Raw genomic sequence first — 226,919 nt, 5'->3', positions numbered from 1 at the left:
TCGAACACGCTTACTCGAAAGAAGGCGGCCTGGCCGTTCTGTACGGCAACATCGCTCTGGACGGCTGCGTGGTGAAAACCGCCGGCGTCGACGAGTCGATCCACGTCTTCGAAGGCAACGCGAAGATCTTCGAAAGCCAGGACAGCGCCGTACGCGGCATCCTCGCCGACGAAGTGAAGGCCGGCGACATCGTGATCATTCGTTACGAAGGCCCGAAAGGTGGCCCGGGCATGCAGGAAATGCTGTACCCGACGTCTTACCTGAAATCCAAAGGCCTGGGCAAAGCCTGCGCCCTGCTGACCGATGGCCGCTTCTCCGGCGGCACTTCGGGCCTGTCCATCGGCCACGCTTCGCCGGAAGCCGCTGCCGGCGGCGCGATCGGTCTGGTGCAGGATGGTGACAAGGTGCTGATCGACATTCCGAACCGCTCGATCAACCTGTTGATCAGCGATGAAGAAATGGCCGCGCGCCGTGTCGAGCAGGACAAGAAAGGCTGGAAGCCGGTGGAAGTGCGTCCACGTAAAGTGACCACTGCGCTGAAAGCCTATGCCCTGTTAGCCACCAGCGCCGACAAAGGTGCGGTACGTAACAAGGCGATGCTTGACGGGTTGTAAGCGTCAGTCGCAGAAACAAAATGCCCCGCCAAGTGCGGGGCATTTTTTTTTGCGAACCATTCGGACTCGCAAAGCATTCTGACACTTAACATCGATGTTGAATGTTATGGCCTCTTCGCGGGCAAGCCTCGCTCCTACAGACTGCATTAATCCTGTAGGAGCGAGGCTTGCCCGCGAATGCCACAACTCGGTCTTACTGAATCTCTTCCGGTTTAACGATCACCCAGTTCTTGTCCGCCGTCACCGCCAACCCTTCTTTCGCCTGGGCTGCTGCGTTTTTGGCCATCATGCCGTTAATCTGAGTCATGTATTTGTCTTTGCGGTTGACCCACAAATGGATGCCGCCCTTGGACACGTCGACGCTGTGGAACAGCATGTAGCCATCGCTAGTCGGGGTATCGCCGCCCACGAGGACCGGTTTTTTCCATTCATCGATGTACGTCAGGATCGCCGACTGTTTACCTGCCATCCAGGTGGCCGGGGTCCACAGGTACGGGGTCAGTTCGAGGCCCAGGTTGGCCTTCTCATCATACTTGCCAGCGGTGACCTGCTTGCGTGCCGTGGTCAACTCGCCGGTCTTGCGGTCCTTGAGCAACAGGCTCACGCCGATCACGTTCTGTGGTTTGACGTTGTAGCCGTACTTCGGATCGGAGGCGACCATGCGCACCAGTTCTTCGGAGGCGGCGGTCATCACATAGACCTCGATGCCGTTCTCCATCAGCTTGTTGTAGAGCTCTTTCTGACCGGTGAAGATTTTCGGCGGATTGACGTCGATGGTCTTGACCACGTCGCCTTCGTAATACGTGCTCGGCACCGGTTTGCCGGACGCCATCAGCTCATCGACGTTGCCCTTGAGCTCCTGAAGTGTGAAGCCGGAAAACACTTGGGCGACCCATGGATAGCAAACCATGTCGTCGATTTCGCAGAGGCGATAGTAGTAGCTGAACAGGCTTTCCTTATGGTCGGCCGTGTCCTTGAACGGAATCAGTTTCAGGGAGGGATCAAGGCTCTCGCGGGTGATCAGGCCCTTGTTTTCCATGAACGGCAACAAGGACTCTTCGAGGTCGTAACGGTAACTGGTGTTGTCCATGTCGAACACCGCGAAGTTACCTTTGTTGGCATTGGCCGCGATCATCGCGTCCAGCGCTTTGGCCTGATCGGCCGGCCAGTGCTTCAAATCCGTGGCGAAGACCTGGCCGGCAAGGCCCAGTCCAAAACTCAGTGCGACAGCCAGAAATTTCGGTGCAAGTTTCATCGGCGTTTCTCCCTGATCCAAAGAGATCGACGCTAACAAATAAGTGTGACAGTCCTCGTCTGTCAGCGACCGCTCGCGTTCCTATTGCGCCAGCTGCATCCCTGACAACGACACTCGCTTATTCCAAAAACGACAGTAACCATACGTTTTCGATATTAATTCATTAGTTTTCAAGCTGTTAGGCTTACCGGTTCGCCGCTGCCCCGGAAGGTAGTTGGCACATGTCCTATGGGAGTTCCAATGAATCTGCCGCTGATCCTCAATCTGCTGGTGTTCCTCGCCTTGCTCTTTGGCCTGGCGCAAACCCGTCACACCACCTGGAGCCTGGCCAAAAAGGTTCTGCTGGCGCTGGTGCTGGGTGTGGCATTTGGTGTCGCTCTGCATACGATTTATGGTGCGGGCAACCCGGTACTGAAAGCCTCGATCAGTTGGTTCGATTTGGTGGGCAACGGTTACGTGCAGTTGCTGCAAATGATCGTGATCCCGCTGGTGTTCGCCTCGATCCTCAGCGCCGTGGCGCGCCTGCACAACGCTTCGTCGCTGGGCAAAATCAGCTTCCTGACCATCGGCACGTTGCTGTTCACCACCGCTATCGCGGCGCTGATTGGTATCGGCCTGACTAACCTGTTCGACCTCACCGCCGAAGGCTTGGTCGCCGGCACCCAGGAAATGGCTCGCCTGCAAACCATTCAGAGTGATTACGCGGGCAAGGTTGCCGACCTGAATGTGCCGCAGCTACTGCTGTCGTTCATCCCGCAGAACCCGTTCGCCGATTTGGCCCGCGCCAAGCCGACATCGATCATCAGCGTGGTTATTTTTGCTGCATTTCTTGGGGTCGCCGCACTGCAACTGCTCAAGGATGATGTCGAGAAAGGTCAGAAAGTGATCAACGCCATCGACACCCTGCAAGCCTGGGTGATGCGCCTGGTGCGTCTGGTGATGAAATTGACCCCGTACGGCGTATTGGCGCTGATGACCAAAGTGGTTGCCGGCTCCAACCTGCAAGACATCATCAAGCTCGGTAGTTTCGTGGTGGTGTCCTACATCGGCCTGGGGTTGATGTTTGTAGTCCATGGCCTGCTGGTGTCTGCGGCCGGGATCAACCCGCTGCGGTTCTTCCGCAAAATCTGGCCGGTGCTGACGTTTGCCTTCACCAGCCGCTCCAGCGCCGCCACCATTCCGCTGAGCATCGAAGCTCAGACCAGCCGTTTGGGTATTCCACAATCCATCGCCAGTTTCGCCGCCTCGTTTGGCGCGACCATTGGCCAGAACGGCTGTGCCGGTCTGTACCCGGCAATGTTGGCGGTGATGGTCGCGCCGACCGTGGGCATCAACCCGCTGGACCCACTATGGATCGCGACGCTGGTGGCGATTGTGACGCTGAGTTCGGCCGGTGTGGCCGGGGTCGGTGGTGGCGCGACGTTCGCCGCGTTGATCGTGCTGCCAGCCATGGGCTTGCCGGTGTCACTGGTGGCATTGCTGATTTCGGTTGAGCCGCTGATCGATATGGGGCGTACGGCGCTGAACGTCAGTGGCTCGATTACGGCGGGAGCGATTACCAGCCAGGTGATGCAGCAGACGGATAAAGAATTGCTGGATGCGGATGAGCATGGGGCGTTGGCTCAGGCTTAACTTTCATCGTCTGAGCGGGTCTCTTCGCGGGCAAGCCTCGCTCCTACGGGATTTGTGTCGATCACCGAATAGGGTTCACCACAATCCTGTAGGAGCGAGGCTTGCCCGCGAAGCTTTCAGGCCTTCTCCCACACCTCAAAGCTATATGCCGGCTTGTCACCCTCGGCCGGATTCGGAACATTCGACACCAGCTTCCACTGGTTCAAATCAAACTCCGGAAACCACGCATCCCCTTCCGGGCTCAGCGCCACACGGGTCAGGTACAGCCGATCAGCCTGTGCCAACCCTTGCGCATACAACTGCGCCCCGCCAATCAGCATCACCTCATCGACGCCTTGCTCGTTCGCCCATTCCTCAGCGCGAACTACCGCAGCCTCCAGCGACGGATAAACCTCCGCGCCTTCCAGCTGTAAATCGGCCTGACGGCTAACCACAATGTTCAACCGCCCCGGCAGCGGACGACCGAGGGAATCCCAGGTCTTGCGACCCATGATGATCGGCTTGCCGAGGGTGGTGGCCTTGAAGTATTTGAAGTCCCCCGGCAAGTGCCAGGGCATGCTGTTGTCGACGCCGATCACACGGTTTTCACCGAGGGCTGCGATCAGGCTGAGGGGGAGTGATTTAGTCATGTCGGCGAGGATACCAGAGCCTCCCTTACCCCGATAAGCGTCACAGCGGTTATGCTCACCGCTCAATTAAGCGACGGGATGCCGCGTGACTGAACTGACTCCACTGCAAAACCTCTGGCTGAGCGAAACCGTGCGCCTGCGCGAAGAACACGCAGGCCCCCTGGACGATCTGGAAGCCAATCGAATCGCCCGTAGCGCCGGCGGCGACCTGTCGACGCGTATTCAACGCCGCGCCCTGTGGCTGGCTGAGCGCGACGGACAGATCCACGCCCTCAAACATTGGCTGCAAGGTGCGCGACTGGCGATGATCGTACTCGCCGTACTGGCGGTGATCAGTGGCGCCGGCCTGGCGTTTGCCGCATTGGGCGATGGCCAGACCCCGGTCAATGTGTTCTGGGCCTTGGGCAGCCTGCTCGGATTGAACCTGATTCTATTGCTGAGCTGGGCCATGGGCCTGATGTTCGCCGGGGAACACGGTGCCGCTCTTGGACGCTTGTGGCTGTGGCTCAGTGAAAAACTCGCCCGCGATGCCAACGCTGCGCAACTGGCGCCAGCCCTGCTGCTGTTGCTGCAACGGCAGAAGCTCAATCGTTGGGCGCTGGGCGTGCTGGTCAACGGGTTGTGGTTGCTGGCGATGCTCAGCGCCTTGGTGATGGTGCTGACGCTGATGGCGACCCGGCGTTACGGCTTCGTCTGGGAAACCACCATTCTCGGCGGCGACACCTTCGTCGTCATGACCCAAGCCCTCGGCGCCCTGCCAGCCTTGCTCGGTTTCAGCGTGCCCGGTGTGGAAATGATCCGGGCCAGCGGCGATGCCGCGCTGCACATCGAAAGCGCCCGCCAGGCCTGGGCGGGGTGGCTGGTTGGGGTGCTGCTGGTGTACGGCGTTTTACCGCGATTGTTGCTCGCATTGTTCTGCCTGTGGCGCTGGAAAACCGGTCAAGCAACCCTGCGTCTGGATCTGAACCTGCCCGGCTACGCCCAGTTGCGCGAACGGCTGATGCCCACCAGCGAACGCCTGGGCATCAACGATGCCGCGCCTGCGCAGCGTCATCGGGTTGAAAACACTGCCAGCTATCTGCCAAGCGATGGCGCGCTGTTGGTCGCCATCGAACTGGACGGGCAACGCCCCTGGCCGCCGCAGTTACCGAAAAACGTCAACAACGCCGGCGTCCTCGACAGCCGTGAATCGCGGCACAAACTGCTCGAACAATTGAGTCGTTTCCCCCCGGCCCGTCTGGCCATTGCCTGCGATCCACGGCGTTCGCCGGACCGTGGCAGCCTGGCGCTGATTGCCGAACTGGCCCGCAGCGCCAGCGCCACCCGCGTCTGGTTGCTGCAAGCGCCGCCCGGCGAAGCGCTGGATGCCGAACGCCTGGGCGACTGGCATGTTGCGCTACGACAACTTGACCTGCCCTTCGCCGATTGCGCGCCGTTGAACTGGCTGGAGACGGGTCATGACTGATGTGTGGAATAAGCCATTAAAGCTCGCCGTGGTCGGTCACACCAATGTCGGAAAAACTTCGTTGCTGCGAACGCTGACGCGAGACGTCGGCTTCGGCGAAGTGTCCCATCGGCCCAGCACCACTCGCCATGTCGAAGGCGCGCGATTATCGGTAGATGGCGAACCGTTGCTCGATCTCTTCGACACTCCGGGCCTGGAAGACGCCATCGCCCTGCTCGACTACCTTGAGCGCCTGGAGCGTCCTGGCGAACGTCTCGACGGCCCGGCACGACTGACGCGTTTTCTTGAGAGCAGCGAAGCCCGGCAGCGTTTTGAACAGGAAGCCAAGGTGTTGCGCCAACTGCTCGCCTCAGACGCCGGCCTCTATGTGATCGACGCCCGGGAGCCGGTGCTGGCCAAGTACCGCGACGAACTGGAAGTGTTGGCCAGTTGCGGCAAACCGCTGCTGCCGGTGTTGAATTTTGTCAGCAGCGCCCAGCATCGCGAACCTGATTGGCGCGAAGCCCTGGCGCGATTGGGCTTGCATGCATTGGTGCGTTTCGACAGCATCGCGCCACCGGAAGATGGCGAACGCCGACTCTATGAAAGCCTCGCGCTGCTACTGGAAAACTCCCGCGAACAACTGGAGCGCTTGATCGCCGACCAGCAGGCCCAACGCCTGGCCCGTCAGCAAAGTGCAGCGCGGCTGATTGCCGATTTATTGATCGATTGTGCCGCCTGCCGCCGCAGTGTGGTCAGCGAGGCGGCGCAGGAACAGCAAGCAATCAGCGAACTGCGCAAAGCCGTGCGTCAGCGCGAACAACGCTGCGTTGAGGCGCTGCTCAAGCTCTACGCCTTCCGCCCACAAGATGCGGCGGCCAGTGACTTGCCGTTGCTCGATGGCCGCTGGGGCGATGACCTGTTCAACCCGGAAACCCTGAAGCAGCTCGGTGTACGGGTCGGCGGCGGTATCGCGGCTGGCGCGGCGGCCGGGGCCGGGGTTGATTTGCTGGTGGGCGGCCTGACCCTCGGCGCCGCGGCACTGGCCGGAGCGATTGCCGGCGGCGCCCTGCAAACCGCCCGCAGTTACGGCAGCCGCCTGCTGGGCAAGATCAAAGGGCAGCGAGAACTGACTGTCGACGACGGCGTGCTGCGGTTGTTGGCATTGCGCCAGCGACAATTGCTGCAGGCTCTGAATTCCCGTGGGCATGCGGCGATGGACAGCATTCAGGTCGCCACGCCGCAGGACAAAACCTGGCGCGAAGGGAAACTGCCGGATGCGCTGAACAAGGCGCGGGCGCATCCGCAGTGGTCGTCACTCAATCCTCATTCGAGGTTGAATCAGGGGGAGCGGCAGGAGCAGGTTGAGGTGTTGGCTGAAAAGGTGATTGATAGTTAAGTACGCCTTCGCGGGCAAGCCTTAATGCCAGTCAGTTAAGCTGCGGAACCTGTGGGAGCGTGGCTTGCCCGCGAAGAGGTCCTCACATTCACCGCAGCCCTTAAACCGAGGCCATTTCCTGCGCCTCAGCCCCCCGTCCCTCATCGTCTATTTGCGCAACAGGCGCAAACCGTTGAACACCACCAACAGGCTCACGCCCATGTCGGCGAACACCGCCATCCACATGGTGGCGATCCCGGCGAAAGTTACCCCAAGAAAGATCGCTTTGATGACCAATGCCAGGGCGATGTTCTGTTTGAGGATATTCGAGGTCTGCCGCGACAGGCGGATGAAGGCTGGGATCTTGCGTAGATCATCATCCATCAGGGCGACATCGGCGGTTTCAATGGCAGTGTCGGTACCGGCGGCCGCCATGGCGAAACCAATCTCGGCCCGCGCCAGTGCCGGGGCGTCGTTGATGCCGTCGCCGACCATTCCGACCCGATGGCCCTGGGCATAAAGCGTTTCAATGGCCTGCTGCTTCTCGGTCGGCAACAGATCGCCCTGCGCCTGATCGATGCCAACGTGGGCGGCGATGACTTGAGCGGTGTGGACGTTGTCGCCGGTCAGCATCAGGGTTTTGATGCCCAACTCATGCAGCTGCTGGATCGCTTCGCGACTGGACGCTTTCACTGTGTCTGCTACGGCAAACAATGCCAGTGGACCGGACTTGTCGAGCAACAGCACCACTGATTTGCCCTGTTTCTCCAGAGCAAACAGTTTCTCTTCCAGCGCTGGCGAACACAGGCCCAAATCTTCCACCAGGCGATGGTTGCCCAAGTGATAGAGCTCACCGTTGATCTCGCCGCGCACACCACGACCGGCCAGGGCTTCGAAGTTATCCACAATCAGCGGCGCGCGTTGGCTGTCGACAACTGCATCCACAGCCGCATTGGCGATGGCCAGCGACACCGGGTGATCCGAGCGACCGGCCAGTGCTGCCGCAATCGCCGGGGCTGTTTCATCAGCGGTTGGGTCGAGGGACAAATAGTCGGTCTGCACCGGTTTGCCGTGAGTGAGGGTGCCGGTCTTGTCGAGGGCCAGGTAATCGAGTTTGTGGCCGTGCTCCAGATAGACGCCGCCCTTGACCAGAATCCCTTTGCGCGCCGCCGCCGCGAGGCCGCTGACGATGGTCACCGGGGTGGAAATCACCAACGCACACGGGCAGGCGACCACCAGCAACACCAGCGCCCGGTAGATCCAGTCGAACCACAACGCGTCCATGAACAGCGGCGGGATCACCGCCACGGCCAGGGCCAGGATGAACACCGCCGGGGTGTAGATTTTCGAGAAACTGTCGACGAAACGCTGGGTCGGTGCGCGCGCGCCCTGGGCCTGTTCCACGGCATGGATAATCCGCGCCAAGGTCGAATTGTTCGCCGCAGCGGTTACCGTGTATTCCAGAGAACCGGACTGGTTAATGGTGCCGGCGAACACCTTGTCTCCGACAGTCTTCTCCACCGGCAGGCTTTCGCCGGTAATCGGCGCCTGATCGATGGTCGAGCTGCCGGACAGCACTTCGCCATCCAGACCGATCCGCTCACCGGGACGCACCCGCACCCGTACACCCAGTTCGATGCTTTTAACCGGTTGTGCGACCCAGCTGCCGTCGGCCTGCTGCACCGTGGCCTGCTCGGGGGCCATCTGCATCAGCCCGCCGATGGCGTTGCGTGCCCGGTCCAGAGACCTGGCCTCGATCAACTCGGCCACGGTGAACAGGAACATCACCATCGCCGCTTCCGGCCATTGACCGATCAGGATCGCACCGGTCACCGCGATGCTCATCAGCGCATTGATGTTCAGGTTGAGGTTTTTCAGGGCAATCCAGCCCTTCTTGTAGGTGCTGAGGCCACCGCTGAGGATCGAAATCAGCGCGATAACCGCCACCACCCAGTTCGGCGCCGCATTGGTGAAGTGGATAAGCTCGGCGGCCAGCGCCCCAATGCCGGACAGCGCCAGCGGCCACCAAGGCTTTTTCGCAGGTTCAGGGCTCGACACTGGCGCTTCAGCGCCCGGCTCCATCGGCTCGGCGTGCATGCCGAGGGATTTGATGGCCTCGATGATCGGCGTGGTGTTCGGCAGGTCATGGGTCACGCCCAACACCCGGTTGATCAGGTTGAACTCCAGTTGCTGCACACCCGAAAGCTTCCCCAGTTTGTTCTGGATCAGCGTCTGCTCGGTCGGGCAGTCCATCGCCTCGATGCGGAAACTGCTTAGCCGCGCGCCAGCGGTTGTTGTCTCGCTCAGCAGAATCCGCGAAGGTGCCGCCGCTTTCGAGGAACAGCAGGAATCCCCGTGGCTGCCATGATCATGCTTCTGTACAGGCTGTAGCTTGTGGCTGTGCCCAGCCTTGTGGGTGTGCAGAGAATCGCTCATTGGTCGCGTCCATGAAGGTGCCTGTTGCCAAGTAAAGACCCTGTAGCCACTATAGGGTCAAGCCCCCTTCTGGAGATTGTCCCGATGAAAATCGGAGAACTGGCGAAACTCACCGACTGCGCCGTGGAAACCATTCGCTACTACGAGCGCGAAAACCTCCTGCCGGAGCCGGCCCGCAGCGATGGCAATTACCGCGTCTACACCCAGGCCCACGCCGAGCGCCTGACGTTCATCCGCAATTGCCGCACGCTGGACATGACCCTCGAGGAAATCCGCAGCCTGCTGGCCCTGCGCGACAGCCCGCAGGATCAATGCGAAAACGTCAACGCGTTGATCGACGAACACATCCACCATGTGAAGGCTCGGATCGATGGTTTGCTGGCGTTGCAGACACAACTGCTCGACCTGCGCCAACGCTGCAGCGAAGGGCCGGATATCGATCAGTGCGGGATTTTGCAGCGGCTGGAAGTGAGTGGCGGGGTTGTGGCGACGGAGGTTGAGCATTCCCATGTCGGGAGAAGTCACGGCCATTAGCGGCCCGTGATCGTTCCCACGCTCTGCGTGGGAACGATCAGGAGCGGTGCCTGAATCAGACCGCCATCGGCGCGGTCATCGGTGCGTGATGCTCATAACCTTCCAGCGAGAAATCACTCGGCTCGATCTGCTCCAGCCATTCCGGTTGATAAACACCGGTCTTGGCAAACTCCGGCACGCGGTCGGAAATCACCAGTTTCGGCATCGGGAACGGCTCGCGCTTGAGCTGTTCGTTGAGCATATCCAGGTGGTTTTCGTAGACGTGGGCGTCGCCGATGAAATAGGTGAACCAGCGTGGCGTGTAACCGGTCAGGCGACCGATCAGGCTCAGCAGCGCGGCGCCTTCGGTGAGGTTGAACGGCGTGCCCAGGCCCAGGTCATTGGAGCGAATGTAGAGGGTCAAAGAAATCTCTTTGGTCTCGACGTTCGGATGGAACTGATACAGCAAGTGGCACGGCGGCAGAGCCATTTCGTCGAGCTGCGCAACGTTCCAGCCGTGGAACAGAATGCGACGGCTGCCCGGGTCCTTGATGATGGTGTCCACGCACTGGCGGATCTGGTCGATCGCCTTGTACAGCACCACGTAGGCCTGACCGGCCTCGGAGCCTTCGGCAATCTGACGATAACCCTGGCTCAACGTCTGCTCGATGGCCGCCTGATTGCTGATCGGGATCTGCTTGTACGCCGGCCATTTGCGCCATTGCACGCCATAGATCTCGCCGAGGTCGTCTTCGCCCTGACGGAACGGGTTGGCCAGCCACTGAGCGTTTTCGTTGGCGTTCTGGTCCCAGACCTTGCAGCCCAGCGCACGGAATTCGGCGGCGTTGTTCACCCCGCGCAGAAAACCGCACATCTCGCCGATGGCGGATTTGAAGGCCATTTTGCGAGTGGTGATCGCCGGGAAGCCTTCCTGCAGATCGAAGCGCAGCATCGCGCCCGGAAAGCTGATGGTGTTCACGCCGGTGCGGTTGGCCTGTTTGGTGCCGTTCTTGATGACGTGGGCGACCAGTTCGAGATATTGCTTCATGAATTACCTGTGTCCTTGAACCCGGGACTGTCGCCCCGGGGTTCGAATTTTTAGCGCCTGCTTCTTATACAGCCGCAGCCGGGGCCGCCGGGGCGCGTCGATATGCCAACCAGATCAGGAACAGCCCGCCGACGATCATCGGTACGCACAGCACCTGGCCCATGGTCAGCCAGTTCCAGGCCAGATAGCCCAGTTGCGCGTCCGGTACACGAACGAATTCGACGATGAAACGGAAGATGCCATAGAACAGCGCGAACATCCCGGACACCGCCATGGTCGGCCGCGGCTTGCGCGAGAACAGCCAGAGGATCGCGAACAGCGCCACGCCTTCCAGCGCAAACTGATACAGCTGCGACGGGTGACGCGCCAGTTGCGCCGGATCGGTCGGGAAGACCATCGCCCACGGCACGTCGGTCGCCTTGCCCCACAACTCGGCGTTGATGAAGTTACCGATGCGCCCGGCACCCAGGCCGATCGGCACCATCGGCGCAACGAAGTCCATCAGCTCGAAGAACGACTTGCCGTTCTTTTTACCGAACCACAGCGCCGCCAGCATCACACCGATAAACCCACCGTGGAACGACATGCCGCCCTTCCACACTTCGAAAATCAGCAGTGGGTTGGCGATGTAGGCACTGAGGTCGTAAAACAGCACATAACCCAAACGACCGCCCACAATGACACCCATCGACATCCAGAACACCATGTCGGAGAGTTTCTCTTTGCTCCAAGTCGGATCGAAGCGGTTCAGCCGACGAGACGCCAGCCACCATGCGCCGCCGATGCCGATCAGGTACATCAGGCCGTACCAGTGGATTTTCAGCGGACCGATGGCCAGGGCCACCGGGTCGATCTGCGGGTAAGGCAGCATTGCGACTCCTCGTTAGAGTTGAAACCTTCAAAATTCCCGGGCGACCCTGTCACGCCAGGATTAAGCCAGGATTGCGCTCTGCGTCAGAGCAAGAAGCTCAAGCCGACGCAAAACAGCAAAGCGGCAAACAGTCTTTTCAGCAAGCGCGGCGACAGCGTGTGGGCCAGTCGCGCACCGAGGCGGGCGAAAACCATGCTGGTCAGGGCGATCCCCAGCAGCGCCGGCAAATAAACAAAACCGAGACTATGGGCCGGCAGCAGTGGATCGTGCCACCCCAAAATCATGAAACTTAATGCACTGGCCAAGGCGATTGGCAGACCACAGGCCGACGAAGTGGCCACCGCCTGCTGCATCGGTACGCTGCGCCAAGTCAGGAACGGCACGGTCAACGAGCCGCCGCCGATCCCGAAAATCGCCGAGGCCCAGCCAATGACGCTGCCAGCCACGGTCAGACCGACTTTGCCCGGCACCGTTCGGCTGGCCTTGGGTTTGAAGTCCAAAGCGAGTTGAACGGCGATGATCAGCGCAAATACCCCAATGATCTTCTGCAAATTCGGCCCGGAAATCGCTTCGGCAGTCAGCGCGCCGAAACCGGCACCGATCAGAATGCCGAGGGTCATCCAGGCAAAAATCGGCCAACGCACGGCGCCGCGGCGATGGTGCTCGCGAATCGCATTGATCGACGTAAAGATGATCGTCGCCAGCGAGGTGCCGACTGCCAGATGTGTCAGGATCGACGCATCAAATCCCTGCAAGGTGAAACTGAACACCAGCACCGGGACAATAATGATCCCACCGCCTACCCCGAACAGCCCGGCCAGCACGCCCGCACAGGCGCCCAGCGCCAGATAGAGCAGAAATTCCATGGCCACATCCCCAAGCATCCCGAATCAGGAGCGGCATGGTAACGGAAGCATGGCCCCGGGCTCTACTGTGGATGGCGATGGATCGATGAGCGATGTCTGCGTAGAGTGAGCAAAAAACACACAAGGACCACCTTATGTGCCTGATTGTTTTTGCTTGGCGGCCGGGTCATGCCCAGCCGCTGATCGTGGCGGCCAACCGCGACGAATTCTATGCCCGGCCCAGCCTGCCCCTGACGCAATGGCCGCAAGCCCCGCACGTGCACGCAGGTCGCGACCTTGAGGCTGGCGGTACGTGGCTCGGTGTCGGCGCCCACGGGCGCTTCGCCGCGCTGACCAATATCCGTGATCCCCTTCAACCACCGGCGCGCAAATCGCGAGGCGAACTGGTGGCGCAGTTTCTCAGCGGGGACATGTCGATTGACGACTATTTGAAGGACGTTGTCGGACGTTCACCTGAATATGCCGGGTTTAATCTGTTGCTCGGCAATACCCACGAGTTATGGCACTTCAATGCCCGGGATACGGAGGCGGTCATGCTCAAACCGGGCATTTATGGGTTATCGAACGCGGGACTGGATACACCGTGGCCAAAAGTGCTCAAGGCCAAGGCAGCATTGAGCGAGGTGTTGGGCGATCCGCAGCCGCAGGCGCTATTGGCCTTGCTCAGCGATCCGCAAACCGCGCCACTTGCCGAACTGCCGGAAACCGGCGTGGGGCAGGCCACCGAGACGTTGTTGTCGAGCGTGTTTATCAAGAGCCCGACTTACGGGACACGGGCGAGCACGGCGTTGATTGTTCAGGCAGATGGGGTGCGGCATATGGTCGAAAGGAGTTTCGGGCCGTATGGGGGGCATTTGGGGGAGGTAGAGATCAGGATTTGAAGATGTGGTGTGTTTGCGGACGCCTTCGCGGGCAAGCCTCGCTCCTACAGGTTGATCGCATTCCCCTGTAGGAGCGAGGCTTGCCCGCGATATAGGTAGTCAGCGTTTTAGAGGGTTTTGACCGAAGCCGGATTAATCATCCGCGCCAACCCAAGGTTCTTCAGCGCCAGTTGCAACGAGCTGTGGATAACTTGCGGGTTGTCGATGGTCATCAGCTCCGCCAGCAACTCCTTGGCCTTGCTCAGGTTGATCTGACGCAGCATCCACTTCACTTTCGGCAAGTTGGTGGCGTTCATCGACAGGCTGTCGAAACCCATCGCCATCAACAACACAGCCGCCGCCGGGTCACCCGCCATTTCGCCGCAGATACTCACGGGCTTGCCTTCGGCATGGGCGTCGCGCACAACGCTCTGCAAGGCTTGTAACACTGCCGGGTGCAGGTAGTCGTAGAGATCGGCCACCCGCGGGTTGTTGCGGTCCACCGCCAGCAGGTACTGGGTCAGGTCGTTGGAGCCGACCGACAGAAAGTCTACTTGTCGCGCCAATTCCTTGGTCTGATATACCGCCGCCGGAATCTCGATCATTACGCCAACCGGCGGCATCGGCACGTCGGTGCCTTCGTCGCGGACTTCGCCCCAGGCCCGATGGATCAGGTGCAAGGCTTCTTCCAGTTCATGTGTGCCGGAAATCATCGGCAGCAGAATGCGCAAGTTATTCAGGCCTTCGCTGGCCTTGAGCATGGCGCGGGTCTGCACCAGGAAGATTTCCGGGTGGTCAAGGGTCACGCGAATGCCGCGCCAGCCGAGGAACGGGTTGTCTTCCTTGATCGGGAAGTACGACAGCGCCTTGTCGCCACCAATGTCCAGGGTACGCATGGTCACCGGTTGCGGGTGGAACGCGGCGAGTTGTTCGCGATAGATCGCCAACTGCTCCTTTTCGCTGGGGAAGCGCTGGTTGATCATGAACGGCACTTCGGTGCGGTACAGACCCACGCCCTCGGCGCCGCGCTTCTGCGCCCGCGCCACGTCCGCCAGCAGGCCGGTGTTGACCCACAGCGGCATGCGGTGACCGTCGACCGTTATGCACGGCAGGTCCCGCAAAGCATCCAGCCCGAGGGCCAGTTGCTTCTCTTCCTCGACCACCTCGGCGAACTGCTTGCGCAGCACGTCACTCGGGTTGGTATAGACCTCCCCGTGGTAGCCGTCGACGATCATCTGGATGCCGTCGACCTTGGAATACGGCAAGTCGACCAGGCCCATCACCGTCGGGATACCCATGGCACGCGCCAGGATCGCCACGTGGGAGTTGCCGGAACCGAGTACTGACACCAGGCCGACCAGCTTGCCTTCCGGCACCTCGCCGAGCATCGCCGGCGTCAGTTCTTCGCTGACCAGAATGGTGTTGTCGGGGTAGACCAGCGTCTGCTGCCGCTCTTCCTGCAGATAAGCCAGCAAGCGCCGACCGAGGTCTTTGACGTCCGAGGCGCGCTCACGCAGGTAGGCGTCGTCCATCAATTCGAAACGGTTGACGTGGTCGGTGACCACCTGACGCAGTGCGCCCTGGGCCCACTGACCGGTCTTGATCACCGTGGTGATTTCGCTGCCGAGCGAGGCATCGTCGAGCATCATCAGGTAAACGTCGAACAGCGCCCGTTCTTCAGGCCGCAGCTGGGTTGCCAGCTTGGCGGACAAGGCGCGCATGTCGGCGCGCACGCCTTCGATGGCGGTCTTGAACAATCCGAGTTCCGCGTCGATGTCGGCGATGGCCTTGTCCGGCACCACGTCCAGATCGGCCGGAGGCAGCATGACGACCGCGGTTCCGACCGCCGCGCCCGGCGAACCCGGTACACCGACGAACTTTGCTTCCTGGATGCCTTTGCCCTGACGGCCCAGGCCACGGATCGAACCGGTGGCCTCGGCGTGGGCGATAACGCCGGCGAGTTGCGCGCTCATGGTCACGAGGAAGGCTTCTTCACCTTCATCGAACTGACGGCGTTCTTTTTGCTGAATGACCAATACGCCGACGACGCGACGGTGGTGAATGATCGGCGCCCCGAGGAACGAGGCGTAGCGTTCCTCACCAGTCTCGGCGAAGTAACGATAGCGCGGGTGATCCGCGGCGTTTTCGAGGTTCAGGGGTTCTTCACGCGTGCCGACCAGACCGACCAGACCTTCGTTGGGTGCCATGCTGACCTTGCCGATCGAGCGCTTGTTCAAGCCCTCGGTGGCCATCAGCACGAAGCGGTTGGTCTCTGGATCAAGCAGGTAGACCGAGCAGACCTGGCTGCCCATGGCCTCTTTGACGCGCAACACAATAATCCCCAACGCCGCCTTGAGATCCTTGGCGGAGTTAACTTCCTGGACGATCTTGCGCAGCGTATTGAGCATGGCTCGGGGTCGAACTCCGTCGTCAGTCGCGCGCTAAAAGGCGCGGGGCAAGCTCTTTGAGAGCGCGTCGATACACCTCGCGCTTGAATGTCACCACCTGGCCCAACGGATACCAATAACTGACCCAGCGCCAGCCATCGAATTCCGGTTTACCGGTCAAATCCATCCGCACCCGCTGCTCGTTGGAGATCAGGCGCAGGAGAAACCATTTCTGTTTCTGGCCAATGCACAATGGTTGGCTGTGCGTCCTGACCAGACGTTGCGGCAAACGATAACGCAACCAGCCCCGGGTGCAGGCGAGAATTTCAACATCTTCGCGCTCCAGGCCCACTTCTTCGTTCAACTCGCGGTACAAGGCGTCTTCCGGCGTCTCCTGGGGGTTGATCCCTCCCTGTGGAAACTGCCAGGCATCTTGATTGATACGGCGAGCCCATAGCACCTGGCCGGCATCATTCGTCAGAATGATCCCGACATTGGGGCGGAAACCATCGGGGTCGATCACGGCAACAACCTCGCAAACGCATATCGCCGCATTGTTCCACAAAGGTTGTGAAAGCAGCAACGAGCCGACCTACCTTATGTGCACTCTTGTGAAAAGTCCGTATTCTGGAGACCTTTCTACAGACTTTTCAGCGAGTAACTGCAATGCGGCTGGCTTTATTCGACTTGGACAACACGCTTCTGGGCGGTGACAGTGACCACGCTTGGGGCGATTACCTGTGCGAGCGCGGTTTCCTCGACGCCGTCGCCTACAAGGCGCGCAACGACGAGTTCTATCAGGATTACCTGGCCGGCAAGCTGGATAACGACGCGTATCTGAACTTCTGCCTGGAAGTCCTCGGCCGTACAGAGATGGCCACGCTGGATCAATGGCACCTGGACTATATGCGCGACTGCATCGAACCGATCGTGCTGCCCAAGGCCATCGAACTGCTGACCAAACACCGTGAGGCCGGCGACAAACTGGTGATCATCACTGCCACCAATCGCTTTGTGACCGGGCCCATTGCAGCACGTTTAGGCGTTGAAACCCTGATCGCCACCGAATGCGAAATGATCGACGGCCGTTACAGCGGGCGCAGCACCGATGTTCCGTGCTTCCGTGAAGGCAAGGTGACCCGGTTGATTCGTTGGCTGGAAGAGACTGGCCACAATCTGGAAGATAGCTATTTCTACAGCGATTCGATGAATGACTTGCCGTTGCTGGAACAGGTGGCGAATCCGATCGCTGTTGATCCGGACGTGAATCTGCGGTCCGAGGCTGAGAAGCGGGGTTGGCCGGTAATTTCGTTGCGCGATTGAAATCGCCTTCGCGGGCAAGCCTCGCTCCTACATTGGATTTGCGTCGATCACAAATCCAATGTAGGAGCGAGGCTTGCCCGCGATTGGGTCGACTCGGTCTGAAGCCTTAAACCGGCTTGGCCCCCATCAACCCCGCAATGGCGGTAAAGCAGACAAAACTGAACAACGCCAATGCAAACGTAAACTTCCCACTCCCCCCTGCGGGCGCCTTGCGCAGCCGATTGAGCCGCACCACCAGCCAGAACCAGCCCAACGCCGCCACGGTGTAGAGCACACTGGACGCCAGCAGCCAGGTCTGCCCCAACGGCCAGCCCACCAGATGCACCATCCACCAACCGGTGAACGGCATGCTCAGCAGTGCCAGGCCCATCAATAGCCAGATGAACACCAGCGGTCGTTGCAAGGTGCGGGCATGAGCCGTCGCATCACCGTTACGGCGTGCGCGCCAGACCCAGATCGCCAGCCCCAGTGCGCTGATCAACAGCACTACCGTCGCCACCATATGAGCGATTTTAAGGGTGGTTAACGTTTCCATTGTTCGATTTCCTTATTGCCTGCCGATCAGCGTAGCCGCTCAGCCGAGAAACAGCTTATAGGCCGGGTTGTCGCTTTCGTCCCAGTACGGATAGCCGATTTCTTCCAGCGCGGCCGGTACCAGGTGACGCTCGTCGTGCGGCACTTGCAGGCCCGCGACCACACGGCCATCCGCCGCGCCGTGGTTGCGGTAGTGGAACATCGAAATGTTCCAGCGCCCGCCGAGCTTGTTGAGGAAGTTGAACAACGCACCCGGACGCTCCGGGAACTCGAAGCGCAGCACCACTTCATCGACAACCTGGGCGGCACGCCCGCCAACCATATGACGGATGTGCAACTTGGCCAGTTCGTTGTCGGTCAGGTCGAGCACCGGGAAACCCTGCTCGGTGAGACTGGCGAGCAGCGCACTGCGCGGGTCGTTTTCCGGATGTGTCTGCACGCCGACAAAAATGTGCGCTTCACTGCCGGTGTTGTAGCGATAGTTGAACTCGGTGATCTGACGCTTGCCGATGGCTTCGCAGAACGCCTTGAAGCTGCCCGGTTTCTCGGGGATGGTCACGGCGATGATGGCTTCGCGGCCCTCGCCCAGTTCAGCGCGCTCGGCCACATGGCGCAGGCGGTCGAAGTTGACGTTGGCACCGGAATCAATGGCCACGAAGGTATGGCCCGTGACGCCCCGCTGCTCGACATACTTCTTGATCCCGGCCACGCCCAAGGCACCGGCAGGTTCAGTGATCGAGCGGGTATCGTCGTAGATATCCTTGATTGCCGCACAGATCTCATCGGTGCTGACAGTGATGACTTCGTCTACGTAATCTTTGCAGATATCGAAGGTGTGCTGGCCGATCTGCGCCACCGCGACGCCGTCGGCGAAGAGTCCCACGGTCGGCAGCACCACGCGCTCGCCGGCCGCCATGGCGGCTTGCAGGCAGTTGGAGTCATCCGGTTCGACGCCGATGATTTTGATGTCCGGGCGCAGGTATTTCACGTACGCCGCGATCCCGGCGATCAGCCCGCCGCCGCCCACCGGAACGAAGATCGCATCCAGGCGCCCCGGGTGCTGGCGCAGGATCTCCATGGCCACCGTGCCCTGCCCGGCAATGGTGTGGGGATCGTCATAAGGGTGGATGTAGACGTAGCCTTTTTCGTCGACCAGTTTCAGCGAGTAGGCCAGGGCTTCCGGGAACGAATCCCCGTGCAGCACCACTTTGCCGCCGCGCGAGCGCACGCCTTCGACCTTGATCTCCGGGGTGGTCTTGGGCATCACGATGGTCGCTTTCACGCCCAGTACCTTGGCCGCCAGGGCCAGGCCTTGTGCATGATTGCCCGCCGACGCGGTGACCACGCCGCGAGCGCGCTCTTCATCGCTCAGCTGCGTCAACTTGTTGTAGGCGCCGCGAATCTTGAACGAGAACACGGGCTGCAAGTCTTCACGCTTGAGCCAGATATCGTTGCCCAGCCGCTCGGAGAGCTGGCGGGCAGTCTGCAATGGGGTTTCTACGGCAACGTCATAAACGCGCGAGGTGAGGATCTTTTTGACGTACTGTTCGAGCATCGGAAAGCATCACTGAGCGGGTTGGGCAGGGCCAAGGAGTCTAACCCGGCTTTTGGGCGGGCGACCACACGAATCAAGAGGTTTTAGGCTCATCGAAAAGAGATCATGACCTGTAGGAGCGAAGCTTGCTCGCGAAGAACGATTACGCGGTGCGTCAGTTGTTACGTGTCGCTCCGTTCGCGGGCAAGCCTCGCTCCTACAGTTATCAGCTGTCGGGCAGCCGCAGGATGTGCGCATTTGACCCGCCAATCGGGCAATGACCTTCCCCATCGCGAGGCCTATAATGCCGGCCTTTCGTTCCCCTTTCGGCACTTCGGAGCCCGCATGACACAGGATCAACTCAAACAGGCCGTAGCCCAGGCCGCCGTCGACTTCATCCTCCCGAAACTCGACGACAAGAGCATCGTCGGGGTCGGCACCGGCTCCACCGCCAACTGCTTCATCGATGCCCTCGCCAAGCACAAAGGCGCATTCGATGGCGCGGTCGCCAGCTCCGAAGCCACCGCCGCCCGCCTCAAGGGCCATGGCATTCCGGTGTATGAACTCAACACCGTCAGCGACCTGGAGTTCTACGTCGACGGCGCCGATGAAAGCGACGAGCACCTGCACCTGATCAAGGGTGGTGGCGCAGCCCTGACCCGCGAGAAGATTGTCGCGGCGGTGGCCAAGACCTTCATCTGCATTGCCGACGCCAGCAAACTGGTGCCGGTCCTCGGTGCGTTCCCGCTGCCGGTGGAAGTGATCCCGATGGCCCGCAGCCATGTGGCCCGCGAACTGGTGAAACTCGGCGGCGACCCGGTTTACCGTGAAGGCGTGCTGACCGACAACGGCAACATCATCCTCGATGTATTCAACATGCAGATCACCAACCCGGTGGAGCTGGAAACTCAGATCAATGCGATCGTCGGCGTGGTCACCAACGGCTTGTTCGCAGCCCGCCCGGCTGACTTGCTGTTGCTGGGCACGAGCGAAGGCGTGAAAACCCTGCGCAGCCTGTAAGCCAAACGCAAACCCGTGTAGGAGCTGGCTTGCCAGCGAAGAGGCCATAACATTCAACATCTATGTTGACTGTTATACCGCTTTCGCTGGCAAGCCAGCTCCTACACGGGAACGCGTTGGCTTCAGGGCTGTGCCGGTTTTTTGAAAACGTAGAAAAGGTTCGGCTCGCTGACGAGGTACAGGGTGCCGTCATCGTCCATGGCGATACCTTCCGCCTGCGGCACAGTCTTCTGCAATCCCTGACGCCCCTTGCGCAGTGACAGGGTGGTCAGCGGCCGTCCGTCGATATCCAGCTCCAGGATCAATCTCGACTCATCGGACAGCGCCAGCAAATGGCCGCTGCGCTCGTCGTACTGCAGGCTCGACAGGTCTCGCACGAACATCCCGGCATCGCGCTTGGGGTTGTTCACCACATGCACCGCGTAGGATTTTTCCGGGTTGTAATGCGGAAACCCCTGCACTTCGTAAATCAGCATCGGGTCGCGCTCCTTGGCGACAAACAAGCGTTTGCCCACTGAGTCATAGGCCAACCCTTCAAACCCCTTATTGCCCCTCACGTGCACACCGAGGGTCATCTGCTCAGCGTCCGCGACATCGAGGAACGTCGTGTCCGTCTCCAGATGAACCTTGATCAGCCGTTGCTGGCGCTCGTCGGTGATCACGTAAGTGTCAGCACTGATGAACTCCACCGCCTCCGGGTCGCCAAACCCGACCAGCGCTACACGCCGCAGGATTTTGCCTTCCAGGGTCAACTCGATCAGTTCGGCATTTTTGTTGGTGACGGTGAACAGGCTTTTGCGCACAGGATCGTAGGTCAGCGCCGAAACATCATCGTCCAGACCGTCTATGACTCGCGCCTCGATCGCTACCTGATACTGATCCAGGCCGATGGACTGGGTATTCATCGGCTGCCATAACGCCTGCACATTGAACCAGGCGCGCTCGAACAGGCGCAGGTGCTGACCGATGGCAATCAGCCCGATCAGCACGATTACCGACAGGATCAGCATCAGGGATTTTGGACGGGCAAATCGGCGCATTCAGGCAAGCTCGGAAACAAGACGGGCGGATGAAATACCACGGCAGTGTGAATTCAAGCTTAATGGCATATGGCGATTATTTTTGCTTTTCGAAGCGGTAGAACAGGTTCGGCTCGCTGACCATGTACAGCGTTCCCGCTTCATCCATAGTCACGCCTTCGGCACGGGGAATGGTTTTTTTCAGACCATTGAAACCGCCGAGCAAGGTCATGAAGCTGACCTGCTCGCCCTTCTCGTCCAGCTCCAGCAACAGGTGAGAATCGGCGGACAACACCAGCGTATGACCGGTGCGTGGATCAATGGCCAGGGCCGACAGATTGCGGATATCCAGTTCGTCGCTGGACTGCTTTTGCTTGTCGCCCTTGAGGGTCTGGCTGCCGTCGCTTTTCCAGCTGAACAGCGCCGGTGGACGCTCTTCACCCAGCAGCAGTTGCTGGTTGCGCGTATCCCAGACGATCGCCTCAAAGGCTTTATTCTGGTTTTTCGACGGACCAAGATCGTATTTCGGGAAACTGGCAATATTCAGTTCGCGAGTATCGGCATCGACCTTGACGATGGAAAGCACGTGTTTGCGCTCATCGGTAATCGCCAGCAAACCGTTGCCCATGACCGTCACCCCTTCCGGGTTGCCCCAACCCACCAGCGGCATCTTGCGCAACACATCGCCCTGCAACGTCAGCTCAACCAGGAACGGATTCTTGCCCATCACCGCAAACAGGGTTTTGGTCTGCGGGTCATAAGACAGGTCCGACGCTTCATCCTCCTCCATGCCCGGCAGCAGCTTGGCGTCGATCACCGCCCGGTAATCCGGCAGCCAGACACTCTCCAGACGTTCGGCCGGGCTTTCGAAACGCTCCATTACCCAGAGCACGCCGCGATCGTCCCAGTGCATCGCAAACACGAGGCCATACACGGCGGCCACCACCAGTAAAAACCAGGAATACCAACGCATGACAAAGCGCGAGCGGCGGGCAGTTTTCAGCTTGGGCAGCGGTTGGGTGGTCATGCGCGGATGCGTTCCAGAAATTCAGGCTATGGGTAATAGCACATTGAGACTGGCTCAGACGCCAGAAGCCCCGGAATTATCCAGACAAAATGTGAAAAAAACGGGAAATGGCTGAAAAGCTCAGAGCACAATCCCCTGTAGGAGCTGGCTTGCCAGCGAAGGCGGCCTGAAGCCAACATCATCGTTAAATGTGACAGCCTCTTCGCTGGCAAGCCAGCTCCTCCAGGGGTTTTGCGTTGGGTCAGAGGACGCTGCTGGTGAAGCGGCTGGCGCCCGGCAGTTCGAGCACCAGTTCGTCACCGACATTCAGCGGACCAACGCCCACCGGCGTGCCGGTGAGGATCACGTCACCGGCCTGCAGCGAGAAGCAGCCGGCCATGTACTGGATCATCGGCACGATCGGATTGAGCATGTCCTTGCTGTTGCCATCCTGGCGGACTTCGCCATTGATGGTCAGGCGGATACCGATGTCGGTCAGGTCGACGAAGGTGCTGCCAGCCACGAACGGCGCAATCACCGCCGCGCCATCGAAGGATTTGGCGATTTCCCACGGCAGCCCCTTGGCTTTCAGCTCGGCTTGTTTGTCGCGCAGGGTCAGGTCCAGGGCCGGGGCGATGCCGGAGATGGCGTCCAGCACTTCTTCACGGCTCGGTTTGGTCGACAACGGCTTGCCGATCAACACGGCGATTTCCGCTTCGTAATGCACCGAGCCACGTTCGGTCGGAATGCTGAAACCACCTTCCAGCGGCACCACGCAACTGCCCGGCTTGATGAACAGCAGTGGTTCGGTAGGCACCGGATTGTCCAGTTCCTTGGCATGTTCGGCGTAGTTGCGGCCGATGCACACCACTTTCCCCAGCGGAAAGTGAATACGCGTCCCGTCGACATACTGGTGCTGATAGCTCATTACCGACTCCTGCTTCGTGCTCTTTAGGTTCGAAGAATCAAACAGCGAAAATCTTGCCCGGGTTCATGATGCCGTTCGGGTCGAACACCGCTTTGACGGCTTTCATGTACTCGATCTCAACCGGTGAGCGACTGTAGGTCAAGTAATCACGCTTGGTCATGCCCACGCCATGCTCGGCGGAAATCGAACCGTTGTACTTCTCGACGGTTTCGAACACCCACTTGTTGACGGTCGCGCACTTGGCGAAGAACTCGTCCTTGCTCAGGTTATCCGGCTTGAGAATGTTCAAGTGCAAGTTGCCATCGCCGATGTGGCCGAACCAGACGATTTCGAAATCCGGGTAGTGTTCGGCGACGATCGCATCGATTTCCTTCAGGAACGCCGGGACTTTCGACACAGTGACTGAAATGTCGTTTTTGTATGGCGTCCAGTGGGAGATGGTTTCGGAGATGTACTCGCGCAGCTTCCAGAGGTTCTGCAACTGGCTTTCGCTCTGGCTCATCACGCCATCCAGCACCCAGCCCTGCTCGACGCAGTGTTCGAAAGTTTCCAGGGCGTGGTTGGCCACTTCTTCAGTTGTCGCTTCGAATTCCAGCAGCGCGTAGAACGGGCAATCGGATTCGAACGGGGCCGGCACATCGCCGCGCGCCATGACCTTGGCCAGGGCTTTATCAGAGAAGAACTCGAATGCGGTCAGGTCAAGCTTGCTCTGGAACGCGTGCAACACCGGCATGATCGAATCGAAATCGGCGGTGCCGAGCACCATCGCGGTGAGATTTTTCGGCGCACGATCCAGGCGCATGGTCGCTTCAACCACGAAACCGAGCGTGCCTTCGGCGCCGATAAACAGCTGGCGCAGGTCGTAGCCAGTGGCGTTCTTGATCAAGTCTTTGTTCAATTCCAGCAGATCGCCCTTACCGGTGACGACTTTCATGCCGGCCACCCAGTTGCGGGTCATGCCATAGCGAATGACCTTGATTCCGCCTGCATTGGTGCCGATATTGCCACCAATCTGACTGGAACCTGCCGAGGCGAAGTCCACCGGGTAGTACAGACCGTGCTCTTCGGCCTTGTTCTGCAATTGTTCGGTGACCACGCCCGGCTGACAAACGGCCGTGCGGTCAGTCAGGTTCACGTCGAGGATCTGATTCATGTAGTCGAAGGACACGACCACTTCGCCATTGGCTGCCACGGCGGCAGCGGAAAGCCCGGTACGACCGCCGGATGGTACCAGCGCAACCTTGTGTTCGTTGGCCCAACGGACAATGGCCTGGACTTGCTCGATGGTCTTGGGGAACACAATGGCTGTCGGGGCCGGGGCGAAATGCTTGGTCCAATCCTTGCCGTAAGCATTCAGGGAGTCGGCATCGGTCAGCACCTTGCCAGGCTCAACCAAGGTCTTCAGCTCATCAATCAGGGCAGGATTGGTCATCGACAGAACTCTCGAACAATTCATGGTCATCCTGAAGACGCTTCACGTCGCAGGAACGAGTGTTTAGCAGGGCGCATATGCTAGCATACCGACCCCGCAGGATAGTGCCCAACGGCTGCTCTGCGGCGACGGCTGTCATGCCGCTCGGGTCAGCGTCTGCTGGCTATCTCCTGCCAATTTTCTCCGGGATACAGGTTTACGCAGATGAGCAAGACTTCTCTCGATAAGAGCAAGATCAAGTTCCTTCTTCTCGAAGGCGTCCACCAATCGGCTGTCGACGTCCTCAAGGCGGCGGGCTACACCAGCATCGAGTACCTCACAGGTTCTCTGCCGGAAGCCCAGCTGAAGGAAAAGATCGCTGATGCTCACTTCATCGGCATTCGCTCCCGTACTCAACTGACCGAAGAGATCTTCGATCACGCGAAGAAACTGGTGGCTGTCGGCTGTTTCTGCATCGGCACCAACCAGGTCGACCTCGGCGCAGCTCGTGAACGCGGCATCGCGGTGTTCAACGCGCCGTACTCCAACACCCGCTCCGTCGCCGAGCTGGTGCTGGCCGAGGCGATCCTGTTGCTGCGCGGCATTCCTGAGAAGAACGCTTCCTGCCACCGTGGCGGCTGGATCAAGAGCGCAGCCAACTCCTTCGAAATTCGTGGCAAAAAGCTGGGTATCGTCGGTTACGGCTCGATCGGTACTCAATTGTCGGTGCTGGCTGAAGGCCTGGGCATGCAGGTGTATTTCTACGACACCGTGACCAAGCTGCCATTGGGCAACGCTACCCAGGTCGGTAACCTGCACGAGCTGCTGGGCATGTCCGATATCGTCACCCTGCACGTTCCGGAAACCGCTGCCACCCAGTGGATGATCGGCGAGAAGGAAATCCGCGCCATCAAGAAGGGCGGCATTCTGATCAACGCAGCTCGCGGCACTGTGGTCGAGCTGGACGCCTTGGCGGACGCGATCAAGGACAAGCACCTGATCGGCGCGGCCATCGACGTTTTCCCGGTGGAGCCGCGCTCCAACGAAGAAGAGTTCGAAAGCCCGCTGCGTGGCCTGGACAACGTGATCCTGACCCCGCACATCGGTGGTTCCACCGCTGAAGCGCAGGCCAACATCGGTCTGGAAGTGGCGGAAAAACTGGTCAAGTACAGCGACAACGGTACGTCGGTATCGTCCGTGAACTTCCCGGAAGTGGCTCTGCCGGCTCACCCTGGCAAGCACCGTCTGCTGCACATCCACGAGAACATTCCGGGTGTGATGAGCGAGATCAACAAGGTCTTCGCCGAAAACGGCATCAACATTTCCGGTCAGTTCCTGCAGACCAACGAGAAAGTCGGCTACGTGGTGATCGACGTAGACGCCGAATACTCGGACCTGGCGCAAGAGAAGCTGCAGCACATCAACGGCACTATCCGTAGCCGCGTGTTGTTCTGATCGCGACTTGAGTGACAAAAAAGGGAGCTCCTTGGAGCTCCCTTTTTCATGCACGCGTTATTTGACGTTAACGGTGATCTTCTCAGAAACGATCGGCGGATCGAACGGCATGTGGCCGCTATCGCCCAATTCCAACTGCAACGTGTGCTTGCCCGGCGTCAGTTTTACTTCAGCCTGGGTCTGCGCCTTGCCGAAGTGCAGGTGGTTGGCATCGTTCGGAATCGGAGCTCCGGCGGCGGGGAGTTTGTCGACATCAATCAGCAAATGGTGATGGCCAGTGTTTTTGGTGACATCGCCCGCAGGCGCCAGCGCGATGTTTTCGACAGCGAACTTGACGACGACAGTCTGCGGAACCGTCGCTCCGTCTTTAGGAGACACGATAGACACTCCAGCACCTTTCGGAGCCGGCGTGGCAGCACTGGCCAGCAGTGAAACGCCCATCAGCAGGCCAGCCAATGCTGCACGTGACATAAAGGTTTTCATTCTCTTCTCCAGTTTTTCCGTAAAATTCGCTCGACCGTGACAACTTCACAGCCATTCGTTGTCGAAGGCACACGACAACCATAGCAAAGCGAGCCTGAACAGAGCGTCGCGATAAATGAATTCAAAGGAGTGACCATGCGATTTTTGCCTGGCCTGATTTGCCTGCTACCCCTTTTGAGCCCTTTGGCTCATGCCGAACTGATTGACGATGTAAACGATCGCGGCGAATTGCGCATTGCCCTTGAGGCTAATACACCGCCCTTCAATTTCAAGGAGGACGACAAACTGACCGGGTTCGAGGTCGAGCTGGGGCAGTTGCTGGCCGCTGAGCTGGATGTGCGCGCCGACTTTGTCGTCACCGATTCCAATGATTTGCTGACCGGCGTCGAAAGTGGCAAATACGACATCGCCATCAACCACATTACAGCGAGCCCGGCGCTCACGGAGCGTTTCGACTTCAGCCAACCTTACATTCAAACCAATGCGCAATTGATCGCGCAGAAAGAAGAACCGCGCTCAATACTGCTGGTGCAGTCGCTCACAGAGGAAAAGCCGAAAGCCAGCCAGACCGTGAGCCTGGCGATTCCGTTTCAGAAGGGTAACCCGGCATTTCATGCCAGCCTGGAAAACGCGCTGCAGCGGATCAAGGCGGATGGTCGGCTGGAAGCGTTGTCGCAGAAGTGGTTGGAGGCGACCCCGAAACCCTGAGCCCCCTGTAGGAGCTGGCTTGCCAGCGAAGGCGGTCTGAATGCCAGCATCATCGTTGAATGTGATGGCCTCTTCGCTGCCAGCTCCTACAGGATTTGCAGGGCTACCGCTGCTTGTGACAGCTCCAGTTCGCTGAACACCTGGACACCATTGCGCTTGAGCAACGCAGCGGTGACCCCTTCGCCACTGACCTTCACGCCTCTGAACGTCCCGTCATAGGTCAACAGATTCCCGCAAGACGGACTGTTGGCCTTGAGCACAGCAATGCGGATGCCGTGCTGTTGCACCAGTTCCAGCGCCTGATAAGCCCCCGAAAGAAACTCGGCACTGACGTCCTCGCCCTTAGTGGTGATGACCGATGCAAGGCCATCAAGCACTTCACCGCCCTGCCCGCCCGGAATCTCCGCCGCGGCTCTTGGCGTCGGCAAACCACCGGCGACTTCCGGGCACAACGGCACCACCCGGCCTTCGGCAATCCACTGCTCCAACAGATTGAATGGCCCACTGGCGCCTCCGTCGTAACGGACGCGGTGACCGAGCAAACAACGGCTTACCAGAATCTTTTGCATGATCAGAACGGCTCGTTGCCACGACGGCGAAACCAGCCCGTCAACGACAGGCGATCTCGGGTCGCGGGCAGGACTTCGTGGGGGACTTCGCCCGACAGGAACACCACCAGGCATCCGCCGGTGGGCACCACATCGTGTTCGACGCCTTCGTTCAGGTACATGCGCAGCTGGCCGCCATGCTCGGGCAGCCAGCCGTCATTGAGATAGATCACCGCCGAGACCATGCGCCGGTCGTCGTCGCGAAAACGGTCGACATGCTTGAGGTAGAAAGCGCCGGGCGGGTACAGGGCGAAATGGCTTTCGTAATCTTCCAGGCCCAGAAACAAATCGCGATTCATCGCCTCACGCAGACTGTCCATCAACCCTAGATAGCGGTCGCACGCCTCGGCCTGACCGGGTTCGAGCCACTGAATATGGTCGCCGCGAATGCCCTCGCGGATCTCCGAAAACGGCCCGCGCCCCACAGCGGCTGGAGCGAGTTCGCCCTCCGCAGCACGTTTTCGGCACTCGGCCGCCAGCGCCCGGGTCAGATCCAGAGGCAGGAAAATATTCTGCTGCGACCAGCCGCGCTCAGCCAGGTCGTCGACGATACGTAACAGCAGCGGATGATCAGAGGATATTTGCATGGCGCGCATAGTATTCCTGTGCCCGCGAATCCGACAGAGCCACGCAGCGGAGGATTGGTCGGATAAGGCACTCAACCTGATACGAATTCTCGACAAGTACGAATACCCCACGGAGAATAGTCGCCTGCTGACAGGAGTCCCTATGCGTCGCTTGCTTTTCTCACTGTTGATGTTCTGCGTTTTGCCCGCCTGGGCGGACGGCCACGACCAGTTGTACAAGGTCGCCGGTTGGCCAGAACAACGCGCGCATTTCAACGATGCTCTCTCGGCCGCTCAGCAGCGTTACCAGAACAGCCTGCCGCCGGCGGTGTTTCAGGCCCTGGTCAACAACAGCAATCAACGTTTCGCCCCCAAGGCCATGGACCAGCGCGCCGAAGCGCAACTGCGCAAGAAACTCGCCGATCCGAAACCTGCACTGACCTTCTTTCAATCGCCCTTGGGCAAGAAAATCATCGCCGCCGAACTGCTGGCGACCCGTCGCGATCAATTGGCGAAAAACGCCAAGGGCTTGCCGAAAATGCAGGCCAGCGATAACCGTCAACTCATCATCGGTCACTTGGCCCAGGCCCTGCCCGCCCGCGAGGCCGGCGCTGAAGTCAGCCTGGCGATCGCGGGCGTGGCGGCCGACAGCCTGAGCTCGATGATCCCCGGCCTGCTCGGCGGCGGTCAGGCTCAAGGCATGTTGAATGGTCAGCGCCAGCGCCTGATGGAGCAAATCGGCGCTGACCTGAACAACACACTGCTGTATGTCTATCGCGACCTGACGGATGAAGAGCTGGAAGAGTTCGCGACCTTTGCCGAGTCCACTGAAGGCAAGGCTTACTATCAAGCGGCATTGGCGGCGATTCGGGCGGGGTTGGCGGTGGGACAGAGTACGTCGAGCCTTGCCCAGTAGTTTTTGGCGCCTGTGAAATTGCCTTCGCGATCCGACTTGCCCGCGAAGGCAATCGAAAATGTCACCGCCGATCCCGACTCATCCGCCTGGTCAAAAACCCGAAATACTCCTGCCGCAACCCCGGAGCCTCATTCGCCAGATGATGCCGCGCTTCAGGCAGCATCAGCACCTGAGGCCGATCGAACTTGCCCCGCAACACCTCAAGGTTGTGTTGCCAATCCACGGTCATGTCCGCCTGCCCCTGCACGATCAGCGGCCGCCGCGGACTCTTCGGTGCCGCTTCGATGCGCTTGATCCACCGCCCCAGCGCACCGACCCAGGCCGTTGGCAGACGCAGCGGCTGCAACGGATCGGCTTGCAGGAACGCCAGGAAGTCAGGGTCGTTGGAGTTCTCGCTGAAACGCCGGGCGATGCCTTTGACGAACGGCTTGAGCAGGTAATAACTGAGCTTCGACCAGCCCCAGGCTCGCGGCCGCACCAGGGGCGACAGCAGAATCACCTGCCCTTGGGCGGGACTGCTCGCGCCCTGATTGAGCACATGATCGATCACAATCGCCCCGCCGGTGCTTTGCCCGCACAAGTGCCAAGGCTGCGGAAGGCCCAGCGATTGCGCCTCGGCCAATAGCCCTTGCAGCGTGCTCTGATACTCGGCGAAGTCCTTGATGCTCGCCCGCTCGCCACTGGACAGGCCATGCCCCGGCAGATCACAGGCGATCACCGCAAAACCCTGGCCCAGCGCCCACTCGATCACATGCCGATAGAGCCCGGTGTGATCGTAGAAGCCGTGAAACAGAAACAGCGTCGCCTTCGCCCGCTCGGGCCACCAGAGCTGGCTGACCACTTCATAGCCATCGACCTCGAAACGCCCCAAGCCGCTGCGCAAGGTTCGCTGCGCAAAATCCAGTCCATAAAAATGCTGATAGGCCATGGCTTCCGTCGACAGCGGCTGCCACTCGGCCAATGGCCGCAGGCTGGCACGCAAATGATCGGGGTCGAAAGTGGCAGGCATGGGCTATTCCAGAGCGCGAAACGGACTTTATGGGCCTGCGATATTCATCTGTCGCGGCAAGCATGGCAAGCTAGCCGACCTTCGAGGATTGAAACCCCATGCGCCCGGCCTACCGCACCACACTGCTTGCCAGCCTGCTCGCCCTTGTGTGTGCCGGCGTGCTGTGGGCCGCCTATGACTGGTTTCAGGGGCGCTATCTGCGCACCTTCAGTTCGCACACTGCGGTGTTCTCCGGCGACCCCTTGCGCCTGCCGGACGAACTCGCCGGCCCCGGCGCCATTCGCCTGGTGCACTTCTGGGACCCGGCTTGCCCGTGCAATGTCGGCAACCAACAACACCTGACCGAACTGGTTGAGCAGTATGCACCACAAGGCGTCGAGTTCTATGCGGTCCAAAAGCCCGGCAGCCATGGTCAATTGCCCAGCACGTTGAGTCGCCTCAAAACCATCACTGTCCTGCCAGGCTCTGAACAGATCCCTGCCAGCCCAGCGGTGGCGATCTGGGACCGCAGTGGCAGGCTGGCGTATTTCGGTCCGTACAGCGAAGGCCTGACCTGCAACTCGAGCAACAGTTTTATCGAGCCCATCCTGCAAGCGCTGAACGAAGGCCGGACGGTGAATGCAACGCACACACTGGCGGTGGGTTGCTACTGCCCGTGGCCGAACGAAGTGAAGTGAAGTAAGGCATTCCTGACTTTTCCAGGACCGTGATGCCCGGCACAGGAGGTCTGTGCTACACGTTTGCAGCCCACATGGGCGGCAATCCCGAAAGAACAAGGAGTCACCATGAAACGCGCCCTGACCGTACTTGCCTTGCTGATCGTCGTGCTCGTCGCCGGGGGCGGCTGGTACGTGTACAGCAAGCAACCGACGCGCCAGGGCCAGGTGCAATTGCAACACCTGCAAGGTTCGGTGACCGTGCGCTACGACGTGCGCGGCGTGCCGCATATCCGTGCCGAAAACGAAACCGACCTCTACCGCGCCCTCGGCTACGTGCACGCCCAGGACCGACTGTTCCAAATGGAAGCCATGCGGCGCCTGGCCCGTGGTGAGCTGGCCGAGGTCCTCGGCCCGAAACTGATCGACACCGACAAACTGTTTCGCAGCTTGCGCATCCGCGAACGGGCTGAAAGTTACGTGGCCGCGCTGGATCGTCAGTCGCCGGCGTGGAAGGCCCTGCAAGCCTATCTGGACGGCATCAATCAATATCAGGACAGCCACGCTGCGCCGGTAGAGTTCGATGTGCTGGGAATTCCCAAGCGCCCTTTCACCGCCGAAGACAGCATCAGCATCGCCGGCTACATGGCCTACAGCTTTGCCGCGGCATTTCGCACCGAACCCTTGCTGACCTATGTGCGCGACCAACTGGGCGCCGAGTACCTGAACATCTTCGATCTGGACTGGCAGCCCAAGGGCGTGCTGGCCAAAGGGCGGACCAACCCTGCGCCGGCTCTCACCGCCAATGACTGGAAGGGTCTGAACGCCCTCGCCCGTTTGAGTGAGCAAGCCTTGGCCGACAACGGTCTGCCGCAATTCGAAGGCAGCAATGCCTGGGTGATTTCCGGCAACCGCAGCAAAAGCGGCAAGCCGCTGCTGGCCGGTGATCCGCACATTCGCTTCTCGGTGCCGTCGGTGTGGTACGAAGCGCACCTGTCGGCGCCGGGCTTCGAGCTCTATGGCTACCATCAGGCGCTGGTGCCGTTTGCGTTTCTTGGCCACAACCTGGACTTCGGCTGGAGCCTGACGATGTTCCAGAACGACGATCTGGACCTGATCGCCGAGAAGGTCAACCCGGACAACCCGAATCAGGTCTGGTATCGCGGCCAATGGGTCGACATGGTCAACACCGAACAACAGATCGCGGTCAAAGGCCAGTCACCGGTCACGCTGACCCTGCGCCAATCGCCCCACGGTCCGATCATCAACGATGCGCTTGGCACTGCCGCCGGCAAGACACCGGTCGCGATGTGGTGGGCCTTCCTCGAGACGCCGAATCCGATCCTCGACGGTTTCTACCAGCTCAACCGCGCCGACACGCTGGCCAAGGCCCGCGCCGCGTCGGCCAAGGTTCAGGCTCCGGGGCTGAACATCGTCTACGCCAATGCCAAGGGCGACATCGGTTGGTGGGCCTCGGCGCTGTTGCCTAAACGTCCGGCCGGAGTGAAGCCCGGCTTCATCCTCGATGGCAGTACCTCTGAAGCGGACATGGAAGGGTTTTATCCGTTCAGCGCCAACCCACAGGAAGAGAACCCGGCGCGAGGCTATATCGTCTCGGCCAACTTCCAGCCAGTATCACCGACTGGCCTGGAGATTCCCGGTTACTACAATCTCGCCGATCGCGGTCAGCAGCTCAATCGTCAACTCAGCGACAAGAACGTGAAGTGGGACAACGAGGCCAACCAGAAGCTGCAACTGGGCACCACCACCGACTACGGTCCGCGTTTGCTGGCGCCGTTGCTACCAGTACTGCGTGAAGTGGTGAGCGATCCCGCCGAGCTGAAATGGGTGGAACAACTGGCGCAGTGGAGCGGTGATTACCCGCTGGACTCCATCAGCGCCACTCTGTTCAACCAGTTCTTGTTCAACCTCACCGACGCGGCAATGCGCGATGAACTGGGTAATGATTTCTTCGAAACGCTGCTCCCGACCCGGGTGATTGATGCCGCACTGCCGCGTCTGGCGGCCTCCGCCGACTCACCGTGGTGGGACAACCGCAACACCCCCGGCAAGGAAACCCGCGCCGATACGGTCAAGGTTGCCTGGCAAGCGAGCATGGCTCATCTCAAGACCACCTTGGGCGCTGATTACACACAATGGCAGTGGGGCAAGGCGCACACTCTGACTCATGGGCATCCGCTGGGGACGCAGAAACTGCTGGAGCGGATCTTCAACGTCGGGCCATTCGCGGCGCCCGGCACCCATGAAGTGCCGAACAACCTCTCGGCCAAGATCGGTCCGGCACCGTGGCCTGTGACTTACGGCCCATCGACGCGACGGCTGATCGACTTCGCCGACCCGGCCCACAGCCTGACCATCAACCCGGTCGGCCAGAGCGGTGTGCCCTTCGACAACCACTATGCCGATCAGGCCGAGGCGTATATCGAAGGAGTTTACTACCAGGCGCATTTCAATGATGAAGAAGTGACGGCCAATACCCGCAGTACGTTGAAGCTGTTGCCAGCGCGGGCTGCGCAGTAGATTTTTGTTAGCCGGGCTGACGCCTTCGCGGGCAAGCCTCGCTCCTACGGTTTTGGGTAGATCGTCATTGTGTGAACGACACAAAACCGTAGGAGCGAGGCTTGCCCTCGAAGAGGCCCTTAAGACCAATACACATCTGGCCTTACCATCGCCGCAAAATTCTGAAGCATAAAGTCAGCGGTTTTAAGCCGCTTCCGGCGCCTGCGCCCGGCGCACGTCCGGTTGTTTCCAGGAGTCGGCGGCGCCTTCTTCGATGGCCTGCTGGATCGCACGCTTGCGAATCTCTTCGGCACGACGGCTGAAGTACCAGACCAGGAATGTCACCAGCGACACCGCCAGCAGAATCAGGCTGGCCACGGCGTTGATCTCAGGCTTCACGCCCAGGCGCACCGCCGAGAACACTTCCATCGGCAGGGTCGTGGAACCCGGACCGGACACGAAGCTCGCCAGCACCAGGTCATCCAGAGACAAGGCGAACGACATCATCCCACCCGCCGCCAGCGACGGCGCGATCATTGGAATGGTGATCAGGAAGAACACCTTCCACGGCCGCGCACCGAGGTCCATGGCCGCTTCTTCAATCGACAGGTCCAGCTCACGCAAGCGCGCCGACACCACCACCGCCACATACGCCGCACAGAACGTAGTGTGGGCGATCCAGATGGTGACGATGCCGCGCTCCTGTGGCCAACCGATCATCTGCGCCATGGCCACGAACAGCAGCAACAGCGACAGACCGGTGATCACTTCCGGCATCACCAGCGGCGCGGTGACCAGACCACCGAACAGCGTGCGGCCCTTGAAGTGGGTGATGCGGGTCAGCACGAAGGCCGCCAGCGTCCCCAGTGCCACCGCGGCAATCGCCGTGTAGCAGGCGATTTCCAGCGAGCGCACCACCGAGCCCATCAGTTGCGTGTTGTCCATCAAGCCCACGTACCACTTGATCGACCAGCCGCCCCACACCGTCACCAATTTCGAGGCGTTGAACGAGTAGATCACCAGGATCAGCATCGGCGCGTAGATGAACAGCAAACCCGCTACCAGCATGAAACTTGAGAAACGGAAGCGCTTCATTCCTTGCCCTCCATTTCTTTGGCCTGACTACGGTTGAACAGGATGATCGGCACAATCAGGATCGCCAGCATCACCACTGCAAGCGCTGATGCCACCGGCCAGTCACGGTTGTTGAAGAATTCTTGCCAGAGCACTTTACCGATCATCAGGGTTTCCGGACCGCCGAGCAGTTCCGGGATCACGAACTCGCCCACCACCGGGATGAACACCAGCATGCAGCCTGCGATGATGCCGTTTTTCGACAGCGGCACGGTGATCTTCCAGAAACTGTTGAAGGTGCTCGAACCCAGGTCGGATGCGGCTTCCAGCAGGCTGGTGTCGTGTTTGACCAGGTTGGCGTAGAGCGGCAGGATCATGAACGGCAGATAGGAGTAAACGACCCCGATATAGACCGCGAGGTTGGTGTTGAGGATCTGCAGCGGCTCGTCGATCCAGCCCATGCTCATCAGAAAACCATTGAGCAGACCGTTGTTGCTGAGAATGCCCATCCACGCATACACGCGGATCAGAATCGCGGTCCAGGTCGGCATCATGATCAGCAGCACCAGCACCGTTTGCAGCTCTTTGCGGGCGCTGGCAATGGCGTAGGCCATCGGGTAGCCGATCAATAGACAGAGGACGGTGCTGATCAGCGCCATCTTCAACGAGCCGAGGTAAGCGGCAATGTACAACTCGTCGTCGCCGAGCATCGCGTAGTTGCTCAGGTTAAGCAGCACCTGGAGCTTCTGGTCGATGAAGCTGTAGATCTCTGTGTATGGCGGAATGGCCACGTCGGCTTCGGCGAAGCTGATCTTCAAGACGATGAAGAACGGCAGCATGAAGAACAGGAACAGCCAGATGAACGGAACCCCGATGACCAGCTGACGGCCACCGGGAATTATTCGATCGAGCCGGCGTTTGAGTTTGCGCATGTTCATGAGCGAAGTACCACGCCGCTGTCGTCTTCCCAGTACACGTAAACCTGGTCACCCCAGGTTGGGCGCTGGCCGCGGCGCTCGGCGTTGGCGACGAAGGACTGCACCAGCTTGCCGCTTGGCAATTCGACGTAGAACACCGAGTGGCCGCCGAGATAGGCGATGTCATGGACCTTGCCGCTGGACCAGTTGTGTTCGCAGGTCGGCATGTCGGCCGTTACCAGCAGTTTTTCCGGACGGATCGCGTAGGTCACGGATTTGTCCTGCACCGACGTGCTGATGCCATGGCCCACGTAGATGTTGCGGTCCAGGTCCTTGCAGGTGATCAGCGCGTGGCCCTCGGCGTCGTCCACCACTTCGCCTTCGAAGATGTTGACGTTGCCGATGAATTCGCAGACCAGACGGCTGGTCGGGGTTTCGTAGATGTCGATCGGGCTGCCGATCTGGGCGATCCAGCCCAGGTGCATGATCGCGATGCGCTCGGCCATGGTCATGGCCTCTTCCTGGTCGTGGGTCACCATCACGCAGGTCACGCCGACCCGCTCGATGATCTCGACCAGTTCCAGCTGCATTTGCGAGCGCAGCTTCTTGTCCAGCGCGCCCATCGGTTCGTCGAGCAGCAACAGCTTCGGCCGCTTGGCCAACGAACGCGCCAGCGCCACACGCTGACGCTGGCCACCGGACAACTGATGGGGTTTGCGCTTGGCGTACTGGCTCATCTGCACCAGCTTGAGCATCTCGGCCACGCGAGCGTCGACTTCAGCCGACGGAATCTTGTCCTGCTTGAGGCCGAAGGCGATGTTCTGCGCCACGGTCATGTGCGGGAACAAGGCGTAGGACTGGAACATCATGTTGATCGGCCGCTCGTACGGCGGCATGTCCGTGATGTCTACGCCATCGAGGAAAATGCGCCCCTCCGTGGGCCGTTCGAAACCTGCCAGCATCCGCAGCAAGGTGGATTTGCCCGAACCCGAGCCGCCGAGCAGGGCGAAGATTTCGCCTTTCTTGATTTCCAGGGACACGTCGTCCACGGCAATCGTCTCGTCGAACTTTTTCGTGACCCGGTCGATTTTGACCAGCACCTGTTTAGGTGTCTGGTCGCCCTCGAGGGCTTTCTTATAGGCGCCGGAGGCAACTGCCATTTACGAAACTCCCAACAGAATTTGCAGTTCGCTCAACGTGGCGAACCTGGATAGTTTGACGCTATTTGCCCGACTTGACCTTGGTCCAGCTGCGCGTCATGAGTCGTTGAATCTTGGGTGGCAACTCTGAGTTGACATACAGCTTGTCGACGACAGCCTGCGAGGGATAGACCGCCTCATCCGTGCGTACAGCCTGATCCATCAACTCGCCCGCCTTCGGGTTGGGGTTGGCGTAGCCGACGGAATCACTGACCTTGGCGATTACCTCAGGCTTGAGCAAATAGTTGATGTAGGCATGAGCCTCTTTGACATTGGTGGCGTCCCGGGGAATGGCCAGCACGTCGAACCAGAGGTTGCCGCCCTCGTTGGGAATCACGTAGGCAATGTCGATGCCCTTGTTGGCTTCGGCGGCCCGCGCCTTGGCCTGGAACACATCGCCGGAGAAACCGGCGGCCACGCAGATCTCGCCATTGGCCAGGTCGGAGATGTATTTGGACGAGTTGAAGTAGGTCACGTAAGGCCGAATCTTGAGGAGTTGGGCCTCGGCCTTCTTGTAGTCTTCAGGGTTCTGGCTGTTGGGATCCAGGCCCAGGTAATTAAGCATCGCCGGGATCATCTCATCACCCGAGTCGAGGAATGAAACGCCGCAGCTGGACAGCTTCTTGATATTTTCCGGTTCGAACAGCATGGCCCACGAATCGATCTTGTCGACGCCGAGAACCGCCTTGATCTTCCCGACGTTGTAACCGATGCCATTGGTGCCCCACAGATACGGCACGGCGTATTGATTACCCGGATCATTCTTCTCCAGACGCTTGAGCAGCACCGGGTCGAGGTTGGAATAGTTGGTCAGCTTCGATTTATCGAGCTTCTGGAAAGCCCCGGCCTTGATCTGCTTGCCGAGGAAGTGGTTGGACGGCACGACCACGTCATAACCGGTACGCCCGGCCAGCAACTTGCCTTCCAGGGTTTCGTTGGAATCGAATACGTCATACACCGGTTTGATACCGGTTTCTTTCTGAAAGTCGGCCAGGGTGGTCTCACCGATGTAGTCCGACCAGTTATAAATATGCACTGTGCCGGCAGCTTGAACGCCGACGGTAACTGTCAGCCCGACACTGACCAACAGGGCATTACGCAACAAAGAAAAAATAGGCAAGTGGAGGTCCTCTAAAATGAGTTGGGCCCAAGTTGCCCCGCGTTACATGACAGCCATGGCTGCCTGGCAACAAAACCGGCGCGCAACTTACCCTCGAAAAACCGTTCCAGCAAAACTTTCTGACATTTAATTTTCCCTGTTGCCGCCGCCGCGCAGGCGACGGCAACAGGTAGTTACCTCAAACCGGCTTATTTACCGGATTTGATCTTGGTCCAGCTGCGCGTCAGGATCCGCTGGGTGGCGGCCGGTAAGTCGGCAATCGCGTACAGCTTGGCCAACACTTCCGCTGGCGGGTAGATGCCTGGATCGCTGGTGATTTCTTTATCGACCAGAGGGGTGGCCGCCGCGTTGCCGTTCGGGAATTGCACGGCGTTGGTGATTTCGGCCATGATTTCCGGCTTCTGCAGGAAGGTCATGAACTTGTAGGCGCCTTCGACGTTTTCGGCATCTTTAGGGATGGCGACCATGTCGTAGAAGCTACCGGCACCTTCTTTCGGAATGTTGTAACTGACTTTCACCTTGTCACCGGCTTCAGCAGCGCGAGCCTTGGCCTGGTAAATGTCACCGGAGTAACCCACGGCGACGCAGATGTTGCCGTTGGCCAGGTCGGAGATGTACTTGGACGAGTGGAAGTAGCCCACCGAAGGACGAATCTTCAGGAACAGCGCTTCGGCTTCGGCCAGTTGTTTCTTGTCCTGGCTGTCGGTTGGATAGCCCAGGTAATGCAACGCTACCGGAATCATCTCGGTTGGCGAATCGAGGAAGCTGATACCGCACGCCTTCAACTTGGCAGCGTTTTCAGGTTTGAACAGCAAGTCCCAGGAGTTGGTTGGCGCATCGGCACCCAGTGCAGCCTTGACCTTCTCGGCGTTGAAGCCGATACCGATCGAACCCCACATGTAAGGGAACGCGTGTTCGTTGCCCGGGTCGCTCACCGATACCGCTTTGAGCAGGTCCGTGTTCAGGTTTTTCCAGTTAGGCAGCTTGGACTTGTCCAGCTTCTGGTAAACACCGGCCTTGATCTGCTTGGCCAGGAAGTTGTTCGACGGTACGACGATGTCGTAGCCGGACTTGCCTGCCAACAGCTTGGCTTCGAGGGTTTCGTTACTGTCGAACACGTCGTAGACGACTTTGATGCCCGACTCGGCTTCGAACTTCTTGACGGTATCCGGCGCGATGTAATCGGACCAGTTGTACACGTGCAGCACTTTGTCGTCAGCCTGAACGGCGCCCGCCATCACGCCCATCAGGGACATGGCGAGGAGGGTCTTGCCAGCTATCTTCATACCTAATGCCTTCATGGGTAATGCTCCAGTTTTTCTTTTTAACCACGTGCTCAGTGGCCTGTTACAGGGCATCCGAACAACCGTTAGTCTGGCAAGATCCAAGGCAGGCTTTCAAGGAAAGACCCATCCTTTGTTTGCACTGAGCGAAGTGCACACTTCACACCTCGCTCAGAGCCTAGCACTTAGCCCTGTAACGCACTCAGGGTCAGGTCCAGGCACTTACGTGCTTTTGTTACCAGCTCATCGATTTCAGCCGGTGTAATCACCAGTGGCGGAGCAATAATCATGGTGTCGCCGACGGCGCGCATGATCAGGCCGTTTTCGAAGCAGAACGTGCGGCAGATCATGCCGGCGCCCTTGCCTTCGTGACGTTTGCGGGTGGCTTTGTCCTGAACCAGTTCGATGGCCCCCAACAGACCGACCCCACGCACTTCCCCCACCAACGGGTGATCGCTCAGTTCCCGTAGACGCTTTTGCAAATAGGGTGCCGTTTCTGTGCGTACGCGCTCGACAATTTTCTCGTCGCGCAGGATGCGGATGTTTTCCAGCGCCACCGCAGCGGCCACCGGGTGCCCGGAATACGTGAAACCGTGGTTGAAATCACCGCCTTCGTTGAGTACCTCGACCACGTCGTCATGCACGATCAGGCCACCCATAGGGATGTAGCCGGACGTCAGGCCTTTGGCGATGGTCATCATGTGGGGTTTGAGGTCATAGAAATCGCTACCGAACCATTCACCGGTGCGGCCGAAACCGCAGATCACTTCGTCGGCCACGAACAGAATGTCGTATTTGGCGAGGATTTCCTTGATGCGCGGCCAGTAGCTGTCTGGCGGAATGATCACGCCGCCGGCGCCCTGGATCGGCTCGGCAATAAAGGCACCGACGTTGTCGACGCCGACCTCCAGAATCTTCTCTTCCAGCTGATTGGCCGCCCAGATACCGAACTCGTTCGGGGTCATGTCGCCGCCTTCGCCGAACCAGTACGGCTGGGCGATGTGGACGATGCCCGGGATCGGCAAGTCGCCCTGTTCGTGCATGTACGTCATGCCGCCCAGGCTCGCGCCGGCCACGGTGGAACCGTGATAGCCGTTCTTGCGACTGATGATGACTTTCTTCTTCGGCTGCCCCTTGATCGCCCAGTAGTGGCGAACCATCCGCAGCATGGTGTCGTTGCCTTCGGAACCGGAGCCGGTGAAGAACACGTGATTCATGCCTTCAGGCGCAACGTCGGCAATCACCTTGGCCAGCTCCAGCACCGGCGGGTGAGCCGTCTGGAAGAACAGGTTGTAATAAGGCAGTTCGCGCATCTGCTTGCTGGCGGCATCGGCCAATTCATCACGACCGTAACCGATCGCGACGCACCACAGGCCGGCCATGCCATCGAGGATCTTGTTGCCTTCGCTGTCCCAGAGGTAAACGCCCTTGGCATGGGTGATGATCCGCGGGCCTTTCTCTTTCAGCTGCTTGAAGTCGCTGAACGGGGCCAGGTGGTGATCGCTGCTCAGGGCTTGCCATTCACGGGTTTGCGGGTTGTTGCTGGTCATGCGAATTCTCCTTGGATTCCAATGAAAGGCGCGGCGATTTACAGCCGCGCCCGGCGCATCAGACGGCGAAGAGCAGGAATTCCCGCTCCCACGAACTGATCACGCGCTTGAAGTTTTCATGCTCGGCCCGCTTGACCGCGACGTAGCCCGTGATGAATTTCTTGCCCAGGTACTTTTCGATGGTCTTGCTGTTTTCCATGCGATCCAGAGCGTCTTCGATGGTCAACGGCAGGCGCAGGTTGCGCCGCTCATAGCCACGACCCACGACCGGAGGACTCGGGTTATGCCCTTCGACCATGCCGATAAAGCCGCACAACAGGCTGGCGGCGATGGCCAGGTAAGGGTTGGCATCGGCACCCGGCAGACGGTTTTCCACCCGACGGTTCTGCGGCCCGGCATCCGGAACCCGCAGACCCACGGTACGGTTCTCTTCACCCCACTCCACGTTCACCGGTGCCGAGGTATCCGGCAGGAAGCGGCGGAACGAGTTGACGTTGGGTGCGAACAACGGCAGCAGCTCAGGAATAAATTTCTGCAAGCCGCCGATGTGGTTGAGAAACAACTGGCTCATGGTCCCGTCTTCATTGGAGAAAACGTTTTTGCCGGTCTCGATACTGATGATGCTCTGGTGCAAGTGCATGGCGCTGCCCGGCTCGCCGGTCATGGGCTTGGCCATGAAGGTCGCCGCCACGTTGTGCTTGAGCGCGGCTTCGCGCATGGTGCGTTTGAACACCAGAATCTGGTCGGCCAGGGACAGGGCATCGCCATGACGGAAGTTGATTTCCATCTGCGCGGTGCCGTCCTCGTGGATCAGCGTGTCGAGGTCCAGCTCTTGCAGTTCGCACCAGTCGTAGACGTCTTCGAACAATGGATCGAATTCGTTCGCCGCTTCAATCGAGAAGGACTGGCGACCGGTTTCCGGACGACCGGAACGGCCGATCGGCGGTTGCAGCGGGTAGTCCGGGTCATCACTGCGTTTGGTGAGGTAGAACTCCATTTCCGGCGCCACGATCGGCTGCCAGCCGTGGTCGGCGTAGAGTTTCAGCACCTTCTTGAGCACGTTGCGCGGCGACAACTCGATCGGGTTACCCTGCTTGTCGTAGGTATCGTGGATCACCTGGGCGGTGGGCTCGATGGCCCAAGGCACCAGAAACACCGCGTTCTGGTCGGGGCGGCAGATCATGTCGATGTCGGCCGGGTCGAGCAGTTCGTAATAGATGTCGTCTTCGACATAGTCGCCGGTAACGGTCTGCAACAGAACGCTTTCAGGCAGACGCATGCCTTTTTCGGCAATGAACTTGTTGGTCGGCGAAATCTTGCCCCGGGTGATGCCGGTCAAGTCGCCAATCATGCATTCGACTTCTGTGATCTTGTGGTCTTTCAACCAATCGGTGAGCTGGTCGAGGTTGTTACTCATAAATGCCTCTTAGGCTGAGTTTCCTGACTCTTATAAGTCAGGCGTTGTTTGACGCATCGGCGTCGCGTTGTAATGCGCGCTTGCGGCAGGCATCGCCAAATGCCTGGAAAATCGCAAGGTAGTCAGGATTCAAGCTTACCTGCCATTCGGGATGCCATTGCACACCTAAAGCAAAAGCCTTGCCTTCGATAACAGAAATGGCTTCGATCAACCCGTCGGGCGCCACGGCTTCCACGCGAAGGCCCGGCGCCAGACGCTCAATACCCTGACCATGAATCGAGTTGACTTGAAGCTCGCTCGTCAGGCCCAGCCCGGCCAGTACACCGCCCGGTTGAACGTGCACCGGGTGACTTGGCGCGTACTGCCCTTCCAGCGGCAGGCTGTCGTCTTCACGGTGATCCATGAATGGACCGGCCTCGTGAACCTTCTGATGCAGACTGCCGCCGAACGCCACATTCATTTCCTGGAAGCCGCGGCAAATGCCGAGCACGGGAACACCGGCCTCGACAGCGGCGCGGATCAGCGGGAGCGTGGTGGCATCGCGTGCAGAATCATGAGCGGTATCCGGCGCACTGGCCGGGCCGTTATAGTGAAACGGTTCTATATTAGAAGGAGAGCCTGTAAAGAGAATGCCGTCCAGAGCGTCCAGAATTTCGGACGGCGCCAGCTGATCCGCCAGGGATGGAAGAATCAACGGCAGGCCCTTGGCAGCTGATGCCACGGCGCGTACGTATTTGTCGCCACTGATGTGATAAGCATGCAGACCGATCTGCTTTGAGCAGGCGGTGACGCCGATTAACGGCAGGCGAGACATGAAGCACCCCGGTATTATTGCTGTTATGGGTTTAAATCGAGCTTAGCCTTGTTCATTTTTTTACACAACACCCCCGTAAAAAATACAACACGGCCCGCTCAAGCTCGCGGGCGCCAAGAAGACTGAAGGCCAAAAAATGCCCCAAAGTGCCTCAAAAAAGCCCCGCTAGTGCTTTTTTAGGGCAAAAAAGGCCTTGCTTGACTTCGGCATGCCGTTCGGGTTGACTGGAATCCGAAGAGATCAATGATTGATATTTTTAACAACAAAGGTGTTGCATCATGTCGGTACCCCCGCGTGCCGTTCAGCTTAATGAAGCGAACGCGTTCCTTAAGGAACATCCTGAGGTTCTGTACGTTGACCTTCTGATTGCGGATATGAATGGTGTGGTGCGCGGCAAGCGCATTGAACGCACCAGCCTCCACAAGGTTTACGAGAAAGGCATCAACCTGCCGGCCTCTCTATTTGCTCTGGATATCAATGGCTCGACGGTGGAAAGCACCGGCCTGGGCCTGGACATCGGCGATGCTGACCGAATCTGCTATCCAATCCCCGACACCCTGTGCAATGAGCCCTGGCAGAAGCGCCCGACCGCGCAGCTGTTAATGACCATGCACGAACTCGAAGGTGATCCTTTCTTCGCCGACCCGCGCGAAGTCCTGCGACAAGTCGTAGCCAAGTTCGACGAGATGGGCCTGACCATCTGCGCCGCGTTCGAACTGGAGTTCTACCTGATCGACCAGGAGAACGTGAACGGTCGCCCGCAACCGCCACGCTCGCCGATCTCCGGCAAACGCCCGCATTCGACACAGGTCTACCTGATCGACGACCTCGACGAATACGTCGACTGCCTCCAGGACATTCTGGAAGGTGCAAAAGAGCAAGGCATCCCTGCCGACGCGATCGTCAAGGAAAGTGCCCCGGCGCAGTTCGAAGTGAACCTGCACCACGTGGCCGACCCGATCAAGGCCTGCGACTATGCGGTCCTGCTCAAGCGTCTGATCAAAAACATCGCCTACGACCATGAAATGGACACCACCTTCATGGCCAAGCCTTATCCGGGCCAGGCAGGTAACGGTCTGCACGTCCACATCTCGATTCTTGATAAAGATGGCAAAAACATTTTTGCCAGCGAGGATCCCGAGCAGAACGCCGCACTGCGTCACGCGATCGGCGGTGTGCTCGAGACCCTGCCGGCGCAGATGGCTTTCCTCTGCCCGAACGTCAACTCCTACCGTCGTTTCGGTGCGCAGTTCTACGTGCCGAACTCGCCATGCTGGGGTCTGGACAACCGCACCGTGGCCATCCGCGTACCGACTGGTTCTTCCGATGCCGTGCGCATTGAGCATCGTGTCGCTGGCGCCGACGCCAACCCGTATCTGTTGATGGCTTCGGTTTTGGCCGGCGTGCATCACGGCCTGACCAACAAGATCGAGCCGGGCGCGCCCGTGGAAGGCAACTCCTACGAGCAGAACGAGCAAAGCCTGCCGAACAACCTGCGTGATGCATTGCGCGAGCTGGACGACAGCGAAGTCATGGCCAAATACATCGATCCGAAATACATCGATATCTTTGTCGCCTGTAAAGAGAGCGAGCTGGAGGAGTTCGAACACTCCATCTCCGACCTCGAGTACAACTGGTACCTGCATACCGTGTAAGCGGTTGCAGTAAAAAAGAACGCCGCCGGCTATGAAGCCTGCGGCGTTTTTTTATGGCCAACATCAAACCTGTGGCGAGGGAGCTTGCTCCCGCTGGGTCGCGAAGCGGCCCCAAAACAGTCGATGAGGTGTGTCTGACAGAACCGTATCGCTATTACAGGGAGTCCTTCGGCCTCCAACGGGAGCAAGCTCCCTCGCCACAGGGTATGGATCATCTCTGCGCTCTGCGTACAATGCCCGCTGCCCAGCAGGAGACTTCAATGACGCGCACCGCCACCATTCGCAAACCTCGCGCCCGCAGCCAGGCCCGGATCGACTCGATACTCGATGCCGCCCGCACGCTGCTGGCCGCCGAGGGTGTGGCCAGCCTGTCGATCTACAGCGTCGCCGAACGCGCCGAGATCCCGCCCTCCTCCGTCTACCACTTTTTCGCCAGCGTCCCGGCCCTGCTCGAAGCCCTGACCGCCGACGTCCACGCCGCGTTCCGCGCCTGCCTGCAAGCTCCCATCGACCATAACGCCCTCAACGGCTGGCGCGATCTGTCGCGATTGGTGGAACAACGCATGCTCGCCATTTACGACGAAGACGCCGCCGCCCGCCAACTGATCCTCGCCCAGCATGGCCTGACCGAAGTCACCCAGGCCGACCGCCAGCACGACATTGAACTCGGCGACCTGATGCACAAGCTGTTCGATCATCACTTCGAGCTGCCGAGACTGCCGGGTGATGTCGATGTGTTTGCGCTGGCCATGGAACTGGGCGATCGGGTGTATGCACGCTCGGTGCAGCAGCATGGGCAGATCACGCCGCGCATGGCTGAGGAAGGGATGCGGGTGTTTGATGCTTATCTCGGGTTGTATTTGCCGCCCTATCTGCCCAAGCGCGCTATACCCGCCTAATGATCATTCCCACGCTCTGCGTGGGAATGCAGCACGGGACGCTCTGCGTCCTATTCAAAAGCCGAACGCAGATCGTCCGTAGAGGCATTCCCACGCAGAGCGTGGGAACGATCAGCTCACTGAATCACGCGCATAAAAAACCCCGAAGGGCTCACACCCTCCGGGGTTGTTGTTTGCGCACACGCTTACAACTTGGCGATCGACACCTCGGTGGATTTCACAAACGCGATCACTTCACTACCAACCACCAGCTCCAGCTCTTTCACCGAACGGGTGGTAATCACCGAAGTGACGATGCCGGAAGCAGTCTGCACGTCGATTTCCGACAGCACATCGCCGAGCACGATTTCCTTGATCGAGCCTTTGAACTGGTTACGAACGTTGATGGCTTTGATAGTCATGATGTTGATTCCTGTCGTTGGATGAATCTTTAAGTTATTGAGCCCAGCGCAATTGCGTAGGCAGTGGTGAAACAGGTTCCGGTTCCGGCGGTTGGCCAGGTAGCGATAGCACACGGTTGAGCACTTCGGTCTCCAGCGCCGCCAGCCGATGGGAGCCACGGACCCGAGGGCGCGGCAGTTCCACCGTCAAGTCGAGGCCGACTTCGCCGTCTTCAATCAGGACCACCCGGTCGGCAATCGCCACCGCTTCGCTGACGTCGTGGGTCACCAGCAACACGGTGAAGCCATGCTGTTGCCAGAGCCGTTCGATCAGTTGCTGCATTTCAATTCGGGTCAGGGCATCCAATGCGCCCAGAGGTTCGTCGAGCAACAGCAAGCGCGGTCGATGGATCAGCGCACGAGCCAGGGCCACACGTTGCTTCTGCCCGCCGGACAACGCTGCCGGCCATTCGTTGGCGCGATCCGCCAGACCGACCGCTTCCAGCGCTTCCAGTGCTTGCGGCCGCCAGTTGCCCTTGAGTCCGAGACCGACGTTCTCGATGATCTTTTTCCACGGCAGCAGACGGGCTTCCTGAAACATCAGTCGGGTGTCTTCCTGTGCCTCGCTCAGTGGCGCTGCGCCTGCAAGCAGCTCGCCAGCCGTGGGCTTGTCGAGACCGGCGAGCAAGCGCAGCAAGGTACTTTTACCGCAACCGCTACGTCCGACCACCGCCACAAACTGCCCGGCCGGAATGTGCAGATCGATTTCACGCAGCACTCGCCGCGAACCGAAGGTTTTTTGCAGTTTGCGCACCACCAGCGGAATGCCGTGCAGCAAGCGTGGAGGTTGTTGAGCCGTCATGCAGCACCTCCCTTGGCAACCTGATAAGCCGGATGCCAGCGCAGCCACACGCGCTCAAGCCAGCGCGCCGCGAGGTCGGCCAGCTTGCCGAGCACCGCATACAAAAGAATCGCCAGCACCACCACGTCGGTCTGCAAAAACTCTCGGGCATTCATCGCCAGGTAGCCGATGCCGGAGCTGGCGGAGATGGTTTCCGCCACGATCAATGTCAGCCACATAAAGCCCAACGCGAAACGCACGCCGACCAGAATCGATGGCAGCGCACCCGGCAGGATCACCTGGCGAAACAGGCTGAAACCGGACAAGCCATAACTGCGGGACATTTCCACCAGCGCCGGATCGACGTTGCGGATGCCGTGATAAGTGTTGAGGTAGATCGGGAACAACGTGCCCAACGCCACCAGAAAAATCTTCGCCGACTCGTCGATGCCGAACCACAGGATCACCAGCGGAATCAGCGCCAGGTGCGGCACGTTGCGGATCATCTGCACCGAACTGTCGAGCAGGCGCTCGCCCCATGTCGACAACCCCGTTATGAAGCCCAAGGCCAGACCAATGCCGCCACCAATGGCGAAACCGAGCGCCGCGCGCCAGCCGCTGATGGCCAGGTGAGTCCAGATTTCACCGCTGCTGACCAGGCTCACACCGGCTTCGATTACCGCGATCGGTGCCGGCAGAATCCGCGTCGACAACCAGCCTGCCGACACCGATAACTGCCATACCGCCAGCAGCAAAACCGGCAACGCCCAGGGCGCAAGGTTGTGGATGATTTTCTTCATGGCGGCGCCTCAGCTCTGGGACGCGGCTTTGGGAAGAATGTCGTTGGCCACCATTTCGCCGAACGGGCTGACGTAACCAGCGCTTTTCGGCAGCTCCGGGCGCTCGATATCCAGATGCGGGAACAGCAACTCGGCCACCCGGTAGGACTCTTCCAGGTGTGGATAACCGGAGAAAATGAACGTGTCGATGCCCAGGTCCGCGTATTCCTTCACCCGAGCCGCGACGGTCGGACCGTCGCCTACCAGCGCCGTACCCGCCCCGCCGCGCACCAGACCGACGCCGGCCCAAAGATTGGGGCTGACTTCCAGATTGTCACGACTACCGCCGTGCAACGCAGCCATGCGTTGCTGGCCGACCGAATCGAAACGCGCCAGAGACGCCTGGGCACGGGCGATGGTTTCATCGTCCAGATGTGAGATCAGTCGATCCGCCGCTTGCCACGCCTCGGCATTGGTTTCACGAACGATCACATGCAAGCGAATACCGAAGCGCACGGTGCGTCCGAGCTTCGCGGCTTTGGCGCGTACCTGCTCGATCTTTTCTGCCACCGCGGCCGGTGGCTCGCCCCAGGTCAGAACCATTTCGACCTGTTCTGCCGCGAGGTCTTGCGCGGCTTCGGACGAGCCGCCGAAATACAGCGGCGGACGCGGTTGCTGGATTGGCGGATAAAGCAATTTGGCGCCCTTCACGCTGATGTGCTGACCGTCGTAGTCGACGGTTTCGCCTTCCAGCACCCGGCGCCAGATGCGGGTGAATTCCACCGAGGCCTGATAACGCTCTTCGTGACTGAGGAACAAACCGTCGCCGGCAAGTTCTTCCGGATCGCCACCGGTGACCAGATTGAATAGCGCACGACCACCGGAAAGACGATCCAGTGTCGCGGCCTGACGCGCCGCCACCGTCGGGGAAATGATCCCGGGGCGCAGGGCGACAAGGAATTTCAAGCGCTGGGTCACCGGGATCAGCGATGCGGCCACCAGCCACGAGTCTTCGCAGGAGCGACCGGTGGGAATCAGCACCCCGCCGAAGCCCAGACGATCCGCCGCTTGCGCAACCTGTTGCAGATAACCGTGGTCGACGGCGCGAGCGCCTTCGGCGGTGCCAAGGTAATGGCCGTCGCCGTGGGTAGGCAGGAACCAGAAGATATTGAGGTTCATGGAGTGGTCTCCTTGGGAAGTCGAATTACGGCGCTTTGGCCACAGCGGCGGAGGGTGTCCAGATCACGTCTTTGATGCTCAAGGGCTTGGGAATCAGCTTGAGCTGGTAGAAGCTGTCGGCGATTTTTTGCTGGGCCGCGACTACTTCCGGCGTAAGGAACAGCGCGCCGTAGCCCTGGCGTTTCACCGAGGTCAGGGTGATGTCCGCTGGCAGACCGAGCAGTGGCGAAACTTGCTGGGTCACGTCCTCGGGATTGGCCTTGGACCATTCGCCAACCGCGCGTACTTCTTCCACCAGCGCCTTGATCACTTCAGGATTTTTCTGCGCGTAAGGCTTGGTCGCCAGATAGAACTGGTGGTTGTCGACGATGCCCTGGCCATCGCGCAGGGTGCGCGCTTGCAATTGCTGTTCGGCGGCGGCCTGGTACGGATCCCAGATCACCCAGGCATCGACACTGCCACGCTCGAACGCGGCGCGGGCATCGGCGGGCGGCAGGAACACGGTCTGGATGTCGGTGTATTTGAGGCCGGCATCTTCAAGCGCACGCACCAACAGGTAGTGCACGTTGGAGCCTTTGTTGAGCACGACTTTCTTGCCCTTGAGGTCCTGCACCGATTTGATTGGCGAGCCCTTCGGCACCAGGATCGCTTCGCTGTGGGGCGCTGGTGGTTCGTAGGCGACGTAGAGCAGATCGGCGCCGGCCGCTTGGGCGAACACTGGTGGCGTCTCGCCGGTGACGCCGAAGTCAATGGAACCGACGTTCAGGCCTTCGAGCAGTTGCGGGCCGCCGGGAAACTCAGTCCATTTCACGTCCACGCCTTGGGCGGCGAGGCGTTTTTCCAGGGTGCCTTTGGCTTTGAGCAGCACCAGGGTGCCGTATTTCTGATAACCGATTCTTAACGTCTCGGCCTGAGCTTGAGTAATGGCGCCGAAGGACACAGCCGCAGCAAACAGAGCGACCAGCCCACGACGCAAAATGACAGTGCGCATGGCGCTCTCCTTTTTGCAGTTGGGTTTTGGCTGCACCTGCTTGGCCGTTAGCGGCTGAGTAAGGTGGAGTACATCAAATTCAGGTGTGGCTTGAGTGCTGGCTTAAATGCTCCAGCGAGCACTCAACAAACGTTCATTCAACAGGTTCGGATCGAGCGGCTTGGGCCGCCGGGCCATGGCGCTGAAAAATTGCTCCAGCGCTTCAAATAATCGTTGCGCAAGCTCCGGCGCCAACTGTGCCTGGGCGCTGCCTTCGCCATAAGCGATCTGGCTGTCTACGGCGAAAATCCCTTGCAGCATTTCCTGCGCTTTCAACGCCGACAGCACCGGTTTGAGCGCGTAATCCACCGCCAGCATGTGGGCGATGCTGCCGCCGGTAGCCATCGGCAGAACCACCTTGTGGCTCAGCGCCCGCTCGGGCAGCAGATCGAGCAGGGTTTTCAACGCGCCGGAGAACGACGCTTTGTAAACCGGCGTGGCGATCAGCAAGCCATCGGCGTTTTCAATCTGTTGCAGCAGGTCGATCACCTTCGGGCTGTCGAAGCGGGCATGCAGCAAATCTTCGGCCGGGAAATCCCGTACCCGGTAACTCACCACTTCCACCCCTTGCTCTTGCAACCAGCGTTGGGAGCGCTCCAGCAAAACCCCGGAACGGGAGCGTAGGCTGGGACTACCACCGAGTGAGACGACCAGCATTCAGACAATTCCTTGAACGGTGTTGGCGATTCGCGGCTTGCGATCTCGCGTTGGTGGAGTGACCTTAACAGCTGATTTATATATCCATAAATCATATTTATTCATTTGGTTATACTTTAAACGAATATAAGAATTGGCTTTTTTCAGACAAAAAAACAGGCCGTCGAAACGGCCCGAAATCCCCTGCTTTGGTGGACTGATCGTTCCCACGCTCTGCGTGGGAATGCATCCATGGACGCTCCGCGCCCACTGTGACGCAGAGCGTCACGGGCGGCGCTCCCACGCAGAGCGTGGGAGCGATCGCCAATTCAACTCAGCGATTCGGCTGCGGCGTCAGGCGCAGGTACGGCTTCACTGCGCGATAACCCTTGGGAAAACGTCGTTTGATTTCGTCTTCGTCTTTGAGCGACGGCACGATCACCACTTCATCACCGTCGTGCCAGTTGGCCGGGGTGGCCACCTTGTAGTTGTCGGTGAGCTGCAGCGAATCGATCACCCGCAAAATTTCATTGAAGTTACGGCCGGTACTCGCCGGGTAAGTAATCGTCAGCCGAATCTTCTTGTTCGGATCGATCACGAACAACGAGCGCACAGTCAGAGTGTCATTGGCATTCGGATGGATAAGGTCATACAGGTCGGACACTTTACGGTCCGCATCGGCGAGGATCGGGAAGTTGACGATGGCGTTCTGGGTTTCGTTGATGTCCTCGATCCACTTGTGATGCGAGTCCACCGGGTCGACCGACAGAGCAATGGCTTTGACGCCGCGCTGGGCGAATTCATCCTTGAGCCTGGCAGTGAAGCCCAACTCGGTGGTGCACACCGGCGTGAAGTCCGCCGGATGGGAAAACAACACGCCCCAGCTATCGCTCAGCCATTCATGGAAACGAATAGTGCCGGCGCTGGAATCCTGTTCGAAATCGGGGGCGATATCGCCCAGTCTGAGGCTCATGGTGCTGCTCCTTGTTAGTGCTTGTTGAGCTCGACTGTGCCTGCGTTCGATATAAATTAAAAAGAATAAATATTGATTTATTTATATCTAAAACGAATATTAAAAATCTGTTCACTGGACCTGAACGGTCATCGGGACGAACATCGACAACAAGGTTCGAGAAGGCCTTGAGTTGTTGCAAAAAGGGGAATTTCAAGGAGGGTTTACGGGGGTGAACCCGCCTTGAAAACGCAAAAGCCCCGCCCGGCGTGATGCCGGGCGGGGCTTTTTTTCTACGTCTTACATGAAGTTGTAAGTGTAGTTGAAGATCAGGCGAGTCTGATCCTGGTCAGCGATACCGGTACTGCTGCCACGGTAGGTGCCGTGACGCAGGGTGGTGCCGAAGCCTTTCAGAGGGCCTTGCTGGACAACGTAGTCCAGGCGCATGTCGCGTTCCCATTCGGACGAATCGCTTCCGCCGGTGGCGGATTTGATGTCGTCACCGTGGAGGTAGGCAACTGCAGCCTTCAAGCCCGGAACGCCCAAGGCAGTGAAGTCGTACGAGTATTGGCCGAAAGTGGTGTTTTCACCGGCACGGACAAATGCGTTGATCATGCTGTCGGTGAACAGATAGAAGCTCGAGCCGCCGGCACCTTCATTACGACCGCTGTCATTGAGCAGGCTGCCCTGGTTCAGGTAGACAAAACCACCGTCATCACCGACTTGCTGGTGACCCAACAGGAAGGCACTGCCGCCCAGGGTGTAAGTGAACATGGCGCTCCAGGTCTTGTTATCGACCTCGCCCGGAGTCTTGGCATAGCCGCCGTTGTTGTTGAACCGATAGCCAGCATCGCCGTTGCGGCCATCCGAGCTGCTGTCGAAGTAACGCAGGTCAGTTTTGAACGACTGGCCTTCGCTGATCGGGAAAACATGTACCGCACCCAGGAAGTGCTGCGTGTAATAGTCTTGCAGGTTGGCGTAGTAGTACTGCAGGGTCAGGTCTTTGGTGACTTTCCAGTCCGCACCACCATAACGGAACTGGTTGCTGTCCTGAGTACCGCCGTTCACTGCCAGGCCAGTGCTGTTAGTCCCTGCACGGCCAACGGCGTGCTCCAGCTGACCGGCGTTGAAGGTTACGTTGTCGATTTCCTTGGAGGTGATGGTGCCACCTTCAAAGGTTTGCGGCAGCAGACGACCATCGCTGGCCACCAGAATTGGCAGGTTAGGCGCCAGGGCACCACCCAAGTGAGCCTCGGTTTTCGAGAAAAGCGCCTTTACGTTGCCAGACAGACGACTCCAGTTGTGTACGGCCGAACCGTCGGTGTCGCTTGGAACAAAGGTGTTGGTATCCGGGTGGTGACCTTTGCCGCCATCGAGGTGGATACCGACCAGAGCCTGGGCGTCGATACCAAAACCTACGACGCCTTGGGTGAAGCCGGACTTATAGTCGAACTTCAGGCCGGTGGCTGTTTCGCGCTGGTCGGAACCGCCTTCGCGGTTATCGTTATTGAAGTACAGGGTACGGGAACTGACAGACGCTTTGCTGTCTTCGATGAAACCGGCGGCGCCTGCCTGCTGCGCCAAAACCCCTACGGCCACAGCCAGGGCCAAGGTGGACTTCTTCATTGTTTCGCTCCTCTCGTTCTAATTTTTATGTTCTTTGGTCCAGGGTCTAACGCCCCGGATCCACAGATGCGCGATTAGCGCCAGACCGTGCCTGACAAGTCAATCGTAACCATGTGTGTCTACGACCAAGGTCTAACCGCAGTGATTGGGTCCCTGCAGGGTAATGATTTACTCATAAACCCAAAAAGAATTATTTCATTCTTTTTAATGCCATTTAGGAATATAACTCGCAGCTAATAATCCGAACCTGGACATATCTATCGGCTCATAAGCTAATTCCTAAATGGTATTTCCTAGACTTTTTTTAGATCGATTAGCTTTGGCGTATCCCCCATACGTCAATCACTATCGAAAAGGCGACGCCATGATGGCCAAACGCGCACTATCTAGTCAATTTGTTACAGTTTGTATATCGCTGATATTTTCTTTTTCCGCTCAGGCGGCGACTCTCACAATCGGTTATCAAACCGGTATCGACCCCAGCAAAGTTCCTCAGGCCGATGGTGTTTACGAGAAATCCATTGGCCGGAAAATCGATTGGCGTCGCTTCAACAGTGGCCCGGAAGTGGTCACTGCCATTGCGTCCGGCGATGTGCAGATTGGCAACCTCGGTTCAAGCCCGCTGGCGGCAGCCGCTTCGCGCAATCTGCCAATTGTCGCGTTCATTGTTTCGGCTCAGATCAACGCTGCCGAAGCACTTGTGGTGCGCAATGGCAGTGGCATCGATAAACCGGAAGATCTGATCGGCAAAACCATCGCCACGCCCTTCGTTTCAACCTCCCACTACAGCCTGCTCGGCGCGTTGAAGCATTGGGGCCTGGACGCCTCGAAAGTCAAAGTGGTGAACCTGCAACCGGCGGAAATCGCCGCCGCCTGGAAGCGTGGCGACATCGATGGCGCGTTTGTCTGGTCGCCGGCGCTGGGGGAGATCCGCAAGACCGGCAAGACGCTGACCGACGCGGCGCAGGTCGGCCAATGGGGCGCGCCGACCTTCGAGGTGTGGGTCGCTCGCAAGGATTACGCCGAGAAGCATCCTGAAGTCGTGGCCCGATTTGCCAAGGTCACCCTGGATTCATTCGCCGGCTATGCAGCCCATAAAGACAGCTGGACCGCCGATTCGGTACCGGTGCAGAAAATCGCAAAACTGACCGGTGCTAACGCCGCCGATGTGCCGGAGCTGCTGGCCGGTTCCACATTCCCGGATGCCAAGGCACAACAGTCCACCGCGCTGCTCGATGGCGGCACAGCCAAGGCGATTGGCGAAACGGCGAAGTTCTTGAAGGAGCAAGGGAAGGTCGAGACGGTGCTGCCGGATTATTCGCCGTATGTCAGCGCGAAATACGTCACTGAGTAACACCCCGCCCCCTGTAGGAGCGAGGCTTGCCCGCGAAGAGGCCATATCTGCCGACACAAGTGTTGAATGTCAGGCCGCCTTCGCGGGCAAGCCTCGCTCCTACAAGGTTCGGGGTAGCCCCGGAGGTCAGAGCGCTTTTTCGAAAATCTTCGAATTACGCTGATAGTTGTAGAGCGACGCCCGCGCCGACGGCAGGCGTTCGACGCTGCTCGGCACGAAACCCCGCTCACGGAACCAGTGGGCGGTCCGGGTCGTCAACACGAACAAGGTTTTCAGCCCCTGCGCCCGGGCGCGGGTTTCGATGCGTTCCAGCAGTTCATCGCCGCGACCGCCATGACGGTACTCCGGGTTCACCGCCAGACACGCCAACTCCCCAGCATCCGAATCGGCAATCTGATACAGCGCCGCGCAAGCGATGATCATCCCTTCACGCTCGACCACGCTGAACTGCTCGATCTCACGCTCCAGCACCTCACGGGAGCGCCGTACCAGAATCCCCTGCTCTTCCAGCGGGCTGATCAAGTCCAGCAAACCGCCGACATCCTCGATGGCTGCCTCGCGCACAACTTCGAATTGCTCCTGGGCCACCAGCGTACCGCCACCGTCACGGGTGAACAGTTCGGTCAGCAGCGCGCCATCTTCGGCGTAGCTGACGATGTGACTGCGCGCCACCCCGCCACGGCAAGCTTCAGCCGCTGCGTCCAGCAACTCAGCCTGGTAGTTGTTGCCCAGGCGTTGCAGATGCGCTGGCACTTGTTGCGGGCGCAATTCGCGGACCAATCGGCCATTTTCGTCAATCAAACCAGGGTCCGCGCCAAACAGCAGCAGCTTGTCTGCCCCAAGGTCGATGGCTGCACGGGTAGCGACGTCTTCGCACGCGAGGTTGAAGATCTCACCGGTCGGCGAATAGCCCAACGGCGACAACAACACGATAGAGCGTTCGTCCAGCAAGCGATTGATGCCCTTGCGGTCGACCCGACGCACTTCGCCGGTATGGTGATAGTCGACACCTTCAAGCACACCGATCGGCCGTGCAGTGACCAGATTGCCGCTGGCCACCCGCAGGCGCGAACCCTGCATCGGCGATGAAGCCATGTCCATGGACAGCCGCGCTTCGATGGCGATGCGCAGTTGGCCGACCGCATCGATCACGCACTCAAGCGTCGCCGCGTCGGTGATGCGCATGCCATGGTGGTAATGCGGGATCAGGCCGCGAGCGGCGAGGCGGGTTTCAATTTGCGGGCGCGAACCGTGAACCAGCACCAGACGCACGCCCAGGCTGTGCAGCAGCACCAGGTCGTGGACGATATTGCCGAAATTCGGATGCTCCACGCCATCGCCGGGCAGCATGACGACGAATGTGCAATCGCGGTGGGCGTTGATGTATGGCGAAGCGTGACGAAGCCAATTGACGTATTCGGGCATGAACCTGGGCCTGTAAATAAATAGCAGCCGAGAAAAGGGTAACGCAGTAAACGCACAGCGGGCTGATGGTTATCGTCGGAACAGGCTTGGCGACACGCGCGCTCTCCTCATGAATACGGGTTGGGACATCGGCAATTTATACACGCTCCTACACTGGCATCGTCGTTTTGGCCGGCGTCAGGCAGTAATGTTCAATCAGTTGACGTAATAGATGCACGGTAGGCTGCAAACGTGACATTTCGAGGTATTCCCCCGGTTGGTGGGCGCAGGCGATATCACCCGGTCCCAATACCAGTGTTTCACAGCCAAGTCGCTGAAGATAAGGCGCTTCTGTGCCGAATGCCACTGCTTCGGCGCGATGGCCGGTGAGCTTTTCAGCGATCCTCACCAATTCCGAGTCCTCGGCCTGCTCGAACGGCGGTACTTCGGGGAACAACGGCGCGTAATCGATCTTCACCTGATGCCGTTCGGCAATCGGATTAAGCTTCTGCAAAATCGCCGCGCGCAAGGCTTTGGGGTCCATACCCGGCAACGGACGCAAGTCGAACTCCAGCGAGCACTGGCCGCAGATTCGGTTGGGATTGTCGCCCCCGTGAATGCAGCCGAAATTCATCGTCGGCTGCGGCACGCTGAACTGCAAGTTACGGAATTCGCGCTGCCACGCCAGGCGCAAGCCGCGCAATTCGCCGATGGCGTCGTGCATGGCTTCGAGGGCGCTATGGCCCAGGCGCGGGTCCGAGGAATGGCCGCTCTGGCCGAGGATGTCGATGCGCTCCATCATGATGCCTTTGTGCATCCGCACCGGCTTCAGCCCGGTCGGCTCGCCGATCACCGCCGCGCGACCTAATGGCCGCCCGGCTTCGGCCAAGGCGCGAGCGCCAGACATCGAGCTTTCTTCATCGCAGGTGGCGAGGATCAGCAAGGGTTGCTTGAACGGTTGGTCGAGCAAGGGTTTGACGGCTTCGATGGCCAGGGCGAAAAAGCCCTTCATGTCGCAACTGCCCAAGCCGACCCAGCGTCCGTCCACTTCCGTCAGTTTCAGCGGGTCGGTCTGCCACAACGCCTCGTCGTACGGCACCGTATCGCTGTGACCGGCCAGCACCAGGCCGCCGGGGCCGGAACCAAAACTGGCCAGCAGATTGAATTTGCCGGGGCTGACCTGCTGGATATCGCAGGCAAAACCCAAGTCCCCGAGCCATGTCGCCAACAAGTCGATGACCGGCCGATTGGTTTGATCCAGGCTGGGTTGGGTACAGCTGACAGATGGCGCAGCGATCAGCGCAGCAAACTGATCTTTCATGGACGGCAAAGACATCGCTGACTCCCAACTCCCGAATTGAAGTCCATCATAGAACCATCCGGCGACAGGAATAAACCGCTACGGCGCGTAGGACGGATCAGTCCTGTACACTGCACGACCTTGGCAGCCACACATTCCCCGGCTGCGCTCCCGATCCTGGATTTTCCGGCCATGCAGAAAGAAACCGAAATCAAACTCCGCGTCAGCCGCGAAACCCTCGCCGCCCTGCGCGAGCACCCGTTACTGAAAAAACGCAACAAAAGTGGCTGGGAACGCCGTGAGTTGATGAACCAGTACTTCGACACGCCTGAGCGCGACCTGGCCCGCGCCAAGATTGCCCTGCGCCTGCGCCGCGATGGCGAAGAAGTGATTCAGACCCTCAAGACCCGTGGCCAGAGCGTCGCCGGTCTGTCCGAGCGTCACGAGTACGACTGGTCCCTGCCCAAAGCCAAACTAGACGTGAAGAAACTCGACGGTGAATGCTGGCCCGAAGAGCTGGCCGAGCTGGACAAGAAGACCCTGAAAGCCATCTTCACCACCGACTTCGTTCGCGAACGCGCGGAAATCGCTTGGGGCCGTGGCAAGACCAAAGTGGTCATCGAAGCCGCGCTGGACCTGGGCCACGTAGTGGTCGGCAAGCAGAAAGAAGAAATCTGCGAGCTGGAACTGGAACTGCGCGAAGGCGAACCGGCCGCTCTGCTGGAACTGGCCGCCGAACTGGCTGCAACCCTCCCGCTGATGCCGTGCGACATCAGCAAGGCCGAACGCGGTTATCGCCTGTTCGACGCCAACAGCTACTCGCTAAGCTTGCCGGCGCCACAGATCACCGCCGAAATGCCGCTGGACGATGCGTTCGCCGCCCTGAGCTGGCATTTGCTGAGCAGCAGCCAGCGTCTGGCCGAGCAGTATCGATTCAATGGCCACTGGCGCCTGTTGCAGGACTGGGTCGAGAACCTCGCTGAAATGCGCGCGCTGATCAGCAGCCTCGGTCAGGCTGCACCGCGTCAGTCGACCCACGATCTGCGGGTCGCGCTGGATGCCCTGCTGGAAGACTGGCGCCCGCTGGTACAAGCCGGCCTGGACGATGAAGACGTGCGTAAAGCCGCGCCGGAGCAGTTCCTCGAAGAGCTGGAAGATCCGCGCTGGGGCCTGTTCTCGCTGAATACTTCGCGCTGGTTGCTGGCCCGCACCTGGGCCGCCGATCGCAATACCCGTGGCAATCGCCAGGGTGCGGCACAACTGGGCAGCTGGCTGCCGCGCATGCTGGGCGAAGAAGCCAACTCGCTGCAATTGCAGCGTTACCAACAACAACCGGAAGACTTGGCCGAACAGTTGCCGCGTATCGAGCGCATCCAGGCCTGGTTGCATCATGCCCGCGGCGTACTGGAGATCCCGGAAATGGATCGCCTTTATGGTGAGCTGAAACAGCTTGCTCTGCTAGCGAACGAGCCGATCACCGATGAAGTCCTGGATGCGCGTAAGCAGCAGGCGATCGCGGTGTATCAGAATCGCGCCTGGAAGATGCTCCTGCGTATGTAAGACCGCCATCGCGGGCAAACCTCGCTCCCACAGGATTTGGTCGACCGACCAATTGGGTTCGACCCAAATCCTGTAGGAGCGAGGCTTGCCCGCGAAGAGGCCCGTAAAAACACTTAAAATCTCTACCCCCGCAACACCGGCAAACTCGTCGTGGATTTGATCTCCGACAAAGCCACGATCGAGTTGACCTCCTGAATCCCCGGCACCATCGACAGCTTCTCGAAGAAGAAGCGCTCATAAGCCTCGATATCCGCCGTGACGATCCGCAGCAAGAAATCCACCGACCCCATCAGCACATAACATTCCAGCACTTCGGGAAAGCCGCGAATCGCCTCGGTGAACTCAGTGAAGTTCGAACGCCCATGAGCGTTGAGTTTGATCTCGGCGAAGATCTGCGTGTTAAGGCCGATTTTCTTGCGGTCAAGCAACGTCACCTGACCGCGAATGATCCCCTCCTCCTTCATCCGCTGAATCCGCCGCCAGCACGGCGACTGTGAGAGCCCCACCTGTTCGGCGATCTGTGCGCTGGAGAGCGAAGCGTCCTCTTGCAGCAACGCGAGAATCTTGCGGTCGTAGCCATCCAGCTCGCTGTGCATAGAAAAACCTATAGTTGGCACTAAATCGAATTGATCGATTCGATAAATGATCGATAAGCCCAATCATAGATAAGAAATGCCCGGCACCGAATGTAAAAATTCCTCCAGTGATTTTGGAGACCGACCATGCCGCATTTAGAAGCCGTGAACACCCCGCCCTCCCGCGCTGATGTCTGGAACGTCAGCAACGCCCACTGTCGCGCTCACTATCAATTACTGGCCGAGGCCGAGCCGGATCTGCTGTGTCGGGCGCTCAACTTGTTCGCCTTGCAATTTCTGACGCCGCAGCAAGTCAACGTGCAACGCATGGACGATCTGCTGTCGGTCGACATCGTCATGGACGGCCTGAGCTGGCACCGTGCCCAGGTGATTGCGGAAAAATTACGTAACCTGATCAGCGTCTGCTCAGTGAATCTGCAAACCGCTGATTCCGCGTGGGAAGAACCGGCTCAGGCAGCGGGCTGAAAAAACCCGACACGACTTGGTCGGGTAGTGGCCCAACGGTCTACGGGGTCGCGACTATCCTTTGCGAACGGTTGTTCATAAGGAGCCCGCATGTCCGTTCAACTTGCCACTCAGGACCGCTGGCTGGACCTCAATGATTTGCTGCGTGAACTGGTCGCCCAAGGCTTTATCAGCCAGGATTCGGCCGAACACGCACTCAACGCCCGCCGCCGTCACGCCATAAATGGTCAGCAGCACCCGCTGGAATTCATCGCCAGCCAACACCTGGACGACCTCAGCCGTCCCGGCAAACCCCTCGATCTGGAAAGCCTGACACTGTGGCTGTCTCAGCAGGCCGGTCAGCCTTACTTGCGCATCGACCCGCTGAAAATCAACGTCGCGGCCATTACGCCGTTGATGTCCTATGCCTTCGCCCAACGCCACAAAATTCTGGCAGTGTCCGTCGACCGCGATGCCGTCACTGTGGCCAGCGCCCAACCCTTCGTCAGCAGCTGGGAAGCCGACCTGACCCACGTGTTGAAGCTGCCAATCAAGCGCGTAGTGGCCAACCCGATGGATATCCAGCGCTTCAGCGTGGAGTTTTTCCGCCTGGCCAAATCGGTCACCGGCGCCACCAACGCTGATCAGCAAATAAGCACCCTGGGCAACTTCGAACAGTTGCTCAACCTCGGCGCCAGCGACCAGGAACCGGACGCCAACGACGCGCACATCGTCAACATCGTCGATTGGCTGTTCCAGTACGCGTTCCAGCAACGGGCCAGCGATATCCACATCGAACCCCGGCGCGAGCAAGGCACGGTGCGTTTTCGCATCGACGGCGTGCTGCACAACGTCTATCAATTCCCGCCGCAGGTGACCATGGCTATCGTCAGCCGCCTGAAAAGCCTGGGGCGGATGAACGTCGCGGAAAAGCGTAAACCCCAAGATGGCCGGGTCAAAACCAAAACCCCGGACGGCGGTGAAGTCGAGTTGCGCCTGTCGACATTACCCACTGCGTTCGGCGAAAAAATGGTCATGCGGATCTTCGACCCGGAAGTGCTGCTCAAGGACTTCGATCAGTTGGGTTTTTCCGCCGATGACCTGCGGCGCTGGCAGGACATGACCCGCCAACCCAATGGCATCATTCTGGTGACCGGGCCTACCGGTTCAGGCAAGACCACCACGCTGTACACCACCCTGAAGAAACTGGCGACGCCCGAGGTCAACCTCTGCACCATCGAAGACCCGATCGAAATGGTCGAGCCGGCGTTCAATCAGATGCAGGTCCAGCACAACATCGACCTGACCTTTGCCGCCGGCGTGCGCGCACTGATGCGGCAAGACCCGGACATCATCATGATCGGCGAGATCCGCGATCTCGAAACCGCCGAGATGGCGATTCAGGCCGCACTCACCGGCCACTTGGTGCTGTCGACGTTGCACACCAACGACGCCCCGAGCGCCATCAGCCGCCTGCTGGAACTTGGCGTGCCGCATTACCTGATCAAGGCCACGGTACTCGGAGTCATGGCTCAGCGTCTGGTCCGAACCTTGTGTCCTCACTGCAAAGCGCCGCTGACCTTGGGCGAGGACGACTGGCAAACCCTGACCCGGCCCTGGCAAGCGCCACTGCCAGGCAACGCACAACGTGCCATCGGTTGCCTGGAATGCCGCGAAACCGGCTATCGCGGTCGTGCCGGAGTTTACGAAATCATGCAACTGACTGACGGCATTAAAGCGCTGATCAACCCAGACACCGATTTGTTGGCAGTCCGGCGTCAGGCATTCAAGGAAGGCATGCGCAGTTTGCGCTTGTCGGGGGCGCAGAAAGTGGCGGCGGGTTTGACCACGATCGAAGAGGTGTTGCGCGTGACGCCGCAGAGCGAGCAGAAGTAGGTCATTTCAACCGCTACACACTCCGGGCCGACTAACGTCACGGAACCGGATTGGGTTATTGGCAATCAAAGCCCGCAGTTAATCCAGTGGAGTCACCTTTTATGCGTCTCAAACTTGCTGTCGCTACCCTCGCCGTGTTGTCCCTTCCAGTCGGTTCGGCGATGGCTGATGACAGCTTTTGGCGTAACGTCCTTACTTCCGGTGCCACCACCGGTACGTCCTACCTGACCTCCAGGGATCACAAGCTGGTCGTCGCCGCCCAAGACGACGCCAGCAGCTTTGTCGCCAGTGAAGGCACAATTCGCGGCCCGTACCTGGAAGCCGCGATGCAGAAAGTCCGCGCCGATAACCCTGGCCTGCAAGCCACGGACATGGAACTGGCGAATGCAATCCTGGCGAAGAACGCCATCGCCTCGAAATAAGGTTCGTTGCTGAACAAAAAATGCCGCTCTACATGAGCGGCATTTTTTTGCCCGACGCAAAACCCTGTCGATGATCGCTCCCACGCTCCGCGTGGTAGCGCCGCCATGGACGCTCTGCGTCTGCTGTTGAGACGCGGAGCATCCCGGGATGCATTCCCACGCAGAGCGTGGGAACGATCAGCCTCCCCCTGTCAGCGGTATTCATCCACCGGCACACACGCGCAAAACAGGTTACGGTCACCATAGACATTGTCCACACGGTTCACCACCGGCCAGTACTTATGGGCCTTGGTGTGAGCATCCGGCGTCACCGCCTGCTCGATGCTGTACGGCCGCTCCCAAACCCCGGTGATGTCGGCCAAGGTATGCGGCGAACGCTTCAGCGGGTTGTCCTCGGCGGGCCAATTACCGTTCTGCACCTCGGTGATTTCCGCGCGAATACTCAGCATCGCGCCGATAAAACGGTCCAGCTCCGCCTTCGATTCACTCTCGGTCGGTTCGACCATCAACGTCCCCGGCACCGGGAACGACATGGTCGGCGCATGGAAGCCGTAGTCCATCAGGCGCTTGGCAACGTCCTCTTCACTGATTCCGGTCAGCGCCTTGAGCGGCCGCAAATCGAGGATGCATTCGTGGGCCACGCGCTCGTTGCGCCCGGTGTAGAGCACCGGGAACGCCCCGGACAAATGCCGCGCCAGGTAATTCGCGGCGAGAATCGCTACCTCGCTCGCGTCTGCCAGTTGAGGCCCCATCATGGCGATATACATCCAGCTGATGGGCAGAATGCTTGCACTGCCCCAAGGGGCCGCGCTCACTGCGCCGTTTTCCGGTAGCGGGCCATCGATTGGCACCACTGGGTGATTGGCGACGAATGGCGCCAGGTGCGCCCGAACGCCGATCGGGCCCATCCCCGGTCCGCCACCGCCGTGGGGAATGCAGAAGGTTTTGTGCAGGTTCATGTGCGACACGTCGGCACCGATGTCTGCCGGCCTTGCCAATCCAACCTGCGCATTAAGGTTGGCGCCATCCATGTACACCTGACCACCATGGCTGTGGATAACTTCGCAGATCTCGCTGATGCCTTCCTCGTAGACCCCGTGGGTAGAAGGATAAGTCGCCATCAGGCAGGCGAGTTTATCCCCCGCCTCCGTGGCCTTTTCCTTCAGATCATTCAGATCGACATTACCCCCCTCATCGCACTCGACGATCACTACCCGCATCCCGGCCATTTGCGCCGAGGCCGGGTTGGTGCCGTGGGCCGAAGACGGGATCAGGCAGATATCCCGCGCGCCCTGATGGCGGCTCTCGTGATATTTACGGATCGCCAGCAACCCGGCGTACTCACCCTGAGCGCCCGAGTTGGGTTGCATACAGATCGCATCGAAACCGGTGATCGCGCAGAGCCAGCGCTCCAGTTCCTCGATCATCAAGGAATAACCCACCACCTGCTCTTTCGGCACAAACGGATGCAGGTTGGCGAACTGCGGCCAGGTGATGGGGATCATCTCGCTGGTGGCATTGAGCTTCATGGTGCAGGAGCCCAGCGGAATCATCGATTGATTGAGCGCCAGGTCTTTGTTTTCCAGCTGCTTGAGATAACGCAGCATTTCGGTTTCGCTGTGATGAGCGTTGAACACCGGATGACGCAGATACGGCGTACTGCGCTGCAACCCGGCAGGAATGCCGGATGCCAGCGCTTCAGCGTCCAACTCGTCGACGTTGAGTCCATGATCGGCACCGAGAAACACATCGAACAGCTTCGCCACGGTGGTTTCGTCACAGGTTTCGTCGAGGCTCAGGCCGAGCTGTCCACGACCGAGAATGCGCAAGTTGATCTGCGCCGCATGGGCACTTTCAATGATCGCGGTCTGAGTGCCACCGACCTCCAGGGTCAATGTGTCGAAGAAATGTTGGTTGAGACGGGCAATGCCGTGACGCTCCAGGCCGGCAGCGAGGATGCAGGTCAGCCGATGGATGCGTTGGGCAATCCGTTTGAGCCCTTCCGGACCGTGGTAGACCGCGTAGAAACTGGCGATGTTGGCCAGCAGCACCTGAGCGGTGCAGATGTTGGAATTGGCTTTCTCCCGGCGGATATGTTGCTCGCGGGTTTGCAGGGCCATGCGCAGGGCGACGTTGCCGCGGGCATCTTTCGACACGCCGATGATCCGCCCGGGAATCGCCCGTTTGTATTCGTCGCGACTGGCAAAAAACGCCGCGTGCGGGCCGCCGTAACCCATGGGCACGCCGAATCGCTGGGACGAACCGAACACCACGTCGGCGCCCAGCTCACCCGGCGGGGTCAGCAACAGCAGACTTAGCAGATCAGTCGCCACACAGGCCAGAGCTTGCTGGGCATGCAGATGATCGATCAATGGGCGCAGATCACGCACTTCACCATGGGTGTCGGGATATTGCAGCAGCGCACCGAACACCAGATGCTGTTTCAAGTTATCCACAGCGTCGACGATCAGCTCGAAACCGAACCCTTCGGCCCGGGTCCGCACCACGGAAATGGTCTGCGGGTGGCAATTCTCATCGACGAAAAAAAGGTTGCTCCTGGATTTAGCCACGCGCTTGGCCAGTGCCATGGCCTCGGCTGCCGCCGTGGCTTCATCGAGCAGCGAGGCGTTGGCCAGTTCCAGGCCGGTCAGGTCGATGGTCAGTTGCTGGAAATTCAGCAACGCTTCGAGCCGGCCTTGGGCGATCTCTGGTTGATAGGGCGTATAGGCGGTGTACCAACCGGGATTTTCCAGCACGTTGCGCAGGATGACGGCCGGCGTGAGGGTGCCGTGGTATCCCATGCCGATCAGGCTGGTCCAGACCTGATTCTGCTCGGCGTAGCTGCGCAGTTTGGCCAGCGCGGCTTCCTCGTCGAGGGCCGGCGGCAAGTCCAGTGGCCGGTTGAGGCGGATTCCCGGCGGCACCGTCTGCTCGATCAGCTCGATCCGGCTGCCTAGGCCGAGGCTGTCGAGCATCGCCTGCTGCTCGGCGGCATCGGGGCCCAGATGGCGGCGCAGGAAGGTATTGGGGTCGCGTAACTGGCTCAAGGACGGCAACTGGGACATGACGGGCTCTCTCTTGACTGGCGCTCGGCGTCGATGCAATGCGGTCAAACCAGCATAGCAGTCGCTGTCGAGGAGCCATTGAGAGTCATACAAGAACGGTGTAGGAGCTGCCGAAGGCTGCGATCTTTTGACCTTGATTTTTAAAAAACAAGATCAAAAGATCGCAGCCTTCGGCAGCTCCTACACGGGGCGAGCATTACTCGCCAATAGCAGCCTTGTAAGCCACCGGGTCGAGCAGGTTGTTCAGCTCAGAGGTATCGCTTGGCTCGAGTTTGAAGAACCAGCTGTCATAAGGCGCGCTGTTGACCAGTTCAGGGTTGTTGGCCAATTCTTCGTTAACGGCAATGACTGTGCCGGAAACTGGCGAGTAGATATCGGACGCGGCCTTGACCGATTCGACTACACCCGCAGCTTCACCGGCAGCGAACACTTTGCCGATTTCCGGCAGCTCGACGAACACCACATCACCCAAAGCTTCCTGAGCATGGTCTGAAATACCCACTTTCACGCCGCCATCATGGTCTAGACGGGCCCATTCGTGACTTTCGGCAAAACGCAGGTCGACAGGGATTTCGCTCATGTTCTGTGTCCTCAAGAAAAATGTCAGCGGTCATTGCCCGCCAGAAAAAGTTAGATCAAGGTTTTGCCGTGGCGTACGAAGGTCGGTTTGACCACTCGAACGGGGTACCACTTGCCACGGATTTCCACTTCAGCGCGGTCGGCGGTGGCCACCGGCACGCGCGCCAGTGCTATCGACTTGCTAAGCGTAGGAGAGAAACTACCACTGGTGATCTCCCCTTCGCCAACATCGGCGATGCGAACCACCTGATGCGCCCGCAAAACGCCACGTTCCTCAAGGACCAGACCCACCAGTTTGTGCTGCACGCCGCTGGCCTTTTCCGCTTCCAGGGCAGTGCGGCCGATGAAATGGCGAGTGGCCGGTTCCCAGGCAATGCTCCAGTCCATGTTGGAGGCCAATGGCGAAACGTCTTGATGAATGTCCTGTCCGTAGAGGTTCATGCCAGCTTCGACCCGCAAGGTATCGCGCGCGCCGAGGCCGATCGGGGAGATGCCCGCTCCCACCAGATCGTTGAAGAAGCCCGGTGCCTGATCGGCCGGCAGCACGATTTCCAGACCATCCTCACCGGTGTAACCGGTGCGCGCGATGAACCAGTCACCGTCGGTCTGACCTTCAAAATATTTGAGTTGTTGAATGAGCGTGCCACGGGACTGAGTCACCAGTTCGGCAATCTTGTGCCGGGCGTGAGGCCCTTGAATGGCCAGCATCGCCAGCTCGGAGCGCTCGTTGAGTTGCACCTCGAAGTCGCCGAGATGAGCTTGCATCCAAGCCAGGTCCTGATTGCGGGTGGAGGCGTTGACCACCAGGCGATAACCGTCCTCGAGACGGTAGACGATCATGTCGTCGACGATACCGCCGTGCTCGTTGAGCATGGCGCTGTACAAGGCACGGCCAGGGCTGTGCAGGCGTTCGACGTCATTGGCCAGTAAATACTGAAGCCAGGCCTTGGCCTGGGGGCCGTCAACATCGATCACGGTCATGTGGGATACATCGAAAACCCCGCAATCGCGGCGCACCTGATGGTGTTCCTCGACTTGCGAGCCGTAATGCAGAGGCATATCCCAACCGCCAAAATCGACCATCTTCGCGCCGAGAGCGAGATGAAGGTCATACAGAGGCGTACGCTGTCCCATGGGTTTCTCCTTCCGGGCGTGGCGAAGGTGCGGGCAGGCGCTGTACGGGATGAAATGCCTGTAAATAAAGGCTTTCAGCCGATTTCAGCAACCCGATCCGAGGACGGACCGCACCGAATGCCGCGCATTGTAGCCGCAAGGTGTAGGACTGACACCTACGCGTTTCGATGCGCCGAACGTCGGATCAATCCGATGACCGGTAACAGCCCGACCAACACCAGTGTCAGTGCCGGCAACGAGGCCCTCGCCCACTCGCCCTCGCTGGTCATTTCAAAGATCCGCACTGCCAGCGTGTCCCAGCCGAATGGGCGCATCAGCAGGGTCGCGGGCATTTCCTTGAGCACATCGACGAACACCAGCAATGCAGCGCTCAACGTGCCCGGCAGCAGCAGCGGCAGATACACTTTGAAAAATAGTCGTGGCCCGCTGACGCCAAGGCTACGTGCTGCTTCAGGCAAAGATGGCCGTATTCGCGCCAGACTGCTTTCAAGCGGTCCATAGGCCACTGCAATAAAACGCACCAGATAGGCCAGCAACAACGCCGACAAACTGCCCAGCAGCAACGGTTTGCCCGCGCCGCCAAGCCAGCCCGACAGCGGGATTACCAGTTCGCGATCCAGGTAACTGAACGCCAGCATGATCGATACCGCCAGCACCGAGCCCGGCAAGGCATAACCAAGGTTGGCCAGGCTGATGCCGGAACGAATCGCACGGGTCGGCGCCAATCGACGGGCAAAGGCCAGCACCAGCGCGACACTGACGGTGATCAACGCCGCCATGCCGCCCAAGTACAGGGTATGGATGATCAATCCGGTATAGCGCTCATCCAGATCGAAGCGTCCGCGTTGCCAGAACCACACCACCAGTTGCAGCACGGGAATGACGAAGGCGCAGGCGAATACCAGACCGCACCAGCTCATGGCCGCCAGCGCCTTGACCCCGCGCAGGTGATACAACGCCTTGACCCGTGGCCGCTCGTTGCTCGCCCGGTTGGCCCCGCGGGCACGGCGCTCGCCATACAGCACCACCATCACCACCAACAGCAACAGGCTGGCCAGTTGCGCGGCGGTGGAAAGGCTGAAGAAGCCGTACCAGGTTTTGTAGATAGCGGTGGTGAACGTATCGAAGTTGAACACCGACACCGCACCGAAATCCGCCAGGGTTTCCATCAGCGCCAACGCCACTCCCGCGCCGATGGCCGGACGTGCCATGGGCAACGCCACGTGCCAGAACGCCTGCCACGGGGATTGTCCAAGGACTCGCGCTGCTTCCATCAAGCCTTTGCCCTGAGCCAGGAATGCGGTACGCGCCAATAAGTAAACGTACGGATAGAAAACCAGTACCAGCACCAGAATCACACCGCCCGTGGAGCGCACTCGCGGTAGCCTCAAACCGCTGCCGAACCATTCGCGCAGTAGGGTTTGCACGGGGCCGGCGAAATCCAGCAGGCCGACGAAGACGAAGGCCAGCACGTAAGCAGGAATCGCAAACGGCAACATCAGCGCCCAATCCAGCCAACGCCGCCCGGGGAATTCGCAGAGGCTGGTGAGCCAGGCCAGGCTGACGCCCAGCAGCGTTACGCCGAAACCGACGCCGAGTACCAGCGTGAGGGTATTGCCCAACAACCGTGGCATCTGGGTATCCCACAGGTGGGACCAGATTTGCTGATCGATGGTTTGCCACGAGAGAAGCAAGACGCTCAGGGGCAGCAGGACCAGCGCAGCAATGGCGAAGACCAGGGGATACCAGCGGCGTTGGGCGGGGTGGGCCAAGGAAAGCTCTCGTTTAAATGATTGTGCCCACGCTCTGCGTGGGCACACATCTTGTGACGCTCTGCGTCACGCCTCGACGCGGAGCGTCGGTGGATGCATTCCCACGCAGAGCGTGGGAATGATCAGGCCGGCAGGGACACCGCTGACTTCATTCTGTGGCGCAGTATATCGACAGACTCAGTTCCAGCCAGCCCGATCCATCATCCGGATCGCTTCTGCCTGACGCTTGCCAGCCACTTCCACCGGCAGGGTATCGGCAACGAACTTGCCCCAGGCCGCTACTTCTTCCGAAGGAGCCACTGCCGGGTTGGCCGGGAATTCCTGGTTCACGTCAGCGAAAATCTTCTGCGCTTCAGGCGTGGTCATCCACTCCACAAGCGCCTTGGCAGCTTGCGGGTGCGGCGCGTGCTTGGTTAGGCCGATGCCCGACAGGTTGACGTGCACGCCACGATCGCCCTGATTCGGCCAGAACAGCTTCACCGGCAGGTCCGGCTTCTGTTTGTGCAAACGGCCATAGTAGTAAGTGTTGACGATACCGACATCGCACTGACCGGCGTTGATCGCCTCCAGTACGGCGATGTCGTCGGAGAACACGTCTGTGGACAGGTTATTGACCCAACCCTTGAGGATCTTCTCGGTTTTCTCGGCACCATGGACTTCGATCATGGTGGCGGTCAGGGACTGGTTGTAGACCTTCTTCGCCGTGCGCAAGCACAGACGGCCTTCCCACTGTTTGTCGGCCAGGGCTTCGTAGGTGGTCAGCTCACCGGGTTTCACCCGGTCGGTGGAGTAGGCGATGGTCCGCGCCCGCAGGCTCAGGCCGGTCCAGGCATGGGAAGAAGCGCGATACTGCAGCGGGATGTTGGCGTCGATCACCTTGGAGGTGAATGGCTGGAGGATGCCCATCTGCTCGGCCTGCCAGAGGTTGCCGGCATCGACGGTCAGCAGCAGGTCGGCGGTGGCGTTTTCGCCCTCGGCCTTGATCCGCTGCATCAGCGGCGCTTCCTTGTCGGTGATGAACTTCACCTGCACGCCGGTTTTCTGGGTGTAGGCATCGAAGACCGGCTTGATCAGCTCATCGATACGCGAGGAGTAAACCACCACCTCGTCGGCAGCCTGGGCGGCGGTGCTGCCAATCAGGGTCAGGGCCAGTGCGGTCAGTAGACGCTTGGGTGCCAACATGGAAGCGGTCTCTCGAATGGGGAATTGATGCCAAATGATAAGGACTCACATTTCGTTTCTCAATCGAACAGTGGATTGAGGCGTTACCAGATGTTGCACAGCTGGGATTGGTGGTGGATGTACCGACGCCTTCGCGGGCAAGCCTCGCTCCTACAGGTTTTTGTGTCGTTCGCCAATGTCGCGATTGACTCAATACCTGTAGGAGCGAGGCTTGCCCGCGAAGAGGCCATCAGCCCCAACGAAGATCTCAAGCCTTGGCCAGCGCCGGCAGATCCCCGATCAACCCAAGCGCCTCACGCACGAACAACGCCTTGGCCTCAGGCATCTGATCGACCATCTTCAACCCGGTATTACGCAACCAGCGCACCGGCAACGGATCGGCCTGGAACAAACGCTCGAATCCTTCCATCGCTGCCATCAACGCCAGGTTGTGGGGCATGCGCCGACGTTCATAACGACTGAGCACTTTCACGTCCGCCAACCGCTCACCCCGCGCAGCCGCTTGCAGCAGCACTTCGGCCAGTACCGCGGCATCGAGGAAACCGAGGTTCACGCCCTGCCCCGCCAACGGATGGATGGTGTGGGCCGCGTCGCCGATCAGCGCCAGGCCTTCAGCCACGTAACGCTTGGCATGACGCTGACGCAGCGGCACGCACAGGCGCGGGTCAGCGCTGAGCACCGTGCCGAGACAGCCTTCGAAGGCCTGCTCCAACTCCTTGCAGAAGCCTTCGTCGTCCAGCGCCATCAGGTGTTCGGCTTCGCTCGGCGTGGTCGACCAGACGATCGAGCACCAATCCTGTTGACCGTCCCGCTCCAACGGCAGAAACGCCAGCGGGCCGTTGTCGGTGAATCGTTGCCACGCGGTCATTCGATGAGGTTTTGCGCTGCGCACGCTGGTGACGATCGCATGGTGCATGTAATCCCATTCGCGGGTCGCAACCCCGGTCAGACGCCGCACAGCCGAGTTGGCGCCATCCGCCGCGATCACCAAAGGCGCCCGCAAGGTGCGGCCATCGGCCAGGGTCAGGAGCCAGTCGTCACCGGAGCGGCGCATCTGCTCCAGACGCGCATTGGCGAGCATCCCGAGATCGCAGTCGTGCAGTCGATCGAGCAAGGCGTCCTGAACCACGCGATTCTCGACGATATGCCCGAGCACTTCGGCATGCACACTGGTCGCCGAGAAATGGATCTGCCCGGTGCCGCTGCCGTCCCAGACGTGCATGTCGGTGTATGGACTACTGCGTCGATTGGCGATGCCATCCCAGACGCCCAGACGTTCGAGTATTCGCTGGCTGGCCGCCGACAAGGCGCTCACCCGTGGTTCGAACGGAGCCTGCCCATCGAAGGGTTTGACGCTCAGGGGGCTACCGTCCAACAGCAGGACTTCAAGCCCACTGTTTTGTAACGCCAGCGCCAGGGCACTGCCGACCATTCCGGCTCCGACAATCAGCAGATCTGCGCGCATTTCCATGCTTTAAGCCTGTCTCGCTTGCGGTTTGAGCCGCAGGTAAAGGGTTTCTTCAACGCGTGTCAGCAAAGTGCTCGCGCTGTCATGAATATCGACTTGCCAGTGCGCAGGCTCAAACATCGGGACGCGTACCCAAACCCATGGCCTGCCGGGCGAACCAGCGCTTGGCCGGCGGCAGCAAATCGAGGCCGAGCAACCCAATGTTGCGCCCCAGGGAAACCAGCGGCTGAGTGCTGCCAAATAACCGGGTGACCTGATCAGAAAAGCCCACGGTCAGGTTCTGATCCATTCGCTGACGCTCTCGATAAGCCTGCAAGGTGACGAAATCGCCCAGTGCGGTCTCGCTGCCCAACAAAGTATCGGCCAAGGCCTGGGCATCGCGCAGGGACAAGTTGAAACCCTGTCCGGCAATCGGATGCAGGCTATGGGCGGCGTTGCCGAGAATCGCCAGGTGCGGGCGAACCTGTTCCTCGGCCTCGATCAGCGACAGCGGATATAGATGCCGTGCGCCAACCTGCTTCAGCGTGCCCAGGCGATAACCGAAAATGCCCTGCAACTCGCCGAGAAAGCTGCGCTCATCAAGGACTGCCAGCCGTTGCGCATCCATGCCCAGACGAGTCCAGACCAGAGCGCAGCGGTTTTCCGGCAATGGCAGCAAAGCCATTGGGCCGTCGTCGGTGAAGCGCTCGAAGGCCATGCCGTTGTGGGCCTCGCTCGGGGTGATGTTGGCGATCAGCGCGCTCTGGTTGTACGGGCGTTTTTTGATGCCGATCCCCAGTTGTTCACGCAGACCCGAACGCCCGCCATCGGCCAACACCGCAAGGTCGCATTCCAGCAGGGTTTCATCGTCGAGCGTCAGGCTATAGCCGTCGGTCAGCGGCTCCATGCGGGTAACTTCCGCCGGGCAACGCCAACTGATCACGTCCTTGTCCAGACCTTGCCAGAGGCATTGTCCGAGCCAGGCGTTTTCCACCACATAACCCAGCGCCGGAACGCCTTCTTCCATCGCCGACAGCCGCGCTGTGGAGAAACGTCCACGGTCGGAAACATGAATCTGCTTGATCGGCTCGGCGCGGCGGGAGATTTCCTGCCACACGCCCAACCGTTGATAAATCTGCCGGGCGCCGAACGACAGCGCCGAAGAACGGGCGTCATAGCTCGGCTGGTAGGTGTGGCCGGGGGCAAACGGTTCGATCAGCACAATCTTCCAGCCACGGGCCTTGGCCCCGGCCTGCAATGCCAACGCCAGACTGGCGCCGACCAGGCCACCACCGATGATTGCCAGATTGACTCGACTCATGCTGCTTGTGTCCGTGCAGCGGCCATCAAGGCTTCGATCTCGGCGACCGTTTTCGGTACGCCGTTAGTCAGGATTTCACAACCGGTTTTGGTGACCACCACGTCGTCCTCAATGCGCACGCCAATGCCGCGCCATTTTTTCGCCACGCTCTGGTTGTCCGCAGCAATATAAATGCCCGGCTCGACCGTCAGCGCCATGCCGACTTCCAGCACGCGCCATTCACCGCCCACCTTGTACTCGCCGACATCATGCACATCCATGCCCAGCCAGTGGCCGGCACGGTGCATGTAAAACGCTTTATAGGCTTCGCTGGCGATCAACTCGTCGACGTCGCCCTGCAACAGGCCCAGCTTCACCAGCCCGGCGGTAATGACACGGACCGTGGCTTCATGCGCCTGATTCCAGTGTTTGTTCGGGGCGATTTCGGCAAACGCCGCTTCCTGGGAAGCCAGGACCAACTCGTAAATCGCCTTCTGCTCCGGTGAATACTTGCCGTTGACCGGCCAGGTGCGGGTGATGTCACTGGCGTAGCAGTCGATCTCGCAACCGGCGTCGATCAGCACCAGATCGCCGTCCTTGAGCACCGCGTCATTCTGTTGGTAATGCAGGATGCAGCTGTTGCGCCCCGCCGCGACGATCGACCCATAGGCCGGCATCTTCGCTCCGCCCTTGCGGAACTCGTAATCGAGCTCGGCTTCGAGACTGAACTCATGCAAACCGGCACGGCTGGCCTGCATCGCACGAATATGTGCCTGGGCGGAAATCCGTGCGGCTTCGCGCATCACCTTCACTTCTGCCGCCGATTTATACAGGCGCATGTCGTGAAGCAGATGATCCAGGGCAACGAATTCGTTCGGCGGCTGGGCGCCGAGGTGCGCTTTAGAGCGGATCACGTTGATCCAGTCCATCAGGTGCCGATCGAATTCCGGATTGCTGCCCATGGCCGAATACACCCGGTCGCGACCTTCGATCAGGCCCGGCAGGATGTCGTCAATGTCGGTGATGGGGAATGCGTCGTCGGCGCCGAAGTCGCGGATCGCGCCTTCCTGGCCGGCACGCAGGCCGTCCCACAACTCTCGCTCGGCATTACGCTCCCGGCAAAACAGCACGTATTCGCCATGCTCACGGCCAGGCATCAAGACGATGACGGCCTGAGGCTCGGGAAAACCGCTGAGATACTGGAAATCGCTGTCCTGGCGGTAGACGTGCTCGACATCGCGGTTGCGGATGGCCACCGCGGCGGCGGGCAGGATGGCGATGCTGTTGGGTTCCATCTGCGCCATCAAGGCCTTGCGGCGACGGCTGTATTCCGATTTCGGGATATGGATCATGGGCAGATGGCTTTCCCTGGCAAACAATTAATGCAGTGACGGCTTGGCCGCAGCCGGCGCATCCGCTTTTTTGGTTTCGGAGAACAGCAGCAGCGGTGCGACGCGCAGGTACTCCATGACTTCCATGTAGTCGCTTTCGCCGTCTTCGGACTCCTCCAGGGCGTCTTGCACCTGAGAAATGGCCGCCAAATCCTGCAGCACTTCAGTGGCCTCGGTGCTTAACATGCTGCTGTCACGGCAGTTGAGGCCGAAACCACTGAGGAAGCCCTGGCACCATTGGCCCAGTGCAGCAGCACGGTCAGCTAGCGGCTCATCATCTGTCGGCAGCAGCAGAACGACGGTCACGTCGTCACCAGTGAGTTCGCCTTTGACCATCTCCTGTAAGCCGATCAGAGCGTTGCGGACATTATCCTTCGGCTCGTTTTCGAGCAGCTCGGCAGCATCGATCAGCCAGCCGTCGGCATCGAATCCGGCACCGGCGCAACTGCGACCCAGCAATAGGCCATGCAATTCAGCAGGCGAGACGTTATGACCGCTGGAAGTCAGCAGGGTGGCAAAGGCTTGGTACGGAGAATTCTGAATGGGCATGGGCAGCTAGGCGCCAGACGGCGCTATGTCTAGAATGAAGGCCTTGTATCCTACATCGACAGACTCGCCAAGACTATTAAAGGCTGTCCGCCTGTTACCTACCATCAGACACAAACCCAGTGGACCCAATGGAAGACACCGACCTGCAAGCGCTGATGGCCAGACTCGAACTGCTAATTACTCGAGTCGAGCAACTAAAGAGTCAGAACGGACTCCTATTAGCTCAGGAAAAGACCTGGCGCGAGGAACGCGCGCACCTCATTGAAAAAAATGAAATCGCCCGGCGTAAGGTCGAATCGATGATTTCGCGCCTCAAGGCTCTGGAGCAAGACTCATGAGTTCAAGCAATAGCGTTACCGTGCAGATCCTCGACAAAGAATATTCGATCATCTGCCCCCAGGAAGAGCGCAGCAACCTGATCAGTGCCGCTCGTTATCTGGACGGCAAGATGCGCGAAATCCGCAGCAGCGGCAAAGTCATCGGCGCCGACCGCATCGCCGTGATGGCCGCGCTGAACATCACTCACGATCTTCTGCACAAGGAAGATCGTGCGGATGTGCAGGCCAGCGGCTCGACCCGAGAACAGGTTCGCGACCTGCTGGACCGCGTCGATCTGGTGCTCGCCACTGATCCGGATGTCACCAAGGGCTGATTCGCGTAACCGCTTGAGGTATACTCGCATCACTCCCTGGGGTGCTTGCCAGTTGACGACGTCCCTGAGCCGATTCGCACTACCCTGGAGGTTGCACGTTGGGCTGGTGTGCATGTCCGCTAGACGGAAAGCCTTAAAGCCTACTGCATCTTCCACCTTGAACTTTCGGGTTCAAGGGCTAAGTCGACAGCGGTTCATCCGGGGAGCCTGATTCCAGTCCGATGCCGGTTTTCATACCGGCATCGGCTTTTTTACGGGTACGCTTTCAGTACTCGCACATCCGAAGCCTGAATCCATGACCGAACCTGCGCTGCTGCCCCGACCGCAACTTCGACGCATGCTGCGCAAGGCCCGCCGCGCACTGACCCCCAGTCAGCAGCGCGAGGCCGCTCGCGGGCTGTATAAACAATTGGCCCAGCACCCGCTGTTCCGCCGCGCAAAACACATCTCTCTGTACCTGCCCATGGACGGTGAAATCGATCCGCGCCTGCTAATGCGTGCCGCGCAACGTCGGGGCAAGGCCACGTATCTGCCGGTGCTCAGTGCCTGGCCGCAAACCAAAATGGTGTTCCAGCGGATTCGTCCCGGCGAAAAGCTCAAACCCAACCGTTTTCGCATCCCCGAACCACGGTACAACATCGCCCGACAACGCAAGGTCTGGGCGCTGGACCTGGTGTTATTGCCGCTGGTGGGGTTTGACGATGTCGGCGGACGCCTGGGAATGGGCGGTGGTTTCTACGACCGAAGCCTGGCGTACCTGGCGCGCCGCAAAGACTGGCGCAAGCCGACGCTACTGGGTCTGGCCCACGAATGTCAGAAGGTTCAACGATTGGCTCAGGCGAGCTGGGATGTACCGCTGCAGGGAACGGTCACGGACAAGGCGTGGTATTTCGCGGACTAGACGCCACTGATTTCAGCGGCGTCGAAAGACGGGTTCAGCGCTTGAAGGCCGCCGGCTGTTGCTGTGCGATCTCGACGGGAGCATCGGGTTTGTTGTTCCACAGGCTTTGGGCATAGCCGGTGGTCACGACGCCCAAACCGAACAAAATAACCAATATCCATAGTAAATCCGGTTTGCGTTTCATCGATTGCCCCCCTCAAGGCACATCAACACGATGACAGCAGCGGTTTCCGTTTAGGTGTAGGCCGTGCAGCAGCGTCAAGCTTGGAAGGCCGGCATTTTGCGACAACGTGAACCGACACGCAAACGCTGGCGTCAACCGACTGTCGGTTTGTCATAAAATTGACCCACCACTGCCCGCACACCTCGCAAGGAGCAAAAACCATGGCCTATTGGCTGATGAAATCCGAGCCCGACGAACTCTCGATCAAAGACCTGGAGAAGCTTGGCCGAGCGCGCTGGGACGGGGTTCGCAACTACCAGGCGCGTAACTTCCTGCGGGCCATGGCGGTGGGTGACGAGTTTTTCTTCTATCACTCCAGCTGCCCGGAGCCGGGGATTGCCGGGATCGGCAAGATTGTCGAAGCCGCGTACCCGGACCCGACGGCGCTGGAGCCAGACAGCCACTACTTCGATCCGAAGGCCACTGCAGAGAAAAATGCCTGGAGCGCAATCGATGTCGTTCACGTCAAGACGTTTCCCAAGGTGCTGAAGCTGGACTATCTGAAGCAGCAAACGGCGCTGGCCGAGATGCCGCTGGTGCAGAAAGGCTCGAGACTGTCCGTGATGCCGGTGACGGCTGAACAATGGGCAGCGGTGTTTGATCTGGCTAAATAAAGCAAAACTACCGGTCGCCGTGGTTTACCACTGCCGAGCGGACAGCCTGGCCCTCAGTTGACTGACATCAACGCGCTCAGGCGCTTGTCCTGTCAGACTACGGCGCTACAGACGCAGGATGCTGACATGTCGATGCACAGCCGCTCTTCACTTTTCTTCGCTTTTTTACTGGGGGCTTTGCTACTGGCGGCTGGGGGGTTTGGTTATTGGAAGTCGACGCTGAGCCGACTGCCTGAAGGGTTGTATGTCGGCAATGGTCGACTTGAAGCCACAGAAGTGCAGATCGCCAGCAAGACACCCGGCCGGCTGGCTGAAGTACTTGTGGACGAAGGCGACAAGGTAACCAAAGGTCAACTGCTGGCACGCATGGACACCCGGACCCTTGAAGCCCAGCGCAGGCAGGCTGAAGCTGAAGTAATACGCACCCGGGAAAACCTCTCCGCCGCCCAGGCCAATGTGCAACTGCGCCAGAGCGAGCAACTGCTTGCCCATCAAGAGCTCAAACGCTCCCAGGAGTTGTTCAAGCGCGGTTTCGCCAGCGGCCAGATCATCGACCAACAACAGTCACGCTTCGACACCAGCAATGCGGCCGTCACTGCGGCCCGCGCTCAAGTGTCCGCCGTCGGCGCAGCCATTGGCGCGGCACAAGCCCAAGTCGCTCAGTTAACCAGCGAAATCGACGACAGCAGCTTGCGGGCTCCCATCGATGGGGTGATTCAGCTTCGCACGGCCGAACCCGGTGAAGTGCTCGGCGCTGGTGGGCGAGTGTTGCTACTGATTGACCCGAACGACCAATACATGAACCTCTATCTTGCGGCATCCGTCGCCGGACGCCTGGCGGTCGGCGATGAAGCGCGGATCCTGTTGGACGCCCTGCCCGACCAGCCATTGCCGGCGAAAATCAGCTTCGTGGCAGCCAAATCGCAGTTCACGCCCAAAGAAGTCGAGACCCGCGACGAACGTCAGAAACTGGTGTTTCGGGTCAAGCTACACCTGACCCACCCCAGCGCCATGCCCCAGGCCAAACCGGGAATGCCCGGCAATGGCTACGTGCGCACCGCTCCCATTGACTGGCCGGCCAATCTTCAATGACCGGCCTGGCACTGCATGCCACCCGCCTTCAGCACCGCTATGGCGAACTGCATGCGCTGACCGACATCACGTTTAGCCTGCCCGCCGGCACTCGGTGCGGATTGATTGGTCCGGATGGTGCCGGTAAATCCAGCCTGCTGGCATTGATCGCCGGTGTGAAGACATTACAAGACGGCCAACTGGAAGTGCTTGGTGGCTCGATCCAGGACCGGCGCCACCGCAACAGCCTCTACTCGCGCATCGCGTTCATGCCTCAAGGTCTGGGCGGCAACCTGTACCCTGAACTGTCGATCCGCGAGAACATTCACTTCTTCGCCACACTGTTCGGGCTGCCCCCGGCCGAAAGCGATCAGCGCATGCACGGCCTGCTGCTGGCCACCGATCTACTGCGGTTTGCCGAGCGCCCGGCTGGCAAGCTGTCGGGCGGAATGAAACAGAAGCTCGGCCTCTGTTGTGCGCTGATCCATGAACCGGACCTGTTGATCCTCGATGAGCCGACCACTGGCGTCGATCCCTTGTCCCGTCGGCGCTTCTGGGAGTTGATTGATGACGTTCGACGCCAACGCCCGCAACTGACGCTGCTGGTCGCCACCGCGTATATGGAAGAGGCCGAGCAGTTCGAACACTGCCTGATGCTCGATGGCGGGAAGCTGATCGCCGCCGGTTTGAGCCGCGAACTGGAAGCGGTTACTCCTGGTGGCAAACTTGATGAGGCCTTCACCCATTTTCAGGGCGACACCGGCCATGACAACCAGCCACTGGCAATCCCTCCTCGAGCCAATGCCACAACCGACATCGCCATCGAAGCCCATGACCTGACCCTGCGCTTCGGCGATTTCACGGCTGTGGACAAGGTCAGCTTCGCCATCGGTCGCGGTGAGATCTTCGGGTTTCTGGGTTCCAACGGCTGTGGCAAAACCACCACCATGAAAGTGCTCACCGGGCTGATTCCGGCCAGCGAAGGTCACGCCACGTTGCTGGGTAATCCGGTGAACGCCAAGGATCTGGCCACCCGCAAACGCGTTGGTTTCATGTCCCAGAGTTTCTCTCTGTATGGTGAACTCAGCGTGCGGCAGAACCTGGACTTGCACGCGCGGCTGTTCGACTTGCCCAAGGCCGACAGCGCTCAGCGCATCGACGAGCTGATCCAGCGCTTCAACCTGGGCAGCGTCGCTCATCAGCCATCCGGTGCATTGCCGCTTGGCCTGCGCCAACGGTTATCCCTGGCGGTGGCGGTGCTGCATCGCCCGGAAGTGCTGATCCTCGACGAACCGACCTCCGGTGTCGACCCGGCGGCCCGGGACGATTTCTGGCGACTGCTGATCGAACTGTCCCGCGAACAGGGCGTGACGATTTTCCTGTCCACCCATTTCATGAACGAAGCCCAGCGCTGCGACCGCATCTCGTTGATGCACGCCGGCAAGGTACTGGCCTGCGACACCCCGGCAGCCCTGCAACAGCAGTTCAAGGGCCAGACACTGGAGGCAGCGTTTGTCACCTGCCTGGAACAGGCCCAAGGCCCGGTCACAACGGAGACGCCGCCATCGCCCATCGACGCGACGCTCGCACTGACCACACCGATGAAAGACCGTCGCTTCAGTTTTGGACGGCTGCGGGCACTGGCGAGTCGTGAAAGCAAGGAACTGCTGCGCGATAAAGTACGCATGGCCTTCGCCCTGCTCGGGGCGATTTTGATGATGGTGATCTTCGGCTACGGCATTTCCCTGGATGTGGAGAAACTCGCCTTCGCGGCTTACGACCAGGATCAGACCCCGCAAAGCCGGGCTTATCTGGAGGCCTTCCGCGGCTCCCGTTACTTCGATGAGCAACCCCCTATAAGTGATGCGGCGCAATTGCATCGACGACTGCAGCGCTCGGAAATCAAACTGGCGCTGGAGATCCCGCCAGGGTTCGGCCGAGACCTGTTCGCCGGTCGCCAACCCGCGGTGGCGGCCTGGCTCGATGGTGGCATGCCGTTTCGCGCCGAAACCAGCCGCAACTATGTGGAAGCGGTACACCTGGCCAACCTGGAGCAATTGGCCGAGCAGTCCAGTACCGCGCTGAACCGACAAGCGGCAGCCAAACTGGAAACCCGTTTTCGCTACAACCAGGATGTCGTCAGCGTCAATGCCATCGGTCCCGGGGTGATGGCGCTGATCCTGGCGTTCATCCCGGCCATGCTGACTGCACTGGGCATAGTACGGGAGAAGGAGCTGGGCTCGATCACCAACTTCTACGCTACACCGCTGACCCGCCTGGAGTTCCTGTTAGGTAAACAGGCGCCGTATCTGGCCGTCAGCCTGATCAACCTCGCCGTCCTGACGGCCATGAATCGCTGGCTGTTCGGCGTGCCCTTCAAGGGCAGCGCACTGACCCTGGCCTTCGGCGGGCTGCTCTACGTGCTGGCGACCACCAGCATGGGCCTATTGATTTCGGCATTCACCCGAACCCAGATTGCCGCCATCCTCGGCACCATGATCATCACCAGCCTGCCGACCATTCAGTTTTCCGGCTTGATCGTGCCGCGCTCCTCCCTGGACGGCGCGGCGGCAGTCATGGGGATGCTGTTTCCGGCGGGCTACTTCCTCGATATCGCCGTCGGCACCTTTACCAAGGCGCTGGATATCCGGCAATTGTGGCCGCAATGCCTGGTACTGTTCGGGTTCTTTCTCGCGTTCACCGGGCTTAGCCTGGCCATGCTGAAAAAGCAGGAGGTCTGATGCACAAGCTCGCGCACATCCTGCGTCTTGGCCTCAAGGAACTCACGAGCCTGCGACATGACAGCGTGTTGCTGCTGTTCCTGTTCTACGCCTTTACAGTGGCGATCTACATGCCGGCTGCTGGCTCCGTGATCGGCGTGCACAACGCCAGTGTGGCCATGGTCGATGAAGATCACAGTCACCTGTCACGACAACTGGCCCAAGCCCTGCAACCACCGGAATTCCAGCCCCCAGTGTCGCTGCCCTATGAACAAATGGACGAAGTGCTGGACAGCGGGCGATACACCTTCGTGATCAATGTACCGGCCAATTTTCAGGCAGATCTGTTGGGCGGTCACCAGCCGGCGGTGCAGGTCAACGTTGACGCCACCGCCATGAGCCAGGCGTTCATGGGCGCGGGGTATATCGGACGGATTTTCCAGCGCGAGCTGCTGACCTACAGTGGCCAGAGCGAGGCGGCGAGCAAGACCCCTGTGCTGCTGACGACACGAGCGCTGTTCAATACCAATCTGGAGGGTGGCTGGTTCCTGGCGGTGATTCAGATCGTCAACAACATCACCATCCTCGCCATCATCCTGACGGGCACAGCGCTGCTGCGTGAGCGCGAACACGGCACCCTCGACCATTTACTGGTGCTGCCGCTGACGGCGTTGGAGATCATGCTGGCGAAAATCTGGAGCAATATGCTGGTGGTGGTGCTGTGCACCTGGGTCTCGCTGGAAGTGATAGTCAAACGCGCCCTCGGCGTGCCGCTTGCCGGCTCCATGGCCCTGTTTTTGCTGGTGACAGCGGTTTATCTGTTCGCCAGCACGGCGCTGGGGATCTTCCTTGCGACCCTCGCCCGCTCGACACCGCAGTTCGGCCTGCTGGCGATTCCGGTGATTATCCCGATGTTGCTGCTCTCTGGCGGCAGTACGCCGCTCGACAGCATGCCGCAATGGCTGCAATGGGTGATGCAGGGCTCGCCATCGACGCACTTCGTCAGCCTCAGCGCCGCGATACTGTTTCGCGACGCTGGCATCCGTGTGGTCTGGCCGGACTTGCTGGCATTGAGCGCCATCGGTCTGCTGTTTTTTACCATTGCGCTGATGCGGTTTCGCAAGAGCTTGGCGTCCTGAAGGACCGAGTCGCGCCCTTCGCGGGCAGGCCCGCTCCCACAGGGGATCTCCAGTGAATGCAGATTCAATGTGGGAGCGAGCTTGCTCGCGAGGAGGCCCGCCCAGACAGTAAAAGACTTATTGAATGATCAGGTTGTTGAACAACAAATCCTCAACCACCGGTTTGCCGGTCTCGTCGTTCATCACTTGCTGCGTCTGCTTCAAGGCTTCCTGACGCAGCTTTTCTTTGGCTTCGACGTTGTTCATGGCTTCAGTGGTCTGTTGCGCAAACAACGCCACCAGCTGATTACGGATCAATGGCTCATTGGCCTTCACTGCTTTGGTGGCCTCCTCACCGGTCACCCGCAACGCCACATCGGCCTTGTAGACCTTGAGCTTGGGCGTACCGTCCAGCCCATAGTTGCCCACGAATGGCGGGCTCAGGGTGATGTAGTTGACCTTCGGGGCTTCACCTTCTTTGGCTTCTTCGGCCATCGCTGCCACAGGCAGAGACAGGGCCAGCAACAACATGATCCACGCTTTCACAATTCGCTCCTTATCCGGTTTTGCGGCCTGGCATAACGACCCGCCGCTCAAGCACAAGCTTATGGCTGACTATCAGGGTCGGGCATGCTCGTTGACCCAATGACTCACACACCTACACTTATCGGCCATCACTCCCAAAGGAATAGCCCTGATGAAAGCCGTGCTGTGCAAAGCCTTCGGCCCTGCCGAATCGCTGGTGCTGGAAGACGTCGCCAGTCCTGTCGCAAAGAAGAACGAAATCCTGCTGGACGTGCACGCCGCCGGGGTGAATTTCCCGGACACGCTGATCATCGAGGGCAAATACCAGTTCAAACCGCCCTTCCCGTTTTCTCCGGGTGGCGAAGCGGCCGGGGTGGTCAGCGCGGTGGGCGAGAAGGTCAGCCACCTCAAGGTCGGTGACCGGGTCATGGCCCTGACTGGCTGGGGCAGCTTTGCCGAGCAAGTTGCGGTGCCGGGCTACAACGTGCTGCCGATCCCGTCATCGATGGACTTCAACACCGCTGCCGCATTCAGCATGACCTACGGCACTTCGATGCACGCCCTCAAGCAACGGGGCAACTTGCAACCCGGCGAAACCTTGCTGGTGCTCGGCGCTTCCGGCGGTGTGGGCCTCGCCGCGGTGGAAATCGGTAAAGCCATGGGCGCTCGCGTTATAGCCGCCGCCAGCAGCGCGGAAAAACTCGCGGTGGCCAAGGCCGCCGGCGCCGATGATTTGATCAACTACAGCGAAACCAGCCTCAAGGACGAGATCAAACGCCTGACCGACGGCCAAGGCGCTGACGTGATCTACGACCCGGTGGGCGGCGACCTGTTCGACCAGGCGATCCGCGCCATCGCCTGGAACGGCCGGCTTTTGGTGGTCGGTTTCGCCAGCGGACGAATCCCTGAGCTGCCAGTGAACCTGGCACTGCTCAAAGGTGCGGCAGTAATCGGCGTGTTCTGGGGCTCCTTCGCCCAACGCCAGCCACAGGACAACGCGGCGAACTTCCAGCAACTGTTTGGCTGGTTTTCCGAGGGCAAGTTGAAGCCGCTGGTGTCGCAGGTGTATCCGCTGAGCGATGCGGCGCAGGCCATCAATGATCTTGGCCAGCGCAAGGCGGTCGGGAAAGTGGTGGTTCAGGTTCGCTGATTGTTTACCTGAGCTGTTTTACCTATACCGGGTCGCAGCCCTGCGACCCAGTTCCCGCCATCCCCACAACGCCCTGTATTTATATCTGAGCGACATGTTCATAAAAGAACATGCAATCTCCAACATTTCCGCTTTTTGGCCGATGCGAACCGGTGCTATTTTCGGTAACGAAACTGTAACATTCGCATCCGCAGTCAAAACAAGAAATCTGGAGCTCTTGAATGTTTGCTTTCTTTCGTCCTGCCGCACATCAGGCTCCATTGCCTGAAGAAAAAATAGACAGTACCTATCGACGCCTTCGCTGGCAGATCTTCGCCGGGATTTTCATCGGGTATGCGGGTTACTACCTGCTGCGCAAGAACTTCTCCCTGGCCATGCCATACCTGATTGACGAGGGTTACACCCGTGGTCAACTGGGTCTGGCGATGTCGGCGATCGCGATTTCCTATGGTCTGTCGAAGTTCCTCATGGGCCTGGTGTCCGACCGCTCCAACCCGCGCTACTTCCTGCCGTTTGGCCTGTTGGTGTCGGCCGGTGTGATGTTCATTTTCGGTTTCGCGCCGTGGGCAACGTCCAGCGTGACCATGATGTTCATCCTGCTGTTCATCAATGGCTGGGCCCAGGGCATGGGTTGGCCGCCGAGTGGCCGGACCATGGTGCACTGGTGGTCACAGAAAGAACGCGGCGGCGTGGTGTCCGTGTGGAACGTGGCGCACAACGTCGGCGGCGGTCTGATTGGCCCGCTGTTCCTGCTCGGCATGGGGCTGTTCAACGACTGGCACGCCGCGTTCTACGTACCGGCGGCGGTGGCTCTGGCGGTGGCGGTATTTGCCTTCATGACCATGCGCGACACCCCGCAATCGGTGGGCTTGCCGCCGATCGAGAAGTACAAGAACGACTACCCGGAAGGCTACGACGCCAGCCACGAAGAGGAATTCAGCGCCAAGGAAATCTTCGTCAAGTACGTGCTGCGCAACAAGATGCTCTGGTACATCGCCATGGCCAACGTCTTCGTCTATCTGCTGCGTTATGGCGTGCTGGACTGGGCACCGACCTACCTCAAGGAAGCCAAAGGCTTCACTGTGGATAAAACTTCGTGGGCCTATTTCTTCTACGAGTGGGCGGGGATCCCGGGCACGCTGCTGTGTGGCTGGATGTCGGACAAGATCTTCCGTGGCAATCGCGGCCTGACGGGCATGGTGTTCATGGCGCTGGTGACCGTGGCAACGCTGGTTTACTGGCTCAACCCGGCCGGTAACCCGACTGTCGACATGATCGCGCTGGTCTCCATCGGCTTCCTGATCTACGGCCCGGTAATGCTGATCGGCCTGCAAGCACTGGAACTGGCGCCGAAGAAAGCCGCCGGCACTGCAGCAGGTTTCACGGGTCTGTTCGGTTATCTGGGTGGTTCGGTCGCGGCCAGTGCAGCAATGGGCTACACAGTGGACCACTTCGGCTGGGACGGCGGTTTCGTCTTGCTGATCGGTGCATGCCTGCTGGCGATGGCCTTCCTTGCGCCAACGCTGTGGCACAAGCAAGTCGCCAGTCAGAGCCGCGAAGCGATCGCTTGATCGGCCTTTGATTTGCAGCGCTTGAGCCGCGCCTCCAGATTCCGGTCTGGCATGGCGTGGCTACGCAGGGCGTGCGCAGTCTGCTCGACATACTCGCGAGTGGTGCCGTAACGCCCGCAGGCGCTTTCGAACACCTGGCTCAGCACATGATCCGGCAAGTTGCCGGCATAGCTGGGCAGGTGCCGTTCCAATACAAATCCCAATGCCTGAACCTGACTTCCGTCTTCAAGACGGCAGTTGAGCCAGTGTGGGCGATAGGACGGGAATGGCATTTCACGCTGCCAGAGTGCATAAAGCGAAGCGTCGAGTTGTTCTTCGGGCAAACGATAGGCGAACCCGCTGCATGAGCCGCCGCGATCCAGGCCAAACACCAGCCCGGGCACTTCCGGCGTACCGCGATGTTCGTGGGACCACAGGTATAAACCGCGATGGTAGCCATGCACGCGACCGCGCACTCGCTCAACCGCCGCGCATTCTGGACGCCAGATCAGCGAACCATAAGCGAACAACCAGACCGGCCCACCCTTGTGGCGTGCCATGGTCGCCTGCATTGAGCCGAGTAATTGTTCGTGCGTAAGCTGCGGCCCCAGATCGAGCCGCGGAGGGTAAGCCAGATTCAAAAAAGCAGAGTCAATGGCGCTCATGGCGAATAGCGTTCAGCTCCCCGCGGGTAAAGAATTACTTAATAGAACGCACCGCTGTAACAATAAGGCACATATGTTTTAAGGCAATTTAAATGCCATGACGGCGCTCAAAACTTATTGCCTGAATGAGATATAACCTACCGGCATTTATATAAATCTATAAATACCGATCGGCTATATGGGGAGTTATAACGATTTAAAATCGAGGATCAAGATCGCGGCGCGTAAGCGAATACATCCGCACGCATCTGATGGGCATCCATCCCCGCTTCGACCAGCGCATCCAGCGTGCCATAGACCATGGCCGGAGAGCCGCTGGCGTAGACATGCAGGGCTTTCAGATCAGGGAAATCTTCACACACCGCCTCATGCAACATGCCGCAGCGCCCGCCCCAGCCACATTGATCGCTGACGACTTTATGCAGGTACAGATTGGGCAGCTTCGACCATTCATCCCAATGCTCAATGTCATAAAAGTCTTCAGGACGACGCACACCCCAATACAGATGCACCGGATGCTTGAAACCCGTGGCCCGGCAATGTTCGATCAGGCTATGGATCTGACCCATGCCAGTACCGGCAGCAATCAGTACCAATGGACCGTCCGGCAGTTCCGCCAGATGGGTATCGCCGAATGGCATCTCGATGCGCACCATCGGGTTGCGCTGAAGCTGTTCGATCAGGCTCAGGGCACTGCTTTCGCGCGCCAGTACATGAATTTCCAGATCGCGGCCGGAATGCGGTGCCGAGGCCAGGGAGAAGGCGGATTTCTCGCCGTTCTCCCGCTCGATCATCAGGTACTGACCAGCGTGATAGCGCGGCGGCTTGCCCGCCGGAGCACGCAGACGCACACGCCAGGTATCGCCGCCGACGTCCCTGCACTCAATGACCTGACACGACACGCTGCGCACCGGCAATTCTCCCAGCGCGAGCACGCCATCCCACAGCACGATGCAGTCTTCCAGCGGCTCTGCTATGCAAGTGTAGAACTCGCCATGGTCGCGCACATCGCCGGCTTGTTCGACCCGCCCTTCCACCAGCAACGCGCCGCACACATGGCAATTGCCGTTGCGACAGCTTTGCGGGCATTCATAGCCAAGGCGCCGTGCGCCATCGAGAATCCGCTCGCCGGGCAGAATCTCTAGCACTGCTCCGGAGGGCTGCAAAGTTACACGCATCAATCTATTCCTAACTGATTCCAGATGGCATCGATCCGTTGGGTAACGGCTTCATCCTTGACGATGACCCGGCCCCACTCGCGAGTGGTTTCGCCCGGCCATTTATGCGTGGCATCGAGCCCCATCTTCGAACCCAGGCCGGAGACCGGCGAGGCGAAGTCGAGGTAGTCGATCGGCGTGTTGTCGATCATCACCGTGTCACGCTTGGGGTCCATGCGCGTGGTGATGGCCCAGATCACGTCGTTCCAGTCCCGTGCGTTGATATCGTCGTCAGTGACGATAACGAACTTGGTGTACATGAACTGTCGCAAAAACGACCAGACACCGAGCATTACCCGCTTGGCATGCCCAGGATACGACTTCTTCATGGTCACGATGGCCATGCGGTACGAACAGCCTTCGGGCGGCAGGTAGAAGTCGGTGATCTCCGGAAACTGCTTTTGCAGGATCGGTACGAACACTTCGTTCAGCGCCACACCGAGAATCGCCGGTTCATCCGGCGGACGACCCGTGTAGGTGCTGTGGTAGATCGGTTTGATTCGGTGGGTGATGCGCTCGACGGTGAACACCGGGAAGCTGTCGACTTCGTTGTAGTAGCCGGTGTGGTCGCCATACGGACCTTCGTCGGCCATTTCACCCGGATGGATCACGCCTTCGAGGATGATCTCGGCGGTGGCCGGCACTTGAAGGTCGTTGCCGCGGCACTTCACCAGTTCAGTGCGATTGCCGCGCAATAGACCGGCGAAAGCGTATTCGGAGAGGCTGTCCGGCACCGGGGTCACGGCGCCCAGAATAGTTGCCGGGTCAGCGCCCAGTGCCACAGACACCGGGAACGGCTGGCCGGGGTGTTTCTCGCACCACTCACGGTAATCCAGCGCGCCGCCACGGTGGCTCAGCCAGCGCATGATCACCTTGTTGCGGCCGATTACTTGCTGACGGTAGATGCCGAGGTTCTGGCGATCCTTGTTCGGGCCTTTGGTGACGGTCAGGCCCCAGGTGATCAGCGGGCCGACGTCGCCCGGCCAGCAGGTCTGTACCGGCAACATCGCCAGATCGACATCGTCGCCTTCGATGACCACTTCCTGGCACACCGCGTCTTTGACGACTTTCGGCGCCATGGCAATGATCTTGCGGAAGATCGGCAGCTTGGACCAGGCGTCCTTCAGACCCTTCGGCGGCTCGGGCTCCTTGAGGAACGCCAACAGCTTGCCGATTTCGCGTAACTCGCTGACCGCTTCCGCGCCCATGCCCAGCGCCACGCGCTCGGGGGTGCCGAACAGATTGCCGAGTACTGGAATGTCATAACCGGTAGGGTTTTCGAAAAGCAGCGCCGGGCCCTTGGCGCGCAACGTGCGATCGCAGACCTCGGTCATTTCGAGCACTGGGGACACTGGAACCTGGATGCGCTTGAGTTCGCCGCGCTTTTCCAGGCCGCTGATAAAGTCGCGCAAGTCGCGATACTGCATGCGTGAGCCTCGTGTTGGCCGTGGCGTTCGGGGCAGGCAGTTTAGCGCCGAACCCCTCTATTCAGAACCACGAACTGCCGGTTCATCAAAAATCAGATAGCAAAAAGCCGGGTTTCCCCGGCTTCTGCTGACTTCCTGCGATTTACTTGCGCTTCATCGACAGGAAGAACTCATCGTTGGTCTTGGTCTGTTTCAGCTTGTCGACCAGGAACTCGATGGCAGAGACTTCGTCCATCGGGTGCAGCAGTTTGCGCAGAATCCACATACGCTGCAGTTCGTCGTCGGCCGTCAGCAACTCTTCGCGGCGAGTACCGGAGCGGTTGATGTTGATGGCGGGGAACACGCGTTTTTCAGCGATTTTGCGGTCCAGAGGCAGCTCCATGTTGCCGGTGCCTTTGAATTCCTCGTAGATCACTTCGTCCATCTTCGAGCCGGTTTCAACCAGCGCGGTAGCGATGATGGTCAGCGAGCCACCTTCTTCGATGTTCCGTGCAGCGCCGAAGAAACGTTTCGGTTTCTCCAGGGCGTGGGCATCGACACCACCGGTCAGCACCTTGCCAGAACTCGGGATCACGGTGTTGTAGGCACGCGCCAGACGGGTGATGGAGTCGAGCAGGATCACCACGTCCTTTTTGTGTTCGACCAGGCGTTTGGCCTTCTCGATCACCATTTCGGCAACCTGCACGTGGCGGGTTGGCGGCTCGTCGAACGTCGAGGCAACCACTTCGCCGCGCACGGTGCGCTGCATTTCGGTCACTTCTTCCGGACGCTCGTCGATCAGCAATACGATCAGATGAACTTCAGGATTGTTACGAGCGATGTTTGCCGCGATGTTCTGCAGCATGATCGTTTTACCGGCTTTCGGCGGTGCAACGATCAGACCGCGCTGGCCTTTGCCGATCGGGGCGCACAGGTCGATGACACGACCGGTCAAGTCTTCGGTGGAACCGTTGCCGGCTTCCATCTTCATGCGCACGGTCGGGAACAGCGGGGTCAGGTTCTCGAAGAGAATCTTGTTTTTCGCGTTCTCGGGACGATCGTAGTTGATCGTGTCGACCTTGAGCAGCGCGAAATACCGCTCGCCTTCCTTTGGAGGGCGGATCTTGCCAACGATGGTGTCACCGGTGCGCAAGTTGAAGCGGCGGATCTGGCTCGGCGAGACGTAGATATCGTCCGGGCCGGCGAGATAGGAAGCGTCAGCGGAGCGCAGGAAGCCGAAGCCGTCCTGGAGAATCTCCAGCACGCCATCACCGGAGATTTCCTCGCCGCTTTTAGCGTGCTTTTTGAGCAGGGAGAAAATCACGTCCTGCTTGCGCGAACGGGCCATATTTTCTATGCCCATCTGTTCGGCCAATTCGAGCAGTTCGGTAATCGGCTTTTGCTTGAGTTCAGTCAGATTCATATAGGAATGACGTAATCATTTATGGAGGGGGGAAATTAAGCTTTTGGCTTAATGAGGCCGCGCCGCAGAGAAGGCGACAGGATCGCGTACTTATTCGAAAAGGAGTGCGTCGGCGACGGCTAGCAGGGGGCAGTGGAGAAACCAGTGCGGGGCCGAATGTACCACCTGAGTTTCGGAGCGTCTAGCCCTCAATAACGAAAAGGCCCCGCATTATGCGGGGCCTTTTCATGACGCTTTATAACAACGCTTAGATGTTGGCGTCGAGGAAAGCAGCCAGTTGCGACTTCGACAGCGCGCCAACCTTGGTGGCTTCGACGTTGCCGTTCTTGAACAGCATCAGCGTCGGGATACCACGTACGCCGTGCTTGGCCGGGGTTTCCTGGTTTTCGTCGATGTTCAGCTTGGCAACGGTCAGCTTGCCAGCGTAGGTGCCAGCGATCTCGTCCAGAACCGGGGCGATCATTTTGCAAGGGCCGCACCATTCAGCCCAGTAGTCAACAAGCACAGGGCCAGCAGCCTTCAGTACTTCTTCTTCGAAGTTAGCGTCGGTGACGTGCTTGATAAGATCGCTGCTCATGGATGTCTCCGGGTTGTAAGCAATAAAAAAACGTGGCCCATCATAGCCGCCCTTCCCGTGTTCAGGAAGCCGCAGATGATTGAGTCTCGCTATGGTGGCCCATGAATTTGGGTATAGCTCAAGTCATGAGGTGGCGGGAGCGACGAACGCGATTCCGGTACGCAGGGCGGCATTGCGCACATGCTCCTGCATCGCCTTTTGTGCGGCACCGGAGGCCCGACGAGCCAGCGCGCGGAGGATTTTACGGTGTTCCTGCCAGGTTTCCATGGCCCGTTCGGCCCGGATGAACGGTAGCTTCTGGCTCTCCAGGAAGATATCGGCACTGGCTGAAAGGATGCTCAGCATCGCCTGATTGCCGCTGGCCAGGAGGATGCGCCGGTGAAATTCGAAATCCAGTCGCGCCGCCGCATCGAAGTCGGCGGCACGCAGTTCGTTGCGCATGGCGGCGACATTGTCCTCCAGCGCATCGAGCTCATCGGTGCTCAGGGTCACGGCCGCCAGCCCGGCGGCAAAACCTTCCAGCGCATAGCGCAACTGGAAGATGTCCAGCGGCGATGCCTGGGCCGCGAACGGCCAGCCCGGCGCCGCATCGCCCCGAGGCAGATCGACCGGTGACTGCACGAACACGCCCTTGCCCGGCTGGATACTGATCACGCCCAGTGCACTCAGCGACGACAACGCCTCACGCAACGACGCCCGACTGACCCCCAATTGCACCGCCAGGTCCCGTTGCGAGGGCAAGGCATCTCCCGCCCCGAAACCTTGCTCGGTGATCAGCTTGCGGATGGCTTGCAGCGCCACTTCGGGTACGGCGCGGGAAATCGAGTTCATGGTTTTTTTCAGTCGAGCCAGGCCAATGAGCGGCTAGTTGTAAAGCTATTCGCGACGCCCGGCAAGTCGTGCCCCATGGGGGTTCGGGAATTTTCACGGGTGCGCCATCAGGGTGCGAAATGCCACTCAACTGTTCAGACCAGTAAGACCGAACGACACCAGCAAAACCGTGGCCTGCACCCCCCAAAACCTAATCTTGGCATGGCCCGTGCTCTGTCGATCCGCAGAAATCACTTCCCGCCGATCCGGAGATTTGCCATGACCATGCGTTACAGCGCCCTCCTCGCCGCCCTGTTTGCCAGCCTGATGCTGAGCCAGGCACCCGCCCACGCCGACGGTCTGGAGGATGTGGTCAAGCGCGGCACCCTCAAAGTCGCCGTGCCCCAGGACTTCCCACCGTTCGGCTCGGTCGGCCCGGACATGAAACCTCGGGGCCTGGACATCGACACCGCCAAACTGCTGGCCGACCAACTCAAGGTCAAACTCGAACTGACCCCGGTCAACAGCACCAACCGCATCCCGTTCCTGACCACCGGCAAAGTCGACCTGGTGATTTCCAGCCTCGGCAAGAACCCTGAGCGCGAAAAAGTCATCGACTTCTCCCGTGCTTACGCACCCTTCTACCTCGCCGTGTTCGGCCCACCAGACGCCGCCATCAAGGGCCTGGACGATCTCAAGGGCAAAACCATCAGCGTCACCCGTGGCGCCATCGAAGACATCGAACTGACCAAAGTCGCCCCCGAAGGCGCGACCATCAAACGCTTCGAAGACAACAATTCGACCATCGCCGCCTACCTCGCAGGCCAGGTCGACCTGATTGCCAGCGGCAACGTGGTGATGGTGGCGATCAGCGAGAAAAACCCGAAACGTGTGCCGGCGCTGAAAGTGAAACTCAAGGATTCGCCGGTTTACGTTGGCGTGAATAAGAACGAGCCGGCGCTGCTGGGCAAGGTCAACGACATCCTCACCACGGCCAAGGCTGATGGTGCGCTGGAAAAAAATTCGCAAACCTGGCTGAAAGAGCCGCTGCCGGCCGATCTCTGATCGTTCGCGCGGGAGACGATTTATGGCTTATCAGTTTGATTTCTTGCCGGTCGTGGAAAACACCGACCTGCTGCTGCGCGGTGCGCTGTTCACCCTTGAGTTGACGGCCATTGGCGCGGTACTGGGGGTCGGTCTGGGTATCGTCGGAGCGCTGGTGCGGGCGTGGAACATCCGCCCGTTCGCCGGCATTTTCGGGGTTTACGTCGAGTTGATCCGCAACACGCCATTCCTGGTGCAGTTGTTCTTCATCTTCTTCGGTTTGCCGTCGCTGGGGCTGCAGATTTCCGAATGGCAGGCGGCGGTGCTGGCGATGGTGATCAACCTGGGTGCCTATTCGACCGAGATCATTCGCGCCGGCATTCAAGCGATCCCCCGCGGGCAGCTGGAAGCCGCAGCCGCCCTGGCGATGACGCGCTTCGAAGCCTTCCGCCATGTGGTTCTGCTGCCGGCGCTGGGCAAGGTCTGGCCGGCCCTGAGCAGCCAGATCATCATCGTGATGCTCGGCTCTGCGGTCTGTTCGCAGATCGCCACCGAAGAGTTGAGCTTCGCCGCCAACTTCATTCAATCGCGCAACTTCCGCGCCTTTGAAACCTATGCCCTGACCACACTGATCTACCTGTGCATGGCGCTGCTGATCCGCCAATTGCTGAACTGGATCGGCCGGCGCTACATAGCAAGGAGCAGCAGCCAATGAGCGATTTCACCTTCTGGGACATCCTGCGCAACCTGCTCACGGGCCTGCAATGGACCCTGGCATTGTCGCTGGTGGCGTTTATCGGCGGCGGGCTGATCGGTTTGCTGATCATGGTGATGCGGATTTCAAAAAAATCCCTGCCCAGCCACTTCGCCCGCACCTACATCGAACTGTTCCAAGGCACGCCGCTATTGATGCAGCTGTTTCTGGTGTTCTTCGGTGTGGCGTTGGCCGGTGTGGAAATTTCGCCGTGGATGGCCGCGGCGATTGCCTTGACGCTGTTCACCAGCGCCTATCTCGCGGAGATCTGGCGCGGTTGCGTCGACTCGATCCCCAACGGCCAGTGGGAAGCCTCGTCGAGTCTGGCGCTCAATCCGCTGGAGCAATTGCGTTACGTGATCCTGCCGCAAGCCCTGCGCATCGCCGTGGCGCCGACCGTGGGTTTCTCGGTGCAAGTGGTCAAAGGCACCGCCGTCACCTCGATCATCGGCTTCACCGAACTGACCAAGACCGGCGGCATGCTCGCCAACGCGACCTTCGAGCCCTTCATGGTCTACGGCCTGGTGGCGCTCGGTTACTTCCTGCTCTGCTACCCCTTGTCCCTCAGTGCGCGCTATCTGGAAAGGAGACTGCATGCCTCTGCTTAGAATTTCCGCCCTGCATAAATATTACGGCGATCACCATGTGCTCAAAGGCATCGATCTGAGTGTCGACGAAGGCCAGGTGGTGGCGATCATCGGCCGCAGTGGCTCGGGCAAATCCACCTTATTGCGCACCCTCAACGGCCTGGAATCGATCAACGACGGCGTGATCGAAGTCGATGGCGAATACCTCGACGCCGCCCGCGCCGACCTGCGCAGCCTGCGGCAAAAAGTCGGGATGGTGTTTCAACAGTTCAATCTGTTCCCGCACCTGACCGTGGGCGAAAACGTCATGCTCGCGCCGCAAGTGGTGCAGAAAGTGCCGAAAGCCAAAGCCGCCGAACTGGCGCGGCAGATGCTGGAACGGGTTGGGCTGGGGGAAAAGTTCGATGCGTTCCCGGATCGACTCTCTGGTGGCCAACAACAGCGGGTGGCGATTGCACGTGCGTTGGCCATGTCACCGAAAGTGCTGCTGTGTGACGAGATCACCTCGGCGCTGGATCCGGAACTGGTCAACGAAGTACTGAGCGTGGTCCGGCAACTGGCCAAGGAGGGCATGACGCTGATCATGGTCACCCATGAAATGCGCTTTGCCCGCGAGGTGGGGGACAAATTGGTGTTCATGCACCATGGCAAGGTGCATGAAGTGGGGGATCCGAAGGTGTTATTTGCCAATCCGCAGACAGCGGAGCTGGCGAATTTCATTGGGACGGTTGAGGCGGCGGGCTGATAGATCTTCAGTGCTTGTTCGGACGTCTTCGCGGGCAAGCCTCGCTCCTACAGGGTTTTGCGCCGTCCGCGAGATTGTGGACAACACAGATTCCTTTTAGGAGCGGGCTTGCCCGCGAAGAGGCCATCTGCAACGCCACGAATGTCCCCGCGGTAAAAGATCGCAGCCTTCGACAGCTCCTACGCGTTGGCGGCAGCGTTTGATCGTGGCAGGATGTCGGGGTTATCGACCGAGACCCCCTGACCATGCCGCTATCCCAAGCCAAGAATCTGTCCCTGATCGCCGCAATCGACCTGGGCTCCAACAGCTTTCACATGGTCGTGGCCAAGGCCCAGAATGACGAAATCCGTATTCTCGAACGTCTCGGGGAGAAGGTTCAGCTGGCCGCCGGCATCGACGAAGAACGTCAACTCAGCGAAGAATCCATGCAGCGCGGGCTCGATTGCCTGAAGCGTTTCGCCCAACTGATCAGCGGTATGCCGCCCGGTGCCGTGCGGATCGTGGGCACCAACGCCCTGCGCGAAGCCCGTAACCGCGCCGAATTCATCCGCCGCGCCGAAGAAATCCTTGGTCATCCGGTGGAAGTCATCTCCGGCCGTGAAGAAGCGCGCCTGATCTATCTCGGCGTCTCTCATACCCTTGCCGATACCCCGGGCAAACGCTTGGTGACCGACATTGGTGGCGGCAGTACCGAATTCATCATCGGCCAGCGCTTCGAACCGTTGCTGCGCGAAAGCCTGCAAATGGGCTGCGTCAGCTTCACCCAGCGTTATTTCAAGGATGGCAAGATCACCCCGGCCCGTTACGCCCAGGCGTACACCGCGGCGCGGCTGGAGATCATGAGCATCGAACACGCCCTGCACCGCCTGACCTGGGATGAAGCCATCGGCTCCTCGGGCACCATTCGCGCCATTGGCCTGGCACTGAAGGCCGGCGGGCATGGCACCGGCGAAGTGAATGCCGAAGGCCTGGCCTGGCTCAAGCGCAAGCTGTTCAAACTCGGCGATGTCGAGAAAATCGATTTCGAAGGCATCAAGCCCGACCGTCGGGCGATCTTCCCCGCCGGGCTGGCGATTCTCGAAGCGATCTTCGACTCCCTCGAACTGCAACGCATGGACCACTGCGAAGGCGCCCTGCGCGAAGGCGTGCTTTATGACCTGCTGGGCCGTCATCATCACGAAGACGTCCGTGAGCGCACACTCAGCTCGCTGATGGAGCGTTACCACGTCGACCTGGAACAAGCCGTGCGAGTCGAACGCAAGGCGCTGCATGCTTTCGATCAGGTCGCCGAGGATTGGGGGCTGGATGATGGTGTCTGGCGCGAACTTCTGAGCTGGGCGGCGAAGGTCCATGAAGTGGGCCTGGACATCGCCCACTATCAGTACCACAAGCACGGCGCCTACCTGATCGAGCACTCGGACCTGGCCGGATTCTCCCGCGAAGACCAGCAGATGCTCGCGCTGCTGGTGCGGGGCCACCGACGCAATATTCCCAAAGACAAATTCGCCGAATTCGGCGACGACGGCATCAGACTGATTCGCCTGTGCGTGCTGCTGCGTTTTGCGATTCTGTTCCATCACATCCGCGGCACCCAGGAAATGCCACAAGTCGTGTTGCACGCCAACGGTGACAGCCTGGACGTGTTGTTTCCGGAGCACTGGCTGGACGACAACCAGCTGACCCAGGCCGACTTCGCCATCGAAGCGGAATGGTTGACCCGTGTGGACATCGTGCTCAACGCCCGCTAAACCCTGTGGCGAGGGAGCAAGCTCCCTCGCCACAAGTGATTCACCGCTCGGGCGGGAACAAAAAAGGGCGATCCATATGGATCGCCCTTTTTTGTATCAACCGAATCTACGTTAACGAACAGCCAGAATCGGGCTGCCCAAACGCTCAAGCAAGGTTGCCTGGGCACTGCGCGGGTTCTGGTTGCCGGTCGGCGTGTTGCGGATGTAGCGACCGTCCGACTGCAAACTCCAGCTGTGGGTGTTATCGGTCAGATAAAGCTCCAGCTCTTTCTTGACCCGCAAAATCAGCTTCTTGCCCTCGACCGGGAAGCAGGTCTCGACGCGCTTGTCGAGGTTGCGTTCCATCCAGTCGGCACTGGACAGGAACATCTGCTCTTCGCCGCCATTGAGGAAGTAGAAGACCCGGGTGTGCTCCAGGAAGCGACCGATGATCGAGCGCACGTGGATGTTGTGCGAGACCCCGGCGATGCCCGGGCGCAGGCAGCACATGCCGCGCACCACCAGATCAATACGCACCCCGGACTGGCTGGCCTTGTACAACGCGCGAATGACCTTCGGATCGGTCAGCGAGTTGAACTTGGCGATGATGTGCGCCGGCTTGCCGTCGAGAGCGAATTGCGTCTCCCGGGCAATCATGTCGAGCATGCCCTTCTTCAACGTGAACGGCGCATGCAGCAGTTTCTTCATGCGCAGGGTTTTACCCATACCGATCAACTGGCTGAACAGTTTGCCGACGTCTTCGCACAAGGCGTCGTCGGAGGTCAGCAGGCTGTAGTCGGTGTACAGACGGGCATTGGCTGCGTGGTAGTTGCCGGTACCCAAGTGGGCGTAGCGGACAATCTCGCCAGCCTCGCGGCGCAAAATCAGCATCATCTTGGCGTGGGTCTTGAAGCCGACCACGCCGTAAATCACCACCGCACCGGCTGCTTGCAGACGGCTGGCCAGTTGCAGGTTGGATTCCTCGTCGAACCGCGCGCGCAATTCGATCACCGCCGTCACTTCCTTGCCGTTACGCGCGGCGTCCACCAGCGCATCGACGATCTCCGAGTTGGCGCCGCTGCGATACAAGGTTTGACGAACCGCCAACACGTGCGGGTCCTTGGCGGCCTGGCGCAGCAAGTCGACCACCGGGGTGAACGACTCGAACGGGTGCAACAGCAGGATGTCCTGCTTGCTGATCACGCTGAAAATGTTCTCGCTGTTTTGCAGCAGTTTCGGGATCTGCGGGGTGAACGGCGTGTATTGCAGCTCCGGATGACTGTCCAGACCGGTGATGCTGAACAGCCGGGTCAGGTTGACCGGGCCGTTGACTTGATACAGCTCGGTTTCGTGCAGGTTGAACTGTTTGAGCAGGTAATCGGACAGGTGTTTCGGACAGGTATCGGCCACTTCCAGCCGCACCGCATCACCGTAGCGACGGGAGAACAACTCGCCACGCAAGGCGCGGGCCAGGTCTTCTACATCTTCGGTGTCGACCGCCAGGTCGGCGTTTCGGGTCAGGCGGAACTGGTAGCAGCCCTTGACCTTCATGCCCTGGAACAGGTCATCGGCGTGAGCGTGGATCATCGACGACAAGAACACGTAGTTGTCGCCAGGGCCACCGACTTCTTCCGGCACTTTGATGATCCGCGGCAACAGACGCGGTGCCGGGATGATCGCCAGACCGGAGTCGCGACCGAAGGCATCGATGCCTTCGAGTTCGACGATGAAGTTCAGGCTCTTGTTCACCAGCAACGGAAACGGGTGCGTCGGGTCGAGGCCGATCGGGGTGATGATCGGCGCAATTTCGTCGCGGAAATAACGACGAACCCAGGTCTTGAGCTTGGTGGTCCAGTAGCGACGACGGATGAAGCGGACCTGATGTTTTTCCAGTTCCGGCAACAGAATGTCGTTGAGGATCGCGTATTGACGATCGACGTGGCCGTGCACCAGCTCACTGATGCGGGCCAGGGCCTGATGCGGTTGCAAGCCATCGGCGCCGGCCTGTTCACGGGCGAAGGTGATCTGCTTCTTCAGGCCGGCCACACGAATCTCGAAGAACTCGTCCAGGTTGCTGGAGAAAATCAGCAGAAACTTCAGCCGCTCCAGCAATGGGTAGGACTCATCCAGCGCCTGTTCCAGCACGCGGATGTTGAACTGCAGTTGCGAGAGCTCACGATGGATGTACAGGCTGCTGTCATCCAGGCCGGGAATGGCAATCACTGGCGCCGCCACAACGGGCTCGACCACCACCGCGGATGGAGCAGGCTCCAGCTCCGGCGGGGTTTCGGCGATTTGCTCCACCACAGGTTGAGCGTCTTTTACGGCAACTTCAGTGAGTCCTTCGGTATTCATCGAATGTTCCTGGGAGGGCTATTTTTGCTCTCGTAACAATTGAGCGGCACGGACGGCAAAATAAGTCAGGATGCCATCAGCGCCTGCACGTTTAAAAGCGGTCAGGGATTCGAGGATAACCCCTTCGCTCAACCAGCCATTCTGGATCGCCGCCATGTGCATGGCGTATTCGCCGCTGACCTGATAGACAAAGGTCGGCACTTTGAATTCTTCTTTGACCCGGTAAAGGATATCCAGATACGGCATGCCTGGCTTGACCATGACCATGTCCGCGCCTTCTGACAAGTCCGCCGCCACTTCGTGCAGGGCTTCATTGCTGTTGGCCGGGTCCATCTGATAGGAGGCCTTGTTGGCCTTGCCCAGGTTCAGCGCCGAGCCCACCGCATCGCGGAACGGGCCGTAATAGGCGCTGGCGTATTTGGCAGAGTAAGCCATGATCCGCACATTGATGTGATCGGCCAGCTCCAGCGCTTCGCGGATCGCCTGGATGCGACCGTCCATCATGTCCGACGGGGCCACCACCTGAGCGCCGGCTTCGGCGTGGGACAGGGCCTGTTTCACCAGTGCATCGACGGTGATGTCGTTCTGCACGTAGCCTTCTTCGTCGAGAATGCCGTCCTGACCGTGGGTGGTGAACGGGTCCAGCGCGACGTCGGTGATCACACCCAGTTCCGGAAACCGGTCACGCAATGCTCGGGTGGCGCGCTGGGCGATGCCGTTGGGGTTCCAGGCTTCGGCGGCGTCCAGGGATTTGAGCTCCGGTGGCGTCACTGGGAACAATGCCAGCGCCGGAATCCCCAGCTCGACCCACTTGGCCGCTTCTTCCAGCAACAAATCGATGGTCAGGCGTTCGACGCCCGGCATCGAGGCCACCGCTTCGCGACGGTTTTCACCGTCCAGCACGAACACCGGCAGAATCAGGTCGTCGACGGTCAACACGTTTTCACGGACCAGTCGACGCGAAAAATCATCACGACGGTTGCGACGCAGGCGGGTTGCAGGAAACAAACGGTTGGCGGGGGTAAAGCTCACGGCAGACTCCTGAGCCCGCGCTGGCGGGCGAGCGTGACAGTTATAAGCGGCCATTATGACGAACGTATTACAGTTATGTGCACCCCGTGACACGTAGCCGCATTCCATTGTCCTTGTAGGAAATGTTCACGTCGAGACACATTTTGACACTTTCCTGAATGTGTCCGAGGGGTTAGGCTGCGCGTTCATTTCGCCAGCACCCAGACAATGCTCCAACAATTCCTGCATGACTTCGGCTACTTTGCCCTGTTTCTCGGCACGTTTTTCGAAGGCGAAACCATTCTCGTGCTCGCGGGCTTCCTTGCGTTCCGCGGGTACATGGACATCAATCTGGTGGTGGTCGTGGCGTTCTTCGGCAGTTATGCCGGCGATCAGCTGTGGTACTTCCTGGGGCGCAAGCACGGGCGCAAATTGCTGGCACGCAAACCGCGCTGGCAATTGATGGGTGATCGGGCGCTGGAACATATCCGCAAGCACCCGGACATCTGGGTGCTGAGCTTCCGCTTTGTCTACGGGTTGCGCACCGTAATGCCGGTGGCGATCGGTCTGTCGGGCTATCCGCCGGGACGCTATCTGCTGCTCAACGGGATTGGCGCGGCAATCTGGGCCACCGCGCTGGCCGCAGCCTCTTATCACTTCGGCGCGGTACTCGAAGGCATGCTTGGCAGTATCAAGAAGTACGAGCTGTGGGTGCTGGGCGCCCTGCTGGTACTGGGCTTTGGGCTGTGGCTGCGGCGGCGTTTCAAGAATGCCCGTCTGGCGAAGAAGATCTACGCCGACGAGCAAGCGTTGAAAGCCGAACAGGCCAAGTCCAGCGAACCTACGACGCCCATCGAGTGAAGCGGTTTCTACAACAGTAGAGACCGACTCCGCTGAGCAGGCTGTAACTGAGCAGCCCCACCCAGCCCACCGCGCTGCCCGGCCATAGCCCGACCATCGGGGCCAGCCACACCAGTGGGAGGTTCGACGCCAGCCGCAACAGCTCCAGCTTCAACGCCTGCGGGCGATTTTCCAGGGCCACGCCCAACACAAACAGCCCCCATCCCACAGCCCCCCAGCCCAACACCAGGGCCGACGTCGGCAGGCTCTGTTCCAGGTTCATCAAGTAACTGCCCAAGGCGATATAGATGCAAAATTGCAGCGCCACATACCACTGCTGGCGCCCGTCCAGCGGTACCTCGAATTTGCGGAACTGGCTCAGGTCCGGTTTGCTCATCGGGTATCTGGCCGCCACATCCGCCGGGCGCCAACCGGTGCGCATGAACCAGATTCGTAGCTTGTCCCAGCCGTTTTCGGCACGCCGGGCGTCATCCCACAGCTGCACATAGAACTGCACGTTCGCCCACAACGGATTCCAGCTTGCCAGTGGTGTGGTCACGCCGAAAATCACCGGTTCGTTGTCGTCCTCCTCCTGAAACGAGCCAAACAGACGGTCCCAAATAATGAACACCCCGCCGTAGTTGCGATCCATGTAGAGAGCATTCTGTGCATGGTGAGCCCGATGATTGGACGGCGTGACGAAGAACCATTCGAACCAGCCGAGCTTGGGAATGTGCCGGGTATGCACCCAGAATTGGTACAGCAGATTCAGCGCCGCAACGCTGACGAATACCACCAGCGGCACGCCGAGCACGGCCAGGGGCAGGTAGAAAATCCAGCTCAGCAGAAAGCCGGTGCTGGTCTGGCGCAAGGCCGTGGAGAGGTTGTAATCCTCGCTCTGATGATGCACCGAGTGGGCGGCCCAGAGGATGTTGCGTTCGTGGCCCATGCGGTGCAGCCAGTAGTAGCAGAAGTCGTAGAAGATGAAAGCAAACACCCAGACCCAGACACTGTCGGCTGACAGCTCGATCAAGGCCAGGTGCTTCAGGGCGAAGGCATAAGTCACCAGGCCGACGCCTTTGGTCAACAGGCCCGTGGTAGTCGACAGCACACCAGTGCTGACGCTGTTGATCGCGTCTGCCACGCGGTAATTGTTCACTCCGCGCCAACGGTCGGCCAGCAACTCGACCGCAATCAGCACAAAGAAAAACGGCACCGCATACAGAATGAAGTCCATGACGCGCCCTGATCAGAATCGTTCAGCAGAGATTAGGTGTAGCCGCGTATTAACCCTATGGCAACGAGTGACAAATTAGTGGACATTTAACGCCATGAATCTGGAGAAAAGCCCATGAGCAAAAAAATTGCAGTGATCCTTTCCGGCTGCGGCGTGTACGACGGCGCCGAGATCCACGAAAGCGTGATCACCCTGCTGCGGCTGGACCAGCGCGGCGCCCAGGTGCAGTGTTTCGCACCCAATATCGCGCAATTGCATGTGATCAACCACCTGACCGGCGAAGAAATGCCCGAGGCGCGCAACGTGCTGGTGGAATCGGCACGGATCGCCCGGGGCAACATCAAGGATATCCGTGAAGCCAGCGTCGAAGACTTCGATGCGCTGATTGTTCCCGGCGGATTCGGATCGGCCAAGAACCTGTCGAACTTTGCCGTCGAAGGCGCCGGATGCAGCGTTCAGCCTGACGTCCTGGCGTTGACCGAAGCGTTCGCCGAGGCTGGCAAACCGGTGGGGCTGATCTGCATCTCGCCGGCCCTGGCGGCCAAGATCTACGGCCCGGGTGTGACCTGTACCATCGGCAACGATGCCGATACTGCCGCCGCGATGAACAAGATGGGCGCCACCCATGCCGAGTGCGCAGTCACCGACATCGTCGAAGACAAGGCGCGCAAGCTGGTGAGCACTCCGGCGTACATGCTGGCGCAATCGATCAGCGAGGCCGCTTCCGGCATCAACAAACTGGTCGACCGCGTACTGGAACTGACCCACGAAAACGATGCCTGAGACCTGATCGTTCCCATGCTCCGCGTGGGAATGCAGCCGGGACGCTCTGCGTTCCAAAGCGGACGCAGAGCGTCCATTGAGGCATTCCCACGCGGAGCGTGGGAACGATCATTAATACCTGGCTTAAGACCTGCCCGACAACCGGGTAAGTATCCGATCCAGCGCATTGGCGAACGCCTGCTTCTCGCGATCGCCGAACGGCGCTGGTCCGCCACTCATCTGACCCTGCTCGCGCAGATCGGTGAACAGGTTACGCACCGCCAGTCGATCGCCCATGTTCTGCGCATCGAACTCCTTGCCCCGTGGGTCCAGCGCCGCAACGCCTTTCTTCACCAGCCGGTCCGCCAGCGGCACATCGCTGCAAATCACCAATTCACCCGGCACCGCGTATTCCACCAGATAATCATCGGCGGCATCCGGACCGCTGGGCACCACGATCAGCTTCACCAGCGCGAGGCCCGGTTTGATCTGTGGCTGACCGGCCACCAGCACCACTTCGAACTGGCGCTTGAGGGCGAACTTCACCACCAGATCCTTGGCTGCCCGAGGGCAAGCGTCGGCATCGATCCATACGCGCATTGTGTTTTCCTCTCCAAAAAGCTTCGCGGGCAAGCCTCGCTCCTACGGATTTATATCGTTCGCGGAATATGCACACGACACGGACCTGTAGGAGCGAGGCTTGCCCGCGAATATGAGCGCAGCGAATGCTTTTAAGAAGCCGACACCCTACGCTTCTCGGCCATCCGGCTACGGCTGTACAGCACGATGATCGCAATGATCGCCACGGCCTGAGCACTCAGCGAATAAGCATCAGCGTGAATCCCCAGCCAGTCGAAGTCAAAGAACGGCACCGGCCGCGTGCCAAAGATCCCGGCTTCCTGCAACGCTTTCACGCCATGGCCGGCAAACACCACCGACAACGCGCACAGCAGCCCGGCATTGATGCCGAAGAACAACGCCAGCGGCAATTTCGCCGAACCACGCAGAATCACCCAGGCCAGACCGATCAGCAATACCAGCGCCGTCGCCCCGCCCGCCATGACGGCGTTGTGTCCTGCCGGCCCGGCCTGCAACCACAGGGTTTCGTAAAACAGGATCACTTCGAACAGCTCGCGATACACCGAGAAGAACGCCAGGATCGCAAACCCGAAACGCCCGCCGCCACTCACCAGGCTGCTCTTGATGTAATCCTGCCAGGCCGCTGCGTGGCGACGGTCGTGCATCCACACGCCAAGCCAGAGCACCATGACACTGGCAAACAACGCCGTCGCACCTTCCAGCAGTTCACGCTGGGCACCGCTGACGTCAATCACATATGCCGCCACCGCCCAGGTCGCCAACCCGGCCAGCAGCGCAAGCCCCCAACCGATGTTGACGCTGCGCACCGCCGATTGCTGACCGGTATTACGCAGGAATGCGAGGATCGCCGCGAGCACCAGAATCGCTTCCAGACCTTCTCGCAACAGAATCAACAGACCGGAAATGTAGCTCAGCGACCAGCTCAAGCCATCACTGCCGAGCAGACCAGCGGACTCTTTCAATTTGGCTTTGGCCGCCTCCAGACGCTGCTCGGCCTGGGTCACCGGCAAACCGTCCTGCAACGACTGACGGTAAGCCATCAGGGACTTCTCGGTGTCTTTGCGCACGTTGGCGTCGACATTGTCCAGGGAGCTTTCGACCAGCTCGAAGCCTTCCAGGTACGCCGCTACCGACAGGTCGTAGGCCTGATCGTGATCGCCGGCGCGGTAGGCTGCGATGCTTTTGTCCAAGGTGGCCGCCGTGTAATCCAGCAACTGCCCCGGGCCACGCTTGACCTGCGGCGGTTGCGCCCGTTGCGCACGGAAAGTCGCGGCTGCTTGCGGACCTTCGGCGGCCTGCACTTCGGCTGGCGTCTGACGTGCCAGGTCGGCGATGTTGTAGGTTTTCTCGGATTTTGCCGCGGCCGGATCGGCACTGAAGCTGGCGATATAGGTCGCCAGGTCCCAACGTTGGCGATCATCCAGCTGATCGGCGAAGGCCGGCATGTCGGTGCCTTCGACGCCCATGCCAAGCGTGTTGTAGATCGCATAGAGGCTCAGACGGTCCAGTCGCACGGCATCGCGCAGATTGGCCGGTGGTGGCGTCATGCCGACACCTGCCGGGCCATCACCGGCTCCCGCATCGCCATGGCACACCGAACATTGCTGGGCATACAGCGGCGCGCCGCGGGTCGGGTCCGGGGTGATGACCGGAGCCTGGCTGACTTCATAGGTCACCGCCAGTTTTGCCCCCAGCTGCCGCGCCTGACGGGCGACGTCTGCGCCATCTTTGCGAGCGGCGATTGCAGCGCCAAGACTACTGACGCCTTGCTCCAGCTCTTCGCGTTCAGGTTTGGCCGGCAAATCGACGATCAAACCTTGCAGCACCTTGAGGAATTCCTGCTGTTCGCGGTACTCGGACTCATCGATGACCTTGCCCGCCTCGACCGTCGCCGGGTAATCGGCGCCAATGTAATCGAGCAAATGCAAGGCCTTGGGTGCACCTTCCGAAGTTTCGGCCAGCGCATTGAAGCTGCAGAACGCGATCATCGGCAGCACGAGCCACGCCAGAAAACGAGAGGAGGCAGTCATGAATAAATCTCAAATGGAAATACGAAGTAACACATTGTTCACTCTCAATGAGTTTCACTCAAGCTTTGTTGTGTTTGGATTTTTGTGATGACGACCCACAGTCGGTTGCTTCAGGTTTGCAACAAGTAATGGCACCACCCTGAAAATGTGCAATTAAAAAGCCATTACATAGCCATCATCCCTGTCTATAATGCCGCGCCATCGTTATTGCAATTCGGCATTTAAGCTCCTCTTCTTATGAGGAATTGGCAGGACGCCAGTCTCCCTGTCGATAGGTCCCAACAGCCCGACCAGCACGTGGCTGCTTATATTCAGGGAAGACGTACCCCTATGGCATTCCGTGCCCCAATCTTGATCGCGCTCAGCGCCGTCACGTTGCTTTCCGGCTGCTCGGCCTTTCGTAACTACGACTCGGAACTTGCACAAACCAATCAGCAACTGGCTTCCGGCAACATCGACGCCGCATTGACCCTGCTGGAAAAGAACAACACCAGCAAAGACAAAGACCTGCTCTATTACTTCGAGAAAGGCGAACTGTTGCGCGCCAAGGGCGATTTGTCCGGCAGCCAGAACGCCTGGACCAGTGCCGATCAGGTGGTGGGCAAGTGGGAAGACGCGGTCAAGCTCGACACCGCCAAGTACCTGGCTCAATTCGGCAGCTTCCTGGTCAACGACAAGGTCCGTCGTTACGAAGGCTATGACTACGAAAAAGTCATGCTGACCACCCAGATGGCCCTCAACCTGCTGGCAGTGAACGACTTCGACGGCGCGCGCACCGCAATCAAGAAGACTCACGAGCGTGAAGCGGTAATTGCCGACCTGCGCGACAAGGAATACCTCAAGAGCGAAGAGCAAGCCGAGAAAGAAGGCGTCAAAACCCAGTACAAGGATCTTCAGGGTTATCCGGTGGCCAGCCTTGACGCGCCGGAAGTGGTCAGCCTGAAAAACAGCTACCAGAGTGCGTTCAGCCATTACCTGGCCGGCTTCGTCTATGAAGCCCTGGGTGAAAAAGATCTGGCGGCGCCAGGTTATCGCAAGGCCATCGAACTGCTCCCGAACACGCCGCTGCTGGAACAGGCACTGGTGAATCTCGACAAACCCGTCAAGGACGAGGACAGCGACATCCTGATCGTCGTGCAAAGCGGTCTGGCGCCGTCCCGCGACTCGATCCGCATTCCGCTGCCATTGCCAATCAGCAACAACGTGGTGATCACGCCGCTGTCGTTCCCGGTCATCAAACCGGATACCTCCACTGCCGCCTTCGCCCAGATCGGCGTAGACGGTCAGCAGCTGAACCTGACCCAACTCAACAGCACCACTGCCATGTCCCGTCGCGCGCTGCGTGATGACATGCCGGGCATCATCCTGCGCACTACCGTGCGGGCAATCACCCGTGGCGTGGCACAGAAGCAGATCAACGAAACCAACCCGCTGGCGGGCCTTGCGGTGGGCATCACTTCAGCCGTACTCGAAGGTGCCGATACCCGTACGTGGCGCACGCTGCCGGATAACACTCAGGTGGTGCGTCTGCGTTTGAAGAAAGGCGAGCACCACGTCACGTTGCCGAGCGCCGTGGGTGGCTCAGTGGTCAAGGTCACCGTCGATAAGCGCTTTCAAGTCATCACCCTGCGCGCCGTGGGCAATCAAGTATTCGCCAGCGGCCTGGCTGCGCACGTGATCCCGAGCGCCAACCCGACCACCGTGGCCAGCCTCAAACAACCTTAAGAACGGAGTCTTTGCATGCGCTTCAAATTCATCCCTGTCGTCGCCCTGGCCTTGCTGGCCGGCTGCGCCACCCCGCCACCGCCGGAGCCAGGCAGCGCTGCCAGCAAGGTCGTGGCCATGGGCAAGCTCAAGAACATCGTGGTCGGCGCCATGCGCGTGGCCCGGGAAAACGGTTTTATGACGGTCAATGCGCAGCTGAGCAACACCAGCTACAACAACAAAACCTTCTACTACCGTTTTGCCTGGCTCGGCCCTGAAGGCTTCCCGGTTGCCGAAGAGGAAACCTGGAAAAGCCAGATGATGTACGGCGAGCAGACCCGTTTCATTCAGGCCATTGCGCCAACCGCCAAAGCCGTGGATTTCCGCCTCGAAATCAAAACGCCTTAAGCCCGATACCCTATTCGTTCAGTTCTAGAGAGCATTCCCATGTTTGCACGCTTTTCGTTCATCGCCGTCATCGCCCTCCTGGCCAGCGGTTGCGCCAATACTTCGCCAACGCTGGGCAGCAAAAACATCAGCTACGGCGACACCAAAGCCGTGGAAACCGTGACCAACGAGTTCGGTTCTACTGACCTGCAGATGATCGCAGAATCCATGACCCGCTCCCTGGCCCAGTCCGGCATCCTGCAAGGCCGTCCGGTGGTTCAGGTCTACGACGTGAAGAACAAGACCAGCGAGTACATCGACACCCGCGAAATCACCACCAGCATCAAGACCCAGCTGATGAAAACCGGCGTTGCCCGCTTCGCCAGCGACAACACTGCGATGCAGAGCCAGGTCGACCAGCTCAAGCTGCAAAACCAGAGCGGCCTGTACAAGAAAAGCACCGTGGCCAAGACTGGCAACATGATCGCTGCCCGGTATCGCATCGAAGGCTCGATCAGCTCGATCGTCAAGCGCAGCAGCGATTACAAGGATGTCTTCTACAAATTCAGCCTGCAATTGATCGACGTTGAAAGCGGTCTGGCCGAATGGATGGACGAAAAAGAGATCCGCAAAACCACGGAGCGTTAAGCGATGCGCGCATGGATTGGCATGATGGCCCTGGCTTGTGCGTTCAGCGTGCAAGCGGCCCCGAAAGTCGCGGTGACGGATCTGGCGTATCGAGAGCGAGTGGAGCAATACATCCACATCGTTTCGGCACAGAGCAATTTCCAGGCGAATCACTACAGCGCCAGCGGTTCTTCGAGTTACAACGAAATCGAAGCAACCAGCAGCTACATCGAGCAAGGCGAACTGCGTAAATTCACCGGCGACATCAAGGGCGAGATTTTGCGCACCGGCATGTTCCAGCTGGTGCAGGGCACGCCTTACACGGCATCGTCCAAAGGTGACGTGTATGACGTGATCAAGCGGATCAGGGCCGGCAGTTTCAAGGGTGCCGACTATGTGCTGTTCGGCACCGTGTCGGACATCGATTTCACCCGCGACACGACCGAGCTGGCCAACACCGACAGCTATTCGGCGGTGCTGGGGCTGACGCTGGTGGCGGATTTCAGTCTGATCAACACCAAGACCTATGAGATCACCTCGGCCTTCACGGCGATGGGTGAAGGTCAGGACACCAAACTGGTGAATGGTCGGGATATCAGGATTTCGCTGAACCGCCCACGGGTGGTACGTGATGTGTCAAAGGCTCTGGGTGAGGATGTGGCTGCGCAATTGAGCCAACAGCTCGGTGACGGTGGCTATGAGCAGCCGAGACAAGCCCCATTGCGCAATGACCCGCCGCGGGATACGGCGCCGGTGATTCTGCACTGAGTAGGCTCTGATCGTTCCCACGCTCCGCGTGGGAATGCAGCAGCCAGGGACGCTCTGCGTCCCAAAGAGCCGAACGCGGAGCGTCCGTTGAGGCATTCCCACGCAGAGCATGGGAACGATCAGGCGACCTGAAGAGGTCGCCTTTTTTGTGCCTGAAGGTTTTACACCGCCGCTTTACGCAGGGTCGCCATGAACGCCGCCGCGCCAATGAACAACCCGGCAAAGGTACGGTTCATGCGTTTTTGCTGTTTGGGCGTACGCAGCAAACGCAGCACCTTCGCCGCCAGCCCGGTGTAGCCGGCCATGACGATCAGGTCGACACAGATCATGGTCACGCCGAGGATCAGGTACTGGGCCACCAGCGGTGCATGCGGATCAATGAACTGCGGCAGCACCGCGAGCATGAACACCAAGGCCTTGGGGTTGCTGACATTCACCAGAAAACCGCGGAAGACCAGCGCCATCGGCTTGCCGATCTGCCGTACGGCTGCGTCGTCGCTCATTTCATTGGGCAGCGCGCGCCATTGCTTGACCGCGAGATAGACCAGGTAGGCCACGCCGAACCATTTGATCGCATAGAAAGCCGTGGCAGAGGCCGCAAGGATCGCACCGACACCGGCAGCGACAATCGCAATCTGCAACGCCAAGCCCAGTTGCAGACCCAGGGCGTTCCAGTAACCGCGCCAGAAACCGTAGCGCAAACCGCTGGACATCGACGCAATGGCGCCGGCACCGGGAGAAAGACTGATCACCCAGCAGGCGGCAAAAAATGCCAGCCATGTTTGAAGCAACATCACACACCTCGACCCTGACTCGTGACAGACGTCTAAGCTAATGCGCCTTTGGGCTGATGACTACCGATTTTTGCAGGACATGGCGACTGCCGACCAGTGTTTATGGCTTGAAGGGCCCATCGTCTGACGGACCGCCATCGCGAGCAAGCTCGCTCCTACAGGGTTTTGGTCTGATCACAAACCTGTAAACCGACCCAAAAAAACTGTGGGAGCGAGCCTGCTCGCGATGGCGATATGGCAGGCAACAGAAGGCTTACTTCTCGAACCCGTTCGAAGGAAACACATCCGTACCGCGCCAGCGTCGAACCGAGCGCTGGAAGAACAGGCTATTGGGCACTTGCACCATGGCGCTGCCGGTACCGAGTTCTTCGGCTTCGATCAGCGTGGTGTAGAGCAGATTGATCGCCACCACCCGGCCTTTGACGCCGGGCTTGTCGGTGGTATCCACCAACTCGACCACATCACCGATACGAAATGGGCCGACGGTAAAGATCAGAATCGCGCAAAGCAGGTTGGACAGCACGCTCCACATGGCGAAGAACGCCACAGCGGCTACCGCCACGAAACCGGACAACGCCGTCCAGAGCACTGTGGCCGACACGCCAAGGCGCTCCAGCACAAAGATCAGCGCACTGCCCATGATCAGCCAGCGCAAACCGCCGCGCAGCGGCATGAAAAACTGCGGCGGAAACGGGTAGCGCTCGCCCAATCGAGTCAGGCATTTAGCGACGACGCGCTGGGCAATATAACCGGCCAGCAGAATCAGCAGGATTTGCACGACCAACCAGAGCGGTTCGACCCACATCGCCGGCAACGGCAACTTGAAGGCATCCATCAGGACAGCGCCTCCAGCTCCGCCTGCATGCTTTCCAGCAGTTCCAGCGCTTCCATCCAGGCTTCTTCCAGTTCGGCTTCACGCACCTTCAGCTTGGCCTGCTCAGCCAGCAGATCACGCAAGTCGTTCTTGCGCATCGGTTCATACATGTCGCTGTCGCCAAGACTGGTATCGATCTTCGCCAGCTTCTCGTGCAGCTTGCCCAACTCGGCTTCAAGCTTGTCGGCCTCGCGCTTGTGCGGTGCCAACTGCTGACGCAATGCAGCAGCGGCCTGGCGCTGGGCCTTCTTGTCGGTCTTGTCCGGATTGACCGGAGTGTTGCTGACCGGGGCATTGCGTTGACGGTATTCGACCAGCCAACGGGCGTAGTCTTCCAGGTCGCCGTCGAACTCCTCGACCTTGCCGTCTGCCACCAGATAGAAATTGTCGGTGGTGCTTTTGAGCAGGTGGCGATCGTGTGAGACCACCAGTACCGCACCACTGAATTCCTGCAGGGCCATGGTCAGCGCCAGACGCATTTCCAGATCCAGGTGGTTGGTCGGTTCATCGAGCAGCAACAAGTTCGGTCGATCCCAAGCGATCAATGCCAAGGCCAGACGCGCCTTCTCACCGCCGGAGAAATTCAGCACCGGCTCATCGATACGCGCGCCGCGGAAGTCGAAACCACCGAGAAAGTCGCGCAGGGCCTGCTCACGCTCGGTCGGCGCCAGGCGCTGCAAGTGCAGCAACGGGCTGGCCTTGGAGTCGAGGGAATCCAGCTGATGCTGGGCGAAGTAGCCAACGACGGTGTTTTCACCGCGCGTCAGGCGACCAGCCAACGGTTCGAGTTCACCGGCGAGGTTTTTGATCAGGGTCGATTTACCCGCGCCGTTCGGGCCGAGCAAACCGATCCGCGCGCCAGGAGTCAGTTGCAGCTTGACCTTCTCCAGCACGGCTTTGTCGCCGTAACCCAGACGAGCATCCGACAGGTCGATCAGCGGACTGGAAATTTTCGTCGACTCGCGGAAGACGAAATCGAACGGCGAATCGACGTGCGCGGCGGACAACTCTTCCATCCGCTCCAGCGCCTTGATCCGGCTCTGGGCCTGACGGGCCTTGGTGGCCTGGGCCTTGAAGCGGGCGATGTAGCTTTCCATGTGCGCACGTTGCGCCTGCTGCTTCTCGTAGGCCTGTTGTTGCTGGGCCAGACGTTCGGCACGGGCGCGCTCGAAGGCGCTATAACCACCGCGATACAGGGTGATCTTGCGTTGATCGACGTGGGCTACGTGATCGACCACGGCATCGAGGAAGTCCCGGTCGTGGGAAATCAGCAGCAAGGTGCCGGGATAGCTTTTAAGCCACTCTTCGAGCCAGATGATGGCGTCGAGATCCAAGTGGTTGGTCGGTTCGTCGAGCAGCAACAGGTCCGAAGGGCACATCAAAGCCTGCGCCAGGTTCAGACGCATCCGCCAGCCACCGGAGAAATCTCCTACTTGCCGATCCATCTGCTCGTTGGTGAACCCAAGGCCGGCCAGCAGCTTTCGAGCCCGAGCGTCGGCGGTGTAGCCGTCGGCGCTGTCGAGTTCCGAGTGCAAGCGGGCCTGAGCGGCACCGTCATGAGCCGCTTCGGCTGCGGCGAGGTCGCGTTGCACCTCGCGCAGACGCAGGTCACCATCGAGCACGTAGTCGACCGCCAGGCGTTCGAGCGTCTCGATTTCCTGACGCATGTGGGCGATGCGCCAGTCGGCCGGCAGGAAGCAGTCACCCGAGTCCGGGTGCAGTTCGCCACGAATCAAGGCGAACAGGCTCGATTTGCCGGCGCCGTTGGCACCGATGAGGCCGGCTTTGTGGCCGGCGTGCAGGGTCAGCTCGGCGTCTTCTAGCAGACGTTGCGGGCCACGCTGTAAAGTCAGGTTCTGAAGTCGAATCATAATGGCGGCGGAGTCTACCAGCTTCGCTCGCAACTGGCGCGAGTAGCACTATGTCCTCTGACCTGTGGAGCTTTTCCCTTGACACTTACGCCCGTCCCGGCGTTGAAGATGCCTGCCTGAAATTGCAATCGGCAGGCGTGAATGTGTGCCTGCTGTTGTGCGGGTTGTGGCTGGAAGAACGTGGAGTCACCTGCAACAAACAACGCTTGCAGCTGCTTCGTGATGTAGCCGGGCCTTGGGACACGGATGTCGTGCAACCGTTGCGCGCCTTGCGCCTGCAATGGAAAGCCGGCGCTAGCGAGGATGCCGGGCTGAATGATTTGCGCGAACAAGTAAAATCACTGGAGATGGAAGCCGAACGACATCTCTTGTCACGGCTGGAACGATTGGCACAGAGTTGGCCGCAGTGTGAGGAGACCGAACGAACGGCCTGGCTCGAAGGTATGGCGGCAGGTGCCGCCAACCTGAACCGCGACGCGCTGCATCAGCTGCGCGTCGCGGTAACCGGCACTTAGGAAGCGCTGGTTGGGGTGGTGCTCGACGGTGCGGCTGGCGTTGGCGCAGACGTGGTGGTCGAGGTGGTTGCTGCAGGTGCGGGCGAAGCCGAGGAGGCCGGGGCCGGAGTTGCTGGCTTGATCGCTGGCGCAGCAGCCGGTTTGGCAGCGGCGACGGGCTTTTTCACGGCCGGTTTTGCAGCTGGCTTGGCTGCTGGTTTTGCAGCGGTTGGTTTGACGGCAGTGGCTGGCTTGGCAGCAGCGGCCGATTTCGCAGCAGCAGTTTTGGCAGCCGGTTTCGCGGCGGGTTTGGCCGCAGCTTTTGCAGCGGGTTTCGCAGCAGGCTTGGCTGCGGCGGTTTTAGCCGCGACAGGTTTGGCGGCTGGCTTGGCAGCCGGTTTCGCGGCGGCAGTTCTAGCGGCTGGCTTGGCAGCCGGTTTAGCCGCTGGTTTTGCCGGTGCAGTTTTTGCAACGGCGGGTTTCGCAGCTGTTTTGGCAGCAGTTGTTTTAGCAGCAGCTGGCTTGGCGGCAGGTTTGGCAGCCGTCGTTTTAGCCGCTGGTTTCGCAGCACTGGCAGCGACTGTTTTTTTCGCCGCCGGTTTTGCGGCTGGCTTGGCGACGGCTTTCACCGAAGCTTTGGCAGCAGGCTTGGCCGGTGCTTTTGCAGCAGCTGGTTTGGCCGCGGCTTTCTTCGCAGGTGCCGCAGCTGGCTTGGCCGAACGCAGGGACAACGCCTTGCCGACAGCCTCTTGGACACGACCGACACCTTGGGCCAGTTTCAGGCTTTCTTGAGCGTCGCGTTTGAGTTGCAGGATGTAGCTGCGCGTTTCGGACTGGCGACCCTTGAGGGCATCGAGCAAGTCCTCAAGTTCTTTCACCGCCTCTTTGGCCTTGGCTTGCGCCTTGGCTTTGCCGGCCGCCGCAGCGTCCTGCAATTTGGTCCGGGATTTGTGCAGTTTTTCCTGCGCTTTTCCGCGCTGCTTTTCCAACTTGGCGAGCAGTTTTTCAGCATCAGCCAGAGCTTGGGAACAAGCGTTTTCCAAATGCTCGAGCAAGCTGCCCGAGAGTTGTTGGAGTAAGTGCAACGGAGTATTTACTGGCTTCTTGGTGGCCGACATGGTTTACCTCCTGGCTGGCGTGAATGCGGCTCATACTAGACCTCTGCTGCAAGCGCCGCTAGGGCATGTTGACAGTATCGAAAGCACTCCGTTGCAACAGAGCAAAAAAGTTCTGCACTCAGGTAAAACCAGTTCACCTTCGAGCGCATTCCCACTGGCATAATCCTGCGCATCTCAGGTCGGAGAGTGCCCATGTCGCGCTACTTTTTTTTATCGCTGTGCGTGTTTTTTTCTACAGCCCAGGCCGCCGAAAAAACTGCCGCAAATGACGCTCACGACCTCGCTTACAGCTTGGGCGCAAGCCTTGGCGAACGCTTGCGCCAGGAGGTTCCGGACCTGCAACTTCAGGCCCTGCTCGAAGGTTTGCAGCAAGCCTATCAAGGCAAGCCGCTGGCACTGAAAGATGAGCGGATCGAACAGATTCTGGCCGAGCATGAGGCCCGGATTGCCATGCAATCACCTGTACCGCAAAGCGAATTGGCTTTGGAAAGCGAGCGACGTTTTCTCGCTGAGGAAAAAGCCAAACCCGGTGTTCGCGAACTGGCAGATGGAATATTGCTGACGGAGCTCACTTCAGGCACCGGCGCCAAGGCGGGTCCGAGCGGCAAGGTCCAGGTGCTGTATATCGGACGCCTGCCTGACGGCTCAGTGTTCGACCAGAACAGCCAGCCGCAGTGGTTCAGTCTTGATAGCGTAATCAGCGGATGGCGCAGTGCGTTGCAAAACATGCCGGTCGGCGCGAAATGGCGCCTGGTGATTCCATCGGCCCAAGCCTATGGTGCCGACGGTGCCGGCGACTTGATCGCGCCGTTCACGCCGCTGGTATTCGAAGTTGAATTGCGTGGTGCTACAAGCTGAAAACCGGAAACGAAAAACGGCGCGCATTGCGCACCGTTTCTGGTTTCTTGGGAGGAGTCTTGCGAGAAGGGCTCAGGCCTGAACCGAATCCTCTTCCTTGTGAGCGGTGTGCAGCACTTCGATCAGGCAATCTTCCAGTTCGAAGCGTTCGTGCAACAAGCCACCCAGCTCCTTGAATTTCTCCGCCACACACTTACCGGCATCACACAGGTCGTTGAACGCCAGCAGCTTCTCGGTGATGACGTCGATGCGCGGGTAAATCGTCTCGGCCAACTCCAGACCGCGAGTATCACCGAACGCCTTGGCTTCGCCGGTCAGCTGTTCGTAGATCTCGAAATGCCCGGCAGACACGTAGTCGACCAGCACACCGCAGAACTCCTGCAACGGTTTTCGGTTCTCGCCCAAAGCTTCGGGCTTGGCGCCAAGAGCGTCATAGGCCCGAACCAGTTCGTGACGCTCCTGCAACCAGCGATCGATCAGCAGATGCACTCCACCCCAACGTTCCTGAGCATTCTGACAACTTTCGAGCATGGTGATTCTCTCTTCCCTTGTGGGTCATGCTGCTCTACACCTGTCGCACACTTGAAGATCAAGAATCGACCAGGCAGAGCGTCATTCGAGCAACATAAATCCAATGACACGTGCGGGCCAGATTATGCCCGCGCGCCTATGGCTTCAAGGTACGCAGGAGATAAAGTTCATACAAGTGTTTAATCACCTGCCAGTACCCGGTGCGACGACTCGCCGCTGAGCGGTCGCTGACACGCGATCCAGACAAGGCGCAACAACTGATGCCCGCCCAGAATCATCATCGCAACGAAGAACAGCAGACTCCATTCCGGGATGCTCAGGTCGAACAGCGTCCAGGAAATTTCCGCGCAGTCGGCGGTTCCTTTGAACATGCGCTGCACGACACACAACCAGGGCGTACTGGCGAACAGATCGGCCAAATTGGGCGAGCATGCCGATAGCTGATGCACCGGATCGCTCTGCAACACCACTTGCCGCCATGCCGTGACGGTACCCGCCAGACTGCAAAGCAGACCCAGCAACCAATACAGGAAGGATCCAAACCGGCCAGGTCCCTGCACTGAAGCCGCCAGGCAGACACCCGTGAGCAGCGCCAGACAAACCCGCTGCAACAGGCACAACCCGCAAGGCTTGAGGCCGACCGCATATTCCAGGTAATAGGAAACGCCCAAGGCCAGGGCACCTGCAATGAAAACCATGAAAAACAAGGAGCGTGAGCAGGCCAAAGACATGGCTTTTCCGTAGCAGTGGAGACAGGCGGTTACGGTAGAGGAAAGCGCAGCAGCCTTTCAAGGCAGGCCACCACGGACACTTCAGCAGAAGTGTAGGGAATTCCCGACAGGGTCGAGAGGACTTGATGTAGTCCTTTGTAGGATTTTGTCGGCGAAGGGTTACAACGCTGAAACGGTGGTGGATTCGGAGCGATTCCCGCCCCTTGTAGCAGCTGCCGAAGGCTGCGTTCGGCTGCGCAGCAGTCGTAAAACAGGAACCACGGATTGGTCAGATGGATCGCGTTAAACGTATGACGACTGCTGCGCAGCCGAACGCAGGCTGCGCCAGCTGCTACATAGGTCCGACTCAGGAAATCAGGCGTGAGCCGGTACTGGCAATGGTGCCGCCAGCAAGCGCTCATCCAATAGACCCAAGCCCTCCTGGAACAGCTGATTACTGCGTTCGGTGTCACCCAGTTGCGCCAGCAACCGCGCCAGTTCGGCGCAGGCTTCAGGGTTGCGCTGCACCCGCAGACTGCTTTCCAGATAATCCCTGGCCTTGCCCCACAGACTGCTTTGCAGACACAAACGGCCCAACGTCAGCAACAGGCTCGGGTCGGCGGGATGATCCTTGAGCCAACCCTCGGCGATGTGCAGTTGCCTGGCCGGATCGCTGCCGCGAACCAGCCCGTACAAGCGCGCCAGATGGCTGTCGTATTGGCGCTTGAGGGCTGCACGCAGGATCTCTTCGGCCTCGACCTGCGCCCCCAATTGCCGCAACTGCTCGGCATAGGCCAACACCAGTTGCGGTTCCTGGCGTTGAGCGGCGGTGAGTTGTTGCCAGGCGCGATTGAGCGATTGCAACCCGACCGTTCCGTCCTCTTCCCGGTGCGCCGCCAACGAAAGATTCTCACCCCAGGCGCGACGCTCCAGTTCAGCCAGCTCGGTCGGTGGCAGCACCTTGTCCTTGCGTAACTCTGGCAACAAGCGAATCACAGCCGACCAGTCGCCCCGCTGCTGAAGCAAGCGCTGCAATTGGCGCAGGGTCTGGACATTATGAGGATGACGCTCGTGCATGGCTTGCAGGGTCACCAGCGCGCCTTCTGTATCGCCGCGGTCGGTCTGCAATTGGGCATGATTCAAGGCAATCGCCAGCTCGGCCTGAGGCTGTCGCTCCAGAGCGCGCTCCAGCAGGTTGTCGCTTTCCTCGTAGTGACCTTGTTCGTTCGCGGCACGGGCGGCACCGAGGTAATAGAGCAACGGCTGGCGCTCGGCTTCCGCCGCGCGATACAGATGACGCTGCGCACTGGCCCAGCGGCCCTCGGCCAAATCCAGCTGGCCATGCTCGATCGCCACTTGCACCCGTCGACTGCGATTGCGCCGCGACCATGGATTGACCACTCCACCGGAAGTCGTCACCAGCTCGACCAACGCCTTGATGCCCCAGAACACCAGCCACAGCACGACCACCAGAGCCAGGGTTGCCCACAGGCTCGATTCGTAACGGAAAGTTTTGTAGGCGATCAGCACGTAGCCGGAATGCTCGGCAATCGCCAGCCCCAGTGCGGCGGCAGCGGCGATGACCACGAACACGATCACATAGAGGCGCTTCATGGCGTTGCCTCCTGCAGAGTGCTTGCGGCAGGTTTGGCCAGCGGTTTCACCGAGTCCTCGGCGTTGACGTTGCGCCGCTCAAGGTAGGCCTGAACCGAACTCAACGTGCCGGTCAGATCCGGTGTGACCACCGTAACTGGCTGCTTGCTCAACTCGGCCACCTGCTCCAGCATGATTTTGCTCTGAGGGTTGTCCGGGTTGAAGTTGCCCTTGAGCACGTCCCGCGCTTCGGCCAGCGCCTGGGTGTAAACCGCGGCTTGTCCATTGAGCGCTGCCCATTGCGCCTGCTCCAGCGCCAGGCTCAGGGCCAGACGCACCTGGCTCAGGCTCTGCCCTGCCAGCAACGGCCGGACATTCTTGTCGGCGTTGAAATCGATGCGGATATAACGCGAGATCTGATCCCACCATTGCGCCCAGCGACTAGCACCGTCGCCATCGGCGGTCAGGCCCAGCAGGGACTCGCCTCGGTCCTTGTACTCAGGCGCCAGCTCGGTGAGATTGATCACTTGATCACGCAAGGCGCCGAGTCGCAGGAACAACCCGGTGCGATCCGGCTGTTCGGTACTGCGCAGGGCTACCAGGGTTTTGGCCACTTGCTCGCGGGCGGCAAACGCCCCCGGGTCGTTCTGTTCACGGAGAATCTCATCGGCCCCTTGCACCAGGGCCTGAGCGCTGCTGATGTCCTGCAACGCCGACAGACGCAGGCTGGCCAGACGCAGCAAGTGCTCGGCTTCGGCCAGGCGCCAGTCTTTGCGGCTCGCGCCGAGGACGGTTTCCAGGCGTTGATTCAGGCGTTGCTGATCGCCCTGAAGTTGAATGACCAGGCGACTGCGCGCATCGAGTTCCTCGGCCGCCGGCATTTGCTCCAGGCGAGCCGTCAGGCGTTGCTCGTTGAGCTTCAGGCTCTGCGCCTGATCATTCAACGCCTGTACCTGACTCAACTGCTGCTGGTTATTGGCTTGCAGGTGACGCACCTGCCAGACTCCCCAACCGCCCACTGCAACACCGGCAGCGCCCAACAGCAGCGCGACGATTGCCAACCCATTGCCTCGGCGCTGCTCAACAGCAGGTGGCGCAGTTTCTACCGGTGCATCGAGCACGGACCGGACGTCATCTTTAGGCAAGGCTGTTTCGCTCACGTATCCATCCTTTGCATTAGAAAACGGGCACGGGATGCTCCCGTAACGCCGCCAGCAAGGCCGCGGCACTGGCGCCGCGACAATCCACAACTGTTTGGGCCCCGGCGGCACGTGCCAACTCGGCGACCCTGGGGCTTGGAACAAACAACGGCAACCGCACCATGCTCGGCCAGGCATCGCCAGCCAATTGGTGCAGGTGCTCAAAACCCTGTCCACTGCTGACCACCAGCCCGTTCAAGCGTTCCGCTTCGATCCGGCCAGGCAGCGTTGCCGGCGGGTATTGCGGCAGACCGCGCCGGTACAACTCCAGATACTCGACACTAGCACCAAGCTCGCGCAAACGCTCAGCCAGCAACTCGCGCCCACCCTCCCCGCGCATGATCAGCACCCGTGGATCGGGTCGGGCGACAGCCTCGCGCAACGGCACAAGGTCAAGTAAGGCTTCGCTATCATCGCCGTCGACCGGGAAGCTCACATCCAGCCCATTATCCTCGAGGATCTGCGCCGTCGCCGCACCCACGCTGAACCACTTCAGACCCGGTGGTTGCGGCCAGTACTGGTTGAGCAGATCGACAGCGATTCTGGCGGCCGGTTTGCTGACCACGATCACCGCGCTATAGCTATCCAGGTTCTGAATCACTTCGCGCATTGTGTCAGAGGCTGGAATCGGCTCGATATCCAAAAGCGGCAAGCTGCTGCTGAAAACCCCCGCGTTGGCCAGCACACGGGCAAGCGCCACCGATTCATCCGCAGGGCGCGTCAGCAACAGGCGCCAGCCAGTCACTCGTGCCCTGCCTCGCCATAGACTGCTTTCAGAATGGCGTCGGCGCCCTGGCTCAGCAGGTCTTCGGCCACTTGCACACCCAAAGCTTCGGCATCGCCCCGTGACGCACGGGCTTCGGCGCTGAGCAGCAGGCCGCCGCCCGGATCACCCACCAAACCACGCAACCAGATCTGCTCGCCTTCAAGCACGGCGTAGCAAGCGATTGGTACCTGGCAACCGCCATTCAAATGTTTGTTGAGGGCACGCTCGGCGGTAACGCGAGTGGCTGTATCCGGATGATGCAACGGTGCGAGCAACGCATGAATTTCAGTGTCGGCGCTGCGGCACTCGATACCGACCGCGCCTTGGCCACCGGCCGGCAGACTGTCTTCGACGCTGATGGCCGAAGTGATGCGATCTTCGAAGCCCAGACGAATCAAACCCGCCGCAGCGAGGATGATGGCGTCGTATTCGCCGGCATCGAGCTTGGCCAGGCGAGTGTTGACGTTACCCCGCAGGAAGCGGATTTCCAGGTCCGGGCGGCGGGTCAGCAGCTGAGCCTGACGACGCAGGCTGGAGGTGCCGACGATGCTGCCTGGCGGCAACTCATCCAGGCTGGCGTAGGTATTGGAGACAAAGGCATCGCGCGGGTCTTCGCGCTCGCAGATGCAGAACAGGCCGAGGCCTTCGGGGAAGTCCATCGGCACGTCTTTCATGGAATGCACGGCGATGTCGGCTGCGTTTTCCAGCAGCGCGGTTTCCAGTTCCTTGACGAACAGGCCCTTGCCGCCGATTTTCGACAGCGGCGAATCGAGCAGCTTGTCGCCGCGACTGACCATGGGCACCAGCGTCACGAGCAGGCCCGGATGGGCCTCTTCCAGACGAGCCTTGACGTACTCGGCCTGCCACAGGGCGAGAGCACTTTTGCGGGTGGCGATGCGGATTTCGGGAGAGGACATGGATCAATCCGTACTGAATAGATACGGCAGATAATAACAGCTCAGCCAAATCCACTTTGACTTGTATCAGAAACTGCATGGCCTCCCTGGCCCTCAATGTCCGGTAACAGGGTAGAAATCCGCCCGATTAAAGCTGTTGCATCATTTTGCGTACGCCGGCCACATGGCGCCGGCTGACGATCAGGGCATCGCCGTTCAGACCTTTGAGGAACAGCTGGAAATGCCCCAGGGGCGTGCGTTGCAGCCGCTCGATGCGTTCGCGGGCAACCAGTGCGTTGCGGTGAATCCGCACGAAACGGTCGCCGAATTCGTCTTCGAGGGCCTTGAGTGGCTCATCGAGCAGCACTTCACCGCCTTCATGACGCAAGGTGACGTACTTGTGGTCGGCGATAAAGTAGACCACCTGACCCAGCGGAATCAGCTCGATGCCTTTTCGGGTGCGGGCGCTGATGTGGCTGCGCGGACCGCTACCGGTTTCGGCCGCGGGGCGAGTCAAGGCCGCGAGCTGGACGCGATTGGGTCGCTCGGCTTTCTTTAATGCTTCATGTAACTGTTCTGTGCGCACTGGCTTCACCAGATAGCCCACGGCGCTGGCCTGTAGGGCTTCCACGGCAAATTCATCGGGCCCGGTGCAAAACACCACGGCGGGCGGGGTTTCGCGTTCGCACAACCGTGCAGCCACTTGCAGGCCATCGAGGCCCGGCATGCGAATATCGAGCAGCACGATATCCGGTTTGTGACTGTCGATCAGTGCCAACGCCTCTTCGCCGTTCGTGGCGCTGGGCTCCAGGACATTGTATCCCTCGAGTTCGCCGACCATTCGGCTCAGGCGCTCGCGGGCCAGGGGTTCGTCATCAACGATCAGGACATTCATATTGCGCTGGATTCCTGCGTGAGTCTCGCACAAGGATAGCGTAGACAGGTGAAGTGACGTCCGTCACCGCGATCCACGCTAAGACTAGCGCGAGGGCCAAAAAGTGCCGCGAGACCGGCGGCTAAATTTTCATCTGCCGGGTGACCGACGGCCCAGGCCCGCACTGGCGAGGCATCGCCATAGGGTTTGCTGATACACAATATGAACACCCCTCTTCTCTCTATAGTCAGCTGCAGCATCGAGAAGTGCGCTGATCCTCTGTCCAACTGTAGACGGTTGCCGGGACGATATTGCTCAATTGAAAAATATCGTTGCGCAATTTCCGTATCGCCTGCTTCGTGCAGGGGTCGCACGATACTAAAAAACCTGTCGACCAGTGTCAGCGACAGGATTGGCAACCCTGTTATTATCCGCGTCAGCGTTTCACGCCATCTTTCTTCAAGCCGATACGAGCGAATTCATGAGCACTGACAAGACCAATCAGTCCTGGGGCGGCCGCTTCAGTGAACCCGTCGACGCCTTCGTCGCCCGCTTCACCGCCTCCGTCACCTTCGACCAGCGCCTGTATCGCCACGACATCATGGGCTCGATCGCCCACGCCAGCATGCTGGCCAAGGTCGGCGTGCTGACCGATGCCGAGCGCGACAGCATCATCGACGGCCTGAAAACCATCCAGGGTGAAATCGAGGCCGGCCAGTTCGACTGGCGCATCGACCTTGAAGACGTGCACATGAACATCGAGGCGCGTCTGACCGACCGCATCGGCGTGACCGGTAAAAAGCTGCACACCGGCCGCAGCCGTAACGACCAGGTCGCCACCGACATCCGCCTGTGGCTGCGTGACGAGATCGACCTGATCCTCAGCGAGATCACGCGCCTGCAACAAGGCTTGCTGGAACAGGCCGAGCGCGAAGCCGCCAGCATCATGCCGGGCTTCACTCACCTGCAAACCGCGCAGCCCGTGACCTTCGGCCATCACATGCTGGCCTGGTTCGAAATGCTCAGCCGCGACTACGAGCGTCTGGTCGACTGCCGCAAGCGCACCAACCGCATGCCGCTGGGCAGCGCCGCACTGGCCGGCACCACTTACCCGATCGATCGCGAATACACCGCTCAACTGCTGGGCTTCGACGCGGTCGGCGGTAACTCCCTGGACAACGTGTCCGATCGCGACTTCGCCATCGAGTTCTGCTCGGCCGCGAGCATCGCGATGATGCACTTGTCGCGGTTCTCCGAAGAGTTGGTGTTGTGGACCAGCGCGCAGTTCCAGTTCATCGATCTGCCGGACCGTTTCTGCACCGGCAGCTCGATCATGCCGCAAAAGAAAAACCCGGACGTGCCAGAGCTGGTTCGCGGCAAGACTGGCCGGGTATTTGGCGCATTGATGGGCCTGCTGACCCTGATGAAAGGCCAGCCGCTGGCCTACAACAAGGACAATCAGGAAGACAAGGAACCGCTGTTCGACGCCGCCGACACCCTGCGCGACTCGCTGCGGGCCTTTGCCGACATGATCCCGGCGATCAAACCCAAGCACGCCATGATGCGCGAAGCGGCATTGCGCGGTTTCTCCACCGCCACCGACCTGGCTGACTATTTGGTCCGCCGTGGTCTGCCGTTCCGTGATTGCCATGAGATCGTTGGTCACGCGGTGAAGTATGGCGTGGACTCCGGCAAGGATCTGGCAGAAATGAGCCTGGAAGAACTGCGCAAGTTCAGCGATCAGATCGAGCAGGACGTATTTGCCGTGCTGACCCTGGAAGGCTCGGTGAATGCCCGTGACCACATCGGCGGGACTGCGCCGGCGCAGGTCAAGAAGGCTGTGGCTCGCGGTCAGGCGTTACTCGCCAGCCGTTAAAAGCTTCGCGGGCAAGCCTCGCTCCTACAGGGGACTGTGTTTGTCCTTGTAGGAGCGAGCGGTGCGGCGATCCGACTTGCCCGCGAAGGCATTCTCAAGATCGTTACACGTCTACTTTTTGGACGCGATCATCTCCAGAAACGCTGGCATTGCCGCGTCCTTGTCCTTTGCGATCCGCTGCACATGCGGGTTCTGCTCCAGCCGCTCCAACAGCGCCCTGGCTGCCGGCATCTCGGCCAGCAGATCGATATCGAACAGCTTCTGCGCCACGGCACGCGCCAACGGCACGCTGTACAGAAAATACAGATCCGCCACGCTCAGACTGTCACCCGCCACATAAGGGGTGAACTTGCCGTGCCTGCCCAGCGAGGCAAACCCCAGCAGCAACTCGGCCTTGGTCTTTTCCTGGATAGCGTCCGGCACTGCCATGCCGAAAAACGCCGCGGGATAACAGGCGCGTCCGGGCAGTTCGATGTACAGCTCGATCTCCTTGGCCAAAGCCAGGACCTGCGCTCGCTCGAAAGGATCGCTCGGCAGCAGCGGCGTGCCTTTCTGGCTCTGCTCGAGGTACTCGAGAATCACGCTGGTTTCGTTGATGAAACCTTGTTCGACGCCCAGCACCGGAACCTTTCCACGCGGGCTGATAGCTAACGTTTCGGGGGTAGTGCCTGGGTAAAACGGCACTTCTTCAAACGGCAGCCCCTTCTCCAGCAACGCCAGCTTGGCCATGTTGTAGTAGTTGCTGACGCAAAATCCATAAAGCTTGAGCATTACATAGCCTCCAGGCCGTGCAGGGGGTTGGCAGCGCCAGTTATAGAACGCCCAGGCACTTCTTGCCAGCAGCATCACAGCGCTGAATGCGGGTAAACTGGCCGCCTTTCCTTGAGGAGCCTGCCATGAGCGAGCAAAACGATATCGATAGCGACGAAGAAGAGTTCGCCGAAAACACCCTGATCGAAGCCATCGAAAACCAGATCGAAAGCGACAACCCGCCAGCGGCCAAGGCGACCTTCAACAAGCTGACCCTGGTGGGTTACGAGCGTGAAGAAATCCTCAACCTGATGGCCCACGTGTTGGCGGTGGAAATCGACGCGATCCTCGAAGAAGACCGCGCGTTCAACACCGAATGGTACGAAGCGGCGCTGCGCGCTCTGCCAGAATTGCCGCCGGAAAAGAAATAACCCAACCCTGTCACGGGGCTTTTGTGGCGAGGGAGCTTGCTCCCGTTCGGCTGCGTAGCAGTCGCAAAGCTTTTGGGGCCGCTTCGCGACCCAACGGGAGCAAGCTCCCTCGCCACAGGTAAGCCCCCTCGCCACAGAAGCCCGCCTCCACATAGATTGTCACCAATCAGTACCGCCTTGCCCCAGACGCTGACTAAACTGGAAACCACCCCGAGGCGAAAAAACCCTGTTACGAGCACTGGACATGCCGCGCGAGTGGGATCACCTTAGGAGCGCTATCGTCTAATTCCTAGAAAGTCTGGAGTCCTTATGTCGCTTACCCCTGAGTTGGTTGCCGAACTGGAAATCCTCGCCCTCTTCAACCTGGACAGTTCCCAGGAAGGTTTGAAAATTCATCAGACCGCTGCCCCGAAAGCCATTGCCGCCGCCCAAAGACTGTTCGACAAAGAATTGATCACCCAGCCCGATGGCGGTTATCTGACCAGCCTGGGGCGTGACGCTGCACAAAATGTGCAAACCGTTCTAACCATTCTGTCCGTGCAAGAAACAGCCTGAATTCCACTGCATCGCTCGCGGAAAACCCCACCATGGGATTTCCGCGGGCATACTCGGTTTTTTGTTTGGTACCTCCCGTCACCCGGCGGCAGAACCCTGACACCGGAAATACAGAATCAGCCTGAAAGTGCCGGGGCCGAGGCGCTAAACTGCCCCTCACCCTAAGCCCTCCCACGTCCGAGCCCCGCGAGCCGGATTGAGCTGACATGACCCGCACCCATGAAATCCGCCCCGATCTGGACGAGGGAATCGACCGCAAGGTTCTCAGCCAGCTGCGCGCCCGTTTTCTGAAGCTCAACGAGGGTCGCATGGCCCGTGCCATGGAAGGGTTGTCGACCCGTCAGCAAACGGTGCTGACCCTGCTGCCGCTGTTTTTCCATGTCAATCATCCGCTATTACCGGGTTACGTTTCGGGTAGCACCCCGGCCGGGCTGTCGAATTTCGAACCTGACGCTAACGCCCTCGCCGAAGCCCAGCGCCTGACCCGCTCGTTTTCCTACAAGCCGCGCCACGGCAGCAATCCGCCGCGACCGATTCACGGCCTGTTCCTGATGGGCAGCCTCGGTACCCTGGCCCAAGCCGACCAGAGCGACATGGACGTCTGGGTCTGTCACGGACCGGACTTGAGCGAAATCGAGCTCACAGAGCTGCGCAAGAAATGCCAGTTGCTTGAGCTATGGGCCGCCAGCCAGGGCGCCGAGGCGCATTTCTTCCTGATCGACCCGGCTCGCTTCGTGCTCGGCGAGCGCGATACCCAGCTGAGTTCGGAAGACTGCGGCACCACCCAGCACTATCTGCTGCTGGATGAGTTCTACCGCACCGCAATCTGGCTGGCTGGCCGTACCCCCATCTGGTGGCTGGTGCCGGTTTATGAAGAAGCAGCGTACGACCGTTATACCCACACGCTGTTATCCAAGCGTTTTATCCGTTCCGACGAAACCCTGGACCTGGGGCATCTGGCGTATATCCCGCCCGGCGAATTCATCGGTGCCGGGCTCTGGCAATTGTTCAAAGGCATCGAGTCACCGTACAAATCAGTGCTCAAACTGCTGCTGACCGAGGTCTACGCCAGCGAACACCCCAAGGTCCATTGCCTGAGCCTGCGCTTCAAGCAGGCGGTGTTTGCCAATCGACTGGACCTCGACGAACTGGACCCATACGTCGTGGTTTACCGACGAATCGAGGAATACCTCACGGCTCGGGGTGAACCGGAACGCCTGGAGCTGGTACGCCGCGCGCTGTACTTGAAGATCAATCGCAAGCTCACCGGCAGCAGCGGTCGCACCCAGAGCTGGCAGCGTTCATTGCTCGAACGCCTGACCCACGAATGGCATTGGGATCCGCGTCAGCTCGCGCTGCTCGACAGTCGCAGCCAATGGAAAGTCCGCCAGGTCAGCGCCGAACGCCGAGCCCTGGTCGGCGAGCTGAATTACAGCTACCGCTTTCTGACGCAGTTTGCCCGCAACGAGCAGACTGTCAGCCTGATCAACAAGCGCGACCTCAATGTGCTGGGCCGGCGGTTGTACGCAGCCTTCGAGCGCAAGGCCGACAAGGTCGAATTCATCAACCCGGGCATCGCCCCCGATCTCGCCGAAGACACCCTGACGCTGGTGCAGGCGCCAAACAAGAAAGAACCGGGGCAAACCCAATGGGGTTTGTACAACGGCAGTTTGACCGTCCACGAGTGGGAGCATTTCTCGCCGATCAAACGCAGCCGTCAGTTGCTGGAACTGCTCACCTGGTGCCACCGCAATGGCGTGATCGACAGCAGCACCCGTCTGGCCCTGCACCCCGGCACCAGCGACTTGAGCGAGTTCGAACTGTTCAACTTGCTCGGCAGCCTGCAACAGAGCATCGCCCTGCCCCTGACCACCGTCGCCGAAGAGCCTTTGCTGCGCGCCAGTGTGCCGAGCGAAATATTGATTCTGGTGAACGTCGGCGTCGATCCGCTCAGGCACCATCGCGACCTGAACATCCTGATGACCACCGAACGCACCGACTCCTTGAGCTATGCCGGCGTGCGGGAAAACCTGGTACTGACCCTGGATCAGGTCACGCTCAATAGCTGGAACGAGGTGTTGGTCAGCCGTTTTGACGGCCCCCACGCCCTGCTCGACTGCCTGCGCGATTACCTCAATGACCTGCCGGACGGGCCACAACAGCCCAAGCTGCGGGTGCGTTGCTTCTGCCACAACCGTGCGCAATTCATTGCCCGACGGGTTGAAGAAATCCTCGACACCGCGCAGAACCTGCTGCTGAGCAAACTCAATCATCGTTACCTGATTCAGGTCCAGCAGCACTACCACGTGCTGGAGCTGGTGCCCGGCCAGGTCAATCACGTCGCCCTTGCCACTCTGCCGGCGCTGTTCGACTACCTCGGCGAAGAACTGGCGAGCTACAGCCCGTTTCATCTGGACCCGATGGCACTGGAAGACCATGACCTGGCGCTGATCCTGCCCATGGGGCAACCCGATTGCGTTCAGGTGTTCTACCGGATCAACGAACACCAGGCCGATCTGTATGTACTGGATGAATTCAATGCCCTGTGGCAGCAGCGCCTGCCCTATCACGATGAACACAGCCTGTTGGTGCCGCTGCAACGCTTCCTGCAATCGATCCAGTACCGGCGCGATGCCTTGCTGCCGATGGACGCAGCCCAACCGCTGAGTCTGGATACGTTGTATTACCAGATATTGCCTTCAGGTACCGCACGGGCGCGTCGGGTCGAAGCCCGGCCGGCGCCGCAAACCCCGGTCAACAAACCGTTCTATGACGTGCAGGCCATCGTCGGCAAAGCCGCACCGGGGCAGGTGCAGGTCACGTTGTACTGCAATCAGCGGGAATTTTCCGAGCTGGAACATGGCGATCAACTGTTCAGCGTAGTCGCCCGGGAAATCGTCGAGCAACGCCGCGAGACAAAACGCTATCGCTGCTACATCACCGACCTGGACCTGTCAGGCCTGCTCGGTGATGGTCATGGTTCAAGCCATTTGTATCTGCGCTACAAGGCCGACCTGGAGCGCGCCTTGAATGAGGCGCTCGAGCAGGTCTGAAGGGGTGTCATTCCGGGAAGGCGCCGCCATTGGCAGGCTGCGATTCGACTTCCAGCAGAGTCAGTTTGAGGGTCTTGCCGCCCGGTGCCGGCCAGTCGATGTGCTGACCGACTTTCAAGCCCAGCAAAGCACTGCCCACCGGCGCCAGAATGGAAATCCGGCCTTCGTCGGCGTTGGCATCCTTGGGGTAAACCAAAGTCAGGTGATAGTCCTTGCCGCTGCTCTCTTCACGGCAATGCACACGGGAATTCATGGTCACGACATCGGCGGGCACTTCATCGTGACCGACCAGAGTATCGGCGCGATCCAGTTCGGTTTGCAGCGCGATAACGCCCGGCAGCGTGTCATCCAGGCTGTCGATCAGGCGCTCCAGACGTTGTACGTCCAGACGGGTAAGGGTGATGGAAGGTGCGGTCATGATCAGGGCAGACTCCTTTCTTCTGCACGAAAAAAGCAAAACCCCGCCAGAAAAAGGCGGGGTTTTCACGAGCCTCGATGGGTTGAGGCATCTCTGGACACTATCACAGCTCAATAAATATACAAGCCAGGGGCGACCACGGCCCTTGTAGCAGCTGGCGAAGCCTGCGTTCGGCTGCGCAGCAGCCGTGAGTTCAGACGACAAGGTGTATCAGGAATGCCGAGTGTTCAGTGTTTACGACTGCTTCGCAGCCGAACGCAGGCTTCGCCAGCTGCTACAGATCGCGTGAAGCTTCAGGTGGCGGTCTTGCGCTGGGCCGCTTGAGTGCAGATCACCCGCCGCCGCTCATCATCCGCCGAGCGCCATTCGCGAATATCTTCGACATGCCGAAAACACCCAAGGCATACCTTCTGCTCATCCAGCCGACACACACCGCTGCACGGCGACGGGACCGCCGGGCTGACATTGCTGTAGAGCGGCTTGGGCGGACGGACGGGCGCAGGCGGGGTCACGATTTCACAGACCTTCGAAATCGAGTTCGACGTCGGCTTGCTGCTTGACGATGCGTTCGAGCATCTCGCCCAGCTGCTCTTCGCTCTTGTCACACATCCAGCGCTCGCTTTCTGCGTCGTAGTCGAAGTGGAAACCACCGGAGACGGCTGCCAGCCACAACTGACGCAACGGTTCCTGGCGGCTGAAGATCAACTGAGTGCCGTTTTCAAACTTAACAGTCAGCACACCGGCCGAGCTTTCCAGATCGATATCCAGATCGCTGTCGTCAAAGATGTCTTCCAGCTTTTCCTGGGTTGCATCGACCAGGTCGTGGAAACGGGCTTCGGTCAAACTCATTGCGGGAACCTCAAAAAGTGTCTACTCACGCTCAAGCGCCGCAAGATACGGGCGAGCCCCGGTGATTGCAAAGAATAACGACTCAACACCGATCTGTGGGAGCAGGCTTGCCCGCGAAGGGGTCAGCACATTCAATATCTTGTTGATTGAGCCAACGCCTTCGCGGGCAAGCACGCTCCCACACGGATTGCATTAAACCAACGCACATCCGGCCAAGCCCCGCCGGACGGGAGGTGCGTCGCATAGGCAAGCTGCCGGGTGGCCGGTATACTCCGGCGCAATTAACGCATTTTCAAGGATTTCGCCATGAAGCGCCTGATCTCTTCCCTTGCTGCGCTCGCTTCGCTCGTCGCTTTTGCCAGCTTATTGTCGGCCTGTGGTCAAAAAGGCCCGCTGTACCTGCCTGATGAGAACCAGGACCCTGTCGAGCAGGCCAAATCGTCGCAACAGCAGCCTGCTTCCAAGGCACACAAGCACGACGTCTACCAATAAGGGAACATCATGGACGCTTTTAACTACCGTGACGGTGAACTGTTCGCGGAAGGTGTTGCCCTGTCTGCTATCGCTGATCGCTTTGGTACACCGACCTACGTTTACTCGCGCGCACACATCGAAGCCCAATACCTGGCTTACGCCGATGCGCTGGCCGGCATGCCGCACCTGGTGTGCTTTGCAGTCAAGGCCAACTCCAACCTGGGCGTACTGAATGTCCTGGCGCGTTTGGGCGCCGGTTTTGACATCGTATCCCGTGGCGAGCTGGAGCGCGTACTGGCCGCTGGCGGCAGTGCTGACAAGATCGTGTTCTCCGGTGTCGGCAAGACCCGTGACGACATGCGTCGGGCGCTGGAAGTCGGCGTGCACTGCTTCAACGTCGAGTCCACCGATGAGCTCGAACGCCTGCAAGTGGTGGCCGCCGAGCTGGGCGTTCGCGCGCCGATTTCGTTACGCGTCAACCCGGACGTCGATGCTGGCACTCACCCGTACATCTCCACCGGCCTGAAGGAAAACAAGTTCGGCATCGCCATCGCCGACGCCGAAGATGTGTACGTCCGTGCCGCGCAACTGCCTAACCTGGAAGTGGTCGGCGTCGATTGCCACATCGGTTCGCAACTGACCACCCTGCCGCCGTTCATCGATGCTCTCGACCGCCTGCTGGGCCTGGTCGACCGCCTCGGCGATTGTGGCATTTACCTGCGCCACATCGATCTCGGTGGTGGTTTGGGCGTGCGTTATCGCGATGAAGAGCCGCCCTTGGCTGCCGACTACATCAAAGCCGTGCGCGAGCGCCTTGACGGTCGTGACCTGGCGCTGGTGTTCGAGCCGGGCCGTTTCATCGTCGCCAACGCTGGCGTGCTACTGACCCAGGTCGAGTACCTCAAGCACACCGAGCACAAAGACTTCGCCATCGTCGACGCGGCCATGAACGACCTGATCCGCCCGGCGCTGTATCAAGCCTGGATGGACGTCACCGCCGTGCGCCCGCGCAACAGCGCCGCTCGCGCCTACGACATCGTTGGCCCGATTTGCGAAACCGGCGACTTCCTGGCAAAGGATCGTGAGCTGGCCCTGGAAGAAGGCGACCTGCTGGCCGTGCATTCGGCCGGTGCCTATGGGTTTGTCATGAGCTCCAACTACAACACCCGCGGCCGTGCCGCTGAAGTGTTGGTGGACGGTGATCAGGCATTTGAAGTGCGTCGCCGTGAGACGGTAGCCGAGTTGTTTGCTGGCGAAAGCCTGCTGCCGGAGTAAAACCATGCTGCTGCGTTTTACCAAGATGCACGGCCTGGGCAATGACTTTATGGTTCTCGACCTGGTCAGCCAGCACGCGCACATCCTGCCAAAACACGCCAAGCAATGGGGCGATCGGCACACCGGCGTCGGTTTCGACCAGTTGCTGATCGTCGAGGCGCCGAGCAACCCGGATGTGGACTTCCGCTATCGGATCTTCAACGCCGACGGCTCCGAAGTGGAACAGTGCGGCAACGGTGCGCGCTGCTTCGCCCGTTTCGTGCTCGACAAGCGCCTTACCGCCAAGCGGCTGATTCGCGTCGAGACCAAAAGCGGCATCATCGAACTGGACATCCGCAACGATGGCCAGATCAGCGTCAACATGGGTGCTCCGCGCCTGGTACCGGCCGAGATTCCGTTCGAAGCTCCGAGCCAGGCCCTGAGCTATCAGGTCGACGTCGACGGCACCACGGTCGAACTGGCCGCGGTGTCCATGGGCAACCCCCATGCCGTGTTGCGGGTCAGCGACATCAACAACGCACCGGTGCATGAACTGGGGCCGAAAATCGAACATCACCCGCGCTTCCCGGCACGGGTCAATGTCGGTTTTCTCCAGGTCATCGACCGGAACCGTGCGCAGTTGCGCGTCTGGGAACGCGGGGCCGGGGAAACCCAGGCATGCGGAACCGGCGCCTGTGCTGCCGCAGTGGCCGCGATCAGCCAGGGGTGGATGGATTCGCCGCTATTGATCGACCTGCCCGGCGGGCGTCTGTCCATTGAATGGGCAGGCCCTGGCCAACCGGTCATGATGACCGGCCCGGCAGTGCGCGTATACGAAGGACAAGTGCGTCTTTGAGTGAGCGATATCCATGACCGACAAGCCCCAGGTTCCCGCCCTGCAGCCCGACGAATCCCCTTCCGAAAGCCTTGAGGCGGCGGCGATTGCCGCGTACCTGGAGGCTCATCCGGATTTCTTCATCGAGCACGAAGAACTGCTCCCGGCCCTGCGCATACCGCACCAGCGCGGCGACACCATTTCGCTGGTCGAACGTCAGATGACCATCCTGCGCGACCGCAACATCGAGTTGCGCCACCGCCTTTCGCACTTGATGGACGTAGCTCGCGACAACGACCGACTGTTCGACAAGACCCGCCGCCTGATTCTCACGCTGATGGACGCTACTAGCCTGGAAGATGTGGTAATCAGCGTCGAAGACAGCCTGCGCCAAGACTTCCAGGTGCCCTTCGTCAGCCTGATTTTGCTGGGCGACAACCCGATGCCGGTGGGCCGCTGGGTGACGCATGCCGAAGCACAAACGGCCATCGGCGGCTTGCTCTCCGAAGACAAAAGCGTCTGTGGCAGCCTGCGCGAACATGAACTGGACTTCCTGTTCGGCGAAGAACAGCGCAAACAGATCGGCTCCACAGCCGTCGTCGCCATCAGCTATCAGGGCATCCACGGTGTTCTGGCCATCGCCAGCCGCGATCCGCAGCACTACAAGAGCTCGGTGGGCACGCTGTTCCTGAGTTACATTGCCGAAGTCATGGGCCGCGTGCTGCCACGGGTCAACAGCTCCCTGCGCTCGGTACGCTGAACATGGAACGGCAACTGGACGCTTACTGCGAACACTTGCGCAGTGAGCGGCAGGTGTCGCCGCATACGCTGTACGCCTACCGCCGCGACCTCGACAAAGTGCTGGGCTGGTGCCTCAAACAGAACATCAGCAGTTGGGCTGCCCTGGACATCCAGCGCCTGCGCAGCCTGATCGCTCGCCTGCATGCTCAAGGCCAATCTTCCCGCAGTCTGGCGCGGCTGCTCTCGGCGGTGCGCGGGCTCTATCACTATCTGAACCGCGAAGGTTTTTGCGACCACGACCCGGCCAATGGCCTGGCACCACCCAAGGGCGAACGTCGCCTGCCGAAGACCCTCGACACTGACCGCGCACTGCAACTGCTTGAAGGCGCGGTGGAAGATGACTTTCTGGCGCGTCGGGATCAGGCGATTCTGGAGCTGTTCTATTCCTCCGGCCTGCGTCTTTCTGAATTGACCGGGCTCAACCTTGATCAACTGGACCTGGCCGACGGCATGGTTCAGGTGCTCGGCAAGGGCAGCAAGACCCGGCTGTTGCCAGTGGGCAAAAAGGCTCGCGAAGCACTGGAGTTGTGGCTGCCATTGCGGTCGCTGACCAACCCGGCGGACGACGCAGTGTTTGTCAGCCAGCAAGGCCGGCGCCTCGGCCCACGGGCGATTCAGGTGCGGGTCAAGGCCGCCGGCGAGCGCGAACTGGGGCAGAACCTGCACCCGCATATGTTGCGACACTCCTTCGCCAGCCATTTGCTGGAGTCCTCTCAGGACTTGCGGGCGGTGCAGGAACTGCTCGGCCACTCGGACATCAAGACTACCCAGATCTATACCCACCTGGACTTCCAGCACCTGGCGACGGTCTACGACAGCGCCCACCCACGGGCCAAACGCATTAAAGGCGATGATTCATGACCCTCCAATTGATCACCTTCGACCTCGACGACACCCTGTGGGACACCGCCCCAGTAATCGCCAGCGCCGAAATCGTATTGCGTGAATGGTTGACCGAGCACGCCCCGAACCTGGGCGCGGTGCCGGTGGAGCATCTGTGGTCAATTCGCGAGCGGGTGCTGAGCAACGAACCGAGCCTCAAGCACCGCATCAGTGCTTTACGTCGGCGCGTGCTGTTCCACGCACTGGAAGAGTCCGGTTATGCGCAAGCTGAAGCTTCAGACCTGGCCGATCAGAGTTTCGAAGTGTTTCTGCATGCACGGCATCAGTTGGACATTTTCCCTGAGGTGCAACCGACCCTGGAAATTCTGGCCAACCACTATGCGCTTGGCGTGGTCACCAACGGTAATGCCGATGTGCGTCGGTTGGGGCTGGCGGACTACTTCAAGTTTGCCCTGTGCGCCGAAGACATCGGCATCGCCAAGCCGGATGCGCGACTGTTTCATGAAGCGCTGCAGCGGGGCGGCGCGACCGCCGAGACCGCCGTGCATATCGGCGACCATCCCGGCGACGACATTGCCGGTGCCCAGCAGGCAGGGCTGCGTGCGATCTGGTTTAACCCGGCGGGCAAGGTGTGGGAAGCCGAGAAAGCGCCGGATGCCGAAATTCGGAGCCTGAACGAATTGCCGGGGTTGTTGGCGCGGTGGAACAATGGCTTGATCTGACCCCGTAGGAGCTGGCTTGCCAGCGAAGGCGATCTCAAGATCAGTGCAGGGCCTATTCGCTGGCAAGCCAACTCCTACAGGGTATGTGTCGGGCCTTTGGACATTGGTCCACCCATGAAAAAGCCCGCAGCGACGGCGGGCTTTTTCAGCAAGCAAGAAGCAGGCGCTTAGATAGGCCGGCTGCCGTACTTGTTATCAGGCTTCTTGGGAGGATCGGCGACCACATTGGCCTCCACTTCCTGCACCTTGCCGCCCCGTGCCAGAAACTCTTCCATGGCCTTGGCCAGGGCGTCGCGTTCCTTGTTCTTGGCTTCGACGCTCGGCAGCTCATCGACCGATACCGCAGCCTTGGCCTTGCCTTTGGCAGTCGGAACGGGCACATCACCGCCATCGTCGTCAGCAACGTCTTCCGCTGCTGTTTCCAGGCCTTCTTCGGCCTCGTCTTCGTCGCCTACTTCGAGGTCGTCGTTTTCCAGATCATCGTCGCTCATGTTCTACCTCATGACTTGCGAAAAGCAGATTAGTTATAGCCCAGCTTTGCCCTCTGTCGACGGCTGCCGGAAAAAAATCAACCACCGCTGGTAACCAGCGGTTTTATGCCCCTTCACCGTGCACGGTGGCGAGGACTTTACGGGCACCGCCATGATCACGGTGCTCGCCCAGATAAACACCCTGCCAGGTCCCCAACGCCAGTCGGCCTGCCGAGATCGGCAAACTGAGCTGACAGCCAAGTACGCTGGCCTTGAAGTGCGCCGGGAGGTCGTCCAGGCCTTCGTCGTTATGCTCATAGCCGTCTGTTCCTTGTGGGATCAGACGATTGAAAAATCGTTCGAAGTCGCGACGTACCGCCGGATCGGCGTTCTCGTTGATGGTCAACGACGCCGAGGTATGCTGTAGCCACAAATGCAACAGACCGACCCGACACGCCTTGAGTTCAGGCAAGCCGGCGAGTAACTCGTCCGTTACCAGATGAAAGCCCCGGGGCCGTGCCCGCAGGGTAATCAGAGTCTGTTGCCACATACAGTTCTCCGCACGTTCGGGGCGCATTCTAGCGCGCTCCGGGAAAAAACAAAGGCCCAAATATTCCTTCAATCGTGTAAGCCATTGGCCGTAGAAAAACGCCCGTCGTAAACGCGCCTGAACGTGTCTGAAAAAACCTTTCAGCCCTTCCTCCACTGACAAACTCCAGACAAAAAAATGCCCGGCAAGCCGGGCATTTTTTTATGCGCGTGCTTACAAGTTGTAGCCGCGTTCGTTGTGGAGTGCCAGATCGATGCCGACCGCTTCTTCTTCCTCGGTGACACGCAGACCCATGACGGCATCCAGCACCTTGAGGATGATGAAGGTAACGATCGCGGTGTAGATCACCGTGAAGCCAACGCCTTTGCACTGAATCCAGACTTGAGCACCGATGTCGGTGACGGTGCCGAATCCACCGAGGGCCGGTGCCGCGAACACGCCGGTCAGGATCGCGCCGAGGATACCGCCGATACCGTGCACGCCGAAGGCATCCAGGGAATCGTCATAACCGAGTTTGCGTTTCAGGGTGGTGGCGCAGAAGAAGCACACCACGCCCGCCGCCAGACCGATCACCAGAGCGCCCATCGGGCCCACGGTGCCGGCTGCCGGAGTGATTGCAACCAGACCGGCCACAACACCCGAAGCGATACCCAGTGCGCTTGGCTTGCCGTGGGTGATCCACTCGGCAAACATCCAGCCCAGCGCCGCAGCAGCGGTGGCGATCTGGGTGACCAGCATCGCCATGCCGGCAGTGCCGTTGGCCGCAGCAGCGGAACCGGCGTTGAAGCCGAACCAGCCGATCCACAGCATCGCGGCACCCATCAGGGTGTAACCGAGGTTGTGCGGAGCCATCGGGGTGGTTGGGAAGCCTTTACGCTTGCCCAGTACCAGGCAGGCAATCAGACCGGCTACACCGGCGTTGATATGCACCACGGTGCCGCCCGCGAAGTCGAGCACGCCCCAGTCCCACATCAGGCCGCCGTTGCCGGACCAGACCATGTGCGCAATCGGTGCGTAAACCAGGGTGAACCAGATGCCCATGAAGATCAGCATGGCGGAGAACTTCATCCGCTCGGCGAAGGCACCGACGATCAACGCCGGGGTGATGATGGCGAACGTCATCTGGAAGGTGATGAACACCGCCTCAGGGAATAGTGCCGCAGGACCGGTCAGGCTCGAAGGCGTGACACCGGCGAGGAACGCCTTGCCCATGCCGCCAAAGAACGAGTTGAAGTTGACGACGCCCTGCTCCATGCCGGTGGTGTCGAACGCGATGCTGTAGCCATAAATGACCCACAGAATGCTGATCAGACCGGTAATGGCGAAGCACTGCATCATCACGGAAAGAATGTTTTTGGAGCGAACCATGCCGCCGTAGAACAGCGCGAGGCCGGGAATGGTCATGAACAGCACAAGGGCTGTCGAGGTCATCATCCAGGCGGTATCGCCGGAATTGAGGACTGGGGCCGCCACTTCGTCTGCCGCCATGGCCAGGCCGGGCATTACGAGGGACAACAGGGCTCCTAGCCCTGCGAATTTACGCAGAGTCATATTGTTTTCTCCTGGGGCGTTGGGTTTGTGGCGGCTTAGATTGCGTCGGTATCGGTTTCGCCGGTACGGATGCGAATCGCCTGTTCCAGATTGACCACGAAGATCTTGCCGTCACCGATCTTGCCGGTGTTGGCGGCCTTGGTTATCGCCTCGATAACCTCGTCCAGTTGCTTGTCGTCGATGGCGACATCAATCTTCACCTTGGGCAGGAAATCGACCACGTACTCCGCGCCGCGGTACAGCTCGGTGTGACCCTTCTGTCGACCGAAGCCTTTGACTTCAGTAACGGTAATGCCCTGCACGCCGATGTCGGACAGCGACTCGCGCACATCGTCCAACTTGAACGGCTTGATGATGGCAGTGACTAGCTTCATGAAAACTCTCTCCCGAATTGGTGGACTTGCCCCAGGAAAACAAACCCGACTCAAGTCTAAGCGCAGTGCCTGGCTTTGTAACGCATCGTCGGCCTTACCTGCCCGTCCGACGCCAGCGAACCACTCCGCACGAAACTTCCCCCGTTCCGCTTGGCGCACTGCATTCGTCACAGCGACTGCATCAGTGCATGGGTCACCAGCGACTAAGCAGAAAGCTTGCCATCTATCCAAAACCCATTGATTTCAAGCCCTTGGCTGCTACCTCAAGCCCTTTCGCCCGATAGACGCAACGGTTACGCACAACAACAGTGCGATACCGTCCATCCCTATGCGCGAAAAGCGTGCATCGCAGCCGCCGAGATTGACTATAGACACTGCGTGATACACTGCCCGCCATTGTTGACAGGACATTTCCCATGCTCGCGCCCAAAGACTTCCTCGACGCCCTGAGCGGCACCGCCTCCCGCCTCTTCAGCGGCGACACTCCACTGCCGAAAAGCGAAATCGAAAGCCAGTTCAAAGCCCTGCTGCAGAGCGGCTTCAGCAAGCTGGACCTGGTGAGTCGGGAAGAATTCGACAGCCAGATGGTTGTGCTCGCGCGGACTCGAGCACGGCTGGAGAGTCTTGAGGCGAAGGTGGCGGAGCTGGAAGCGAAGCTCAATCCACCAGCTGACGCCGAGTAACCTGATCGTTCCCACGCTCTGCGTGGGAACGATGATTCAATGCGTCCCGTGGTGCCAGCGCTCAGAGACGCCCAGCAACCCACCTCAACAGAGCGCCCGATTCTGAGCCTGCGGAATTGGCCTGAAATGTCGTTGAGTTTGCTGCACTGGAATAACCAGCCGTGGATTCGGTTGCAAGATGTTCCGCAGATGCATTAACTGACTGGAATCAGCTCGCCACCCCAGCAACATCCTGCGAAAGTTTGGTTACTCCGCCGCCACGCTAAATCATCTGCCCACGACTACCCTTCAAAAACCGCAGGAAGCGGTCCCCGTCAGCTCAAGGAACGACCATGTCCCTCTCCATCGTCCACAGCCGCGCCCAGGTCGGCGTGGAAGCGCCCGCCGTCACCGTAGAAGTTCATCTGGCCAATGGCTTGCCATCGCTGACGATGGTCGGTTTACCCGAAGCCGCTGTGAAGGAAAGCAAAGACCGGGTACGCAGCGCGATCATCAATTCGGGGCTGCAATTTCCGGCGCGGCGTATCACGTTGAATCTTGCCCCGGCCGATTTACCGAAGGACGGCGGACGGTTCGATCTGGCGATTGCGCTGGGGATTCTCTCGGCCAGTGTGCAAGTGCCGACATTGACGCTTGATGACGTCGAGTGCCTGGGAGAGTTGGCACTGTCGGGTGCAGTGCGAGCGGTTCGCGGTGTATTGCCGGCGGCGCTGGCGGCGCGCAAGGCCGGGCGCACGCTGGTGGTGCCGCGTGCGAATGCCGAAGAGGCCTGCCTGGCTTCGGGGCTGAAAGTGATTGCGGTGGACCATTTGCTGGAGGCGGTCGCGCATTTCAATGGCCACACGCCCATCGCGCCCTACGCTTCCAATGGTTTGCTCTACGCCAGCAAACCCTATCCCGATTTGAATGAAGTGCAGGGGCAACTCGCGGCCAAGCGCGCGTTGCTGATTGCCGCGGCAGGGGCTCATAACTTGCTGTTCAGCGGCCCCCCGGGGACAGGGAAAACCCTGTTGGCGAGTCGTCTGCCCGGGCTGTTGCCGCCATTGGCCGAGAGTGAAGCGCTGGAAGTCGCGGCGATTCAATCCGTCGCCAATTGTGTGCCATTGAGTCATTGGCCGCAGCGACCGTTTCGCCAACCCCACCACTCCGCTTCAGGCCCGGCACTGGTGGGCGGCGGCTCAAAACCACAACCCGGTGAAATCACCCTCGCCCACCATGGCGTGTTGTTCCTCGATGAACTCCCGGAATTTGATCGCAAGGTCTTGGAGGTACTGAGAGAACCACTGGAATCCGGCCATATCGTGATCTCCCGCGCCAAGGACCGCGTACGCTTCCCGGCGCGCTTTCAACTGGTCGCTGCGATGAATCCCTGCCCCTGTGGATATCTTGGCGAACCGAGTGGCCGTTGCTCCTGTACACCGGACATGGTGCAGCGTTATCGCAACAAACTGTCGGGGCCACTGCTGGACCGCATCGATCTGCACCTGACCGTCGCTCGCGAAGCCACGGCATTGAATCCTGCGTTGAAACCCGGCGACGACACTGCCACCGCCGCCGAGTTGGTCGCCGATGCACGAGAACGGCAACAAAAACGCCAGGGCTGTGCCAATGCATTCCTCGATTTGCCGGGTCTGCGCAGACACTGCAAGTTATCCACAGTCGACGAAACCTGGCTGGAAACGGCGTGTGAACGGCTGACCTTGTCACTGCGAGCGGCCCATCGACTGCTCAAAGTTGCTCGCACCTTGGCGGACCTTGAGCAAATCGATGGCATCACCCGTGAACACTTGGCCGAAGCGCTGCAATATCGGCCGACAACGCTCTAGCCGGTGTCACCCCTTGGTGAGATCAACCAACGGCGTCTGCCGTACTTCAGTCTCCCGCCCACCCTGAATCTCGCTCACCTGCTTCAACGCTTTATCCACAGCGGCCTTATCCGCCAACAAGCTGTAGCTGATCCGGAACTGTTTCTGTTCCTTCGGCCCGATCATCGGCACCAGGTTCAGTGGCCGCTGATACCGGCGGTTGTAGGAAAAACTCGTGCCCGGCTCCAGCCCCGTGACATAGCCCTGCCCTTGGGTATCGGTGTTTTTCCACAGGGAGAACACGGGCAGGCTTTGAGTGTTGAAGCCGACCGAGACACCCAAACTGCCGGCCTTGTTATGCAGCACGGTCAACGTATCGCCCTTGGCATCGGCATACGGCACCACGTTGTAGACCGTTTCGTCGTAGTCCTTGGTCGGTGCGCGGTAGGTTTGCCAGTCAGGCAGATCGCCCTTGGCCTTGTCGTTGAATGGCGATACCTGCTTCACCGGCGCGGCGAAGCGGGCGCCTTGCTCCAGGAACGGGGTGCTGAAGTTGCTGTGATACAGCGCCTGGTATTCCTTCGGATAGTCGCCGTTGTTGGTCAGGGTGTCGTTGAGGGCGAACGCTACGCTGCCGGGCTCGGTGACCAGTTCGGTCGCGACAGAGAAGTCGACTTTCTTGAACGCCTGCTCTTTCAGTTCGCCGCGCAGAGTGATGGCATACGGTGGTTTTTCATCGATGTGCAGGGTGACTTTGTTCGCAGGAATGTTGGCGGCCCGACCGTGCAGGGTCAGCAGTTCGCCGTTGTCGATGCCGGGATGGCCGACCCATTCGTAGCCGCAGCGGGTGACGAGTTCGTTGAAACCTTCCAGCCAGCCCAGGCCACCACGGCCGTTGAGTTCGATGAAGGAAGGATTGACCACTTCCTTGACCGGCGAATCCCAGCCCATGCGCACATTGCCTACAGACGCCTGTAGGACGTTCATGCCGCGAGTGGGCACTACCGAGAGTTTCATCGTGCCGTTATCGATGTCGACGATGCTGACGCCCTCCTGCCGCCCGCCATGCAAGGTGCGCAGGGTCACGGAGAAGGGTTTGTCGGTTTTCACACCCAACTGCTGGCTGGTGATCTGCCAGTTCTGGGCGGCTTTGTCGGTGTCGAGCAGGACGTAGTCCCAAGCCATAGCTTGGGAGGCAGCGGACAGCGCGCTGAGGGCAACGAAGAGTTTGAGCGGGGTCATGGCAGCAGCCTTTCTTGGAGTTGTGCCAATTTTATAGACTTGAAGAAACGTTTCAGCAAGCATAAAAATCGAGACATCGGTAGTAAATGCCAAGAAAGACACCTCATTAGGAATTGATCCCAAGATTTGGACAAGGGGAAAACAAGCAACCTGCACGAAGGTCCCCATCAGCAGATTTTCGGCGGTTCCATCGATTCAGCCCAGACGTTCGACATCCGGTAATTCCATCGCCCGGACTTCGCCTTGCAGGAAATCGCTGAGGCGGTGCAAACGCTCACCGCCGGGGCGGGTTTTCGGCCAGACCAGGTAATAATGCTCACCACTGGCGACGGCCGTCGGCCACGGCAAACTCAGACGTCCCTGCGCAACATCCTCCGCCACCATCAACAAGTCACCCATGGACACGCCATAACCTCGGGCGGCAGCGATCATGCCCAGCTCCAGTGTGTCGAACACTTGCCCGCCCTTGAGCGAAACTTGATCAGTCAGGCCCATGCGCTCCAGCCAGTTGCGCCAATCACGGCGGTCCGGCGTCGGGTGCAACAGTTCGGTACTGGCCAGGCGCGCAACGTCCCACGGCTGATCCTTCAGAAGATTCGGCGCGCCCACCGGAATCAGCTCTTCGGGGAACAGGCAAGTCGCCTCCCAGTCCGGTGGAAAACGTCCGTTGCTGAGAATGACGGCACAGTCGAAGGGTTCGTGGTTGAAGTCCACCGTATCGACATCCATCCAGGCGCTGGTCAATTGCACCTCGTTTCCCGGTCGCAGGTGCCGAAAACGGCTGAGCCGCGCCAACAGCCAGCGCATGGTCAGGGTCGACGGGGCTTTCATGCGCAGGATGTCGTCCTCGGCGCGCAAGGTATTGCAGGCCCGCTCAAGGGCAGTGAAGCCTTCGCGAATACCGGGCAGGATCAGCCGCGCCGATTCGGTCAGTTGCAGGTTGCGCCCGCTGCGATGAAACAACCGACAGGCGAAATGCTCTTCGAGCGTACGAATGTGTCGGCTGACCGCACTTTGCGTGATCGACAGTTCTTCGGCGGCGCGAGTAAACGAACTATGCCGCGCCGCCGCTTCGAATGCTCGAAGGGCATACAAGGGAGGAAGACGACGGGACATCAGGAAAGCTCCTACAGCGTGATTGTTTCAACTTATCAGAAACTCTCTGGCATGAGTTTTAATCATGCCACCCATCCTTTTTATCCCTTTGTGCAAACCCCGCAGAGCGCCGAGAATCAACGCTTCCTGTTCTCTCCGACACTCGAGCGTGATGATCATGCAGCATCCAGCGCGTATTGAACTCTGGGCCATCCTGCGGCTGGCGGGGCCGTTGATTGCCTCGCAGTTGGCGCACATGTTGATGGTCCTCACCGACACGTTGATGATGGCGCGCCTGAGCCCCGAAGCACTGGCCGGCGGCGGTCTGGGGGCGGCGACGTATTCGTTCGTGTCGATTTTCTGCATTGGCGTGATCGCCGCCGTCGGCACCCTGGTGGCGATCCGTCAGGGCGCGGGCGACATCATTGGCGCGGCGCGGCTGACCCAGGCCGGGTTGTGGCTGGCATGGTTGATGGCGCTGGTGGCGGGTTTGCTGCTGTGGAACCTGAAACCAGTGTTGCTGTTGTTCGGCCAGACCGAAACCAACGTTCAGGCGGCTGGCCAGTTTCTGTTGATCCTGCCGTTCGCCCTGCCCGGCTACCTGAGCTTCATGGCACTGCGCGGCTTTACCAGCGCCATCGGCCGGGCGACACCGGTGATGGTTATCAGCCTCGCCGGCACTGTGGCTAACTTCCTGCTCAACTATGCGTTGATCACCGGCATGTTCGGTCTGCCAAAAATGGGTCTGGTGGGCATCGGTCTGGTCACGGCGATCGTTGCCAACCTCATGGCGCTGGCGCTCGCGCTGCATATTCGTCGGCATCCGGCCTACGACGCCTATCCGTTGCGTCAGGGTCTGTCGCGGCCCAACCGTCAGTACTTGAAGGAATTGTGGCGCCTGGGCCTGCCGATTGGCGGCACCTATGCGGTGGAAGTCGGCCTGTTTGCCTTCGCCGCGCTGTGCATGGGCACCATGGGCAGTACGCAACTGGCGGCGCATCAGATCGCCCTGCAAATCGTCTCGGTGGCGTTCATGATTCCGGCGGGGCTTTCCTACGCGATCACCATGCGCATCGGCCAACATTACGGCGCCAGGCAATTGCTCGATGCGCGGTTGGCCGGACGGGTCGGGATCGCCTTCGGGGCGGCGGCAATGCTCGGCTTCGCGATGGTCTTCTGGCTGCTGCCGCATCAGTTGATCGGCTTGTTCCTGGACCACAACGACCCGGCGTTCCGCGAAGTCATCAACCTGGCCGTGAGCCTGTTGGCGGTAGCGGCATGGTTCGAGCTGTTCGACGGCACGCAAACCATCGCCATGGGCTGCATCCGCGGACTCAAGGATGCCAAAACTACGTTCCTGGTGGGTTTGGGTTGCTACTGGCTGATCGGCGCACCGGCCGCCTGGTGGATGGCCTTCCATTTGAACTGGGGGCCAACGGGAGTCTGGTGGGGTCTGGCGCTGGGGCTGGCGTGTGCGGCGGTGAGCCTGACGCTGGCGTTTGAGTGGAAGATGAAGCGGATGATCAGGCGGGAGCCAGCATCAGAGCAAAATTTCGAGATCGCTTAGTCCTGTAGGAGCGAGGCTTGCCCGCGAAGGCGGCATGTCAGTTAACAACAATGTCGACTGACACGCAGCCTTCGCGGGCAAGCCTCGCTCCTACAGGGTCTATGGTTAGCTCACGACTTCCAGTGCGGGCTGCTGACTGCTGCCGAACGTCAGGTACTCAACCAACTCCGCCAACGGCAACGGCTTGCTGATCAGATACCCCTGCACCTGATCGCAACCAAACCCGCGCAACAAATCCAGCTGCTCCAGTGTTTCTACACCTTCGGCGACCACTTCCAGGTTGAGGTTGTGCGCCAGGTTGATCATCGCGTGCACCAGTTTGCGATTTTCTTCTCGTTCCTCCATACCGCCAACAAAACTCTTGTCGACCTTCAGCAAGGCAATCGGCAGGCTGTTGAGGTGCACGAACGAAGAAAACCCGGTGCCGAAATCATCCAGCGAGAAGCGCACGCCCAAACGCCCGAGGGCGTCCATGGTCTGCTTGACCAGATCGCTGCGACGCATCACCGCGGTTTCGGTCAGTTCGAATTCCAGCCATTGCGCCTCGACGCCGCGCTCGGCAATCAGCCGGCTGAGGGTCGTCAGCAATTGACTGTCCTGAAACTGCCGGAACGACAGGTTGATCGCCATGTGCAGCGCTGGCAGACCTCGTTCGCGCAACGCTTGCATGTCTCGCAGGGCCCGGGAAATCACCCAGTAACCCAGCGGCACGATCAAGCCGCTTTGCTCGGCCAGCGGCACGAATTCGCTGGGGGGCAACAAGCCGCGTTCGCCATGACGCCAGCGCACCAAGGCTTCGAGGCCGACGATCTGGCCATCTTCAAGGTTCAGCCGTGGCTGGTAATGCAGCTCCAGCTCATCGCGGCGCAAGGCCCGGCGCAGCTCGCTTTCGAGGTCGGCGATGCTGCGGGCATTGCGATTGATCCGTTCGTTGAAGATGTGGAAGGTGCAGCCCTGAGTGCTCTTGGCCTGCTGCATGGCGATGTGCGCGTGCCACATCAACGGGTCGGCACCGGCCTGGGCCCGAGCGTGGGCAATGCCGAGACTGGAACCGATCAACAGGCTTTCGCCGTCGATCCAATAGGGTTCGGACAGGGCTTCGGTAATGCGTTCGGCCATCCATTCGGCGCGCTGAGGGGCGCGGCGAGTATCGATCAGCAGGGCGAATTCATCGCTGCCCAGCCGCGCCAGTTGATCGCTGGCCTCCAGTTGGCTTTTCAGCCGCGAGACCACTTGCAGGATCAACCGATCGCCAGCCTGATGGCCAAGGGCGTCGTTGGCGTGTCGAAAGTTGTCGAGATCGAGGTGACCGAGGGCCAGACCGCGGCCTTCGTTTTCAGCCAGACGCGCCGCCAGCAAGGTCTGGAAGCCCTGACGGTTGGCGATACCGGTCAACGGGTCCTGCTCGGCCAGGCGTTGCAAGGTGTTTTCCAGTACGCCGCGCTCACGCACATGGCGCAGGCAGCGGCGCAACATGCCGGGATCCAGCAGATTGCGCACCAGCCAGTCGCTCACACCGTCGGGCGGCGCCAGCGGCTCGTGTTCGAGCAACAGCACCGTCGGCAGGTTGCAACGGCCGGGTGCCGGCTGGAGAGCAGGAATCGTCAACAACACCGCGCTGCGGTTGTCATCGAACAAATTGCTGACCGACTCCCAGCTTGGCGCGCTGAGCAGCACAGCCGCACTCCCCATCGGAGCCAGACACTCGCGCAACAACGCTGCCCACGCTGGCTCTTCGGCCAGTAGCAGCAAACGCAAGGGTTCGACAGGCGTAGACAAGCTAGCTCCTAGACTCTGCAAAGATGTAGGCGGCGGGCATTATGCCGCGCGGGTAACCAATGACCAAATGACATCGGTTATCAAATACGGCTTTTGTGTCTTGAATTACGAACAGTAGCCGCAAATTCACTCCGCATCCTGCGCGAAAGTATCAAAACCGGCAAATAGAGATAGCGTGTTGCGTCACAAGTCGGAGAGAGCAGCACAATTCTCTGAGCCTGTTAAAATGCCGGCCCATTTCGCTAACGACTCCCTGATTTCGTATGTCCCGACTCAATCCCCGGCAGCAAGAAGCCGTGAGCTACGTCGGCGGCCCTCTTTTGGTGCTCGCCGGCGCAGGCTCCGGCAAGACCAGCGTGATCACCCGCAAAATTGCGCACCTGATCCAGAGCTGCGGCATCCGCGCCCAATACATTGTCGCCATGACCTTTACCAACAAGGCCGCGCGGGAGATGAAGGAACGGGTCGGCACCCTGCTCAAGGGTGGTGAAGGCCGCGGCCTGACGGTCTGCACCTTCCACAACCTGGGCCTGAACATCATCCGCAAGGAACATGTGCGGCTGGGCTACAAACCGGGCTTCTCGATCTTCGACGAGACCGACGTCAAAGCCCTGATGACCGACATCATGCAGAAGGAATACTCGGGCGACGACGGCGTCGACGAGATCAAGAACATGATCGGCGCCTGGAAAAACGACCTGATCCTGCCGCCCGAAGCCCTGGAAAACGCGCGCAACCCCAAGGAACAGACCGCCGCCATCGTCTACACCCACTATCAGCGCACGCTCAAGGCGTTCAACGCGGTGGACTTCGACGACCTGATCCTGCTGCCGGTAAAACTGTTCCAGGAACACGACGACATCCTGGAAAAATGGCAGAACAAGGTCCGCTATCTGTTGGTGGACGAATACCAGGACACCAACGCCAGCCAGTATTTGCTGGTGAAATTGCTGATCGGCAAGCGTAACCAGTTCACCGTGGTGGGCGACGACGACCAGTCAATCTATGCCTGGCGCGGTGCCCGTCCGGAAAACCTGATGCTGCTCAAGGACGATTACCCGTCCCTGAAAGTGGTGATGCTCGAGCAAAACTACCGTTCCACCAGCCGCATCCTGCGCTGCGCTAACGTGCTGATCTCCAACAACCCGCACGAATTCGAAAAGCAGCTGTGGAGTGAGATGGGCCACGGCGATGAAATCCGTGTGATTCGTTGCCGCAACGAAGACGCCGAAGCCGAGCGCGTGGCCGTGGAAATCCTCAGCCTGCACTTGCGCACCGACCGCCCCTACAGCGACTTCGCGATTCTGTATCGCGGCAACTACCAGGCCAAGCTGATCGAGCTGAAACTGCAGCATCACCAGGTGCCTTACCGACTCTCTGGCGGCAACAGCTTTTTCGGACGTCAGGAAGTGAAAGACCTGATGGCCTACTTCCGGCTGATCGTGAACCCGGACGACGACAACGCCTTCCTGCGGGTGATCAACGTCCCACGCCGGGAGATCGGTTCGACCACGCTGGAAAAGCTGGGCAACTACGCCACTGAGCGAAAAATCTCGATGTACGCCGCCACCGACGAAATCGGCTTGGGCGAGCATCTGGACACGCGCTTCACCGATCGCCTGTCGCGCTTCAAGCGTTTCATGGACAAAGTCCGCGAGCAGTGCGCCGGCGAAGACCCGATCTCCGCCCTGCGCAGCATGGTCATGGACATCGATTACGAAAACTGGCTGCGCACCAATAGCTCCAGCGACAAGGCCGCCGATTACCGCATGGGTAACGTCTGGTTCCTGATCGAGGCGCTGAAGAACACGCTGGAGAAAGACGAAGAAGGCGAAATGACCGTCGAGGACGCCATCGGCAAACTCGTTCTGCGCGACATGCTGGAGCGTCAGCAGGAAGAGGAAGACGGCGCCGAAGGCGTGCAGATGATGACCTTGCACGCCTCCAAGGGTCTGGAATTCCCCTACGTATTTATCATGGGCATGGAAGAGGAAATTCTCCCGCACCGCTCCAGCATCGAAGCCGACACCATCGAAGAGGAACGCCGCCTGGCCTACGTCGGAATTACCCGAGCGCGTCAGACGCTGGCGTTCACCTTCGCCGCCAAGCGTAAGCAATACGGCGAGATCATCGACTGCGCGCCCAGCCGTTTCCTCGATGAACTGCCGCCGGACGATCTGGCCTGGGAAGGCAACGATGACACCCCGACCGAAGTCAAAGCGGTTCGCGGCAACAGTGCATTGGCAGATATACGCGCGATGTTAAAGCGCTAGAATCGAGCACTTTTTAACCGAACACTTTTGGCGCACAAGGCGTCAGTAGAGGACAGCTTCATGGAAGCACTACACAAGAAAATTCGCGAAGAAGGCATCGTGCTTTCCGACCAGGTCCTGAAAGTCGACGCCTTTTTGAACCATCAGATCGACCCGGCCCTGATGAAGTTGATCGGCGACGAATTCGCCACGCTGTTCAAGGACTCGGGCATCACCAAGATTGTCACCATCGAAGCCTCGGGCATCGCACCGGCGATCATGACCGGCCTGAACCTCGGCGTGCCGGTGATTTTCGCCCGCAAGCATCAGTCCCTGACCCTGACTGAAAACCTGCTGTCGGCGACCGTTTACTCGTTCACCAAGCAGACCGAAAGCACCGTGGCGATCTCCCCGCGCCACCTGACCAGCAGCGACCGCGTGCTGATCATCGACGACTTTTTGGCCAACGGTAAGGCGTCGCAAGCGCTGATTTCGATCATCAAACAGGCCGGCGCGACCGTGGCCGGTTTGGGTATTGTGATCGAGAAGTCGTTTCAGGGCGGTCGTGCGGAACTGGATGCCCAGGGTTATCGCGTTGAATCGTTGGCGCGGGTGCAGTCGCTGAAGGATGGCGTTGTAACCTTCATCGACTAGAGCCACACCGCATTTTCCGTGGGAGCGAGCCTGCTCACTCCCACATTAAACCGCGTCCGCTTGGACAACTCGGTCAACTGTGGGAGGAGCTTGCTCCGGGCGGCGTTCCGACGATGAACGATAACGCGGCGATTCAGTGATTACTCAGACACTTCGGTTCAAGCCTTTGGCAGGTCCATTCTGTAACCCGCCCCAGGCGCTCCTTCATGCATCGCCGCTTGAATGTCCGCATACAAGGCGTTCGCCTCAGTGGTGGTGATTGATCGCGAACAATCGCGCAGCACCACGCGTAAAAGCACATTTTCCTGGCCCGGCAGCAGCCCGAGCCGTTCAATTGCCTGCGCGGGTAAATCCGAGAACTCCCACCGTCCCTGGACTTGCATCTCCTCGATCCAGTCAGAGCAGTCGCCGGCCGCCTGCAACATTCTTTCAGTCAACACTTCCTCGCTCAGGCCCGGCGTTACCGCCAACGAAATGTCACGAGCAATCGACGGCAAACGAGATACCGCCGTCCATGGATTCAGATCATACATCTGCGCCTGCACTCGCACGTTCTGATCGCGCAGCAAGCGAATATCCGGAATGCCTTTTCGCAACATCGTCAGGCGATCCAGCCCCATCCCGAGCGCCAACCCTCCATGATGCTGCGGGTCTATGTTCAAGCGCTCCAGCAAAGACCTCGCAATACGACCACACTCCAGCACCTCAACCGGAGCCCCATCATTCAAGACATTCACTTCGATTCCGCCCTCTGTGTAGTGATGCGGACTATCGCTGTAGACCCAACGCTTGTCAGGAACGGCGGACTTAAGGATATCGCCGACCAAACGCAACAGATGTTCGTGCGTCGCCAGTTCCGGATCACCCAGAACCCAAATATCCATTTGATGCGGTTCAGCGCAATGCCAACGATCCCGACTATCACGACGGAAAGTAATACCTGGTGCTGCCAGCAATATCGTTTGTCCCGGCTGTCGCACCTGAGCCGCTCGCTGAAGCGCTGCCGGGATCTGGCTGGTGGTTTGTGTCCGCAATAACGAGTGCTCATCGACCCAACGGGTGTGTTCACTCCCCAGCGTAACCTCTGTCGGGTCATAACCGAGTAAACCGTAATTTTCTTCAGCAGAGACAATCCTCGGCCCGGTTTGTAGTTGCGCTTGAGGCCAACCTTTTTCAGAGAGTCCTTTGAGGATTTCATTTAGCAGCAGGTGGACTGCGTGATCGGGATCTTTTGTTTCGGTTAGATCAGCCAGTAACAGGGCTTGTTTAAGTGCGGCGTCTGTAACAGTTTTCCTTGAAGACGTGTCCATGCTCTTTCTCTCGACAATGGGTCCTTGCCGACAAGGTACACAGCCGTTGGGGTGTATAGCCGTAGAGCGGGAAAAATCAGAAGGGGCTGACAGCCCAGTCTTACTCCGCAAACGTGCAAATTTAGAAGGAGTTTATGTGTAGGTCTCGGTTCGCTTGATATTTTCCTGGGCAAGCCCGCTCCACATTTGATCAGTGTCGTACACAAAATTTGTGTTCTCTGGAGATCCAAGTGGGAGCGAGCCTGCTCGCGATGAACGATTACACGGTTTCCCGGTGGTTACTTGGACACCTTGACGTTATCCAGCATCCGGTTCACTGCCAGTTCCGCCAACATGATGACCTGTTGAATCGCCATCGCCGTGTGCCGATGTGGCCCTTCCAGATAACCCGCGAAGTCGCTGGTCATGACGCTGGCCGAGGCGAGTGATTCGCAAGTGTGCGCCAGCAGGTCTTCATCTCTGATATCCGGCGCGACCATGAACATGGTGCTCGGTTTGCGGGCGACCGGGGATTTGAGGATGGAGGGGTTGAGGTAGTGATCGAGGGCGCGGTCGGCGGCTTCGTGGAGTTTTCTTGAATCGAGTGATTCGTAGGGGGATGCCGGATCGGTGTCTGGCGGATTGGGCGTAATTTTGCACATAGTATTCTTTTCCTGATGGGCAGCCACGCCTCGCTACTAATACGAGGGGTGGCGGCTGTACGCAGGTTAGTAGACCGGGGAAAAGAAGAAAGCCGGCGCACCCGAGGGCGCCCTACGCACAGCCACCATCAAATACAGGCATGGAAATACCTGTCTGACGGACGCTCGTGCGACCTTCTCATACCACGGGCTACTAAACCCGATCACTGGGAATCAGTGACGGAAATCAAGTTACCGAGGGTGTCCATAGCGCACAAGCCGGCGGATTCTGGCGTAGTCGTAGGCAATGCCGCAAGGTGCTGTAGCTTTCAGGAAGTAACTCTAAACACCTTTAAACAGGCACTTCGAGCTGGTTCCTATATCGCGGGCAAGCCCGCTCCCACAGGTTTTTGTGGTGGCTGTTACTGCGCGGTGGCCTTCAGGCCGGTGAGCAACAACCGCTGAAACAAATCCTCTTTCAGCCCTTCCGGTTTCGTCAGCTGCATCCTTTCCAGATGCACCGGAAATTCCGAAGCCGCTGGCGCATCCAGCGCCGCCTTGCCCAATTCCAGAATCTCTGTGAGCTTGAACTTGCTCTTCAACCAATTCAGCGCCCGCAATAAGTCCCGTTCCTCAGCAGTGAAATCGCAGCCCAGCGGATATTCCGGAAACAGATTCGAATGCCGACCCTGAATAGCCTGCAAACGCTGTGGGCTGTTGTCGGCGAAACGCGGATCGAGGCGAAAATGCTTCGGCAATTTGCCAATGCTCTGCGCCTGCTCAATCAGTCCCGACTGGAAACGTGAGTCGCTGATGTTCAGCAACGCCTCGATCACCGCTGCGTCGGTCTTGCCCCGCAAATCGGCGATGCCGTACTCGGTGACGACGATGTCCCGCAGATGCCGTGGAATCGTGCAGTGGCCGTATTGCCAGACGATATTCGAACTGACTTCACCGCCCGACTCGCGCCAACTGCGCAGCAGCAGGATCGAGCGCGCGCCTTCGAGCGCATGACCCTGGACGACGAAGTTGTATTGCCCGCCGACACCGCTCAGCACCCGCCCGTCTTCGAGTTGATCGGCCACGCCGGCGCCGAGCAGGGTCATGATGAAGACCGTGTTGATGAAGCGCGCATCGAGACGTTGCAAGCGTTTGAGTTCTTCCTGACCGTAGAGCTCGTTGATGTAACTGATGCGGGTCATGTTGAATTCGAGCCGTTTGCCTTGAGGCATCTCCCGCAGGCGCTCATAGAAACTGCGCGGCCCGAGGAAAAACCCGCCATGCACGCAGATCCCGTCGGTTTGTGCGGCCTCATTCAGCGTGCCGGCATTCGCCTGCTGCTGGGTCGGCACGTCCGGGTAGACCTTGCGCCGCACGATCCCGGCGTCGGCCAACACCAGCAAGCCGTTGACGAACATTTCGCTGCAACCGTAAAGGCCCCTGGCGAACGGTTCGATGCCTCCTTCGCGCTCAATCAATTGCGCCCACTGGCTGAGATTCAAATCCGTCAGCAACGCCTTGTAACCGTCACTGTCAGCCTGCCGCGCCAGCAACGCCGCCGTCAGGGCATCGCCCATGGCGCCGATGCCGATTTGCAAGGTGCCGCCGTCGCGCACCAGCGTGCTGGCGTGCAGCCCAATGAAATGATCCTGAAAGCCCACCGGCATGTTCGGCGTGGAAAACAGCGTGGTGCTGTCCTTCGCGTCGATCAGCAGGTCGAAGGTGTCGATGCCGATTTCCGCGTCCCCCGGCATGTACGGCAAATCGTTGTGTACCTGCCCCACCATCAGGATCGTTTCCCCCGCCGCCCGGCGTTTGGCAATCATCGGCAACAGGTCGAGGGTGATGTCCGGGTTGCAACTCAGGCTCAAGCGATCGGGCTGCTCGGCATGGCTGGCCACCAGTTGCGCCACCAGGTTCAAACCAGCGGCATTGATGTCCCGTGCGGCATGGCTGTAATTGCTGCTGACGTAATCCTGCTGGGCCGGTGCGCTGTTAAGCAGGCTGCCGGGTTGCAGGAAGAATTGAAGGACGTGAATGTTGCTCGGCAGGCTGTCGCGATGCAGGTCGGCGAGAAAATCCAGTTCCGGGTAATCGCCGAACACCCGTTCGATGAAGGGTTCAAGGAAGCGCTTTTGCAAGCCGTCGCCCAATGGCGGGCGTCCGAGGCACAGGGCGGTGTAGATCGTCAGTTGCCGTTCGGGCAGTTGCGCGATCCGTCGATACAGCGCGTTGACGAAGTGATTGGGCTTGCCCAGCCCCAGCGGCAATCCCATGTGAATGTGCGCCGGCAATCGCGCCAGGACGTCATCGACCGCCTGTTCGATAGAACACAACTGCACCATCTGATCCTCCCGCCGTTCCATGAATTGGGGTTGGGTCTTTGCAGCAAAGAATAGCTTCAGGGAAAAATCGCAGATACAAAAAAGCCGCTCGAAAGCGGCTTTTCGTTGAAGACCGGGCTTACTTCAGGCCAGACATCTTCTGGATGGCGCCCTTGAGATCGGCATCGGAGCAATCGGCGCAGGTGCCTTTTGGTGGCATCGCGTTGATGCCGGAGATGGCTTTCGCCAGCAAACCGTCAAGGCCGCCTTCTTTCTTGGCGCGCTCGCCCCAGGCTGCAGCATCGCCGACTTTCGGTGCGCCTAACAGGCCGGTGCCGTGGCATGCGTTGCAATGTTTTGCAATCACTGAGTCAGGAGTTTTGGCATCACCACCACCCGCAGAAGCAGCAACTTCCATCCCCTTGCACTCTTTGCCCTGAACACAGACTTGACCAACAGGTTCAAGGCGCTTGGCGATTTCATCGTTGGTCGCAGCTTGTGCGTTGACAGCCCAGAGGGCCAATACGGTTGCTGGTACGGCCAGCATTTTCATAATTAGGTTCACGCGTACACCCTCAATGGTGGCTAGTCACGCCTACGGCCACGGTTCGCAGGCGGGCGCAAGTATAGCGGTAAGCCCGCCACACTGAAACAACCCCAAAGTCGAAGGGGTTTTATCGTGGAGTGGGAATACAGCAAGGGCGTCTCCACTATCCGGGCAGGACGCCTTTTCTTTTAGAAATTCGCTGGTGTGGCTGCGCTGATTAGTCGCGCCGGGGCATCGAACGGATTACGGAAGCGGTGCGGCTTGGTACTTTCAAAGTAGTAGCTGTCGCCGGCTTCGAGCACAAATGTTTCGAGCCCGACCACCAGTTCCAGCCGACCTTCCACCAGAATTCCGGTTTCCTCACCCTCATGGGTGAGCATCTCGTCACCGGTGTCGGCGCCTGGCGGGTAGATTTCGTTGAGGAACGCGATAGCCCGGCTCGGGTGAGCCCGACCGACCAGTTTCATGGTCACTGCCCCATCGGAAATATCGATCAGCTCGTGGGCTTTGTAGACGATCTGAGTCGGTTTTTCCTGCAGGATTTCTTCGGAAAAGAACTCGACCATGGACATGGGAATCCCACCCAGCACTTTCCTCAGCGAACTGATCGAGGGGCTGACGCTGTTCTTCTCGATCATCGAAATGGTGCTGTTGGTAACACCCGCGCGTTTGGCGAGCTCACGCTGGGAAAGACCTTTGAGCTTACGGATCGATTGCAGTCGTTCACCGACGTCCAATGCTGGAGCCTCCAGGGATTCAGGTTGCAGGAATATTGAGCGTTATCATGGCGACAGCGTTCAGTATTTACAACACTTGGGCCTGAATCCGGTTTGGCGAAGCGACTTTCGGTCGGGAACGTTTTTCGTCAGGCCCCGGAATAGAGCAGCGGCACTCGACGCAGGTTGCAGAAGATCTGGTAAGGAATCGTGCCCGCGGCGGCCGCGATGTCACTGGCGAGGATATTTTTACCCCACAACTCGACGGGCGAACCGAGACCGGCTTGCGGCACGTCGGTCAGGTCGACGCAGAGCATGTCCATCGATACCCGGCCCAGTAACTGACTACGCTGCCCGGCCACCAACACCGGCGTGCCGCTCGGCGCCTGGCGCGGATAACCGTCGGCATAACCCATGGCCACCACGCCCACGCGCATCGGCTTGGTGGTGACGAATTTCGCGCCGTAACCAATTGGCTCGCCGGCCGGCAGTTCACGCACGCTAATCACTTTCGATTCCAGGGTCATCACCGGTTGCAGGCGAGACGCCACGGCATTGACCTCTTCGAACGGTGTCGCACCGTAGAGCATGATGCCCGGGCGTACCCAATCGCTCGGAATCTGCGGCCAACCGAGCACCGCCGGCGAATTACACAGGCTGATTTCAGCCGACAAACCCTGACGCGCCGCTTCGAACACCGCGACCTGCTCGGCGCTGGTCTGGCAATGCAGTTCATCGGCGCGAGCGAAGTGACTCATCAGCACGATCTTCGCCACTTTGCCGCTGGCCAGCAGCCGTTGATAGGCCGCCTGGTAATCCGCCGGGTGCAAGCCAACCCGATGCATGCCCGAGTCGAGCTTGAGCCAGACCGTGATCGGTTTGCTCAACGTGGCTTTTTCGATGGCTTCGAGCTGCCATAGCGAATGCACCACGCACCAGAAGTCATGCTCGACGATCAGCGACAGCTCATCGGCTTCGAAAAAACCTTCGAGTAACAACACCGGCGCACGAATCCCGGCGGCGCGCAGCTCCAACGCTTCTTCGATGCACGCCACGGCAAACCCGTCCGCCTCGGCTTCCAGTGCCTGGGCGCAGCGCACCGCGCCATGGCCATAGGCATCGGCCTTGATCACCGCGAGGGCCTTGGCCCCCGTGACTTCACGGGCGATCCGGTAGTTGTGACGCAGGGCTTGAAGGTCGATCAGGGCACGGGCTGGACGCATGGCGGCAGACTTCTAGTCGGTCATTGGAATAAAAAACCGGCGCTGGCTGACAGCGTGAACCGCCAACAGCACCGGGAGAGGGATTTTTCTGGCTGAGCGTTATGGCAGCGCGGCGACAACCGACAGCTCGACCAGGATTTGCGGTTCGCACAGCTTCGATTCGACCGTCGCGCGGGCCGGGGCGACGCCTTTTGGCAGCCACTGGTCCCACACCGAATTCATGCCTTCAAAGTGCGCGTCGATGTCTTTCAGGTAAATCGTCACCGACAGCAGACGGCTCTTGTCGGTCCCGGCCAGATCCAGCAAGCGCTCGATGTTGGCGAGGGTTTCACGGGTCTGCTGTTCAATCCCGGCGCTCATGTCATCGCCGACCTGCCCTGCCAGATACACCGTGCTGTTATGGACAACGATCTGGCTCATGCGCTCATTGGTGAGCTGGCGCTGGATTGACATGTTTTGCGGACTCCTTGAGTTTGTTGCCGTAACGGGAAATACCGAGGCCTTCGGCGCTGATCTGCGGGGTTCTTTTCGCCATCAGGTCAGCCAGCAAACGACCGGAGCCACAGGCCATGGTCCAGCCGAGCGTGCCGTGGCCCGTGTTCAAGAACAGGTTTTTGAACGGCGTAGCCCCGACAATCGGCGTGCCGTCCGGAGTGGTCGGACGCAGGCCGGTCCAGAAACTTGCCTGGGCCAGATCGCCGCCCTGAGGATAAAGGTCGTTGACGATCATCTCCAGGGTTTCGCGCCGACGTGGGTTCAACGACAGGTCAAAACCGGCAATTTCCGCCATGCCGCCGACGCGGATGCGGTTGTCGAAACGGGTGATCGCGACCTTGTAAGTCTCGTCGAGAATAGTCGAAGTCGGGGCCATCGCCGGGTTGATGATCGGCACGGTCAGTGAATAGCCTTTGAGCGGATACACTGGCGCCTTGATCCCCAACGGCTTGAGCAATTGCGGCGAGTAGCTGCCGAGGGCCAGCACGTAGCGGTCGGCGGTTTCCAGCTTGCCGTCGATCCACACGCCGTTGATGCGATCACCGGCGAAGTCGAGGCGCTGAATGTCCTGGCCGAAACGGAATTCCACACCCAGTTTCGTGGCCATCTCGGCCAGGCGGGTGGTGAATATCTGGCAATCGCCGGTCTGGTCATTCGGCAGGCGCAAGGCACCGGCGAGGATATCGGTGACACTGGCCAGGGCCGGTTCGACCCGGGCAATGCCCGCGCGGTCGAGCAGTTCGAACGGTACGCCGGACTCTTTCAGCACCGCGATGTCTTTGGCGGCGCCATCAAGCTGCGCCTGGGTGCGGAACAGCTGGGTAGTCCCCAGGCTGCGGCCTTCGTAGGCAATGCCGGTTTCGGCGCGCAATTCGTCGAGGCAGTCGCGGCTGTACTCGGACAGGCGCACCATGCGCTCCTTGTTCACCGCGTAACGGCTGGCGGTGCAGTTGCGCAGCATCTGCGCCATCCACAGGTATTGGTCGATGTCGGCGGTGGCCTTGATCGCCAACGGCGCGTGACGCTGCAATAGCCACTTGATGGCTTTGAGTGGCACGCCCGGCGCGGCCCACGGCGAGGCATAACCCGGCGAAACCTGCCCGGCGTTGGCGAAACTGGTTTCCATGGCCGCTGCTGGTTGACGATCGACCACCGTCACTTCAAAGCCGGCCCGTGCCAGATAATAGGCACTGGCGGTACCGATGACGCCGCTACCCAAGACCAGAACGCGCATTTTCATATCCCTCATCGCGGCTTACCGCTGACGTTTATTGTGCAGACCGAAGATGTGGGCAGTTTAAAAAAGATTAGCCAGTGCTTTTCACTATATAAGTGCTTATATTTGGCGACAATTCTCGGCAAAAACCCTTTTCACGGAGGCGCATCCCCTATGCGGACCAACACTCAGACCAAACGTGAGCTGGACAAGATCGACCGCAACATCCTGCGGATCCTGCAAGCGGACGGGCGCATTTCCTTCACCGAGCTGGGGGAAAAGGTCGGGCTCTCCACCACGCCCTGCACCGAGCGGGTACGGCGACTGGAGCGCGAAGGGATCATCATGGGCTACAACGCCCGCCTGAATCCGCAGCATCTGAAGGGTAGCCTGCTGGTGTTCGTCGAGATCAGCCTCGACTACAAATCCGGCGATACTTTCGAAGAGTTCCGACGCGCGGTGCTGAAATTGCCCCACGTGCTGGAATGCCATTTGGTGTCAGGGGATTTCGATTATCTGGTGAAGGCGCGGATTTCCGAGATGGCCTCGTACCGCAAACTGCTGGGCGATATCCTGCTCAAGCTGCCGCATGTGCGCGAATCCAAGAGCTATATCGTGATGGAAGAAGTGAAAGAGAGCCTGAACCTGCCGATTCCGGATTGAGCCTAGACAGATCATTCCCACTCTCCGCGTGGGAATGCCTCAACGGACGCTCCGCGTTCGGCTCTTGGGACGCAGAGCGTCCCGGGCTGCATTCCCACGCAGAGCGTGGGAACGATCAAACGAGGACCTGCCGGGTGCTGGCCATGTACTCATGAATCTGCTTCTCGACCCGCGGATGGATCAGCTCCGCCGGCCGTCGCCCGTTGGGGCATGGCAACGTCTTGGTAGTACCGAACAGCCGACAGATCAGCGGTCGTTCGTCATACACCGTGCAGCCGTTGGGGCCCAGATGGACGCAATTGAGTTCATCCATCGCCGCATCCTGCTCGGCCCGGGTCTTGCGCGGCAGACGGGACATTTCTTCGGGCGAGGTGGTCACCGGCCCACAACAGTCATGGCAGCCGGGCACGCACTCGAAAGAGGGAATCTGCTGGCGCAGGGTGCGAATTTTCTGGCTGTTGCAACTCATCGAAGCGGCGACCGAATGCGAAATAGACCGGGATTCTGACGCAAAAGCCCCGATCCAGACAGCGCCAACCGACCGGTGTTGCCCGTGTCCGAAGCGGCGGCTTATGCTCCGTCAACTTTTTCAAACACACGAACTCAGGATGACGCACATGAACGCCCCCGTTCAGCAACCAGCCCCGAGCCATCAACACGCGGCCTCTTATTACGCCGCCAGCAGCCTGCCGCAACCCGATCTTGCGGTGCTCACAGGTGAGCTGGTTGCGGACGTATGCGTGGTGGGCGGTGGGTTCTCCGGGCTGAACACCGCGATTGAATTGGCCGAACGTGGCTTCAGCGTGGTGCTGCTGGAAGCGCACAAGATCGGTTGGGGCGCCAGCGGACGCAATGGCGGGCAATTGATTCGCGGCGTCGGCCATGGCCTCGATCAGTTCACCAACGTGATCGGCGTCGATGGTGTGCGCCAGATGAAATTGATGGGGCTGGAAGCGGTGGAAATCGTCCGACAGCGGATCGAGCGTTTTCAGATCCCTTGCGACCTGACCTGGGGTTACTGCGACCTCGCCAACAAAGCCCAGGACCTGGAAGGCTTCGCCGAAGACGCCATCGAGCTGCACAACCTCGGTTACCGTTACGAAACCCGCCTGCTGCAAGCCAATGAAATGCACAGCGTGGTGGGTTCCGATCGCTACGTCGGCGGCTTGATCGACATGGGCTCCGGGCATCTGCACCCTTTAAACCTGGCACTCGGCGAAGCGGCTGCCGCTCGGCAATTGGGCGCGAAGCTGTTCGAACGATCGGCGGTGACCCGCATCGATTACGGCCCCGAGGTCAAAGTCCACACAGCCCAGGGCTCGGTCCGTGCCAAGACGTTGGTGCTGGGTTGTAACGCCTACCTTAACGATCTCAACCCGGAACTCGGCGGTAAAGTACTGCCCGCCGGCAGTTACATCATCGCCACCGAACCCTTGAGTGAAGAGCAGGCTCACACAGTGCTGCCGCAAAACATGGCGGTCTGTGATCAACGGGTGGCGCTGGATTACTACCGACTCTCGGCGGACCGACGCTTGCTGTTCGGCGGCGCCTGCCATTATTCAGGACGCGACCCGAAAGACATCGCCGCCTACATGCGACCGAAGATGCTGCAGGTATTCCCGCAACTGGCCGGAGTGAAAATCGACTTTCAATGGGGCGGGATGATCGGCATCGGCGCCAATCGCCTGCCGCAGATCGGCCGGCTCAAAGAGCAGCCGAATGTGTATTACGCCCAGGCTTATTCCGGTCATGGGTTGAACGCTACACACTTGGCGGGCAGGTTGTTGGCGGAGGCCATCAGTGGTCAGCAGAGTGGAGGGTTCGATCTGTTTGCCAAAGTGCCACATATCACCTTCCCCGGTGGCAAACATTTGCGTTCGCCGTTGTTGGCGTTGGGGATGCTTTGGCATCGGATGAAGGAGTTGGTCTGATCGGCTAGCTGTGTTCTGACAGGCCCCATCGCGGCATAGGTATCTACACAAATCCCAATCCTGGTCTATAAAAGGACGGCATGGATATCAAATGACCGGACTAGATGCCCGACTGACAAAACGATACGACGAGTTAGTCATGGGACACAGTAATGGACTACCGGCTTTGGCCTTTGCGCAGACTCAAGCACTTTGGAGATTCTTGAGCAATGACCGGGTCAGACCTGTAGATCTGGTCAAACACTTGCTGGCCCTGGCCCATGAGGGGTGCCAAAACGATTGCGATGATTACACCCCTGCACTACACCCCACAGGAACTGGCGGGTTTTGCGAAAGAAGCCATCGGCTGGGTGGCCAGCCGATGACTTTAGAGATGTGTAGATACCCCATGCTCGTCGCGGGCAAGCCTGCACACAGTTTGATCTGCACCCAAAAAGTTGGACACCAATCCTAATTTTGGGGTCAGATCAGTTTTTTTATGTAACTGGATTTCAGCAACGGCCTTCGAGAATCGCTGCGTAGCCTTCGCGGAAACTCGGATATTTCGGTTCCCAGCCCAACGCCTTCGCCCGGGCATTGCTGCAGCGTTTGCTGCCAGCACGACGCACGCTCGCATCCTCGGCCCATTCGGTCACGCCCAGATACTCACGCAACCAGCCCACCACCTCTGCCAACGGCGCGGGCGCATCGTCGACGCCTATATAGACATCATCCAGCGTCACACCACGCTGATCCGCCTCGAGCAGGAATGCCAATAACCCCGCCGCATCGTCGACGTGAATGCGGTTGGCATACAACGGTGGATCGATCACCACGCGATATCCGCGACGAACCTGAGTCAGCAGCCATTCGCGCCCCGGTCCGTAAATGCCGGTCAAGCGCACGATGCTGGCCGGGATGCCGCTATTAAGGGCAACCTGCTCGGCTTCGAGCATCACACGCCCAGAATAGCCAGCCGCCACGGCCGGCGAGGTCTCGTCGACCCACTCGCCCTCCTGCTGGCCATAAACACTACTGCTGGAAACGAACAGCAGGCGTTCGGGCACCTGCCCGTAGTCGTCCAGCCACTCCAGCACATGCCGCAAGCCCTGAACATAGGCGGCGCGGTAACCGGCTTCATCGTGATCGGTCGCGGCCGCGCAATACACCAGGTAATCCACCGCACCGATTGGCCAGGTCGCCGGACAGTCTTTATTGAACAGGTCGCCGGCAACGCCAATCACACCCTCGGGCAGACGTGAGACGTCGCGCCGCAAGCCGTGAACCTCCCACCCCGAAACCAGCAATTGCGTGGCCAGACGACTACCGACATCACCACAGCCGGCGATCAAAACAGTAGGCGCGGACATCAGAAAACTCCTATTGGAAAGCTACAGACTAGCGCCGGCAAAGGTCACGCGGCTAGCAATGAAGGAAAAAAAGATACTCTATTACTTTTGTTAACAAGAATTACTTGCAATAATGCCCGCCACTTTTGTTCTCGGCCTCACGAGGCCTGGAAGAACATTTACCGTCTTTTCCTTTCAGGTCCGGCCAGCATGACACCCAATCAATTCCCCGCTTCGCCAACCAAACGACCTCGCGCCTGGAGCGCAGTGGCCGCCCTGCTGCTCAGCCTGATGCTGGCGCCGACCGCCGCCTTCGCCGATGCACAAGCACCGGTCACGCAGCCTGCTGCCGCTCAAACACCCGTCGCGCCTGCCGTGACACCTGCCGCGACCGATCCGGTCCAGGCCGTAGACGCCGCCGATGTGCCGGAAGTCCTCGAAGCCGACAACACACTGGGCATGGCCCATGACCTGTCGCCGTGGGGCATGTACCAGAATGCCGACATCATCGTGAAGATTGTGATGATCGGTCTGGCCATTGCTTCGATCATCACCTGGACTATCTGGATCGCCAAGGGCTTCGAGCTGATGGGCGCCAAGCGTCGTCTGCGCACTGAAATCGCTCACCTGAAAAAAGCCGCCACCCTTAAAGAAGCCAGCGCAACAGCGGCCAAAGAAGGCACCCTCGCCAACTTGCTGGTCCACGACGCACTGGAAGAAATGCGCCTGTCGGCCAACAGCCGCGAAAAAGAAGGCATCAAGGAACGCGTGAGCTTCCGCCTCGAGCGCCTCGTCGCCGCCTGCGGTCGCAACATGAGCAGCGGCACCGGCGTGCTGGCCACCATCGGTTCCACCGCGCCGTTCGTCGGCCTGTTCGGCACCGTGTGGGGCATCATGAACAGCTTCATCGGCATCGCCAAAACCCAGACCACCAATCTCGCTGTCGTAGCGCCCGGCATCGCCGAAGCCCTGCTGGCGACCGCGCTGGGCCTGGTTGCAGCGATTCCTGCGGTGGTCATCTACAACGTCTTCGCCCGCTCCATCGCCGGTTACAAGGCGCAAGTGTCCGACGCCTCGGCAGAAGTCCTGCTGCTGGTCAGCCGTGACCTCGACCACCTGCCGACCGAGCGCAGCTCGCAACCGCACATGGTGAAAGTGGGGTAATCGGCCATGGGCCTGCATTTGAAAGAAGGCGCAGACGACGATCTGGCCGAGAACCACGAAATCAACGTCACGCCATTCATCGACGTGATGCTGGTGCTGTTGATCATCTTCATGGTGGCGGCTCCGCTGGCCACCGTGGACATCAAGGTCGACCTGCCTGCTTCCACCGCCAAACCGGCGCCGCGACCAGAGAAACCGGTGTTCCTCAGCGTGAAAGCTGACCAGCGCCTGTTCCTCGGCGAAGACGAAGTGAAGGCCGAGACCCTTGGCGCCACACTCGACGCCAAGACGAAGGGCAAGAAAGACACGACGATCTTCTTCCAGGCTGACAAAGGCGTGGACTACGGCGACCTGATGAGCGTGATGGACGCCCTACGTGCCGCCGGTTACCTGAAGGTCGGCCTGGTCGGACTCGAGACGGCAGCCAAGAAATGATCAACACGCGCCAAAAGCTGACGCGTTACAGCGGGAGCCTGGCCGTGGTGCTGGGCGTCCATGCACTGGCCATTGCGCTGGCGCTGAACTGGACGTCGCGCCCGCCGATCGAACTGCCGCCGCAGGCGATGATGGTCGAACTGGCGCCGGTTCCGGCCCCGCCACCACCCGCACCGCCGAAGGTGATCACGCCGCCGCAGCCACCGGCCCCGGTGGAAGAACTGCCGATCCCGAAGCTGGCAGAAGCGCCGAAGGCCGAGATTGCCGTGCCCAAGCCGGTCAAACCCAAGCCCAAGCCTCAACCGCCCAAGCCTGTGGAGAAAAAACCGGAACCGCCAAAGGAAAAGCCTTCCGAGGAAAAACCGAGCGACGCGCAACCGACCCAGGCACCGACGGAGAAATCCGCTCAGCCGGCACCCGGTCCATCCCCCGCACAGCAAGCCGCCAAGGCCAGCTGGCAAGGCACCCTGCTCGCGCACCTGGCCAAGTACAAAAAGTACCCGGCCAGTGCCCAGGCGCGAGGCAAGGAAGGCTTGAACCGTCTGCGTTTCGTGGTGGATGCTGAAGGCAATGTGTTGTCGTTCGAACTGGTGGGCCGCTCCGGCAACGCCGATCTGGACCGGGCCACCCTGGAAATGATCCGCCGCGCCCAACCACTGCCCAAGCCACCGGCCGACATGCTGAACAACGGCACCATCGAAATTACTGCACCGTTTGTTTACTCGCTGGAACGCCGCCGCTAAGACACCGCCGAACCACTGTAGGAGCGAGCTTGCTCGCGAAGGAGGCGAACGATAGCTTGAAGCCTGACACCCCGCGGCGGTCTCAGGCTTTTCGCGAGCAAGCTCACTCCTACACACACTCCGTCTGATAACGTGCGTCTATCGATTGCAGCCGGTATGCTTGGCCCGCAACTTCATGGACGCTTGCTATGACTCTGACAGAATTACGCTACATCGTTACCCTCGCCCAAGAGCAGCACTTCGGCCACGCGGCCGAGCGTTGCCACGTCAGCCAGCCGACCCTGTCGGTGGGCGTGAAAAAGCTTGAAGACGAACTCGGTGTGCTGATTTTCGAGCGCAGCAAGAGTGCCGTGCGCCTGACCCCGGTCGGCGAAGGCATTGTCGCCCAGGCACAGAAAGTCCTGGAACAGGCCCAAGGCATCCGCGAACTGGCCCAGGCTGGCAAGAACCAGCTGACCGCCCCGCTGAAAGTCGGCGCGATCTACACCGTCGGCCCGTACCTGTTCCCGCACCTGATTCCACAACTGCACCGGGTCGCTCCGCAGATGCCGTTGTACATCGAAGAAAACTTTACCCACGTGCTGCGCGACAAACTGCGCAACGGCGAGCTCGACGCGATCATCATCGCCCTGCCGTTCAACGAAGCCGACGTGCTGACCTTGCAGCTCTACGACGAGCCGTTCTACGTCTTGATGCCGGCCCAGCACCCGTGGACGCAAAAAGAATCCATCGACGCCGCCCTGCTCAACGACAAGAGCCTGTTGCTGCTCGGCGAAGGCCATTGCTTCCGCGATCAGGTGCTGGAAGCCTGCCCGACGCTGACCAAGGGCAACGACGGTGCCAAGCACACCACGGTGGAATCCAGCTCACTGGAAACCATCCGCCACATGGTCGCGTCCGGCCTCGGTATTTCGATCCTGCCGCTGTCGGCGGTGGACAGTCATCACTACGCTCCCGGCGTGATCGAAGTGCGCCCACTGAGCGCGCCCGTGCCGTTCCGCACCGTGGCCATCGCCTGGCGCGCGAGCTTCCCGCGGCCGAAGGCGATTGAAATCCTTGCCGATTCCATTCGCCTGTGCTCGGTGGCCAAGCCGCCAGCACCGGTGGTTGCCGGTTAAGTCGCTGCCATGACCGAGTTGTCGCAAGTGTCGGTGACGGCACTCAAGGGTGTCGGCGAAGCCATGGCCGAGAAACTGGCCAAGGTCGGCCTGGAGAATCTTCAGGACGTGCTGTTCCATCTGCCGTTGCGCTATCAGGACCGCACTCGCGTGGTCCCGATCGGCCATTTGCGACCGGGTCAGGATGCAGTGATCGAAGGCACCGTCAGCGGTGCCGACGTGGTCATGGGCCGGCGCCGCAGTTTGGTTGTCCGTCTGCAGGACGGTACCGGCGGGCTCAGCCTGCGCTTCTATCATTTCAGCAACGCCCAGAAAGAAGGCCTCAAACGCGGCACGCGCATCCGCTGCTACGGCGAAGCGCGGCCCGGTGCGTCGGGGCTGGAGATCTACCACCCGGAATACCGCGCCATCACCGGCGACGAGCCGCCGCCGGTGGATGAAACCCTGACCCCGGTCTACCCGCTCACCGAAGGCCTGACCCAACAACGCCTGCGCCAACTGTGCATGCAAACCCTGACCCTGCTCGGCCCTAGCAGCCTGCCCGACTGGCTGCCGACCGAACTGGCCCGGGACTATCAACTGGCGCCGCTGGCCGATGCGATCCGCTACCTGCATCACCCGCCCGCCGATGCCGATGTCGACGAACTCGCCCTCGGTCATCACTGGGCCCAGCATCGGCTGGCCTTCGAAGAACTGCTGACCCATCAACTGTCCCAGCAGCGCCTGCGCGAAAGCATGCGTGCTCTGCGCGCGCCGGCCATGCCAAAAGCCACGAAGCTGCCCGCTCAGTATTTGGCCAACCTCGGCTTCACACCGACCGGCGCCCAACAACGGGTCGGCAACGAAATCGCTTACGACCTCAGTCAGCACGAACCGATGTTGCGGCTGATTCAGGGCGATGTGGGTGCCGGCAAAACCGTGGTCGCCGCCCTCGCCGCACTTCAGGCGCTGGAAGCGGGTTATCAGGTCGCGCTAATGGCGCCCACTGAAATCCTCGCCGAACAGCACTTCATCACCTTCAAGCGCTGGCTCGAACCGCTGGGCATTGAAGTCGCATGGCTCGCCGGCAAGCTCAAGGGCAAGAACCGCATAGCCGCGCTGGAGCAAATCGCCAATGGTACGCCGATGGTGGTCGGCACCCACGCGCTGTTCCAGGACGAAGTGCAATTCAAGAACCTGGCGCTGGCGATCATTGACGAACAACACCGCTTCGGCGTGCAGCAGCGCCTGGCATTGCGACAGAAAGGCGTCGGCGGGCGGATGTGTCCGCACCAGCTGATCATGACCGCCACGCCAATCCCACGGACGCTGGCCATGAGCGCCTACGCCGACCTCGACACCTCGATCCTCGACGAACTGCCGCCCGGCCGTACGCCCGTAAACACGGTATTGGTCACCGATACCCGGCGCGTCGAAGTGATCGAACGGGTGCGCGGTGCCTGCGCCGAAGGGCGACAAGCCTATTGGGTATGCACGCTGATCGAAGAGTCTGAAGAGCTGACCTGCCAGGCCGCCGAAACCACTTTTGAAGACCTCACCGCCGCCCTCGGCGAGTTGAAAGTCGGCTTGATCCACGGCCGCATGAAGCCCGCCGAGAAAGCCGCGGTGATGGCCGAGTTCAAGGCCGGCAACCTGCAACTGCTGGTCGCCACCACGGTGATCGAAGTCGGCGTCGACGTGCCCAACGCCAGCCTGATGATCATCGAAAACCCCGAACGCCTCGGGCTCGCGCAACTGCACCAACTGCGTGGCCGTGTCGGTCGGGGCAGCGCCGTCAGCCACTGCGTGCTGCTTTACCATCCGCCGCTGTCGCAGATCGGTCGTCAGCGGCTGGGTATCATGCGTGAAACCAACGACGGTTTTGTCATCGCCGAAAAAGACCTCGAACTACGCGGCCCCGGCGAAATGCTCGGCACGCGCCAGACCGGTCTGCTGCAATTCAAGGTCGCGGACCTGATGCGCGATGCCGATTTGCTGCCCGCCGTACGCGACGCCGCCCAGGCATTGCTCGAGCGTTGGCCGGATCACGTCAGCCCGCTGCTCGACCGCTGGCTACGCCATGGGCAGCAATACGGCCAAGTGTGAGCACTGTCGCAGTTTCTGGGCCCTGGCTTTAAACAAGCTGGTTATACTCCTGCAATTGTTTGCAAACGGATACAGACCATGACAGAAGCTGCCCTCGCCCCCGCCCCCCCGCACGCTCCGTCTGTTATTCGGCTGCTGCTTGGCAAGCTGGGCATCGCCTACGAAGAAGTCCTCGACCATCATGGCCTGAACGCCGCGCGTAAAGTTCAGGCGGTTTTGCTGGACGATGCCGTCGGCGCGCTCATGGTGCTGTTCCCCCAGAGCCAATTGCTCGACCTCAATCGCCTTGCCGAACTCACCGGCCGCCGGTTGACTGCTGTATCCACCGAACGCCTGGTAAAAATGCTCGGCAAACACAACCTGAGCCTGCTGCCCGGCCTGCCGGCACTCTCCAACTCGCCGTGTCTGTATGAAGAAAGCCTGCTGCGCGAACCGACGTTGCTGATCAACTCGGGCGAGCCGGGCGTGCTGCTGGAAATCTCCAGCGACGATTTCAAAACCATGCTCACCAAGGCCAGCGTCGCCAATTTCGCCGAAGCCGTGAACAGTATTCGCCCGAACCTCGACCGCCCCGATGATGACCGCGAGGAAATCACCCAGGCCGTGCAAGCGTTCACCGCGCGGCGCATCCAGCAACGTCTGGAAGAGACCATCGAGATTCCGCCGCTGGCCGAGACCGCGCAGAAAATCATCAAACTGCGCGTCGACCCCAACGCCACCATCGACGATATCACCGGCGTCGTCGAAACCGACCCGGCCTTGGCCGCACAAGTCGTCAGCTGGGCAGCGTCGCCGTACTACGCCTCGCCGGGCAAAATTCGTTCAGTGGAAGACGCCATCGTCCGGGTACTGGGTTTCGACCTGGTGATCAACCTGGCGCTGGGCCTGGCCCTGGGCAAAACCCTGAGCCTGCCCAAAGACCACCCGCAACACACCACGCCGTACTGGCAGCAATCGATCTACACCGCCGCCGTCATCGAAGGCCTGACCCGCGCCATGCCCCGCGCCCAGCGCCCGGAAGCCGGCCTGACCTACCTCGCCGGCCTGCTGCACAACTTCGGCTACTTGCTACTGGCCCACGTGTTCCCGCCGCACTTCTCGCTGATCTGCCGCCACCTGGAAGTCAACCCGCACCTGTGCCACAGCTACGTGGAACAACACCTGCTGGGCATCAGCCGCGAACAGATCGGCGCTTGGCTGATGCGCTTCTGGGACATGCCCGACGAACTGGCCACCGCCTTGCGCTTCCAGCACGACCCAAGCTACGACGGCGACTACGCCGAATACCCGAACCTCGTCTGCCTGGCCGTGCGCCTGCTGCGCAGCCGTGGGATTGGGTCCGGCCCGGATGAAGACATTCCGGATGCGTTGCTGGAGCGTGTCGGCCTGACCCGCGACAAGGCCAACGATGTGGTCAGCAAAGTGCTTGAGGCTGAAGTGCTGCTGCGCGAACTGGCTTCGCAATTCAGCCAGCCCTGAAAAGCTTCGCGGGCAAGCCTCGCTCCTACGGAGATCACCTAAATCCCTGTAGGAGCGAGGCTTGCCCGCGAAGAATCCAACTCGGTCTGACTGACCACTTCAAACCTGCACCCCGCTATGATTCGATTGCAAATAGAGGGCTTTCCAATGACTCGAATAGCGGCTGTCAGTGTTGCCAGTCAAATCCGCAAGCTTGCTAAAGATCACAAGGTTACAGCTGGACGGGACGGCATGAGTCGTATGGCCGTGAGCATTACCCGTCTGGCTGGTGACGTCGTCGAGTTGGATGGTATTGAACAGTTGCTCGTCAATCTCAAGAGAAAAGGGGTTCTAAGCAAGTCTGAGATCCTGGCGCTGCAAGGACGCTATCTGCAGGAGAGGCGTGCGCAGAAACGTAGCGCATGACACTTGATCCGTTCAGCTTGCTCTCGAAAAATCCCGGCGAGCTACCTGAAAGACCTACGCCTTCGGCTTGGCCTTCTTCGGCTTCAAATACTTGGTCAACCCCTGAAACCAGATCACCAGCGCCGGGTTGCCCTTGATCTGAATCGACTTGTCCTGAATCCCCGTCATAAACGCCAATTGCTTGTTCTTTGCCTGCATCGTGGCAAAGCCATACGCCGCGTCTTTAAACGCAATCGCAAACGCTGGCTCGGCATACACGCCCGACTTGCTGGTAATGCGCTGGTCCTTCACAAAGAAATGCCGCGCCACTTTCCCGTCCAGGGTCTGTAGCTGAAACACCAATGCCTTGTCACCCAACTGCTGCTGAAACGCAGGATTAGTCCGACTGGCCTTACCCATCAACCAACCCAGCATCCACAGAAGAAAACGAAATTTCATGCGCACAGCCTCAAGAGAAAAATGAACGGCCGGCGCAGTGTAGCGGCTTCAAGCAAGAACGCCACCATTGCGCAGTGTTGGAAGACGATGCTGTACTTTTTGACGCCGATGACTACCAAGTCACTGACGAAACGCTGCTGTTTAAAAATCGAGAGCTATTGGTCTTTCTACCCTCGACTCCATCGGACATTTCCTTCAACACGCGGCGCTGTTCATGAACTAGGCAGCCCTCCGCTTCACCGCTAACCTCTGTTCGTCACCGCAAAATCGATGACACGGACGTGCAAGTCCGGCGGGATACACAATGGTTATGGCAATTCATCGAGCATTTTCCTATGCTCGCGAACCGTTATGGCTGCTGTGTATGGGAGACCTTCGGGTCTGCCGGATAATCCCGCCGGTCTTGCACACCTATGCACAGCCGCCACCACTTTCGAAGCGCAAGCGAAACGGTGTCGACTCCTTAAGTACGGGATTACATCTATGTTCAAGCCAACACCGAATCCTCCTGAAAACGCATCTACATCCCCCTACGAATCCTTCGATTCCAAAAAACTCCACGAAGCCGCCGAACGCGCCCTCGACCACCATTTCGCCCCACCACCCAACGACAAACCCAAGCGTAAAGGCAAACTCTTCACCGTCTCCCCCGACATCGACACCGAAGCCCTCTTGGCTAACGCCTCCGAAGACCTGAAGTCCATCAGCGCCATCGCTGCTGACCTGGCTGATGACATCGACGGCACTCGAAGATCAGTAGCCTTGGCGCTCAGCAGAATGGCTGATGGGGTTCAGTTGTTGGTGGAGAGAGCGCTGGATCATATTGACTCGCCGAATCCAGCGGAGCATCGGGCTAAGTAGCGAAACAACGAGTAGAAAAAGGGGACTTCGCGTCCCCTTTCTTGAGATCCGGCACCGCACTTCTTGAGGGTTACTCGCCAGCCGCGTCAAACCCGACGGCACATTGTCCATCCTGAAATCCTGTAAGGCGGCTTGCCATCCTTCAGAGACTCACAACGACCGCTGCGCTCGTAAGCGTCGCCCCATAACGTCCAGCACATCGCAGCCGTCGCGTAACAGAATGACCATCCCTCCCATAAGATCATTTATCAGCGTCGGGTCGTTACACGTTCGCTCTTTTGACGTGAGGGTTTCCAATAGCTGGGTCACGATTCTGATTCGGTAATCGGCAGTTGCATGCAACGCATCTAGTGGCGCATGAGTGTCTATCAGTATTGTAGGAATGGGGTGGTCCACGTCGGTGAGGGGCATGTAACGACTCATAGGTGACGCTCCTGTTGCAAAGCAATGGGTCAATGGAGGGGCTCGATTTTTTTGCGCTACGGGGTTGGTTTTTTTGGGTCCAGATACCGACCGGGTAGCGACCTTCAAAGCAAAGCCGATCCACCTTGAACGAGCCCCATGAAAGACAGGACACCGTTTCCCCCTTACGATAAGGGATAGGCAAACGGTTATGTTTATGACTAACAGCAACGATAAGAGTGGGGAGCTTTTGGGCCAGGAGCGGCGGCGCCGCTGGAGCCCAGAGCAAAAACTGGCCATGGTTCGCGAGAGCCTTGAACCAGGACAAAGTGTGTCGGTCGTCGCTCGGCGCAACGGCATCAATGCCAATCAGCTGTTTCTGTGGCGCAAGCTTTATCAGGACGGCAGCCTGTCGGCGGTCAGCGCGGGCGAAGCCGTGGTGCCGGCCTCCGAGCTGAGCGATGCGCTCAAGCAGATCCGTGAACTGCAACGGATGCTGGGCAAGAAAACGATGGAAGCAGAAATCCTCAAAGAGGCCGTGGAGATCGCCCGGTCGCGAAAATGGATTGCGCACTCACCCTTGTTGCCGGGGGACGACCAGTGAAGCTGGTCAGCGAATGTCTCGGTGTGGCGCGCTCGCAATTAACGGTTCGAATCAAGCAATCGGCATCGCCCAAAGTACGGCGAAGCCGGCCTGTGAACGATGCTGAGCTGGTAGTTGAAATCCAGCAACAGGTCAGCGAGCTGCCCAGCTACGGCTACCGTCGGGTCTGGGGATTGCTGCGCCGTGCCCGTGAACGCCAGTTGCAGCCCCCGATCAACGTGAAGCGGGTTTACCGGGTCATGCGTGATCACAATTTGCTGCTGGAGCGCCGAATCAAACAGCCCGGTGTACCGCGTCGGCACGAAGGCCGCATTGCGGTGAAAACCAGCGATACGCGATGGTGCTCGGACGGCTTTGAGTTCCGCTGCGAGGACGGCGCCAAACTGAGCGTGACCTTCGCCCTGGATTGCTGCGATCGCGAGGCCATCGGCTGGGTCGCCAGCCCGACCGGGTACAGCGGCGATGACATCCGCGACTTGATGCTGGAAAGCGTGGAGAAGCGCTTCGGTGATCAACTGCCTACAACACCGGTGCAGTGGCTCAGCGATAACGGTTCGGCGTACACCGCCGAACAGACGCGCCTGTTGCTCGGCAGATCGGCTTGCAGCCGGTGACCACCCCGGTACGCAGCCCGCAGAGCAACGGCATGGCCGAAAGCTTTGTGAAGACGATCAAGCGGGACTACGTGGCGCACATGCCCAAGCCGGATCGAGAAACGGCGCTGCGCAACCTGGCCATTGCCTTCGAGCATTACAACGAGCAGCATCCGCACAGCGCTTTGAACTATCGCTCACCGAGGGAGTTCAGGCGCTTGGCGGCGGCATCAATTTAATGGGGAGTTGGTGTCCGGTTTTGTAGGGGCAAGTCCACACCTGACTCCTGCCACTTCTCAAAGGAGATAGAGTTTGCGGGAAACTTTACGTGGGAATATTAAGACGCATCCGAGGGATGAGAAGGAAATGTGATGCTTGTTTGTAGTCTGGGAAGGCGCGAGCTTATCCAGGCACATCGACCGCTCCCGGCTCATCTAACGAGGCGTTCCACTACGCATCGCTAACGCAACATTATGAAATACGGAAATTTCGGACCTCGCTTCAGCCCCCTTCCTACATCAATCCTTTTAATGCCTTGTTAGCGTGTTCGGCCATTGACGCAGGTTCAAGCCCGATAGGGTTTTGCGCCTCGCTTTCACTTTCAGCTTAAGGACGAGCAGATGAAAAGCAAAAGGATAAGCGCATGTTCGCCCCGGCCAACGCTGCCCAGTTCACGCTTGAACTTCCCACGGTTCGCAACGATTTAGGATCAAAAGTACGCATTACCGCTGGAGCTGAAACCGATTGCCGAAAAACTGATGGCTTTTGCGCTGGGCGAGACCCGTCGCGCGGGCTTGAACGTGTTCGAGGAGGAGTTGCTCTCTCAACGCTACATCCATCTGTCTGCCAACTGGAATGCTGCCAAAGGCTGGAACAACAGTGATCTGAACATCGTGTTCATCGATCGACCCGCCGAACACTATGTTCGTAAGGTGCATCCCAATGTGTAAGCGCTCATTCATGCTCAAGACCGGCTTTACACTGTTACTCGCGTTGCTGTTGGGAGGATGTGCCTTGGGTGAGCACAGATCATTACCTTATGACGCTTGGAGCCTCGATTTTTTTGCCCCCGACTACATGGAGGTCTGGATTGAAACGGCAGATGTCGTGGATATCAATGAGCGTGTGTTCCGCGGCGCGGGCAGCGGAATACCGACCATGGGTTATCCCCGCGCGCTAAGTAAAAGCATACCAACTCTTTTTAGGGGCGATGCAAAAGGATGGCCCGAATATCCCGGAGGCAGTGGCCGACGCGTAACTGATGCTGCTCTACCGCGCTTGGTCTATGTACGCTGGCAATCCATGGCCGAGCCGCAGACTTATGAAGCGTATATAGAGATCCCAGAATCGGCGCGATACACCATGCTCCATAGTGAAGAAGCTTTTTGCGGTGCGGTAGGGAAATGGAAAATCGATTACCGAAAGCTGTTGACTGTCGGCCTGGCGCCAGGAGGAATCGCCAAGGTGTGGTTAGGCGGGCCCTGCCTAAAATCGACCGAAGTCACTCGCGTCCAAGGCACGATCAATCCCGAAGGCCCCTACGGGGGCACGTCCAACGGAAAACATCGACCCCTTTCAGAAGAATCCAAAGCCTACATCGACCAATTCGGTATTCCCTATGGCTCCTGGTAACCCATGAACTATCAGCAGAAACCACGACCAGAAGGACTTTCAGTTGAAGAGCTCATTTCTAATTAGCGGTGCAATGGTGCTAGCGCTCTTCTTGAGCGGATGCGCCAAGGACCATCGCAAATCTTTGCCTTATGCGGCATGGAGTCTCAGATTTTTTTCAATTCAATGTTGAGTCGGTGCGGCTCAACCAATATACCGACGGCGATCTCCATGGGCCGATGCTGGAATCTGCATGGCGTTCGTACTTGGAACAGCAGGCTGATCTTCAGCCAAGCAAGAAAGCGTTCGCCCACATGGTCCTGGCTACCTATGGATGAACAACCAAGCTCCATCAGCCCTTTCGCGCCGACGTTGCCGACTATGTAGCCCTGTAGCAGCCCAACGCAGGCTTCGCCAGCTGCCACAGGGTTGAGTGATTGGGGTTGCTTTCGTCACGCATAAAAAATGGGCACCCAACTTCATTGGCGTGCCCATTTTTTATCCCGCTCACCCGCTAGGCGGGCAGTCGGTGTGTGTTACGGATTAACGCTGTCTTTCAACGACTTGCCCGGCTTGAACGCAACAGTGTTGCTGGCCTTGATTTTGACGGGCTCACCGGTCTGCGGGTTTTTGCCGGTACGTGCACCGCGATGGCGTTGCAGGAAGGTGCCGAAGCCCACCAGCGTGACGCTGTCTTTGCGGTGCAGGGCGCCGGTGATTTCTTCGAGAACAGCGTTGAGAACGCGGTTGGCCTGTTCTTTGGTGAGGTCTGCTTTTTCTGCAATGGCAGCAGCGAGTTCTGGTTTACGCATTAGTGAAGCCCCTTTGACGGTTTTTTGTTGTTATGTCCGTGTTGTTCTCGTTGGAACAACGCCCAAAGCGCCGCAGGAGCTCTACTCTGCGGCAGACGGGAGTGAGGATGGCACGCGCTTTAGAGCGGCGCCAGTCTCCCCGCGACCTTTGTGGGGGCAAAAGCGGGGTGATTCCGACAGAACGACCGCTATTTACGCCAGCAAGGCTGGAAGCTCTTTGTTCAGAGCGAGTTTTTCCATCACCGCCGCGCCTGTCAGGGCATAGCCCAGCAATTTGCCGGCATCGTCGCGGCATAGCACTTTGATGTCCGCACCCTGCCCTTCTACCGTCCAGACGCCCTCCGCGCCCCGTGGTGGCGGCGAAACCACCAACGGGCAAACCGGCGTTTTCACGGTGATCGGCATCGGGCCATAACTCACCGCCACAGGGTTTCCTGCGAGGGTCTGGGCCAGCGCTCTCGCACAGCTCATGAGGGGCATGACGTACAACAGATTCAGCCCATCGACCTCGGCGCAGTCACCCAGGGCGTAGATGTTGGCGTGAGAGGTTTTCAGGTGACGATCGACCACCACGCCACGGTTGGCCTGCAGCCCGGCAGCGGCCGCCAGGTCGATGCGCGGACGCAGACCGATGGCCGAAACAACTACATCGCAAGGGATGACCTGGCCATCGGACAGATGCGCTTCCAGGCCATCAGCCACATGTTGCAAGCGATTGAGCACCGGCCCGAGATGGAAGCGCGCGCCCAGGCTTTCCAGGCCGGCCTGGACCGCAGCGGCCGCCGCTGGGTGCAGCAAGGTCGGCATGACCTGTTCGCACGGTGCAACCAGTTGCACCTCGTAGCCGCCGAGAATCAGGTCGTTGGCGAATTCGCAGCCAATCAAACCGGCGCCCAGCAGCAATACCCGATGCTTGCCGGCCACGGCCGCGCGAAAGCGTGCGTAGTCTTCAAGATCATTGATCGGGAAAACAGCGTCCGCCGCGTCGCCTTCGATCGGCACCCGCACAGTTTCCGCGCCCCACGCCAGGATCAGGTCGCGGTAGATCACTGCTTCCTCACCAATCCACAGGCGCTTATGGCCTGGATCGATACCGCTGATGCGCGTGTGGGTGCGCACTTCGGCCTTCAATTGCTCGGCCATGGCGCCCGGTTCGGCCATGCTCAGGCCGTCGGCGTCTTTGTTCTTGCCGAAGCCGGTGGAGAGCATCGGCTTGGAGTAGGAGCGCCCATCATCGGCGGTAATCAGCAGCAGCGGGGTTTCGCCATCGAGTTTGCGAAACTCCCGGGCCAGGTTGTAGCCAGCCAGCCCAGTGCCGACGATCACGACAGGTGCGTTCATTCCCTTACTCCTTGGATTCTTAGTTGATTTCGATCATTTCGAAATCCATCTTGCCCACGCCGCAGTCCGGGCACAGCCAGTCTTCCGGCACGTCCTGCCATGGCGTGCCCGCCGCAATACCGTCGTCCGGCCAGCCCTCGGCCTCGTTATAGATCAGGCCGCAGACCACACATTGCCACTTTTTCATTCAGGTACTTCCTCAGGGTTCAGGCTTTTGCCGGCGCGAACGGTCGATGGGTTAAGCGCTGCCGTCCGGCTCAGGGCGTTTTGTACTGATCGTGCCCGGCAGATGCAAGCCTGTTCGGTGCAACGGCAGGCCGACCAATCAAAATCGGAGCCTGACATGGTAAGCTCGCCGCCTCATTTGCTGCCAATAATGACTCACTGTGCCGCACTCAAAATCCCTCTTCGCGACACCGGTCTGGCTCCCTCGAAGCCAACTGATGCCCCTCCCCGACACGTCTACGCTCGATTGGCTGTTCGATGAAGGGTCGCTGACCCGGCGCTTGATCCGCCTGTCGAATGACAGTTTCAGCGTCACGCCGCTGTTCGAAGGCTGGCAATCGCTACGCGCCGACGAATGTGCTGCGCTGGAACTGGCCGAAGGCAGTGAAGGCTGGGTGCGCGAGGTGTATCTGCGCGGCCACGGTGAAGCCTGGGTGTTTGCCCGCAGCGTGGCGGCGCGTAGTGCGTTGCAGGGCGACGGATTGCATATGGATGAATTGGGTAGCCGCTCTCTGGGCGAATTGCTGTTTTGTGATCAGGCATTTCGGCGCCGGGCCATTGAGGTTTGTCACTATCCTCAAGCATGGTTGCCAGTGGACGCTCAGGCGCCTGAACTGTGGGGGCGGCGCTCGCGTTTCGACCGCGGCGCCTTGAGCGTGCTGGTGGCCGAGGTTTTCCTGCCGACCTTGTGGAACGCCACCCGCGCCCATCCGGAGAATTGCTGATGTACCAGAGCCTGCTCAAGTCCCTGAACCGCGTGAATCCTCGGGCCTGGGATTTCATTCAGTTGACCCGCATGGATAAGCCTATCGGCATTTATTTGCTGCTGTGGCCGACGCTGTGGGCACTCTGGATTGCCGGTGAAGGTTCGCCTTCATTGGCCAATATCGTGATTTTCGTGCTCGGCGTGGTACTGACCCGTGCCGGCGGTTGTGTGATCAACGACTGGGCAGACCGTAAGGTCGATGGCCACGTGAAACGCACCGAACAGCGTCCACTGGTGAGCGGCAAGATCAGTTCGAAAGAAGCCCTGGTGTTCTTCGCGGTGCTGATGGGCGTGAGTTTCCTGCTGGTGCTGTGTACCAACGCGAAGACAGTGTGGCTGTCGCTGGGCGGCTTGGCCCTGGCCTTCACTTATCCATTCATGAAGCGCTACACCTATTACCCGCAAGTGGTACTGGGCGCGGCGTTCTCCTGGGGCATGCCGATGGCGTTCACCGCCGAAACCGGTGAACTCCCGGCAACAGCCTGGTTGTTGTGGATTGCCAACCTGTTGTGGACCGTGGGCTACGACACCTATTACGCCATGACCGACCGCGACGATGACCTGAAGATCGGGGTGAAATCCACGGCAATTCTGTTCGGCGACGCGGACAGGGTGATCATTCTGACCCTGCAGGGACTGGCGTTGGGGTGTTTGCTGCTGGCGGGTTCGAAATTCCAGCTCGGTGGCTGGTTCCACCTCGGGTTGCTGGCGGCGGCGGGCTGTTTTGCGTGGGAGTTCTGGTACACCCGCAGCAAGGACCGGATGCGCTGTTTCCAGGCGTTTTTGCACAATCATTGGGCGGGTTTGGCGATTTTTGTCGGGATTGTGCTGGATTACGCGCTGCGCTGATGTTCAGAAAGATTGCAGCCTTCGGCAGCTACACCGATAACGGGGCTGCCGAGACTGTGATCTTCCGGGACTCAATCAGTGCCGATACATGTGCCAGAAGCCGCCTTTACCCTCACCCTCTATATCCCCGGGCTTTTTGTCCATTTTGTAGCCATACATTGGCTTGCCTTTATAAGCCCATTGCATCGTGCCGTCGTCACGCTTGATCGGCATCCACTCACCCATGGGCTTGGCATCCATCGGCGCCATCAGCGGCGGCCAGTTCGTCGCACACTCACCCGTGCACATCGACTTGCCATCCTTGTCCTTGTCAAAGGTATACAAGGTCATACCCTTGTGGTCGACCATCATGCCGTCTTTCATCGTGGCCGGTTCGGCGGCAAAGGCCAAGGGCGACAGCGTTAGCGCAGCCGTAACCAGCAGGGCCTTCCAGGATTGAGCAATGTGATTCATGGAAACCTTCCTCTTGTGGTTGTCAGGATTCGGACTTAGAGCTTAGTTCAGGATCGCGACAATCGCAGGACGGCTAAAATACTGTCACACGACTGCAATAATTCCGTTATCTAATGCGGCGCAAGACAGTTAAATGACAAGAGGATTAACGCATGGTTGGCAGGAGCATTCTGATCGTCGACGACGAAGCGCCCATTCGCGAAATGATCGCCGTTGCGTTGGAAATGGCCGGCTATGACTGTCTGGAGGCAGAGAACTCGCAGCAGGCCCATGCCATTATCGTCGACCGTAAACCGGACCTGATTTTGCTTGACTGGATGCTGCCCGGCACCTCCGGCATCGAACTGGCCCGACGCCTCAAGCGCGATGAACTGACCGGGGATATCCCGATCATCATGCTCACCGCCAAGGGCGAAGAGGACAACAAGATCCAGGGCCTGGAAGTCGGCGCTGACGATTACATCACCAAACCGTTTTCCCCACGCGAGCTGGTTGCACGCCTGAAAGCCGTGCTGCGCCGTGCCGGCCCGACCGATGGCGAAGCGCCGATCGAGGTCGGCGGCCTGCTGCTGGACCCGATCAGCCACCGCGTGACCATCGACGGCAAACCCGCCGAGATGGGCCCGACCGAATACCGTTTGCTGCAATTTTTCATGACCCACCAGGAACGTGCCTACACCCGCGGGCAGTTGCTGGACCAGGTCTGGGGCGGCAATGTCTATGTCGAAGAGCGTACCGTCGACGTCCATATCCGTCGCCTGCGCAAAGCCCTCGGCGATGCCTATGAAAATCTGGTACAAACCGTGCGCGGCACCGGCTACCGGTTTTCCACCAAGGCCTGAGCCGACCGCCAGACTCGCTGACAAGGACGCATTTTTCCGTGAACCAAAACTGGCATGGCACCCTGATTCGCCACATGCTGTTGCTGGTCACCGCCTGCCTGGTGATCGGCCTGATTTCCGGCTACTACGGCTGGAGCCTCGCCGTGGGCCTGGGCCTTTATCTGGCATGGACCCTCAAGCAACTGCTGCGTTTGCACGAATGGCTGCGCCTGCAAAAGCCCGATGAAGCACCGCCCGACGGCTACGGCCTGTGGGGCGAGGTGTTCGACAGCATCTACCACCTGCAACGCCGTGACCAACGGGTACGCGGGCGCCTGCAAGCAGTGATCGACCGGGTCCAGGAATCCACCGCCGCGCTCAAAGACGCGGTGATCATGCTCGACAGCGACGGCAACCTGGAATGGTGGAACCGCGCCGCCGAAACCCTGCTGGGCCTCAAGACCCCTCAAGACAGCGGCCAGCCCGTGACCAACCTGGTGCGTCATCCGCGCTTCAAGGAATACTTCGAGCAGGACAGCTACGCCGAGCCGCTGGAAATCCCCTCGCCGATCAACGATCGCCTGCGCATTCAGCTGTACATCACCCGCTACGGCAACAACGAGCACTTGATGCTGGTGCGCGACGTGACGCGTATCCATCAGCTGGAACAGATGCGCAAAGACTTCATCGCCAACGTGTCCCACGAACTGCGCACGCCGCTGACGGTGATCTGCGGCTACCTGGAAACCCTGCTCGACAACGTCGAGGAAGTGAACCCGCGCTGGACCCGTGCCCTGCAGCAGATGCAGCAGCAAGGCGGGCGCATGCAGACCTTGCTTAACGATTTGCTGCTGCTGGCCAAACTGGAAGCCACCGATTACCCGTCGGACAATCAACCGGTGTCCATCGACAGCCTGCTGCAATCGATCAAGGGCGACGCTCAGCAGCTGTCCGGCCAAAAAAACCAGCACATCACCCTGGACGCCGATCCGACTATTCTGCTCAAGGGCAGCGAAGCCGAATTGCGTAGCGCGTTCTCCAACCTGGTGTTCAACGCCGTGAAATACACTCCGGCCGAGGGCAATATCCGCATTCGCTGGTGGGGCGACGATCAAGGCGCACACCTGAGCGTGCAGGATTCAGGGATCGGCATCGACAGCAAACACTTGCCGCGCCTGACTGAACGCTTCTACCGCGTCGATTCCAGCCGCAACTCCAACACCGGCGGCACCGGGCTGGGGCTGGCCATCGTCAAACATGTGTTGCTGCGCCACCGGGCACGTATGGAAATCAGCAGTGTGCCGGGGCACGGCAGCACGTTTACCTGCCATTTTTCGCCAGCCCAGGTGAGCAAATCCCGCGTCATCAGTGCCGCTGACTGATACCAGTCAGCATTCGCCACTAGGCAATCACTCGGTCAGTCGCTACATTGGCTGACTTGTGCCTGCCCTTCAGGCGCACTTTTTTCTTTCCTTTCGAATTACGGAACCCGCAAAACTCCATCATGGACCCTTCCCCTGGCTTGACCCTCGCAACAATATTCGCCGACTTCGGCATGATTCTTTTTGCTCTGATCCTGGTTTTGCTCAACGGCTTTTTCGTTGCGGCGGAATTTGCCATGGTCAAATTGCGCTCGACCCGGGTCGAAGCCATTGCAGAGCAGCATGGCTGGCGCGGGCATATTCTGCGTACCGTGCACAGTCAGCTCGATGCTTACTTGTCGGCGTGCCAATTGGGTATCACCCTCGCCTCCTTGGGCCTTGGCTGGGTCGGTGAACCGGCGTTTGCTCACCTCCTCGAGCCGATACTCAGCGCCGTTGGCGTAGATTCCGCCGAAGTGGTCAAAGGCGTGTCGTTCTTCACGGCGTTCTTCATCATTTCGTACCTGCACATCGTGGTCGGCGAACTGGCCCCCAAATCCTGGGCGATCCGCAAACCCGAGCTGCTGTCGCTTTGGACGGCCGTGCCGCTGTACCTGTTCTACTGGGCCATGTACCCGGCCATCTACCTGCTCAACGCCAGCGCCAACCAGATTCTGCGAATCGCTGGCCAGGGTGAACCCGGCCCGCATCACGAGCACCATTACAGCCGTGAAGAACTGAAACTGATCCTGCACTCCAGCCGTGGCCAGGACCCGAGCGACCAAGGCATGCGCGTTCTGGCCTCGGCAGTGGAAATGGGCGAGCTGGAAGTGGTCGACTGGGCCAACTCCCGGGAAGACCTGGTGACGCTGGAGTTCAACGCGCCGCTCAAGGAAATCCTGGCGCTGTTCCGTCGCCACAAGTTCAGCCGCTACCCGGTGTACGACAGCGAGCGCCAGGAGTTCGTCGGTCTGTTACACATCAAGGATTTGCTACTGGAACTGGCGGCCCTGGATCACATTCCCGAGTCGTTCAACCTCGCCGAACTGACCCGTCCGCTGGAGCGCGTGTCTCGCCACATGCCGCTGTCGCAGTTGCTGGAACAGTTTCGCAAGGGCGGTTCGCATTTCGCTGTGGTTGAGGAAGCCGACGGCAACATCATCGGCTACCTGACCATGGAAGACGTGCTGGAAGTGCTGGTGGGCGACATTCAGGATGAACACCGCAAGGCTGAACGCGGGATCCTCGCGTATCAGCCGGGCAAACTGCTGGTGCGCGGCGATACGCCGCTGTTCAAGGTGGAACGCCTTCTGGGCATCGACCTGGACCACATCGAAGCCGAAACCCTCGCCGGGCTGGTCTACGAAACCCTGAAACGGGTGCCGGAAGAGGAAGAAGTGCTGGAGGTCGAAGGCTTGCGGATCATCATCAAGAAGATGAAAGGGCCGAAGATTGTTTTGGCCAAGGTGTTGATGCTCGATTGATGCGCTGATCCAGATCAGCGTCGATCCCTTCGCGGGCAAGCCTCGCTCCTACAGGGGCGAGGCTTGCCCGCGAAGGCGTCAGACCAGACAACCCATTATTGTTTGCCCAACGCAAAGTTGGGCAACGCGCCGACCGGTTGATTGAACTGGTACGGAATCGACACCAGCCCCAACCCGGTATTGCGCTGCACCACGAAGTGCAGGTGCGGGCCGCTGCTGTTACCGGTGTTGCCCGACAGCGCCAGCGCACTGCCCACCACCACTCGCTGACCTTCCCGTACGCTGACTGAGCCTTTCTTGAGGTGCAGGTACACACCCATGGTCCCGTCATCGTGCAACACCCGCACGAAATTGCCCGACGGATCGTTGCCGCGCCCGGTCTGGCGATTCTCGGTTTTCACTACCATTCCGCCGCGCGCCGCGATAATCGGCGTACCTACAGGCATCGCGATGTCCATCGCATAACGGTTCTTCGGCCCGTAGTGGCTGTATTGGCCATTGGCGCCCTGACTCAGCCGAAACGGCCCACCACGCCAGGGCAACGGATATCGATAGGCCATGGCGGCCCCTGCGGGGTCGCCCAGGGAATATTCGAACCTTGGGGTATACGTCAACGGCCTTCCGGCCTTCGTCGCCTTGAGCAGCGCCAGACGAATGTTACTGCGCGCCGGCAAAACCCGACGGATCGGCCGGCTCGGCGCGCCACTGACGTTATTCAGCCCGGCAAAACTCAGCTCGATCTCAACCGGCGCGTACAGATCGTTGCGCACGAACACACTGTCCATGCCCCTCTGCTTCTTGATATCGAGGTACACCTGCCGCTCAAGACGCTCGACCATTCGGTCCCGAAAAACGAACACCTTCGCGCCTTTGGTGGGGCGGTCGCTGTAAGAGACCACGCCACTGGCATCGGTGGACCTGTAGATCGTCATGCCCACAACCGAGGTGGAGGCCATGAGCAGACCACAGAAAAACATCAGGCGCGCGAGCATGGGCAAGATTCTGTCGAGTAAGGCCTGGAAAGGAGCCTAGCAGCTGAAATGGACCAGCGTAGTCGGCAGATGTTTCAAGATGGGCGGTTCAAGGGATGTGCGGTGAGTTTGAGGGCCCCTTCGCGGGCAAGCCTCGCTCCTACGGGACGACGTACATCTGTAGGAGCGAGGCTTGCCCGCGAAGGCGTACGAGAAGGCGACGCCAGGCTTATGCGCCAGGTACGAAATGCTTCTGCGCCGTGCCACGGGCGATCAGGCGGGAGATGTAGTCGAGCTTCTGCGCATCCTGGTCGACAAAGCGGAAAGTCAGTTGCAGCCATTCGCTGTCAGGTTTTGGCTCGTAGGCGACGATGGCATGCAGGTAGCCGTTAAGACGGGCAATTTCAGCGTTGTCGCCCTGCTCCAGGTCGAGCACGGCGCTGTCGAGGACTTGCGGCAGGGTGTCGGTGCGCTTCACCACCAGCAGCGCTTCCTTGATGCTCAAGGCCTTGATCACGCATTGCTGGGTGCCGCTCGGCAGGCGCAGTTGGCCTTGGCCACGACCGCCAGCTGATGCTGCGGAGGCGGCAGGTGCCTTGACCGGCGGACTGTTGAGCAAACCGCGAGACGGTGCGGCAGCCGGGGCTGGCGCGGCGGCGACAGGTTTGGCGAATGGGTTGACCGGTGCCGCCGATGGCGCGACCACGGCTGCCTTGCCGCCAGTGAGCGCGCTGAGGGAGTCATTGCCGAACGCCGAGTTCATTTTGGTCGGCGCGCTGTTCATCAAGGTGTCGAGCTTGCCGACCTTGTTCAGCGCCTGTTTGACCTTGGTCAGCAGTTGCTCATTGGTGAACGGCTTGCTGACGTAGCCGGAAACACCGGCCTGAATCGCCTGGACGACGTTCTCTTTGTCGCCACGGCTGGTGACCATCACGAACGGCATGGTCTTGAGATTGTCCTGCTCGCGGCACCAGGTCAGCAGCTCAAGACCGGACATTTCCGGCATTTCCCAGTCGCACAGGACCAGGTCGAACGCTTCTTTGGCCAGCATGGCCTGGGCCTTTTTACCGTTGACTGCATCTTCGGTCCGGATCCCCGGGAAATAGTTGCGCAGGCACTTCTTCACCAGGTCACGAATGAACGCCGCATCGTCCACTACCAACACACTGATCTTGCTCATCCAACACCCCTTTAAAAATCCCGGCAAGCATAACGCTGGCTGATGGCACTTTGCCAAAACTCTTCAGTCACGCCGGGACTTTTCGTTCGCGGGTGCTGCTTTTCTAGTCGGCTTTTCAATACGAAAGCCACGCAAACAAAAACGCCCGGCCAAAGGACCGGGCGTTTTTCTTGGGCAGTCTTACTTATCGTCAGCTTTGCCCGGAACATTAGCGGTTTCGGCACTTGTGCCTTCAACTTCTTCTTTCATGCGCTTGAGGCCCAGGTGACGCACGTCGGTGCCGCGCACCAGGTAAATCACCAGTTCCGAGATGTTACGTGCGTGGTCGCCAATCCGCTCCAGGGAACGCAGCACCCAGATAATGCTCAAGACCCGCGAGATAGAGCGCGGGTCTTCCATCATGTAGGTGGCCAGCTCACGCAGTGCGGTCTTGTATTCGCGGTCGATGATCTTGTCGTACTGCGCCACCGACAACGCCAGGTCGGCGTCGAAGCGGGCAAACGCATCCAGGGCATCGCGAACCATGTTGCGCACCTGGTCGCCAATGTGGCGAACCTCGACGTAACCGCGCGGCGCTTCGCCTTCTTCGCACAACTGGATGGCACGACGGGCGATCTTGGTGGCTTCGTCGCCGATGCGCTCCAGATCGATCACCGATTTGGAGATGCTGATGATCAAACGCAAGTCCGACGCCGCCGGCTGACGACGGGCCAGAATGCGCAGGCATTCTTCGTCGATGTTGCGTTCCATCTGATTGATCTGGTCGTCGATCTCACGCACTTGCTGGGCCAGACCGGAGTCAGCCTCGATCAGCGCAGTGACCGCGTCGTTGACCTGCTTCTCGACCAGCCCGCCCATGGCCAGGAGGTGGCTGCGCACTTCCTCGAGCTCAGCGTTGAACTGCTGGGAGATGTGATGGGTAAGGCCTTCTTTACTAATCATGTTGGCGTCCTTGGAGCGTCCGGTAAGGTGCGGTGGACCGCAGCGTCAGTTCAGTGAGCAACCACAGCTTCCTAGCCGTAACGACCGGTGATGTAGTCTTCGGTCTGCTTCTTCGCCGGATTGGTGAACAGGGTATCGGTGTCGCCGAATTCCACCAGTTTGCCCATGTACATGAACGCCGTGTAGTCGGAAACCCGCGCGGCCTGTTGCATGTTGTGGGTCACGATCACAATGGTGAACTTGGATTTCAGTTCGTAGATCAGCTCTTCGACTTTCAGCGTGGAAATCGGGTCGAGTGCCGAGCACGGTTCATCGAGCAGCAATACTTCCGGCTCCACGGCGATGGTGCGGGCAATCACCAGACGTTGCTGCTGACCACCGGACAGGCCGAGCGCCGACTCGTGAAGACGGTCTTTGACCTCATCCCACAGCGCCGCGCCTTTCAACGCCCACTCGACGGCTTCGTCGAGGATGCGTTTCTTGTTGATGCCCTGGATGCGCAGACCGTAAACCACGTTTTCGTAGATGGTTTTCGGGAACGGGTTGGGCTTCTGGAACACCATGCCGACCCGGCGACGCAGCTCGGCCACGTCCTCGCCCTTGCGGTAGATGTTGTTGCCGTAGAGGTTGATCGCGCCGTCGACGCGGCAGCCATCCACCAGGTCGTTCATACGGTTAAAGGTGCGCAGCAACGTGGACTTGCCGCAGCCGGACGGGCCGATGAAGGCGGTCACGCGCTGTTTCGGGATGTTCATGCTGACGTCGAACAGCGCTTGTTTGTCACCGTAGAACAGGCTCAGGCCCGGTACTTCGATGGCCACGGTTTCCTGTTCGAGGCTCAGGCTCTGCTTGTCGCGACCCAAGGCCGACATGTTGATGCCGTGAGTGTGTGCTTCGTGCTGCATGGGAGGCTCCCTGTGCTAACAAATTCGGTTCGTTGAACCGCTGGCTTGGTATTCGGGCCAGCGGCTTACTCAAAATCTCTGTCTGATGCCGGTCCCCTGTAGGAGCTGGCTTGCCAACGAAGGCGTACTCATTGACGCCAAAAGCTTCGCTGGCAAGTCAGCTCCTACAGGGTCGGCGGTGATTAGCTATCCAGTGCTTTGTATTTTTCGCGCAGATGGTTACGGATATAAACGGCAGACAGGTTCAACGTCGCAATCACCAACACCAGCAGCAATGCAGTGGCGTATACCAGCGGCCGCGCGGCTTCGACGTTCGGGCTCTGGAAGCCCACGTCATAAATGTGGAAGCCCAAGTGCATGATCTTCTGGTCCAGGTGCAAGTACGGGTAGTTGCCATCCAGCGGCAGCGACGGCGCCAGTTTCACCACACCCACCAGCATCAGCGGCGCCACCTCACCGGCGGCACGGGCCACGGCGAGGATCATCCCGGTCATCATCGCCGGGCTGGCCATCGGCAGCACGATCTTCCACAAAGTCTCGGCCTTGGTCGCGCCAAGAGCCAGCGAGCCTTCGCGCACGGTGCGAGGAATCCGCGCCAGGCCTTCTTCGGTGGCCACAATCACCACCGGCACGGCCAGCAGCGCCAGGGTCAGCGAAGCCCAGAGCAGGCCCGGCGTACCGAAGGTCGGCGCCGGCAATGCTTCAGGGAAGAACAACCGGTCGACCGAACCGCCGAGCACGTAGACGAAAAAGCCCAGACCAAACACGCCGTAAACGATCGCAGGAACACCCGCCAGGTTGTTCACCGCAATGCGGATCAACCGGGTCATCGGCCCCTGACGTGCGTATTCACGCAGGTAAACCGCCGCCAATACGCCGAACGGCGTCACGATCATCGCCATGATCAACGTCATCATCACGGTGCCGAAAATCGCCGGGAAAATCCCGCCTTCGGTGTTGGCTTCACGCGGGTCATCACTGAGGAATTCCCAGACCTTGCTGAAGTAGAAGCCGATCTTGGTGAAGGTGCCCATGGCGTTCGGCTGGTAGGCGTGAACCACCTTACCGATGCCGATTTCGACTTCTTTACCGTTGGCATCGCGAGCAGTCAGGCTGTCGCGGTTGAACTGAGCGTGCAGATCATTCAGTCGCGCTTCGATGTCCTGATAACGGGCATTCAGCTCGGCGCGCTCGGACTCCAGGTCCGCTTGTGCGGAGGCGTCGAGGCGGCCGGCCAGTTCCAGTTTGCGACCGTGCAGACGCACACGCTCGAGACCGGCGTTGATCGCGCCGATGTCGACCTTTTCCAGGGTCTTGAGCTGTGCGGCGAGCTCGTTGACGCGATCGACACGCGCCTGCAACTCAGGCCATGCGGCCTCACCTTCAGCGATGACCTTGCCGTCTTGTTTGACGTTGACCAGGTAGCCGTAGAAGTTGCCCCACTCGCGACGCTCGACAGCCATGAGCTCAGGCGGGGTCTTCTGATTAGTCAGCCACTCACCGACAATCCAGGTGAAATCGGTGCCGTTCAGATCACGGTTGCCGACCTTGATCAGCTCGCGGGTCATGAACTCCGGGCCCTGGTCGGGCACCGGCAGGCCAGCGCTTTTCAGACGCTCGCGGGGCACTTCTTCCTTCTGCACCACTTCGCCGATGACGAGGTGATTGGCCTGGCCCGGCACGTCGTAACTGGCGTGTACCAGGTCCGCCGGCCAGAAGTGACCCAGACCGCGCACGGCAATCACCGCCAGCAGGCCAATGGTCATGATGACCGCAATGGACACCGCGCCGCCGCTGATCCAGACGCCGGGGGCGCCGCTCTTGAACCATCCATTCAGGGAGTTCTGTTTCACAGACTTCTACCTTTCTTAAAGCGACGAGTATTTCTTGCGCAGACGCTGACGAATCAGCTCCGCGAGGGTGTTCATGACGAAGGTGAACAACAGCAGCACCAGCGCCGAGAGGAACAGCACGCGGTAGTGGCTGCCGCCGACTTCCGACTCTGGCATTTCCACCGCGACGTTGGCTGCCAGGGTGCGCAGGCCTTCGAACAGGTTCATTTCCATGACCGGGGTGTTACCGGTGGCCATCAGCACGATCATGGTTTCACCGACCGCACGGCCCATGCCGATCATCAGCGCCGAGAAAATGCCCGGGCTGGCGGTGAGAATCACCACACGAGTCATGGTCTGCCACGGTGTGGCACCGAGGGCCAGGGAGCCCAGGGTCAGGCCGCGAGGCACGCTGAACACGGCGTCTTCGGCGATGGAGTAGATGTTCGGAATGACCGCGAAGCCCATGGCCAGACCGACCACCAGAGCGTTGCGCTGGTCGTAGGTGATGCCCAGGTCATGAGAGATCCACATGCGCATGTCGCCGCCGAAGAACCAGGTTTCCATGTACGGGCTCATGTACAGCGACAACCAGCCCACAAACAGAATCACCGGGATCAGAATCGCGCTTTCCCAGCCGTCCGGCACCCGCAGGCGCAGCGATTCAGGCAGGCGACTGAAGGTGAAACCAGCGACCAGGATGCCAATTGGCATCAACAGCAGCAGACTGAAAATCCCCGGCAAATGTCCTTCCACGTACGGCGCCAGGAACAGACCGGCGAAGAAGCCGAGGATCACCGTCGGCATCGCTTCCATCAGCTCGATCACCGGTTTGACCTTGCGACGCATGCCCGGAGCCATGAAGTACGCGGTGTAGATCGCGGCGGCGACGGCCAGTGGCGCGGCCAACAGCATCGCGTAGAACGCAGCTTTCAGGGTACCGAAGGTCAGCGGCGAGAGGCTCAGCTTGGGTTCGAAGTCGGTGTTGGCGGCGGTCGATTGCCAGACGTATTTAGGCTCGTCGTAGTTCTCGTACCAGACCTTGCTCCACAACGCGCTCCACGAGACTTCCGGGTGCGGGTTGTCGAGCAGCAACGGTTGCAGCTTGCCGCCCTGCTCCACGATCACGCGGTTGGCCCGTGGCGACATGCCGAACAGGCCTTGGCCGTCGACCACCTGGTCCACCAGCAAAGTGCGGTGAGCGGTGCTGTGGAACACGCCGAGTTTGCCGGACGCATCGAGGGCAACGAAGCCTTTACGACGCTCTTCGGCGGTGATCTCAACGATTGGCGCAGAGCCCATCTGGAAGGTACGAATCTGCTTGAAGCGTTGTTCGCCATCTGGATCGCGAGCCATGAACCACTGGGCGAGACCGCCCTTGGAGTCGCCGACGATCAGCGAGATGCCGCCCAACAATTGAGTGCTGGCGGTCACTTCTGCATCGCCGTTTTCAAGCAACTTGTAGCGACCGTTCAGGCTCTTGTCGCGCAGGCTGAAAACGTCTGCCTGAGCACGGCCGTTGACTACGTACAGCCACTGCTGACGCGGGTCGACGAAGATGTTCTTCACCGGCTCGGTCATTTGCGGCAGGTCGATGCGCTTCTGCTCGTTGGTGACTTCGCCGGTCATCATGTTTTCTTCGCTGGTCAGCGACATGACGTGCAGCTGCGCACCAGAGGAACCGGCCAGCAGCAGGGTCGAATCGGTAGCGTTGAGGCTGACATGCTCCAGAGCGCCGCCCGCCTCATTCAGCACGATTGGCGTTTCGCCGTACGGATATTCGATGGCCGGCGAGATGGTTTTCTTGCCTTCCGGGTAACTGACTTTATAGGTGTGACGGAATACCAGCGCCTGACCATTGGATAAGCCCACCGCGACCAATGGCTGACCAGGCTGGTCTTCACCGATAGCGGTCACGCTGCTGCCCGCCGGGATCGGCAAGTCGACACGCCGCAGCTCGGCGCCAGTGTCGATATCAAAGAACAATGCCTGGCCCTTGTCGGAAACCCGCATCGCGACCTGGTTCTGTTCTTCGAGGGAGATCATCAGCGGCTTGCCGGCGTCTTGCATCCAGGCGGGCGTGATGGCGTCTTTGGCGGTCAGGTCGGCACCCTGGAACAGTGGCGCGACGACATAACCGAGGAAGAAAAAGATCAGGGTGATCGCGCCAAGAACGGCGAGGCCGCCGACGAGGACGTACCAGCGGGTCAGGCGATCTTTCAGCGCACGAATACGGCGCTTGCGTTGCAGCTCAGGCGTATTGAAGTCAATTCGCTTGGGGGGATTTGTAGTCATGGTGGAGTTGGCCAGATCATTCATTCGCACACCCTAGCGATCCTGTATGACAGAAAGATGACAATGCAGTGACGCAACAAATCCGCCGCCTGTGGGAACTGGCAGTGGATCGGAAATTTGGGAGGGCCGGGTTGCCAGCGTGGCAACCCTGAGCCTTTGTAGGAGCGAAGCTTGCTCGCGAAGGGATCGCCTCGGTTCTCCCTTGAAAACGCAGCGATCCCTTCGCGGGCAAGCCTCGCTCCTACACAGGTCCGGGTTTAGCCCGGACCTAGGGTTTTACTTCTTTACGACGTTGCCGCCTTCTTGCAGACCCAGGTCAGCCAGTGCTTTTGCAGCAACCTTGGCTGGCAGCGGGATGTAGCCGTCTTTCACAACCACTTCCTGACCCTGCTTGGACAGAATCAGTTTCACGAACTCAGCTTCCAGCGGGGCCAGAGGCTTGTTCGGGGCCTTGTTGACGTAAACGTAGAGGAAACGCGACAGCGGATACTTGCCGTTCAGGGCGTTTTCTTCAGTGTCTTCAACGAACTCGGTGCTGCCTTTCTTGGCCAGGGCCACGGTCTTCACGCTGGCGGTCTTGTAGCCGATGCCCGAGTAACCGACGCCGTTCAGCGAGGAGCTGATCGATTGCACGACCGAAGCCGAACCTGGTTGTTCGTTGACGTTTGGCTTGAAGTCACCTTTGCACAGGGCTTCTTCCTTGAAGTAACCGTAGGTGCCAGATACCGAGTTACGACCGAACAATTGAACCGGCTTGTTGGCCAGGTCGCCGGTCACGCCCAGGTCGCCCCAGGTTTTCACGTCGGTTTTAGCGCCGCACAGACGCGTCGAGGAGAAGATCGCGTCGACCTGTTCCATGGTCAGGTGCTTGATCGGGTTGTCCTTGTGTACGAAGACAGCCAGGGCGTCCACGGCAACCGGAATAGCGGTTGGCTTGTAGCCGTATTTGGTTTCGAAGGCTTGCAGCTCGTTGTCCTTCATCTTGCGGCTCATCGGGCCCAGGTTAGCGGTGCCTTCAGTCAGCGCAGGTGGCGCGGTGGAAGAACCGGCAGCCTGAATCTGGATGTTTACGTTCGGGTATTCTTTTTTGTAGTTCTCAGCCCACAGGGTCATGAGGTTAGCCAGGGTATCGGAGCCGACGCTGGACAGGTTGCCCGACACACCAGTGGTCTTGGTGTAGCTCGGGATAGCAGGGTCAACAGCGGCAACCGCGTTGGCAGTCGCAACGCCAGCAGCGACAAAAGTCATTGCCGCCATCAAACGCTTCAGTTTCATGCCTTACTCCTAGCAGATAGGTGTGTTAAGTCGGGGCCAAGTATCAGCAGGCCGTGTGAACACTCTATGGCTGAAATATGACAATTGGATGAAAGGCCAGCATCTAGCGATAGATCGTTCCCACGCAGAGCGTGGGAACGATCGGTTACAAGGTTACCGCCCTTTCTTCCAGAGATACCCACCCACCAGAATCCCGACACCACAAATGATCGCCACATAATAGGCAGGCCCCATCGGGCTTTCCTTCAAGAGCAACGTCACCACCATCGGCGTCAATCCACCGAAAATCGCGTACGCCAGGTTGTAGGAAAACGACAACCCGCTAAAACGCACCACCGCCGGGAATGCCTTGACCATCACATACGGCACCGCACCGATAGTGCCGACTAGAAAACCGGTCAGCGCATACATCGGGAACAGCCAGTCGGGATGGTTGAACAGGCTGTGATAGAACATCCACGAACTGATCAGCAGCGCGGCGCTACCGAACACGAACACCCGGCCGGCACCGAAGCGGTCAGCCAATACACCGGAAGCCACACAGCCCAGGCTCAGGAACACGATCGCCAGGCTGTTGGCCTGCAACGCGGTAGTCGGCGCGAAGTGGTAAACGGTCTGCAGCACGGTCGGGGTCATGAGGATGACCACGATGATGCCGGCGGACAGCAACCAGGTCAGCAGCATGGAAATCAGAATCGCACCGCGATGGTCACGCAACACGGCGCGCAGCGGCACTTCTTCGGCCAGCGCTTTGCGCAGTTGCAGTTCGGCGAACACCGGTGTTTCGTGGAGCCAGCGGCGCAGGTAGACCGAGAACAGGCCAAACACACCGCCCAGCAGGAACGGGATCCGCCAGGCGTAATCCGCGACTTCAACCGGTGTGTAAATGCTGTTGATCGCGGTGGCGACCAATGAGCCCAAAAGAATACCGGCGGTCAGACCGCAGGTCAGTGTGCCGCAGGCATAACCGATGTGTCGCTGCGGCACGTGTTCGGAAACGAATACCCAAGCCCCCGGCACTTCACCGCCAATCGCCGCGCCCTGGATCACCCGCATCAGCAGCAACAGAATCGGCGCCCACATACCGATCTGCGCATACGTCGGCAGCAAGCCCATGATCAGGGTCGGCACTGCCATCATGAAAATGCTCAAGGTGAACATCTTCTTGCGCCCCAGCAGATCACCGAAGTGCGCCATGACGATGCCGCCCAGCGGCCGCGCCAGATAGCCGGCGGCGAAGATGCCGAACGTCTGCATCAGCCGCAGCCACTCGGGCATGTCGGCGGGGAAGAACAGTTTGCCGACCACCGTGGCGAAGAATACGAAAATGATGAAGTCGTAAAACTCCAGCGCGCCGCCCAGGGCAGACAGCGATAACGTCTTATAGTCGTTGCGGGTCAGCGGACGTGCGGATTGGGTGGGCTGCGCGATGCTCGAGGGCGCTGTGGTCATGGCAAGGGCTTCTCTTATAGTCGGATCTGCAACCTCAACAACGCTGGCGGAGGCTTGGGCAGGTTCGGCACGATAGCAAATTGTTCGAAAAAGCACATAGAGGCGCGTATTTGACGGTCAAAATGAGAACCGGACGGTCGTCTCGGAGTCTACCGATCGATATACTCGTAACATTGCAACGGCTTGTAAGGGGTTGCTGTGCGAAACCGTCGTTGGCACCTGTCAGCCGATTTCGCAGAGTTTCCCTTTAGGCGCCTTACGAAAAACGTGACGAACGTAGTATGTTCGGGGCTGAATCGTTTTTCCAAGGCTCCAGTGCGCAAAGTCGCCGAGCGAAGGTCAGGCAAGGCAAAAACAGGCGAGGACGCGGAGTTTACTGCTGTAAATGAGCGTCCGAGCCTGTTTTTAACGCAGCATGACCGAGCGCAGGCACTTTGCGCGCGGAGCCGTAAGACGGCTATTCAACCTGAAGTACAAGAAGAGTCACGGGTCAGAGGCACCCCCGGCATGATAGAGCTCGAACAAGAAGATCCAATCCCGCAAGGCGACCTGGCCTTGCAAATCACCGCGCTTCCGCGCGAAACCAACGGCTTTGGCGATATTTTCGGCGGCTGGCTGGTGGCGCAAATGGATTTGGCTGGCACCGCAATGGCCAGCAAGGTGGCTGGTGGTCGCGTAGCCACCGTGGCGATCGATCGCATGGCGTTCCTGGTGCCGGTAGCGGTGGGTGCTCAGCTGTCCTTTTATACCCAGGCCCTGGAAATCGGCCGCAGCTCGATTCAGATGATGGTCGAAGTCTGGAGCGACGATCCACTGTCCAGCGAATGGCGTAAAGTGACCGAAGCCGTCTTCGTGTTCGTCGCCATCGACGGCAGCGGCCGCACCCGCTCGGTTCCGCCTAGAGCTCGTTAAACCGGAGCTGGTAAAAAACGGCGCGTTAAACCCGGCGACCGTTTTGCGGTCCATTGCAGTCATTGTTCCTGATTGAGAGTTGCCCCATGAGCACGCCCAACGTTGAAGCCGTGAAACTGGATGAACTGAACTGCTGGCGCATCCGCCACGGTCAGGCCGAATTGCTGGTGGCCCAGCAAGGCGCGCACATCCTCAGTTATCAACTGGCTGGCGAACCGCCGCTGATCTGGCTCAACGACGAGGCAGTGTTCAAGGCTGGCAAAAGCATCCGTGCCGGCGTGCCGGTGTGCTGGCCATGGTTCGGCAACCTGTCGCGCAACCCCCAGAGTGTCCAGGCCATGCGCGTCAGCCAAGAACCGCCGAGCGCCCATGGTCTGGTGCGGGCGATGGACTGGGAACTGGGCGGCATCGAAACCGAGGGCGAAAGCCTGAAGGTGGAATTCGTCCTGCCCTACCCCGAAGACGGTCTGCCAGGATGGCCGCATCAGGTGGACTTGAAACTGAGCATTCGTCTGGATGAGCAGTTGCATATCAGCCTGACGAGCGAAAACAAAGGCGCCGAACACGTCACGATCAGCCAGGCGCTGCACAGCTATTTCGCGGTCAGCGATGTGCGCAACGTGCACGTTGAAGGGCTGGATGGCTTGAGCTATATCGAAACCCTGGACGACTGGAAAACCGTCACCCAGACTGGTGATCTGCGTTTTACCGGCGAGACCGACCGCATCTATCTCAATACCCCGCCGAAGCTGAGCATCGTTGACCCGCATTGGGAACGGCGCATCGAGCTGACCAGCAGCGGTTCGCGTTCGGCGGTGATCTGGAACCCCTGGATCGACCGCGCCGCGGCGTTCAGCGACATGGCCGATGATGGCTGGCAACGCATGCTGTGCATTGAAACGGCGAATGTGATGGGTGATGTGGTGACGCTGGCACCGGGGGCGAGTCATACCCTTGGCGTGAGCATTGCCAGCAAACCGTTTTAAAATCAAAAGATCGCAGCCTTCGGCAGCTCCTACATGGATCGGTGTAGGAGCTGCCGAAGGCTGCGATCTTTTTCGCGGTATACGCGATTACAAATCCGACTCTTTAACCACCCGCACCTGCGCCGCATCCAGCGCATACGCCGCGTCCGCCAGGTCGTTGTTGACCTTCTCGATCTTCAGCGTGCCGGTCACCCATAGCGGCGTGTAGATGTCATTCAGCTTCAAGCCTTTTGGATAACGCACCAGCACCAACTGGTTAGGCGGCGGTGGCGGCACGTGGATGCAAGCGCCTGGATACGGCACAAGGAAGAACAGCGTGCTGTGGCCCTTGGCGTCGGATTCCAGCGGTACCGGATAACCGCCAATGCGGATGTGCTTGTCGTTCATCGACGGCACGGTTTTGGTCGAGTACATCACCGCCGGCAAGCCCTTGCTCTGCTTCATGCCACCCTTTTGGGTAAAGGTGCCATTGGCTTCCGGGGAATCGTGATCGATTTCGGGCATGGCCTCGAGGGCTTTCTGGTCCGACTTGGGCATCAGTTCGAGCCAGTCGGTTTCCGGCAGTTCGCCGGCATGGGCCAAACCACTGCCCAGGAAGAGAAGAGTCAACAGAAGACAGCGCATGAAAGTGCTCGACAAAGGAAAGGACGGTCTGACGCCGAGCATTCTAGCCCTCTCCGGCAATGGCGCAGAGAGGGCTTTGTCGCTTCAATTAGTTCTTTTTTTGATCAGACCGTAGATCACCAGCAACACCACCGCGCCCACCAGCGCACCAACGAACCCTGCGCCTTCGCCAGCGCGGTAAATGCCCAAGGCCTGGCCGCCATAAGTGGCCGCCAGCGAACCGCCGATACCGAGCAGGATGGTCATGATCCAGCCCATGCTGTCATCGCCCGGTTTCAAAAACCGAGCCAGCAGGCCGACAATCAAGCCGATAAAGATGGTTCCGATAATTCCCATGGCATTTCCCTCTGATTGAGTTGGCTATAGCCTAGCCAGACTTTGGCATCCTGCCATCAGAGAACGGCGGCCCCTGAAGGTTCCGCCGTTGCCACATGAAACTATTCGGCGATGAGCGCTTCGACCTTGAGGATCTGCGCTGCCAGCGTCTCACGGTCTGCACAGCGCAGATTGGCATGACCGACCTTGCGGCCGACCTTGAAGGCCTTGCCGTAGTGATGCAGATGACAGTCGTCGATCGCGATCACTTTTTCTACTGGCGGCACGACACCGATGAAGTTGAGCATTGCGCTCTCGCCGACCTTGGCAGTCGAACCCAGCGGCAGACCGGCAACGGCCCGCAGATGGTTTTCGAATTGGCTGCACTCGGCGCCTTCGGTGGTCCAGTGCCCGGAGTTGTGTACGCGCGGGGCGATTTCGTTGGCCTTGAGGCCGCCGTCGACTTCAAAGAACTCGAACGCCATCACGCCGACGTATTCCAGCTGCTTGAGCACCCGGCTGGAGTAATCTTCAGCCAACGCTTGCAGCGGGTGATCGGTGCTGGCCACGGACAGCTTGAGGATGCCGCTGTCGTGGGTGTTGTGAACCAGAGGATAGAATTTCGTTTCGCCATCGCGGGCACGCACGGCAATCAGCGAGACTTCGCCGGTGAACGGCACGAAACCTTCCAGCAGGCAGGCAACGCTACCCAGTTCGGCGAAGGTACCCGCCACGTCTTCAGGCTTGCGCAGGACTTTCTGGCCCTTGCCGTCGTAACCCAGGGTGCGGGTTTTCAGTACGGCCGGCAGGCCGATGGAAGCCACCGCAGCATCCAGATCGGCTTGCGACTGGATGTCGGCGAACGCGGGAGTCGGAATCCCCAGGTCCTTGAACATGCTCTTTTCGAACCAGCGATCGCGGGCGATGCGCAGTGCTTCGGCGCTCGGGTACACCGGAACGAATTGCGACAGGAATGCCACGGTTTCGGCCGGGACGCTTTCGAACTCGAAGGTCACCAAATCGACTTCATCGGCCAACTGACGCAGGTGATCCTGATCGCCGTAATCGGCCCGCAGGTGTTCGCCCAACGCGGCTGCGCAAGCATCCGGCGCCGGATCGAGGAAAGCGAAGTTCATGCCCAGCGGAGTGCCCGCCAGCGCCAACATGCGACCCAACTGGCCGCCACCGATTACACCGATTTTCATCGTCAACAACCTCAGGCGATGCGTGGGTCTGGATTGTCCAGGACGCTGTCTGTCTGCTCAGCGCGGAATTTCTTCAACACAGTATGAAATTGCGGATGCTTGGCGCCCAGGATGCTCGCCGAAAGCAGCGCTGCGTTGATCGCGCCGGCCTTGCCGATGGCCAGGGTGGCAACCGGAATGCCTGCTGGCATTTGCACGATAGACAGCAGCGAATCGACGCCCGAGAGCATCGACGATTGCACCGGCACGCCCAGCACCGGCAAGTGAGTTTTGGCCGCACACATGCCTGGCAGATGGGCCGCGCCACCGGCACCGGCAATGATCACCTCGATGCCGCGAGCCTCAGCCTCTTCGGCGTACTGGAACAGCAGGTCCGGGGTGCGGTGGGCAGAGACCACTTTCACCTCGTAAGGGATGCCGAGCTTTTCCAGCATATCGGCGGTGTGGCTAAGGGTGGACCAATCGGACTTGGAGCCCATGATCACGCCAACCAGTGCGCTCATCGTCGTGCCTCTTCTCTCTGGGCGCCCGCAGGCGCGTCAAAAAACAACAAGCCACGCAGAATGCGTGGCTTGATTGTACGAAAAATGGCCGGACGAACCGGCCGAAGGCCGCGCAGTATACCTCAATGAAGCAGATAAACAGCCCCTGTGACGACCATCTGTCATACGACGGGTATCGATCATGAGCGGACGGTTTTATTGACTCAAAAGTCAGCCACTCTGCATCCAATTACTTCACCAAAAAACCTCGAACAAAACATCATCTGAAATACAACTGGCAATTACAAATAAAGCGCCAGGCATTATTAATGTACCCGACGCAGAAAACTGCTCCCTCAATCAATTACATCAAACCACACTTGAAAGACAATAATGCGGCTATCGACGCATTAAATTCGAGACTTCTACATGTCAAAACTAATAAGTTTTATTCTCTGCTTAACAATTTTTCAACTAACAACCCAAATGAGCCTTGCAACGACAGTTATGGATAGACCTTGGCCTGCTGCCAACTCAGAAACACTCATGACACCTAAAGATTTTAGTACCACAGCCATAGAAAAAAGGCCTCTTTTTGTTTTTGCATTTGTTCATGATGACATTCCCGCGTCGGCCATCGACTCGATTTTCCATAGTTATTTTTCCGATTGGGTCAAGGAAATCACAGCAGTGACAGGCCGACGGGTTTCGGTAGAGTTCGTACGCAATATGCCCCCCTATTCGAATTACTCTTACAAGGCTGCCAGCGACATATCCTATCGGGGATGGGAAAGGCTAGCCCGGAACTATCGCGACGAGAAAAACCTCCCACACAATAGAACCACAAAATTCCTGCTACTGACCAACAGTGCAATTATCAACAATGTTCTGGGTGTCGCGAGCTCTGGACAACAGTTCGACATTGCATCACTGATCGGAAAACAAATAGTCGGTCATGAATTGGGGCATATGCTTACCGCTAATCACGACCTTTCCGAAGTTCAATATAACGGATGGTGGTGTGAAACCTTTATGCGCGATGTTACTCCCGGACTGTCCAACTGTTATCGCTATAGCGACGGTAACCGGGAACTCATCAAGTCGTTCCTGAGTGACGCTCCATAGCAATTCGCTGATTGGCCGCCACTGCCGGGACGACCGCCTCAGTCGATTCCCTTGAAATAGCCAAAGGTGCCCGACATAGGAAAGCCCCGGTTTTCCCTTTGGTAATTCAGGACGCAGAACCCGCCGCACCGCCCTCAAGTTTGCGCCAGAGCAACCGCACGTTGGCCTTGCGCACCAGCGCGCAGCGATACAGACGAATTTCCAGTGGCACATGCCATTGCGGGCCGCCGCAGATGACCAACTCGCCACGAGCCAATTCGGCGCGCACGCTCAACTGCGGCACCCAAGCGATTCCCAAACCTTCCAGCGCCATGCTTTTCAGGCTGTCGGCCATAGCGGTTTCATAGATGGTGGTGAAGCGCAGGGCACGTTGACGCAGGAGCATGTTTACCGAACGCCCAAGAAAGGCACCGGCGCTGTAGGCCAGCAGCGGCACGCTGGCCTCGCCTTCCAGGTCGAACAAGGGTTTGCCATCGGCATCGGCGGCGCAGACCGGAAGCATTTCGGTGTCGCCCAGATGCAGCGACGGGAAAATCTCCGGGTCCATTTGCATGGCCGCATCCGGGTCGTAAAAAGCCAGCATCAGATCGCAGCCGCCTTCACGCAATGCATGCACCGCATCGCCGACGTTGGTGGCCACCAGTCGCGTCGCGATGTTTAGCCCTTCGTTACGCAGCTGCGCGATCCAGCGCGGGAAGAAACCCAACGCCAGGGAGTGAGCAGCGGAAACCTGAATCACCTCGCCCTGCCCGCCTTCCAGATGATGAAGGTGGCGCAGCACTTCGCCCAGCTGTTCGACCACGGTTCGCGCAGTGACTAGAAATAACTGCCCCGCCGCCGTCAGTTCGACCGGGGTGCGGGAGCGATTGACCAGGGTCAGGCCCAGCGCCGCTTCGAGGCTGCGGATCCGCCGACTGAATGCAGGCTGGGTCACGAAGCGTCGTTCAGCCGCTTGGGAGAAGCTGCGGGTGGCGGCCAGAGCACTGAAATCTTCGAGCCATTTACTTTCCAGATTCATCACGCCCTCCCGGACACGCACCAATTTAGGTCGCACGCTCGCCGTACACGCGGCGTCACATGGGCATTATGCCGAATGTGCATAGGCTAGTGTTTAACAGCATTGGCCCAAAATAGTTCACCAGCCTAGCATTTGCAGTGTTCCGGCACAGACCGGGTTCCTATCGAGATGATTTCTATCATGTCCTCCGCTGCATCTTTCCGCACAGAAAAAGACCTGCTTGGCGTACTCGAAGTACCTGCTCAAGCATATTACGGTATCCAGACCCTGCGAGCGGTGAACAACTTCCGCCTCTCCGGCGTTCCGATTTCGCATTACCCGAAACTGGTTGTCGGTCTGGCAATGGTCAAACAGGCCGCCGCTGACGCCAACCGCGAGTTGGGTCACCTGAGCGACGCCAAGCACGCTGCCATCAGCGAAGCCTGTGCCCGATTGATCCGCGGTGATTTCCACGAAGAATTCGTGGTGGACATGATTCAAGGCGGCGCTGGCACTTCGACCAACATGAATGCCAACGAAGTCATCGCCAACATCGCGCTGGAGGCCATGGGCCACAGCAAGGGCGAATACCAGTACCTGCACCCGAACAACGACGTGAACATGGCGCAGTCGACCAACGACGCCTACCCGACCGCGATCCGCCTGGGTCTGCTGCTGGGTCACGACGCACTGTTGGCCAGCCTCGACAGCCTGATCCAGTCGTTCGCCGCCAAAGGTGAAGAATTCAGCCACGTTCTGAAGATGGGTCGTACCCAACTGCAAGACGCCGTGCCGATGACCCTGGGCCAGGAATTCCGCGCCTTCGCCACTACCCTGAGCGAAGATCTGGCGCGCCTGAAGACCCTGGCACCTGAGCTGCTGACCGAAGTGAACCTGGGCGGCACCGCGATCGGTACCGGCATCAACGCTGACCCGCGTTATCAAGCCCTGGCCGTTCAGCGTCTGGCAACAATCAGCGGTCAACCGCTGGTGCCGGCCGCCGACCTGATCGAAGCCACCTCCGACATGGGCGCCTTCGTGTTGTTCTCCGGCATGCTCAAGCGCACCGCAGTCAAGCTGTCGAAAATCTGCAATGACCTGCGTCTGCTGTCCAGCGGTCCACGCACCGGCATCAACGAAATCAACCTGCCAGCACGTCAGCCAGGCAGCTCGATCATGCCAGGCAAGGTCAACCCGGTTATTCCGGAAGCCGTGAACCAGGTGGCGTTCCAGATCATCGGCAACGACCTGGCCCTGACCATCGCGGCCGAAGGCGGCCAGTTGCAGCTGAACGTGATGGAGCCGCTGATCGCGTTCAAGATCTTCGACTCGATCCGCCTGCTGCAACGCGCCATGGACATGCTGCGCGAACACTGCATCGTTGGCATCACCGCCAACGAAGAGCGCTGCCGTGAACTGGTCGAACACTCGATCGGCCTGGTCACCGCGCTGAACCCGTACATCGGCTATGAAAACGCCACCCGCATTGCCCGTGTCGCTCTTGAAAGCGGCCGCGGCGTGTTGGAACTGGTGCGCGAAGAAGGCTTGCTCGACGAAGAAATGCTCGCCGATATCCTGCGCCCGGAAAACATGATCGCTCCGCGTCTGGTGCCTTTGAAGGCTTAACCAAACGCAGGCTCTTTTGAAGAGCACCGCTCACCAGGTCGAGGGACTAGACACCTCTCACCTTTTGAGGGCTTGGGGACTGATTCCCCCAAGCCCTTTTTTTTAACCCTTTTGCGGATTTTTCGAACATGTTGAATGTTTTCAGTGCCGCCAAGATCGCAGCCTTCGACAGCTCCTACAGGGTTTGACTCCTCTGTAGAAGCTGCCGAAGGCTGCGATTTTTTGATTTTGCAGCGCTCTCGTTTCGTCGCTTGCACCACAATCGTGCAGACGGACGGCACTCTCCTTATGTATAGTGCCGGCCCTCTTCGCGTGAGCGGTCGTCGTTAACGAGACCCAAACCCATGCGAAACCCGAACTAATAAAACCCGCGATATGGACGGGGACGAACTGTCGACCCACCTGCTGTGCCACGCGCACGCCGGTGTAACGCGATGTGTCGGACCATCCAGTATTCGCACACACAAAAAACAGCGAGGAAAACTCCATGCTCGAAGTCATCAACGACTTCCTCTCAGGGAAAGTACTGATCGTGCTCATTGTCGGGCTCGGTAGCTACTTCACGATCCGCTCGCGTTTCGTTCAGTTCCGTCATTTCTTTCACATGTTCGCGGTGTTCCGTGACAGCCTCAAAAGCAGCGCTGGCCAGCTCAGTTCCTTCCAGGCCCTGATGCTCAGCCTCGCCGGCCGCGTCGGTGCGGGCAACATCGCGGGTGTCGGCATCGCCGTGACCCTGGGTGGCCCCGGTGCGGTGTTCTGGATGTGGGTGACCGCGCTGGTCGGCATGTCCAGTAGCTTCTTCGAATGCTCCCTCGGCCAGCTCTACAAGCGCTGTGACTCCGAAGGCCAGTTCCGTGGCGGCCCGTCCTTCTACATTCAGCACGGCCTGCAGAAGCGCTGGTTGGGCATGATCATGGCGTTCCTGCTACTGATCACCTTCGGCTTCGCCTTCAACGGCCTGCAAGCCCATGCCGTGACCCACTCGCTGAACAACGCGTTCGGCTTCGACACCACGTACACCGGGCTGGCCCTGGCGGTATTGCTGGGTCTGGTGTTCATCGGCGGTATCAAGCGGATCGCCAAGGTCGCTGACCTGCTGGTACCGGTCAAAACCCTGGCCTACATCGGCGTGACCCTCTACGTGATCGTGCTGCAGTTCGACCACGTTCCAGGCATGTTGATGACCATCGTCAAAAGCGCCTTCGGTCTGGATCAGGCGTTCGGCGGCCTGATTGGCAGCGCCATCGTCATGGGCGTGAAGCGCGGCGTATTCGCCAACGAAGCAGGCTTGGGCAGTGCGCCAAACGTAGCCGCCGTGGCCTCGGTCGAGCACCCGGTCTCGCAAGGTGTAATTCAGGCGTTCAGCGTGTTCCTCGACACCTTCGTGATCTGCACCTGCACCGCATTGCTGATCCTGCTGTCGGGCTTCTACACCGCGGGCTTTGAAGGTGACGGCATTGCCTTGACCCAGAACTCCCTGGCCGCCGTGGTCGGTGACTGGGGCCGGATATTCATTTCGGTGGCCCTGTCGTTGTTCGTGTTCACCTCGATCCTCTACAACTACTACCTGGGCGAGAGCAACCTGCGCTTCATGATCGGCGAAAACCGCAAGGTGTTGATCGGCTATCGCGCGCTGGTACTGGTGTTGATTTTCTGGGGTGCCATCGAAAACCTCGGCACTGTGTTCGCCTTCGCCGACATCACCATGACCCTGCTGGCGTTCGTGAACCTGATCGCGCTGTTCCTGCTGTTCAAGGTCGGTATGCGCATCCTGCGTGACTACGATGACCAGCGCGCTGCCGGCATCAAGACCCCAGTGTTCGATTCGAGCAAGTTCCCAGACCTGGACCTGGACCTGAAAGCCTGGCCAGCCAATCCGCCTGCCGCGCCTCAAGCACAGACTGAGCCGCAAGGCGTGACCGCAGCGCAACGCTGATCGGTAAGAAACCGGGCGCATCCCCTGCGCCCGGCGTGACACAGCTTGCGACCGGCGTCATGCTCGGTCGCCTGTTGTGGCAGCTTTTTTGATGCTGCCGTTTTGGTTCGAGCTTGAGATCACATCGCTGCCATCGCGAGCAAGCCCGCTCCCACATCGCTTTCGGAGAACCTCCATGAATTCCTCGACTTTTCCTGCTGCCCAGCACGTCATGGTGCTCTACACCGGTGGCACCATCGGCATGCAAGCCAGTGCCCATGGCCTGGCGCCAGCGTCCGGTTTCGAAGCGCGAATGCGCGAATATCTGCACAGCCAGCCTGAGCTGGTGGTACCGCAGTGGCGCTTTCGCGAGATGTCGCCGCTGATCGACAGCGCCAACATGACGCCCGCCTACTGGCAGCAACTGCGTGAAGCGGTGGTCGACGCCGTTGATGTCCAGGGCTGCGACAGCGTGTTGATCCTGCATGGCACCGACACCTTGGCCTACAGCGCTGCGGCCATGAGTTTTCAATTGCTCGGCCTGCATGCCCGCGTTGTGTTCACCGGCTCCATGCTGCCGGCCGGCGTGACCGACAGCGATGCCTGGGAAAACCTCAGCGGTGCATTGGTTGCTCTTGGCCAGGGCCTGGCACCGGGTGTTCATCTGTACTTCCACGGTGAACTGCTCGACCCGACCCGTTGCGCGAAGGTTCGCAGTTTCGGTCGTCATCCGTTCAAGCGGCTGGAGCGTCAGGGTGGCGGCGTGAAAGCGTCCTCGATACCTGAGCGACTGAACTACAACCAGCCTAAACAGCTGGGGAAAGTCGCTGTACTGCCATTGTTCCCAGGCATCGGCGCCGATCAACTGGATGGCCTGTTCAACAGCGGTATTCAGGGTCTGGTGCTGGAATGTTATGGCAGCGGTACCGGGCCAGGCGACAACCCCGAGTTTCTCGCCAGCCTGGAACGGGCGCGGGACAAAGGTGTGGTGGTGGTCGCGGTTACGCAATGTCATGAAGGTGGCGTCGAACTTGACGTGTACGAGGCGGGCAGCCGCTTGCGTGACGCCGGGGTGTTGTCCGGTGGCGGCATGACTCGCGAGGCGGCGTTCGGCAAGTTGCATGGGTTACTGGGCGCAGGGCTTGAGACGGCTGAAGTTCGACGGCTGGTCGAACTCGACCTGTGTGGCGAACTCAGCTGACACAACACAACAACTTGTAGGAGCGAGGCTTGCCCGCGAAGCTTTTGGCGTACTTGAGGACGCCTTCGCGGGCAAGCCTCGCTCCTACAGGGTTGGTCATAACCGGCATGTAACTTGCTCCCTTTCCGGCATGCCCAACGCCGGAAGCACCCATGCTCCACTCCCATCTCACCACCCTCAACGCTGTCTCCCTGGTGCTCAACACTTTCAAGGCCGAAGGCCTGTCCAGCGAGGTGTTATTGGCCGGCAGCGGCATCAGCGCGGCGGATCTGAGCCGGGCGGACACGCGCATCACCACTAACCAAGAGATGCTGGTTTGCGCCAACGCCGTCGCGTTACGCCACGATATCGGCCTGGAATTGGGCCAGCGGATGCACGTTTCTTCCTACGGCATGCTCGGGTATGCCTTACTCACCAGCGCCACTTTAGGTGACGCCTTGCGGTTGGCGCTGCACTATCCGGCGCTCTTGGGAACACTGTTCGGGTTAAGCCTGGAAGAAGAGGACGAGCGCATCTGGCTCACCGCGGGCGACTATCGGGAAAACCCCGCGCTGGCGCCGTTCAATGTCGAGTTTTGCCTGGTCTCGATGAAAGTCACCTGCGAAGACCTGCTCGGCCACCCTCTGCCTCTGCTCGGCGCCCGCTTCGAACACCCGGCGCCAGACTATCAGGCGCGCTACGCCGAGCGGTTCGACTGCCCCTTGCAGTTCGATGCTGTATCCAATGCCTTTGCTTTCGACAAACGCTGGCTCGAACACCCCCTGCCTCTGGCGGACGCCATCACCCATCAGGCCATGGCTGAACGCTGCCGAAAGCAAAACACCGAGTTCACCGGGCGTCAGGCCTGGCTCGGGCGTATCCGCCAACTACTCGCGGCGCAACTGAGCGCGGCGCCGGGCCTGGATGGGCTGGCCGAACAGCTGAACTGCTCGGCGCGCACGCTGCGTCGACATCTGAAGGACCTGGGCTGCAGCTATCAGGAACTGCTCGATGAGTTGCGCTTCGAGCAGGCCAAGCGAATGCTCTGCGAAGATCAACTGCCGATCTATCGGATTGCCGAGGCATTGGGGTTCAGCGAGACCGCGAGCTTCCGACATGCATTTGTGCGCTGGAGTGGTGTAGCGCCGAGTCAGTTCAGACCCTGACAACCCACCCCTGTAGGAGCGAGGCTTGCCCGCGAAGCTTTTGGCGTTCTTGAAGACGCCTTCGCGGGCAAGCCTCGCTCCTACAGGGTTCAGCATTCACGCCCTGAACCGGAGCACTAATCGCGCCATTAAGGGGCGAATTTCGGTCAAATCTTTTGGCCATTTCGATCCCCTTTTGGCCTTTCTTACCGTTCTCCCAAACGCCGCCCGCCGCAAGACTGTGTGCAACCGACTCAGCCTGCGGAGAACAAGAATGCTGACGATCTACTCGGATGATCACCACCTGCATCACGGCCGTTGTGAATTGATGGACGGGCAATTGATGCCCTGCTTCGAAATGCCTTCACGGGCAGACCATGTGTTGCAACGCGTGCAAAACCAGAATCTCGGCCCGGTCGAGGCGCCGCAGGATTTCGGTCTCGGGCCGATCGAGCGCATCCACAGCCGCGACTACCTCGACTTCTTCAAAGGGGCCTGGGCGCGCTGGACCGAATTCAATACCGACGGCGACTTGCTGCCCTATACCTGGCCGGCCCGCACCTTGCGCCGGATCATGCCCACCAGTCTGCACGGCCAGCTCGGCTATTACAGCTTCGACGGCGGCGCACCGATTACCGCCGGCACCTGGCAAGCGGCGTATAGCGCGGCGCAAGTTGCCCTCACGGCCCAAGCGGTGATCCAGCGCGGAGCCCGCAGTGCTTTCGCCTTGTGTCGTCCACCGGGACACCATGCCGCCAGCGATTTGATGGGCGGTTATTGCTACCTCAACAACGCCGCCATCGCCGCTCAGGCATTCCTCGATCAAGGCCACAAAAAGGTCGCGATCCTCGATGTCGATTACCACCACGGCAACGGTACCCAATCGATTTTCTACGAGCGCAGCGACGTGCTGTTCACCTCGATCCATGGCCATCCAGAAGCCGAGTTTCCGTTCTTCCTCGGCTACGAAGACGAACACGGTGAAGGCCCGGGCGAAGGGTTCAACTTCAACTACCCTTTGCCCGCCGGTTCAGGCTGGGACCGTTGGAGCGCGGCGCTGGAACAGGCCTGCAAAGAGATCGAAAAGTACGGCGCCGATATCGTCGTCGTGTCCTTGGGTGTGGATACGTTCAAGGACGACCCGATCTCCCAGTTCAAACTCGACAGCCCGGATTACCTGGCGATGGGCGCGCGCATCGCGGGCCTCGGCAAGCCTACGCTGTTCGTGATGGAAGGCGGTTACGCGGTGGAAGAAATCGGCATCAATGCCGTGAACGTTCTCGAAGGTTTTGAAAGCGCCCAATGAGGAATTAGAACAAATGAATCGACTCAAGCGTCTGATCGTTCCAACCCTGTGCGCCATGATAGTCAGTGGTGCCGTTCACGCTGAAGAACGTACCTTGCGGGTGTACAACTGGTTCGACTACATCACCCCCAAGGCGCTGGAAGATTTCAAGGCGCAGAACACCCAGACCAAACTGGTCTACGACATCTTCGACACCAACGAAGCGCTGGAGGCCAAGTTGCTGACCGGCAACTCTGGCTACGACGTGGTGGTGCCGTCCAACGTGTTCCTCGCCAAGCAGATCGAAGCCGGGGTGTTCCAGCCGCTGGACCGCAGCAAACTGCCGAACTGGAACCACCTCGATCCGAAGCTGATGAAGCTGATCGAAGCCAACGACCCGGGCAACAAATTCGCCGTGCCGTACATGTACGGGACCATTTTGATCGGCTTCAACCCGGACAAGATCAAGGCGGCTTTGGGCGACAACGCACCGGTGGACAGCTGGGACCTGATCTTCAAGGAAGAGAACATCAGCAAGCTCAAGCAGTGCGGCGTGGCCCTGCTCGACTCGCCGTCGGAGATCCTGCCGCTGGCCCTGCAACACCTGGGCCTGGACCCCAACAGCAAGCAGCCGGCGGACTACGCCAAGGCTGAAGCGCTGCTGATGAAGATTCGTCCGTACATCACCTACTTCCATTCATCCAAGTACATGGCCGACATTGCCAACGGTGACATCTGCGTAGCGGTCGGTTACTCCGGCAGCTTCTCCCAGGCCGCCAACCGTGCCAAGGAAGCCAAGAACGGCGTGATCGTCGACATGCGCCTTCCCAAAGAAGGCGCGCCGATCTGGTTCGACATGCTGGCGATCCCCAAAGGCGCGAAAAACCCGGAAGACGCCTACACCTTCATCAACTACTTGCTGCAACCCCAAGTCATCGCACCGGTCAGCGACTTCGTCGGCTACCCGAACCCCAACAAGGACGCCACGGAAATGGTCGACCCGGCGATTCGCAACAACCCGAACCTGTACCCGACCGAAGCGGCGATGAGCACGCTCTATACCCTGCAACCGTTGCCTCGCGATGCCGAGCGGGCGCGTACCCGGGCCTGGACCAAGATCAAGTCCGGCACCTGATCCGGGCGGTGCAGCTCACGCCGGGGTCCAGACTTCTTTGAGCCTCGCCAATGCCGATTCGATAGCCGTCTCCGGCACTGCGGCGAACCCCAGGACCAGCCCCGCGCGCTGGTCCTCGGGGAGCGTCGTGTCTGGCAGCCAATAACTGCTCAAACCATTGACCTCCACCCCGACGCTGGTGGCTTGTTCGATCAATTCGCGCTCACGAGCCACGCTGTCGACACGTACCGTCAGGTGCAAACCGGCCGCCACACTGGGCAGCTTACCGACGCCCGGGATATCCACAGGCCAGCCATTGAGCAAGACGTTACGCCGACTCAACGCAGCACGGCGCATACGCCGGATGTGTCGCTGGAAATGCCCGGCCGCCATGAACTCAGCCATTACCGCTTGAGTGCTGACCTCCGAATGCCGCACGTCCACCGCACGACGCTGGGAGAACGCCTCAACCAATCCGGGCGGCAACACCAGATAACCCAGTCTTAATGCCGGGAATGCGACCTTGCCGAAGGTTCCGACATACAACACCCGCCCCTGCCGATCGAGTGCAGCCAACGGTGCCAGCGGCGCGCCGCTGTAACGGTATTCGCCATCGTAGTCGTCCTCGACGATCCAGCCTTGGGTGCGTTCGGCCCAGGCCAACAATTCAAGACGTCGCGCCAGACTCATGACCACCCCGGTCGGGTACTGATGCGACGGCGTGACGTAAGCCAATCGACAATCGCTGAGCGCCGCCAATTCGGTGCAATCAATGCCCTCACTGTCCACCGCTATCCCGTGCAATCGCGCGCCGGCTACAGCGAACGCATGACCCGCCGCTCGATACCCCGGATTTTCAATGCCCACCCCGTCACCAGGCTCCACCAGCAACTGTGCACAAAGGCTAATCCCCTGTTGCGCGCCACTGGTGATCACTATTTGCTCAGCCGAGCACTGCATGCCCCTCGAACTGCGCAAGTACGCAGCAATCAGCCCTCGCAATCGTGCATCACCCGCTGGGTCGCCGTAACACAGTTGCTCTAAATCCGGCTTACGCCAGAAAGCCGCGTTCAGCTTGGCCCAGACTTCGAAAGGAAATAGATCGAAGGCTGGAACGCCGACACGAAATGCCCGAGGTGGACCACTGGGAGGCAAGGTCAAATGGTTCTTTTCCACCCGGCCCAAAGCACCGCTGTGGATAACTTTACTGGATGAAACCACAGGTAAATCCAGCCAATTTGTGGATAAGGCTGTGGGTAACCCTGTTGAAAACCCTGTGGATACTTTTGTGGATAATTTTTTTACCGACACCGCGGCTTGAGGCAATTGCGCGACATAAGTCCCGTCGCCAACACGCCCCTCGATGAAGCCCTCAGCGTAAAGCTGATCGTAGGCACGGACCACGCTGTTACGGGAAATCGATAGCGCCGCCGCCAGATCGCGACTGGCCGGCAATCGTGTACCGCTGGCCAATCGGCCGTCGAGCACACGCACCCGTAGCGCTTGATAGAGCTGACGACTCAAGCCCTGGCGGCGGTCGAGTTCAATACCCGCCGGGTTGAACGACGAGGGAAGCGGCGTATTCGACATGGTAATGGACCTGTGAAATTGGTCATTAATGGCTCTTACAACAGACCAATAGCCTGCCTAGGATGCAGGCATTCGCCAAGGAAAATTTCCATGTACACGCCCAGCGCCTTCGCCATCGATGATTTGAATGAACTGCATCAGCAGATACTCGGCACTCGTCTTGCTGTCTTGGTTACCCACGGTGAACAGGGCCTGCAAGCCAGTCATCTGCCGCTGCTGCTGAATGCTGACCAAGGCCCGAATGGGACTCTCTACGGGCACTTCGCCCGGGCCAATCCACAATGGCGGGAATTGCAGAACGGCGCCGAGGCGCTGGTGATTTTTGCTGGTGCCGATGCGTATATCAGCCCAGGGTTTTATCCAGGCAAAGCCGAGCATGGCAAAGTCGTGCCGACCTGGAACTACGTCGCCGTGCACGCCTATGGCATGGTCGAAGTGTTCACCGACGCCGATCGCCTGCGCAATCTGGTCAGCGCTCTGACCGATCGTCATGAAGCGGGTCGCACCCATCCATGGAAAGTCGCCGATGCCCCCTCCGACTACATTGATAGCATGCTCAAGGCCATCGTCGGTTTTGCCTTGCCCATCCAGCGTCTGGAGGGCAAACGCAAACTCAGCCAGAACCGCAATGCTGCAGACATCGCCGGTGTGCGCGAGGGGCTGGCCACCAGCCCTGATGTGCACGACCAGGCCCTCGCCCACTTGATGCGTTAAGGAACCAACATGAGTCAGATCGACATCCGCCAGGTCACCACCGACGATCACGCTGCCTGGCTGCCGTTGTGGCAAGCCTACTTGCGCTTCTACAACACCGAATTGCCCGACGCAGTCACCCAGAGCACTTGGCAGCGCCTGCTCGATCCGAGCGAACCGACCCATGCGGCGCTGGCCTGGGCCGATGGCAAAGCGGTGGGCATGGTGCATTTCATCTACCACCGCTCGAACTGGAGCATCGAAAACTCCTGCTACCTACAAGACTTGCTGGTGACACCAGAAACACGCGGCACCGGTGTCGGTCGGCAACTGATCGAATTCGTCTACACCACGGCCAAGGCCGATGGGTGCTGCAAGGTCCATTGGCTGACCCACGAAACCAACGCCACCGCGATCCAGCTCTATGAGCGCATCGCCGAGCGTCCCGGTTTCATCCAGTTTCGTCACGCCCTATAAGGTTCAAGGAGAGCAGCATGTCGACTTCACTCGCGGACTGGAAAGGTGTTCCGCCACCCTCGGTTCAACTGATCGAAGGGCGTTTCATTCGCCTGGAAAAACTTGACCCGGCGCGTCATGCCGACGGCTTGTGGAAAGCCCTGGAAGGCCCGGGCTCGGATCCGAAACTCTGGGACTATTTGCCTTACGGTCCTTTCCCGGAGCGCAGCGCGTTCAACGATTGGCTGAATAACCATGCGGCCAACAGCGACCCGTATTTCTTCACGGTGATCGATCGCGCCAGCGGCTACGTGCAGGGTATCCTCAGCCTGATGTCGATTGTGCCTTCTCAGGGTCGCATCGAGATCGGCCATGTGACCTTCGGCGCACCGATGCAGCGTTCACCGAAAAGTACTGAAGCGGTTTACCTGCTGGCCAGGGAATCCTTTGCCTTGGGTTACCGGCGTCTGGAGTGGAAGTGCAACAACGGCAATGCCCGTTCCAAGTATGCGGCGGAGCGGTTGGGGTTCAGTTTTGAAGGGGTGTTCCGTCAGCACATGGTGGTCAAGGGTCAAAACCGTGACACGGCGTGGTATTCGATTCTGGATTCGGAGTGGCCGGCGATTGGCGCGGGGTTCGAGCGGTGGCTGTCCGATGAAAACCAGACGGAATCGGGGCAGGTGAAAACGTTGGTGGAGTGTCGCCAGTAATCTTTGGCGTCTGGCAGGACGCCTTCGCGGGCAAGCCTCGCTCCTACAAGGGTTTTGCGTTGATTTATGGTCAACCGAAAAACCTGTAGGAGCGAGGCTTGCCCGCGAATGGCATCACGCTAATTTCTGGGCCAACACCGCAATATGCTCCGGCCCGATCCCGCAGCAACCGCCCAAATGGCTGGCCCCGCGCTTTTGCCAATCGGCCGCCCATTGCAGATAACCCGGCGGATCCAGATCGTCGCGCAACGGGTCCAGACCGTCATTGGCCGTGGCCTCTTTCGGTTGCGGGGGGAAGGCATTCGCGTACGCACCGATGTGGATCTTCACCCCCAAGCGTTCGAAGGTTTCCCGCGCCGCATCAATCGCAGCGCCGATCACTTCTGGCTGACTGCAATTGAACAGCAAGGTTTCCACGCCCAACTCAGCCGCCACCGCAGCGGCCTCGGCCACGGGTTCACCGGAACGCAAACGCGGCACTTCGTCGGTGTCTTCATCTTTCAGGGTAAACGACAGCCAGTACGGCTTGCCGTCCTTCGGCAGACCGGCATGGATCGACCGTGCCTCGACGATCGAGCTCTGGGTTTCGGCCAGCCACAGGTCGACATGAGGCGCCAGGCCATTGACCAGAGGTGTCAGCAATTCAGTCACGCGAGCAGCGTCGAACAGGTCCGGGCGATAGGAGCCAAACAACGGCGGCAATGAACCGGCCACACGCACCGGTTTACCCGCTGCATCGACGGCACGACGGGCCAGCTCACCGGCCAATGCTGCGAGGGCCTGGCCTTCGGCGGCAAAACGCTCTTCGCCAATATGGAATGGCACCACCGCGTAACTATTGCTGGTGATCACGTTGGCACCGCTTTCAATATAAGCTGCGTGCACCGCTTCCACAGCTTGCGGCGCCTCGCTCAGGGCCAGTGCCGACCATTCAGGCTGCCTGAACGGCGCCCCTCGGCGTTGCAGCTCACGACCCATGCCGCCATCCAGAATTACCGTGTTTGCGCCCATATGCTTTTCACTCATAAGCTTATGAAAATAACTCACTATCAGAGTCGTTCTTATAACTATTTAATACGCACCACTCGGTTAATAACAACCTCTTTTTTTCAGGGATCCAACTGTGAAATTTCAACCGCTGCTGGCCCTGGGCCTGACGATTCTGGCTGCCTCCACCCAAGTCTTTGCGGGCGCCACTCTGGACCGTATCGAGCAAAAGAAAGAACTGGTGGGCGTGTTGATGGAAAGCTATCCGCCTTTCTCGTTCCTCAACGACCAAAACCAGCTCGACGGTTTCGACGTTGACGTGGCCAAGGCCGTGGCGGACAAACTGGGCGTCAAGCTGCGCCTCGAAACGCCGTCCTGGGATGTGATCGCCGCCGGCCGCTGGAGCGGGCGTTACGACATCTGCATCTGCTCCATGACCCCGAGCAAAGCCCGCGCTGAAGTCTTCGACTTCCCGGTCGAGTACTACGCCTCCCCTGCGGTGATTGTGGTCAACGCCAAGAACGACAGCATTCACAGCGCCAAGGACCTGAGCGGCAAGAAAGTCGGCCTCACCAGCGCCTCCAGCTATGAAAGCTACCTGAACAAAAACCTGGTGATCGAAGGCGCCGAAGACACCCAACTGCAGTACCCGTTCGAGAATGTGCAGATCGCCCCGTATGACACCGACAACGTCGCGTTCCAGGATTTGGGCCTGGGCGCTGGCGTGCGTCTGGACGCGATTCTCACCAACCTGGTGACCGCCCAACCGCGCCTGAACGAAGACAAGCGCTTCAAGCTCGCCGGCCAGCCGCTGTACTCGGAGCCGAACTCGGTGGCCATCGAAAAAGGCGACGCTCAGTGGGACGCCAAAGTACGTGATGTGTTTGCCCAGCTGAAACAGGACGGCACCTTGAGCAAGCTGTCGCAAAAATGGATCGGCGCCGACATCAGCAAATGACTTCTTTCCCCAAACCACCTCAGCCGCCGCAACCAGTGGCTGAGTCATTACTGCAACGGGTCTTCGGCTTCCGTACTCGGCTGTACCTGACCTGGGCGGCGATGTTCGGATTGTTCGCGAGTTTCTTCCTCAGCTTCGACCTGAAGTTCTCGATCATCCTCGATAAGCTGCCGAACCTGATCGGCCTGCACCTGGCGCCCAACGGCTTTCTGCAAGGCGCGGCGCTGACGCTGTTCTTGTGCCTGTGCTCAATCGTGACGTCATCGCTGCTGGGCTTCATCACCGCCCTGGCTCGGCTGTCGAAAAGTGCAGTGGCGTTCGGTATCGCGAGCTTTTATGCCTCGTTCTTTCGCGGCACACCGCTGCTGATCCAAATCCTGCTGATCTACCTCGGCCTGCCACAACTCGGCATCGTGCCGGGCGCCATCGCTGCCGGCATCATCGCCCTGTCGCTGAACTACGGCGCCTACCTGAGCGAAATCTTCCGCGCCGGTATCCTCGGCGTTCCCCACGGCCAACGCGAAGCATCATTGGCCCTGGGTATGCGTGAAACCGTGATCTTCTGGCGCGTCACCCTGCCCCAGGCCATGCGCACCATCATCCCGCCCACCACCAACCAGTTCATCTCCATGCTCAAGGACTCGTCACTGATTTCGGTGATGGGGGTTTGGGAAGTTATGTTTCTGGCGCAATCCTATGGGCGCTCGAGCTATCGCTATATCGAGATGCTGACGACGGCGGCGGTTATTTATTGGGTGATGTCGATTGGGTTGGAGCTGATTCAGGCGCGGATGGAGCGGCATTATGGGAAGGCGTATTTGAAGCGCGATTAGCAAAGAGGTCGCGTTTTTGATATTTCGCCAACGGACACGTCCTGAAGTGCTGTAAGGAAAGACGCCTGATGGACGGGTGAATCCGTACAGGATCAAAGCCCGTTATTGATTCGGCTACAAGCGACGTCTCTGCGCCTTGCGCAACACTCGGAAATGCCCGGCATCCGGGCATGGGCATCGATTTTAGAGTTTGGTCTTCTCTCACCAGAGGCTGAACCCGATGCCCATCCGACGCACTTTTCGACCGCATTACATGGCTCTGGCGATTTCCCTCGCCCTCGGCCACGCCGCTTCCGCGAATGCTCAACAGCCAACCACCATCCTGCCGTCACTCGCTGACCACATGGCTCGGATCGAGACACTCATCAATGATCCAGTCACCGTTAAAACACCGGTAATCAAGACAGAATCAGGTTCTGACGGTGTTGCATTAAAACTGGGTGATTCCAACGATCTGGTCACGGTCAGCAGACGCGGACGCTTCAATGGGGTGGTCGATGGGGGCGGCGGCACCAACGCATTGCAACTCGATGTCGTGAGCGGCGGCGAACTGGGGGAGAGCCGGAATTTTAACTACCTGCACGTCAATCGAGGCGAGTGGACTCTGACGGGGACAGGTGACTTCTCCGAAGGCGCCATAGTGAAGGAAAAAGCTGCGTTAACTAATCGCGGGCACATTTTCGGCCAAGTGTCGGTTGATAAAAAAGCGACCTTTCGCGGCAATGGGCAAGTCGGTCACTTGCTGGTCGCAGGTCGGCTTGAGGTCAATGCGATGCACGGTGCACCGCGGGTAAGTGGCAACCTCGAACTGCAGAACACTGCCGAACTGGCCCACGAGGTGAATGCCGATGGTCGCAGCGAAACAATCCAGGTCGACGGCACCGCCAAACTTGGCAACGCCACACTGAAAATCGTCGCTGTGCCGGGTGAATACCCATTGAGTAGCCAGTACACCATTATTAAGGCCGGCAAAATCGAAGGCGAATTTGGCAAAGTTATCAACGACCTGGCCTTCATGGCCCCAGACTTTCAATACGAAAAAAAGACTGTTGGCTTTATCCTCACTCGCAATGATGTGCCGCTTGAAAGCGCCGCCATAACCGAAAACGGACGGGAATTCGCCAACAGCATTGATGAGCCAAAAGAGATTCCGCAAGCAGAGTTGTCATCTGACACGATAAACAACGTCAGCACTGCTCCGACTCTACCGCCTGACATTGAAACTGCAGCCACTGTTCCAACTCCTGCTACCGAAACTACCGTCACCCGCCTGAGCGTCGCGCAAACTTCCACCACCGCTTCGCTTGCACCGCCTGCCAGCGAAACATCCGGCACTGCTCAGGCGCAATCCCTTGCCCCCCAACCCACTGTCGCGGCTGTCATGCCATCCACCTCGACGAACGCTGCTATCAATGCCCTGCTTGGCGCCAACAAAGCCACCGCCGCCCGGGCCATTGAACAACTGGCCGCAGGCAGCAACGCCAATCTGGCCAATGCCACGTTAAGCAGTGTCCATCCGGTCAGCGCCAGCATGCTGGCAGCCATGCACCAACTGGATAACCCCGATGGTCTGAGCGCGCTGGTGCCGCGTGTTGCGGCAGGCAGCGAAACCAGCGGCAGGCTCTGGGTTCAAGCGTTGGGCAGCGCAGGCACGCTGGACCGCAACCGGGGCGGTAGCACTCTGCAACACTCCACCAAAGGTTTGGTGCTCGGCGCGGATTGGGCAGTCGATGAGCAGTGGCGAGTGGGTGTGATGGGTGGCAAGTCCCAGACCCGTCTGGACGGCAGCCTGTTCAATGGTGACCTCGACAGCTGGCACCTGGGCGCCTATGCCCTTCGTCAAAGCGGTCCGCTGGCGTTGCGCCTGGGCGCAAATCACAGCAACCATGATGGCAGCACCAAACGGCGGGTAGCGTTCAACGGTTTCAGCGATCGACCGAAAGGCAGTTACGACGCCAGCACTCAACAAGCCTTTACAGAGATCGGTCACAACCTCGGCAGCGGCAATATCAGCGCCGAACCCTTTGCCAACCTCGGATATCAGCGTTATCAGCGCAACAGCTATACCGAGAAAGGCGGCGCGGCGGCACTGCAGGTCCATGGGCAAACGCAGAACAACTTCAGCAGCACCTTCGGCCTGCGCCTGGCACAGCTCAATACGCTGGATAATGGCATGCAACTGACGCCACGATTCAGCGCCGGCTGGAAACACACCTACGGTGATGTCGATAGCAGAACTCATCAACGACTAGTAACCGGCGGCAGGACTTATACCGTCGAAGGCGCCGCGCTGGATCGCGACAGCCTGATGCTCGATGCAGGGCTGGAGCTGGTGGTTTCGACCCGGCATACATTGGGATTCGGTTACAACGGCGAGATCGGCAATGACAGCCGCAGTCATGGCGTAATGGGACAGTGGCGGATGGCATTCTGATAAAACCGCCCCAACCTCACTGACTCGATGCAAAACCTGTAGGAGCGGGCTTGCCCGCGAAGGCGGCGGTACAGTCAACATTGATGTCGCCAGATAAACCGCTTTCGCGAGCAAGCTCGCTCCTACAGGGCTCAGTGTCTTGACTGACTGGCATTGGGGCTTGCCCCCGTTCGGCTGCGAAGCAGTCGTAAACCCTGCGGTTTAACTTTGAAATGTCGGGCGAAAAAAAAGGGGAGCACATGCCCCCCCGAGGTTTAAAACGGTCTATCGAGGCTGTTAACTCAGCCTTCGATCTCGATCAGAATTTCGCCCGGATTAACCCGGTCGCCCTTGGCCACATGGATGGCGGTGACTTTGCCGGCGATGGCCGATTGGACTTCGGTTTCCATCTTCATTGCTTCGGTGATCAGCACAGCCTGGCCTGCTTTCACGGTGTCGCCTTCCTTGACCAGCACATCGACGATGTTGCCCGGCATGGTGGTGCTGACGTGGCCCGGTGCAGTGGCTTGCTTGCGCTTGCTGCTGCCACCGCTGACGAATTCGTTGAGTGGTTCGAACACCACTTCTTCCGGCATGCCGTCGATGGACAGATAGAAGTGGCGTTTGCCTTCCGACTTGACGCCGACACCCGTGATATCGACGCGGTAGGTTTCGCCGTGAACGTCGATGACGAACTCGGTCGGCACGCCTTCGCCACCGGCCGAAGTCACGCCGCCCGCTTCCGGAATCGGCAGCAATACTTCTGGCGTGAGGATGCCGGCTGCGCGTTCTTCAAGGAACTTGCGACCGATGTCCGGGAACATGGCGTAGGTCAGCACGTCTTCTTCAGACTTGGCCACGGCACCGATTTCGGCACGCAACTTGGTCATTTCCGGCTTGAGCAGATCGGCCGGACGCACATCGATCACCTCTTCGCTGCCAATGGCCTGGCGACGAAGTTCTTCGTTCACAGTGCCCGGCGCCTTGCCGTAGCCGCCTTGCAGGTAAAGCTTCACTTCGTTGGTGATGGTTTTGTAGCGCTCGCCGGCCAGTACGTTGAAGAACGCCTGGGTGCCGACGATTTGTGAGGTCGGGGTCACCAGCGGCGGGAAGCCGAGGTCTTCACGAACGCGCGGGATTTCTGCCAGCACTTCGCTCATGCGGTTCAGCGCACCCTGCTCTTTCAACTGGTTGGCCAGGTTGGAAATCATCCCGCCCGGTACCTGGTTGACTTGCACGCGGGTGTCGACGGCGGTGAATTCGCTTTCGAATTGATGGTACTTCTTGCGCACCGCATAGAAGTACAGGCCAATCTCTTGCAGCAATTCCAGGTTCAGGCCAGTGTCGAACTCGCTGCCTTTAAGGGCGGCGACCATCGACTCGGTGCCCGGGTGGCTGGTGCCCCAGGCGAAGCTGGAGATGGCGGTGTCGATATGGTCGGCGCCATTTTCGATCGCCTTGAGTTGGCACATCGCAGCCAGGCCAGCAGTGTCGTGGGAGTGAATGAACACTGGCAGCGACTGCTCGGATTTCAATGCCTTGACCAGTTCGCCAGTGGCATACGGGGTCAACAGGCCGGCCATATCCTTGATCGCCACGGAGTCGCAACCCATGGCTTCCATTTGCTTGGCTTGGGCCACGAAGGCCTCGATGGTGTGCACCGGGCTGGTGGTATAAGCGATGGTGCCCTGGGCATGTTTGCCGGCCGCTTTCACCGCTTCGATGGCGACTCGCAGGTTACGCACGTCGTTCATCGCATCGAAAATGCGGAACACGTCGATGCCGTTGACTGCAGCCTTGGCGACGAAGGCTTTGACCACGTCGTCGCTGTAATGGCGGTAGCCCAGCAGGTTCTGGCCCCGCAGGAGCATTTGCAGACGCGTGTTAGGCAATGCCGCGCGCAGTTGGCGCAGGCGCTCCCACGGGTCTTCTTTCAGGAAACGTACGCAGGCGTCGAACGTCGCGCCGCCCCAGCATTCCAGCGACCAGTAGCCGACTTTGTCGAGCTTGTCGCAAATCGGCAGCATGTCTTCGGTGCGCATGCGGGTGGCGAGCAGCGATTGGTGGGCGTCGCGCAGGATAGTGTCGGTAACGTGGATTTGCTTGCTCATTGTTCTATTCCTCACAGGCCTGCGTGGGCGGCGATGGCGGCGGCGATGGCCAGGGCCAGCTCTTCGGGTTTGCGCTTGATCGAGTAGTTAGTCAGTTCAGGGTGGCTTTCAACGAAGCTGGTATTGAACTGGCCGCTACGGAATTCCGGGTTGCGCAGGATTTCCTGGTAGTACGCGGCGGTGGTCTTGACCCCTTGCAGACGCATGTCGTCGAGGGCTCGCAAACCACGGTCCATCGCCTCTTCCCAGGTCAGCGCCCAGACCACCAGTTTCAGGCACATGGAATCGTAGAACGGCGGAATGGTGTAGCCGGTATAGATCGCTGTGTCGGTACGCACGCCGGGACCGCCGGGCGCGTAGTAACGGGTAATCTTGCCGAAGCTCGGCAGGAAGTTGTTTTTCGGGTCTTCGGCGTTGATCCGGAACTGCAGCGCGAAACCGCGGTGCTGGATGTCTTCCTGTTTCACCGAGAGCGGCAAACCGGACGCGATGCGAATCTGCTCGCGAACAATGTCGATGCCGGTGATTTCTTCGGTGATGGTGTGTTCCACCTGCACCCGGGTGTTCATCTCCATGAAGTACACCTCGCCCTCGGCGAGCAGGAACTCCACAGTGCCGGCGTTCTCGTAACCCACAGCCTTGGCCGCACGCACCGACAGATCGCCGATGTAGGCGCGCTGTTCCGGGGTCAGTTGCGGGCTCGGAGCGATCTCGATCAGTTTCTGGTTGCGGCGCTGGATCGAGCAGTCACGCTCGAACAGGTGCACCACATTGCCGAAGCTGTCGCCGAGGATCTGCGCTTCGATGTGTTTCGGATTGACGATGCATTTTTCCAGGAACACTTCCGCCGAACCGAAAGCCTTGGTGGCTTCGGAAATGACCCGTGGAAAGGCTTGTTCGAGTTCTTCGCGACTGTTGCAGCGACGAATACCGCGGCCGCCGCCACCGGATGTAGCCTTGAGCATCACCGGGTAACCGATGCGGTCACCTTCGGTCAGGGCTTCTTCGATGCCCGACACGTTGCCTTCGGTGCCTGGGGTGACCGGCACGCCGGCCTTGATCATGCTGCGGCGCGCTTCGGTCTTGTCGCCCATGCGGCGAATCACTTCAGCCGATGGACCAATGAATTTGATTCCGCGTTCGGCGCAGATGTCTGCCAGCTCGGCGTTTTCCGAAAGGAAGCCGTAGCCGGGGTGCAACGCATCGCAACCGGTTTCCACCGCCAGGTTCACCAGCTTGCGCGGGTTGAGGTAGCCGGCCAGTGGCTCGGCACCGATGCTGTGGGCCTCGTCCGCACGCTTCACATGCAAGGCATGACGATCGGCGTCGGAATAGATCGCGACCGAGCGAATGCCCATTTCGGCGCAGGCGCGCACGATTCGTACGGCAATCTCACCACGGTTGGCGATCAGGATCTTTTTTATCACTTGGAGGTTCCCTTGAGCCGGTGGTACCCACGACCTGTCAAACCAGGTCGACGCGTGACCAAATGTTTCAATTCAGTCGCAGCTCCACACTAGCCTTCGCAAGGGATTAACAAAAATGAATAATAATTGGGTTACACATAAGCAAAGACTTATAGTTGAAACATCAGCCTCCGCTCAGGGTCTCTAGAAAATGCGTAAGTCATTGATGCGTATGACATTGCGTCAATTGCAGATCTTCAATGAGGTGTGCGACTTAAGGTCCTACAGCCGCGCTGCCGACGAAATGTCTCTCACACAACCTGCCGTTAGCCTACAGATTCGTCAACTCGAAGAGCTGATCGGCCAACCGTTGTTCGATTACGTCGGCAAGAAACTCTACATGACCGAGGCCGCCGAGGCCCTGCAGCGCGCCAGCCGGGATATTTTCGGACGCCTGGAAAACCTCGATATGCAGCTGTCGGACATGCAAGGCTCATTGCAAGGCCAGCTGAAACTGGCGGTGGAATCCAGCGCCAAGTATTTCGTGCCGCACCTGTTTGCCGCGTTCAAGCGCCAGCACCCGGAAGTGAATCTGCAGCTGACAGTGGTCAATCGTGGGCAGGTGATCCGGCGCCTCTCCGACAACCGCGACGATCTGGTAATCATGTCCATGGTGCCGCAGGACATGGGGCTGGAGTTCTTGCCATTTCTCAACAACCCGATTGTCGCCGTAGCACCGCCGGATCATCCGTTGTGCCACATGGGCCCACTGCGCTTGCAGGATCTGGAACCTTACACACTGCTATTGCGCGAATCCGGCTCCGGTACGCGACTGGCCTGCGAAGAGTATTTCAAAGAAAAGCGCGTGCACTTCAACCAGACCCAGGAGGTCTCATCGGCCGAAGCCCAGCGTGAATGTGTGCTCGCGGGTCTGGGCCTGGCGCTGTTGACGCGCCATGCCCTGAACCTTGAATTGGCAACGGGCGGATTGATCGAGTTGCCGGTCGAAGAACTGCCGCTGTACCGCAGTTGGTGCCTGGTGCAGGCCAAAGCCAAACGGCTATCACCCGTGGCGCACGCATTCCTTGCGTTTATCCGCAGCGAGCGGATGCAGATCAGCGCCCTGGTTGAGCGTTTCGACGGGAAGTTACGGGAGCTGCCTGCCAGTAATTGAGTTCGAGGTCGTCAGAAAATTCGCCAATTTCCGCCAGAAGCTGACGGCGTTCGCAGCGATCTTCGATGGCGCGGCGAAATTCCATGCGGCGCTGATCTTCTTGCTGACGACGGGTTTTGACGGCGCTGTTGCGTTCTTCGTAGGGCTGAGCCATTTCGAGTCTCCCAAGGCGAGTACGGGAGTTTCAAGATAGGCGCGAGGGATGACGGTTTGGCGACGGGTGAATGACAGTGAGATGAAATGTGATGACGCCTTCGCGGGCAAGTCGGATCGCCGCACCGCTCGCTCCTACAGGGTTACGCGATATCTGTAGGAGCGAGGCTTGCCCGCGAAGGCACTCTCAAGGCAAAGAATCAATCGTCCAGCGCTTTCACCGACTTGGGCGACAGCCGCAAGCTGCGAAGGCTGCGCTTGACGCTCTTGAGGTGATTGACCAGGCTCGGACCGCGGGCCATGGCCACGCCCATCGCCAGCACATCAATCACCACCAGGTGCGCGATGCGCGACGTCAGCGGCGTATAGATTTCGGTGTCTTCGTGTACATCGATCGCCAGGTTGACGGTCGACAGTTCGGCCAGCGGCGTCTGGCTCGGGCACAGGGTGATCAACGAAGCGCCGCTCTCGCGCACCAGATTGGCAGTGATCAACAGGTCCTTGGAACGCCCCGACTGGGAAATGCAGATCGCCACGTCGCTCGGCTTCAGGGTAACCGCCGACATCGCCTGCATGTGCGGGTCGGAATACGCGGCTGCAGTCAGCAGCAAACGGAAAAATTTGTGCTGGGCATCCGCCGCCACTGCGCCCGAAGCACCGAATCCATAGAACTCGACACGCTGAGCCTGAGACATGAGCGACACAGCCCTCTGCAACTCCACCGGGTCGAGTTTCTCGCGAACCTCCATCAGGGTGTGCAGGGTGGTGTCGAAGATTTTCAGGCTGTAGTCGGCGACCGAATCGTCTTCATGGATCGCGAACTGACCGAAGCTGGCGCCCGCCGCGAGGCTCTGCGCCAGCTTCAGTTTCAAATCCTGAAACCCGGAGCAACCAATAGCACGGCAAAACCGCACGATGGTCGGCTCGCTGATCCCCACGCTATGGGCCAGGTCGGCCATGGAACTGTGCATCACCGCCGCAGGGTCAAGCAGCACGTGGTCGGCGACCTTGAGCTCCGACTTGCGTAACAGGTGACGTGACTGGGCGATATGTTGCAGCAGATTCAAGGGGCTGGACTCTTTGTTATTGGCAGGCGCCGGGGATGTAGCACGCTTGTAGTTATACTACATGAATCGGCTTTTTGCCTGCTCAATGCGTAACCGGATGGCATTAATCTTCCCAATTTTGCCAGGAAATGCTCCATGTAGCGGGAAACATCCGCGCGGCGTCACCCTTGCTGAGGGCAGCGAAAATCGTACCCTGACGCTCCCGCGGCTTTAGAAGAAATATAGATAAATCAACATTAACAATTTTTGACACATAATTTACCTGGTGTTGCGTCTACATAAACCGCAAATGACCCCGCCCATAATTATTTTCATTTTACTTCCATAGTCTACGGATGATTAATTTACTGATATAAAATAAGAACATCCGTTAAAGAATCTCTGACCACGGAAGGTCTATATGAAAATCAGAAAGAAATGCACACCAATCTTATTGTGCGCCCTCTTAACAACTAAAAATTCGTTAGGCGAAGACTACTATTGGCAATTTCAGCCCGAATCGGGGATTCCTGAAAAATTTTCCTCGCCAGAATCAGGTTGTCGATGGCTACACAAGGAAAGTGAAGACTCATGGAACTACACACCCCCCATAGAAAGAGAGGATAAACTTGCTTGGGATTGTCACATGATATTTGGCGATGACCCGGTCGACGACTCCTATGGAGCTCTAGCTATAATGCTCTATGGAGAACATTGCACAAAAGGAAATAAATTTAACAGCATTTCAGGTCAGTGTGAGTTTCTAAAAGCTAGCTACGCCTGTCCATCGAGTATCACTGGTAACCCTATCGATTTTTCGACAGGCTACAAGTTGCAGTCAGAAACAGATTACTCATTTTCATCTAACAATAATCACGAAAATGCTATCGAATTCACAAGATACTACAGAAGTGCTGATGGATTATGGGTTCATAATTACTCAGATAGGCTGAATATTGAAAACAATTCAGTCACAGTTATACACAATAATGGAAACCAATACGTATTCAAAAAAGTCGGGCATTTATACGTTGGCGAAGCAACTGAAGCAAGTACGCTCAATCAGCATGACAACCGCTGGATATACCAATCGACTAACGGCATGACGTTAGTATTCGATAATAGCGGAAAACTTGTAAGTACACGAAGGCACAGTTTGTCCACGACTATCAGCTACTCGGGCACAGTCGCTACAGTAACCGATAGTTTCGGCAATTCACTTCAATTTACCGAAGACTCAAGAAAGCAACCCCTTAGTTTAAAGGTGGGGCAGACCCAAATACGCTACCAATATAACAAATATAAACAGCTCATTTCGGTCATAAAAAATCACCCTGAGTTTCAGGAAACAAGACGATATTTTTATGAAGACCAACGAGACAGCAGGCTTTTAACAGCGATTGAAGATCAACGTGGGATCAAATATGCGGCATGGACTTACGACCAATACGGTCGGGCAATCTCCAGCGAACACGCGCTGGGCACTGAGAAAGTTACCGTCCAATATAACCCTGACGATTCAACCACTGTATCAAACGCCTTGGGGAAAAATACAACTTATAAATTTGGTTACTTTCAAAGCGCCAAACGCATAACCTCGATCATCGGAGAACCAACCGCTAACTGTCCACAAAGTAATTCGACATTTACCTACGACGAACGCGGATTTCTGACATCGCAAACTGACGGTAAGGGCATCACTACGTTATTCACCCATAACGACCGCGGTTTGGTCACTTCGCGCATCGACGCAAGTGGTACGCCTGAATCAAGGACTATTACCACGGAGTGGCACGCTACGCTGCCCCTTCCCTTGCGTATTCAACAACCAAACCGATCAATCCTATATACCTATGACGCTGAAGGACGAAAACTCAGCCAAACAATTGAAACACATTGATTCAGAAGGACCTGAACATGAATACACTGTTATTAAGAGTAAGCCTTCTGGCGCTTGCAATCGGCGGCACTCTCATCACCGTCCCACTCTGGCAAGCCCCAGAGCGCGGATGGTCATTCACATACAATGCCACTGGCTTGCTCGAATCTTCGGATGGGCCAAGAACCGATGTGAGCGATATCACCCGCTACGAATATGACTCAAATAGCAACCTGACGCGCGTTACTAACGCACTTGGGCATATCACTGAGATATCAAACTACGATTACATAGGGAATCCGCAGACAATTGTTGATCCCAATGGGGTGGTAACTTCACTGAGCTATATGCCTCAAGGTTGGTTATCATCTGTCAGCGCAGGAAACAGCACCACACAATTCGATTACAATGCTACCGGGGACATAACCAGACTGACCCAAGGCGATGGTAGCTGGCTTGCTTACACTTGGGACGACGCAAGACGATTAATCCGAATTACGAATAACCTAATGGAACAAGCTGAATTTGAACTCGACCCAATGGATAACCAAACAGTAGTACGCTTGAAGGACAATGCAGGAAAGCTAACGAAACAGCATCGATGGGTGTATGACGAACTGGGGCGGTTACTTAATTCGATAGGAGCTAGTGGCCAAACGAATCATCTGCAATACGACCTTAATGACAATCCCATTACTACCGTCACCCCTCGCGATGCTAGCTATAGCAGCGCCTACGATCCGCTCAATCGTTTGATAAAGAGCACCGATCCATTAAACGGCACTTCTCAGTCTGAGTACGACGCTCAGGACAACCTCACCCACGTCCGCGACGCACGCGGCGTGAGCACCTATTATCACTTCGATGGCTTGGGTAACCTGACTCAGCTAGACAGTCCCGATAGCGGCACCAGCAAATACAAATATGACGCAGCCGGCAACATCATAGAAAAAACGGATGCTCGAGGGGTCGTCACATCCTATGCATACGATGCTCTGAATCGATTGCTTAGTCGTCGCTATCCGGCAAACCCAAAGCTTGATGTTCGTTTCCACTACGACTCGATTACCAGCGGCAACAAAGGTATCGGCCGACTGACAGCAGTGGAAGACATAAATGGCGTCCTGAATTACACCTACGACGCGCAAGGCAACCGCACAGCCCAACTGCATACACTGAGAACGAATGAAGCAACCCAGCTGGAAAAACTTGGTTTTGGATACGATGGAGCAAGTCGACTCAGTCGGATCGACTACCCGACCGGGCTCAACATTCACTACCTACGCAACTCCGCTGGGCAGGTCAGTCAAGTGGAAATCCGGCGTGGCGCAGATGAACCGACTACCTTCGTGCGCGACCTTGCTTATCTGCCCTTCGGCCCGCTCAAAAGCCTGACCTGGAACAACGGGACTACGCTTCAACGTACCTACGATCTGGACTATCGGCTAACTGCACAAACAGTCGCCGGCAGGAACAGCACTTATGCCTACGATGCCACCGGAAACATCACCAAAATACAAAGCAGTTCACTCGGTGATCTGAACTACAGCTATGACGCGCTCGATCGCCTGACAGAAGAAGAAAATGCCAAGCAACAGCAAACCTTTACTTATGACGCGGTGGGTAACCGCACTAACAAAACACTCACTCCTCTGGTCAAAGGCAAGGTGCAAGACAGTACAGTCACGACCTACCAGTATGGCGCCAGTAACAATCGATTGATCCAAATAGACGACCAATTGGTGACCACCGATGCGGCTGGCAATCTGATCAAAGACCGCACTAATCGCCAATTCTCATACGACGAGCAGAATCGCCTGAGCAGCGTGAAGATTGACGGGATGATCCGGGCTCAGTTTCGCTATAACGCTCTAGGTCAACGCATCCAGAAAATCACTCCACAAGGCGTCACCACATTTCTCTATGGGTTTGATGGTGAATTGCTGGGCGAAACTCTGTTTGATAGCCAGGGTATGAAGCTTACAAGTCAGTTTTATATCTGGCTTGGAGGCATGCCATTAGGCGGCGTGAGCGTGAATTACGATACGACAGGCGCACTTGCCAAAAGCGCACTGTTCTATCTCCATAGCGACCATCTCAACACACCGCGCATCGCAACGAATGCGGCTCAGGACATGGTGTGGGAGTGGAAATCCGACGCCTTTGGTGTAGGGAAAGCCAGTGGCACCTTGACTCTAAACCTCCGCTTCCCTGGTCAGTACTATGACGTTGAGACTGAGTTGCACTACAACTACTTTAGGGATTATGACCCGGAGATCGGGCGGTATGTGGAAAGTGACCCGATTGGTCTCAATGGGGGACTGAATACCTACGGATATGTTGAGGGAAATCCGATTAACTTTATTGACCCGTACGGCCTCGCCAAACCCGATCTTGGTAGTGGAGTGGAATCACACAATGGTGGTAAGGAACATGTTCACTGGGGCGACAAATCCGACCCACGGAAGAATGCGATAAATAAGGATGGATCTATACGGCACGGTAAAGAACCACCCCAACAAATAAAAAACAAGATAAACAATATATTTAACTGGAATCTAAAAATCCCTTTAATGCTAATCCCCTTTTCTCCTGAATTTTTGGAAAGGATAAATCCATACCGCCTCCCTAATCCAATGGAGGGTGTGCCTAGAGAGTGTTAAAATTCAGATCAGGCCTAAATCACATAATAACTTACAAAAGGAGATAATCATGATTTACATTGAAGAAAGCTGCTTCGCAAGGCGAATGCAGTTAATCTCTGAGCTTGCGAACCAAAAATCCTTTGAGCTAGTGATCTGGCTGTATCCAGAGTCGAGCATCGATAGCCTACTTGGTGAAAATATCTTTGCATCCACCAGTGTCAATGCAACCCCAGTTACAGCTTACGAGAATGGTGGTGTCGCGAGGTGCACTCAACGACTTCAATTGACCAATAAATTAATAAATAAGATCGTGCAAGAAAAAGACTTTATAGCGAAAAACTGTGACTGTCTTTGCATCTACAGCCCTAACAATCCTGAATGGCAAGCATGCACAATAGGTCACGAAGGAATGATCTTGGTTAGAGATACTGCTCTACTTACTAAATTAAAAACCCTTGGGTTCAATGCATCACTAGATGCACCACCTTGGTGGTAACTCACCCTGCACACAAAATGTAGTACATAGAACGCTACGACTTAGGCCGTAGCGTTCCCACCACAATCTTGCCCTTGAATGCCTCAACGATCTCTCGTCCCATGGCATAGTCGCCCGGCTGTTTGATCATCTCGGAACCAGTCTACCTGCCCTAGCAAATTTGCCGGCGGGGGGGTGAAGTATCAAATGCTGGACAGAACCGTAGTGAGAGAGCCATGGACGACTGCAACAATCAAGTTGGATTATGTGCGGCCAAAGACAACAAAAGCCCTGATGACTACCCAAAAACCTGCATGACTCTTCTTGAAAACAATGTTTTGATTAAGGAGGCAACTTCGAATGGCGCATATTATTAAATATAGAATTTCAACACTAAAGATCGCCTCACTTATCTTGCTACTGGCCTGCTCCTTCGCTTTCATAGCAGCAAGATACTACTACCCGGCAAACCTAGATCAAATGTGCGATAGTAACTCGCCATTACTGGTAAACAAAATTCACAGTTGCAGCCTCATTGAACAGGTAGTAAACAATCTTGAGCATGAAGGCTACACTCTCGTTACCTTAGATAAATCCAATACAAGCCGAGGCCCATTTAAAGCAAAATTTGATTATAAAATATTTGAAATAAACAACTATAAAATCGAAGGAGACCCTAATAGCGGAGTTGCTCAGTTTCGATTCATCAATGGTCGTTTATCATCAATAGCTTACACACCAAAAAATCCAGAATCCGTATTTAATCTATATCCTGAAAAGGAATCAAACGAGACAAGCGTCCGGCATTCGACCAACTACCAAGGACTGAAGTACATTTCATGGTCAAACAACCAACTTGAATCTTACATTACATGGTGGATCAGACGATTTGCTTAGCAGATCCTCCCCTACTGAGTCAGCACTCTGTCTGCTGACTCAGCAAAAGCATCTCATTTAGCATCTTGCTCTTTTAACAAGCAGCCTAAGCCATTTGCCTCGACCGGACGACTGATCAGGTAACCCTGCACCTCGTCGCAGCCTTCAGACTGCAAAAACTCAAGCTGTTCGGGCCGCTCGACACCCTCGGCCACCACCCTCAGCGACAACCCGTGCGCCACGGCAATGATCGCGCGGGTGATCGCCGCATCCTCACTGCTCTCCCTGATCGATCTTCACGTAATCCACCGGAATCCGTTTGAGATAACTCAGGGAGAATAACCAGTGCCGAAATCATCGATCGCAAGGTTGACGGTCGACAACTCGGCCAGCGGCGTCTGGCTCGGGCATAGGGTAATCAACGAAGCGCCGCTTTCGCGCACCAGATTGGCAGTGATCAACAGGTCCTTGGAACGCCCCGACTGGGAAATGCAGATCGCCACGTCGCTCGGCTTCAGGGTAACCGCCGACATCGCCTGCATGTGCGGGTCGGAATACGCGGCTACAGTCAGCAGTAAACGGAAAAATTTGTGTTGGGCATCCGCCGCCACTGCGCCCGAAGCACCGAATCCATAGAACTCGACACGCTGAGCCTGAGACATGAGCGACACAGCCCTCTGCAACTCCACCGG

General features: G+C 59.2%; 209 protein-coding genes, 1 other RNA gene and 5 pseudogenes (1 of these 215 only partly in view). 97 read left to right on the top strand and 118 right to left on the bottom strand.

Translation table 11 applies throughout. The annotated features are described in order from the left end of the window. Window positions 1-614, top strand: partial view of a dihydroxy-acid dehydratase gene (ilvD, locus tag CKW20_RS08290; protein ID WP_095052497.1) — the final stretch only. The gene continues 1,228 nt to the left of window position 1, outside the view; only the last 614 of its 1,842 coding nucleotides appear in the window; its start codon lies beyond the left edge, outside the window; it ends in the stop codon at window positions 612-614. Between the two features lie 193 nt (window positions 615-807). Here the strand turns inward: ilvD and CKW20_RS08285 are convergent, their stop codons facing one another. After that, window positions 808-1,869, bottom strand: coding sequence for a phosphorylcholine phosphatase (locus CKW20_RS08285; protein ID WP_095052496.1), 1,062 nt, complete (start codon window positions 1,867-1,869; stop codon window positions 808-810). 240 nt (window positions 1,870-2,109) lie between these two features. Here CKW20_RS08285 and CKW20_RS08280 point away from each other — a divergent pair, with 240 nt between their 5' ends. After that, entirely contained in the window at window positions 2,110-3,501 is a 1,392-nt protein-coding gene (locus CKW20_RS08280) for an L-cystine transporter (protein WP_095052495.1), read from the top strand. 116 nt (window positions 3,502-3,617) lie between these two features. On the opposite strand, the gene CKW20_RS08275 is transcribed toward CKW20_RS08280, so the two are convergent. Continuing rightward, window positions 3,618-4,130 carry a dihydrofolate reductase gene (locus tag CKW20_RS08275; protein WP_095052494.1) on the bottom strand — a complete coding sequence of 171 codons (513 nt, stop codon included), beginning with the start codon at window positions 4,128-4,130 and terminating at the stop codon, window positions 3,618-3,620. An 85-nt stretch (window positions 4,131-4,215) separates the two neighbouring features. On the opposite strand from CKW20_RS08275, the gene CKW20_RS08270 reads away from it, so the two are divergent. Both CKW20_RS08270 and CKW20_RS08265 read left to right on the top strand, forming a co-directional pair. After that, window positions 4,216-5,595 carry a DUF2868 domain-containing protein gene (locus tag CKW20_RS08270; RefSeq protein ID WP_095052493.1) on the top strand — a complete coding sequence of 460 codons (1,380 nt, stop codon included), beginning with the start codon at window positions 4,216-4,218 and terminating at the stop codon, window positions 5,593-5,595. Then, the gene (locus tag CKW20_RS08265; RefSeq protein ID WP_095052492.1) at window positions 5,588-6,973 is read left to right on the top strand and encodes a GTPase/DUF3482 domain-containing protein; all 1,386 of its coding nucleotides are present in this window, start codon (window positions 5,588-5,590) and stop codon (window positions 6,971-6,973) included. Before CKW20_RS08270 ends, CKW20_RS08265 begins: the two co-directional genes overlap by 8 nt. A gap of 147 nt (window positions 6,974-7,120) precedes the next feature. Here CKW20_RS08265 and CKW20_RS08260 read toward each other — a convergent pair whose 3' ends face one another. Continuing rightward, a complete protein-coding gene (locus tag CKW20_RS08260) occupies window positions 7,121-9,388 on the bottom strand; it encodes a heavy metal translocating P-type ATPase (RefSeq protein WP_095052491.1) in 2,268 nt (755 codons plus the stop codon). An 84-nt stretch (window positions 9,389-9,472) separates the two neighbouring features. Here CKW20_RS08260 and cadR point away from each other — a divergent pair, with 84 nt between their 5' ends. Then, window positions 9,473-9,922: a Cd(II)/Pb(II)-responsive transcriptional regulator gene (gene cadR, locus CKW20_RS08255; RefSeq protein WP_007897786.1), complete on the top strand. Its 450-nt coding sequence runs from the start codon at window positions 9,473-9,475 to the stop codon at window positions 9,920-9,922. A gap of 55 nt (window positions 9,923-9,977) precedes the next feature. On the opposite strand, the gene CKW20_RS08250 is transcribed toward cadR, so the two are convergent. The 3 genes from CKW20_RS08250 to CKW20_RS08240 form a co-directional block, all read right to left on the bottom strand. Beyond that, the gene (locus CKW20_RS08250) at window positions 9,978-10,949 is read right to left on the bottom strand and encodes a thymidylate synthase (protein WP_095052490.1); all 972 of its coding nucleotides are present in this window, start codon (window positions 10,947-10,949) and stop codon (window positions 9,978-9,980) included. 64 nt (window positions 10,950-11,013) lie between these two features. Next, entirely contained in the window at window positions 11,014-11,820 is an 807-nt protein-coding gene (gene lgt, locus CKW20_RS08245; protein ID WP_095052489.1) for a prolipoprotein diacylglyceryl transferase, read from the bottom strand. Window positions 11,821-11,903: 83 nt separating this feature from the next. Further along, window positions 11,904-12,686, bottom strand: a complete 783-nt coding sequence (locus CKW20_RS08240; protein WP_095052705.1) for a sulfite exporter TauE/SafE family protein — start codon at window positions 12,684-12,686, stop codon at window positions 11,904-11,906. Between the two features lie 134 nt (window positions 12,687-12,820). Here CKW20_RS08240 and CKW20_RS08235 point away from each other — a divergent pair, with 134 nt between their 5' ends. Continuing rightward, window positions 12,821-13,567 (top strand): NRDE family protein, encoded by a 747-nt coding sequence (locus tag CKW20_RS08235; RefSeq protein WP_095052488.1) that lies wholly within the window; start codon window positions 12,821-12,823, stop codon window positions 13,565-13,567. Between the two features lie 107 nt (window positions 13,568-13,674). Here CKW20_RS08235 and ptsP read toward each other — a convergent pair whose 3' ends face one another. Together ptsP and CKW20_RS08225 are read right to left on the bottom strand one after the other, a co-directional pair. Then, window positions 13,675-15,954, bottom strand: coding sequence for a phosphoenolpyruvate--protein phosphotransferase (ptsP, locus tag CKW20_RS08230; RefSeq protein WP_095052487.1), 2,280 nt, complete (start codon window positions 15,952-15,954; stop codon window positions 13,675-13,677). Window positions 15,955-15,976: 22 nt separating this feature from the next. Further along, window positions 15,977-16,456: an RNA pyrophosphohydrolase gene (locus CKW20_RS08225; RefSeq protein WP_007897732.1), complete on the bottom strand. Its 480-nt coding sequence runs from the start codon at window positions 16,454-16,456 to the stop codon at window positions 15,977-15,979. Between the two features lie 143 nt (window positions 16,457-16,599). Between CKW20_RS08225 and CKW20_RS08220 the strand changes: the two genes are divergently transcribed. Then, on the top strand, window positions 16,600-17,256 hold the full coding sequence (locus tag CKW20_RS08220) for an HAD family phosphatase (protein WP_095052486.1): 657 nt from the start codon (window positions 16,600-16,602) through the stop codon (window positions 17,254-17,256). 106 nt (window positions 17,257-17,362) lie between these two features. Here CKW20_RS08220 and CKW20_RS08215 read toward each other — a convergent pair whose 3' ends face one another. Both CKW20_RS08215 and ilvA read right to left on the bottom strand, forming a co-directional pair. Beyond that, window positions 17,363-17,791, bottom strand: a complete 429-nt coding sequence (locus CKW20_RS08215) for a DUF2269 domain-containing protein (protein ID WP_095052485.1) — start codon at window positions 17,789-17,791, stop codon at window positions 17,363-17,365. A 39-nt stretch (window positions 17,792-17,830) separates the two neighbouring features. Further along, window positions 17,831-19,345, bottom strand: coding sequence for a threonine ammonia-lyase, biosynthetic (gene ilvA / locus CKW20_RS08210; protein WP_095052484.1), 1,515 nt, complete (start codon window positions 19,343-19,345; stop codon window positions 17,831-17,833). A gap of 324 nt (window positions 19,346-19,669) precedes the next feature. On the opposite strand from ilvA, the gene rpiA reads away from it, so the two are divergent. After that, window positions 19,670-20,344 carry a ribose-5-phosphate isomerase RpiA gene (rpiA, locus tag CKW20_RS08205; protein ID WP_095052483.1) on the top strand — a complete coding sequence of 225 codons (675 nt, stop codon included), beginning with the start codon at window positions 19,670-19,672 and terminating at the stop codon, window positions 20,342-20,344. A gap of 122 nt (window positions 20,345-20,466) precedes the next feature. Here rpiA and CKW20_RS08200 read toward each other — a convergent pair whose 3' ends face one another. The 4 genes from CKW20_RS08200 to CKW20_RS08185 form a co-directional block, all read right to left on the bottom strand. Beyond that, window positions 20,467-21,384, bottom strand: coding sequence for an SdiA-regulated domain-containing protein (locus tag CKW20_RS08200; protein ID WP_095052482.1), 918 nt, complete (start codon window positions 21,382-21,384; stop codon window positions 20,467-20,469). Between the two features lie 76 nt (window positions 21,385-21,460). After that, on the bottom strand, window positions 21,461-22,390 hold the full coding sequence (locus tag CKW20_RS08195) for an SdiA-regulated domain-containing protein (RefSeq protein WP_095052481.1): 930 nt from the start codon (window positions 22,388-22,390) through the stop codon (window positions 21,461-21,463). A gap of 241 nt (window positions 22,391-22,631) precedes the next feature. Further along, window positions 22,632-23,297 carry a fumarylacetoacetate hydrolase family protein gene (locus CKW20_RS08190; RefSeq protein ID WP_095052480.1) on the bottom strand — a complete coding sequence of 222 codons (666 nt, stop codon included), beginning with the start codon at window positions 23,295-23,297 and terminating at the stop codon, window positions 22,632-22,634. Window positions 23,298-23,334: 37 nt separating this feature from the next. After that, window positions 23,335-24,729 (bottom strand): FAD-binding oxidoreductase, encoded by a 1,395-nt coding sequence (locus CKW20_RS08185; RefSeq protein ID WP_095052479.1) that lies wholly within the window; start codon window positions 24,727-24,729, stop codon window positions 23,335-23,337. Window positions 24,730-24,933: 204 nt separating this feature from the next. Here CKW20_RS08185 and serA point away from each other — a divergent pair, with 204 nt between their 5' ends. Continuing rightward, on the top strand, window positions 24,934-26,163 hold the full coding sequence (gene serA / locus CKW20_RS08180) for a phosphoglycerate dehydrogenase (RefSeq protein WP_095052478.1): 1,230 nt from the start codon (window positions 24,934-24,936) through the stop codon (window positions 26,161-26,163). Between the two features lie 57 nt (window positions 26,164-26,220). Here serA and CKW20_RS08175 read toward each other — a convergent pair whose 3' ends face one another. Beyond that, window positions 26,221-26,646: a DUF4399 domain-containing protein gene (locus tag CKW20_RS08175; protein ID WP_095052477.1), complete on the bottom strand. Its 426-nt coding sequence runs from the start codon at window positions 26,644-26,646 to the stop codon at window positions 26,221-26,223. 135 nt (window positions 26,647-26,781) lie between these two features. On the opposite strand from CKW20_RS08175, the gene CKW20_RS08170 reads away from it, so the two are divergent. Continuing rightward, window positions 26,782-27,354, top strand: a complete 573-nt coding sequence (locus CKW20_RS08170) for a transporter substrate-binding domain-containing protein (RefSeq protein WP_095052476.1) — start codon at window positions 26,782-26,784, stop codon at window positions 27,352-27,354. Between the two features lie 86 nt (window positions 27,355-27,440). Here CKW20_RS08170 and CKW20_RS08165 read toward each other — a convergent pair whose 3' ends face one another. Together CKW20_RS08165 and CKW20_RS08160 are read right to left on the bottom strand one after the other, a co-directional pair. Next, window positions 27,441-27,923, bottom strand: coding sequence for a DUF523 domain-containing protein (locus tag CKW20_RS08165; protein ID WP_095052475.1), 483 nt, complete (start codon window positions 27,921-27,923; stop codon window positions 27,441-27,443). Window positions 27,924-27,925: 2 nt separating this feature from the next. Beyond that, window positions 27,926-28,558, bottom strand: a complete 633-nt coding sequence (locus tag CKW20_RS08160) for a 2OG-Fe(II) oxygenase (protein WP_095052474.1) — start codon at window positions 28,556-28,558, stop codon at window positions 27,926-27,928. Between the two features lie 133 nt (window positions 28,559-28,691). Here CKW20_RS08160 and CKW20_RS08155 point away from each other — a divergent pair, with 133 nt between their 5' ends. Further along, complete coding sequence (locus CKW20_RS08155) at window positions 28,692-29,444, top strand: DUF2059 domain-containing protein (protein ID WP_095052473.1); 753 nt, start codon at window positions 28,692-28,694, stop codon at window positions 29,442-29,444. Between the two features lie 61 nt (window positions 29,445-29,505). On the opposite strand, the gene CKW20_RS08150 is transcribed toward CKW20_RS08155, so the two are convergent. Then, window positions 29,506-30,453, bottom strand: a complete 948-nt coding sequence (locus tag CKW20_RS08150) for an alpha/beta hydrolase (protein WP_095052472.1) — start codon at window positions 30,451-30,453, stop codon at window positions 29,506-29,508. Between the two features lie 98 nt (window positions 30,454-30,551). On the opposite strand from CKW20_RS08150, the gene CKW20_RS08145 reads away from it, so the two are divergent. Next, entirely contained in the window at window positions 30,552-31,130 is a 579-nt protein-coding gene (locus CKW20_RS08145; protein ID WP_095052471.1) for a DUF6436 domain-containing protein, read from the top strand. Window positions 31,131-31,238: 108 nt separating this feature from the next. Beyond that, window positions 31,239-33,650, top strand: coding sequence for a penicillin acylase family protein (locus tag CKW20_RS08140; RefSeq protein ID WP_095052470.1), 2,412 nt, complete (start codon window positions 31,239-31,241; stop codon window positions 33,648-33,650). A gap of 183 nt (window positions 33,651-33,833) precedes the next feature. Here CKW20_RS08140 and CKW20_RS08135 read toward each other — a convergent pair whose 3' ends face one another. The 8 genes from CKW20_RS08135 to CKW20_RS08100 all read right to left on the bottom strand — a co-directional run bounded on the left by CKW20_RS08135 (window position 33,834) and on the right by CKW20_RS08100 (window position 43,003). Beyond that, window positions 33,834-34,724 (bottom strand): ABC transporter permease subunit, encoded by an 891-nt coding sequence (locus CKW20_RS08135; RefSeq protein ID WP_007897694.1) that lies wholly within the window; start codon window positions 34,722-34,724, stop codon window positions 33,834-33,836. Continuing rightward, window positions 34,721-35,602: an ABC transporter permease subunit gene (locus CKW20_RS08130; protein WP_177318856.1), complete on the bottom strand. Its 882-nt coding sequence runs from the start codon at window positions 35,600-35,602 to the stop codon at window positions 34,721-34,723. The genes CKW20_RS08135 and CKW20_RS08130 overlap by 4 nt, the downstream gene beginning before the upstream one ends. Before the next feature lie 35 nt (window positions 35,603-35,637). Next, window positions 35,638-36,780, bottom strand: coding sequence for an ABC transporter ATP-binding protein (locus CKW20_RS08125; RefSeq protein WP_095052468.1), 1,143 nt, complete (start codon window positions 36,778-36,780; stop codon window positions 35,638-35,640). A 61-nt stretch (window positions 36,781-36,841) separates the two neighbouring features. After that, window positions 36,842-37,939, bottom strand: coding sequence for a polyamine ABC transporter substrate-binding protein (locus CKW20_RS08120; protein WP_095052467.1), 1,098 nt, complete (start codon window positions 37,937-37,939; stop codon window positions 36,842-36,844). Between the two features lie 188 nt (window positions 37,940-38,127). Further along, window positions 38,128-39,225, bottom strand: coding sequence for a polyamine ABC transporter substrate-binding protein (locus tag CKW20_RS08115; protein WP_095052704.1), 1,098 nt, complete (start codon window positions 39,223-39,225; stop codon window positions 38,128-38,130). Window positions 39,226-39,407: 182 nt separating this feature from the next. Next, window positions 39,408-40,772, bottom strand: a complete 1,365-nt coding sequence (locus CKW20_RS08110; RefSeq protein ID WP_095052466.1) for an aspartate aminotransferase family protein — start codon at window positions 40,770-40,772, stop codon at window positions 39,408-39,410. 58 nt (window positions 40,773-40,830) lie between these two features. Next, complete coding sequence (locus CKW20_RS08105; protein ID WP_095052465.1) at window positions 40,831-42,189, bottom strand: glutamine synthetase family protein; 1,359 nt, start codon at window positions 42,187-42,189, stop codon at window positions 40,831-40,833. 37 nt (window positions 42,190-42,226) lie between these two features. Continuing rightward, window positions 42,227-43,003: a gamma-glutamyl-gamma-aminobutyrate hydrolase family protein gene (locus tag CKW20_RS08100; protein ID WP_095052464.1), complete on the bottom strand. Its 777-nt coding sequence runs from the start codon at window positions 43,001-43,003 to the stop codon at window positions 42,227-42,229. A gap of 278 nt (window positions 43,004-43,281) precedes the next feature. On the opposite strand from CKW20_RS08100, the gene CKW20_RS08095 reads away from it, so the two are divergent. Together CKW20_RS08095 and CKW20_RS08090 are read left to right on the top strand one after the other, a co-directional pair. Beyond that, window positions 43,282-44,658, top strand: a complete 1,377-nt coding sequence (locus tag CKW20_RS08095) for a glutamine synthetase family protein (protein WP_007897683.1) — start codon at window positions 43,282-43,284, stop codon at window positions 44,656-44,658. A 260-nt stretch (window positions 44,659-44,918) separates the two neighbouring features. Next, entirely contained in the window at window positions 44,919-45,557 is a 639-nt protein-coding gene (locus CKW20_RS08090) for a TetR/AcrR family transcriptional regulator (protein ID WP_095052463.1), read from the top strand. Window positions 45,558-45,742: 185 nt separating this feature from the next. Here CKW20_RS08090 and CKW20_RS08085 read toward each other — a convergent pair whose 3' ends face one another. The 8 genes from CKW20_RS08085 to CKW20_RS08050 form a co-directional block, all read right to left on the bottom strand. Continuing rightward, window positions 45,743-45,958: a molybdopterin-binding protein gene (locus tag CKW20_RS08085; RefSeq protein WP_003229256.1), complete on the bottom strand. Its 216-nt coding sequence runs from the start codon at window positions 45,956-45,958 to the stop codon at window positions 45,743-45,745. 34 nt (window positions 45,959-45,992) lie between these two features. Next, window positions 45,993-46,799, bottom strand: a complete 807-nt coding sequence (gene ssuB / locus CKW20_RS08080) for an aliphatic sulfonates ABC transporter ATP-binding protein (RefSeq protein WP_095052462.1) — start codon at window positions 46,797-46,799, stop codon at window positions 45,993-45,995. Beyond that, window positions 46,796-47,578 carry an aliphatic sulfonate ABC transporter permease SsuC gene (gene ssuC / locus CKW20_RS08075; protein WP_095052461.1) on the bottom strand — a complete coding sequence of 261 codons (783 nt, stop codon included), beginning with the start codon at window positions 47,576-47,578 and terminating at the stop codon, window positions 46,796-46,798. The genes ssuB and ssuC overlap by 4 nt, the downstream gene beginning before the upstream one ends. Window positions 47,579-47,587: 9 nt before the next feature. After that, window positions 47,588-48,736 (bottom strand): FMNH2-dependent alkanesulfonate monooxygenase, encoded by a 1,149-nt coding sequence (ssuD, locus tag CKW20_RS08070; protein WP_095052460.1) that lies wholly within the window; start codon window positions 48,734-48,736, stop codon window positions 47,588-47,590. 25 nt (window positions 48,737-48,761) lie between these two features. Then, complete coding sequence (locus tag CKW20_RS08065) at window positions 48,762-49,727, bottom strand: sulfonate ABC transporter substrate-binding protein (protein WP_095052459.1); 966 nt, start codon at window positions 49,725-49,727, stop codon at window positions 48,762-48,764. 102 nt (window positions 49,728-49,829) lie between these two features. Continuing rightward, window positions 49,830-50,423, bottom strand: coding sequence for an NADPH-dependent FMN reductase (gene ssuE / locus CKW20_RS08060; protein ID WP_095052458.1), 594 nt, complete (start codon window positions 50,421-50,423; stop codon window positions 49,830-49,832). Window positions 50,424-50,736: 313 nt separating this feature from the next. Then, window positions 50,737-51,375 carry a peroxiredoxin gene (locus CKW20_RS08055; RefSeq protein ID WP_095052457.1) on the bottom strand — a complete coding sequence of 213 codons (639 nt, stop codon included), beginning with the start codon at window positions 51,373-51,375 and terminating at the stop codon, window positions 50,737-50,739. 279 nt (window positions 51,376-51,654) lie between these two features. After that, the gene (locus CKW20_RS08050) at window positions 51,655-52,980 is read right to left on the bottom strand and encodes an OprD family outer membrane porin (RefSeq protein WP_095052456.1); all 1,326 of its coding nucleotides are present in this window, start codon (window positions 52,978-52,980) and stop codon (window positions 51,655-51,657) included. Window positions 52,981-53,347: 367 nt separating this feature from the next. On the opposite strand from CKW20_RS08050, the gene tauA reads away from it, so the two are divergent. Then, a complete protein-coding gene (gene tauA / locus CKW20_RS08045; protein WP_371857413.1) occupies window positions 53,348-54,334 on the top strand; it encodes a taurine ABC transporter substrate-binding protein in 987 nt (328 codons plus the stop codon). A 126-nt stretch (window positions 54,335-54,460) separates the two neighbouring features. Here tauA and argA read toward each other — a convergent pair whose 3' ends face one another. Together argA and argE are read right to left on the bottom strand one after the other, a co-directional pair. Further along, entirely contained in the window at window positions 54,461-55,759 is a 1,299-nt protein-coding gene (gene argA / locus CKW20_RS08040; RefSeq protein ID WP_095052454.1) for an amino-acid N-acetyltransferase, read from the bottom strand. A 148-nt stretch (window positions 55,760-55,907) separates the two neighbouring features. After that, a complete protein-coding gene (gene argE / locus CKW20_RS08035) occupies window positions 55,908-57,074 on the bottom strand; it encodes an acetylornithine deacetylase (RefSeq protein ID WP_095052453.1) in 1,167 nt (388 codons plus the stop codon). 156 nt (window positions 57,075-57,230) lie between these two features. Between argE and CKW20_RS08030 the strand changes: the two genes are divergently transcribed. Further along, complete coding sequence (locus tag CKW20_RS08030; protein ID WP_095052452.1) at window positions 57,231-58,598, top strand: inorganic triphosphatase; 1,368 nt, start codon at window positions 57,231-57,233, stop codon at window positions 58,596-58,598. Window positions 58,599-58,720: 122 nt separating this feature from the next. On the opposite strand, the gene CKW20_RS08025 is transcribed toward CKW20_RS08030, so the two are convergent. Beyond that, window positions 58,721-59,194, bottom strand: coding sequence for an Lrp/AsnC family transcriptional regulator (locus tag CKW20_RS08025; protein ID WP_008012567.1), 474 nt, complete (start codon window positions 59,192-59,194; stop codon window positions 58,721-58,723). A gap of 126 nt (window positions 59,195-59,320) precedes the next feature. Here CKW20_RS08025 and CKW20_RS08020 point away from each other — a divergent pair, with 126 nt between their 5' ends. The 3 genes from CKW20_RS08020 to CKW20_RS08010 all read left to right on the top strand — a co-directional run bounded on the left by CKW20_RS08020 (window position 59,321) and on the right by CKW20_RS08010 (window position 61,956). Continuing rightward, on the top strand, window positions 59,321-59,659 hold the full coding sequence (locus tag CKW20_RS08020; RefSeq protein ID WP_095052451.1) for a hypothetical protein: 339 nt from the start codon (window positions 59,321-59,323) through the stop codon (window positions 59,657-59,659). 90 nt (window positions 59,660-59,749) lie between these two features. Continuing rightward, complete coding sequence (locus tag CKW20_RS08015) at window positions 59,750-61,534, top strand: GspE/PulE family protein (RefSeq protein WP_095052450.1); 1,785 nt, start codon at window positions 59,750-59,752, stop codon at window positions 61,532-61,534. Between the two features lie 101 nt (window positions 61,535-61,635). Then, window positions 61,636-61,956 carry a DUF2388 domain-containing protein gene (locus CKW20_RS08010; RefSeq protein ID WP_095052449.1) on the top strand — a complete coding sequence of 107 codons (321 nt, stop codon included), beginning with the start codon at window positions 61,636-61,638 and terminating at the stop codon, window positions 61,954-61,956. 191 nt (window positions 61,957-62,147) lie between these two features. Here the strand turns inward: CKW20_RS08010 and gcvP are convergent, their stop codons facing one another. The 10 genes and pseudogenes from gcvP to CKW20_RS07960 form a co-directional block, all read right to left on the bottom strand. After that, window positions 62,148-65,021: an aminomethyl-transferring glycine dehydrogenase gene (gene gcvP / locus CKW20_RS08005; RefSeq protein ID WP_095052448.1), complete on the bottom strand. Its 2,874-nt coding sequence runs from the start codon at window positions 65,019-65,021 to the stop codon at window positions 62,148-62,150. A gap of 196 nt (window positions 65,022-65,217) precedes the next feature. After that, entirely contained in the window at window positions 65,218-65,601 is a 384-nt protein-coding gene (gene gcvH, locus CKW20_RS08000; RefSeq protein WP_038980852.1) for a glycine cleavage system protein GcvH, read from the bottom strand. A 50-nt stretch (window positions 65,602-65,651) separates the two neighbouring features. After that, window positions 65,652-66,734: a glycine cleavage system aminomethyltransferase GcvT gene (gene gcvT / locus CKW20_RS07995; protein WP_095052447.1), complete on the bottom strand. Its 1,083-nt coding sequence runs from the start codon at window positions 66,732-66,734 to the stop codon at window positions 65,652-65,654. Window positions 66,735-66,889: 155 nt separating this feature from the next. Further along, complete coding sequence (locus tag CKW20_RS07990) at window positions 66,890-68,506, bottom strand: iron ABC transporter permease (RefSeq protein WP_095052446.1); 1,617 nt, start codon at window positions 68,504-68,506, stop codon at window positions 66,890-66,892. Window positions 68,507-68,683: 177 nt separating this feature from the next. After that, on the bottom strand, window positions 68,684-69,688 hold the full coding sequence (locus CKW20_RS07985; protein WP_095052445.1) for an extracellular solute-binding protein: 1,005 nt from the start codon (window positions 69,686-69,688) through the stop codon (window positions 68,684-68,686). Window positions 69,689-69,935: 247 nt separating this feature from the next. After that, complete coding sequence (locus CKW20_RS07980; protein ID WP_176466875.1) at window positions 69,936-71,153, bottom strand: 2-octaprenyl-3-methyl-6-methoxy-1,4-benzoquinol hydroxylase; 1,218 nt, start codon at window positions 71,151-71,153, stop codon at window positions 69,936-69,938. Between the two features lie 9 nt (window positions 71,154-71,162). After that, window positions 71,163-71,255: pseudogene (locus tag CKW20_RS29815) on the bottom strand (tetrameric acyl-CoA thioesterase); the annotation flags it as partial. A gap of 13 nt (window positions 71,256-71,268) precedes the next feature. Further along, window positions 71,269-72,456 carry a 2-octaprenyl-6-methoxyphenyl hydroxylase gene (ubiH, locus tag CKW20_RS07970; RefSeq protein ID WP_095052443.1) on the bottom strand — a complete coding sequence of 396 codons (1,188 nt, stop codon included), beginning with the start codon at window positions 72,454-72,456 and terminating at the stop codon, window positions 71,269-71,271. Continuing rightward, complete coding sequence (gene pepP, locus CKW20_RS07965) at window positions 72,453-73,787, bottom strand: Xaa-Pro aminopeptidase (RefSeq protein ID WP_030129073.1); 1,335 nt, start codon at window positions 73,785-73,787, stop codon at window positions 72,453-72,455. Before pepP ends, ubiH begins: the two co-directional genes overlap by 4 nt. A gap of 27 nt (window positions 73,788-73,814) precedes the next feature. Continuing rightward, entirely contained in the window at window positions 73,815-74,375 is a 561-nt protein-coding gene (locus CKW20_RS07960; protein ID WP_095052442.1) for a YecA family protein, read from the bottom strand. 128 nt (window positions 74,376-74,503) lie between these two features. On the opposite strand from CKW20_RS07960, the gene CKW20_RS07955 reads away from it, so the two are divergent. The 4 genes from CKW20_RS07955 to CKW20_RS07940 all read left to right on the top strand — a co-directional run bounded on the left by CKW20_RS07955 (window position 74,504) and on the right by CKW20_RS07940 (window position 75,928). Beyond that, window positions 74,504-74,713: a TIGR02449 family protein gene (locus CKW20_RS07955; RefSeq protein ID WP_007982902.1), complete on the top strand. Its 210-nt coding sequence runs from the start codon at window positions 74,504-74,506 to the stop codon at window positions 74,711-74,713. After that, entirely contained in the window at window positions 74,710-75,027 is a 318-nt protein-coding gene (locus tag CKW20_RS07950) for a cell division protein ZapA (RefSeq protein ID WP_030129075.1), read from the top strand. Before CKW20_RS07955 ends, CKW20_RS07950 begins: the two co-directional genes overlap by 4 nt. Window positions 75,028-75,057: 30 nt before the next feature. Beyond that, a non-coding RNA gene (gene ssrS / locus CKW20_RS07945) (6S RNA) lies at window positions 75,058-75,236 on the top strand. 86 nt (window positions 75,237-75,322) lie between these two features. Further along, window positions 75,323-75,928 carry a 5-formyltetrahydrofolate cyclo-ligase gene (locus CKW20_RS07940; RefSeq protein WP_095052441.1) on the top strand — a complete coding sequence of 202 codons (606 nt, stop codon included), beginning with the start codon at window positions 75,323-75,325 and terminating at the stop codon, window positions 75,926-75,928. Window positions 75,929-75,962: 34 nt separating this feature from the next. Here CKW20_RS07940 and CKW20_RS29540 read toward each other — a convergent pair whose 3' ends face one another. Then, a complete protein-coding gene (locus tag CKW20_RS29540) occupies window positions 75,963-76,112 on the bottom strand; it encodes a hypothetical protein (RefSeq protein ID WP_095052440.1) in 150 nt (49 codons plus the stop codon). A 200-nt stretch (window positions 76,113-76,312) separates the two neighbouring features. On the opposite strand from CKW20_RS29540, the gene CKW20_RS07930 reads away from it, so the two are divergent. The 4 genes from CKW20_RS07930 to CKW20_RS07915 all read left to right on the top strand — a co-directional run bounded on the left by CKW20_RS07930 (window position 76,313) and on the right by CKW20_RS07915 (window position 81,695). After that, entirely contained in the window at window positions 76,313-76,765 is a 453-nt protein-coding gene (locus CKW20_RS07930) for an EVE domain-containing protein (protein ID WP_095052439.1), read from the top strand. A 126-nt stretch (window positions 76,766-76,891) separates the two neighbouring features. Continuing rightward, the gene (locus CKW20_RS07925; RefSeq protein ID WP_095052438.1) at window positions 76,892-77,857 is read left to right on the top strand and encodes an HlyD family secretion protein; all 966 of its coding nucleotides are present in this window, start codon (window positions 76,892-76,894) and stop codon (window positions 77,855-77,857) included. Continuing rightward, window positions 77,854-80,577, top strand: coding sequence for a ribosome-associated ATPase/putative transporter RbbA (rbbA, locus tag CKW20_RS07920; protein WP_095052437.1), 2,724 nt, complete (start codon window positions 77,854-77,856; stop codon window positions 80,575-80,577). The genes CKW20_RS07925 and rbbA overlap by 4 nt, the downstream gene beginning before the upstream one ends. Next, window positions 80,577-81,695 (top strand): ABC transporter permease, encoded by a 1,119-nt coding sequence (locus CKW20_RS07915; RefSeq protein WP_095052436.1) that lies wholly within the window; start codon window positions 80,577-80,579, stop codon window positions 81,693-81,695. Before rbbA ends, CKW20_RS07915 begins: the two co-directional genes overlap by 1 nt. Before the next feature lie 117 nt (window positions 81,696-81,812). Here CKW20_RS07915 and CKW20_RS07910 read toward each other — a convergent pair whose 3' ends face one another. Continuing rightward, a complete protein-coding gene (locus CKW20_RS07910) occupies window positions 81,813-82,220 on the bottom strand; it encodes a flagellar basal body-associated protein FliL (protein ID WP_038980837.1) in 408 nt (135 codons plus the stop codon). A 151-nt stretch (window positions 82,221-82,371) separates the two neighbouring features. Between CKW20_RS07910 and CKW20_RS07905 the strand changes: the two genes are divergently transcribed. Both CKW20_RS07905 and glpT read left to right on the top strand, forming a co-directional pair. Then, window positions 82,372-83,349 carry an NADPH:quinone oxidoreductase family protein gene (locus CKW20_RS07905; protein WP_095052435.1) on the top strand — a complete coding sequence of 326 codons (978 nt, stop codon included), beginning with the start codon at window positions 82,372-82,374 and terminating at the stop codon, window positions 83,347-83,349. Between the two features lie 221 nt (window positions 83,350-83,570). Continuing rightward, window positions 83,571-84,920: a glycerol-3-phosphate transporter gene (gene glpT / locus CKW20_RS07900; protein ID WP_095052434.1), complete on the top strand. Its 1,350-nt coding sequence runs from the start codon at window positions 83,571-83,573 to the stop codon at window positions 84,918-84,920. On the opposite strand, the gene CKW20_RS07895 is transcribed toward glpT, so the two are convergent. From CKW20_RS07895 to CKW20_RS07870, 6 genes are all read right to left on the bottom strand, one after another. Further along, a complete protein-coding gene (locus CKW20_RS07895) occupies window positions 84,896-85,564 on the bottom strand; it encodes a gamma-glutamylcyclotransferase (RefSeq protein WP_095052433.1) in 669 nt (222 codons plus the stop codon). The two genes, glpT and CKW20_RS07895, sit on opposite strands and share 25 nt — an antisense overlap. 209 nt (window positions 85,565-85,773) lie before the next feature. After that, the gene (locus CKW20_RS07890) at window positions 85,774-86,742 is read right to left on the bottom strand and encodes a CDP-6-deoxy-delta-3,4-glucoseen reductase (RefSeq protein WP_095052432.1); all 969 of its coding nucleotides are present in this window, start codon (window positions 86,740-86,742) and stop codon (window positions 85,774-85,776) included. Continuing rightward, window positions 86,742-88,208, bottom strand: a complete 1,467-nt coding sequence (gene ubiD, locus CKW20_RS07885; protein ID WP_007899385.1) for a 4-hydroxy-3-polyprenylbenzoate decarboxylase — start codon at window positions 88,206-88,208, stop codon at window positions 86,742-86,744. Before ubiD ends, CKW20_RS07890 begins: the two co-directional genes overlap by 1 nt. Window positions 88,209-88,350: 142 nt before the next feature. Next, entirely contained in the window at window positions 88,351-89,610 is a 1,260-nt protein-coding gene (gene rho / locus CKW20_RS07880; RefSeq protein WP_007899384.1) for a transcription termination factor Rho, read from the bottom strand. 247 nt (window positions 89,611-89,857) lie between these two features. Further along, window positions 89,858-90,187 (bottom strand): thioredoxin TrxA, encoded by a 330-nt coding sequence (gene trxA / locus CKW20_RS07875; RefSeq protein WP_007899382.1) that lies wholly within the window; start codon window positions 90,185-90,187, stop codon window positions 89,858-89,860. Window positions 90,188-90,310: 123 nt separating this feature from the next. Further along, window positions 90,311-91,018 (bottom strand): FadR/GntR family transcriptional regulator, encoded by a 708-nt coding sequence (locus CKW20_RS07870; RefSeq protein ID WP_095052431.1) that lies wholly within the window; start codon window positions 91,016-91,018, stop codon window positions 90,311-90,313. Between the two features lie 258 nt (window positions 91,019-91,276). Between CKW20_RS07870 and CKW20_RS07865 the strand changes: the two genes are divergently transcribed. The 5 genes from CKW20_RS07865 to ppx all read left to right on the top strand — a co-directional run bounded on the left by CKW20_RS07865 (window position 91,277) and on the right by ppx (window position 95,875). Then, window positions 91,277-92,062, top strand: coding sequence for a transporter substrate-binding domain-containing protein (locus CKW20_RS07865; RefSeq protein ID WP_095052430.1), 786 nt, complete (start codon window positions 91,277-91,279; stop codon window positions 92,060-92,062). Window positions 92,063-92,084: 22 nt separating this feature from the next. Next, complete coding sequence (locus CKW20_RS07860) at window positions 92,085-92,756, top strand: amino acid ABC transporter permease (protein WP_008076077.1); 672 nt, start codon at window positions 92,085-92,087, stop codon at window positions 92,754-92,756. Continuing rightward, window positions 92,753-93,403, top strand: coding sequence for an amino acid ABC transporter permease (locus CKW20_RS07855; protein WP_007899375.1), 651 nt, complete (start codon window positions 92,753-92,755; stop codon window positions 93,401-93,403). Before CKW20_RS07860 ends, CKW20_RS07855 begins: the two co-directional genes overlap by 4 nt. Further along, window positions 93,390-94,127, top strand: a complete 738-nt coding sequence (locus CKW20_RS07850) for an amino acid ABC transporter ATP-binding protein (protein WP_008076079.1) — start codon at window positions 93,390-93,392, stop codon at window positions 94,125-94,127. The genes CKW20_RS07855 and CKW20_RS07850 overlap by 14 nt, the downstream gene beginning before the upstream one ends. A gap of 245 nt (window positions 94,128-94,372) precedes the next feature. Then, window positions 94,373-95,875 (top strand): exopolyphosphatase, encoded by a 1,503-nt coding sequence (gene ppx, locus CKW20_RS07845; RefSeq protein ID WP_095052429.1) that lies wholly within the window; start codon window positions 94,373-94,375, stop codon window positions 95,873-95,875. Between the two features lie 111 nt (window positions 95,876-95,986). On the opposite strand, the gene ppk1 is transcribed toward ppx, so the two are convergent. Together ppk1 and hemB are read right to left on the bottom strand one after the other, a co-directional pair. Continuing rightward, window positions 95,987-98,209 carry a polyphosphate kinase 1 gene (gene ppk1 / locus CKW20_RS07840; protein WP_095052428.1) on the bottom strand — a complete coding sequence of 741 codons (2,223 nt, stop codon included), beginning with the start codon at window positions 98,207-98,209 and terminating at the stop codon, window positions 95,987-95,989. Between the two features lie 18 nt (window positions 98,210-98,227). Continuing rightward, window positions 98,228-99,241, bottom strand: a complete 1,014-nt coding sequence (gene hemB / locus CKW20_RS07835; RefSeq protein ID WP_095052427.1) for a porphobilinogen synthase — start codon at window positions 99,239-99,241, stop codon at window positions 98,228-98,230. 207 nt (window positions 99,242-99,448) lie between these two features. On the opposite strand from hemB, the gene CKW20_RS07830 reads away from it, so the two are divergent. Beyond that, window positions 99,449-100,081 carry a DedA family protein gene (locus tag CKW20_RS07830; RefSeq protein WP_007899360.1) on the top strand — a complete coding sequence of 211 codons (633 nt, stop codon included), beginning with the start codon at window positions 99,449-99,451 and terminating at the stop codon, window positions 100,079-100,081. Here the strand turns inward: CKW20_RS07830 and CKW20_RS07825 are convergent. Then, on the bottom strand, window positions 100,062-101,297 hold the full coding sequence (locus CKW20_RS07825; protein ID WP_095052426.1) for a sterol desaturase family protein: 1,236 nt from the start codon (window positions 101,295-101,297) through the stop codon (window positions 100,062-100,064). The two genes, CKW20_RS07830 and CKW20_RS07825, sit on opposite strands and share 20 nt — an antisense overlap. Window positions 101,298-101,411: 114 nt before the next feature. On the opposite strand from CKW20_RS07825, the gene elbB reads away from it, so the two are divergent. Next, on the top strand, window positions 101,412-102,080 hold the full coding sequence (elbB, locus tag CKW20_RS07820) for an isoprenoid biosynthesis glyoxalase ElbB (RefSeq protein ID WP_095052425.1): 669 nt from the start codon (window positions 101,412-101,414) through the stop codon (window positions 102,078-102,080). Between the two features lie 123 nt (window positions 102,081-102,203). On the opposite strand, the gene CKW20_RS07815 is transcribed toward elbB, so the two are convergent. Both CKW20_RS07815 and CKW20_RS07810 read right to left on the bottom strand, forming a co-directional pair. Further along, window positions 102,204-102,659: a YaiI/YqxD family protein gene (locus CKW20_RS07815; RefSeq protein ID WP_095052424.1), complete on the bottom strand. Its 456-nt coding sequence runs from the start codon at window positions 102,657-102,659 to the stop codon at window positions 102,204-102,206. A gap of 131 nt (window positions 102,660-102,790) precedes the next feature. Further along, on the bottom strand, window positions 102,791-104,689 hold the full coding sequence (locus CKW20_RS07810; RefSeq protein WP_095052423.1) for an FTR1 family protein: 1,899 nt from the start codon (window positions 104,687-104,689) through the stop codon (window positions 102,791-102,793). 330 nt (window positions 104,690-105,019) lie between these two features. Between CKW20_RS07810 and CKW20_RS07805 the strand changes: the two genes are divergently transcribed. The 4 genes from CKW20_RS07805 to CKW20_RS07790 are packed head-to-tail and all read left to right on the top strand — an operon-like array spanning window position 105,020 to window position 108,175. Continuing rightward, entirely contained in the window at window positions 105,020-106,414 is a 1,395-nt protein-coding gene (locus CKW20_RS07805) for a COG3014 family protein (RefSeq protein ID WP_095052422.1), read from the top strand. Between the two features lie 15 nt (window positions 106,415-106,429). Then, window positions 106,430-106,801 (top strand): YcfL family protein, encoded by a 372-nt coding sequence (locus CKW20_RS07800; RefSeq protein ID WP_095052421.1) that lies wholly within the window; start codon window positions 106,430-106,432, stop codon window positions 106,799-106,801. A gap of 39 nt (window positions 106,802-106,840) precedes the next feature. After that, window positions 106,841-107,428, top strand: a complete 588-nt coding sequence (gene lpoB, locus CKW20_RS07795; RefSeq protein WP_095052420.1) for a penicillin-binding protein activator LpoB — start codon at window positions 106,841-106,843, stop codon at window positions 107,426-107,428. A gap of 3 nt (window positions 107,429-107,431) precedes the next feature. Further along, a complete protein-coding gene (locus CKW20_RS07790) occupies window positions 107,432-108,175 on the top strand; it encodes a penicillin-binding protein activator LpoB (RefSeq protein ID WP_095052419.1) in 744 nt (247 codons plus the stop codon). Window positions 108,176-108,336: 161 nt separating this feature from the next. Here CKW20_RS07790 and CKW20_RS07785 read toward each other — a convergent pair whose 3' ends face one another. From CKW20_RS07785 to CKW20_RS07775, 3 genes are all read right to left on the bottom strand, one after another. Further along, the gene (locus CKW20_RS07785) at window positions 108,337-108,969 is read right to left on the bottom strand and encodes a LysE family transporter (protein WP_095052418.1); all 633 of its coding nucleotides are present in this window, start codon (window positions 108,967-108,969) and stop codon (window positions 108,337-108,339) included. Between the two features lie 253 nt (window positions 108,970-109,222). Then, window positions 109,223-109,804, bottom strand: coding sequence for a mechanosensitive ion channel family protein (locus tag CKW20_RS07780; RefSeq protein WP_095052417.1), 582 nt, complete (start codon window positions 109,802-109,804; stop codon window positions 109,223-109,225). Continuing rightward, window positions 109,804-111,714 (bottom strand): ATP-binding cassette domain-containing protein, encoded by a 1,911-nt coding sequence (locus tag CKW20_RS07775; RefSeq protein ID WP_095052416.1) that lies wholly within the window; start codon window positions 111,712-111,714, stop codon window positions 109,804-109,806. The genes CKW20_RS07780 and CKW20_RS07775 overlap by 1 nt, the downstream gene beginning before the upstream one ends. A gap of 50 nt (window positions 111,715-111,764) precedes the next feature. On the opposite strand from CKW20_RS07775, the gene CKW20_RS07770 reads away from it, so the two are divergent. Next, window positions 111,765-112,229 carry a TIGR02444 family protein gene (locus CKW20_RS07770; RefSeq protein ID WP_095052415.1) on the top strand — a complete coding sequence of 155 codons (465 nt, stop codon included), beginning with the start codon at window positions 111,765-111,767 and terminating at the stop codon, window positions 112,227-112,229. Here the strand turns inward: CKW20_RS07770 and CKW20_RS07765 are convergent. Beyond that, window positions 112,226-113,326, bottom strand: coding sequence for an AlgP family protein (locus tag CKW20_RS07765; protein ID WP_095052414.1), 1,101 nt, complete (start codon window positions 113,324-113,326; stop codon window positions 112,226-112,228). The two genes, CKW20_RS07770 and CKW20_RS07765, sit on opposite strands and share 4 nt — an antisense overlap. A 192-nt stretch (window positions 113,327-113,518) precedes the next feature. Between CKW20_RS07765 and CKW20_RS07760 the strand changes: the two genes are divergently transcribed. Further along, window positions 113,519-114,184 (top strand): FKBP-type peptidyl-prolyl cis-trans isomerase, encoded by a 666-nt coding sequence (locus CKW20_RS07760; RefSeq protein WP_095052413.1) that lies wholly within the window; start codon window positions 113,519-113,521, stop codon window positions 114,182-114,184. Between the two features lie 72 nt (window positions 114,185-114,256). Here CKW20_RS07760 and CKW20_RS07755 read toward each other — a convergent pair whose 3' ends face one another. The 7 genes from CKW20_RS07755 to CKW20_RS07725 all read right to left on the bottom strand — a co-directional run bounded on the left by CKW20_RS07755 (window position 114,257) and on the right by CKW20_RS07725 (window position 120,774). Further along, window positions 114,257-114,715, bottom strand: a complete 459-nt coding sequence (locus CKW20_RS07755) for an Rsd/AlgQ family anti-sigma factor (RefSeq protein ID WP_007899333.1) — start codon at window positions 114,713-114,715, stop codon at window positions 114,257-114,259. A gap of 179 nt (window positions 114,716-114,894) precedes the next feature. Further along, the gene (locus CKW20_RS07750; protein ID WP_095052412.1) at window positions 114,895-115,446 is read right to left on the bottom strand and encodes a disulfide bond formation protein B; all 552 of its coding nucleotides are present in this window, start codon (window positions 115,444-115,446) and stop codon (window positions 114,895-114,897) included. A gap of 354 nt (window positions 115,447-115,800) precedes the next feature. Beyond that, window positions 115,801-117,039: a heme biosynthesis protein HemY gene (locus CKW20_RS07745; RefSeq protein ID WP_095052411.1), complete on the bottom strand. Its 1,239-nt coding sequence runs from the start codon at window positions 117,037-117,039 to the stop codon at window positions 115,801-115,803. Then, complete coding sequence (locus CKW20_RS07740) at window positions 117,036-118,178, bottom strand: uroporphyrinogen-III C-methyltransferase (protein ID WP_095052410.1); 1,143 nt, start codon at window positions 118,176-118,178, stop codon at window positions 117,036-117,038. Before CKW20_RS07740 ends, CKW20_RS07745 begins: the two co-directional genes overlap by 4 nt. A gap of 16 nt (window positions 118,179-118,194) precedes the next feature. After that, complete coding sequence (locus tag CKW20_RS07735; RefSeq protein ID WP_095052409.1) at window positions 118,195-118,962, bottom strand: uroporphyrinogen-III synthase; 768 nt, start codon at window positions 118,960-118,962, stop codon at window positions 118,195-118,197. Beyond that, window positions 118,959-119,900 carry a hydroxymethylbilane synthase gene (gene hemC, locus CKW20_RS07730; RefSeq protein ID WP_095052408.1) on the bottom strand — a complete coding sequence of 314 codons (942 nt, stop codon included), beginning with the start codon at window positions 119,898-119,900 and terminating at the stop codon, window positions 118,959-118,961. Before hemC ends, CKW20_RS07735 begins: the two co-directional genes overlap by 4 nt. Before the next feature lie 127 nt (window positions 119,901-120,027). Then, window positions 120,028-120,774, bottom strand: a complete 747-nt coding sequence (locus tag CKW20_RS07725; RefSeq protein ID WP_007899317.1) for a LytTR family DNA-binding domain-containing protein — start codon at window positions 120,772-120,774, stop codon at window positions 120,028-120,030. 460 nt (window positions 120,775-121,234) lie between these two features. Between CKW20_RS07725 and argH the strand changes: the two genes are divergently transcribed. Then, a complete protein-coding gene (gene argH / locus CKW20_RS07720; RefSeq protein WP_095052407.1) occupies window positions 121,235-122,629 on the top strand; it encodes an argininosuccinate lyase in 1,395 nt (464 codons plus the stop codon). A gap of 111 nt (window positions 122,630-122,740) precedes the next feature. On the opposite strand, the gene CKW20_RS07715 is transcribed toward argH, so the two are convergent. Next, on the bottom strand, window positions 122,741-123,400 hold the full coding sequence (locus CKW20_RS07715) for a glutathione S-transferase family protein (RefSeq protein ID WP_095052406.1): 660 nt from the start codon (window positions 123,398-123,400) through the stop codon (window positions 122,741-122,743). Window positions 123,401-123,525: 125 nt separating this feature from the next. Between CKW20_RS07715 and CKW20_RS07710 the strand changes: the two genes are divergently transcribed. From CKW20_RS07710 to CKW20_RS07700, 3 genes are all read left to right on the top strand, one after another. Further along, the gene (locus CKW20_RS07710) at window positions 123,526-123,810 is read left to right on the top strand and encodes a hypothetical protein (protein ID WP_095052405.1); all 285 of its coding nucleotides are present in this window, start codon (window positions 123,526-123,528) and stop codon (window positions 123,808-123,810) included. Between the two features lie 309 nt (window positions 123,811-124,119). Continuing rightward, window positions 124,120-124,365, top strand: a complete 246-nt coding sequence (locus CKW20_RS07705) for a TIGR02647 family protein (protein WP_030129110.1) — start codon at window positions 124,120-124,122, stop codon at window positions 124,363-124,365. 206 nt (window positions 124,366-124,571) lie between these two features. Then, on the top strand, window positions 124,572-127,418 hold the full coding sequence (locus CKW20_RS07700) for a class I adenylate cyclase (protein ID WP_095052404.1): 2,847 nt from the start codon (window positions 124,572-124,574) through the stop codon (window positions 127,416-127,418). A gap of 7 nt (window positions 127,419-127,425) precedes the next feature. Here CKW20_RS07700 and rnk read toward each other — a convergent pair whose 3' ends face one another. From rnk to cyaY, 3 genes are all read right to left on the bottom strand, one after another. Further along, window positions 127,426-127,836, bottom strand: a complete 411-nt coding sequence (rnk, locus tag CKW20_RS07695; RefSeq protein ID WP_008076120.1) for a nucleoside diphosphate kinase regulator — start codon at window positions 127,834-127,836, stop codon at window positions 127,426-127,428. A 293-nt stretch (window positions 127,837-128,129) separates the two neighbouring features. Then, window positions 128,130-128,348, bottom strand: coding sequence for a DUF1289 domain-containing protein (locus tag CKW20_RS07690; RefSeq protein ID WP_095052403.1), 219 nt, complete (start codon window positions 128,346-128,348; stop codon window positions 128,130-128,132). Between the two features lie 4 nt (window positions 128,349-128,352). After that, the gene (cyaY, locus tag CKW20_RS07685) at window positions 128,353-128,685 is read right to left on the bottom strand and encodes an iron donor protein CyaY (RefSeq protein WP_095052402.1); all 333 of its coding nucleotides are present in this window, start codon (window positions 128,683-128,685) and stop codon (window positions 128,353-128,355) included. Between the two features lie 306 nt (window positions 128,686-128,991). On the opposite strand from cyaY, the gene CKW20_RS07680 reads away from it, so the two are divergent. The 6 genes from CKW20_RS07680 to CKW20_RS07655 are packed head-to-tail and all read left to right on the top strand — an operon-like array spanning window position 128,992 to window position 133,614. Continuing rightward, the gene (locus tag CKW20_RS07680) at window positions 128,992-129,177 is read left to right on the top strand and encodes a lipoprotein (protein ID WP_095052401.1); all 186 of its coding nucleotides are present in this window, start codon (window positions 128,992-128,994) and stop codon (window positions 129,175-129,177) included. Between the two features lie 9 nt (window positions 129,178-129,186). Continuing rightward, a complete protein-coding gene (gene lysA / locus CKW20_RS07675; RefSeq protein WP_095052400.1) occupies window positions 129,187-130,434 on the top strand; it encodes a diaminopimelate decarboxylase in 1,248 nt (415 codons plus the stop codon). Between the two features lie 4 nt (window positions 130,435-130,438). After that, the gene (gene dapF / locus CKW20_RS07670; RefSeq protein ID WP_095052399.1) at window positions 130,439-131,269 is read left to right on the top strand and encodes a diaminopimelate epimerase; all 831 of its coding nucleotides are present in this window, start codon (window positions 130,439-130,441) and stop codon (window positions 131,267-131,269) included. Window positions 131,270-131,282: 13 nt separating this feature from the next. Next, complete coding sequence (locus CKW20_RS07665) at window positions 131,283-132,008, top strand: DUF484 family protein (protein WP_030129117.1); 726 nt, start codon at window positions 131,283-131,285, stop codon at window positions 132,006-132,008. Window positions 132,009-132,010: 2 nt separating this feature from the next. Further along, window positions 132,011-132,910, top strand: a complete 900-nt coding sequence (gene xerC, locus CKW20_RS07660; protein WP_095052398.1) for a tyrosine recombinase XerC — start codon at window positions 132,011-132,013, stop codon at window positions 132,908-132,910. After that, on the top strand, window positions 132,907-133,614 hold the full coding sequence (locus CKW20_RS07655) for an HAD family hydrolase (protein WP_095052397.1): 708 nt from the start codon (window positions 132,907-132,909) through the stop codon (window positions 133,612-133,614). The genes xerC and CKW20_RS07655 overlap by 4 nt, the downstream gene beginning before the upstream one ends. 167 nt (window positions 133,615-133,781) lie before the next feature. Here CKW20_RS07655 and sutA read toward each other — a convergent pair whose 3' ends face one another. From sutA to glnK, 4 genes are all read right to left on the bottom strand, one after another. Further along, window positions 133,782-134,105: a transcriptional regulator SutA gene (gene sutA, locus CKW20_RS07650; RefSeq protein WP_095052396.1), complete on the bottom strand. Its 324-nt coding sequence runs from the start codon at window positions 134,103-134,105 to the stop codon at window positions 133,782-133,784. 103 nt (window positions 134,106-134,208) lie between these two features. Then, entirely contained in the window at window positions 134,209-134,634 is a 426-nt protein-coding gene (locus CKW20_RS07645; protein WP_007989493.1) for a secondary thiamine-phosphate synthase enzyme YjbQ, read from the bottom strand. Window positions 134,635-134,847: 213 nt separating this feature from the next. After that, the gene (locus tag CKW20_RS07640; protein ID WP_038980776.1) at window positions 134,848-136,185 is read right to left on the bottom strand and encodes an ammonium transporter; all 1,338 of its coding nucleotides are present in this window, start codon (window positions 136,183-136,185) and stop codon (window positions 134,848-134,850) included. Between the two features lie 35 nt (window positions 136,186-136,220). Continuing rightward, window positions 136,221-136,559 carry a P-II family nitrogen regulator gene (gene glnK / locus CKW20_RS07635; protein ID WP_095052395.1) on the bottom strand — a complete coding sequence of 113 codons (339 nt, stop codon included), beginning with the start codon at window positions 136,557-136,559 and terminating at the stop codon, window positions 136,221-136,223. 416 nt (window positions 136,560-136,975) lie between these two features. Here glnK and CKW20_RS07630 point away from each other — a divergent pair, with 416 nt between their 5' ends. The 3 genes and pseudogenes from CKW20_RS07630 to CKW20_RS07620 all read left to right on the top strand — a co-directional run bounded on the left by CKW20_RS07630 (window position 136,976) and on the right by CKW20_RS07620 (window position 139,068). Continuing rightward, window positions 136,976-137,242 (top strand): accessory factor UbiK family protein, encoded by a 267-nt coding sequence (locus tag CKW20_RS07630; protein WP_007894783.1) that lies wholly within the window; start codon window positions 136,976-136,978, stop codon window positions 137,240-137,242. A 48-nt stretch (window positions 137,243-137,290) separates the two neighbouring features. After that, a pseudogene (locus CKW20_RS29810) lies at window positions 137,291-137,434 on the top strand (phage antirepressor protein); the annotation flags it as partial. Between the two features lie 140 nt (window positions 137,435-137,574). Then, window positions 137,575-139,068, top strand: a complete 1,494-nt coding sequence (locus tag CKW20_RS07620; RefSeq protein ID WP_095052394.1) for a YifB family Mg chelatase-like AAA ATPase — start codon at window positions 137,575-137,577, stop codon at window positions 139,066-139,068. A 6-nt stretch (window positions 139,069-139,074) separates the two neighbouring features. Here the strand turns inward: CKW20_RS07620 and CKW20_RS07615 are convergent, their stop codons facing one another. Further along, the gene (locus CKW20_RS07615) at window positions 139,075-140,289 is read right to left on the bottom strand and encodes an aldose 1-epimerase family protein (RefSeq protein ID WP_095052393.1); all 1,215 of its coding nucleotides are present in this window, start codon (window positions 140,287-140,289) and stop codon (window positions 139,075-139,077) included. 195 nt (window positions 140,290-140,484) lie between these two features. After that, the gene (locus CKW20_RS07610) at window positions 140,485-141,405 is read right to left on the bottom strand and encodes a LysR substrate-binding domain-containing protein (RefSeq protein WP_095052392.1); all 921 of its coding nucleotides are present in this window, start codon (window positions 141,403-141,405) and stop codon (window positions 140,485-140,487) included. 157 nt (window positions 141,406-141,562) lie between these two features. Between CKW20_RS07610 and CKW20_RS07605 the strand changes: the two genes are divergently transcribed. Beyond that, a complete protein-coding gene (locus CKW20_RS07605) occupies window positions 141,563-142,951 on the top strand; it encodes a NorM family multidrug efflux MATE transporter (RefSeq protein WP_095052391.1) in 1,389 nt (462 codons plus the stop codon). A gap of 105 nt (window positions 142,952-143,056) precedes the next feature. Here CKW20_RS07605 and CKW20_RS07600 read toward each other — a convergent pair whose 3' ends face one another. Beyond that, on the bottom strand, window positions 143,057-144,730 hold the full coding sequence (locus CKW20_RS07600; protein ID WP_095052390.1) for a bifunctional diguanylate cyclase/phosphodiesterase: 1,674 nt from the start codon (window positions 144,728-144,730) through the stop codon (window positions 143,057-143,059). 263 nt (window positions 144,731-144,993) lie between these two features. On the opposite strand from CKW20_RS07600, the gene rep reads away from it, so the two are divergent. Both rep and CKW20_RS07590 read left to right on the top strand, forming a co-directional pair. Beyond that, window positions 144,994-147,003 carry a DNA helicase Rep gene (rep, locus tag CKW20_RS07595; RefSeq protein ID WP_095052389.1) on the top strand — a complete coding sequence of 670 codons (2,010 nt, stop codon included), beginning with the start codon at window positions 144,994-144,996 and terminating at the stop codon, window positions 147,001-147,003. 60 nt (window positions 147,004-147,063) lie between these two features. Continuing rightward, entirely contained in the window at window positions 147,064-147,636 is a 573-nt protein-coding gene (locus CKW20_RS07590; RefSeq protein ID WP_095052388.1) for a xanthine phosphoribosyltransferase, read from the top strand. Window positions 147,637-147,794: 158 nt separating this feature from the next. Here the strand turns inward: CKW20_RS07590 and CKW20_RS07585 are convergent, their stop codons facing one another. The 8 genes from CKW20_RS07585 to dadA all read right to left on the bottom strand — a co-directional run bounded on the left by CKW20_RS07585 (window position 147,795) and on the right by dadA (window position 156,105). Then, window positions 147,795-148,946, bottom strand: coding sequence for a hypothetical protein (locus CKW20_RS07585; protein WP_095052387.1), 1,152 nt, complete (start codon window positions 148,944-148,946; stop codon window positions 147,795-147,797). 278 nt (window positions 148,947-149,224) lie between these two features. Continuing rightward, window positions 149,225-149,587 (bottom strand): DUF6124 family protein, encoded by a 363-nt coding sequence (locus CKW20_RS07580; protein ID WP_095052386.1) that lies wholly within the window; start codon window positions 149,585-149,587, stop codon window positions 149,225-149,227. 401 nt (window positions 149,588-149,988) lie between these two features. Then, complete coding sequence (locus tag CKW20_RS07575) at window positions 149,989-151,911, bottom strand: acetyl-CoA hydrolase/transferase C-terminal domain-containing protein (RefSeq protein ID WP_095052385.1); 1,923 nt, start codon at window positions 151,909-151,911, stop codon at window positions 149,989-149,991. 118 nt (window positions 151,912-152,029) lie between these two features. Beyond that, window positions 152,030-152,443 carry a cytochrome c5 family protein gene (locus CKW20_RS07570; RefSeq protein ID WP_256585005.1) on the bottom strand — a complete coding sequence of 138 codons (414 nt, stop codon included), beginning with the start codon at window positions 152,441-152,443 and terminating at the stop codon, window positions 152,030-152,032. A 182-nt stretch (window positions 152,444-152,625) separates the two neighbouring features. Next, window positions 152,626-153,174 (bottom strand): cupin domain-containing protein, encoded by a 549-nt coding sequence (locus CKW20_RS07565; protein WP_007894746.1) that lies wholly within the window; start codon window positions 153,172-153,174, stop codon window positions 152,626-152,628. 128 nt (window positions 153,175-153,302) lie between these two features. Further along, the gene (gene alr / locus CKW20_RS07560; RefSeq protein ID WP_095052383.1) at window positions 153,303-154,376 is read right to left on the bottom strand and encodes an alanine racemase; all 1,074 of its coding nucleotides are present in this window, start codon (window positions 154,374-154,376) and stop codon (window positions 153,303-153,305) included. A gap of 99 nt (window positions 154,377-154,475) precedes the next feature. Further along, window positions 154,476-154,829: a RidA family protein gene (locus tag CKW20_RS07555; protein ID WP_030132425.1), complete on the bottom strand. Its 354-nt coding sequence runs from the start codon at window positions 154,827-154,829 to the stop codon at window positions 154,476-154,478. After that, window positions 154,801-156,105, bottom strand: coding sequence for a D-amino acid dehydrogenase (gene dadA, locus CKW20_RS07550; RefSeq protein ID WP_095052703.1), 1,305 nt, complete (start codon window positions 156,103-156,105; stop codon window positions 154,801-154,803). The genes CKW20_RS07555 and dadA overlap by 29 nt, the downstream gene beginning before the upstream one ends. Window positions 156,106-156,261: 156 nt before the next feature. On the opposite strand from dadA, the gene CKW20_RS07545 reads away from it, so the two are divergent. Then, window positions 156,262-156,750, top strand: a complete 489-nt coding sequence (locus CKW20_RS07545) for an Lrp/AsnC ligand binding domain-containing protein (RefSeq protein WP_003206849.1) — start codon at window positions 156,262-156,264, stop codon at window positions 156,748-156,750. 115 nt (window positions 156,751-156,865) lie between these two features. Here CKW20_RS07545 and CKW20_RS07540 read toward each other — a convergent pair whose 3' ends face one another. Beyond that, a complete protein-coding gene (locus tag CKW20_RS07540; RefSeq protein ID WP_030132427.1) occupies window positions 156,866-157,219 on the bottom strand; it encodes a YkgJ family cysteine cluster protein in 354 nt (117 codons plus the stop codon). Between the two features lie 148 nt (window positions 157,220-157,367). On the opposite strand from CKW20_RS07540, the gene CKW20_RS07535 reads away from it, so the two are divergent. Further along, on the top strand, window positions 157,368-158,681 hold the full coding sequence (locus CKW20_RS07535; RefSeq protein ID WP_095052382.1) for an FAD-binding oxidoreductase: 1,314 nt from the start codon (window positions 157,368-157,370) through the stop codon (window positions 158,679-158,681). Window positions 158,682-159,172: 491 nt separating this feature from the next. Here CKW20_RS07535 and CKW20_RS07530 read toward each other — a convergent pair whose 3' ends face one another. Beyond that, window positions 159,173-160,030 carry an SDR family oxidoreductase gene (locus tag CKW20_RS07530; protein WP_095052381.1) on the bottom strand — a complete coding sequence of 286 codons (858 nt, stop codon included), beginning with the start codon at window positions 160,028-160,030 and terminating at the stop codon, window positions 159,173-159,175. A 189-nt stretch (window positions 160,031-160,219) separates the two neighbouring features. Here CKW20_RS07530 and exbB point away from each other — a divergent pair, with 189 nt between their 5' ends. From exbB to CKW20_RS07495, 7 genes are all read left to right on the top strand, one after another. Beyond that, on the top strand, window positions 160,220-161,173 hold the full coding sequence (gene exbB / locus CKW20_RS07525; RefSeq protein WP_095052380.1) for a tonB-system energizer ExbB: 954 nt from the start codon (window positions 160,220-160,222) through the stop codon (window positions 161,171-161,173). Window positions 161,174-161,179: 6 nt separating this feature from the next. Then, window positions 161,180-161,608 (top strand): TonB system transport protein ExbD, encoded by a 429-nt coding sequence (gene exbD, locus CKW20_RS07520; protein WP_038980717.1) that lies wholly within the window; start codon window positions 161,180-161,182, stop codon window positions 161,606-161,608. Then, window positions 161,605-162,351, top strand: a complete 747-nt coding sequence (locus CKW20_RS07515) for an energy transducer TonB (protein ID WP_030132454.1) — start codon at window positions 161,605-161,607, stop codon at window positions 162,349-162,351. The genes exbD and CKW20_RS07515 overlap by 4 nt, the downstream gene beginning before the upstream one ends. A 188-nt stretch (window positions 162,352-162,539) precedes the next feature. Further along, on the top strand, window positions 162,540-163,469 hold the full coding sequence (locus CKW20_RS07510) for a hydrogen peroxide-inducible genes activator (RefSeq protein WP_007894647.1): 930 nt from the start codon (window positions 162,540-162,542) through the stop codon (window positions 163,467-163,469). Between the two features lie 9 nt (window positions 163,470-163,478). Further along, window positions 163,479-165,554, top strand: a complete 2,076-nt coding sequence (recG, locus tag CKW20_RS07505) for an ATP-dependent DNA helicase RecG (protein WP_095052379.1) — start codon at window positions 163,479-163,481, stop codon at window positions 165,552-165,554. A 78-nt stretch (window positions 165,555-165,632) separates the two neighbouring features. After that, window positions 165,633-167,033 (top strand): aminoacyl-tRNA deacylase and HDOD domain-containing protein, encoded by a 1,401-nt coding sequence (locus CKW20_RS07500; RefSeq protein WP_095052378.1) that lies wholly within the window; start codon window positions 165,633-165,635, stop codon window positions 167,031-167,033. A gap of 147 nt (window positions 167,034-167,180) precedes the next feature. Beyond that, window positions 167,181-167,438: a hypothetical protein gene (locus CKW20_RS07495; RefSeq protein ID WP_095052377.1), complete on the top strand. Its 258-nt coding sequence runs from the start codon at window positions 167,181-167,183 to the stop codon at window positions 167,436-167,438. Between the two features lie 54 nt (window positions 167,439-167,492). Here CKW20_RS07495 and CKW20_RS07490 read toward each other — a convergent pair whose 3' ends face one another. Next, window positions 167,493-167,876 (bottom strand): helicase, encoded by a 384-nt coding sequence (locus CKW20_RS07490; protein WP_095052376.1) that lies wholly within the window; start codon window positions 167,874-167,876, stop codon window positions 167,493-167,495. A gap of 483 nt (window positions 167,877-168,359) precedes the next feature. Between CKW20_RS07490 and CKW20_RS07485 the strand changes: the two genes are divergently transcribed. From CKW20_RS07485 to CKW20_RS07465, 4 genes and pseudogenes are all read left to right on the top strand, one after another. Continuing rightward, complete coding sequence (locus CKW20_RS07485; protein ID WP_095052375.1) at window positions 168,360-168,737, top strand: DUF6124 family protein; 378 nt, start codon at window positions 168,360-168,362, stop codon at window positions 168,735-168,737. A 619-nt stretch (window positions 168,738-169,356) separates the two neighbouring features. Continuing rightward, window positions 169,357-170,575: pseudogene (locus CKW20_RS07475) on the top strand (IS3 family transposase). A 519-nt stretch (window positions 170,576-171,094) separates the two neighbouring features. Continuing rightward, window positions 171,095-171,286, top strand: a complete 192-nt coding sequence (locus CKW20_RS07470; RefSeq protein WP_256585004.1) for a hypothetical protein — start codon at window positions 171,095-171,097, stop codon at window positions 171,284-171,286. Between the two features lie 10 nt (window positions 171,287-171,296). Then, entirely contained in the window at window positions 171,297-171,968 is a 672-nt protein-coding gene (locus tag CKW20_RS07465; RefSeq protein ID WP_371857409.1) for a DUF2931 family protein, read from the top strand. Window positions 171,969-172,483: 515 nt separating this feature from the next. Here CKW20_RS07465 and CKW20_RS07455 read toward each other — a convergent pair. The 3 genes from CKW20_RS07455 to CKW20_RS07445 form a co-directional block, all read right to left on the bottom strand. After that, window positions 172,484-172,759, bottom strand: a complete 276-nt coding sequence (locus tag CKW20_RS07455) for an HU family DNA-binding protein (RefSeq protein ID WP_003213368.1) — start codon at window positions 172,757-172,759, stop codon at window positions 172,484-172,486. 192 nt (window positions 172,760-172,951) lie between these two features. Next, window positions 172,952-174,100: an NAD(P)/FAD-dependent oxidoreductase gene (locus CKW20_RS07450; protein ID WP_095052371.1), complete on the bottom strand. Its 1,149-nt coding sequence runs from the start codon at window positions 174,098-174,100 to the stop codon at window positions 172,952-172,954. A gap of 19 nt (window positions 174,101-174,119) precedes the next feature. After that, the gene (locus CKW20_RS07445; RefSeq protein ID WP_007896465.1) at window positions 174,120-174,287 is read right to left on the bottom strand and encodes a rubredoxin; all 168 of its coding nucleotides are present in this window, start codon (window positions 174,285-174,287) and stop codon (window positions 174,120-174,122) included. 199 nt (window positions 174,288-174,486) lie between these two features. Here CKW20_RS07445 and CKW20_RS07440 point away from each other — a divergent pair, with 199 nt between their 5' ends. Both CKW20_RS07440 and ubiA read left to right on the top strand, forming a co-directional pair. Further along, entirely contained in the window at window positions 174,487-175,050 is a 564-nt protein-coding gene (locus tag CKW20_RS07440; RefSeq protein WP_095052370.1) for a chorismate lyase, read from the top strand. Beyond that, window positions 175,050-175,940: a 4-hydroxybenzoate octaprenyltransferase gene (gene ubiA / locus CKW20_RS07435; protein WP_095052369.1), complete on the top strand. Its 891-nt coding sequence runs from the start codon at window positions 175,050-175,052 to the stop codon at window positions 175,938-175,940. The genes CKW20_RS07440 and ubiA overlap by 1 nt, the downstream gene beginning before the upstream one ends. 75 nt (window positions 175,941-176,015) lie before the next feature. On the opposite strand, the gene CKW20_RS07430 is transcribed toward ubiA, so the two are convergent. After that, window positions 176,016-176,393, bottom strand: a complete 378-nt coding sequence (locus tag CKW20_RS07430; protein ID WP_095052368.1) for a hypothetical protein — start codon at window positions 176,391-176,393, stop codon at window positions 176,016-176,018. Window positions 176,394-176,545: 152 nt separating this feature from the next. Between CKW20_RS07430 and phoB the strand changes: the two genes are divergently transcribed. From phoB to CKW20_RS07415, 3 genes are all read left to right on the top strand, one after another. Beyond that, window positions 176,546-177,235, top strand: coding sequence for a phosphate regulon transcriptional regulator PhoB (phoB, locus tag CKW20_RS07425; RefSeq protein ID WP_007896474.1), 690 nt, complete (start codon window positions 176,546-176,548; stop codon window positions 177,233-177,235). A 74-nt stretch (window positions 177,236-177,309) separates the two neighbouring features. Then, window positions 177,310-178,596, top strand: coding sequence for a phosphate regulon sensor histidine kinase PhoR (gene phoR / locus CKW20_RS07420; RefSeq protein WP_256585012.1), 1,287 nt, complete (start codon window positions 177,310-177,312; stop codon window positions 178,594-178,596). A gap of 122 nt (window positions 178,597-178,718) precedes the next feature. Further along, complete coding sequence (locus CKW20_RS07415) at window positions 178,719-180,059, top strand: hemolysin family protein (RefSeq protein WP_095052366.1); 1,341 nt, start codon at window positions 178,719-178,721, stop codon at window positions 180,057-180,059. A 95-nt stretch (window positions 180,060-180,154) separates the two neighbouring features. Here the strand turns inward: CKW20_RS07415 and CKW20_RS07410 are convergent, their stop codons facing one another. The 8 genes from CKW20_RS07410 to CKW20_RS07375 form a co-directional block, all read right to left on the bottom strand. Continuing rightward, window positions 180,155-181,051, bottom strand: a complete 897-nt coding sequence (locus CKW20_RS07410; protein WP_095052365.1) for a peptidoglycan DD-metalloendopeptidase family protein — start codon at window positions 181,049-181,051, stop codon at window positions 180,155-180,157. A 208-nt stretch (window positions 181,052-181,259) separates the two neighbouring features. Next, a complete protein-coding gene (locus CKW20_RS07405) occupies window positions 181,260-182,210 on the bottom strand; it encodes a response regulator (RefSeq protein ID WP_095052364.1) in 951 nt (316 codons plus the stop codon). A gap of 180 nt (window positions 182,211-182,390) precedes the next feature. Further along, window positions 182,391-183,152: a phosphate signaling complex protein PhoU gene (gene phoU / locus CKW20_RS07400; RefSeq protein WP_008073516.1), complete on the bottom strand. Its 762-nt coding sequence runs from the start codon at window positions 183,150-183,152 to the stop codon at window positions 182,391-182,393. 71 nt (window positions 183,153-183,223) lie between these two features. After that, the gene (gene pstB, locus CKW20_RS07395; RefSeq protein WP_095052363.1) at window positions 183,224-184,057 is read right to left on the bottom strand and encodes a phosphate ABC transporter ATP-binding protein PstB; all 834 of its coding nucleotides are present in this window, start codon (window positions 184,055-184,057) and stop codon (window positions 183,224-183,226) included. A 182-nt stretch (window positions 184,058-184,239) separates the two neighbouring features. Next, window positions 184,240-185,910 (bottom strand): phosphate ABC transporter permease PstA, encoded by a 1,671-nt coding sequence (gene pstA / locus CKW20_RS07390; protein WP_095052362.1) that lies wholly within the window; start codon window positions 185,908-185,910, stop codon window positions 184,240-184,242. Between the two features lie 15 nt (window positions 185,911-185,925). Further along, entirely contained in the window at window positions 185,926-187,959 is a 2,034-nt protein-coding gene (locus CKW20_RS07385; protein ID WP_176466874.1) for an ABC transporter permease subunit, read from the bottom strand. A 501-nt stretch (window positions 187,960-188,460) separates the two neighbouring features. Next, window positions 188,461-189,459 (bottom strand): phosphate ABC transporter substrate-binding protein PstS, encoded by a 999-nt coding sequence (locus tag CKW20_RS07380; protein ID WP_095052360.1) that lies wholly within the window; start codon window positions 189,457-189,459, stop codon window positions 188,461-188,463. 153 nt (window positions 189,460-189,612) lie between these two features. Further along, window positions 189,613-190,911 (bottom strand): MFS transporter, encoded by a 1,299-nt coding sequence (locus CKW20_RS07375; protein WP_095052359.1) that lies wholly within the window; start codon window positions 190,909-190,911, stop codon window positions 189,613-189,615. Between the two features lie 507 nt (window positions 190,912-191,418). Here CKW20_RS07375 and CKW20_RS07370 point away from each other — a divergent pair. Further along, entirely contained in the window at window positions 191,419-191,823 is a 405-nt protein-coding gene (locus CKW20_RS07370; RefSeq protein ID WP_007896491.1) for an acyl-CoA thioesterase, read from the top strand. A gap of 86 nt (window positions 191,824-191,909) precedes the next feature. Beyond that, complete coding sequence (locus CKW20_RS07365; protein ID WP_095052358.1) at window positions 191,910-192,809, top strand: D-hexose-6-phosphate mutarotase; 900 nt, start codon at window positions 191,910-191,912, stop codon at window positions 192,807-192,809. Between the two features lie 87 nt (window positions 192,810-192,896). Here CKW20_RS07365 and CKW20_RS07360 read toward each other — a convergent pair whose 3' ends face one another. The 4 genes from CKW20_RS07360 to purE form a co-directional block, all read right to left on the bottom strand. After that, complete coding sequence (locus CKW20_RS07360) at window positions 192,897-193,433, bottom strand: DUF3299 domain-containing protein (protein WP_095052702.1); 537 nt, start codon at window positions 193,431-193,433, stop codon at window positions 192,897-192,899. A gap of 84 nt (window positions 193,434-193,517) precedes the next feature. Further along, complete coding sequence (locus tag CKW20_RS07355; RefSeq protein ID WP_095052357.1) at window positions 193,518-193,769, bottom strand: GlsB/YeaQ/YmgE family stress response membrane protein; 252 nt, start codon at window positions 193,767-193,769, stop codon at window positions 193,518-193,520. 101 nt (window positions 193,770-193,870) lie between these two features. Continuing rightward, complete coding sequence (locus tag CKW20_RS07350; RefSeq protein WP_095052356.1) at window positions 193,871-194,953, bottom strand: 5-(carboxyamino)imidazole ribonucleotide synthase; 1,083 nt, start codon at window positions 194,951-194,953, stop codon at window positions 193,871-193,873. Window positions 194,954-194,964: 11 nt separating this feature from the next. Further along, window positions 194,965-195,456 (bottom strand): 5-(carboxyamino)imidazole ribonucleotide mutase, encoded by a 492-nt coding sequence (gene purE / locus CKW20_RS07345; RefSeq protein ID WP_003196369.1) that lies wholly within the window; start codon window positions 195,454-195,456, stop codon window positions 194,965-194,967. Between the two features lie 408 nt (window positions 195,457-195,864). On the opposite strand from purE, the gene CKW20_RS07340 reads away from it, so the two are divergent. Continuing rightward, on the top strand, window positions 195,865-196,560 hold the full coding sequence (locus CKW20_RS07340; protein ID WP_141228926.1) for a hypothetical protein: 696 nt from the start codon (window positions 195,865-195,867) through the stop codon (window positions 196,558-196,560). A gap of 106 nt (window positions 196,561-196,666) precedes the next feature. Here CKW20_RS07340 and CKW20_RS07335 read toward each other — a convergent pair whose 3' ends face one another. Next, entirely contained in the window at window positions 196,667-197,578 is a 912-nt protein-coding gene (locus CKW20_RS07335; protein WP_095052354.1) for a LysR substrate-binding domain-containing protein, read from the bottom strand. Between the two features lie 180 nt (window positions 197,579-197,758). Here CKW20_RS07335 and aspA point away from each other — a divergent pair, with 180 nt between their 5' ends. From aspA to CKW20_RS07305, 6 genes are all read left to right on the top strand, one after another. Further along, window positions 197,759-199,183: an aspartate ammonia-lyase gene (gene aspA, locus CKW20_RS07330; protein WP_095052353.1), complete on the top strand. Its 1,425-nt coding sequence runs from the start codon at window positions 197,759-197,761 to the stop codon at window positions 199,181-199,183. 487 nt (window positions 199,184-199,670) lie between these two features. After that, the gene (locus CKW20_RS07325) at window positions 199,671-201,119 is read left to right on the top strand and encodes a sodium:alanine symporter family protein (protein WP_095052352.1); all 1,449 of its coding nucleotides are present in this window, start codon (window positions 199,671-199,673) and stop codon (window positions 201,117-201,119) included. A 175-nt stretch (window positions 201,120-201,294) separates the two neighbouring features. Next, a complete protein-coding gene (locus CKW20_RS07320) occupies window positions 201,295-202,299 on the top strand; it encodes an asparaginase (protein ID WP_095052351.1) in 1,005 nt (334 codons plus the stop codon). Window positions 202,300-202,451: 152 nt separating this feature from the next. Beyond that, a complete protein-coding gene (locus CKW20_RS07315; RefSeq protein ID WP_095052350.1) occupies window positions 202,452-203,444 on the top strand; it encodes an AraC family transcriptional regulator in 993 nt (330 codons plus the stop codon). Between the two features lie 253 nt (window positions 203,445-203,697). Next, complete coding sequence (locus tag CKW20_RS07310) at window positions 203,698-204,729, top strand: histone deacetylase family protein (protein WP_095052349.1); 1,032 nt, start codon at window positions 203,698-203,700, stop codon at window positions 204,727-204,729. Between the two features lie 13 nt (window positions 204,730-204,742). Continuing rightward, window positions 204,743-205,843, top strand: a complete 1,101-nt coding sequence (locus CKW20_RS07305) for a polyamine ABC transporter substrate-binding protein (RefSeq protein WP_095052348.1) — start codon at window positions 204,743-204,745, stop codon at window positions 205,841-205,843. Window positions 205,844-205,858: 15 nt separating this feature from the next. Here CKW20_RS07305 and CKW20_RS07300 read toward each other — a convergent pair whose 3' ends face one another. After that, the gene (locus tag CKW20_RS07300; protein ID WP_095052347.1) at window positions 205,859-207,412 is read right to left on the bottom strand and encodes a PLP-dependent aminotransferase family protein; all 1,554 of its coding nucleotides are present in this window, start codon (window positions 207,410-207,412) and stop codon (window positions 205,859-205,861) included. A gap of 90 nt (window positions 207,413-207,502) precedes the next feature. Between CKW20_RS07300 and CKW20_RS07295 the strand changes: the two genes are divergently transcribed. From CKW20_RS07295 to CKW20_RS07285, 3 genes are read left to right on the top strand one after another with little or no spacing between them, the layout of a single operon-like run. After that, window positions 207,503-208,126 carry an FMN-binding negative transcriptional regulator gene (locus tag CKW20_RS07295; protein ID WP_095052346.1) on the top strand — a complete coding sequence of 208 codons (624 nt, stop codon included), beginning with the start codon at window positions 207,503-207,505 and terminating at the stop codon, window positions 208,124-208,126. A 9-nt stretch (window positions 208,127-208,135) separates the two neighbouring features. After that, window positions 208,136-208,582 carry a GNAT family N-acetyltransferase gene (locus CKW20_RS07290; RefSeq protein ID WP_095052345.1) on the top strand — a complete coding sequence of 149 codons (447 nt, stop codon included), beginning with the start codon at window positions 208,136-208,138 and terminating at the stop codon, window positions 208,580-208,582. A 17-nt stretch (window positions 208,583-208,599) separates the two neighbouring features. After that, entirely contained in the window at window positions 208,600-209,271 is a 672-nt protein-coding gene (locus tag CKW20_RS07285) for a GNAT family N-acetyltransferase (protein ID WP_095052344.1), read from the top strand. Window positions 209,272-209,385: 114 nt separating this feature from the next. On the opposite strand, the gene CKW20_RS07280 is transcribed toward CKW20_RS07285, so the two are convergent. Next, window positions 209,386-210,282 (bottom strand): homocysteine S-methyltransferase family protein, encoded by an 897-nt coding sequence (locus CKW20_RS07280; RefSeq protein ID WP_095052343.1) that lies wholly within the window; start codon window positions 210,280-210,282, stop codon window positions 209,386-209,388. 112 nt (window positions 210,283-210,394) lie between these two features. Here CKW20_RS07280 and CKW20_RS07275 point away from each other — a divergent pair, with 112 nt between their 5' ends. The 3 genes from CKW20_RS07275 (at window position 210,395) to CKW20_RS07265 (ending at window position 214,483) form a co-directional block, all read left to right on the top strand. Continuing rightward, a complete protein-coding gene (locus CKW20_RS07275) occupies window positions 210,395-211,216 on the top strand; it encodes an ABC transporter substrate-binding protein (RefSeq protein WP_095052342.1) in 822 nt (273 codons plus the stop codon). Continuing rightward, window positions 211,213-212,049 (top strand): amino acid ABC transporter permease, encoded by an 837-nt coding sequence (locus CKW20_RS07270; protein ID WP_095052341.1) that lies wholly within the window; start codon window positions 211,213-211,215, stop codon window positions 212,047-212,049. The genes CKW20_RS07275 and CKW20_RS07270 overlap by 4 nt, the downstream gene beginning before the upstream one ends. A 220-nt stretch (window positions 212,050-212,269) precedes the next feature. Continuing rightward, window positions 212,270-214,483: an autotransporter outer membrane beta-barrel domain-containing protein gene (locus CKW20_RS07265; protein WP_095052340.1), complete on the top strand. Its 2,214-nt coding sequence runs from the start codon at window positions 212,270-212,272 to the stop codon at window positions 214,481-214,483. Between the two features lie 281 nt (window positions 214,484-214,764). Here CKW20_RS07265 and oadA read toward each other — a convergent pair whose 3' ends face one another. Together oadA and CKW20_RS07255 are read right to left on the bottom strand one after the other, a co-directional pair. Beyond that, entirely contained in the window at window positions 214,765-216,573 is a 1,809-nt protein-coding gene (oadA, locus tag CKW20_RS07260) for a sodium-extruding oxaloacetate decarboxylase subunit alpha (protein ID WP_095052339.1), read from the bottom strand. An 11-nt stretch (window positions 216,574-216,584) separates the two neighbouring features. Then, entirely contained in the window at window positions 216,585-218,000 is a 1,416-nt protein-coding gene (locus CKW20_RS07255; protein WP_007896523.1) for an acetyl-CoA carboxylase biotin carboxylase subunit, read from the bottom strand. Window positions 218,001-218,190: 190 nt separating this feature from the next. Here CKW20_RS07255 and CKW20_RS07250 point away from each other — a divergent pair, with 190 nt between their 5' ends. Next, window positions 218,191-219,153 carry a LysR family transcriptional regulator gene (locus CKW20_RS07250; RefSeq protein ID WP_095052338.1) on the top strand — a complete coding sequence of 321 codons (963 nt, stop codon included), beginning with the start codon at window positions 218,191-218,193 and terminating at the stop codon, window positions 219,151-219,153. Here CKW20_RS07250 and CKW20_RS07245 read toward each other — a convergent pair. Together CKW20_RS07245 and hexR are read right to left on the bottom strand one after the other, a co-directional pair. Then, window positions 219,095-219,307, bottom strand: a complete 213-nt coding sequence (locus CKW20_RS07245; protein ID WP_095052337.1) for a PA3496 family putative envelope integrity protein — start codon at window positions 219,305-219,307, stop codon at window positions 219,095-219,097. The two genes, CKW20_RS07250 and CKW20_RS07245, sit on opposite strands and share 59 nt — an antisense overlap. Before the next feature lie 199 nt (window positions 219,308-219,506). Then, window positions 219,507-220,373, bottom strand: a complete 867-nt coding sequence (hexR, locus tag CKW20_RS07240; protein WP_007896526.1) for a transcriptional regulator HexR — start codon at window positions 220,371-220,373, stop codon at window positions 219,507-219,509. A gap of 400 nt (window positions 220,374-220,773) precedes the next feature. On the opposite strand from hexR, the gene CKW20_RS07235 reads away from it, so the two are divergent. The 4 genes from CKW20_RS07235 to CKW20_RS28960 all read left to right on the top strand — a co-directional run bounded on the left by CKW20_RS07235 (window position 220,774) and on the right by CKW20_RS28960 (window position 226,248). Beyond that, window positions 220,774-222,252: a DUF6531 domain-containing protein gene (locus CKW20_RS07235; protein ID WP_095052336.1), complete on the top strand. Its 1,479-nt coding sequence runs from the start codon at window positions 220,774-220,776 to the stop codon at window positions 222,250-222,252. A gap of 17 nt (window positions 222,253-222,269) precedes the next feature. Continuing rightward, window positions 222,270-224,894 (top strand): RHS repeat-associated core domain-containing protein, encoded by a 2,625-nt coding sequence (locus CKW20_RS07230; protein WP_095052701.1) that lies wholly within the window; start codon window positions 222,270-222,272, stop codon window positions 224,892-224,894. 49 nt (window positions 224,895-224,943) lie between these two features. Continuing rightward, entirely contained in the window at window positions 224,944-225,372 is a 429-nt protein-coding gene (locus CKW20_RS07225; protein ID WP_095052335.1) for a hypothetical protein, read from the top strand. A 339-nt stretch (window positions 225,373-225,711) separates the two neighbouring features. After that, window positions 225,712-226,248: a hypothetical protein gene (locus CKW20_RS28960; protein WP_141228924.1), complete on the top strand. Its 537-nt coding sequence runs from the start codon at window positions 225,712-225,714 to the stop codon at window positions 226,246-226,248. Window positions 226,249-226,301: 53 nt separating this feature from the next. Here CKW20_RS28960 and CKW20_RS29535 read toward each other — a convergent pair. Continuing rightward, window positions 226,302-226,601 (bottom strand): annotated as a pseudogene (locus tag CKW20_RS29535) (EAL domain-containing protein); the annotation flags it as partial. Beyond that, window positions 226,584-226,919 (bottom strand): annotated as a pseudogene (locus tag CKW20_RS07220) (SIS domain-containing protein); the annotation flags it as partial. The pseudogenes CKW20_RS29535 and CKW20_RS07220, both read right to left, overlap by 18 nt.

This window comes from Pseudomonas sp. Irchel s3b2 (genome assembly GCF_900187445.1).
Taxonomy (GTDB): Bacteria; Pseudomonadota; Gammaproteobacteria; order Pseudomonadales; family Pseudomonadaceae; genus Aquipseudomonas.
This window is presented reverse-complemented; position numbering and strand designations above follow the sequence as displayed.

What these genes read in the sequence shown, in the direction of transcription:
- CKW20_RS08285 (WP_095052496.1), bottom strand. Translation starts at nt 1,869, where the DNA reads ATGAAACTTGCACCGAAATTTCTGGCTGTCGCACTGAGTTTTGGACTG.
- CKW20_RS08280 (WP_095052495.1), top strand. Translation starts at nt 2,110, where the DNA reads ATGAATCTGCCGCTGATCCTCAATCTGCTGGTGTTCCTCGCCTTGCTC.
- CKW20_RS08275 (WP_095052494.1), bottom strand. Translation starts at nt 4,130, where the DNA reads ATGACTAAATCACTCCCCCTCAGCCTGATCGCAGCCCTCGGTGAAAAC.
- CKW20_RS08265 (WP_095052492.1), top strand. Translation starts at nt 5,588, where the DNA reads ATGACTGATGTGTGGAATAAGCCATTAAAGCTCGCCGTGGTCGGTCAC.
- CKW20_RS08260 (WP_095052491.1), bottom strand. Translation starts at nt 9,388, where the DNA reads ATGAGCGATTCTCTGCACACCCACAAGGCTGGGCACAGCCACAAGCTA.
- cadR (WP_007897786.1), top strand. Translation starts at nt 9,473, where the DNA reads ATGAAAATCGGAGAACTGGCGAAACTCACCGACTGCGCCGTGGAAACC.
- CKW20_RS08250 (WP_095052490.1), bottom strand. Translation starts at nt 10,949, where the DNA reads ATGAAGCAATATCTCGAACTGGTCGCCCACGTCATCAAGAACGGCACC.
- lgt (WP_095052489.1), bottom strand. Translation starts at nt 11,820, where the DNA reads ATGCTGCCTTACCCGCAGATCGACCCGGTGGCCCTGGCCATCGGTCCG.
- CKW20_RS08240 (WP_095052705.1), bottom strand. Translation starts at nt 12,686, where the DNA reads ATGGAATTTCTGCTCTATCTGGCGCTGGGCGCCTGTGCGGGCGTGCTG.
- CKW20_RS08235 (WP_095052488.1), top strand. Translation starts at nt 12,821, where the DNA reads ATGTGCCTGATTGTTTTTGCTTGGCGGCCGGGTCATGCCCAGCCGCTG.
- ptsP (WP_095052487.1), bottom strand. Translation starts at nt 15,954, where the DNA reads ATGCTCAATACGCTGCGCAAGATCGTCCAGGAAGTTAACTCCGCCAAG.
- CKW20_RS08220 (WP_095052486.1), top strand. Translation starts at nt 16,600, where the DNA reads ATGCGGCTGGCTTTATTCGACTTGGACAACACGCTTCTGGGCGGTGAC.
- CKW20_RS08215 (WP_095052485.1), bottom strand. Translation starts at nt 17,791, where the DNA reads ATGGAAACGTTAACCACCCTTAAAATCGCTCATATGGTGGCGACGGTA.
- ilvA (WP_095052484.1), bottom strand. Translation starts at nt 19,345, where the DNA reads ATGCTCGAACAGTACGTCAAAAAGATCCTCACCTCGCGCGTTTATGAC.
- rpiA (WP_095052483.1), top strand. Translation starts at nt 19,670, where the DNA reads ATGACACAGGATCAACTCAAACAGGCCGTAGCCCAGGCCGCCGTCGAC.
- CKW20_RS08200 (WP_095052482.1), bottom strand. Translation starts at nt 21,384, where the DNA reads ATGCGCCGATTTGCCCGTCCAAAATCCCTGATGCTGATCCTGTCGGTA.
- CKW20_RS08195 (WP_095052481.1), bottom strand. Translation starts at nt 22,390, where the DNA reads ATGACCACCCAACCGCTGCCCAAGCTGAAAACTGCCCGCCGCTCGCGC.
- CKW20_RS08190 (WP_095052480.1), bottom strand. Translation starts at nt 23,297, where the DNA reads ATGAGCTATCAGCACCAGTATGTCGACGGGACGCGTATTCACTTTCCG.
- CKW20_RS08185 (WP_095052479.1), bottom strand. Translation starts at nt 24,729, where the DNA reads ATGACCAATCCTGCCCTGATTGATGAGCTGAAGACCTTGGTTGAGCCT.
- serA (WP_095052478.1), top strand. Translation starts at nt 24,934, where the DNA reads ATGAGCAAGACTTCTCTCGATAAGAGCAAGATCAAGTTCCTTCTTCTC.
- CKW20_RS08175 (WP_095052477.1), bottom strand. Translation starts at nt 26,646, where the DNA reads ATGAAAACCTTTATGTCACGTGCAGCATTGGCTGGCCTGCTGATGGGC.
- CKW20_RS08170 (WP_095052476.1), top strand. Translation starts at nt 26,782, where the DNA reads ATGCGATTTTTGCCTGGCCTGATTTGCCTGCTACCCCTTTTGAGCCCT.
- CKW20_RS08165 (WP_095052475.1), bottom strand. Translation starts at nt 27,923, where the DNA reads ATGCAAAAGATTCTGGTAAGCCGTTGTTTGCTCGGTCACCGCGTCCGT.
- CKW20_RS08160 (WP_095052474.1), bottom strand. Translation starts at nt 28,558, where the DNA reads ATGCGCGCCATGCAAATATCCTCTGATCATCCGCTGCTGTTACGTATC.
- CKW20_RS08155 (WP_095052473.1), top strand. Translation starts at nt 28,692, where the DNA reads ATGCGTCGCTTGCTTTTCTCACTGTTGATGTTCTGCGTTTTGCCCGCC.
- CKW20_RS08150 (WP_095052472.1), bottom strand. Translation starts at nt 30,453, where the DNA reads ATGCCTGCCACTTTCGACCCCGATCATTTGCGTGCCAGCCTGCGGCCA.
- CKW20_RS08145 (WP_095052471.1), top strand. Translation starts at nt 30,552, where the DNA reads ATGCGCCCGGCCTACCGCACCACACTGCTTGCCAGCCTGCTCGCCCTT.
- CKW20_RS08140 (WP_095052470.1), top strand. Translation starts at nt 31,239, where the DNA reads ATGAAACGCGCCCTGACCGTACTTGCCTTGCTGATCGTCGTGCTCGTC.
- CKW20_RS08135 (WP_007897694.1), bottom strand. Translation starts at nt 34,724, where the DNA reads ATGAAGCGCTTCCGTTTCTCAAGTTTCATGCTGGTAGCGGGTTTGCTG.
- CKW20_RS08125 (WP_095052468.1), bottom strand. Translation starts at nt 36,780, where the DNA reads ATGGCAGTTGCCTCCGGCGCCTATAAGAAAGCCCTCGAGGGCGACCAG.
- CKW20_RS08115 (WP_095052704.1), bottom strand. Translation starts at nt 39,225, where the DNA reads ATGAAGATAGCTGGCAAGACCCTCCTCGCCATGTCCCTGATGGGCGTG.
- CKW20_RS08110 (WP_095052466.1), bottom strand. Translation starts at nt 40,772, where the DNA reads ATGACCAGCAACAACCCGCAAACCCGTGAATGGCAAGCCCTGAGCAGC.
- CKW20_RS08105 (WP_095052465.1), bottom strand. Translation starts at nt 42,189, where the DNA reads ATGAGTAACAACCTCGACCAGCTCACCGATTGGTTGAAAGACCACAAG.
- CKW20_RS08100 (WP_095052464.1), bottom strand. Translation starts at nt 43,003, where the DNA reads ATGTCTCGCCTGCCGTTAATCGGCGTCACCGCCTGCTCAAAGCAGATC.
- CKW20_RS08095 (WP_007897683.1), top strand. Translation starts at nt 43,282, where the DNA reads ATGTCGGTACCCCCGCGTGCCGTTCAGCTTAATGAAGCGAACGCGTTC.
- CKW20_RS08090 (WP_095052463.1), top strand. Translation starts at nt 44,919, where the DNA reads ATGACGCGCACCGCCACCATTCGCAAACCTCGCGCCCGCAGCCAGGCC.
- CKW20_RS08085 (WP_003229256.1), bottom strand. Translation starts at nt 45,958, where the DNA reads ATGACTATCAAAGCCATCAACGTTCGTAACCAGTTCAAAGGCTCGATC.
- ssuB (WP_095052462.1), bottom strand. Translation starts at nt 46,799, where the DNA reads ATGACGGCTCAACAACCTCCACGCTTGCTGCACGGCATTCCGCTGGTG.
- ssuC (WP_095052461.1), bottom strand. Translation starts at nt 47,578, where the DNA reads ATGAAGAAAATCATCCACAACCTTGCGCCCTGGGCGTTGCCGGTTTTG.
- ssuD (WP_095052460.1), bottom strand. Translation starts at nt 48,736, where the DNA reads ATGAACCTCAATATCTTCTGGTTCCTGCCTACCCACGGCGACGGCCAT.
- CKW20_RS08065 (WP_095052459.1), bottom strand. Translation starts at nt 49,727, where the DNA reads ATGCGCACTGTCATTTTGCGTCGTGGGCTGGTCGCTCTGTTTGCTGCG.
- ssuE (WP_095052458.1), bottom strand. Translation starts at nt 50,423, where the DNA reads ATGCTGGTCGTCTCACTCGGTGGTAGTCCCAGCCTACGCTCCCGTTCC.
- CKW20_RS08055 (WP_095052457.1), bottom strand. Translation starts at nt 51,375, where the DNA reads ATGAGCCTCAGACTGGGCGATATCGCCCCCGATTTCGAACAGGATTCC.
- CKW20_RS08050 (WP_095052456.1), bottom strand. Translation starts at nt 52,980, where the DNA reads ATGAAGAAGTCCACCTTGGCCCTGGCTGTGGCCGTAGGGGTTTTGGCG.
- tauA (WP_371857413.1), top strand. Translation starts at nt 53,348, where the DNA reads ATGGCCAAACGCGCACTATCTAGTCAATTTGTTACAGTTTGTATATCG.
- argA (WP_095052454.1), bottom strand. Translation starts at nt 55,759, where the DNA reads ATGCCCGAATACGTCAATTGGCTTCGTCACGCTTCGCCATACATCAAC.
- argE (WP_095052453.1), bottom strand. Translation starts at nt 57,074, where the DNA reads ATGTCTTTGCCGTCCATGAAAGATCAGTTTGCTGCGCTGATCGCTGCG.
- CKW20_RS08030 (WP_095052452.1), top strand. Translation starts at nt 57,231, where the DNA reads ATGCAGAAAGAAACCGAAATCAAACTCCGCGTCAGCCGCGAAACCCTC.
- CKW20_RS08025 (WP_008012567.1), bottom strand. Translation starts at nt 59,194, where the DNA reads ATGCACAGCGAGCTGGATGGCTACGACCGCAAGATTCTCGCGTTGCTG.
- CKW20_RS08020 (WP_095052451.1), top strand. Translation starts at nt 59,321, where the DNA reads ATGCCGCATTTAGAAGCCGTGAACACCCCGCCCTCCCGCGCTGATGTC.
- CKW20_RS08015 (WP_095052450.1), top strand. Translation starts at nt 59,750, where the DNA reads ATGTCCGTTCAACTTGCCACTCAGGACCGCTGGCTGGACCTCAATGAT.
- CKW20_RS08010 (WP_095052449.1), top strand. Translation starts at nt 61,636, where the DNA reads ATGCGTCTCAAACTTGCTGTCGCTACCCTCGCCGTGTTGTCCCTTCCA.
- gcvP (WP_095052448.1), bottom strand. Translation starts at nt 65,021, where the DNA reads ATGTCCCAGTTGCCGTCCTTGAGCCAGTTACGCGACCCCAATACCTTC.
- gcvH (WP_038980852.1), bottom strand. Translation starts at nt 65,601, where the DNA reads ATGAGCGAAATCCCTGTCGACCTGCGTTTTGCCGAAAGTCACGAATGG.
- gcvT (WP_095052447.1), bottom strand. Translation starts at nt 66,734, where the DNA reads ATGGGACAGCGTACGCCTCTGTATGACCTTCATCTCGCTCTCGGCGCG.
- CKW20_RS07985 (WP_095052445.1), bottom strand. Translation starts at nt 69,688, where the DNA reads ATGTTGGCACCCAAGCGTCTACTGACCGCACTGGCCCTGACCCTGATT.
- CKW20_RS07980 (WP_176466875.1), bottom strand. Translation starts at nt 71,153, where the DNA reads ATGCGCGCAGATCTGCTGATTGTCGGAGCCGGAATGGTCGGCAGTGCC.
- ubiH (WP_095052443.1), bottom strand. Translation starts at nt 72,456, where the DNA reads ATGAGTCGAGTCAATCTGGCAATCATCGGTGGTGGCCTGGTCGGCGCC.
- pepP (WP_030129073.1), bottom strand. Translation starts at nt 73,787, where the DNA reads ATGATCCATATCCCGAAATCGGAATACAGCCGTCGCCGCAAGGCCTTG.
- CKW20_RS07960 (WP_095052442.1), bottom strand. Translation starts at nt 74,375, where the DNA reads ATGCCCATTCAGAATTCTCCGTACCAAGCCTTTGCCACCCTGCTGACT.
- CKW20_RS07955 (WP_007982902.1), top strand. Translation starts at nt 74,504, where the DNA reads ATGGAAGACACCGACCTGCAAGCGCTGATGGCCAGACTCGAACTGCTA.
- CKW20_RS07950 (WP_030129075.1), top strand. Translation starts at nt 74,710, where the DNA reads ATGAGTTCAAGCAATAGCGTTACCGTGCAGATCCTCGACAAAGAATAT.
- CKW20_RS07940 (WP_095052441.1), top strand. Translation starts at nt 75,323, where the DNA reads ATGACCGAACCTGCGCTGCTGCCCCGACCGCAACTTCGACGCATGCTG.
- CKW20_RS29540 (WP_095052440.1), bottom strand. Translation starts at nt 76,112, where the DNA reads ATGAAACGCAAACCGGATTTACTATGGATATTGGTTATTTTGTTCGGT.
- CKW20_RS07930 (WP_095052439.1), top strand. Translation starts at nt 76,313, where the DNA reads ATGGCCTATTGGCTGATGAAATCCGAGCCCGACGAACTCTCGATCAAA.
- CKW20_RS07925 (WP_095052438.1), top strand. Translation starts at nt 76,892, where the DNA reads ATGTCGATGCACAGCCGCTCTTCACTTTTCTTCGCTTTTTTACTGGGG.
- rbbA (WP_095052437.1), top strand. Translation starts at nt 77,854, where the DNA reads ATGACCGGCCTGGCACTGCATGCCACCCGCCTTCAGCACCGCTATGGC.
- CKW20_RS07915 (WP_095052436.1), top strand. Translation starts at nt 80,577, where the DNA reads ATGCACAAGCTCGCGCACATCCTGCGTCTTGGCCTCAAGGAACTCACG.
- CKW20_RS07905 (WP_095052435.1), top strand. Translation starts at nt 82,372, where the DNA reads ATGAAAGCCGTGCTGTGCAAAGCCTTCGGCCCTGCCGAATCGCTGGTG.
- glpT (WP_095052434.1), top strand. Translation starts at nt 83,571, where the DNA reads ATGTTTGCTTTCTTTCGTCCTGCCGCACATCAGGCTCCATTGCCTGAA.
- CKW20_RS07895 (WP_095052433.1), bottom strand. Translation starts at nt 85,564, where the DNA reads ATGAGCGCCATTGACTCTGCTTTTTTGAATCTGGCTTACCCTCCGCGG.
- CKW20_RS07890 (WP_095052432.1), bottom strand. Translation starts at nt 86,742, where the DNA reads ATGCGTGTAACTTTGCAGCCCTCCGGAGCAGTGCTAGAGATTCTGCCC.
- ubiD (WP_007899385.1), bottom strand. Translation starts at nt 88,208, where the DNA reads ATGCAGTATCGCGACTTGCGCGACTTTATCAGCGGCCTGGAAAAGCGC.
- rho (WP_007899384.1), bottom strand. Translation starts at nt 89,610, where the DNA reads ATGAATCTGACTGAACTCAAGCAAAAGCCGATTACCGAACTGCTCGAA.
- trxA (WP_007899382.1), bottom strand. Translation starts at nt 90,187, where the DNA reads ATGAGCAGCGATCTTATCAAGCACGTCACCGACGCTAACTTCGAAGAA.
- CKW20_RS07870 (WP_095052431.1), bottom strand. Translation starts at nt 91,018, where the DNA reads ATGAACTCGATTTCCCGCGCCGTACCCGAAGTGGCGCTGCAAGCCATC.
- CKW20_RS07865 (WP_095052430.1), top strand. Translation starts at nt 91,277, where the DNA reads ATGACCATGCGTTACAGCGCCCTCCTCGCCGCCCTGTTTGCCAGCCTG.
- CKW20_RS07860 (WP_008076077.1), top strand. Translation starts at nt 92,085, where the DNA reads ATGGCTTATCAGTTTGATTTCTTGCCGGTCGTGGAAAACACCGACCTG.
- CKW20_RS07855 (WP_007899375.1), top strand. Translation starts at nt 92,753, where the DNA reads ATGAGCGATTTCACCTTCTGGGACATCCTGCGCAACCTGCTCACGGGC.
- CKW20_RS07850 (WP_008076079.1), top strand. Translation starts at nt 93,390, where the DNA reads ATGCCTCTGCTTAGAATTTCCGCCCTGCATAAATATTACGGCGATCAC.
- ppx (WP_095052429.1), top strand. Translation starts at nt 94,373, where the DNA reads ATGCCGCTATCCCAAGCCAAGAATCTGTCCCTGATCGCCGCAATCGAC.
- ppk1 (WP_095052428.1), bottom strand. Translation starts at nt 98,209, where the DNA reads ATGAATACCGAAGGACTCACTGAAGTTGCCGTAAAAGACGCTCAACCT.
- CKW20_RS07830 (WP_007899360.1), top strand. Translation starts at nt 99,449, where the DNA reads ATGCTCCAACAATTCCTGCATGACTTCGGCTACTTTGCCCTGTTTCTC.
- CKW20_RS07825 (WP_095052426.1), bottom strand. Translation starts at nt 101,297, where the DNA reads ATGGACTTCATTCTGTATGCGGTGCCGTTTTTCTTTGTGCTGATTGCG.
- elbB (WP_095052425.1), top strand. Translation starts at nt 101,412, where the DNA reads ATGAGCAAAAAAATTGCAGTGATCCTTTCCGGCTGCGGCGTGTACGAC.
- CKW20_RS07815 (WP_095052424.1), bottom strand. Translation starts at nt 102,659, where the DNA reads ATGCGCGTATGGATCGATGCCGACGCTTGCCCTCGGGCAGCCAAGGAT.
- CKW20_RS07810 (WP_095052423.1), bottom strand. Translation starts at nt 104,689, where the DNA reads ATGACTGCCTCCTCTCGTTTTCTGGCGTGGCTCGTGCTGCCGATGATC.
- CKW20_RS07805 (WP_095052422.1), top strand. Translation starts at nt 105,020, where the DNA reads ATGGCATTCCGTGCCCCAATCTTGATCGCGCTCAGCGCCGTCACGTTG.
- CKW20_RS07800 (WP_095052421.1), top strand. Translation starts at nt 106,430, where the DNA reads ATGCGCTTCAAATTCATCCCTGTCGTCGCCCTGGCCTTGCTGGCCGGC.
- lpoB (WP_095052420.1), top strand. Translation starts at nt 106,841, where the DNA reads ATGTTTGCACGCTTTTCGTTCATCGCCGTCATCGCCCTCCTGGCCAGC.
- CKW20_RS07790 (WP_095052419.1), top strand. Translation starts at nt 107,432, where the DNA reads ATGCGCGCATGGATTGGCATGATGGCCCTGGCTTGTGCGTTCAGCGTG.
- CKW20_RS07785 (WP_095052418.1), bottom strand. Translation starts at nt 108,969, where the DNA reads ATGTTGCTTCAAACATGGCTGGCATTTTTTGCCGCCTGCTGGGTGATC.
- CKW20_RS07780 (WP_095052417.1), bottom strand. Translation starts at nt 109,804, where the DNA reads ATGGATGCCTTCAAGTTGCCGTTGCCGGCGATGTGGGTCGAACCGCTC.
- CKW20_RS07775 (WP_095052416.1), bottom strand. Translation starts at nt 111,714, where the DNA reads ATGATTCGACTTCAGAACCTGACTTTACAGCGTGGCCCGCAACGTCTG.
- CKW20_RS07770 (WP_095052415.1), top strand. Translation starts at nt 111,765, where the DNA reads ATGTCCTCTGACCTGTGGAGCTTTTCCCTTGACACTTACGCCCGTCCC.
- CKW20_RS07765 (WP_095052414.1), bottom strand. Translation starts at nt 113,326, where the DNA reads ATGTCGGCCACCAAGAAGCCAGTAAATACTCCGTTGCACTTACTCCAA.
- CKW20_RS07760 (WP_095052413.1), top strand. Translation starts at nt 113,519, where the DNA reads ATGTCGCGCTACTTTTTTTTATCGCTGTGCGTGTTTTTTTCTACAGCC.
- CKW20_RS07755 (WP_007899333.1), bottom strand. Translation starts at nt 114,715, where the DNA reads ATGCTCGAAAGTTGTCAGAATGCTCAGGAACGTTGGGGTGGAGTGCAT.
- CKW20_RS07750 (WP_095052412.1), bottom strand. Translation starts at nt 115,446, where the DNA reads ATGTCTTTGGCCTGCTCACGCTCCTTGTTTTTCATGGTTTTCATTGCA.
- CKW20_RS07745 (WP_095052411.1), bottom strand. Translation starts at nt 117,039, where the DNA reads ATGAAGCGCCTCTATGTGATCGTGTTCGTGGTCATCGCCGCTGCCGCC.
- hemC (WP_095052408.1), bottom strand. Translation starts at nt 119,900, where the DNA reads ATGTCCTCTCCCGAAATCCGCATCGCCACCCGCAAAAGTGCTCTCGCC.
- CKW20_RS07725 (WP_007899317.1), bottom strand. Translation starts at nt 120,774, where the DNA reads ATGAATGTCCTGATCGTTGATGACGAACCCCTGGCCCGCGAGCGCCTG.
- argH (WP_095052407.1), top strand. Translation starts at nt 121,235, where the DNA reads ATGAGCACTGACAAGACCAATCAGTCCTGGGGCGGCCGCTTCAGTGAA.
- CKW20_RS07715 (WP_095052406.1), bottom strand. Translation starts at nt 123,400, where the DNA reads ATGCTCAAGCTTTATGGATTTTGCGTCAGCAACTACTACAACATGGCC.
- CKW20_RS07710 (WP_095052405.1), top strand. Translation starts at nt 123,526, where the DNA reads ATGAGCGAGCAAAACGATATCGATAGCGACGAAGAAGAGTTCGCCGAA.
- CKW20_RS07705 (WP_030129110.1), top strand. Translation starts at nt 124,120, where the DNA reads ATGTCGCTTACCCCTGAGTTGGTTGCCGAACTGGAAATCCTCGCCCTC.
- CKW20_RS07700 (WP_095052404.1), top strand. Translation starts at nt 124,572, where the DNA reads ATGACCCGCACCCATGAAATCCGCCCCGATCTGGACGAGGGAATCGAC.
- rnk (WP_008076120.1), bottom strand. Translation starts at nt 127,836, where the DNA reads ATGACCGCACCTTCCATCACCCTTACCCGTCTGGACGTACAACGTCTG.
- cyaY (WP_095052402.1), bottom strand. Translation starts at nt 128,685, where the DNA reads ATGAGTTTGACCGAAGCCCGTTTCCACGACCTGGTCGATGCAACCCAG.
- CKW20_RS07680 (WP_095052401.1), top strand. Translation starts at nt 128,992, where the DNA reads ATGAAGCGCCTGATCTCTTCCCTTGCTGCGCTCGCTTCGCTCGTCGCT.
- lysA (WP_095052400.1), top strand. Translation starts at nt 129,187, where the DNA reads ATGGACGCTTTTAACTACCGTGACGGTGAACTGTTCGCGGAAGGTGTT.
- dapF (WP_095052399.1), top strand. Translation starts at nt 130,439, where the DNA reads ATGCTGCTGCGTTTTACCAAGATGCACGGCCTGGGCAATGACTTTATG.
- CKW20_RS07665 (WP_030129117.1), top strand. Translation starts at nt 131,283, where the DNA reads ATGACCGACAAGCCCCAGGTTCCCGCCCTGCAGCCCGACGAATCCCCT.
- xerC (WP_095052398.1), top strand. Translation starts at nt 132,011, where the DNA reads ATGGAACGGCAACTGGACGCTTACTGCGAACACTTGCGCAGTGAGCGG.
- CKW20_RS07655 (WP_095052397.1), top strand. Translation starts at nt 132,907, where the DNA reads ATGACCCTCCAATTGATCACCTTCGACCTCGACGACACCCTGTGGGAC.
- sutA (WP_095052396.1), bottom strand. Translation starts at nt 134,105, where the DNA reads ATGAGCGACGATGATCTGGAAAACGACGACCTCGAAGTAGGCGACGAA.
- CKW20_RS07645 (WP_007989493.1), bottom strand. Translation starts at nt 134,634, where the DNA reads ATGTGGCAACAGACTCTGATTACCCTGCGGGCACGGCCCCGGGGCTTT.
- CKW20_RS07640 (WP_038980776.1), bottom strand. Translation starts at nt 136,185, where the DNA reads ATGACTCTGCGTAAATTCGCAGGGCTAGGAGCCCTGTTGTCCCTCGTA.
- glnK (WP_095052395.1), bottom strand. Translation starts at nt 136,559, where the DNA reads ATGAAGCTAGTCACTGCCATCATCAAGCCGTTCAAGTTGGACGATGTG.
- CKW20_RS07630 (WP_007894783.1), top strand. Translation starts at nt 136,976, where the DNA reads ATGCTCGCGCCCAAAGACTTCCTCGACGCCCTGAGCGGCACCGCCTCC.
- CKW20_RS07620 (WP_095052394.1), top strand. Translation starts at nt 137,575, where the DNA reads ATGTCCCTCTCCATCGTCCACAGCCGCGCCCAGGTCGGCGTGGAAGCG.
- CKW20_RS07615 (WP_095052393.1), bottom strand. Translation starts at nt 140,289, where the DNA reads ATGACCCCGCTCAAACTCTTCGTTGCCCTCAGCGCGCTGTCCGCTGCC.
- CKW20_RS07610 (WP_095052392.1), bottom strand. Translation starts at nt 141,405, where the DNA reads ATGTCCCGTCGTCTTCCTCCCTTGTATGCCCTTCGAGCATTCGAAGCG.
- CKW20_RS07605 (WP_095052391.1), top strand. Translation starts at nt 141,563, where the DNA reads ATGCAGCATCCAGCGCGTATTGAACTCTGGGCCATCCTGCGGCTGGCG.
- rep (WP_095052389.1), top strand. Translation starts at nt 144,994, where the DNA reads ATGTCCCGACTCAATCCCCGGCAGCAAGAAGCCGTGAGCTACGTCGGC.
- CKW20_RS07590 (WP_095052388.1), top strand. Translation starts at nt 147,064, where the DNA reads ATGGAAGCACTACACAAGAAAATTCGCGAAGAAGGCATCGTGCTTTCC.
- CKW20_RS07585 (WP_095052387.1), bottom strand. Translation starts at nt 148,946, where the DNA reads ATGGACACGTCTTCAAGGAAAACTGTTACAGACGCCGCACTTAAACAA.
- CKW20_RS07580 (WP_095052386.1), bottom strand. Translation starts at nt 149,587, where the DNA reads ATGTGCAAAATTACGCCCAATCCGCCAGACACCGATCCGGCATCCCCC.
- CKW20_RS07575 (WP_095052385.1), bottom strand. Translation starts at nt 151,911, where the DNA reads ATGGTGCAGTTGTGTTCTATCGAACAGGCGGTCGATGACGTCCTGGCG.
- CKW20_RS07570 (WP_256585005.1), bottom strand. Translation starts at nt 152,443, where the DNA reads ATGAAAATGCTGGCCGTACCAGCAACCGTATTGGCCCTCTGGGCTGTC.
- alr (WP_095052383.1), bottom strand. Translation starts at nt 154,376, where the DNA reads ATGCGTCCAGCCCGTGCCCTGATCGACCTTCAAGCCCTGCGTCACAAC.
- CKW20_RS07555 (WP_030132425.1), bottom strand. Translation starts at nt 154,829, where the DNA reads ATGTCAATCCAGCGCCAGCTCACCAATGAGCGCATGAGCCAGATCGTT.
- dadA (WP_095052703.1), bottom strand. Translation starts at nt 156,105, where the DNA reads ATGCGCGTTCTGGTCTTGGGTAGCGGCGTCATCGGTACCGCCAGTGCC.
- CKW20_RS07545 (WP_003206849.1), top strand. Translation starts at nt 156,262, where the DNA reads ATGCGGACCAACACTCAGACCAAACGTGAGCTGGACAAGATCGACCGC.
- CKW20_RS07540 (WP_030132427.1), bottom strand. Translation starts at nt 157,219, where the DNA reads ATGAGTTGCAACAGCCAGAAAATTCGCACCCTGCGCCAGCAGATTCCC.
- CKW20_RS07535 (WP_095052382.1), top strand. Translation starts at nt 157,368, where the DNA reads ATGAACGCCCCCGTTCAGCAACCAGCCCCGAGCCATCAACACGCGGCC.
- CKW20_RS07530 (WP_095052381.1), bottom strand. Translation starts at nt 160,030, where the DNA reads ATGTCCGCGCCTACTGTTTTGATCGCCGGCTGTGGTGATGTCGGTAGT.
- exbB (WP_095052380.1), top strand. Translation starts at nt 160,220, where the DNA reads ATGACACCCAATCAATTCCCCGCTTCGCCAACCAAACGACCTCGCGCC.
- exbD (WP_038980717.1), top strand. Translation starts at nt 161,180, where the DNA reads ATGGGCCTGCATTTGAAAGAAGGCGCAGACGACGATCTGGCCGAGAAC.
- CKW20_RS07515 (WP_030132454.1), top strand. Translation starts at nt 161,605, where the DNA reads ATGATCAACACGCGCCAAAAGCTGACGCGTTACAGCGGGAGCCTGGCC.
- CKW20_RS07510 (WP_007894647.1), top strand. Translation starts at nt 162,540, where the DNA reads ATGACTCTGACAGAATTACGCTACATCGTTACCCTCGCCCAAGAGCAG.
- recG (WP_095052379.1), top strand. Translation starts at nt 163,479, where the DNA reads ATGACCGAGTTGTCGCAAGTGTCGGTGACGGCACTCAAGGGTGTCGGC.
- CKW20_RS07500 (WP_095052378.1), top strand. Translation starts at nt 165,633, where the DNA reads ATGACAGAAGCTGCCCTCGCCCCCGCCCCCCCGCACGCTCCGTCTGTT.
- CKW20_RS07495 (WP_095052377.1), top strand. Translation starts at nt 167,181, where the DNA reads ATGACTCGAATAGCGGCTGTCAGTGTTGCCAGTCAAATCCGCAAGCTT.
- CKW20_RS07490 (WP_095052376.1), bottom strand. Translation starts at nt 167,876, where the DNA reads ATGAAATTTCGTTTTCTTCTGTGGATGCTGGGTTGGTTGATGGGTAAG.
- CKW20_RS07485 (WP_095052375.1), top strand. Translation starts at nt 168,360, where the DNA reads ATGTTCAAGCCAACACCGAATCCTCCTGAAAACGCATCTACATCCCCC.
- CKW20_RS07470 (WP_256585004.1), top strand. Translation starts at nt 171,095, where the DNA reads ATGGCTTTTGCGCTGGGCGAGACCCGTCGCGCGGGCTTGAACGTGTTC.
- CKW20_RS07465 (WP_371857409.1), top strand. Translation starts at nt 171,297, where the DNA reads ATGCTCAAGACCGGCTTTACACTGTTACTCGCGTTGCTGTTGGGAGGA.
- CKW20_RS07455 (WP_003213368.1), bottom strand. Translation starts at nt 172,759, where the DNA reads ATGCGTAAACCAGAACTCGCTGCTGCCATTGCAGAAAAAGCAGACCTC.
- CKW20_RS07450 (WP_095052371.1), bottom strand. Translation starts at nt 174,100, where the DNA reads ATGAACGCACCTGTCGTGATCGTCGGCACTGGGCTGGCTGGCTACAAC.
- CKW20_RS07445 (WP_007896465.1), bottom strand. Translation starts at nt 174,287, where the DNA reads ATGAAAAAGTGGCAATGTGTGGTCTGCGGCCTGATCTATAACGAGGCC.
- ubiA (WP_095052369.1), top strand. Translation starts at nt 175,050, where the DNA reads ATGTACCAGAGCCTGCTCAAGTCCCTGAACCGCGTGAATCCTCGGGCC.
- CKW20_RS07430 (WP_095052368.1), bottom strand. Translation starts at nt 176,393, where the DNA reads ATGAATCACATTGCTCAATCCTGGAAGGCCCTGCTGGTTACGGCTGCG.
- phoB (WP_007896474.1), top strand. Translation starts at nt 176,546, where the DNA reads ATGGTTGGCAGGAGCATTCTGATCGTCGACGACGAAGCGCCCATTCGC.
- phoR (WP_256585012.1), top strand. Translation starts at nt 177,310, where the DNA reads ATGCTGTTGCTGGTCACCGCCTGCCTGGTGATCGGCCTGATTTCCGGC.
- CKW20_RS07415 (WP_095052366.1), top strand. Translation starts at nt 178,719, where the DNA reads ATGGACCCTTCCCCTGGCTTGACCCTCGCAACAATATTCGCCGACTTC.
- CKW20_RS07410 (WP_095052365.1), bottom strand. Translation starts at nt 181,051, where the DNA reads ATGCTCGCGCGCCTGATGTTTTTCTGTGGTCTGCTCATGGCCTCCACC.
- CKW20_RS07405 (WP_095052364.1), bottom strand. Translation starts at nt 182,210, where the DNA reads ATGAGCAAGATCAGTGTGTTGGTAGTGGACGATGCGGCGTTCATTCGT.
- phoU (WP_008073516.1), bottom strand. Translation starts at nt 183,152, where the DNA reads ATGATTAGTAAAGAAGGCCTTACCCATCACATCTCCCAGCAGTTCAAC.
- pstB (WP_095052363.1), bottom strand. Translation starts at nt 184,057, where the DNA reads ATGCAGCACGAAGCACACACTCACGGCATCAACATGTCGGCCTTGGGT.
- CKW20_RS07385 (WP_176466874.1), bottom strand. Translation starts at nt 187,959, where the DNA reads ATGCAAGACGCCGGCAAGCCGCTGATGATCTCCCTCGAAGAACAGAAC.
- CKW20_RS07380 (WP_095052360.1), bottom strand. Translation starts at nt 189,459, where the DNA reads ATGAAACTGAAGCGTTTGATGGCGGCAATGACTTTTGTCGCTGCTGGC.
- CKW20_RS07375 (WP_095052359.1), bottom strand. Translation starts at nt 190,911, where the DNA reads ATGACCACAGCGCCCTCGAGCATCGCGCAGCCCACCCAATCCGCACGT.
- CKW20_RS07370 (WP_007896491.1), top strand. Translation starts at nt 191,419, where the DNA reads ATGATAGAGCTCGAACAAGAAGATCCAATCCCGCAAGGCGACCTGGCC.
- CKW20_RS07365 (WP_095052358.1), top strand. Translation starts at nt 191,910, where the DNA reads ATGAGCACGCCCAACGTTGAAGCCGTGAAACTGGATGAACTGAACTGC.
- CKW20_RS07360 (WP_095052702.1), bottom strand. Translation starts at nt 193,433, where the DNA reads ATGCGCTGTCTTCTGTTGACTCTTCTCTTCCTGGGCAGTGGTTTGGCC.
- CKW20_RS07355 (WP_095052357.1), bottom strand. Translation starts at nt 193,769, where the DNA reads ATGGGAATTATCGGAACCATCTTTATCGGCTTGATTGTCGGCCTGCTG.
- CKW20_RS07350 (WP_095052356.1), bottom strand. Translation starts at nt 194,953, where the DNA reads ATGAAAATCGGTGTAATCGGTGGCGGCCAGTTGGGTCGCATGTTGGCG.
- purE (WP_003196369.1), bottom strand. Translation starts at nt 195,456, where the DNA reads ATGAGCGCACTGGTTGGCGTGATCATGGGCTCCAAGTCCGATTGGTCC.
- CKW20_RS07340 (WP_141228926.1), top strand. Translation starts at nt 195,865, where the DNA reads ATGTCAAAACTAATAAGTTTTATTCTCTGCTTAACAATTTTTCAACTA.
- CKW20_RS07335 (WP_095052354.1), bottom strand. Translation starts at nt 197,578, where the DNA reads ATGAATCTGGAAAGTAAATGGCTCGAAGATTTCAGTGCTCTGGCCGCC.
- aspA (WP_095052353.1), top strand. Translation starts at nt 197,759, where the DNA reads ATGTCCTCCGCTGCATCTTTCCGCACAGAAAAAGACCTGCTTGGCGTA.
- CKW20_RS07325 (WP_095052352.1), top strand. Translation starts at nt 199,671, where the DNA reads ATGCTCGAAGTCATCAACGACTTCCTCTCAGGGAAAGTACTGATCGTG.
- CKW20_RS07320 (WP_095052351.1), top strand. Translation starts at nt 201,295, where the DNA reads ATGAATTCCTCGACTTTTCCTGCTGCCCAGCACGTCATGGTGCTCTAC.
- CKW20_RS07315 (WP_095052350.1), top strand. Translation starts at nt 202,452, where the DNA reads ATGCTCCACTCCCATCTCACCACCCTCAACGCTGTCTCCCTGGTGCTC.
- CKW20_RS07310 (WP_095052349.1), top strand. Translation starts at nt 203,698, where the DNA reads ATGCTGACGATCTACTCGGATGATCACCACCTGCATCACGGCCGTTGT.
- CKW20_RS07305 (WP_095052348.1), top strand. Translation starts at nt 204,743, where the DNA reads ATGAATCGACTCAAGCGTCTGATCGTTCCAACCCTGTGCGCCATGATA.
- CKW20_RS07300 (WP_095052347.1), bottom strand. Translation starts at nt 207,412, where the DNA reads ATGTCGAATACGCCGCTTCCCTCGTCGTTCAACCCGGCGGGTATTGAA.
- CKW20_RS07295 (WP_095052346.1), top strand. Translation starts at nt 207,503, where the DNA reads ATGTACACGCCCAGCGCCTTCGCCATCGATGATTTGAATGAACTGCAT.
- CKW20_RS07290 (WP_095052345.1), top strand. Translation starts at nt 208,136, where the DNA reads ATGAGTCAGATCGACATCCGCCAGGTCACCACCGACGATCACGCTGCC.
- CKW20_RS07285 (WP_095052344.1), top strand. Translation starts at nt 208,600, where the DNA reads ATGTCGACTTCACTCGCGGACTGGAAAGGTGTTCCGCCACCCTCGGTT.
- CKW20_RS07280 (WP_095052343.1), bottom strand. Translation starts at nt 210,282, where the DNA reads ATGGGCGCAAACACGGTAATTCTGGATGGCGGCATGGGTCGTGAGCTG.
- CKW20_RS07270 (WP_095052341.1), top strand. Translation starts at nt 211,213, where the DNA reads ATGACTTCTTTCCCCAAACCACCTCAGCCGCCGCAACCAGTGGCTGAG.
- CKW20_RS07265 (WP_095052340.1), top strand. Translation starts at nt 212,270, where the DNA reads ATGCCCATCCGACGCACTTTTCGACCGCATTACATGGCTCTGGCGATT.
- oadA (WP_095052339.1), bottom strand. Translation starts at nt 216,573, where the DNA reads ATGAGCAAGCAAATCCACGTTACCGACACTATCCTGCGCGACGCCCAC.
- CKW20_RS07250 (WP_095052338.1), top strand. Translation starts at nt 218,191, where the DNA reads ATGCGTAAGTCATTGATGCGTATGACATTGCGTCAATTGCAGATCTTC.
- CKW20_RS07245 (WP_095052337.1), bottom strand. Translation starts at nt 219,307, where the DNA reads ATGGCTCAGCCCTACGAAGAACGCAACAGCGCCGTCAAAACCCGTCGT.
- CKW20_RS07235 (WP_095052336.1), top strand. Translation starts at nt 220,774, where the DNA reads ATGAAAATCAGAAAGAAATGCACACCAATCTTATTGTGCGCCCTCTTA.
- CKW20_RS07230 (WP_095052701.1), top strand. Translation starts at nt 222,270, where the DNA reads ATGAATACACTGTTATTAAGAGTAAGCCTTCTGGCGCTTGCAATCGGC.
- CKW20_RS07225 (WP_095052335.1), top strand. Translation starts at nt 224,944, where the DNA reads ATGATTTACATTGAAGAAAGCTGCTTCGCAAGGCGAATGCAGTTAATC.
- CKW20_RS28960 (WP_141228924.1), top strand. Translation starts at nt 225,712, where the DNA reads ATGGCGCATATTATTAAATATAGAATTTCAACACTAAAGATCGCCTCA.